The sequence below is a fragment of the Streptomyces decoyicus genome (genome assembly GCF_019880305.1).
Classification (GTDB): Bacteria; Actinomycetota; Actinomycetes; order Streptomycetales; family Streptomycetaceae; genus Streptomyces; species Streptomyces decoyicus.
Genome location: NZ_CP082301.1, coordinates 6006584 through 6237269, shown reverse-complemented (window position 1 = coordinate 6237269; position 230686 = coordinate 6006584). Strand labels below are relative to the sequence as shown.

The 230686-nt window shown below is 70.7% G+C and carries 179 protein-coding genes, 1 tRNA gene, 3 rRNA genes and 1 pseudogene (2 of these 184 cut by a window edge); 52 read left to right on the top strand and 132 right to left on the bottom strand.

Annotated elements, in window-relative coordinates; all coding sequences use genetic code 11:
* Nucleotides 1-1986, bottom strand: the 5' portion of a protein-coding gene (locus K7C20_RS27510) for a DNA gyrase/topoisomerase IV subunit B (protein ID WP_030078365.1). It extends 135 nt beyond the left edge of the window; only the first 1986 of its 2121 coding nucleotides appear in the window; the start codon lies at nucleotides 1984-1986; its stop codon lies off the left edge, out of view.
* A gap of 443 nt (nucleotides 1987-2429) precedes the next feature.
* Between K7C20_RS27510 and K7C20_RS27505 the strand changes: the two genes are divergently transcribed.
* Entirely contained in the window at nucleotides 2430-2660 is a 231-nt protein-coding gene (locus K7C20_RS27505; RefSeq protein ID WP_006602664.1) for a DUF7455 domain-containing protein, read from the top strand.
* A 122-nt stretch (nucleotides 2661-2782) separates the two neighbouring features.
* Here K7C20_RS27505 and K7C20_RS27500 read toward each other — a convergent pair whose 3' ends face one another.
* From K7C20_RS27500 to K7C20_RS27475, 6 genes are all read right to left on the bottom strand, one after another.
* Complete coding sequence (locus K7C20_RS27500; protein ID WP_053210042.1) at nucleotides 2783-3592, bottom strand: serine protease; 810 nt, start codon at nucleotides 3590-3592, stop codon at nucleotides 2783-2785.
* Nucleotides 3593-3730: 138 nt separating this feature from the next.
* Nucleotides 3731-5290, bottom strand: a complete 1560-nt coding sequence (locus K7C20_RS27495) for an RNA polymerase sigma factor (protein ID WP_030078358.1) — start codon at nucleotides 5288-5290, stop codon at nucleotides 3731-3733.
* A 397-nt stretch (nucleotides 5291-5687) separates the two neighbouring features.
* Nucleotides 5688-6689 carry a FadR/GntR family transcriptional regulator gene (locus tag K7C20_RS27490; RefSeq protein ID WP_063781302.1) on the bottom strand — a complete coding sequence of 334 codons (1002 nt, stop codon included), beginning with the start codon at nucleotides 6687-6689 and terminating at the stop codon, nucleotides 5688-5690.
* 842 nt (nucleotides 6690-7531) lie between these two features.
* Nucleotides 7532-8296, bottom strand: a complete 765-nt coding sequence (locus tag K7C20_RS27485; protein ID WP_030078351.1) for an NUDIX hydrolase — start codon at nucleotides 8294-8296, stop codon at nucleotides 7532-7534.
* A 48-nt stretch (nucleotides 8297-8344) separates the two neighbouring features.
* Nucleotides 8345-10348 (bottom strand): glycogen debranching N-terminal domain-containing protein, encoded by a 2004-nt coding sequence (locus K7C20_RS27480; RefSeq protein WP_053210040.1) that lies wholly within the window; start codon nucleotides 10346-10348, stop codon nucleotides 8345-8347.
* A gap of 215 nt (nucleotides 10349-10563) precedes the next feature.
* Nucleotides 10564-12198, bottom strand: a complete 1635-nt coding sequence (locus K7C20_RS27475) for a DUF4192 domain-containing protein (RefSeq protein WP_030078345.1) — start codon at nucleotides 12196-12198, stop codon at nucleotides 10564-10566.
* A 125-nt stretch (nucleotides 12199-12323) separates the two neighbouring features.
* Between K7C20_RS27475 and K7C20_RS27470 the strand changes: the two genes are divergently transcribed.
* The gene (locus K7C20_RS27470) at nucleotides 12324-14489 is read left to right on the top strand and encodes a RecQ family ATP-dependent DNA helicase (protein WP_030078343.1); all 2166 of its coding nucleotides are present in this window, start codon (nucleotides 12324-12326) and stop codon (nucleotides 14487-14489) included.
* 225 nt (nucleotides 14490-14714) lie between these two features.
* Nucleotides 14715-15428, top strand: coding sequence for a hypothetical protein (locus K7C20_RS27465; protein WP_053208486.1), 714 nt, complete (start codon nucleotides 14715-14717; stop codon nucleotides 15426-15428).
* Between the two features lie 336 nt (nucleotides 15429-15764).
* Here the strand turns inward: K7C20_RS27465 and K7C20_RS27460 are convergent, their stop codons facing one another.
* The 5 genes from K7C20_RS27460 to K7C20_RS27440 all read right to left on the bottom strand — a co-directional run bounded on the left by K7C20_RS27460 (nucleotide 15765) and on the right by K7C20_RS27440 (nucleotide 20994).
* Nucleotides 15765-16415 carry a hypothetical protein gene (locus K7C20_RS27460; RefSeq protein WP_030078337.1) on the bottom strand — a complete coding sequence of 217 codons (651 nt, stop codon included), beginning with the start codon at nucleotides 16413-16415 and terminating at the stop codon, nucleotides 15765-15767.
* A 66-nt stretch (nucleotides 16416-16481) separates the two neighbouring features.
* Complete coding sequence (locus K7C20_RS27455) at nucleotides 16482-17183, bottom strand: ribonuclease HII (RefSeq protein ID WP_053208485.1); 702 nt, start codon at nucleotides 17181-17183, stop codon at nucleotides 16482-16484.
* Between the two features lie 315 nt (nucleotides 17184-17498).
* Nucleotides 17499-18407: an ADP-ribosylglycohydrolase family protein gene (locus K7C20_RS27450; RefSeq protein ID WP_030078335.1), complete on the bottom strand. Its 909-nt coding sequence runs from the start codon at nucleotides 18405-18407 to the stop codon at nucleotides 17499-17501.
* A gap of 11 nt (nucleotides 18408-18418) precedes the next feature.
* Nucleotides 18419-19078: a histidine phosphatase family protein gene (locus tag K7C20_RS27445; protein ID WP_030078333.1), complete on the bottom strand. Its 660-nt coding sequence runs from the start codon at nucleotides 19076-19078 to the stop codon at nucleotides 18419-18421.
* A gap of 296 nt (nucleotides 19079-19374) precedes the next feature.
* Entirely contained in the window at nucleotides 19375-20994 is a 1620-nt protein-coding gene (locus K7C20_RS27440) for an ABC-F family ATP-binding cassette domain-containing protein (RefSeq protein ID WP_053208484.1), read from the bottom strand.
* A gap of 84 nt (nucleotides 20995-21078) precedes the next feature.
* Between K7C20_RS27440 and K7C20_RS27435 the strand changes: the two genes are divergently transcribed.
* Entirely contained in the window at nucleotides 21079-21840 is a 762-nt protein-coding gene (locus K7C20_RS27435) for a TetR/AcrR family transcriptional regulator (protein WP_030078331.1), read from the top strand.
* Nucleotides 21841-21852: 12 nt separating this feature from the next.
* Here K7C20_RS27435 and K7C20_RS27430 read toward each other — a convergent pair whose 3' ends face one another.
* Both K7C20_RS27430 and K7C20_RS27425 read right to left on the bottom strand, forming a co-directional pair.
* Nucleotides 21853-22458 carry a YdbC family protein gene (locus tag K7C20_RS27430; RefSeq protein WP_030078329.1) on the bottom strand — a complete coding sequence of 202 codons (606 nt, stop codon included), beginning with the start codon at nucleotides 22456-22458 and terminating at the stop codon, nucleotides 21853-21855.
* Between the two features lie 68 nt (nucleotides 22459-22526).
* Nucleotides 22527-23939, bottom strand: a complete 1413-nt coding sequence (locus tag K7C20_RS27425) for an amidase (RefSeq protein ID WP_030078327.1) — start codon at nucleotides 23937-23939, stop codon at nucleotides 22527-22529.
* A 141-nt stretch (nucleotides 23940-24080) separates the two neighbouring features.
* Between K7C20_RS27425 and K7C20_RS27420 the strand changes: the two genes are divergently transcribed.
* Nucleotides 24081-24668: a TetR/AcrR family transcriptional regulator gene (locus K7C20_RS27420; RefSeq protein WP_030078325.1), complete on the top strand. Its 588-nt coding sequence runs from the start codon at nucleotides 24081-24083 to the stop codon at nucleotides 24666-24668.
* Between the two features lie 205 nt (nucleotides 24669-24873).
* Entirely contained in the window at nucleotides 24874-25395 is a 522-nt protein-coding gene (locus K7C20_RS27415) for a TerD family protein (RefSeq protein WP_030078323.1), read from the top strand.
* A gap of 267 nt (nucleotides 25396-25662) precedes the next feature.
* Here the strand turns inward: K7C20_RS27415 and K7C20_RS27410 are convergent, their stop codons facing one another.
* Nucleotides 25663-28542, bottom strand: a complete 2880-nt coding sequence (locus K7C20_RS27410; protein ID WP_053208483.1) for a vitamin B12-dependent ribonucleotide reductase — start codon at nucleotides 28540-28542, stop codon at nucleotides 25663-25665.
* 124 nt (nucleotides 28543-28666) lie between these two features.
* Entirely contained in the window at nucleotides 28667-29194 is a 528-nt protein-coding gene (gene nrdR, locus K7C20_RS27405) for a transcriptional regulator NrdR (RefSeq protein WP_030088316.1), read from the bottom strand.
* A gap of 545 nt (nucleotides 29195-29739) precedes the next feature.
* Between nrdR and lexA the strand changes: the two genes are divergently transcribed.
* Nucleotides 29740-30540: a transcriptional repressor LexA gene (lexA, locus tag K7C20_RS27400; RefSeq protein ID WP_030088314.1), complete on the top strand. Its 801-nt coding sequence runs from the start codon at nucleotides 29740-29742 to the stop codon at nucleotides 30538-30540.
* Between the two features lie 72 nt (nucleotides 30541-30612).
* Here the strand turns inward: lexA and K7C20_RS27395 are convergent, their stop codons facing one another.
* The 5 genes from K7C20_RS27395 to K7C20_RS27375 all read right to left on the bottom strand — a co-directional run bounded on the left by K7C20_RS27395 (nucleotide 30613) and on the right by K7C20_RS27375 (nucleotide 38761).
* On the bottom strand, nucleotides 30613-32622 hold the full coding sequence (locus K7C20_RS27395; protein WP_048830286.1) for an ATP-dependent DNA helicase: 2010 nt from the start codon (nucleotides 32620-32622) through the stop codon (nucleotides 30613-30615).
* Between the two features lie 41 nt (nucleotides 32623-32663).
* The gene (locus K7C20_RS27390; RefSeq protein ID WP_053208482.1) at nucleotides 32664-34430 is read right to left on the bottom strand and encodes an IucA/IucC family protein; all 1767 of its coding nucleotides are present in this window, start codon (nucleotides 34428-34430) and stop codon (nucleotides 32664-32666) included.
* A gap of 105 nt (nucleotides 34431-34535) precedes the next feature.
* Nucleotides 34536-35237, bottom strand: a complete 702-nt coding sequence (locus K7C20_RS27385) for a GNAT family N-acetyltransferase (protein WP_030088310.1) — start codon at nucleotides 35235-35237, stop codon at nucleotides 34536-34538.
* Nucleotides 35238-35345: 108 nt separating this feature from the next.
* Entirely contained in the window at nucleotides 35346-37370 is a 2025-nt protein-coding gene (locus tag K7C20_RS27380) for an IucA/IucC family protein (protein WP_053208792.1), read from the bottom strand.
* Entirely contained in the window at nucleotides 37367-38761 is a 1395-nt protein-coding gene (locus tag K7C20_RS27375) for a diaminobutyrate--2-oxoglutarate transaminase family protein (RefSeq protein WP_053208791.1), read from the bottom strand. Before K7C20_RS27375 ends, K7C20_RS27380 begins: the two co-directional genes overlap by 4 nt.
* Before the next feature lie 280 nt (nucleotides 38762-39041).
* Between K7C20_RS27375 and K7C20_RS27370 the strand changes: the two genes are divergently transcribed.
* On the top strand, nucleotides 39042-40232 hold the full coding sequence (locus tag K7C20_RS27370) for a trypsin-like serine peptidase (protein ID WP_030088299.1): 1191 nt from the start codon (nucleotides 39042-39044) through the stop codon (nucleotides 40230-40232).
* 120 nt (nucleotides 40233-40352) lie between these two features.
* Here the strand turns inward: K7C20_RS27370 and hflX are convergent, their stop codons facing one another.
* The 6 genes from hflX to miaA form a co-directional block, all read right to left on the bottom strand.
* Complete coding sequence (gene hflX / locus K7C20_RS27365) at nucleotides 40353-41840, bottom strand: GTPase HflX (RefSeq protein ID WP_030088298.1); 1488 nt, start codon at nucleotides 41838-41840, stop codon at nucleotides 40353-40355.
* Nucleotides 41841-42023: 183 nt separating this feature from the next.
* Nucleotides 42024-43721 (bottom strand): M1 family metallopeptidase, encoded by a 1698-nt coding sequence (locus K7C20_RS27360; RefSeq protein WP_053208790.1) that lies wholly within the window; start codon nucleotides 43719-43721, stop codon nucleotides 42024-42026.
* Between the two features lie 143 nt (nucleotides 43722-43864).
* On the bottom strand, nucleotides 43865-46060 hold the full coding sequence (locus K7C20_RS27355) for a RelA/SpoT family protein (protein WP_053208789.1): 2196 nt from the start codon (nucleotides 46058-46060) through the stop codon (nucleotides 43865-43867).
* A 196-nt stretch (nucleotides 46061-46256) separates the two neighbouring features.
* On the bottom strand, nucleotides 46257-47132 hold the full coding sequence (dapF, locus tag K7C20_RS27350) for a diaminopimelate epimerase (RefSeq protein ID WP_030089487.1): 876 nt from the start codon (nucleotides 47130-47132) through the stop codon (nucleotides 46257-46259).
* Between the two features lie 287 nt (nucleotides 47133-47419).
* A complete protein-coding gene (locus K7C20_RS27345) occupies nucleotides 47420-47956 on the bottom strand; it encodes a hypothetical protein (RefSeq protein WP_053209835.1) in 537 nt (178 codons plus the stop codon).
* Nucleotides 47957-48064: 108 nt separating this feature from the next.
* Complete coding sequence (miaA, locus tag K7C20_RS27340) at nucleotides 48065-49003, bottom strand: tRNA (adenosine(37)-N6)-dimethylallyltransferase MiaA (protein ID WP_053209836.1); 939 nt, start codon at nucleotides 49001-49003, stop codon at nucleotides 48065-48067.
* Between the two features lie 188 nt (nucleotides 49004-49191).
* Here miaA and K7C20_RS27335 point away from each other — a divergent pair, with 188 nt between their 5' ends.
* Nucleotides 49192-49587: a hypothetical protein gene (locus K7C20_RS27335; RefSeq protein ID WP_150127314.1), complete on the top strand. Its 396-nt coding sequence runs from the start codon at nucleotides 49192-49194 to the stop codon at nucleotides 49585-49587.
* Between the two features lie 80 nt (nucleotides 49588-49667).
* Here the strand turns inward: K7C20_RS27335 and K7C20_RS27330 are convergent, their stop codons facing one another.
* From K7C20_RS27330 to K7C20_RS27320, 3 genes are all read right to left on the bottom strand, one after another.
* On the bottom strand, nucleotides 49668-50378 hold the full coding sequence (locus K7C20_RS27330; protein ID WP_053209838.1) for a class III extradiol dioxygenase subunit B-like domain-containing protein: 711 nt from the start codon (nucleotides 50376-50378) through the stop codon (nucleotides 49668-49670).
* Between the two features lie 70 nt (nucleotides 50379-50448).
* Entirely contained in the window at nucleotides 50449-51963 is a 1515-nt protein-coding gene (gene miaB / locus K7C20_RS27325; protein ID WP_030081466.1) for a tRNA (N6-isopentenyl adenosine(37)-C2)-methylthiotransferase MiaB, read from the bottom strand.
* 94 nt (nucleotides 51964-52057) lie between these two features.
* Nucleotides 52058-52600, bottom strand: a complete 543-nt coding sequence (locus tag K7C20_RS27320; RefSeq protein ID WP_030081468.1) for a DoxX family protein — start codon at nucleotides 52598-52600, stop codon at nucleotides 52058-52060.
* A gap of 376 nt (nucleotides 52601-52976) precedes the next feature.
* Between K7C20_RS27320 and K7C20_RS27315 the strand changes: the two genes are divergently transcribed.
* Nucleotides 52977-53972, top strand: a complete 996-nt coding sequence (locus K7C20_RS27315; protein WP_030081469.1) for a TAXI family TRAP transporter solute-binding subunit — start codon at nucleotides 52977-52979, stop codon at nucleotides 53970-53972.
* 164 nt (nucleotides 53973-54136) lie between these two features.
* Here the strand turns inward: K7C20_RS27315 and K7C20_RS27310 are convergent, their stop codons facing one another.
* The 3 genes from K7C20_RS27310 to K7C20_RS27300 all read right to left on the bottom strand — a co-directional run bounded on the left by K7C20_RS27310 (nucleotide 54137) and on the right by K7C20_RS27300 (nucleotide 56728).
* Nucleotides 54137-54340 carry a cold-shock protein gene (locus K7C20_RS27310; RefSeq protein WP_006602702.1) on the bottom strand — a complete coding sequence of 68 codons (204 nt, stop codon included), beginning with the start codon at nucleotides 54338-54340 and terminating at the stop codon, nucleotides 54137-54139.
* 215 nt (nucleotides 54341-54555) lie between these two features.
* Nucleotides 54556-55971 carry a sensor histidine kinase gene (locus K7C20_RS27305; protein ID WP_053209839.1) on the bottom strand — a complete coding sequence of 472 codons (1416 nt, stop codon included), beginning with the start codon at nucleotides 55969-55971 and terminating at the stop codon, nucleotides 54556-54558.
* A gap of 16 nt (nucleotides 55972-55987) precedes the next feature.
* The gene (locus tag K7C20_RS27300) at nucleotides 55988-56728 is read right to left on the bottom strand and encodes a response regulator transcription factor (RefSeq protein ID WP_053209840.1); all 741 of its coding nucleotides are present in this window, start codon (nucleotides 56726-56728) and stop codon (nucleotides 55988-55990) included.
* A gap of 275 nt (nucleotides 56729-57003) precedes the next feature.
* Here K7C20_RS27300 and K7C20_RS27295 point away from each other — a divergent pair, with 275 nt between their 5' ends.
* From K7C20_RS27295 to K7C20_RS27265, 8 genes are all read left to right on the top strand, one after another.
* A complete protein-coding gene (locus tag K7C20_RS27295) occupies nucleotides 57004-57789 on the top strand; it encodes an amino acid ABC transporter ATP-binding protein (RefSeq protein WP_030990388.1) in 786 nt (261 codons plus the stop codon).
* Nucleotides 57790-57845: 56 nt separating this feature from the next.
* Nucleotides 57846-58757 carry a glutamate ABC transporter substrate-binding protein gene (locus tag K7C20_RS27290; RefSeq protein WP_030081483.1) on the top strand — a complete coding sequence of 304 codons (912 nt, stop codon included), beginning with the start codon at nucleotides 57846-57848 and terminating at the stop codon, nucleotides 58755-58757.
* Between the two features lie 127 nt (nucleotides 58758-58884).
* Entirely contained in the window at nucleotides 58885-59532 is a 648-nt protein-coding gene (locus K7C20_RS27285) for an amino acid ABC transporter permease (RefSeq protein WP_030081485.1), read from the top strand.
* Between the two features lie 73 nt (nucleotides 59533-59605).
* A complete protein-coding gene (locus tag K7C20_RS27280; RefSeq protein ID WP_030081487.1) occupies nucleotides 59606-60541 on the top strand; it encodes an amino acid ABC transporter permease in 936 nt (311 codons plus the stop codon).
* A 227-nt stretch (nucleotides 60542-60768) separates the two neighbouring features.
* On the top strand, nucleotides 60769-62589 hold the full coding sequence (locus tag K7C20_RS27275) for an FAD-dependent monooxygenase (protein ID WP_053209841.1): 1821 nt from the start codon (nucleotides 60769-60771) through the stop codon (nucleotides 62587-62589).
* On the top strand, nucleotides 62582-62668 hold the full coding sequence (locus tag K7C20_RS39285) for a putative leader peptide (RefSeq protein WP_311624691.1): 87 nt from the start codon (nucleotides 62582-62584) through the stop codon (nucleotides 62666-62668). Before K7C20_RS27275 ends, K7C20_RS39285 begins: the two co-directional genes overlap by 8 nt.
* A 78-nt stretch (nucleotides 62669-62746) precedes the next feature.
* The gene (locus K7C20_RS27270) at nucleotides 62747-63295 is read left to right on the top strand and encodes a cupin domain-containing protein (RefSeq protein WP_053209842.1); all 549 of its coding nucleotides are present in this window, start codon (nucleotides 62747-62749) and stop codon (nucleotides 63293-63295) included.
* Entirely contained in the window at nucleotides 63292-63669 is a 378-nt protein-coding gene (locus tag K7C20_RS27265) for a rhodanese-like domain-containing protein (RefSeq protein ID WP_030081495.1), read from the top strand. Before K7C20_RS27270 ends, K7C20_RS27265 begins: the two co-directional genes overlap by 4 nt.
* A gap of 121 nt (nucleotides 63670-63790) precedes the next feature.
* On the opposite strand, the gene recX is transcribed toward K7C20_RS27265, so the two are convergent.
* From recX to K7C20_RS27220, 9 genes are all read right to left on the bottom strand, one after another.
* On the bottom strand, nucleotides 63791-64447 hold the full coding sequence (recX, locus tag K7C20_RS27260) for a recombination regulator RecX (RefSeq protein WP_053209843.1): 657 nt from the start codon (nucleotides 64445-64447) through the stop codon (nucleotides 63791-63793).
* Between the two features lie 6 nt (nucleotides 64448-64453).
* Nucleotides 64454-65575, bottom strand: coding sequence for a recombinase RecA (gene recA, locus K7C20_RS27255; RefSeq protein ID WP_053209844.1), 1122 nt, complete (start codon nucleotides 65573-65575; stop codon nucleotides 64454-64456).
* 264 nt (nucleotides 65576-65839) lie between these two features.
* The gene (locus K7C20_RS27250) at nucleotides 65840-67009 is read right to left on the bottom strand and encodes an AI-2E family transporter (protein WP_048829450.1); all 1170 of its coding nucleotides are present in this window, start codon (nucleotides 67007-67009) and stop codon (nucleotides 65840-65842) included.
* Between the two features lie 193 nt (nucleotides 67010-67202).
* Nucleotides 67203-67397 carry a DUF3046 domain-containing protein gene (locus K7C20_RS27245; RefSeq protein ID WP_030081503.1) on the bottom strand — a complete coding sequence of 65 codons (195 nt, stop codon included), beginning with the start codon at nucleotides 67395-67397 and terminating at the stop codon, nucleotides 67203-67205.
* Between the two features lie 478 nt (nucleotides 67398-67875).
* Nucleotides 67876-68046 carry a hypothetical protein gene (locus tag K7C20_RS27240; protein ID WP_030081505.1) on the bottom strand — a complete coding sequence of 57 codons (171 nt, stop codon included), beginning with the start codon at nucleotides 68044-68046 and terminating at the stop codon, nucleotides 67876-67878.
* Between the two features lie 323 nt (nucleotides 68047-68369).
* On the bottom strand, nucleotides 68370-68636 hold the full coding sequence (locus K7C20_RS27235) for a hypothetical protein (RefSeq protein WP_030081507.1): 267 nt from the start codon (nucleotides 68634-68636) through the stop codon (nucleotides 68370-68372).
* Nucleotides 68633-68797 (bottom strand): hypothetical protein, encoded by a 165-nt coding sequence (locus K7C20_RS27230; RefSeq protein ID WP_030081509.1) that lies wholly within the window; start codon nucleotides 68795-68797, stop codon nucleotides 68633-68635. Before K7C20_RS27230 ends, K7C20_RS27235 begins: the two co-directional genes overlap by 4 nt.
* Before the next feature lie 213 nt (nucleotides 68798-69010).
* Entirely contained in the window at nucleotides 69011-70177 is a 1167-nt protein-coding gene (locus K7C20_RS27225) for a PP2C family protein-serine/threonine phosphatase (RefSeq protein ID WP_053209845.1), read from the bottom strand.
* Nucleotides 70178-70387: 210 nt separating this feature from the next.
* Nucleotides 70388-70552 (bottom strand): hypothetical protein, encoded by a 165-nt coding sequence (locus K7C20_RS27220; protein ID WP_167352531.1) that lies wholly within the window; start codon nucleotides 70550-70552, stop codon nucleotides 70388-70390.
* Nucleotides 70553-70700: 148 nt separating this feature from the next.
* Between K7C20_RS27220 and K7C20_RS38450 the strand changes: the two genes are divergently transcribed.
* Nucleotides 70701-71111, top strand: coding sequence for an STAS domain-containing protein (locus K7C20_RS38450; protein ID WP_342452589.1), 411 nt, complete (start codon nucleotides 70701-70703; stop codon nucleotides 71109-71111).
* 3 nt (nucleotides 71112-71114) lie between these two features.
* On the opposite strand, the gene K7C20_RS27210 is transcribed toward K7C20_RS38450, so the two are convergent.
* The 8 genes from K7C20_RS27210 to K7C20_RS27175 form a co-directional block, all read right to left on the bottom strand.
* A complete protein-coding gene (locus K7C20_RS27210; RefSeq protein ID WP_053209846.1) occupies nucleotides 71115-71588 on the bottom strand; it encodes a MarR family winged helix-turn-helix transcriptional regulator in 474 nt (157 codons plus the stop codon).
* Nucleotides 71589-71754: 166 nt separating this feature from the next.
* Nucleotides 71755-72165 carry an ATP-binding protein gene (locus tag K7C20_RS27205; protein WP_030081515.1) on the bottom strand — a complete coding sequence of 137 codons (411 nt, stop codon included), beginning with the start codon at nucleotides 72163-72165 and terminating at the stop codon, nucleotides 71755-71757.
* 213 nt (nucleotides 72166-72378) lie between these two features.
* Complete coding sequence (locus K7C20_RS27200; RefSeq protein ID WP_053209847.1) at nucleotides 72379-73683, bottom strand: PP2C family protein-serine/threonine phosphatase; 1305 nt, start codon at nucleotides 73681-73683, stop codon at nucleotides 72379-72381.
* Nucleotides 73680-74705, bottom strand: coding sequence for a SpoIIE family protein phosphatase (locus K7C20_RS27195; protein WP_048829446.1), 1026 nt, complete (start codon nucleotides 74703-74705; stop codon nucleotides 73680-73682). Before K7C20_RS27195 ends, K7C20_RS27200 begins: the two co-directional genes overlap by 4 nt.
* Complete coding sequence (locus K7C20_RS27190) at nucleotides 74690-75163, bottom strand: ATP-binding protein (protein WP_030081519.1); 474 nt, start codon at nucleotides 75161-75163, stop codon at nucleotides 74690-74692. The genes K7C20_RS27195 and K7C20_RS27190 overlap by 16 nt, the downstream gene beginning before the upstream one ends.
* The gene (locus K7C20_RS27185) at nucleotides 75144-75557 is read right to left on the bottom strand and encodes an STAS domain-containing protein (RefSeq protein WP_030081521.1); all 414 of its coding nucleotides are present in this window, start codon (nucleotides 75555-75557) and stop codon (nucleotides 75144-75146) included. Before K7C20_RS27185 ends, K7C20_RS27190 begins: the two co-directional genes overlap by 20 nt.
* Nucleotides 75554-76432, bottom strand: coding sequence for an STAS domain-containing protein (locus tag K7C20_RS27180; protein WP_030081523.1), 879 nt, complete (start codon nucleotides 76430-76432; stop codon nucleotides 75554-75556). The genes K7C20_RS27185 and K7C20_RS27180 overlap by 4 nt, the downstream gene beginning before the upstream one ends.
* A 305-nt stretch (nucleotides 76433-76737) precedes the next feature.
* Nucleotides 76738-77907: a PP2C family protein-serine/threonine phosphatase gene (locus K7C20_RS27175; protein WP_030081524.1), complete on the bottom strand. Its 1170-nt coding sequence runs from the start codon at nucleotides 77905-77907 to the stop codon at nucleotides 76738-76740.
* Nucleotides 77908-77987: 80 nt separating this feature from the next.
* On the opposite strand from K7C20_RS27175, the gene K7C20_RS27170 reads away from it, so the two are divergent.
* On the top strand, nucleotides 77988-78497 hold the full coding sequence (locus K7C20_RS27170) for a MarR family winged helix-turn-helix transcriptional regulator (protein ID WP_053209848.1): 510 nt from the start codon (nucleotides 77988-77990) through the stop codon (nucleotides 78495-78497).
* Between the two features lie 207 nt (nucleotides 78498-78704).
* Nucleotides 78705-79628, top strand: a complete 924-nt coding sequence (locus K7C20_RS27165) for a hypothetical protein (protein WP_053209849.1) — start codon at nucleotides 78705-78707, stop codon at nucleotides 79626-79628.
* 4 nt (nucleotides 79629-79632) lie between these two features.
* Here the strand turns inward: K7C20_RS27165 and K7C20_RS27160 are convergent, their stop codons facing one another.
* From K7C20_RS27160 to K7C20_RS27150, 3 genes are all read right to left on the bottom strand, one after another.
* Nucleotides 79633-79941, bottom strand: coding sequence for an AzlD domain-containing protein (locus tag K7C20_RS27160; protein ID WP_053209850.1), 309 nt, complete (start codon nucleotides 79939-79941; stop codon nucleotides 79633-79635).
* Nucleotides 79938-80780 carry an AzlC family ABC transporter permease gene (locus tag K7C20_RS27155; RefSeq protein ID WP_030081529.1) on the bottom strand — a complete coding sequence of 281 codons (843 nt, stop codon included), beginning with the start codon at nucleotides 80778-80780 and terminating at the stop codon, nucleotides 79938-79940. Before K7C20_RS27155 ends, K7C20_RS27160 begins: the two co-directional genes overlap by 4 nt.
* Nucleotides 80781-80911: 131 nt before the next feature.
* The gene (locus K7C20_RS27150; protein WP_053209851.1) at nucleotides 80912-81793 is read right to left on the bottom strand and encodes an AraC family transcriptional regulator; all 882 of its coding nucleotides are present in this window, start codon (nucleotides 81791-81793) and stop codon (nucleotides 80912-80914) included.
* A 125-nt stretch (nucleotides 81794-81918) separates the two neighbouring features.
* On the opposite strand from K7C20_RS27150, the gene K7C20_RS27145 reads away from it, so the two are divergent.
* The 3 genes from K7C20_RS27145 to K7C20_RS27135 all read left to right on the top strand — a co-directional run bounded on the left by K7C20_RS27145 (nucleotide 81919) and on the right by K7C20_RS27135 (nucleotide 88426).
* Complete coding sequence (locus K7C20_RS27145; protein WP_053209852.1) at nucleotides 81919-86721, top strand: DEAD/DEAH box helicase; 4803 nt, start codon at nucleotides 81919-81921, stop codon at nucleotides 86719-86721.
* Nucleotides 86722-86790: 69 nt separating this feature from the next.
* Nucleotides 86791-87603, top strand: a complete 813-nt coding sequence (locus K7C20_RS27140; RefSeq protein WP_030081539.1) for an Fpg/Nei family DNA glycosylase — start codon at nucleotides 86791-86793, stop codon at nucleotides 87601-87603.
* Nucleotides 87604-87649: 46 nt separating this feature from the next.
* The gene (locus K7C20_RS27135) at nucleotides 87650-88426 is read left to right on the top strand and encodes an SDR family NAD(P)-dependent oxidoreductase (protein WP_030081541.1); all 777 of its coding nucleotides are present in this window, start codon (nucleotides 87650-87652) and stop codon (nucleotides 88424-88426) included.
* 491 nt (nucleotides 88427-88917) lie between these two features.
* Here K7C20_RS27135 and K7C20_RS27130 read toward each other — a convergent pair whose 3' ends face one another.
* The 9 genes from K7C20_RS27130 to K7C20_RS27090 all read right to left on the bottom strand — a co-directional run bounded on the left by K7C20_RS27130 (nucleotide 88918) and on the right by K7C20_RS27090 (nucleotide 103168).
* Complete coding sequence (locus K7C20_RS27130) at nucleotides 88918-89388, bottom strand: Dps family protein (protein ID WP_030081543.1); 471 nt, start codon at nucleotides 89386-89388, stop codon at nucleotides 88918-88920.
* 195 nt (nucleotides 89389-89583) lie between these two features.
* Nucleotides 89584-89967: a helix-turn-helix domain-containing protein gene (locus tag K7C20_RS27125; RefSeq protein WP_018092941.1), complete on the bottom strand. Its 384-nt coding sequence runs from the start codon at nucleotides 89965-89967 to the stop codon at nucleotides 89584-89586.
* Between the two features lie 94 nt (nucleotides 89968-90061).
* Nucleotides 90062-90598 carry a CinA family protein gene (locus K7C20_RS27120; protein WP_030081547.1) on the bottom strand — a complete coding sequence of 179 codons (537 nt, stop codon included), beginning with the start codon at nucleotides 90596-90598 and terminating at the stop codon, nucleotides 90062-90064.
* Complete coding sequence (gene pgsA / locus K7C20_RS27115; protein WP_030081549.1) at nucleotides 90595-91245, bottom strand: CDP-diacylglycerol--glycerol-3-phosphate 3-phosphatidyltransferase; 651 nt, start codon at nucleotides 91243-91245, stop codon at nucleotides 90595-90597. Before pgsA ends, K7C20_RS27120 begins: the two co-directional genes overlap by 4 nt.
* The gene (gene rimO / locus K7C20_RS27110; RefSeq protein ID WP_053209853.1) at nucleotides 91242-92726 is read right to left on the bottom strand and encodes a 30S ribosomal protein S12 methylthiotransferase RimO; all 1485 of its coding nucleotides are present in this window, start codon (nucleotides 92724-92726) and stop codon (nucleotides 91242-91244) included. The genes pgsA and rimO overlap by 4 nt, the downstream gene beginning before the upstream one ends.
* Nucleotides 92727-92829: 103 nt before the next feature.
* The gene (locus K7C20_RS27105) at nucleotides 92830-93636 is read right to left on the bottom strand and encodes a helix-turn-helix domain-containing protein (RefSeq protein WP_030081554.1); all 807 of its coding nucleotides are present in this window, start codon (nucleotides 93634-93636) and stop codon (nucleotides 92830-92832) included.
* Between the two features lie 224 nt (nucleotides 93637-93860).
* The gene (locus tag K7C20_RS27100; protein ID WP_209443988.1) at nucleotides 93861-96647 is read right to left on the bottom strand and encodes a DNA translocase FtsK; all 2787 of its coding nucleotides are present in this window, start codon (nucleotides 96645-96647) and stop codon (nucleotides 93861-93863) included.
* A gap of 92 nt (nucleotides 96648-96739) precedes the next feature.
* Entirely contained in the window at nucleotides 96740-97399 is a 660-nt protein-coding gene (locus K7C20_RS27095) for a response regulator (RefSeq protein ID WP_030081560.1), read from the bottom strand.
* A 255-nt stretch (nucleotides 97400-97654) separates the two neighbouring features.
* Nucleotides 97655-103168 carry a HAMP domain-containing protein gene (locus tag K7C20_RS27090; protein WP_078953433.1) on the bottom strand — a complete coding sequence of 1838 codons (5514 nt, stop codon included), beginning with the start codon at nucleotides 103166-103168 and terminating at the stop codon, nucleotides 97655-97657.
* A gap of 265 nt (nucleotides 103169-103433) precedes the next feature.
* Between K7C20_RS27090 and K7C20_RS27085 the strand changes: the two genes are divergently transcribed.
* Nucleotides 103434-106100 (top strand): SpoIIE family protein phosphatase, encoded by a 2667-nt coding sequence (locus K7C20_RS27085; protein WP_053209855.1) that lies wholly within the window; start codon nucleotides 103434-103436, stop codon nucleotides 106098-106100.
* Nucleotides 106101-106244: 144 nt separating this feature from the next.
* Nucleotides 106245-107285, top strand: a complete 1041-nt coding sequence (locus K7C20_RS27080; RefSeq protein ID WP_030081564.1) for a YncE family protein — start codon at nucleotides 106245-106247, stop codon at nucleotides 107283-107285.
* A 71-nt stretch (nucleotides 107286-107356) separates the two neighbouring features.
* Here K7C20_RS27080 and K7C20_RS27075 read toward each other — a convergent pair.
* From K7C20_RS27075 to thyX, 8 genes are all read right to left on the bottom strand, one after another.
* Nucleotides 107357-107432, bottom strand: a tRNA-Thr gene (locus K7C20_RS27075).
* Between the two features lie 63 nt (nucleotides 107433-107495).
* Nucleotides 107496-108173 carry a DegT/DnrJ/EryC1/StrS family aminotransferase gene (locus K7C20_RS27070; RefSeq protein WP_030081566.1) on the bottom strand — a complete coding sequence of 226 codons (678 nt, stop codon included), beginning with the start codon at nucleotides 108171-108173 and terminating at the stop codon, nucleotides 107496-107498.
* A gap of 116 nt (nucleotides 108174-108289) precedes the next feature.
* Nucleotides 108290-108406: ribosomal RNA gene (gene rrf / locus K7C20_RS27065) — 5S ribosomal RNA — on the bottom strand.
* 74 nt (nucleotides 108407-108480) lie between these two features.
* Nucleotides 108481-111602 (bottom strand): 23S ribosomal RNA (locus K7C20_RS27060).
* 302 nt (nucleotides 111603-111904) lie between these two features.
* Nucleotides 111905-113433, bottom strand: a 16S ribosomal RNA gene (locus K7C20_RS27055).
* The 16S, 23S and 5S rRNA genes sit together here, the layout of an rRNA operon.
* 677 nt (nucleotides 113434-114110) lie before the next feature.
* Nucleotides 114111-115796 carry a ribonuclease J gene (locus tag K7C20_RS27050; protein WP_030080830.1) on the bottom strand — a complete coding sequence of 562 codons (1686 nt, stop codon included), beginning with the start codon at nucleotides 115794-115796 and terminating at the stop codon, nucleotides 114111-114113.
* Nucleotides 115797-115910: 114 nt separating this feature from the next.
* Nucleotides 115911-116810, bottom strand: a complete 900-nt coding sequence (gene dapA / locus K7C20_RS27045) for a 4-hydroxy-tetrahydrodipicolinate synthase (protein ID WP_030991931.1) — start codon at nucleotides 116808-116810, stop codon at nucleotides 115911-115913.
* 196 nt (nucleotides 116811-117006) lie between these two features.
* Nucleotides 117007-117765, bottom strand: coding sequence for an FAD-dependent thymidylate synthase (gene thyX / locus K7C20_RS27040; protein ID WP_030080834.1), 759 nt, complete (start codon nucleotides 117763-117765; stop codon nucleotides 117007-117009).
* Nucleotides 117766-117997: 232 nt separating this feature from the next.
* Here thyX and K7C20_RS27035 point away from each other — a divergent pair, with 232 nt between their 5' ends.
* Together K7C20_RS27035 and K7C20_RS27030 are read left to right on the top strand one after the other, a co-directional pair.
* Nucleotides 117998-118237, top strand: coding sequence for a hypothetical protein (locus tag K7C20_RS27035; protein WP_030080836.1), 240 nt, complete (start codon nucleotides 117998-118000; stop codon nucleotides 118235-118237).
* A gap of 101 nt (nucleotides 118238-118338) precedes the next feature.
* The gene (locus tag K7C20_RS27030; RefSeq protein ID WP_030080838.1) at nucleotides 118339-118896 is read left to right on the top strand and encodes a phage holin family protein; all 558 of its coding nucleotides are present in this window, start codon (nucleotides 118339-118341) and stop codon (nucleotides 118894-118896) included.
* Nucleotides 118897-118989: 93 nt separating this feature from the next.
* Here the strand turns inward: K7C20_RS27030 and K7C20_RS27025 are convergent, their stop codons facing one another.
* From K7C20_RS27025 to eccD, 6 genes are all read right to left on the bottom strand, one after another.
* Nucleotides 118990-119445: a tetratricopeptide repeat protein gene (locus K7C20_RS27025; RefSeq protein ID WP_030080840.1), complete on the bottom strand. Its 456-nt coding sequence runs from the start codon at nucleotides 119443-119445 to the stop codon at nucleotides 118990-118992.
* Between the two features lie 5 nt (nucleotides 119446-119450).
* The gene (dapB, locus tag K7C20_RS27020) at nucleotides 119451-120203 is read right to left on the bottom strand and encodes a 4-hydroxy-tetrahydrodipicolinate reductase (protein ID WP_030080842.1); all 753 of its coding nucleotides are present in this window, start codon (nucleotides 120201-120203) and stop codon (nucleotides 119451-119453) included.
* Between the two features lie 41 nt (nucleotides 120204-120244).
* Nucleotides 120245-121624: a M16 family metallopeptidase gene (locus K7C20_RS27015; RefSeq protein ID WP_030080844.1), complete on the bottom strand. Its 1380-nt coding sequence runs from the start codon at nucleotides 121622-121624 to the stop codon at nucleotides 120245-120247.
* A complete protein-coding gene (locus K7C20_RS27010) occupies nucleotides 121621-123840 on the bottom strand; it encodes a polyribonucleotide nucleotidyltransferase (protein ID WP_030080846.1) in 2220 nt (739 codons plus the stop codon). Before K7C20_RS27010 ends, K7C20_RS27015 begins: the two co-directional genes overlap by 4 nt.
* Before the next feature lie 290 nt (nucleotides 123841-124130).
* Complete coding sequence (gene rpsO / locus K7C20_RS27005) at nucleotides 124131-124418, bottom strand: 30S ribosomal protein S15 (protein WP_006602744.1); 288 nt, start codon at nucleotides 124416-124418, stop codon at nucleotides 124131-124133.
* Between the two features lie 155 nt (nucleotides 124419-124573).
* The gene (gene eccD / locus K7C20_RS27000) at nucleotides 124574-126037 is read right to left on the bottom strand and encodes a type VII secretion integral membrane protein EccD (RefSeq protein ID WP_053210086.1); all 1464 of its coding nucleotides are present in this window, start codon (nucleotides 126035-126037) and stop codon (nucleotides 124574-124576) included.
* A gap of 256 nt (nucleotides 126038-126293) precedes the next feature.
* Between eccD and eccCa the strand changes: the two genes are divergently transcribed.
* On the top strand, nucleotides 126294-130250 hold the full coding sequence (gene eccCa / locus K7C20_RS26995) for a type VII secretion protein EccCa (RefSeq protein ID WP_222892666.1): 3957 nt from the start codon (nucleotides 126294-126296) through the stop codon (nucleotides 130248-130250).
* Nucleotides 130251-130397: 147 nt separating this feature from the next.
* On the opposite strand, the gene K7C20_RS26990 is transcribed toward eccCa, so the two are convergent.
* Together K7C20_RS26990 and K7C20_RS26985 are read right to left on the bottom strand one after the other, a co-directional pair.
* Nucleotides 130398-131177, bottom strand: coding sequence for a WXG100 family type VII secretion target (locus tag K7C20_RS26990; protein WP_053210085.1), 780 nt, complete (start codon nucleotides 131175-131177; stop codon nucleotides 130398-130400).
* A complete protein-coding gene (locus tag K7C20_RS26985) occupies nucleotides 131174-131482 on the bottom strand; it encodes a hypothetical protein (protein ID WP_030080351.1) in 309 nt (102 codons plus the stop codon). The genes K7C20_RS26990 and K7C20_RS26985 overlap by 4 nt, the downstream gene beginning before the upstream one ends.
* A gap of 238 nt (nucleotides 131483-131720) precedes the next feature.
* Between K7C20_RS26985 and K7C20_RS26980 the strand changes: the two genes are divergently transcribed.
* The 3 genes from K7C20_RS26980 (at nucleotide 131721) to K7C20_RS26970 (ending at nucleotide 136087) form a co-directional block, all read left to right on the top strand.
* Nucleotides 131721-132128: a hypothetical protein gene (locus K7C20_RS26980; protein ID WP_030080349.1), complete on the top strand. Its 408-nt coding sequence runs from the start codon at nucleotides 131721-131723 to the stop codon at nucleotides 132126-132128.
* A gap of 396 nt (nucleotides 132129-132524) precedes the next feature.
* A complete protein-coding gene (locus K7C20_RS26975; RefSeq protein ID WP_245171687.1) occupies nucleotides 132525-134759 on the top strand; it encodes an ATP-binding protein in 2235 nt (744 codons plus the stop codon).
* Nucleotides 134756-136087 (top strand): SUKH-4 family immunity protein, encoded by a 1332-nt coding sequence (locus K7C20_RS26970; protein WP_030080345.1) that lies wholly within the window; start codon nucleotides 134756-134758, stop codon nucleotides 136085-136087. The genes K7C20_RS26975 and K7C20_RS26970 overlap by 4 nt, the downstream gene beginning before the upstream one ends.
* A 227-nt stretch (nucleotides 136088-136314) precedes the next feature.
* Here K7C20_RS26970 and K7C20_RS26965 read toward each other — a convergent pair whose 3' ends face one another.
* Nucleotides 136315-136614 (bottom strand): hypothetical protein, encoded by a 300-nt coding sequence (locus K7C20_RS26965; RefSeq protein ID WP_030080343.1) that lies wholly within the window; start codon nucleotides 136612-136614, stop codon nucleotides 136315-136317.
* Nucleotides 136615-137236: 622 nt separating this feature from the next.
* Here K7C20_RS26965 and K7C20_RS26960 point away from each other — a divergent pair.
* Both K7C20_RS26960 and K7C20_RS26955 read left to right on the top strand, forming a co-directional pair.
* The gene (locus K7C20_RS26960; protein ID WP_030080342.1) at nucleotides 137237-137566 is read left to right on the top strand and encodes a WXG100 family type VII secretion target; all 330 of its coding nucleotides are present in this window, start codon (nucleotides 137237-137239) and stop codon (nucleotides 137564-137566) included.
* A gap of 235 nt (nucleotides 137567-137801) precedes the next feature.
* On the top strand, nucleotides 137802-138794 hold the full coding sequence (locus tag K7C20_RS26955) for a WXG100-like domain-containing protein (protein WP_245171684.1): 993 nt from the start codon (nucleotides 137802-137804) through the stop codon (nucleotides 138792-138794).
* A gap of 387 nt (nucleotides 138795-139181) precedes the next feature.
* On the opposite strand, the gene K7C20_RS26950 is transcribed toward K7C20_RS26955, so the two are convergent.
* From K7C20_RS26950 to K7C20_RS26920, 7 genes are all read right to left on the bottom strand, one after another.
* Nucleotides 139182-140543: a S8 family serine peptidase gene (locus K7C20_RS26950; protein ID WP_030080340.1), complete on the bottom strand. Its 1362-nt coding sequence runs from the start codon at nucleotides 140541-140543 to the stop codon at nucleotides 139182-139184.
* A gap of 98 nt (nucleotides 140544-140641) precedes the next feature.
* Entirely contained in the window at nucleotides 140642-142288 is a 1647-nt protein-coding gene (locus K7C20_RS26945; protein WP_048829309.1) for a hypothetical protein, read from the bottom strand.
* A gap of 62 nt (nucleotides 142289-142350) precedes the next feature.
* Entirely contained in the window at nucleotides 142351-142665 is a 315-nt protein-coding gene (locus K7C20_RS26940) for a hypothetical protein (RefSeq protein ID WP_030080337.1), read from the bottom strand.
* 2 nt (nucleotides 142666-142667) lie between these two features.
* Complete coding sequence (mycP, locus tag K7C20_RS26935; protein WP_053210081.1) at nucleotides 142668-143930, bottom strand: type VII secretion-associated serine protease mycosin; 1263 nt, start codon at nucleotides 143928-143930, stop codon at nucleotides 142668-142670.
* Nucleotides 143931-144149: 219 nt separating this feature from the next.
* Nucleotides 144150-144443 carry a WXG100 family type VII secretion target gene (locus K7C20_RS26930; protein WP_006602760.1) on the bottom strand — a complete coding sequence of 98 codons (294 nt, stop codon included), beginning with the start codon at nucleotides 144441-144443 and terminating at the stop codon, nucleotides 144150-144152.
* A gap of 123 nt (nucleotides 144444-144566) precedes the next feature.
* Nucleotides 144567-144890, bottom strand: coding sequence for a WXG100 family type VII secretion target (locus tag K7C20_RS26925; RefSeq protein WP_006602761.1), 324 nt, complete (start codon nucleotides 144888-144890; stop codon nucleotides 144567-144569).
* 362 nt (nucleotides 144891-145252) lie between these two features.
* Nucleotides 145253-146869: a type VII secretion protein EccB gene (locus K7C20_RS26920; RefSeq protein ID WP_030080332.1), complete on the bottom strand. Its 1617-nt coding sequence runs from the start codon at nucleotides 146867-146869 to the stop codon at nucleotides 145253-145255.
* 345 nt (nucleotides 146870-147214) lie between these two features.
* Between K7C20_RS26920 and eccE the strand changes: the two genes are divergently transcribed.
* The 3 genes from eccE (at nucleotide 147215) to K7C20_RS26905 (ending at nucleotide 152353) form a co-directional block, all read left to right on the top strand.
* A complete protein-coding gene (eccE, locus tag K7C20_RS26915; RefSeq protein ID WP_053210080.1) occupies nucleotides 147215-148441 on the top strand; it encodes a type VII secretion protein EccE in 1227 nt (408 codons plus the stop codon).
* Nucleotides 148441-149286, top strand: coding sequence for a hypothetical protein (locus K7C20_RS26910; RefSeq protein WP_053210079.1), 846 nt, complete (start codon nucleotides 148441-148443; stop codon nucleotides 149284-149286). Before eccE ends, K7C20_RS26910 begins: the two co-directional genes overlap by 1 nt.
* 334 nt (nucleotides 149287-149620) lie before the next feature.
* Nucleotides 149621-152353, top strand: coding sequence for an SCO5717 family growth-regulating ATPase (locus K7C20_RS26905; protein ID WP_053210078.1), 2733 nt, complete (start codon nucleotides 149621-149623; stop codon nucleotides 152351-152353).
* A gap of 600 nt (nucleotides 152354-152953) precedes the next feature.
* Here K7C20_RS26905 and K7C20_RS26900 read toward each other — a convergent pair.
* The 9 genes from K7C20_RS26900 to rimP form a co-directional block, all read right to left on the bottom strand.
* The gene (locus K7C20_RS26900; protein ID WP_030080323.1) at nucleotides 152954-153901 is read right to left on the bottom strand and encodes a bifunctional riboflavin kinase/FAD synthetase; all 948 of its coding nucleotides are present in this window, start codon (nucleotides 153899-153901) and stop codon (nucleotides 152954-152956) included.
* A gap of 285 nt (nucleotides 153902-154186) precedes the next feature.
* A complete protein-coding gene (locus K7C20_RS26895; RefSeq protein ID WP_053210077.1) occupies nucleotides 154187-158368 on the bottom strand; it encodes a hypothetical protein in 4182 nt (1393 codons plus the stop codon).
* Between the two features lie 411 nt (nucleotides 158369-158779).
* On the bottom strand, nucleotides 158780-159709 hold the full coding sequence (gene truB, locus K7C20_RS26890) for a tRNA pseudouridine(55) synthase TruB (RefSeq protein ID WP_030080310.1): 930 nt from the start codon (nucleotides 159707-159709) through the stop codon (nucleotides 158780-158782).
* The gene (gene rbfA / locus K7C20_RS26885) at nucleotides 159706-160158 is read right to left on the bottom strand and encodes a 30S ribosome-binding factor RbfA (protein ID WP_030080309.1); all 453 of its coding nucleotides are present in this window, start codon (nucleotides 160156-160158) and stop codon (nucleotides 159706-159708) included. The genes truB and rbfA overlap by 4 nt, the downstream gene beginning before the upstream one ends.
* Before the next feature lie 65 nt (nucleotides 160159-160223).
* A complete protein-coding gene (locus K7C20_RS26880; RefSeq protein WP_030080307.1) occupies nucleotides 160224-160517 on the bottom strand; it encodes a DUF503 domain-containing protein in 294 nt (97 codons plus the stop codon).
* 197 nt (nucleotides 160518-160714) lie between these two features.
* On the bottom strand, nucleotides 160715-163822 hold the full coding sequence (gene infB, locus K7C20_RS26875) for a translation initiation factor IF-2 (RefSeq protein WP_078953492.1): 3108 nt from the start codon (nucleotides 163820-163822) through the stop codon (nucleotides 160715-160717).
* Nucleotides 163823-163986: 164 nt separating this feature from the next.
* A complete protein-coding gene (locus K7C20_RS26870) occupies nucleotides 163987-164283 on the bottom strand; it encodes a YlxR family protein (protein ID WP_078889779.1) in 297 nt (98 codons plus the stop codon).
* Between the two features lie 135 nt (nucleotides 164284-164418).
* Nucleotides 164419-165411 carry a transcription termination factor NusA gene (gene nusA / locus K7C20_RS26865; RefSeq protein ID WP_030080300.1) on the bottom strand — a complete coding sequence of 331 codons (993 nt, stop codon included), beginning with the start codon at nucleotides 165409-165411 and terminating at the stop codon, nucleotides 164419-164421.
* Between the two features lie 2 nt (nucleotides 165412-165413).
* A complete protein-coding gene (gene rimP, locus K7C20_RS26860) occupies nucleotides 165414-165956 on the bottom strand; it encodes a ribosome maturation factor RimP (RefSeq protein WP_030080299.1) in 543 nt (180 codons plus the stop codon).
* A gap of 160 nt (nucleotides 165957-166116) precedes the next feature.
* On the opposite strand from rimP, the gene K7C20_RS26855 reads away from it, so the two are divergent.
* From K7C20_RS26855 to K7C20_RS26845, 3 genes are read left to right on the top strand one after another with little or no spacing between them, the layout of a single operon-like run.
* Nucleotides 166117-166665 carry a hypothetical protein gene (locus K7C20_RS26855; RefSeq protein WP_030080298.1) on the top strand — a complete coding sequence of 183 codons (549 nt, stop codon included), beginning with the start codon at nucleotides 166117-166119 and terminating at the stop codon, nucleotides 166663-166665.
* Between the two features lie 49 nt (nucleotides 166666-166714).
* Entirely contained in the window at nucleotides 166715-167233 is a 519-nt protein-coding gene (locus K7C20_RS26850) for a ferritin-like domain-containing protein (RefSeq protein ID WP_053210076.1), read from the top strand.
* Between the two features lie 49 nt (nucleotides 167234-167282).
* Nucleotides 167283-168194: an aminoglycoside phosphotransferase family protein gene (locus K7C20_RS26845; RefSeq protein ID WP_053210075.1), complete on the top strand. Its 912-nt coding sequence runs from the start codon at nucleotides 167283-167285 to the stop codon at nucleotides 168192-168194.
* Nucleotides 168195-168260: 66 nt separating this feature from the next.
* Here K7C20_RS26845 and K7C20_RS26840 read toward each other — a convergent pair whose 3' ends face one another.
* The 10 genes from K7C20_RS26840 to K7C20_RS26795 all read right to left on the bottom strand — a co-directional run bounded on the left by K7C20_RS26840 (nucleotide 168261) and on the right by K7C20_RS26795 (nucleotide 184475).
* Nucleotides 168261-169970, bottom strand: a complete 1710-nt coding sequence (locus tag K7C20_RS26840) for a proline--tRNA ligase (RefSeq protein WP_053210074.1) — start codon at nucleotides 169968-169970, stop codon at nucleotides 168261-168263.
* 289 nt (nucleotides 169971-170259) lie between these two features.
* Complete coding sequence (locus K7C20_RS26835) at nucleotides 170260-170793, bottom strand: GNAT family N-acetyltransferase (RefSeq protein ID WP_030082505.1); 534 nt, start codon at nucleotides 170791-170793, stop codon at nucleotides 170260-170262.
* A 24-nt stretch (nucleotides 170794-170817) separates the two neighbouring features.
* Complete coding sequence (locus K7C20_RS26830) at nucleotides 170818-171663, bottom strand: GNAT family N-acetyltransferase (protein WP_030082503.1); 846 nt, start codon at nucleotides 171661-171663, stop codon at nucleotides 170818-170820.
* A 178-nt stretch (nucleotides 171664-171841) separates the two neighbouring features.
* Nucleotides 171842-172999 (bottom strand): flavodoxin-dependent (E)-4-hydroxy-3-methylbut-2-enyl-diphosphate synthase, encoded by a 1158-nt coding sequence (gene ispG / locus K7C20_RS26825; protein ID WP_030082501.1) that lies wholly within the window; start codon nucleotides 172997-172999, stop codon nucleotides 171842-171844.
* Between the two features lie 173 nt (nucleotides 173000-173172).
* A complete protein-coding gene (locus K7C20_RS26820; RefSeq protein WP_030082499.1) occupies nucleotides 173173-174474 on the bottom strand; it encodes a M50 family metallopeptidase in 1302 nt (433 codons plus the stop codon).
* Complete coding sequence (gene dxr / locus K7C20_RS26815) at nucleotides 174471-175745, bottom strand: 1-deoxy-D-xylulose-5-phosphate reductoisomerase (RefSeq protein ID WP_053210073.1); 1275 nt, start codon at nucleotides 175743-175745, stop codon at nucleotides 174471-174473. Before dxr ends, K7C20_RS26820 begins: the two co-directional genes overlap by 4 nt.
* Before the next feature lie 145 nt (nucleotides 175746-175890).
* The gene (locus K7C20_RS26810; protein ID WP_030082496.1) at nucleotides 175891-177810 is read right to left on the bottom strand and encodes an acyl-CoA dehydrogenase family protein; all 1920 of its coding nucleotides are present in this window, start codon (nucleotides 177808-177810) and stop codon (nucleotides 175891-175893) included.
* Nucleotides 177811-178320: 510 nt separating this feature from the next.
* The gene (locus tag K7C20_RS26805; protein ID WP_053210072.1) at nucleotides 178321-179781 is read right to left on the bottom strand and encodes an aldehyde dehydrogenase family protein; all 1461 of its coding nucleotides are present in this window, start codon (nucleotides 179779-179781) and stop codon (nucleotides 178321-178323) included.
* A gap of 394 nt (nucleotides 179782-180175) precedes the next feature.
* Nucleotides 180176-181822 carry a PucR family transcriptional regulator gene (locus K7C20_RS26800; RefSeq protein WP_053210232.1) on the bottom strand — a complete coding sequence of 549 codons (1647 nt, stop codon included), beginning with the start codon at nucleotides 181820-181822 and terminating at the stop codon, nucleotides 180176-180178.
* Between the two features lie 436 nt (nucleotides 181823-182258).
* Nucleotides 182259-184475 carry an ATP-binding protein gene (locus K7C20_RS26795; RefSeq protein ID WP_030087441.1) on the bottom strand — a complete coding sequence of 739 codons (2217 nt, stop codon included), beginning with the start codon at nucleotides 184473-184475 and terminating at the stop codon, nucleotides 182259-182261.
* A gap of 279 nt (nucleotides 184476-184754) precedes the next feature.
* Between K7C20_RS26795 and gabT the strand changes: the two genes are divergently transcribed.
* A complete protein-coding gene (gene gabT, locus K7C20_RS26790) occupies nucleotides 184755-186104 on the top strand; it encodes a 4-aminobutyrate--2-oxoglutarate transaminase (RefSeq protein WP_030087443.1) in 1350 nt (449 codons plus the stop codon).
* 832 nt (nucleotides 186105-186936) lie between these two features.
* A complete protein-coding gene (locus K7C20_RS26785) occupies nucleotides 186937-187761 on the top strand; it encodes a phosphatase PAP2 family protein (RefSeq protein WP_053210231.1) in 825 nt (274 codons plus the stop codon).
* Nucleotides 187762-187970: 209 nt separating this feature from the next.
* On the opposite strand, the gene K7C20_RS26780 is transcribed toward K7C20_RS26785, so the two are convergent.
* From K7C20_RS26780 to K7C20_RS26755, 6 genes are all read right to left on the bottom strand, one after another.
* On the bottom strand, nucleotides 187971-189389 hold the full coding sequence (locus K7C20_RS26780) for an NAD(P)/FAD-dependent oxidoreductase (RefSeq protein ID WP_409351325.1): 1419 nt from the start codon (nucleotides 189387-189389) through the stop codon (nucleotides 187971-187973).
* 5 nt (nucleotides 189390-189394) lie between these two features.
* A complete protein-coding gene (locus tag K7C20_RS26775) occupies nucleotides 189395-190243 on the bottom strand; it encodes an ABC transporter permease (protein WP_030087448.1) in 849 nt (282 codons plus the stop codon).
* On the bottom strand, nucleotides 190243-191181 hold the full coding sequence (locus K7C20_RS26770) for an ABC transporter permease (protein ID WP_030087449.1): 939 nt from the start codon (nucleotides 191179-191181) through the stop codon (nucleotides 190243-190245). The genes K7C20_RS26775 and K7C20_RS26770 overlap by 1 nt, the downstream gene beginning before the upstream one ends.
* Nucleotides 191178-192341: an ABC transporter ATP-binding protein gene (locus K7C20_RS26765; RefSeq protein WP_030087450.1), complete on the bottom strand. Its 1164-nt coding sequence runs from the start codon at nucleotides 192339-192341 to the stop codon at nucleotides 191178-191180. Before K7C20_RS26765 ends, K7C20_RS26770 begins: the two co-directional genes overlap by 4 nt.
* A 59-nt stretch (nucleotides 192342-192400) precedes the next feature.
* Nucleotides 192401-193648 (bottom strand): polyamine ABC transporter substrate-binding protein, encoded by a 1248-nt coding sequence (locus tag K7C20_RS26760; RefSeq protein ID WP_053210229.1) that lies wholly within the window; start codon nucleotides 193646-193648, stop codon nucleotides 192401-192403.
* 106 nt (nucleotides 193649-193754) lie between these two features.
* Nucleotides 193755-195272, bottom strand: a complete 1518-nt coding sequence (locus K7C20_RS26755; RefSeq protein WP_030087453.1) for a gamma-aminobutyraldehyde dehydrogenase — start codon at nucleotides 195270-195272, stop codon at nucleotides 193755-193757.
* A gap of 201 nt (nucleotides 195273-195473) precedes the next feature.
* On the opposite strand from K7C20_RS26755, the gene K7C20_RS26750 reads away from it, so the two are divergent.
* Together K7C20_RS26750 and K7C20_RS26745 are read left to right on the top strand one after the other, a co-directional pair.
* The gene (locus K7C20_RS26750) at nucleotides 195474-196082 is read left to right on the top strand and encodes an NADAR family protein (RefSeq protein WP_030087455.1); all 609 of its coding nucleotides are present in this window, start codon (nucleotides 195474-195476) and stop codon (nucleotides 196080-196082) included.
* A 138-nt stretch (nucleotides 196083-196220) separates the two neighbouring features.
* Nucleotides 196221-197243: an adenosine deaminase gene (locus K7C20_RS26745; protein ID WP_030087457.1), complete on the top strand. Its 1023-nt coding sequence runs from the start codon at nucleotides 196221-196223 to the stop codon at nucleotides 197241-197243.
* A 134-nt stretch (nucleotides 197244-197377) separates the two neighbouring features.
* On the opposite strand, the gene K7C20_RS26740 is transcribed toward K7C20_RS26745, so the two are convergent.
* Both K7C20_RS26740 and K7C20_RS26735 read right to left on the bottom strand, forming a co-directional pair.
* On the bottom strand, nucleotides 197378-198559 hold the full coding sequence (locus K7C20_RS26740) for an ABC transporter substrate-binding protein (RefSeq protein WP_053210228.1): 1182 nt from the start codon (nucleotides 198557-198559) through the stop codon (nucleotides 197378-197380).
* Nucleotides 198560-198692: 133 nt separating this feature from the next.
* Nucleotides 198693-200147, bottom strand: a complete 1455-nt coding sequence (locus K7C20_RS26735; protein WP_030087461.1) for a gamma-aminobutyraldehyde dehydrogenase — start codon at nucleotides 200145-200147, stop codon at nucleotides 198693-198695.
* 170 nt (nucleotides 200148-200317) lie between these two features.
* Between K7C20_RS26735 and K7C20_RS26730 the strand changes: the two genes are divergently transcribed.
* From K7C20_RS26730 to K7C20_RS26710, 5 genes are all read left to right on the top strand, one after another.
* A complete protein-coding gene (locus K7C20_RS26730; protein ID WP_030087463.1) occupies nucleotides 200318-200812 on the top strand; it encodes an Lrp/AsnC family transcriptional regulator in 495 nt (164 codons plus the stop codon).
* Nucleotides 200813-200814: 2 nt separating this feature from the next.
* Nucleotides 200815-202176, top strand: a complete 1362-nt coding sequence (locus K7C20_RS26725) for an aspartate aminotransferase family protein (protein WP_030087465.1) — start codon at nucleotides 200815-200817, stop codon at nucleotides 202174-202176.
* 214 nt (nucleotides 202177-202390) lie between these two features.
* Entirely contained in the window at nucleotides 202391-203131 is a 741-nt protein-coding gene (locus K7C20_RS26720; RefSeq protein WP_030087467.1) for an ABC transporter ATP-binding protein, read from the top strand.
* Nucleotides 203113-204282: a hypothetical protein gene (locus K7C20_RS26715; RefSeq protein ID WP_053210227.1), complete on the top strand. Its 1170-nt coding sequence runs from the start codon at nucleotides 203113-203115 to the stop codon at nucleotides 204280-204282. The genes K7C20_RS26720 and K7C20_RS26715 overlap by 19 nt, the downstream gene beginning before the upstream one ends.
* Nucleotides 204283-204446: 164 nt before the next feature.
* Nucleotides 204447-205604: an LOG family protein gene (locus K7C20_RS26710; protein WP_245171749.1), complete on the top strand. Its 1158-nt coding sequence runs from the start codon at nucleotides 204447-204449 to the stop codon at nucleotides 205602-205604.
* A 125-nt stretch (nucleotides 205605-205729) separates the two neighbouring features.
* Here K7C20_RS26710 and K7C20_RS26705 read toward each other — a convergent pair whose 3' ends face one another.
* Nucleotides 205730-208264 carry an SCO7613 C-terminal domain-containing membrane protein gene (locus K7C20_RS26705; protein WP_053210225.1) on the bottom strand — a complete coding sequence of 845 codons (2535 nt, stop codon included), beginning with the start codon at nucleotides 208262-208264 and terminating at the stop codon, nucleotides 205730-205732.
* A 367-nt stretch (nucleotides 208265-208631) separates the two neighbouring features.
* On the opposite strand from K7C20_RS26705, the gene K7C20_RS26700 reads away from it, so the two are divergent.
* Complete coding sequence (locus tag K7C20_RS26700; protein WP_053210224.1) at nucleotides 208632-209561, top strand: DMT family protein; 930 nt, start codon at nucleotides 208632-208634, stop codon at nucleotides 209559-209561.
* A gap of 5 nt (nucleotides 209562-209566) precedes the next feature.
* On the opposite strand, the gene K7C20_RS26695 is transcribed toward K7C20_RS26700, so the two are convergent.
* The 4 genes from K7C20_RS26695 to rlmN form a co-directional block, all read right to left on the bottom strand.
* On the bottom strand, nucleotides 209567-210640 hold the full coding sequence (locus K7C20_RS26695; protein WP_030087475.1) for an ABC transporter ATP-binding protein: 1074 nt from the start codon (nucleotides 210638-210640) through the stop codon (nucleotides 209567-209569).
* Complete coding sequence (locus K7C20_RS26690) at nucleotides 210641-212371, bottom strand: ABC transporter permease (RefSeq protein WP_400843148.1); 1731 nt, start codon at nucleotides 212369-212371, stop codon at nucleotides 210641-210643.
* Complete coding sequence (locus K7C20_RS26685) at nucleotides 212347-213420, bottom strand: thiamine ABC transporter substrate-binding protein (RefSeq protein WP_030087481.1); 1074 nt, start codon at nucleotides 213418-213420, stop codon at nucleotides 212347-212349. The genes K7C20_RS26690 and K7C20_RS26685 overlap by 25 nt, the downstream gene beginning before the upstream one ends.
* 257 nt (nucleotides 213421-213677) lie before the next feature.
* Nucleotides 213678-214784: a 23S rRNA (adenine(2503)-C(2))-methyltransferase RlmN gene (gene rlmN, locus K7C20_RS26680; RefSeq protein ID WP_030087483.1), complete on the bottom strand. Its 1107-nt coding sequence runs from the start codon at nucleotides 214782-214784 to the stop codon at nucleotides 213678-213680.
* 402 nt (nucleotides 214785-215186) lie between these two features.
* On the opposite strand from rlmN, the gene K7C20_RS26675 reads away from it, so the two are divergent.
* The gene (locus tag K7C20_RS26675) at nucleotides 215187-215408 is read left to right on the top strand and encodes a hypothetical protein (protein ID WP_030087485.1); all 222 of its coding nucleotides are present in this window, start codon (nucleotides 215187-215189) and stop codon (nucleotides 215406-215408) included.
* A 768-nt stretch (nucleotides 215409-216176) separates the two neighbouring features.
* Here K7C20_RS26675 and K7C20_RS26670 read toward each other — a convergent pair.
* From K7C20_RS26670 to rpsB, 5 genes are all read right to left on the bottom strand, one after another.
* Entirely contained in the window at nucleotides 216177-217346 is a 1170-nt protein-coding gene (locus K7C20_RS26670; RefSeq protein WP_030087487.1) for a phosphatidate cytidylyltransferase, read from the bottom strand.
* On the bottom strand, nucleotides 217346-217903 hold the full coding sequence (frr, locus tag K7C20_RS26665) for a ribosome recycling factor (RefSeq protein ID WP_030087489.1): 558 nt from the start codon (nucleotides 217901-217903) through the stop codon (nucleotides 217346-217348). The genes K7C20_RS26670 and frr overlap by 1 nt, the downstream gene beginning before the upstream one ends.
* A 175-nt stretch (nucleotides 217904-218078) precedes the next feature.
* Nucleotides 218079-218849, bottom strand: a complete 771-nt coding sequence (gene pyrH, locus K7C20_RS26660) for a UMP kinase (RefSeq protein WP_030087491.1) — start codon at nucleotides 218847-218849, stop codon at nucleotides 218079-218081.
* Nucleotides 218850-219011: 162 nt separating this feature from the next.
* Entirely contained in the window at nucleotides 219012-219848 is an 837-nt protein-coding gene (gene tsf / locus K7C20_RS26655) for a translation elongation factor Ts (RefSeq protein ID WP_030087493.1), read from the bottom strand.
* A 108-nt stretch (nucleotides 219849-219956) separates the two neighbouring features.
* Entirely contained in the window at nucleotides 219957-220856 is a 900-nt protein-coding gene (rpsB, locus tag K7C20_RS26650; RefSeq protein WP_018087132.1) for a 30S ribosomal protein S2, read from the bottom strand.
* Between the two features lie 340 nt (nucleotides 220857-221196).
* Here rpsB and K7C20_RS39505 point away from each other — a divergent pair, with 340 nt between their 5' ends.
* On the top strand, nucleotides 221197-222741 hold the full coding sequence (locus K7C20_RS39505; RefSeq protein WP_409351324.1) for a murein hydrolase activator EnvC family protein: 1545 nt from the start codon (nucleotides 221197-221199) through the stop codon (nucleotides 222739-222741).
* A 340-nt stretch (nucleotides 222742-223081) separates the two neighbouring features.
* Here the strand turns inward: K7C20_RS39505 and K7C20_RS26640 are convergent, their stop codons facing one another.
* The 9 genes and pseudogenes from K7C20_RS26640 to lepB (K7C20_RS26600) form a co-directional block, all read right to left on the bottom strand.
* Nucleotides 223082-223621 carry a TetR/AcrR family transcriptional regulator gene (locus K7C20_RS26640; RefSeq protein WP_048829318.1) on the bottom strand — a complete coding sequence of 180 codons (540 nt, stop codon included), beginning with the start codon at nucleotides 223619-223621 and terminating at the stop codon, nucleotides 223082-223084.
* A gap of 127 nt (nucleotides 223622-223748) precedes the next feature.
* Complete coding sequence (gene whiG / locus K7C20_RS26635) at nucleotides 223749-224582, bottom strand: RNA polymerase sigma factor WhiG (RefSeq protein WP_030080362.1); 834 nt, start codon at nucleotides 224580-224582, stop codon at nucleotides 223749-223751.
* 362 nt (nucleotides 224583-224944) lie between these two features.
* The gene (dprA, locus tag K7C20_RS26630) at nucleotides 224945-226267 is read right to left on the bottom strand and encodes a DNA-processing protein DprA (RefSeq protein ID WP_078953228.1); all 1323 of its coding nucleotides are present in this window, start codon (nucleotides 226265-226267) and stop codon (nucleotides 224945-224947) included.
* Nucleotides 226268-226270: 3 nt separating this feature from the next.
* Nucleotides 226271-227932, bottom strand: a complete 1662-nt coding sequence (locus tag K7C20_RS26625; RefSeq protein ID WP_048829317.1) for a YifB family Mg chelatase-like AAA ATPase — start codon at nucleotides 227930-227932, stop codon at nucleotides 226271-226273.
* Nucleotides 227932-228282: pseudogene (locus K7C20_RS38435) on the bottom strand (YraN family protein); the annotation flags it as partial. The gene K7C20_RS26625 and the pseudogene K7C20_RS38435, both read right to left, overlap by 1 nt.
* A 458-nt stretch (nucleotides 228283-228740) precedes the next feature.
* Nucleotides 228741-229049: a DUF2469 domain-containing protein gene (locus tag K7C20_RS26615; RefSeq protein WP_003980220.1), complete on the bottom strand. Its 309-nt coding sequence runs from the start codon at nucleotides 229047-229049 to the stop codon at nucleotides 228741-228743.
* A 38-nt stretch (nucleotides 229050-229087) separates the two neighbouring features.
* A complete protein-coding gene (locus tag K7C20_RS26610; RefSeq protein WP_409351323.1) occupies nucleotides 229088-229648 on the bottom strand; it encodes an NUDIX hydrolase in 561 nt (186 codons plus the stop codon).
* Nucleotides 229641-230369, bottom strand: coding sequence for a signal peptidase I (gene lepB / locus K7C20_RS26605; RefSeq protein WP_030080370.1), 729 nt, complete (start codon nucleotides 230367-230369; stop codon nucleotides 229641-229643). The genes K7C20_RS26610 and lepB (K7C20_RS26605) overlap by 8 nt, the downstream gene beginning before the upstream one ends.
* Nucleotides 230370-230423: 54 nt before the next feature.
* Nucleotides 230424-230686: the 3' end of a signal peptidase I gene (gene lepB / locus K7C20_RS26600; protein ID WP_078953229.1), read on the bottom strand. It continues 715 nt past the right edge of the window; only the last 263 of its 978 coding nucleotides appear in the window; its start codon lies beyond the right edge, outside the window; its stop codon occupies nucleotides 230424-230426.

Genomic DNA, 230686 nt, shown 5'->3' with positions numbered 1-230686 from the left:
CAGGGTGCGGTGGCGCGGGTCCATGGTCGTCTCGGCGAGCTGGTCGGCGTCCATTTCACCCAGGCCCTTGTAGCGCTGGATGCTGTCCTTGTAGCGGACCTTCTTGCGCTGGAGCTCGAGCAGCGTCTGGCGCAGCTCGTTGTCCGAGTACGTGTAGATGTACTTCTCCTGGCCCTTCTTGGGGTTGATCAGTTCGACGCGGTGCAGCGGCGGGACGGCGGAGAAGACCCGGCCCTGCTCGACCATGGGCCGCATATAGCGCTGGAAGAGGGTCAGCAGCAGGCAACGGATGTGGGCGCCGTCGACATCCGCGTCGGCCAGGAAGATGACCTTGCCGTAGCGGGCGGTGTCGATGTCGAAGGTGCGGCCGGATCCGGCCCCTATGACCTGGATGATGGAGCCGCACTCGGCGTTCTTGAGCATGTCCGAAACCGATGACTTCTGGACATTCAGAATCTTGCCGCGGATCGGCAGCAACGCCTGGAATTCCGAATTCCGGGCCAGTTTCGCGGTACCGAGCGCCGAGTCACCCTCGACGATGAAGAGTTCACTGCGGTCGACGTCGTCGCTGCGGCAGTCCGCGAGCTTGGCCGGCAGCGAGGAGGACTCCAGCGCCGTCTTCCGCCGCTGGGCCTCCTTGTGCTGACGGGCGGCGATACGTGTCCGGGCCGCGGCGACGATCTTCTCCATGACGGCGCGCGCCTGCTGCTTGTCGTCCCGCTTCGTGGACGTCAGGAACGCCTTGAGTTCCTTGCTCACCACCTGGGCGACGATCCGCGAGGCGGCGGAGGTGCCGAGCACCTCCTTGGTCTGGCCCTCGAACTGCGGCTCCGCGAGTCGTACGGTCACGACGGCGGTGAGGCCCTCCATGGCGTCGTCCTTGACGACGTCGTCCTCGGCGACGCGCAGCAGCTTGCTCGATCGCAGCGCCTCATTGACCGTCTTGGCCACCGACCGCTCGAAGCCGGATACGTGGGTGCCGCCCTTGGGCGTCGCGATGATGTTGACGAACGACTTGACCGTCGCGTCGTAGCCGGTGCCCCAGCGCAACGCGATGTCGACGCCCAGTTCCCGGGTGACCTCGGTCGGTGTCATGTGGCCGCGGTCGTCGAGGACCGGCACGGTCTCCTTGAAGGTGCCCTGTCCGGTCAGCCGGAGCACGTCGCAGACGGCCTTGTCCTGCGCGAGGTACTCGCAGAATTCGCTGATGCCGCCGTCGTAGCGGAATGTCTCTTCACTCTTGCCGGCGCCGTCGATGCCCCGCTCGTCACGGACGACCAGGGTCAGGCCCGGCACGAGGAACGCCGTCTGGCGGGCGCGGGCGTACAGGGTCTCCAGGGAAAGCTTGGCGTCCTTGAGGAAGATCTGCCGGTCGGCCCAGTAGCGCACCCGGGTGCCGGTCTTCGTCTTGGCGATCCGCTTGCCCTTGAGCAGGCCGTTGCCCGGGTCGAACGGGGCATCCGGGCCCGATTCGGTGAAGATCCCGGGGACGCCGCGGCGGAAGCTGATCGAGTGCGTCTTGCTGCTGCGGACCACCTCGACGTCGAGCCGCGCGGAGAGGGCGTTGACGACCGAGGCGCCGACGCCGTGCAGACCGCCGGAGGCCGCGTACGAGCCGCCGCCGAACTTTCCGCCGGCGTGCAGCTTGGTCATCACGACCTCGACGCCGCTGAGACCGGTCTTGGGCTCGACGTCCACGGGGATGCCGCGGCCGTTGTCCCTGACCTCCACCGACCCGTCGTCGTGGAGAATCACCTCGATGTGGTCGCAGTAGCCGCCCAGCGCCTCGTCGACGGAGTTGTCGATGATCTCCCACAGGCAGTGCATCAGGCCGCGACTGTCCGTCGAGCCGATGTACATGCCTGGGCGCTTTCGGACGGCCTCGAGCCCCTCGAGGACAAGCAGATGCCGCGCGGTGTAGTTGGAACCGTCCCGGTCTGCCCCGGTCAGCACTGCGGTGGACGGCACGGACATCTCGGCGGTCACGCGGTTCGCTCCTCGCTGAATTTCTGGCAGTCCGCATTCCGCGGACTCTGTTGTGGCGGTGTCGCCCGTCAGAGGGTACCGAGGCCTGGTAGAGCCGATGTGACGCCACCCGTAAGCATGCCCATGGTAGTAGAATTTCGCTCGTACGTTCGATCCCTCGATGGGGTGACGTCCGAGTGACGTGCACATCACGTTCCCTTCGAGGCATGAACCATTTAGGCTCCGGGCACGTCCTCATCAACAACCGGCAAGCCAGCCGGGAGGACAGATGCAACAACCAACGTGAATCAGACCACCAAGCAATACGGCTCATTCGCCGCCACCCGGCAGCACCCGGCCCCCTTGAAGAATTTTTTCGAGGAAAAGGCACGAGCGGGAACGTTTTCGGCCTGGTTGGATGTTGACCCTGGTACGACAGCTCGTCGAGCTAGAGAAGAGGCGACGTGACTACTGTTCTGACACCCGCGAGCCCGCTGACGGCCGCTGACCGCTGCGACCGCTGCGGCGCCCAGGCATACCTGCGCGTCGTCCTGATGTCCGGCGGAGAACTGCTCTTCTGCGCCCACCACGGTCGCAAGTTCGAGCCAGAACTCAAGAAGATCGCCGCGGAAATACAGGACGAGACGGAGCGGCTGACCGCTTCTCCGGCGTCCGCGTCCGAAGAGGAACGCTGACACATCGCATCCACGACGAGCGAGCAGCGGCCCAGCGCCGTACCGCGGGCGGTTCCCCGACACCACAGGGGACACCGCCCGCACTCGTACGCTCACACGCGCCTGTAAGCCCCCCGCGCGGCTCAGTCGGCACCATGTGCGGACACCGCCGGGAGAAGCGCCGAGGCGCGCGTATAGACCCCGGGACTACCGGCCTGACCGCAGCCGGTCCCCCATGACACCAGGCCCACCAGCCGTCCACGCACGACGAGCGGCCCGCCGCTGTCCCCCTGGCAGGCGTCCCGGCCGCCGGTCGGCTCCCCCGCGCACAACATCGTCCGCGCCCGGTACGCACCGTCGGCACTGCCCGGATACGCCTTCGCGCAGACCGCATCGGGCAACACGTTGACGTGCGCCGCCCGCAACCGGGAGGCATAGCTGCCCCCGCCCGTCGTGTCCCCCCAGCCGTAGACCGTGGCCGCGCTGCCGGCACGGTAGGCGCTGTCCTGCCGTCCCGCTATCGGGATGGGACGGTTCGGAACCGGCTTGGCCAGCGTGAGGACGGCCATGTCACCGTCGTTCGTGTAGCTGTCGTAGCGCGGGTTGACCCAGATTCTCGCGGGCTTGAGCTCCTGGCCACCGGCACCGCTGAGCTTGTCGCGTCCGACGATGACCTTCAGGTCCCGCACCTGCTTCCAGGGGATGCCCAGCACCTCCTTACTCAGACAGTGCGCCGCCGTCACCACCGTCGAGTGCCCGACGAGCACACCGCCACAGAATTGCCCGGAGCGCTGGGCCCCGAAGCGCTCGTGGGAGGTCAGCGCCACCGCCCAGGGGCTCTGCGACAGCGGTGCGGGCTTTCCGCCGATCACCGACTCGTCCGCAGCCGCCGATGTCGGCAGGACGAGGGCCAGCGCGAGGGCCCCGAGGGCAGCATGTGCGGTCGGACGCATTCGTACTCCTGACTCTGGGGCAATGCGCGCACACCCAGAGTGACCCAAACGGCGGCCGCACGCACCCCGGAACAGGCGCGAGCCCGGCCCCTCCAGCTAGGAGTGACCGGGCTCGTGGCGCTCTTTTGGGCGGTTGGACTAGTCGAGGTAGTCGCGCAGCACCTGGGAGCGAGACGGGTGACGCAGCTTCGACATCGTCTTCGACTCGATCTGACGAATCCGCTCACGCGTGACGCCGTAGACCTTGCCGATCTCGTCCAGCGTCTTGGGCTGACCGTCGGTGAGTCCGAAGCGCATGGACACGACGCCGGCCTCACGCTCGGAGAGGGTGTCCAGCACCGAGTGCAGCTGCTCCTGCAGAAGCGTGAAGCTGACCGCGTCGGCCGGGACGACCGCCTCGGAGTCCTCGATGAGGTCACCGAACTCGCTGTCGCCGTCCTCGCCCAGCGGGGTGTGCAGCGAGATCGGCTCGCGGCCGTACTTCTGGACCTCGATGACCTTTTCGGGGGTCATGTCGAGTTCCTTGGCCAGCTCCTCCGGGGTGGGCTCGCGGCCCAGGTCCTGGAGCATCTGGCGCTGGACGCGCGCGAGCTTGTTGATGACCTCGACCATGTGGACGGGGATACGGATCGTACGGGCCTGGTCGGCCATGGCACGGGTGATGGCCTGGCGGATCCACCACGTCGCGTAGGTCGAGAACTTGTAGCCCTTGGTGTAGTCGAACTTCTCGACTGCACGGATCAGACCGAGGTTGCCCTCCTGGATCAGGTCCAGGAAGAGCATGCCGCGGCCCGTGTACCGCTTGGCCAGGGAGACGACCAGACGGAGGTTGGCCTCCAGGAGGTGGTTCTTCGCCCGGCGGCCGTCCTCGGCGATGATCTCCAGCTCGCGCTTGAGCTTCGGTGCGAGCTTGTCGGAGTTCGCCAGCTTGTCCTCGGCGAACAGACCCGCCTCGATGCGCTTGGCGAGCTCCACCTCCTGCTCGGCGTTGAGGAGCGGGACCTTACCGATCTGCTTGAGGTAGTCCTTGACCGGGTCGGCGGTGGCACCGGCCGCGGCGACCTGCTGCGCAGGCGCGTCGTCCTCGTCGTCGTCGGACAGGACGAAACCGGCGTTCTCCGTGCCTTCGGCGGCCTCGGGAGCGTCGCCCTTGCCGGGCGCCGGGGTCTCCTCGGTCGCCTCGTCGTCAAGCAGCTCGTCGACGTCCTTCTTGGACGCGGTCTTCTTTGCGGTGGCCTTCTTGGCCGTGGTCTTCTTCGCGACCGTCTTCTTGGCGGTCGCCTTCTTCGCCGCTGCCTTCTTCGCAGGCGCGGACTCGGACTCACCGGCCGGGTCGTCCGCCACAGGGGCGGGGGCCGCGGCCGCGGTGGTCTTCTTGACCGTGGCGGTCTTCGCCGCGACGGTCTTGGTAGCGGTGCGCTTCGCCGGACTCTTCGCTGCGACGCTCTTGCGGGTGCGCTTGGGCGCCTCTGCGGCACTGACCATCAGCGTCACACCCTCCTCGTCGAGGATCTGGTTGAGGCTGCGCAGAACGTTCTTCCACTGGGTTGGCGGAATCTGGTCAGCCTCGAAGGCCCGACGCACGTCATCGCCGGCGATCTGCCCATCTGCCTTTCCCCGCTCGATGAGCGCCATCACAGACTCGGACTCGGCGATCTCCGGCGGGAGCGTACGGGATGTGCTGGCCGACACGAACAACCTCTCGGAACGATGGAAACGGCTTCCGACCCCGTCCAGTGTGGATCGGAGCCGACGACCGCCGGTGGGGATAGACCGACGGCGCAGGGGCAACCGGGGAGTTGAACAGCGTCACGAACGCCGCTCGTATTCCCTCCTCGGCTATCACCTCTTAAGTCATCGCGCTTCCCGGAAGAGCGTTACGCCCAATCTGCGTGGCCCGAGTCACACCCCATAACGACCCATTCCCAGTCATATGACATGCAACCCTTCCAAGACCTGTCGCCGGATCCGGTCGACGACCCGGATCCGGCGATGTGTGTGCGCCTCGCCGCGTACGACCTGCCCTGCCCGAGGGGTACGCAGGGCACGGGGGCCGCGCGGCGCCTACGGTCCGTACGCGGTCGGGTACGGACCTTCAGTGCTCGCGGGGCGCGGGGACGACGTGGTCCACGGGCGTCCCGGAGCCTTGGCCCACGATCTCGCCATGGGCGGCAAGGAGCTGGCGCATCGCGGACTCGGCTGCCGTGGCATCGCCGGAGCCGATGGCGTCGACGACCCGCATGTGCTGGCCCACGGACGTCTCGACCGGTCGCTCACAGCCGCCGGCGGTGCCGCCGGAGACATGCAGGGCGGAGGAGACGATGCCCGAGAGGTGCTCGAGCATGCGGTTGCCGGCGAGCTGTAGCAGCAGCGAGTGGAACTCGGCGTCCGCACGGGAGAAGGTCATGGTGTCGCCCTGGGCGGCGGAGTGGCCCATGATCTCGACCATGTCGGCCAGCCGCTGCTGGATGTCCTCACGGCCGTGGCCGGCGGCGAGCCGGGCGGCGAGGGGCTCGATCGTCCAGCGCAGCTCACAGAGCTCGCGACGCTGGTCGTCGCGCTGGGGCCCGTAGGCCCGCCATTCGATGATGTCGGGGTCGAGGAGGTTCCAGTCGCTTACCGGGCGCACTCGGGTGCCCACATTGGGGCGAGCGCTGACGAGGCCCTTGGCCTCGAGGACGCGCAGCGACTCACGGACGACGGTGCGGGATACCTCGAAGCGCTGGCCGATCTCCTCGGGGACGAGCGGACGGTCGGCGCCGAGATCGCCGGAGACGATCATCTGGCCGAGCTGTTGGACGAGTTGGCCGTGCAGGCCGCGGCCGCGGCTGCCGGCCGCGCGACGGCCGACCCGGCCGATGTCGGCCTCGGAGCTGTCCCAGACCTGCGAAACGCGCTCGGCACGGTCGTGGCCGGCTGCGTTGTTGGCGTTCGCGGCGTTGGCGGCGTTGGCGTAGGGGTAGCGGTCAAGCTCGCCCGGGCCTGCGAGGCCGGTGTCGCCGGGGCGAGCCGCGGTCATCATGGTGTGCGCAAGGGTACTCACGCATCTTTTGTCGGCGACACCCTGAACACCCTTGAGGTCTTTGGTGAAAAGCACACGAAAGGGTGATCGCCCCCCATCCCTGAATTGACGCTTTATCGGAAAGAAATGCGCTCTCCATGGCGAGTTGTGGACAGCGGCCACAACAACAGGGCGCCAAAATATATGCCTTACTCGATCAGCAGAAGAAGCCGGGAAGCGCCGCGGGCACATATCCGCTGGCCAGACGGGTCGGCGACAACACCCCTGCGCCGCCTACGGGTTGGCGTGCGCACCGCATCATGAACAGATGTGTCTTGGTCGATTCCGAACGGGCACTTGACGCGGCCACCGGACGGCAGGTGACGGCCTCGACAGAAGCGCCGCAGCGGAGCTCGCCGACAATCCCGGTGCGGTGGAAAGAAATACACCGACGGCCAATAAACCGGTCCGACCGTGAGGGCCTGCGGTCCCACCCAACTGACTGCGAGCACAGGGCACTCGATAAGCCGGCGGCAGACTCCGTCCCGAAAGCGACGACGGAGCCGAGGGAGGCAGCGCAGAGGCGATCGGTCCGTCGTCCGGACAGGCAGGCAGGCAGGCAGGCAGGCAGGCAGGCAACGGGCCGTACAGGTCGCTAGCGGGCCGGAGCCAGGGGCGAGCGGCGCCGCGCAGCCGGAGGCGTCGACGGCGGTCGTGTGCAGGCTGCGGGCCGCGGAGGAAATCGGACCGCTCGGCGGTGCGAGGCGTCGCCCCTCGGCGGGGCGTGAGGCCGGTCGGACACTACAAGGGATACGAAGGGACTCACCCGGCCACAGTACCGCCATGTGTCCCATTTCTCGCAATTGTTCCATTTTGATGGTTCGTCGGGCCACTGCGCGTGAGCCTCAGCGCCCGCGGTGCCGTGGCCCTGTCCGGACTCAGACCTCGGGGCGCAGCATCGGCGGGTTGAGCAGCGTCGCTCCCCCTGCCCGGAACAGCTGTGCGGGGCGGCCGCCCTGACGCGTCGTCGTGCCTCCCGTGGGCACGAGGAACCCGGGGGTGCCGGTCACCTTGCGGTGGAAGTTACGGGGATCCAAGGCAACGCCCCAGACCGCCTCGTACACGCGGCGCAGCTCGCCCACGGTGAACTCCGGCGGGCAGAAGGCCGTGGCGAGCGAGGAGTATTCGATCTTCGAGCGGGCGCGCTCCACGCCGTCAGCAAGGATCTGGGCGTGGTCGAAGGCCAGCGGGGCCGCCAGCTCGCCCTCGCGCGCGAGGGTGTCATCCTGCTCCAGCAGGGTCTCCACGGATGCCCAGCGCGCGCTGTGGGCATCGCCGCCGGCCTTGGGAGCGGGCAGGTCGGGAGCGAGTACCAGGTGCGCGACGCTGACGACCCGCATCCGGGGGTCCCGCTTGGGGTCGCCGTACGTGGCGAGCTGTTCGAGGTGTGCGCCGTACACGGGGGACGGGCCCGCCGGGGACTGGGCGTGCAGACCGGTCTCCTCGGCGAGCTCCCGGGCTGCCGCCTCCTCGAGGTCCTCATCGGCCCGGACGAATCCGCCCGGCAGGGCCCAGCGGCCCTGGAACGGCGGCTCACCACGACGTACGGCCAGCGCGCACAGGGCGTGGCGGCGCACGGTGAGCACGACCAGGTCGACGGTGACGGCGAAGGGCGGGAAAGCCGACGGGTCGTAGGGAGGCATGGGCGTGATCATAGTCGTCCGCCTGACGATAAACAGGCCTGGAGCACCTCACGAACCCAGCTGCAGGCCGTCCGCCGCCGTCTCCACCATCCCCATGCCGAGTCTGCTGATCCGTACGGCGAACGGCTGCTCCGCGACGCTCAGGCCGGTGAGCTGCATCGCGCCGAGCGGGGCCGTGGCGAGCGGCCGCACGGAGACCGTCCCGGCGGGGACGTCGGGGCGCAGGCCCGCGAGGGCGACGAGTATGTGCACTGCGCCGCCCGCCGCCACGGCAGCGGGCCGGCAGGCCGCCGGGTGCGGTACGGGAGCGCCGCCGGTGGAGCGCTGCTCGCCCGCGTACATCTCGGGGATGCGGTACCCGAAGCTCTCCGCGGCGTCGAGGACGCCTCTCGTCAGGGCACCTGCCACCTGCTCATGGCCGGCTGCGGCCAGACCCGCGGCGGCGATCGCCGTCTCGTGGACGCGAACCGCGCCGCTGCGGTGGCCGAACGGGTTGTAGCCGCTCTCCTTGGCGCTCAGCCCGCGCAGGCCCCATCCGGAGTCCATGGCCGGGCTGCCCAGCAGTCCGGCTAGTTGGTCGGTCTGTGCCGCGTCCAGCAGTCCGGGGGCCGAGGCCCCGCCACCGAGCAGTCCGGTGTCGAGGAGATGGACGCTGGTGGAGCCGAGGTGCGGGACGGGCCGGCCGTCGGCGGTGAGCAGGGCGGCGGGGCGGCCGCCCGCAGGGTCCTCCAGCCAGAAGTCTCTGCGGAACCTGAGACGCAGTCCTGCGGCCCAGTCCCGTAACACCGACGCGTCGGATGATCCGCAGGCGTCGAGGAGATCGGCGCCCAGGAGGGCGGCGCGATGGGCGTGGGCCTGGGTTTCGCAGCGGTACGGTCCGCCGGGCACGGGATCGGGGACATAGCCGCCGCGGCCGCTGCCCGGTGGGTCGGTGACCCTCCTCAGCCATGTCAGGCAGCGCTCCGCGGCGGGCAGCAGCCGTTCTGTCTCCTGTTCGGGCAGGCCCCAGCGGCGGGCCTCCGCGAGAACGGCGGGGAACAGAAGAGTTGCCTCGATGCCGGTGCAGCTCGGCGGCAAATGTGGCCCGGCGTCCCGGAGAGCGCCGGGAATTCGGCCGAAATCCGCCCCTGGCGCGGCTTGTTGGCTACGGGCGAGCGCGCGCAGCGTGCCTGCGGCGAGCTTGGTGCCCAGGGGCAGGAGCATCCGGGCGGCCCATAGCGCTTCGACCGGTGCAAGGCCGCAGCGCCAAGGGAATCCGCCGGCGACGTACATGTCCGCAGCGGCAATCGGGTCCCGCATCACCAGGCCGTGGAGATCGTCGAGGCTGCCCGCCATGAGGGCGTCAGCTCGGTGGTCGTCGCACTCCAGCCGGGCCGCTGTCCAGGGGCGCGGCGGCCGGTCGCTGCGTGTCCGCGGAGTGAACGCCCCTGTGCGCGGGCCGGGGATACGGACGCCCACCGGATGCCGGTGGTGACCCGAGGGGCTGCCCGGGCCGCCGGTCCCGTATTCCAGTGCGGCGCGGAGTTCGATGGTGCGGTGGCCGCCGGGCGGCAGGTCGATTTCCCAACGCAACAGGCCGGGCGAGGCCAGTACGTCCTCGGGCGAGGGCGTCGCGGACACCACCGCGTGCACACCGGTACCGGACCATCGAAGCCCGGAGCCGTGGACAGCGGCCCGTAGTTCGGGTCCCGGGAGTCCGACGGCGACGGATCCGAGCTCCGCGAGGTCCGTGCCCAGCCGGATCTCGACCGGCAGCCGGACGGGCCGCGCGGCACTGCTGTGGAACGTGATCTGTTCGGTGCCGTCGGCGGATCGCAGCCGCTCCATGCGGATCTCCGGGTCCGGCCCGCGCTCTTGGGCCCTGCGGATCGTCCCGATGAACCGGGCCCGGTCCGCGCCGGTCAACCGCCCTTGGACGATGAGCGGTTCATCGCCCGCGACCTGCAGTTCGCAGCGGGACAGGACCCTTCGGCCGTCTCGGTAGAAGCCGTCCGTGCCGTGGCCGGTCAACTGCCCCGACGGCGGGGATACGGCGAGGGCCGGGAGGGCCACACAGACGAGTGAGGAGTGGACGGGCTGGGGTTGCGGGGCCCGGGGCGGCGCCGGGCGCCGCTCTCCGGGCAGCCGGCGGGTCGGCTGAGTAGTGGGGACGATGCCTGGCACGCTCTGCGCTCCCTGGTGAGGTCGGGGCTCCCTGCGGGTTGCTCCACTCAGGTGAACGGTGCGGCCGGCGCACAGGTCACGCCGGCCGCGCAGCGCCGGCACGGTCACCGCCGGCTCCGGTCGCCGTCGCGCCCGGCCCGGCGCCTGCCACGCCCGTCCGTCGTACGGCTACCGGGGCCCGTGCCACCGCGCGGCCCCCGCGGGCGGGCGGCCGGCCCGGGGCGGGTCGGCGCAGGGCGCTTCGTGGGCTGCCGGGTGCCCTTGGCGTCGGGCGCGGGGGCGGCCGGCTGGGGTTCGTCGGCCGCCTCCCGGTTCTGTTCGCGCAGGCACCGGCGCAACGGCTCCGGGTCGAGCCCTTCGTTGACGGCGCGGTGCAGCAGCTGGGCGAAGGTGTAGTCGGGGTCGATGGCCAAGGCGCAGCTGAGGGCGACGCGCGCCGAGGGTCCGTCCTCGGTGGACCAGCAGACCCAGCCCGCGAGGGTGAGCGGTGCCACTGCGTGTTCGGCAAAGCCGCCGGCGCAGCGGCGGGCGAGGGCACGCCAGAGCCGAAGGGCCGGCGCGGCAGCGGGGCCATCCATCCACTCCGCCGCCCGGTCACGGGTGACCCGGTCCTGGAGGCCGAGGATCAGATCGGCGGCCTCGGCATCGGTGATCAGCGCGTCGTCGCAGGCGTCCCTGGCCCGGTTGCTGCCCGAGGGGGTGTCCTGGCGGAACCGGTGGATCATGGCTCCGGCCAGGTCGAGGGTGTCCCGGCGGACGGCTGCCGCGCCGTCCCGCCGGAGCATGCGCGGAACCAGCGCGCCGGCGGCCGCGTCCAGCGCCTTCTCCTGCTCGGCAGCCCGCGGCCCGGTGCGGGGCGTGAGCCTGGCCTCCATCTCCTTGAGCGATCCGCGCACCTGCATTCCCGCGTAGGCGGCGGCCGCGGCCATCACGGACGTGCCCGGCATGACCATGGGTGTGCCCTCCGCCGGGCAGCACCGGAAGTCGGGGCAGCAGTAGGACCAGAAGCGGCCGTTGGAGAGGCACAGGGCTTCCAGGACCGGTACGTCGAGCGTGCCGCAGGCGGTGCGCAGCCGCTGGGCGAGCGGGCGGAGGCGGTCCTTGACGTCCTTGCCGCTCTCGCCCGCCGCCGGCTCCTGGCAGAGGTAGACGATGATCGCCGCGGGTCGGGCGTCACGCTCCTGACCTGCGGAGATCAGACACTCGGCGAGCTGATCGGCGACATCGGGCCACTGCGCGGTGTCGGTCGGGATGCCGAGCCTGACCCGGCCGCCGAAGCGTCCGCGCTCGCCGTTCAGCGCGACCATCACGATGCTGTCGTCCGGATAGAAACCCATGAGATACGGCAGGGCGTCGGCGAGCTCGGCCGGGCCGCGCAGGGTGACCTGGGCTTCGGCGGGCTGGGCCTCGGCCGCGTCGGCACGGGTGGAGGAGTGGGAGGGGCGGGACGGGGTTGCGGAGCCGGTGAGGCGGGACGTGGGCGAGGAGGCGCCGCGGTTGGAGGGGTTGGAGGGGTTGGCGGTTTTCTCGGGGCCGGGCGGGCTGGAGAGGCCATGGGGGTCGATGGGTACTGTGGGGTCGGAGGATCCGGATGAGCGGGGCGGGTCGGCGGGGGCCTGCGGCTTCGGTGCGTGGGGAGAGCGAGGAGAGTTCGGGGGGTTGGCTGCGGGAGGGGTGACGGTCGTGGGGGTGGAGGGGATGTCGCCGGGGCGCTTGCTCGGTTCGCTGTGCGGATTCATGGCTCGAAGATCCCGCGGTCGGCCGCCGCTCCGCGACCCCTGTGGATAACTCTCGGGCGACGAGGTTATCCACAGCTTCGGGCGGGCGTTCGCGCGTTGTCAGTGGCATCGGGTTGCATGGGGGCATGAGCAACGAAGATCTGCGTGCCGCAGCCGATGCCGTCCTGACCCGACTCGTCGGGGATCCCAGCGGCGAGGCCAGGCTGCGCGAGGATCAGTGGCGGGCGATCGAGGCGCTGGTCGCCGACCACCGCCGCGCCCTGGTCGTGCAGCGCACGGGCTGGGGCAAGTCCGCGGTCTATTTCGTCGCGACGGCGCTGCTGCGCGAGCGCGGCAGCGGCCCGACCGTGATCGTCTCCCCGCTGCTCGCGCTGATGCGCAATCAGGTCGAGGCTGCCGCGCGGGCCGGCATCCGCGCCCGCACGATCAACTCCGCCAACACCGAGGAATGGGACACGGTCCAGGCCGAGGTGGCGGCCGGCGACGTGGATGTCCTGCTGGTGAGCCCCGAGCGGCTCAACAACCCCGATTTCCGCGATCAGGTGCTGCCCAAGCTCGCGGCGGCGACCGGTCTGCTGGTGGTCGACGAAGCGCACTGCATCTCCGACTGGGGCCATGACTTCCGTCCGGACTACCGGCGGCTGCGCACGATGCTCGCCGATCTTCCGCCCGGTGTGCCCGTGCTCGCCACCACCGCCACGGCCAACGCGCGGGTGACCGCCGATGTCGCCGAGCAGCTCGGGACGGGCGAGGGCTCCACCGAGGCGCTGGTGCTGCGCGGGCCGCTGGACCGGGAGAGCCTGAGCCTGGGCGTCCTCCCGCTGCCGGACGCCGCGCACCGCCTCGCCTGGCTTGCGGACCATCTGCACGAGCTGCCGGGCTCGGGGATCATCTATACGCTCACCGTGGCCGCCGCCGAGGAGGTCACGGCCTTCCTGCGCCAGCGGGGGCACACGGTCTCCTCGTACACCGGCAAGACGGAGAACGCCGACCGTCAGCAGGCCGAGGACGATCTGCTCGCCAACCGCGTCAAGGCGCTGGTGGCGACCTCGGCGCTGGGCATGGGCTTCGACAAGCCCGACCTGGGTTTCGTGGTGCATCTGGGCTCGCCGTCGTCCCCCATCGCGTACTACCAGCAGGTGGGCCGGGCCGGCCGTGGGGTCAAGCACGCCGAGGTCCTGCTGCTCCCCGGGCGGGAGGACGAGGCGATCTGGAAGTACTTCGCGTCACTGGCGTTCCCGCCCGAGGAGCAGGTGCGGCGGACCCTGGACGTCCTTGCGGCAGCCGGCAGGCCGGTGTCCCTGCCGGCCCTGGAGCCGCAGGTCGAACTGCGCCGCTCGCGCCTTGAGATCATGCTCAAGGTCCTCGACGTGGACGGCGCCGTGCAACGCGTCAAGGGTGGCTGGACGTCCACCGGCCGTCCGTGGTCGTACGACGCCGAGCGCTATGCGTGGGTGTCGCGTCAGCGCGAGGCCGAACAGCAGGCGATGCGGGAGTACGCCACCACAACGGGCTGCCGGATGGAGTTCCTGCGGCGGCAGTTGGACGACGAGGCGGCCGTCGTGTGCGGGCGCTGCGACAACTGCGCCGGGGGGCGGTTCACCACCGAGGTGTCCGCCGCATCGCTGGATGCGGCGCGCGGCGAGCTGGGACGGCCCGGCGTGGAAGTGGAGCCGCGGCGCATGTGGCCCACGGGGTTGCCGGCCGTCGGCGTCGACCTCAAGGGGCGTATCCCGGCAGGTGAGCTGGCCGCGACCGGCCGGGCCCTGGGGCGGCTCTCCGACATCGGGTGGGGCAACCGCCTGCGGCCGATGCTCGCACCGCAGGCTCCGGACGGTCCGGTTCCGGACGATGTGGCGGCCGCCGTGGTCACGGTGCTCGCCGACTGGGCCAAGGGGCCGGGTGGTTGGGCCTCGGGTGCGGCTGATGCACCGGCCCGCCCGGTGGGCGTCGTCGCGCTCTCCTCGCGCAGCCGCCCGCAGCTGATCCGGTCACTGGCCGAGCGGATCGCCGCGGTCGGCCGCATGCCGTTCCTGGGCGCGGTGACCTCGGCGGACGACGGATTCGACGGCAGGATTCCGCGTAGCAACAGCGCCCAGCGGCTGCGGGCTCTGCACGGCTCGCTGAGCGTACCGCCGGAGCTGGCGCAGGCTCTGGCGTCGGCGGGCGGCCCGGTGCTGTTGGTGGACGACTTCGCCGATACCGGCTGGACGCTGGCCATGGCTGCCCGGCTGCTGCGCCGGGCGGGCGCGGAGGGGGTGTTTCCGCTGGTTCTCGCCGTACAGGGCTAGGAGGAGTACGGCACAGCCCGACGCGGCGCCGGGGAGGGACATTTGCCGCTCCCTGGTCGATTCCGGTCGCGGGCGGGAATCGCCCGTTGCCGCATGCCTGTACGACCGCGAGAATTAGAGCTGCTTCCCCATACCGGCCGTCCGTGGTCAGGCAGGGCCATGTCGTGGTGCGCTCCCGCGCCCGGCCGCCGCCCGACGTGCGGACGCGTAGACGATGGGAGGAACGTGACCTTCGGCTTCGCCCCGCCCCAGCAGGTGCCCCCGCCCGCGTCCGCCGACCCCGCCGCCCGACTGGGACGGATGCTGGAGCCCGCCGAATGGGCCTCGGCCGGTATCCCGTTGCTGCGCAATCCCCGTGAGGTCGTCGCCGGCCTGCACGACCGTCATCGGCCGGTGCCGTCGACGGCCGTCGTCGCGGTGCTCGACACGCACGAGCGGGTGACGGCCAGCGCCTCGTTCACCGAGCGCACGGCCGCTCCCGATGGCTGGGAGTTCCGCAATGTACTGCTGGCGCATCTGCGCCGGGTCATCCCGCACGACCTGCGGCTGCGCGCCCCGGTCCGGACCGCGGTGCTGCTCTACTGCCGTGAGGGCGAGCCCCGTTGGACGGAGACGGACGGGGCATGGATGTGGGGGCTGCGCGACGCCTGCACCCTGCACGGGCTCCGCTGCGGGGCGTACATCACCTTGACCCCGGACCGCTGGCAGGTACTGGGAGAGGGCCGGGGCGGGCGCCGCCCGAAAACGTCCTCCGTGGACAAGCCGGTCACCGCATCGCGCCGCACGGGTGCCGGACGCATGGAGACGCATCGCACCACGGCGGCACGTCCGGATTCGCCACGTACGGCCGCGGCTGTTCCCGTGACTCAGCACCGGTCGGCGCCACGGCGCACGGGAGGCGGCGCCCCGGAAGCCCATCGGCGCACGGCAGCCCGCTGAACGACCGGGCGGATGTGCGCCCGGCTTCCGGCACCGGCAGATGATGCGGGGCCACCCCGCTCGGCGCTACGGCACATGCCGACCAGCCGACTCGGCGTTCCAGCTACTCAGCGTTCCGGCCGGCACACGGGCAGGCCGCTCCGACCAGTGCCCAAACCGCCCGCAGAAGCCGTGCCCCCGCCCGAAGCACCCGGTGCCCGAACCTCGTCCGTGCATGAGCGCGGGCAAGGTCCGTGCGGGAGCCCGATCGAGGCCCTTCCAGGAGCGCAAGCCAGCAGGAGCGCAAGCGAGCCCGACGGCCACCAGGGCCGACGGGCTGTTGCGAACCGGCAGCGGTCAGGCGGCCGTACCGAGAACGGTGTTGATCCGCTGCGGGTCACCACAGACGATCAGCAACGCTCCCGCACGGGCCATCGCCGCGGGCAGTGCCTGCGCGGTGACCTCGTCCGTACCGCCGTTGACGGCGACGACGACAACGGGCCGGCCAGTGGCACGCTCGGCGCCCGCGTCCGCGTAGAACACGTCGTCCGCGGCGTCGTGTTGGGCCCAGTAGGACGCCTCGCCGAAGGACAGTTCATGGGCTGCCCACGGGTGCGTTTCACCGGTGGTCAGCACCAGGATGTCGCTCGGCGCACGCCCGGAGTCCAGCAGCAGGTCGACGGCCTCGTCGGCGGCGTCGATGGCGCCGTCGACGGGTGCCGGGATCAGCTGGAGCTGCGCTCCCGCGGCAGTGCCGGTCTTGCCGGCGGACGGCGGCGGGGAGCTGGTGCGCTGCGCCGGCGGAGCGGCGACAGGCCCACGCGGCGGGGCAGCAGGTCCGGGCTTGCCCGGACGGACACTGGACGCGGGAGCGCCACGCGGCGGAGCGGGGCGGGGACCGGGACCAGGAACAGGACGGGGGGTCGGCGCGGTACGGCCGGCGGCCGGAGTTGCGCGGGGACCCGGGACACTCTCGTGAATCTGAGGCTCCTCGGGGAAGAGAGGCATAAAGGGATGTCTATCAAACGTAAGTGCGGAACATGTCATCGGGTACCGAATTGATGTCCGCACCGCTCAGAAATCGAAGCCGAGTTGGCCACCGGCTTCCAGAGCGGCTGCTTCGGGGGTGATGCGCACCTTCTTCAGATGCCGCCACCGGGGCAGGGCGTCCATGTAGGACCACGACACTCGGTGGTGCGGCGTAGGACCGTACTCCTCCAGGGCGATGCGATGGGTCGGCGAGGGATAGCCTGCGTTGGCCGCGAAGTCGAAGTCGGCGTACACCAGGCCCAGTTCGGCCATCATCGCGTCGCGCCGCACCTTGGCGATCACGGACGCGGCGGCGACCGCGATGCAGGACTGGTCACCCTTGATGACCGTGCGGACCCGCCATGGCGCGCCCAGGTAGTTGTGCTTGCCGTCGAGAATGATCGCGTCCGGCCGGACCGGCAGCGCCTCCAGGGCGCGTATGGCCGCGAGCCGCAGAGCCGCGGTCATGCCCAGCTCGTCGATCTCCTCCGACGAGGAGTGCCCCAGGGCATACGACGTGACCCATGCGCCGAGCACCTCGCACAGTTCGGTGCGGCGCTTGGGGGTCAGCAGCTTGGAATCGGTGAGGCCGTCGGGCGGCCTGCGCAGGCCGGTGATGGCCGCGCAGACGCTGACCGGACCGGCCCACGCTCCGCGCCCGACCTCGTCGATACCTGCAACGATCTTGGCGCCCGTCGTGGCGCGCAATGATCGCTCGACGGAATGGGTGGGGGGCTCGTACGGCATGGCGCCAGCAAGGTTACGCCTATTCGGCTCAGCCGTCCGCACCGGATCCCCACCTGGTGGCCAACGGCGTCGGCGACCGTGTGAGCGGGACGCCAACGGGACCGGCCGGTTCCGCTACCGATGGGTATGCGGAGGCAGGCCGAGACCGCGCGAGGCCGGAACCGGGCGCCGCCGTCACCTTGCCCCGCGCGGACCGTACCCGGTCAAGTCGCTGCCCGGTGCCGCCCGTTGAAGGATGCCGGGAAGACGGAAGCGGACGGACGCGGCCGAGACACGGCGGGCGGGGAGGGCAGCGGGTGAGACGGACGACTGCGGTCAGCCGGCGAGGGCTGGAGCCCAGGACGGGAGGGGCTCGGTGCCGTCCAGCCATGCCTCGGGCGGGCTGCCCGCGCGACCGGCGGCGACGATGCCGCCGACGATGGCGCAGGTGGTGTCGACGTCGCCGCCCGCCTGAGCCGTGGTCCAAAACGCCCGCTCATAGTTGCCGAGATGCCGGGCCGCTGCCCAGAGGGTGAAGGGCACGGTGTCGTGGGCACTGGTGCGTCGTCCGCACCCCAGGACGGCGGCGACGGTGGAGGAGTCGGCGTAGTCGAGCATGTCGCGGGCCCGGCGCAGTCCGGCCTGTACGGCGCTGCGCGGGATCAGCTCCAGCACGCCGTCCAGCAGCTGTTCGGGGCCGGTGTCGCGGGTCGGGTCGGCCACCAGGGCGGCCGCGGCGGCCACGGCCATGGCACCGACGACGGCCTCGCGATGCTGGTGGGTGGTGTAGGCGGAGATCTCCGCCTGGTGGGTGGCCTGCTCGGGGTCGTCGGCATACCAGGCACCGAGGGGAGCGATGCGCATGGCGGCGCCGTTGCCCCACGAGCCCTGACCGTTGAAGAGTCCGGAGGCCAGTTCACGCCAGTCGCCGCCCTCGCGGATCAGCCGCAGCATGCGGTTGACGGCCGGTCCGTAGCCACGGTCGAAGTCATGGCGGTGGGCGAAGGAGCGGGCGAGGTCGTCCTGGTCGATCCGGCCATGGGCGGTGAGCACCGCAAGGACCGAGCAGGCCATCTCGGTGTCGTCGGTCCACTGCCAGGGGGCGGGAGGCAGCTCGCGGCGCTTGAGGGAGGGGTAATGGGCGGGGACGAAGAACTGGGATCCGAGGGCATCACCCACGGCGAGGCCGCGCAGGCTCGCCAGAGCCCGCGCACAGCGGTCTGCGTCACGGTGGTCGGGGGTCATCGCTGTGCACTCTAACCGGTGGCGCCATAAGGCTCGGGTTCACACCAGCGCTCGAAGGGCCGGTCGAGGGCGTATCGGCCGTCCGGGCCGAGCAGCAGGGTGCGCCATTCCGCATTGCCGGGATTGGACAGTGACTCGAAATCGGCCACCGTCCAGTGGAACCACCGCATACAGAACAGCCGCATGGTGAGACCGTGCGTGACGATGAGGACGTTCGGCGGGTGGTTAGGGTCCTCGAAGCTGCGCCACAGGCTCTCCAGGAACGCCCCGACCCGGTCGTAGACATCTGCTCCGGACTCGCCCTGGGCGAAGCGGTAGAAGAAGTGGCCGTAGGCGTCACGGTAGGCCTTCTGCCGTCGCACGTCGTCGCGGTCCTGCCAGTTCCCCCAGTCCTGCTCGCGCAGCCGGGGCTCCTCGCGCACCCGGACCCTGGCCGGATCGAGGCCCAGTTCCCGGAAGGTCTGGTGGGTGCGGCGGTAGGGCGAGACATAGGCGGAGATCCGCTCGTCGCCGAACATCTCGCGCACCGGGCCACCGGCTTCCTTCGCCTGCCACAGCCCGGTCTTGGTGAGCGCGAGCGCATGATCGGGCTCCCGCTCGTACACGGTGTCGTCGACATTCCCCACCGACTCTCCATGGCGGATGAGGACGATGCGACGGGGCCGGGCCATGCCGCCAGCCTAAATCTCCTGCTTTGTACATGCCGCACGCGGCTGTCATCACGGCGTTGTCCTCGCACCCCGTTCCCTCCGTTGTGCCGTGCGTTGTTCCTTGCGTCGTCATCGACTGCTTCTGCCGGCCGCCCCTGCCCCGTGTCCGCTCCGCTACCGGCCGACGTGAGGGCCTGACCAGCGCATCAAGACGGTCCACCGCCCCCGGCGAGGCCGGCGCCGTCCTTCCCGTTCGCTTCTCACGGACCGAGGCGGGCCCCCACGGGTACGGCGTGGTGACCGGCCGCCGGGGCCGGTCAGTGTGTGACCAGGGCCGGGCGGCCGTCGCGTATCTCGTAGGGGCGGCCGCCGAAGCGTCGTCGCAACAGGCGGTCGTGGGAGACGACGACCAGGGCGCCGGGCCATGCCGAGAGTGCCGCTTCGAGCTCTTCGACGAGGGCGAGCGCCAGATGGTTGGTCGGCTCGTCGAGCAGGAGAACGTCCGCGGGGCGGGCCAGCAGCCGGGCCAGCGCGAGCCGGCGCCGCTGACCTGCCGAGAGCGCCCCGACAGGCACATGGAGGTCACCTTCGCGGAACAGGCCGAACGAGAGCAGCAGGGCGGTCAGCTCCTCGGTGCTCCCGGCCAGACCGCGGCGGAACGCGGCGAGCAGTGGCTCGGCGGGACGGGAGACCGGTATTTCCTGAGCAAGGAAGCCGATCCGCCCTCGTCGCTGCACCGTCCCGCGGTCCAGCGGGACGACCCCCGCCAGGACACGGAGCAGCGTGCTCTTGCCCGCGCCGTTGGCACCGTGGATCAGCAGGCGGTCACCGGCGGAGACAGTGAGGGAGTCCACCGCGAGCCGGTCCGCGACCCGCACCCCTTCGAGGCGCACGAGGGTGCCCTCGGCCTCGCCGATTCCCGGTGCCGCCCGGAAGCGGAGCGGCTCGGGCGGTCTGGCGACCGGATTCTCCCGGAGCCTTTGCAGTCGCTCCCGGGCATGACGCACGCGGCTGGACACGGATGACTGGACGCGACCCTTGTCCCGGTCGTACGCCATCTTGTTGCCGTCCTTGATGGCCCGGCCCCGGGCGACGCTGTGTGCCCCGCCCGCGGCGAAGTCGGTGAGCTGCGCGATCCGTTCGGACCACCCGGCATGGTCCTGCTCCCAGCGCCGGCGGGCGGCGGCCTTGGTGGCGACGAAAGTGCCGTAACCGCCGCCGTAGCGGACGAGGCTCCGGCGGTCGGCGTCCACCTCGACGATCGCGGTCGCCGTCCGCTGGAGGAAGAGCCGGTCGTGCGAGACGGCGAGGACGGTGCCCCGGTGGGCGAGCAGGGCATCTTCCAGCCAGTCGAGGGCTTCGGCGTCGAGGTGGTTGGTGGGCTCATCGAGGAGCATGACCTCAGGGGCGGCGGCAATCAGGCAGGCCAGGCCCAGCCGGGCCTGCTCGCCGCCGGAGAGGCCGCCGAGGGGCCGGTCGTGGGCCAGCCGTGCCAGCCCCAGGACGTGCAGTGCCTTCTCGATGCGGGCATCGGCTTCGTAGCCGCCGCGCAGCTCGAAGACGGTGAGCAGCTCGCCGTACTCCTCCAGCCTGCCCGGGGTGGCATGGCCGAGCCCGCTCTCCAGCGACCGCAGCCGACGCTCCATCTCCCTGAGGTCGGCCAGGGCGGCGTCCATCACGTCCTGGACGGTGTGGTCCGGCGGGAGGCCGGGGGTCTGGCCGAGGTAGCCGATGCCGCCGTCGGCACGGACCACCGCCTGCCCCTCATCGGGCTGCTCGAATCCGGCGAGGATGCGCAGCAGGGTCGACTTTCCGGCGCCGTTCTCCCCCACGATCCCGATGCGTTCGCCGGGGCGTATCGACAAAGAGACACCGTCGAGCAGCAGCCGGTCCCCGTAGGACTTGGTGAGGTCGCGCAACGAGATCTGAGTGGGCAATCATCCTCCTCCACACAAATGCAACCCATGTCGCATTACGATGATGATGGCACACGAAATTCGCTAACACAACAGGAGTTGCAATTGCCTGAGGAGACAGCACACGAGAAGCGCCGCGAGACCGGTGAGTCCGCACCCACCCCCGGCACCCGGCGCCCCGGCGGCCGCACCGCCCGCACCCGCGCCGCCGTCCGTGACGCCGTGCTGGCCGGACTCACCGAGCACGGCTATCCGGGCTTGACGGTGGAGTACGTCGCCGAGCACTCCGGCGTGCACAAGACGACGCTCTACCGCCGCTGGAAGGACGTCGAAGGCCTGGTGGCGGACGCCCTCGACCTCGCGGGCGAGGACAGCTGGCTCCCGCCCGACACCGGGTCCCTGGAGGGCGATCTGCGCGCTCTGGCCCACGAGGTCGTCGCCTCCTTCACCGACCCCGCGGTAGCCGTGTCGGGCTCCGCGATGATCGCTGCCGCCTTCCAGTCGGAACGGGCGGCCGTGGCACTGCGCCACTACTACGCCGAGCGGTTCGCGCGCTGTGAGGTCCTCGTCGAACGCGCCGTTGGGCGCGGGGAATTGCCGGGTGCCCCGGACACCGACACAGCGGAGGGCACCCCGGCAGCCCTCCCGTCGGATACCGCCTCCGGCGCCGCCCCGGGCAGCACCATCGACGCCGGCGCGCTCGTCCGCTCCGTATCCGCGCCGCTCTTCTTCCGCCTGTTCATCACCCGGGAGCCGGTCGACAACACCCACGCCGACCAGGCCGTGGCCGTGACGCTGGCCGCCGCCCGCGCCGGGGCGTTCACCACCGGCGGTACGGTCGACGGCGCCTCGGGCGCAGCCCCCTGACCGCGCCGCCCGTCACACCGTCCACGACGGTTCGAGCTGCACCACATCGCCCGCGATGGCCCGGACATCCGCGGCTATCTGGGCCCGCAGCGCCAACCGCTCCACTCTCTCGGGCCGGTACTTCCCCCGCTCCGCCGCCGACTGCCACATCGACAGCACCAAGAACTCCTCCCCCGGAGCCCGCCCCAGCATCCCCCGCAGCATGCCCGGCGAACCCGCCATCGCCGGGTTCCAGACCTTCTCCTGCATCAGCATGAAGTGATCCACCCGGTCCTGGTACACCTGGCAGTGCGCGAGCCGCAGGACGTCCACCTCACCGAACGACGGACGGAAGCCCACCTTCACATCAAACTCGTGCTCGAACAGCCGCACTTGGGCGTCCTTGTACGTGCCGACCTGGGAGGCCGCCAGCCGGTCGTGCGAGCGCGCCATGAAGGAGTCATAGAAGGCCCGGCTCTCCCAGAAGGCCACCAGATGGGCGACGCCCGGCCGCCCCCGGCTCCACCCTCCGCCCTGCCCTCGAAACCCCGGCTCACCCAGCAGCCCCGCCCATTTCCGCTGCCCCCGCTCGAACCCTCGACGGTCCACAACGGTGAGGCGAATCCACTTGACCAGCACCGCGCCATCGTACGGCCCAGGGGCGGGGCGGGATCACTGCGCGTCACATCCGACCGGCCCGAACTTCCTTACGGCCGGGGGTCGATCGGTGTGTGCACACCCAGCCGACGCTCCACCTCCTCGGCCGCCTCCAGGCACAGGTCTTCCCGGTAGGAGCGCCCGATCAGCTGCACGCCATAGGGGAGCCCCGCCACCACCCCGGTGGGCACGGCCACCGCGGGCACGCCGACGAAACTGGTCGCGGTGCACAGCCGCATCGCGTGCTGCACCCGCTGATGGCTCTCCTCGTCGCGCACCTCCTCCCCCGGCGCGAACGGCGGCTCGGTGAACACCGGCCCCAGGACCAGCGGGTACACGTCCAAGAACGCCGCCCAGTCCCGCTGGATGCCCATCCGCACCCCGGTCAGCCGCAGATAATCCGGCAGCTCCACGGGACCGGACCTCGCCATCCCCATCTCGACATAGCGATGGCCGCCTTCCCCGAGCAGGGGCCTGACGAGCGGCCAGGTGGTGGCGAACTCCGTGAGCGTCATACGGCCGTAGGCATCGAGGGCGTCGTCCAGTCTCGGTACGTCCGCCACCTCGCTCACCTCGTACCCCGCGTCGCGCAGCGCGTCAGCGGCGCTCTCCACCGCCTTGCGCACCACGGGGTGGACACCGCGCCCTCCGGGATCCGTCACCATCGCCACCTTGAGAGGACGCTCCAACGGATCCCCATAGGGCGGCACCGGCACGGCCCGCGGGTCACGCGGATCGGCCCCTGCCAGCACCTCGTACGCGAGCCGCAGATCGCCGACCGTACGGGCCAAGGGGCCGTCGACCACGAGGATCTGGGCGGCGAGGGAGGGGTCGTCGGGCCCGATGCGGTGATCGGCGGCGAACCGCCCGTAGGTCGGCTTCAGACCCGCGACGCCACAGAAGGACGCGGGAATCCGCACCGACCCACCGGAGTCGTTGCCGAGTCCGAGCGCCGCCATGCCGCTCGCCACGGCCGCGCCGTCACCGCCGCTGGTGCCGCCCGGCGTGACCGCGCTGCTCCAGGGGTTGGCGGTGTCCCCGAACAGCTCGCTGCGTGTGTGGACACCGGCCAGAATGAGCGTCGGCATGTTGCTGTGCCCCACAGGGATGCCGCCGGCTGCGCGCAGCCGCGCCACCGGGGGCGCATCGGAGCGTGCAACAGAATCACGCAAGCGCTTCGCGCCGTAGGTCGTCGGCACGCCCTCGATGGCCGTGGTCTCCTTGACCGTGAACGGCACACCGGCCAGCGGACCCAGCTCCGCGCCGGCCGCCCGCCTGCGGTCGATCTCCGCCGCCTCGCCCCGCGACTGCTCGGCGAGGAGCTGGGTGACGGCGTTGACCGCCGGATTGACCTCGGCGATCCGCGCCAGATGGGCGTCGACCAGCTCCAGCGCCGACACCTCCCCGGTGCGGACCGCCCTTGCCTGGGCACGGGCCGTCATCTTCCACAGCGCGTTGCGCATGTCCTCACCATTTCGTGGCCTCCGCCGGCCCTTCTCCGGACCGCGCAGGCCGTGTAAGAGCCCTTTCCGATGCGCTTGCATCGGAAAGGCATCGTAGCCTTGTCACCGATACGTACGCATCGAATAAACCGGAGTGCGGGCATGCCCAAGCAGGTCGACCACGGGAGCCGGCGTCGGCAGATCGCCGAGGCCGTGTGCCAACTCGCCGACGAGAGCGGACTGGAAGGCGTGACGCTCCGCGACGTGGCGGCCCGCGCAGAGGTGTCCATGGGAGCCGTCCAGCGCTGCTTCGGCACCAAGGAGGAGATGCTGGTCTTCGCGCTCAGTGACATCGGCGAACGGATCGCCGCACGGGTGGCGGCCCGGCTCGTCGAATCGCCCGCCCAGTCGGCCCGTTCGGCGCTGGGGCACGCCGCGGCCGAAGTGTCGCTGCTCCGGGAGGAACATCGCGCCGAGGCCCGGGTCTGGCTGGCCTTCATGGCGCAGGCCGCCGTCAGCCCGGCCCTGGCCGAAATTCTGCGCACCAACTACACCGGACTTCAGACGGTGTTCGCACGGCTGGTCGCCGACGCCTGCGACACCCCCGACCCGGACCGCGCGGCCCGCACCCTCCTCGCCCTCGCCGACGGGCTCACCGCCCACGTCCTGGTCGGTCACCTCTCCCCCAGCACCGCGCTGGACGTACTGGACGGCCACCTCAACCGTCTCTGGGACGAGCGGGCCCGCTGAGCCGGCCCCTGCGACCCCACGGGCGATGGGGGCACTTTCCAGCCACTCGGTGCGGATGCAAACCCCATGTGACCAGGGACAGTTCACCCGCCCTACGGAACGCCGGACGTGACACGATGGTCAGCCAACGGGAAGTCCTGGGGAGTTGTCCGCGTGACCGCGTGGTTCGAGCCGTGTCCCCGGGAGATGACGGGAGGGAAGCCCGGTGAGCACGTTCAACAAAGGGATCGAAAAGGTCGAGGTCACCCTCAAGTGGGACCCCAGCCCCTCCGGGACGCCGGACAATGACCTCGACATCATCGCGGCGACGTATACGGCCGATGCGCCGCACGGCGATCCTGCCTATCTGGTGCACTTCGACAGCCGGTCGCCCGACGGGACCATCACCCTCAACCGGGACAGCAGGACCGGCCAGGGGTTCGGCTTCGACGAGATCATGACCCTGGAGCTGGACCGGCTGTCCGACACCTACGCCCGGGTGGTCGTGGGCGTGGCCATCCAGCAGGGCGAGGGCCGCAAGGTCTTCGGCGACATCGAGAACACCGCTGTACGGATCCGCGAGGGCTACACCGATCTGGCGGAGAACGACTTCGCCGAGGTAGCGGAGGCGACCGCCGCCAGGGTCGCCGAATTCACCCGGGACGAGGCGGGGCAGTGGCGATTCCGCGCCGCACTCCGCGGATTCGACACCGACCCGGACGCGTTTGTCTCGCAGATGGGCGGCTGACGGGAGAGGCGAAAGCCCGGCAACCAGCAGCAAGCAGGGGAAGGCGGCATACGGCCGCCTCCCCCTGCTCCGCCCGACGGACGGCCCGCCAGCCTGCACCGGCGCGACCTGCCGCATGCTCCGGGCGTTCGCTCGGTCGGCACCCCACTCCGGACGCTGAAACACTCCCCCGCACACGACGGAGGGGACCGGCGCCCGGCCGGTCCCCTCCACGCTTCCACGAGCCGTGTCAGCCCGCGGCACGAGCCGCGCGGGCCCGCTTCATGCTCAGCTGCAACCGCTGGTCGACCCGCAGCCCTCGCACAGGTAGCAGCTGCCGGCCCGCTGCATCTTCGTCCCGCAGGAGAAGCACAGCGGCGCGTCGGCGTTGATGCCGAGCTGCATCTCGACGAGTTCGGCGTTGGTGTGCGCCTCCTTGGGCGCAGGGGCCGCGGCCTCCTCGACGATCTTCACCGCCGGGGTGGACTCCGTGACCGACTCCGTCTGCCGCGGCGCCGACTGGGCCAGGCCCTCGACGTCGACCTCGTCCTCGGACGGCTCGTACGAACCGGTCTCCAGGTGGCGCGTGCGCTCCTCGACGGAGTGGATGCCCAGTGCCGAGCGGGTCTCGAACGGCAGGAAGTCCAGCGCCAGGCGACGGAAGATGTAGTCGACGATCGACTGCGCCATCCGCACGTCCGGGTCGTCCGTCATGCCGGCCGGCTCGAAGCGCATGTTGGTGAACTTCGAGACGTAGGTCTCCAGCGGCACGCCGTACTGGAGGCCCACCGACACCGCGATGGAGAAGGCGTCCATCATGCCCGCGAGGGTCGAGCCCTGCTTGGACATCTTCAGGAAGACCTCACCGAGACCGTCGTCCGGGTAGGAGTTGGCGGTCATGTAGCCCTCAGCACCGCCGACCGTGAAGGAGGTGGTGATGCCGGGACGGCCCTTCGGGAGGCGCTTGCGCACCGGGCGGTACTCGACGACCTTCTTCTCCACCGGAGCCTCGGCCTCGACCTTGGCCTCCTCCTTCTTCTTGGCGGAGAGCGGCTGGCCGACCTTGCAGTTGTCGCGGTAGATCGCGAGCGCCTTCAGGCCGAGCTTCCAGCCCTCGAAGTAGACCTCCTCGATCTCCTCGACGGTGGCCGTCTCCGGGACGTTGACCGTCTTGGAGATCGCACCGGAGAGGAAGGGCTGCGCGGCGGCCATCATGCGCACGTGGCCCATGGCGGAGATCGAGCGCACACCCATGGCGCAGTCGAAGACCTCGTAGTGCTCGGTCTTCAGGGCCGGGGCGTCGACGACATTGCCGTGGTCGGCGATGTGGGCGACGATCGCCTCGACCTGCTCGGGCAGGTAGCCGAGCCGCTTGAGCGCCTTGGGGACCGTGTTGTTCACGATCTGCATGGAGCCGCCGCCGACCAGCTTCTTGAACTTGACCAGGGCCAGGTCCGGCTCGACGCCCGTGGTGTCGCAGTCCATCATCAGGCCGATGGTGCCGGTCGGGGCCAGCACGGAGGCCTGGGCGTTGCGGAAGCCGTTCTTCTCGCCGAGGCGCAGCACGTCCTGCCAGGCCTCGGTGGCCGCCGCCCACACCGGGTTGTCGAGGTCGTCCATGCGCACCGCGGCGCCGTTGGCGTCGGAGTGCTGCTTCATGACGCGCTTGTGGGCGTCGGCGTTACGGGCGTAGCCGTCGTACGGGCCGACGACCGCGGCCAGCTCGGCGGAGCGCTTGTAGGAGGTGCCGGTCATCAGGGAGGTGATGGCACCGGCCAGCGCGCGGCCGCCGTCGGAGTCGTAGGCGTGACCGGTGGCCATCAGCAGGGCGCCGAGGTTGGCGTAGCCGATGCCCAGCTGGCGGTAGGCGCGGGTGGTCTCACCGATCTTCTCGGTGGGGAAGTCCGCGAAGCAGATGGAGATGTCCATCGCGGTGATGACCAGCTCGACGACCTTGGCGAAGCGCTCGGCGTCGAAGGACTGGTTGCCCAGGTCGTCGTCGCGCAGGAACTTCAGGAGGTTGAGCGAGGCGAGGTTGCACGAGGAGTTGTCCAGGTGCATGTACTCGCTGCACGGGTTGGACGCGGTGATCCGGCCCGACTCCGGCGAGGTGTGCCAGTGGTTGATGGTGTCGTCGTACTGGATGCCGGGGTCGGCGCACGCCCATGCCGCTTCCGCCATCTTGCGGAAGAGACCCTTGGCGTCGACCTCCTCGATGACCTCACCGGTCATCCGGCCGCGCAGCCCGAACTTCGAGCCGGTCTCGACAGCCTTCATGAACTCGTCGTTCACCCGGACCGAGTTGTTGGCGTTCTGGTACTGGACGGACGTGATGTCGTCGCCGCCCAGGTCCATGTCGAAGCCCGCGTCGCGCAGCGCGCGGACCTTCTCCTCCTCCTTCACCTTGGTCTCGATGAAGGCCTCGACGTCCGGGTGGTCCACGTCCAGGACGACCATCTTGGCCGCGCGGCGGGTGGCGCCGCCCGACTTGATCGTTCCGGCGGACGCATCGGCGCCGCGCATGAAGGAGACCGGGCCGGAGGCGTTGCCGCCGGAGGAGAGCAGCTCCTTGGAGGAGCGGATACGGGAGAGGTTCAGGCCGGCGCCGGAGCCGCCCTTGAAGATCATCCCCTCTTCCTTGTACCAGTCGAGGATCGACTCCATGGAGTCGTCGACGGAGAGGATGAAGCAGGCGCTGACCTGCTGCGGCTGCTGGGTACCGACGTTGAACCACACCGGCGAGTTGAAGCTGAAGACCTGGTGGAGCAGGGCGTACGCCAGCTCGTGCTCAAAGATCTCGGCGTCCGCCGGGGAGGCGAAGTAACCGTTCTCCTCACCGCTCTTGCGGTAGGTCTTGACCACCCGGTCGATGAGCTGCTTGAGGCTCGCCTCACGGGTCGGGGAGCCCACCGCACCACGGAAGTACTTGCTCGTGACGATGTTGACCGCGTTCACCGACCAGAATTCGGGGAACTCGACGCCACGCTGCTCGAAGTTGACCGAGCCGTCGCGCCAGTTGGTCATGACGACGTCGCGAGATGTCCACTCCACCTCGTCGTACGGATGCACGCCGGGCGTGGTGTGAATGCGCTCGATACGCAGACCCTTGCTCGCCTTGCTGCCCTTGGCGCGGGAGCCTCGTGCCGGGCCGCTCGTCGTCTCTGTCATGCCGCCTCCCTGTATACGGGCAAACGCCCATATGTGCGCACTCATTCCGTGGCACGGTGTATGTCTTTCTGCTACCGGGACGCCCTGCTCTCGCCCCGGTACAGGTCCTGGATGCGCGCCGAGCTCAGTCGGCGGCGGTGGCGGGCACGGGGACGGCCCCGCCGGCCTCCCCGCCGGTCCCGCCTTCCTGCCCGGGCGGCCCCTGCTCGCGCTGCTCCCGCAGCTCGGCGATGGCCGCCTCGAAGTCCTCGAGTGAATCAAAGGCCCGGTAAACGGACGCGAAGCGCAGGTACGCGACGAGGTCCAGCTCCTGAAGCGGGCCCAGTATGGCGAGCCCGACGTCATGGGTGGACAGCTCGGCACTGCCGGTGGCACGCACCGCTTCCTCGACCCGCTGGCCGAGCTTGGCGAGGGCGTCCTCGGTGACCGGGCGCCCCTGGCATGCCTTGCGGACACCCGCGATGACCTTGTTGCGGCTGAAGGGCTCGGTGACCCCGCTCCGCTTGATCACCATCAGCGACGCCGTCTCGATGGTCGTGAAACGGCGGGAGCAGTCGGGGCACTGGCGGCGCCGGCGGATCGCCGTCCCGTCATCGGTGGTGCGACTGTCGACGACCCGGCTGTCCGGGTGCCTGCAGAAGGGGCAGTGCATGGCTCCACCCTCCTCACCACTCGATATACGGACGTACGTACGCCATCAAACCCGGCACACGCCGATAACCTCCGACCGGTCCGTACGGGCCCTTCGGAGTAGTCACCAGCATAGGCGATTCCCGGCCCCCTGAGAGACCAGGCACCACAACTTCTGGGTAACCGATCGCATCTAACCACTAGATGTGGTGTCGGGGCGCTTACATCTGCCTACCGCGTGTCGCGGCGGCGACGGGCCGGACGGTCGCCCATGAGAGTACGGGAAGCCACCCGGGCGGCGGCGCGGCGGGGCGGGGGTGACAGAATCAGCCCGGTCGCGGCGGCCGGCCGCCACACCCCTCCGCGCACCGACGGCCCGAGACACCGGGCGGCCGGAAAACCGGGCGGAAGGACACGGCCAGGGCCGGCGATTCCGCTCGGCCATACACCCCGCCACTGATTCGAGCAGCCAATCGGCGAATATTTCACTCGAACGTGTGTTTGGCGCAACCTTTCGAAAGCAACTACCGTTGGCTAACTAGGGAGAACATTTCGAGAGGGGCCGACGTGACCACCACCGCAGACAGCGCGACCATCACCGCACAAAGCCACTCCCAGAGCCGGTTCGAGCATCAGCAACAGGCACAGCGGCCGCCGATGGACGACGCCACGTCGGACTCCGAAGAGCAGAAGCCCGCCCGCTCGCTGCCCGGCCGTCCTCCAGGGATCCGAGCCGACAGTTCCGGACTCACCGACCGCCAGCGCAGGGTGATCGAGGTGATCCGGGATTCGGTGCAGCGGCGCGGCTACCCGCCGTCCATGCGCGAGATCGGCCAGGCCGTCGGGCTGTCCAGCACCTCGTCCGTCGCCCACCAGCTCATGGCTCTGGAGCGCAAGGGCTTCCTGCGGCGCGACCCGCACCGCCCCCGGGCCTACGAGGTCCGCGGCTCGGACCAGACCACCGCTGCGGCGACGGAGACCGCCGGCAAGCCCGCCGCGTCCTATGTCCCGCTGGTCGGCCGGATCGCCGCCGGTGGCCCGATCCTCGCGGAGGAGTCGGTCGAGGATGTCTTCCCGCTCCCCCGCCAGCTCGTCGGCGACGGCGAACTGTTCGTGCTGAAGGTCGTCGGCGACTCCATGATCGAAGCCGCCATCTGCGACGGCGACTGGGTCACGGTCCGCCGCCAGCCGGTCGCCGAGAACGGTGACATCGTGGCCGCCATGCTGGACGGCGAAGCCACCGTCAAGCGCTTCAAGCGCGAGGACGGCCATGTGTGGCTGCTGCCGCACAACTCCGCTTACCAGCCGATCCCCGGCGACGAGGCAACCATCCTCGGCAAGGTGGTGGCGGTACTGCGCCGCGTCTGACCCGCCCCTCACGACCGAGCCCCGGAACCACTGCGCCGGTTCCGGGGCTCTGCCATGCCGCTGAACCGCGGGCTAGTCCTCGGGCTCCCCGGTTTCCGGCTGTGCCGCTTGCGGTGATTCCGCTGCCTTAGCTGCCGCATCGATGGCGGCGAGGGAGCGGCGGACCTGGTTGCGGTCGGTGGTGTACCAGAACTCGGGCATCGACTTGCGGAGGAAGGAGCCGTAGCGGGCCCGCTCCACACGGGGGTCGAGGACGGCGACCACACCGCGGTCGCCGGTGGCCCGGACCAGACGGCCGGCGCCCTGGGCCATCAGCAGCGCCGCATGGGTGGCCGCGACCGCCATGAAGCCATTGCCGCCGGCCTCCTCCACGGCCTTCTGCCGGGCGCTCATCAGCGGGTCGTCCGGACGCGGGAAGGGCACCCGGTCCATCACCACCAGCTGGCAGTTCGCGCCCGGTACATCGACGCCCTGCCACAGGGACAGCGTGCCGAACAGGCACGTACGGGCGTCGGAGGCGAAGGCCCGGATCAGCTCGCCGAGCGTCTCCTCGCCCTGGAGCAGGATCGGCACGTCCAGCCGGCCGCGCAGCTCCTCTGCGGCGGCCTGGGCCGCGCGCATGGAGGAGAAGAGGCCGAGGGTGCGGCCGCCGGCGGCCTCGATCAGCTCGGCGAGTTCATCGAGCATGTCGGTACGGCTGCCCTCGCGGCCGGGCTGGGCCAGATGTTTGGCGACGTAGAGGATGCCCTGCTTCGAGTAGTCGAAGGGGGAGCCGACGTCCAGGCCCTTCCACGGCGGGACGTCCTCGCCCTCCGTGCCCTCGGGCGCCAGGCCCAGGGACGCCGCGACACCGTTGAAGTCGCCGCCCAGCTTGAGAGTGGCGGAGGTGAGGGTCACCGAGCGGTCGTCGAAGAGCTTCTCGCGCAGCAGGCCCGAGACGGACAGCGGGGCCACCCGGAGGGACGCGCCGAAACGGTCGTGGCGCTCGTACCAGACGACGTCGTACTCGGAGCCGTTCGCGATGCGCTCGGCGACGGCATGGACGTTCTCCACCGCGGCGAGGGCCTGCTTGCGGACGGCGTCCTCATCCTGGACCGACTTGTCGCGGGTCGAACCGAGCGCCGAGATGACCGTACGGGCCGCGTCCCGCAGCGCCATCAGGCAGTAGCCGAGATCCTCGGGGATCTCCTCGAGACGGCCGGGCAGGGCCAGCTCCATGAGGCGCTCGAAGGTCTCCGACGCGGTCTGGAGCTGGTCGGCGGCCTTTTCGTTGACGAGCTTGGCGGCCCGGCGGACGGCGCGGTTGACCTGCCCCGGGGTGAGCTCGCCGGTGGCGACGCCGGTGACCCGGGAGACCAGTTCATGGGCCTCGTCGATGATCAGGACCTCATGCTGCGGGAGGACCGGCGCGCCCTCGATCGCGTCGATGGCGAGCAGCGCGTGGTTGGTGACGACGACATCGGCGAGCTTGGCGCGCTCCCGGGCGGCCTCGGCGAAGCACTCCGCCCCGTAGGCGCACTTCGAGGCGCCCAGGCACTCCCGGGAGGAGACCGAGACCTGGCCCCAGGCGCGGTCGGAGACTCCGGGGGTCAGCGCGTCACGGTCGCCGGTCTCGGTCTCGTCCGCCCAGTCGCGCAGCCGCAGCAGGTCCTTGCCGAGTTTGCTGGTCGGCGTCGCCTGCTCGAACACGTCGAAGAGGCCGTCCTCCTCTTCCTGCGGGACGCCCTCGTGGAGGCGGTGCAGACACAGGTAATTGGAGCGGCCCTTGAGCATGGCGAACTCGGGGCGGCGGCGCAGCAGCGGATGCAGCGCCTCGACCGTACGTGGCAGATCGCGCTCGACGAGCTGGCGCTGGAGCGCCAGGGTGGCCGTGGCGACCACCACTCTCTCGCCGTGCGCGAGCGCCGGCACCAGATAGCCGAGGGACTTTCCGGTGCCGGTGCCGGCCTGCACCAGCAGATGGGCCTGTTCGTCCACGGCCCCGGCGACGGCCTCGGCCATCGCCACCTGGCCGGGGCGCTCGGTGCCGCCGACGGCGGTGACGGCGGCGTGGAGCAGATCGGGGAGGGAGGGCTTCGTCATAGCGCTGCAAGCCTACGCGGGACCACTGACAGCCGGGTCCGTCACGGCATGTGCAGCGGATTGGGGACGGTGCCGTGCACGGCCGCATGCGGGCGGTCGCGGCGGTCCCGGTAACCGTCCACATGCAGACGGTTGCGGTTCAGGCACAGCCGCTCGATCCGCGGGGTGAGCAGGTCGAAGGTCTCGTGCCGCTCCTTGAGGGCGGGGAAGCGCTCGTGGTGGCGCAGGATCTCCGCCCGTACGAGTGACCAGAACTCGGCCTCGGGAACGCCCAGTTGGTCCGCGCACAGCGGCGCGAAATAGCGGAAGACACCGACGAACAGCCCGGAGTGGATGAACTGGGTGAGGAAGGCGGGCGGTTCGGTCAGCAGCACGGCCCGTACGTCGTCGGGCATGGAGTCGTGCTCCGGGAGCGGCCGGGAGCTGGTGTTGACGTCGTCGACGAAGTCCTTGACCGCGAGGCGGGTGGGGACGTCGTGCTCGTCGAAGACGACGATGGCGTTCTCGCCGTGCGGGGAGAAGACCGTGCCGTACCGGTAGAGGAAGTGCAGCAGGGGCGGGAGCAGGGCGGCGAACAGCCGTGCCAGCCAGTCGCGCGGGGCCAGCCCCGAGCGGCGCACCAGCTCCGCGGTCAGGGCGCGGCCCTGCGGATCGGTCTGGAGCAGCGCGGCCAGGGTCCGGGCGCGCTCGCCGGGGTCCAGCCGGCCGCTGACCGGCTCGCGCCAGATACAGCCGAGCAGCTCCTTGAACTGGTACGGGACGCCGGGAAGCCGGTCGTAGAGGGGGTGCTCCACGGTGACGGAGGCGGTCTCGCCGAGCAGGATCACCCGGGTCTCGTCGCGCAGATAGGGGTCCGCGTCGCGCAGGCCGTGCACCCAGCGGGTGACGGCGGGCGCGGCGAGGGTGCGCTCGGTGGGCAGCCCGCGCCAGACGAGGGTGTTGAGGATCGACAGCGGCAGTTTGACCGTACGGGCCCGTGGGCGGCTGAGGTTGAGGAAGGTACGGATCGACTGCTGCGGCAGGCGGAGGTCGTTGTCAGTGGGCAGCGCGATGATGGATCTGTCGGCGAGCTGCGGGGCGAAGAGCGGGGCGATGGTCTCGTCCCATTGCCAGGGGTGCACGGGGAGGTAGAGGTAGTCGGCGGGGTCGTGGCCCTCGTCGGCGATGGTGCGGGCGAAGGCGTGACGGGTGGCGGGGGCGAGCTCCTCGCCGTAGAGACGGTCGGGGGTGGCCAGCGTGGGGATACCGCGGTAGTGGGCGATGCTGTGGTGTGCGGCGAGCCAGGGCAGGCGCTGGGGGGTGCGGGCTTCGGGGGCCCAGGTCGCCGCGTCATGGGCGGAGAAGCCGAGCCGGCCCTTGTTCGCGACGAGCCAGGGGTGGCCGGTCTGGTGGCCTTCGAGGGTGGCGTAGTCCAGATCGGCGAGGTCGGCGGCGCTGAGGGCGGTGGCGTCGAGCCGGGTGTCGGCGGCGAGGGTGGCGGTCAGCTCGCGGATGAGGTGGCCGGTGGTGTCGCCGGACAGGCCCAGCACGGTGTCGTGGGCGTGGGTGAGGAAGCGGAAGGGGTCGGTGTCGGGGGTGATCGAGCCGGGGTCGACGCGCCAGTGGCCGTAGGCGCCGCGGCGTGCGCGGAAGCGGTAGACCAGGCCGTCGGTGACCGGGAGCCGGTACTGCGGGGTGCCGTCGGGTGCGGTGCCGTCGGGCTCGGGGGTGAGGACTTCCTCGTACGCGAACTCCGCCAGGATCTTGGCGAACAGTCGGCGCGCTGCATGCTGCCAGGCGCTGTGCGAAGGCTGGGGCTCAGGCGACAAGGCGGGCTCCTCGAAGCGGGACCGCCCCGGCACGTACGGGGGACAACCGGGGCAGCGGGGATGGACGGCGGGCCGGAGCGGGACCGTCGGCGGACGGCGCCGGGGTCAGAGCAGGTCGCGGAGCGCGCGGTCGCGGACCATCAACGCCGCGCGTTTGCCGGGCAGTTCGATCTCGTCGCCGTAGCGGAATCCGGCGCTCAGGAAGGCCGCGACGGAGGCGGTGTTGCGCAGATCGGGCTCGGCGAGGACCCGCGCGCACTGCGGGCGGTGGTCGAGTACGAGATCGGCGGTGGCGCGCAACAGCATGCCGCCCAGCCCGCGTCCCCGGTCTCCGCCCCCGCCGATGAGCAGATGGATACCGGTGTCCTGGGGACGGGCCGGGTAGTAACGGGCGAGGGGGTCCAGATCGGCGCGGTAGATCTCCCAGTAGCTCATCGGGACCCCGTCCAGCACCCCCAGGCAGGGCACACTGCGGCCGTCGCCGTCGAGCTGGCCGCGCAGATGGGCGGTGGTGGTCTCCGGCGGCCCCGCCAGCTCCCAGAAGGCCGCCACGGCCGGATCGTTCATCCAGCCGGTGATCAGGGCGAGATCACGGGCCGGCTGGACGGGAACGAGCTCGAACGGTCCGGCGGGGGTGCCGGCCGCACCCCAGCCCGCCAGGTTGTCGAGCAGCGGGCCGGTTGCCGGGAGGTCCAGCGACGCCCGGCGCGCGTGCCCCTCGGCGAACAGCGCGCTGAATTCGGGCGGGAGTTGCAGGTCGAGGGTGTCATCGGAGCTGGAGCCGAGGCCGGAATCGGTGGGTGGCACGGCGACACTCTCCTCTCGTGGCCGCGTGCCGCGTGGCCTGGTGGGTCGCGGGGCGCCGGGGGCGGGGACGGGGGTCGGGAGGCTGCGGGCGGGGGTTGTGCCGGGCGGCTACGGGGCGAGGGGGTTGGGCAGGGTGACGTAGACGGACTGGGTTTCGACGGGGCCGACGAGTTCGTCGAGACCGTGCAGCCGGGTCGCCAGATTGGCCTTGCAGCGCAGCGTGCGGGCGGCCAGCAGCTGCTCCGGCAGCGGCGAGCGGTGCGCGCGGGGGGCCGCGGCGGCGTCGGCGAGGAAGCGCCGGAAGGCGGCGAGCAGGATCTCCTCGCGGACCAGCCGCTGGGCGCCGAAGGCCCCGATGAGGCCGAGGACGTTGTTGATGCCGAGGTAGTAGGCGAAGCGTTCGTCGGTGACGTCGTCGGCGACGAAGCTGTCGCTCGCCACGCCGATACCGGGCAGCCGCCGCTCCAGCTCGGCGCGGCGGGAGGTGCGGAAGTAGTAGCCCTGGTTGTCGCGGTAGCGGCCGCCGACCGGCCAGCCGTCGGGGTCCAGCAGCACGAGGGTGTTCTGCTGGTGGGCCTCCAGGACGATGCCGGCCGTTCCGTCGAGCCACAGCAGGGGCCGTACGACCGCTTCGAGGTAGCGCAGGAACCATTCGGTGGCCACGGCGTCCAGGGCGCGGCCGGTGCGGGCGCCGAGCGTGATGACGAGAACCTCGAGCCGGGAGCGCACCCCCGAGTGGCCGGGCCAGGGCCGGGGAGAGGTGAGACCGGCGACGCAGACGGCGTCGTCGGTGGTGCTGAAGGGGTTGTGGCGGATGACGACGTCGAGTCCCTGGACGGGTTCGCCGTCGGGGCCGTCGACGGCGAGATAGGCCGGGTCGCGGACGATGTCGAAGCCCGGGTGGACGATCTGCCACTGCTCCGCGAGGCCCGTGCGCAACAGCCGGTGCACCTCCACACCGCGGACCAGTTCCTTACGGAGGTTCTCCCGGCGGGAGTTGGTGATGCGCAGCCCGAGGGAGAGCTTGAGCATGGCGTCCGCGTCGGGCCGGTAGACCGTGCGGACGGAGGAGGTGGGGTGCCAGCGCGGGCCGTGGGCGCCGAGGTCGTGCAGCAGTCCGGCCTCGCGGAGGGCGGTGACGTCGGGGCGGTCGGCGAGTTCCCTGGCCTGCCAGGGGTGCAGCGGCAGGGGCACGGTGTCGTCGGGGAGCCGGAGGCCGTCCCCGGCGAGGCCCCTGGCGAGCTGCTCGGCCGGGACGGACTTGCCGCGTTCGGTCCAGGCGGAGTCGGCGGCCAGGGCGGAGCGGTGCACGGCCATCCAGTGCAGCGGGAAGGCGCCGCGCAGTTCGGGCGAATAGGCCCGGGTCTCGGCGTCGGAGAGGCCTTCGCGGCTCTTGGGTGTGGGGTGCAGCGGGTGGCCGAAGAGGAGGGACTGTTCGGCTTCGAGGAAGAGGGCGCCGTGGTCGTCGGCGGGCCGGGCGCGCCGGTCGGTGAGGAACGTGGCGACATTGCGCACGGAGTTGGCGACCCGGCCGATGAGTTCGGCGCCGTCGCCGTCCGGTGCCTGCTGCCCCTCGCCGTCCGGTGCCGGCCGCTCGTCGGTGTCCGCCACGCGGTGCTCGCCGCCTTCGGAGGCCCGGCGGTCGCCGTAAGCGGCCTCGCGGCGCAGCAGCGCGGCGAGGGTGACGGCGTCCAGCGGGGCGGCGCCGGCCGGGGCGCCTTCGAGAGTGGGGGCGCCCAGCCGGTGCCAGCCCGTGGGCGACCAGTAGCGGACGGGGATGTCCAGGGCGCCCGCGGCGGCCCGCAGGGGGATGCGCAGTCCGGCTTCGGCCGGGCGGTGGGTGCCGTTCTCGCGGAGCCAGCAGCGCAGCAGATGCTCGATGCCCGCGGCGTCGGCGGCGACGGCCGGATCCGGGTGGTCGAGGGGGTCGTGGTCCCCGGACCGGGTGCGGTCGTACGGGCCGGGGGCGCCGTGCGGGGCGGCCGGGTCCGCGGCCTCGTGGGGCTGCTGGTGGCAGCCGTCGTCCGCGGCGCGCCGCTGCTGGCGCGGTACGGACTCGATCGTGCCCGCGCCCTGGTGGGCGGGGATGCGCTCGGCGGGCTGGCCACCGTCGGGGCCGGGGCATTCGTTCATGGGGAGGTGCCTCGCATTGTCGTGGGGGACGAGCCCGTCGGCCCGGGGGTGGTGCGGACCGCCGCCGCGATGGCGTCGGCGAGGCGGTCGAGGATCGCTTCCGCCTGTTCGTCGGTGATGGTCAGGGGTGGCAGCAGCCGGACGACGGCGGAGTGCCGGCCGCCCAGTTCGACGATCAGGCCGCGTTCCAGGCAGGCGTGCTGGACGGCGGCGGCGAGCTGCGGGTCGGCGGGGCGGGCACCCATGGCGTCGGCATCGGCGCTGCGGTCGACGAGCTCGACGCCGAGCATCAGCCCGCGGCCGCGGACATCGCCGATGCAGTCGTGGGCGGCGGCGAGGGCGGTGAGCCGGTCGAGCATCCGGCGGCCCAGCTCCCCGGCACGCCGGTCGAGGCCGTTGGTGCGGACGTAGGCGAGGGTGGCGGCTCCGGCGGCCATGGCGAGCTGGTTGCCGCGGAACGTGCCGGCGTGGGCGTTGGGCTGCCAGGCGTCGAGCTCCTCGCGGTAGACGATCACGGCGAGCGGCAGGCTGCCGCCGATCGCCTTCGACAGCACGATCACATCCGGCACGATGCCGCTGTGGTCGACCGCCCAGAAGGCGCCGGTGCGGCCGACGCCGGTCTGCACCTCATCCACGATCAGCGGGATCTGCCGGGCGGCGGTGATCTCCCGCATCCGCCGCAGCCAGCCGTCCGGCGCGGGGATCACCCCGCCCTCGCCCTGGACCGGCTCCAGGATCATCCCGGCCGGCCTGGGCACCCCGCTCTTGGGGTCGTCGAGCAGGCTCTGTGTCCAGCGTGCGGCGAGCTCGGCGCCGCGCTCGCCGCCGGTCTGGAAGGGGCAGCGGTAGTCGTATGGATAGGGCAGCCGGACCACGCTGGTGTGCTGCGCGCCCCCGGAGGCGGCGAGCGCCTCCGCGGTCATGCCGTGGTAGGCGCCGGAGAAGGCCATCAGGCCGTCCCGGCCGGTCGCGGTGCGGACGAGTTTGAAGGCTGCCTCGACGGCGTCCGTGCCGGCCGGGCCGCAGAACTGGATGCGCGCCGTTTCCGCCAACTTCCCCGGGAGGGTGGCGAAGAGCTCGGTGGTGAAGGCGTCCTTGACGGGAGTGGCGAGGTCGAGGACGTGCAGCGGCGCGCCGGAGTCGAGGACCGTGCGGATCGCTTCGAGCACCACCGGGTGGTTGTGGCCGAGCGCCAGGGTTCCGGCCCCGGAGAGGCAGTCGAGATAGCGCCGGCCGTCGGCGCCCTCGATGGTCAGCCCGCGGGCGCGCACCGGGACGATGGGCAGCGAGCGCGCGTAGGTACGGGCAGCGGACTCACGCAGGGACTGCCGGCGCAGGATCCCCTCATGGGCCGGCGGCGCGGCCGCCGGCACGGTTTCGGTCAACGCCACGGCAGTTGTGTCCTCCTGCTGGTGAGCTGCTGGTGCCGCGCGGGCTGGGGGCAGCCCGGGACGTCCCCCGTACGTACCAACGACGGCGGCGACTCGGGATCACGGTTTTCGGCAAGATCCTTGATGGCGTGGAACCGGGGCCCCGAGTACCGCCGTCCCCATCGTCACCGGCATAGTGGGGTGTTGCGCCGGGATCTTGAGGTTCATGACAAAGAACAGACCGGTGCAACACCGAACAAGCCACACCGGCTCAGTCCGATTCACCAGGGGGAGCTCACCCATGCGATCCATACGTCGGCCAGTCCTGGCCGCCGCCGCCCTCACCGCCGTCGTGGCACTCACGGCCACCGGCTGCGGACCCGAGGGCGGCAACGCGGACTCCAAGGCCAGCCAGTCCGCGGCCCAGGACTCCACGGGCGGGGGTGGCTTCCAGATCCCTCAGGACATCCAGGACAAGCTCAAGGAACACGGCTTCGACCTGGACAAGTGGAAGAACGGTGAGTGGAAGAACTGGGACCGGGACAAGTGGCTCCGGGAGGCCGGGGAGTTCATCAACCCGATCATCAAGGACTTCTGGGACAAGGACAAGATCGACAAGGTCAAGCCGCCCCAGGACCCCAGCAAGCCCGAGGACATCTCGGAGGACCAGGGCAAGACCGACCCTGAGCCCGCCGCCGTCCCGGCTCAGGCCGTGAAGACCCCGTACACCTCGACCGCTCCCGGCGTGGGCCTGCTGCTGTTCAGCACCCCCGAGGGCGGGTCGCGTTGCTCCGCCACCGTCGTCAAGGACCCGGCGCACCCCGGTAAGTCCAACCTCGTGTGGACCGCGGCGCACTGTGTGCACGCCGGCAAGAGCGGCGGCTGGTACCGCAACATGATGTTCGTGCCGAACTTCAACAAGACCGGCGGCACTGCCGGCCAGTTGAAGGGCAAGTCCTACGAGGACCGGGTCCCGTCGGGCAAGTGGTGGGCGGACGACATGGCGACGTCCCAGCAGTGGATCAAGGGTGGCGGCGCCGTTCCGGGTGTGCCGATGGCTCCGTACGACTTCGCGCTGATGCACGTGAAGCCGGAGGAGAACACGGGCGGCAAGTCGCTCGAAGAGGTGGCCGGCGGTGCCTACCAGGTCGACTTCAACGCGCCCGCGATGGCCAAGATCCCGAGCCTGACCGCGCAGGGCTACCCGGCCGAGCCGCCGTTCGACGGTGCGGCGCAGCAGCAGTGCACCGACAAGCCGAGCCGGCTGTCGATGGACGCCAACAAGCCGACCATGTACCGGATCGGCTGCACCATGACCGGTGGCTCCTCCGGTGGCCCCTGGTTCATCAAGGGCACGGACGGCAAGCCGGTGCTGATCTCCAACATGTCGATGGGGCCGCGTCCGGCCCGCTGGTCGGCCGGCCCGCACCTGGGCCCCGAGGCCAAGAGCATGTTCGACACCATGAGCAAGAAGTGGGCAAGCAAGCAGTAGGCAGGTGAGGCGGGTGGCGCCGGGGACGGCGGCCCCCCGCATACCGCCCACGGGCACGAAGCAAAGGCCCGCCCCCGGTCTCCCGGGGGCGGGCCTTTCGTCGTCTGCGCTACGCGGCCGCTACGCCGCCGGGACGAACGGCTGGAACTCGGCGGCCAGCTCCGCATGCACCCGCGCCTTGAGCATCGTGCCGTCCGCGGTGTGCTCCTCGGAGATGACCTCGCCCTCGGCGTGCGCCCGCGAGACCAGGGCGCCCTGGGTGTAGGGCACCAGGACCTCGATCTCGACCTGCGGCCGGGGAAGTTCCTCGTCGAGCAGGGTCAGCAGCTCTTCCATGCCCTGGCCCGTACGGGCCGAGACCACGAGGGCGTGCTTCTCCTGGCGCAGCAGGCGCTGGAGCACCAGCGGATCGGCCGCGTCGGCCTTGTTGACGACCACGATCTCGGGCACGTCCGTCGCGCCCACGTCACGGATCACCTCGCGGACGGCGGCCAGCTGCTCCTCCGGCACCGGATGCGAGCCGTCGACCACGTGCAGGATGAGGTCGGAGTCGCCGACCTCCTCCATCGTGGAGCGGAACGCCTCGACGAGGTGGTGCGGCAGATGCCGGACGAAGCCGACGGTGTCGGCGAGGGTGTAGAGCCGTCCGCTGGGCGTCTCGGCCCGCCGGACGGTGGGGTCCAGGGTGGCGAACAGGGCGTTCTCCACCAGGACGCCGGCGCCGGTGAGGCGGTTGAGCAGGGAGGACTTGCCGGCGTTGGTGTAGCCGGCGATGGCGACGGAGGGGACCTTGTTGCGCCGGCGTTCCTGGCGCTTGATGTCCCGGCCGGTCTTCATCTCCGCGATCTCCCGGCGCATCTTCGCCATCTTCTCGCGGATCCGCCGCCGGTCCGTCTCGATCTTGGTCTCACCGGGACCACGGGTGGCCATACCGCCGCCCGCCGAACCGGAGCCACCGCCACCCATCTGCCGGGACAGCGACTGGCCCCAGCCACGGAGCCTGGGGAGCATGTACTGCATCTGCGCCAGCGAGACCTGCGCCTTGCCCTCCCGGGACTTGGCGTGCTGGGCGAAGATGTCGAGGATCAGGGCGGTCCGGTCGACCACCTTGACCTTGACGACGTCCTCGAGGTGGATCAGCTGGCCCGGGGAGAGCTCACCGTCACAGACCACGGTGTCCGCCCCGGACTCCAGCACGATGTCGCGCAGCTCCAGTGCCTTGCCCGAGCCGATGTACGTGGCCGGGTCGGGCTTGTCGCGGCGCTGAATGACGCCGTCGAGCACCATGGCACCGGCGGTCTCGGCGAGTGCGGACAGCTCGGCGAGGGAGTTCTCCGCCTCCTGGACCGTGCCGGTGGTCCAGACACCCACGAGCACCACACGCTCCAGGCGGAGCTGTCGGTACTCGACCTCGGTGACGTCCTCGAGCTCGGTGGAAAGGCCCGCTACACGGCGGAGCGCGGCACGCGCCGAACGGTCGTACTGGTCGCCGTCACGCTCCCCGTCGATCTCGTGGCTCCAGGCGACGTCCTCTTCCATCAGGGCGTTGGCCCGAAGGCTCTCGGGGAGTCGCTGCCGGTCCTGCGGAAGGGAAGAAGAGGAGGTCATTTGATCCTTTGCGTCGTCGGTAAGCCCTCGCGGGGACCTGGTGTTCCCGCCGGGACTGTCGGTGGTGCGGCGACCGCCGTGGTGCTGCCGCGGCCGTCGCTATTGTCAACGTCCGAGCCGCCCCGGAGATTCCCGGGCCGGCCGGCGCCGACCCGAAGATGGTCCCACGACCCGCGAAGGCCGTCACACGGGTTTTCCGGGCGTTTCGGCGGCTCCCCCGGGCCCGGGGGTCCCGGCCGCCCCCTTGGGCGCGGGGTTCTCCGCCACCCCCTTGGGGCCAGGGGTCGCGGCGGCCCCCTTGGGCCCGGGGCTTGCGACGGCTCCCTTGGGCCCGCCGGGCTTCTCCGCGCCCCCCTTGTGCAGCCACTCCGGATGACCCGGCATCGGCGGTGTCCGGTCGCCGTAGAGCCATTCCTGGAAGAACCCGGTCAGGTTCTGTCCGGCGACCTCGGAGGACAGCTGGATGAAGTCGGCGGTGTCCGCCACGCCGTCGCGGTGCCGGTCCACCCACTCGTGTTCCAGGCGGTCGAAGGCGGCGGTGCCGATCTTCTGCCGCAGGGCGTACAGGACCAGCGCGCTGCCGTCGTAGACGATCGGGCGGAAGATGCCGATCTTCTGCCCCGGCCTGGGCACCTTGGGCGCGGCCGGCGGGCCGCCCTCGGCCCGCCAGCCGTCGGACTCCTCATAGGCATGGCGCATACGGGCGTCCAGAGAGGCACGCTTGTCGCCCCGCTCCTGGGCGTAGAGGGCCTCGTACCAGGTCGCATGGGCCTCGTTGAGCCAGACGTCCGACCAGCGGCGCGGGCTGACGCTGTCGCCGAACCACTGGTGGGCCAGCTCGTGCACCATCACGGACTCGACATACCAGTCGGGCAGCTGCCCGGCGGTGAACATGGCCTTCTCGAAGAGCGAGAGGGTCTGGGTCTCCAGCTCGAAGCCGGTCCTGGCGTTGACGATCAGCACCCCGTACGCCTCGAAGGGGTAGGGACCGACCTTGCGCTCCATCCAGGCCAGCTGATCCGGGGTCTTCGCCAGCCAGGGCGCGAGGGCGGGGCGGTCCGCGGTCGGTACGACATCGCGGACCGGCAGCCCGTGCGGCCCGTGGTGCAGCAGCACGCTGGACTTCCCGATGGAGACCTGCGCCAGCTCGGTGGCCATGGGATGGGTGGTGCGATAGGTCCAGGTCCGGCGCGCCGCGCGGGCACCGGGGCGCTGGGGCAGCCCGTTGGCGACGGCGGTCAGCTCCTGGGGCGCGGTGATGTGGAAGGTGAAGAGCGCCTTGTCGGAGGGGTGGTCGTTGCAGGGGAAGACGCGGTGTGCGGCGTCGGCCTGGTTGGCCATCGCCAGGCCGTCCGAGGTGCGGATCCAGCCGCCGTCGCCCTTGCCGCTGGGCTCGCTGGTGTGCTCGACGGAGATCTTCACCTCCTGCCCCCGGGAGACGTGGAAGGCCGGGGTGAGCACCAGGTCCTCGCCGTGCTGCTGGTGCTCGGCGGGCAGACCGCCGATCTTCACGGAGCGGACGGTGCCGCGGGCGAAGTCGAGGTTGAGGTGGTCGAGCTCGGTGGTGGCCCGGACGGTGATCTCGGTGACGGCGCTCAGCGGCTGGTTGTTGTGGCCGGAGTAGTCCAGGGAGACGTCGTAGGACGTGACGTCGTATCCGGTGTTGCCGAGCGTCGGGTAGAGGGGGTCGCCGAGGCCTTGCGGTCCCATGCCTTGCGGCCCCAGGGGCGACGGCTCGGCCACGCCGAGGGTGGCGAGGGCGGCCAGCCCGAGGGCGGCGGCCCGGTAGCCGGTCCACCGGATCCGTCCGCTCGGGCCACGGGGCAGGGCGCGGACGGGGCGATCGGGGTCGCGGAACGGGCGGCGCAGGGGAAGGGACATGAACTACGGCTACCAACGCGGCACCCTCCCCCGCGGGTGACCGGGCAAACGGCACCCGAACGGGCGGCGGATCGTGCGTCCGCCTTACGCCGCCGGACGGAGCGTTTCCCGACGGACCGTCACCCGGCGTACTCCGGAAGCATTCAGGGGCGCAGTGCCGCGGCCTGTCGGGCGCGGCCGGCGCGCAACACGTCGAACACACCCGGCACTTGGCGCATGGCCCGCATCAGGGACGGCAGCCCGGCGGCGTTCGGCAGATGCAGCGTGTAGGTGTGGCGGACCCGCTGTTCGTGCGGGGGTTCGACGGCGGCCGACACCACGGCGGCGCCCTGGGAGGCGATGGCTTCGGTGAGGTCGGCGAGGAGGTGCGGCCGGCTGAAGGCCTCTGCCAGGAGGGTGACCCGGCAGCCGTGGCCCCCCTGGTCGGCACCCCGCCAGCGCACCCCGACCGGCTGCCGGCCGGTGGCCGCCATCCGCGCCACCACGGGGCACAGGGCGCGGTGGACGGTGACCGTGCCGCCCCGTACGGCGAATCCGGTGACCGCGTCCGGCGGCACCGGGGTGCAGCAGCCCGCCAGCCGGACGGCCGCACCGGGCAGATCCGCCACTGCGAGGAGCGAGGCGGGGGCGACCCGATCCGCTCCGGAGCGGTCGTGGTCCGCGGCGCGGCGGTCGGCGGGGGGCACCGCGGCGAGCCCCTCGCCGGGGCTCGCCGGGCGGACGCCGGGCTCCCCCGGGCCGGCCAGCCACCGGGCGATGGCGAGCCGGGCGGCGGGCGTACGGGCGTGGTCGAGCCATTCGGGCGAGGGGCCGGCCGCGGAGTCCGGGGCCATCAGCAGCTGGAGGCTGTCGCCGTCGCGCAGGACGGTGGAGAGCGTGGCGAGCCGGCCGTTGACACGGGCGCCGATACAACAGTGCGCCGCCTCGCCGTGCCGTTCGTACGCGGCGTCCACACAACTCGCCCCGGCGGGCAGACCGATGGCCCCGCCCGAGACGCCGGACGAGCCGCCCGACGGGGCGTCGGCGCAGAAGACGGTGATCTCCCGGTCCTGGGCGAGGTCGTCGCGCAGCGAGGTCCAGAACGTGTCCGGGTCGGGGGTGGTGCGCTGCCACTCCAGCAGCCGGGAGAGCCATCCGGGGCGGGTCGGGTCGGCCCGCTCGCCCTCGGGGGCGTCCACGCCGTCCGTGGGGGCGTACGGATTGCCCAGTGCGATCACCCCGGCCTCGGCAACCCGGTGCATCTGGTGCGTACGGATCAGCGTCTCGGCGACCTCCCCGGACGGGCCGGTGATCGCCGTGTGCAGCGACTGGTAGAGGTTGAACTTGGGGGCCGCGATGAAATCCTTGAACTCGGAGATGACCGGGGTGAAGCAGGTGTGCAGCTCGCCGAGGACGGCGTAGCAGTCGGCGTCCTCCGCCACCAGCACCAGCAGCCGCCCCAGATCCGCGCCGGTCAGCTCACGGCGGGCGAGGCGTACGCGGTGGACGGAGACGAAGTGCCGTGGCCGGACGAGGACTTCGGCGTCGATACCCGCCTCGTCCAGGACCTCGCGCACCCGCCGCGCGAGGGCGGTGAGCGGATCGGACCGCGTCGCGTACTCCATGACCAGGGCCCGGGTGGTGGCGTACTCCTCGGGGTGCAGGATCGCGAAGACCAGGTCCTCCAGCTCGGCCTTCAGCGCCTGGACGCCGAGGCGTTCGGCGAGCGGGATCAGCACATCGCGGGTGACCTTGGCGATCCGGGCCTGTTTCTCGGGGCGCATCACACCGAGGGTGCGCATGTTGTGCAGCCGGTCGGCGAGTTTGATGGACATCACCCGGACGTCGTTGCCGGTCGCCACCAGCATCTTGCGGAAGGTCTCCGGCTCGGCCGCCGAGCCGTAGTCGACCTTCTCCAGCTTGGTGACGCCGTCGACCAGATAGCAGACCTCCGCACCGAACCGGTCCCGCACCTGATCCAGCGTCACTTCCGTGTCCTCGACGGTGTCGTGGAGCAGGGAGGCGGTCAAGGTCGTGGTCTCCGCGCCCAGTTCGGCGAGGATGAGGGTCACCGCGAGCGGATGGGTGATGTACGGCTCGCCGCTCTTGCGCAGTTGGCCACGGTGCGAGGACTCGGCGAGCAGATAGGCCTTGGCGAGGGTGTCCAGGTCGGCGTCCGGGTGGTGGCCGCGGTGCACCTTGGCGACGTGCTCCAGGGCGTGCGGGAGGCCGTCGCGCGGGGCCGGCCCGAGCAGCGCGGCACGGCCAATACGGCGCAGCCCTCTGAGCTCCAGTCGGCGGCGGCCGCGCTTGCGGCCCGCTGCTCCAGGGTTACCAGGGTTAGTGGCCTCTGCGCTCATGGGCACCTCCGGCAGCGTCGACCGGCGGTGGGACGTGTCAGTTCGGACGTCCGGGCCGGTGCTTGATGCTACCGAGCCCATCACGCAGCGCTGTCCGCCTCTCGCTCAGAGTGATACGGATCACCCGTTCGAGCGAATGTTTTGGCCGGAACCGTTTCTCGCGGGAGACCGGGCCCCGGGATCACCGCAGCTCCCGTCAGGCGAGGGCGGCACCCATCCAGGCGGGGGTGAAGGTGCCCTCGGCGACGATCTCGGCCGGGCCGGTCATCTCGACCGTGCCGTCGGGCAGCTCGGTGATCGAGAGGCTGCCGCCGAGCACATCGACCGTGTACGTGACGGGCGTACCGGTCTCCGTGGGGTCCACGCCGTCCCTGCGGGCCGCGGCGACGGCGACCGCGCAGGCGCCGGTGCCGCAGGAGCGGGTCTCGCCCGAGCCGCGCTCGTGGACCCGCATCGCGACCCGGCCCGGACCACGGTCGACGACGAACTCGATGTTCACGCCGTCGGGATAAACCGACGCTGGGCTGAACGGCGGTACGGCCAGCAGGTCGCCGGCGTGGGCCAGATCGTCGACGAAGGCGACGGCGTGCGGATTGCCCATGTTCACGTTCCGGGCCGGCCAGCTGCGGCCGTCGACCGAGACGACGACGCTCTCCTCACGGAGCTCGGCGCGGCCCATCGAGACCGTGACATCGCCGGTCTTGGCGACGTGGACGCGGCGTACGCCGGCACGGGTGGCGATGGCGAGGTCACCGGCCTCGACCAGGCCGGCGTGCAGCAGATAGCGCGCGAAGACGCGGACGCCGTTGCCGCACATCTCGGCGATCGAGCCGTCGCCGTTGCGGTAGTCCATGAACCACTCGGCCTCGTCGGCCTGGGCACGCGCCTCCGGGTGCACGGCGGACCGTACGACACGCAGCAGACCGTCGCCGCCGAGTCCGGCCCGCCGGTCGCAGATCCTGGCGACGGCGGTCGCGGGCAGGTCGAGGCGGCCGTCCGGGTCGGGGACGATCACAAAGTCGTTCTCGGTGCCGTGGCCCTTGAGGAAGGGGAGGCGCTGCGTGCTGGTCACCCTTGCATCGTACGGGGACGGCGGCGGGATCGGCCTTACGGGGGCGGGGGCGGGGAGAGGGGTGGGAGCGGGGCAGGGGCGGGGGTGGGAGCGGGGGCTGCGCTCGCCTACACCCGCCCACCCCCCGAAGGGGGGTGGGCGGAGGGGAAAACTCCAGGCCCACGGCAAAGCAAGCCCGGAGGACACCCAGGAGCCGCGGAAGCAAGCACCGGGAAACGGGACCTCGGGAACAGCAGCCCCATAGGCCACAGCCACCCCATAGACAGACCCGGGGAGGCCCCGCCCGCTCAGCGCAGCCGGGCCACGCGCCAGATGGCCAGTGACGCCGGGATGGCCACCACGACGGCGTAGAGCAGCACCACGCGCCAGCCGGCCCGGCGGCCGGAGCCGCGTGCCGGGAGGCCGGGCCAGGTGTGGCCGACGCGGCGGGCGGCCATCATGCCCCAGCCCGCGGCGCAGCAGCACAGCAGCAGGCCGAGCATCGCGATCATCGCGCCGCCGTCGCCGCCCAGCTCGAAGGCGAGGGGGAAGGCGAACATCAGCGAGCCGAGGGCGGCGAGCGCCACGATCGGCGCCAGCTGCCACAGCCGCAGCCGCCGGGGCGGGCGCAGCTCCCGGAAGGACTCGCCGCCCTCGCCGGGGCCGTCGGCGCCGGAGTCCGGGGCGTCGGAGTCGTCCAGGGTGTCCGGGTCGGTGAGCGGTCCGCTACCGACACCGTCGGCGCCGGGCAGGCCGTCGTCGGCGTCCGGACCGTCGTCGGTCAGGGGTGCCGCATCAACGCCGTTGTCCGGACGCTGCGCTCCGTTGCGAGGGCCGGCCTCCATTGCCACGCGCCCTCCCCACTCCAGACTGCACGCCTCGATCGAAGGTCGATGATGACACGCCCTCAGGGGCCCGGATGACGGCCGGAGCGTCCCGATGCCATGACGTGATCAGGCTGTGACCGGTCGTTCGAGCAACGCCAGCGCCTGGCCGGGAAGTTCCGCCCGGTGCTCGGCGGCGCCGCTGAGCCAGTGGACCCGCGGGTCCCGGCGGAACCACGAGTCCTGACGGCGCGCAAAGCGCTTGGTGGCGCGCACCGTCTCGTCGCGCGCTTCCTGCTCGGTGCACTCCCCCGCCAGCTGGGCGAGCACCTGCTGGTAGCCGAGCGCCCGGGAGGCCGTACGGCCCTCGCGCAGCCCCTCGCCCTCCAGCCGGCGCACCTCGTCGACCAGGCCCGCCTCCCACATACGGTCGACCCGCCGGGCGATCCGCTCGTCGAGTTCGGGGCGCTCGACGTCGACGCCGATCTGAAGGGTGTCGTAAACCGCTTCGTGGCCGGGGAGGTTGGCGGTGAAGGGGCGGCCGGTGATCTCGATGACCTCCAGGGCGCGCACGATGCGGCGGCCGTTGCCCGCCAGGATCGCGCGGGCCGCCTCGGGGTCGGCGACGGCCAGCCGGGCGTGCAGGGCGCCGCTGCCCAGTTCGGCCAGTTCGGCCTCCAGGCGGGCGCGCACCTCCGGGTCGGTGCCGGGGAAGTCGAGGGCGTCGATGGCGCCGCGGACGTACAGGCCGGAGCCGCCGACGAGGACCGGGGTGCGGCCCTCGGCGAGCAGCCGGTCGATCTCGGCACGGGCCAGCCGCTGGTACTCGGCGACGCTGGCGGCGCGGGTCACGTCCCAGATGTCCAGGAGGCGGTGCGGGACGCCCTGCTGCTCCTCGGGCGTGAGCTTGGCGGTGCCGATGTCCATGCCGCGGTAGAGCTGCATGGAGTCGGCATTGATGACCTCGCCCCCCACATGCTGTGCGAGTGCGACGCCCAGATCGGACTTTCCGGCCGCAGTGGGACCGACGACGGCGATGACCCGCGGAGCGGGAACGGCGGTGTTCACCCCGTCAGTCTCGCAAACATCACGCCCCCATCTCGAACGAGCGACGTGACGGGCCACCGATGGGTTCGTTGCCTGTTGCGAGGTCCCAGGAGCCGGTGCGTCCCACCGGCGCCCGCGGGCGGCGCAATGGGCCGTTCCCCGGCGGCATGGGATTTCGCCACATGAAGAGCGTAGGAGCAGTTATGGGCGTGTTTTCGCGGTTTCGCCGCCGTAAGTCCGAAGCGTCGGCGGAGGAGAGTGCCGCTGCGGCGGTGACGGCCGAGGCGGAGGAACCGGCGGAGCCGACGGAGCCGGCGGAAGCGGCCGTTTCGGCGGCCACCGAGGGCGCCGGGGCCGAGGACGCCGGCGGCACCGAGCAGGCCGCGGACGGCCCCGGAACCCCGGCGGAGACGGCATCCGCGGCGGAGGCGGCGGCTCCGGAGGCGCCCGGTGAGGCGACGGCCGCGACGGCGGGCGCCGATGAGCCGTCGGCGGAGAAGGCCGGCGCCGATGAGCCGTCGGCGGAGAAGGCCGGCGAGAGCGCCGGGATCCCCCGCCAGCAGTCGGCGGAGGCCGCCGCGGACAGCGAGAGCGCACGGCACTAGGGGGTGCCTGCCGTACTCGGCTCGACGGCCGCGAGGTGGAGCGCCTCGCGGCCGTCGGCGTATCCGTCCTCGGGGCCGCGCTACGACCAGGCGGCCACGAAGTAGCCCACGCCGTACGGGGCGTCGTCGCGGAGCAGCCGTCCGCGCAGGTCCGCGCCCTCGGCCGCGCCCGCCAGGACCTGCCAGCCGGCCCGTCCGGATACCTGGAGGGCGGCGGCACGCTCCTCGTCCAGCGCGGTGAGCGCATCGAGGTCGGCGGTGCCCAGGGCGCGGGCCGTCGCGGCGTCGAAGGCCTCGGCCCGCTCGTCGAAGTAGCCGGGCGCCTTCACCGTCCGGCAGGCGCTGCCGTCGCCCATCACCAGCAGCGCCACCCGGGGCGCGGACGCCGCGATCTCCCGGCCCGCCGACAGGGCCTGGTCTCGGGGCAGCGACTCCGCCACGCCCAGCGCGTCCACGGGGGCGTCGGCCCAGTCCGTACGGGACAGCAGCCAGGCGCCGACCGACAGCGACGGCGGGAGTTCCCGCTCCGGCGTGGTCCCGGCGGCGCCCAGCCGCACCTCGAGGTCCACCCCGAAACCGCGGAACGAGCCGAGGGCGCCCTGCGGGTGCGGGCCCCGGCCGGCCTCGTCGGCGGGGCCCAGCACGACCAGCCGGTCGGGGCGGGCCGCGGCGAGCACGCCGGTCACGTCCAGGCAGGCGGCACGCAGCGCCGCCAGTTCGGGCGCCGCCCCGGCGGCCACCGCCGGGACGAGAAGCGGCGGGCAGGGACAGAGAGCGGCGGCTACGAGCATGCCACGCAGCGTAACGCCCCTGGTGCGAGGGCGGTCGTGGTGCCCTGCGGGGCACCCGGCACGCGGCCGGTCAGTCGCAGCCGCAGCCGGCGGCGGGCGCCGGGCTCGGTGCCGGGGCGCCGATGGTGGGCAGGCCCAGCAGCACGCCCTGGGGCTTCTCGGCCGGGGCGGCGTTGCGCTTCTCCCAGGCGTCACCGGCCCGGGTACGGCGGACCGCCTTGGCCGGGCCCTCCGCCAGGAGGTGGTGCGGAGCGGCGTAGGTGACCTCGACGGTCACCGTGTCGCCTGGGCGGACCGGCTCGTCGGGGCGGGTGAAGTGCACCAGGCGGTTGTCGGGGGCCCGGCCGGACAGGCGGTGGGTCGCCTCGTCCTTGCGGCCCTCGCCCTCGGCGACCAGAACCTCGAGGGTGCGGCCGACCTGCTTCTTGTTCTCCTCCCAGGAGATCTCCTCCTGGAGGGCGACCAGGCGCGCATAGCGCTCCTGGACCACGGCCTTGGGGATCTGGCCCTCCATGTCGGCCGCCGGGGTACCGGGGCGCTTGGAGTACTGGAAGGTGAAGGCCTGGGCGAAGCGGGACTCGCGGACCGTGTGCAGTGTCTGCTCGAAGTCCTCCTCGGTCTCGCCCGGGAAGCCGACGATGATGTCCGTGGAGATGGCGGCGTCCGGCATCGCGGCGCGCACCTTCTCGATGATGCCGAGGAAGCGCTCCTGGCGGTACGAGCGGCGCATCGCCTTGAGGACGGTGTCCGAGCCGGACTGGAGCGGCATGTGGAGCTGCGGCATCACGTTGGGCGTCTCGGCCATGGCGGCGATGACGTCGTCGGTGAAGTCGCGGGGGTGCGGGGAGGTGAAGCGGACCCGCTCCAGGCCGTCGATCTTCCCGCAGGCGCGCAGCAGCTTGCTGAAGGCCTCGCGGTCGCCGATGTCGGAGCCGTACGCGTTGACGTTCTGCCCGAGCAGGGTGATCTCGCTGACGCCCTCGGCGACCAGCGCCTCGATCTCGGCGAGGATGTCGCCGGGCCGGCGGTCCTTCTCCTTGCCGCGCAGCGCCGGGACGATACAGAACGTGCAGGTGTTGTTGCAGCCCACCGAGATGGACACCCAGGCCGCATACGCGCTCTCGCGGCGGGTGGGCAGGGTCGAGGGGAACGCCTCCAGGGACTCGGCGATCTCGACCTGCGCCTCTTCCTGGACGCGGGCGCGCTCCAGCAGCACCGGCAGCTTGCCGATGTTGTGCGTCCCGAAGACCACGTCGACCCAGGGGGCCTTCTTGACGATGGTGTCGCGGTCCTTCTGGGCGAGGCAGCCGCCCACGGCGATCTGCATACCGGGCCGCGCGGCCTTCTTCGGGGCGAGCTGACCGAGGTTGCCGTAGAGCCGGTTGTCGGCGTTCTCCCGCACCGCGCAGGTATTGAAGACCACTACATCGGCGCCCTCGCCGTCCTTGGGCGCGGGGACGTATCCGGCGTCTTCCAGCAGGCCGGACAGCCGCTCGGAGTCGTGGACGTTCATCTGGCACCCGTAGGTGCGGATCTCGTAACTCTTGTTCACGCCCACTGCCTGGCTCCGGTCGCTGCTGGTCATGCAACAAGGGTAGGCGGTACCGGAAGTACCTCCCGACCCCGGAGTCTTCGGGCGGGATCCGGCCCCGGGCGGGCGGCGGCGCGGGCGGCCTGTCTCACAGGGCCAGCACGATCGCGGCGCCGGCACCGCCCGCCACCAGCGCGAAGGCCGCGCTGCGCAGGCCGCCGTCCCCCCAGCGGAAGGGGCGGTCGAGGGCGAAGCGGCCGGGGCCGGTGGCCGCGACGGTCAGTGCGACGACGGCGATGGTCAGGGGGTATTCGATGCCGCCGGTCGCCGCCCAGAGTCCCTGGGACGCGGAGAGGGCCATGGCGTTGATCATTACGCCGATGAGTGCGGCCGCCGCCAGGGGCGTGAACAGCCCGGCCGCGAGGCCGAGGCCGCCGAGGACCTCCGAGGCCCCGGCGAGACCGGCGTAGAACCCACCGGGGCGGTAGCCGAGGGCCTCGAAGCCCTTGCCGGTGGCGGTGAGCCCGTGGCCGCCGAAGAAACCAAAGAGCTTCTGGGCGCCGTGTCCTGCCAGGATCAGTCCCACGGTCAGGCGCAGGAGGAGCAGGCCGAGGTCGGCGGCGAGCGGGGGTGAGCGGAGTGCGTCGGGCCGGGCATGGAGGTCAGGACGCAGTTCGGCGAGCGGTTTCATGAGGTGTCGTTTCCCGCACCGGCGCGTCAGGGGGCCGCGGTGTCGAGCACCGGCGCCGGTGCGCTCGGGTGGAGGGATCACTGGGATGCGCGCCGGGCGGCACGCGGTGGGGGACGTGCCAGGTCCCCGCTGCGTCTCATGTCGTGAGGAGCGACCCTCTATGTTCGATCGTGCTACGCGAAGCGCCATATGCATAGGGCGGTCGGGCCTGCGGGGAGGCCCGGCCGGGTCCTGCACGTCCCGTAGGAGTTCCGGCCGGTGGCCCGGCGGACGGGCTGCCGGGATGCCGGCCGCCGCACCGGCGAGCGGTGGTCCCGCGGCCCCGGCCCACCCCCGCCCCTCCCTTTCCGGCCGATGTGCTGGCAGGATCCCGCCCATGGTCACAGCACTCTCCCGCACCGGCCGCCGGGCCTTCCAGGCGACGGTCGCCGCACTGGTCGCCCTCGGGCTGGGGCTGTGGTGGCTGTTGGCGATGGGCGGTGAGCCCTCGCCCCGCGGGCAGGTGACGCTGGCGACGGGCGTGCCGACCGGGGTGTACGCGCGCTACGGGGAGCTGCTGAAGCAGGACCTGGCCCACGACCTGCCGGACGTGGATCTGCGGCTGGCCCGCAGCGAGGGCTCCATCGACAATCTGCGGCAACTGGTCGCCGGCCGCGCGGAGTTCACCATCGCGACGGCGGACGCGGTCGCCGAGTACCAGGTCAGGGGCGAATCGGGCGCGGACCGGCTGCGGGCCTGTGCGCGGCTGTACGACGACTACATGCAGCTGGTGGTGCCGAAGAAGTCCGCGGTGCGCTCGACGAAGGATCTGCGGCGGCTGCGGGTGGGCGTCGGGGCCGACGGCTCCGGCGTACAGCTGATCACCCGGCGGTTGCTGGAGGCCGCCGGGCTGGACTTCAACAAGGACATCGAGCCGGTACGGGTCGGCATCGACGAGATGCCGAAACTGCTGGAGCAGCACAAGCTGGACGCCTTCTTCTGGTCCGGCGGGCTGCCGACGACGGCGGTGCAGCGGCTGGTCCGGCGGTTCCCGGTGCGGCTGGTCCAGCTCGGGGACCTGGGGCCGGCGCTGCACCGGCAGGGCGAGCGCACGCGCTACTACCGCGCGGCGGTGATGCCGGCCGACGCCTACCCCCTGGCCCAGGACGGGCAGGGAGTGAAGACGATCGCCGTCGCGAACCTACTGGTGACGACCGACCGCGAGGACGCGGCGATGACCCAGGGCATCACCCGTACGGTCATCGACAGCCGGGACTCGATCGGGCGCCAGGTGCATGCCGCGCAGAAGGTGGATCTGCGGACGGCGGTGTTCACCGATCCGCTGGAGCTGCATGAGGGCGCCCGGCGCTATTACGTGTCCCAGAAGCCCTGAGCCGGCAGTCCCGGCCCCGAAAACCTGATCGCCAACGGCCTGGCTCCGGCAGCCCGGAGATGCCATGCCGGGCGCTGAGAGCCCGGCCGGGCCCCGCCCGCGAACGGATCGGGGCCCGCACCGGACCAGCCGGTGCGGGCCCCGGTCACGGGACGCCAGGAGCGTCAGGCGGCGACGATGTTCTCCGCCTGCGGGCCCTTCGGGCCCTGGGTCACGTCGAAGGTGACCTTCTGGCCCTCGAGGAGCTCACGGAAGCCCTGGGCGGCGATGTTCGAGTAGTGGGCGAAGACGTCGGGGCCGCCGCCGTCCTGCTCGATGAAGCCGAAGCCCTTTTCCGAGTTGAACCACTTGACGGTGCCGGAAGCCATGTTTTTCTCCTTCATGGGGCAAACCGGAGACCACACTGTGCGGCCTCCTTGTCGCCGAGATGATTGCCCCACACCGGAACAGGTCCGGAAAACAAGGAACGCCCGGGGCTACCAGCCTCCGGGCGCGCACAAAGTTCATCATGGGTACCACAACTGCAACGCCGTCAACGGTAGCACAGGTGACCGGGGTACCCGGCGGCCCGTGCGGACGCCCGTCACGGTGCGGTGCGCGGCACGGTGACGGTGACCTTCAGCCCGTGCGGCGGATGCGGGGCGTAGGCGATGGTGGCGCCGCCCGCGGTGAGCAGGGCGCGGGTGATCGACAGGCCCAGCCCGGATCCGGACACGTTCTGGTGGCGGCTGCTGCGCCAGAAGCGGTCGCCGACCCGGGCGAGCTCGTCGTCGGTCAGGCCGGGGCCCCGGTCGGCGACGGTGACATGGACGCGCTCGCCCTCCGGGGCGACACCGACGGTGACCGGCCGGCCCTCAGGAGTGAACTTCAGGGCGTTGTCGACGACGGCGTCCAGGGCGCTGGACAGGGCGATCGGGTCGGCCCAGCCGGTGACTGCGGGCTGCCCCTCGTAGGTGAGGAGGACGCCCTTGTCGTCGGCCAGCGGACGCCAGGAATCGACGCGTTCGGCGGCCAGCGCCGCGACATCGGTGAGCTGGAGGTCGGCGGCGGTGTGTTCGGCGAGCGCGAGGTCGAGCAGATCGTCCAGGACGCGGGCCAGCCGCTTGCCCTCCGTGCGGACCGAGGCGATCTCCGCGTTGTCGTCGGGGAGTTCGAGGGCCAGCAGCTCGATCCGCAGCAGCAGCGCGGAGAGGGGGTTGCGCAGCTGGTGGGAGGCGTCGGCGACAAAGGCGCGCTGCTGTTCCAGGACGTCTTCGACGTTGTCGGCCATCTCGTTGAACGAGCGGGCCAGGCGGCGCAGTTCGGGCGGGCCCGCGGTGGCGGCCACCCGGGCGTTCATCCGGCCGGTGGCGATGTCGTGGCTGGCCGCGTCCAGGACCCGTACCGGCCGCAGCACCCAGCCGGTGAGGCGGAAGGCCGCGGCGACGGCGACGAGCATGGCCGCGCACTCTCCGGCCGCGATCAGCAGCCAGCCGCGCAGGACATGGGAGCGCATCTGCGCGGTGGGCGAGTCGGTCATGACGACGGCGACCACATCGCCGTCGCGGATCACCGGTGAGGCGACCGGGATACGGCCGGTGTCGTCCCAGGGCCAGATCTGGTGCGGGTCGTGGCTGCGACGGCCGGCCAGCGCCTCGCTGAAGGCCTGTGCGCCCTCGCCCTCGCGGGGCACCGGCATACCGGCGGGGGCGGCGGCCATCGGGGTGTGATCGCGGTAGAAGACACCGGCCCGTATGCCGTAGAGGCCGTAGTAGCGCGCGAGCTCGGTGCGCAGGGTGGCGCGCCGCTCGTCCTCCTCGGGGGTCTTGCTGTCGCCGTCGGCGGCGGGGCGGGCGGTGACGAACTGGGCGAGGGAGGCGAAGCGGGCGGCATCGTCGATCCGGTCGACGACCACCCGCTGCTGCTCCACACCGGCCGTGATCACGCCCAGCGGGATGCCGAGCGCGAGCAGCACACCGGCCATGAGGACGATGAGGAGCGGGAGGAGTCGGGTGCGCACGTGGTCGCGGCGGCCGTCAGGAGGCCGGGGCGGCGGGCGGCCGGGGCCCCGCGCCGGCGGCCGGCACGACCAGGCGGTAGCCGACGCCGCGCACCGTCTCGATCAGGGCGGGCATCCGCAGTTTGGCGCGGAGGGAGGCGATATGCACCTCAAGGGTCCGTCCGGTGCCCTCCCAGCTCGTCCGCCACACCTCGCTGATGATCTGTTCCCGGCGGAAGACCACGCCGGGGCGCTGGGCGAGCAGGGCGAGCAGGTCGAACTCCTTGCGGGTGAGCGGAACCGAGGTGCCGTCCACGGACACCTGGCGGGTGGGGAGTTCGACGGTGACCGCACCCAGGTGCAGCGCGTCGTCGGCGGCGCTCTCGTCGGCCGGCTGGTCGGCGCCGCCGGGCGCGGTACGCCGGCTCACCGCGTGGATGCGGGCCAGCAGCTCACCGGTGTCGTACGGCTTGACGACATAGTCGTCCGCGCCGAGGTTGAGGCCGTGGATGCGGGAGCGCACATCGGAGCGCGCGGTGACCATGATGACGGGGATGGCGCAGAGCTTGCGGATCCGGCCGCACACCTCGAAGCCGTCCTGGTCGGGCAGCCCGAGATCGAGCAGCACCACCGCGAACGGTTCCGCATGGTCGGGCAGCAGGGCCTTGAGCGCTTCCTCGCCGTTGCGTGCGTGCACGACGGACAGGCCGTGCTTGGCGAGCACCGCGGACAGGGCCGCGGCGACATGATCGTCGTCCTCGACGAGCAGCAGTCTCATCGGGCCTCCTTCCCGGGTGCGTGCGTACAGGCCACAGGGCATCTACGGCGATGGGAGGTGCGCGCGTCAAGAGGAGGCCACCTCCCGGCCGCCATCCGTTACCCAGCCGGTACGCCCGCGGCAACCGTCCACCGCCGCCACCTCGGCGCCCCGCTTCACGCAGAGTGTCCGTTTGCGGCCGGATCGTTATCCTCAAGTTCCCCTCAGAACTAATGACGCTGGTCGAAGGGCGTTACTAGGGTCCTCCCAACCGAGGAGGACGGAGCTACACGCCGATGAGCGAAGTATCGGTGACCAAGAACGCCGAGGGTCCCGCGCCGGCAGGGGACCAGCTGGTCGTGCTGGACAACGTGAACAAGCACTTCGGCGCGCTGCACGTGCTCCAGGACATCGACCTGACGATCCACCGCGGCGAGGTCGTCGTCGTGATCGGGCCCTCGGGCTCGGGCAAGTCGACGCTCTGCCGCACGATCAACCGCCTGGAGACCATCGACACCGGCAGCATCACGATCGACGGCAAGCCGTTGCCGCAGGAGGGACGGGAGCTGGCCCGGCTGCGCGCCGACGTGGGCATGGTCTTCCAGTCCTTCAACCTGTTCGCGCACAAGACGGTGCTCGAGAACGTGATGCTGGGGCAGACCAAGGTCCGCAGGACGGACAAGGCAGCCGCCACGAAGAAGGCCCGCGCACTGCTCGACCGGGTCGGCGTCGGCACCCAGGCCGACAAGTACCCCGCACAGCTCTCCGGCGGTCAGCAGCAGCGGGTGGCGATCGCCCGTGCGCTGGCGATGGACCCGAAGGTGATGCTGTTCGACGAGCCGACCTCCGCGCTGGACCCGGAAATGATCAACGAGGTGCTGGACGTGATGCAGCAGCTCGCCCGGGACGGCATGACGATGATCGTGGTCACCCATGAGATGGGGTTCGCGCGCTCCGCAGCGAACCGGGTCGTCTTCATGGCGGACGGCCGCATCGTCGAAGAGGCTGAGCCGAACCAGTTCTTCAACAACCCGCGCAGTGACCGCGCCAAGGACTTCCTGTCGAAGATCCTCCACCACTGAGGCCGCAGTTGGGCCACCATCAATGCCAACACTTGTTGAACCAAAGGATGTTCACCATGAGGATTCGTAAGACGGCTGCGGCCGGTGCGGTGGTGCTCGCGCTGGCGGCCACGGCGACTGCGTGCGGCGGCGAGTCGGGTTCTGCAGGCGACAAGCCGGCCGGCGGCGAGGTCTACAGCGGCGACTACAAGGTCGCCTCGGCGCCGAAGATCGACTCTGCGGTGCTGAAGAAGGCCCAGCAGGCCAAGAAGATCGTCGTCGGCGTCAAGGCGGACCAGCCGTTCCTCGGCTTCAAGGACCCCGCCACCAACAAGTACTCCGGCTTCGACATCGAGATCGCCAAGATGATCGCCGCCGACCTGGGCTTCTCCGAGAAGCAGATCGAGTTCCAGACGGTCGACTCCAACGTCCGCGAGACCAAGATCTCCGGCGGTGCCGTCGACTTCTACGTCGGCACGTACACCATCAACGACGAGCGCAAGAAGCAGGTCGGCTTCGCGGGCCCGTACTACACCGCCGGCGCGGACCTCCTCGTGAGCAAGGACAACAAGTCCATCACCGGGCCGGACAGCCTCCGGGGCAAGAAGGTCTGCTCGATCACCGGCTCGACCCCGCTCCAGGAGATCAAGAAGGCGAAGTACGGCGCCAAGACCACCGAGCTGGGCAAGTACTCGGACTGCGTCAAGAACGTGCTGGACGGCTCGGTCGACGCCGTCACCACCGATGACGCGATCCTCAAGGGCTACGCCGCCCAGCGGCCCACCAAGCTCCGGGTCGTCGGCAATTCCTTCACCAAGGAGCCTTACGGCGTCGGTATGAACAAGGACGACAAGGCGCTCCGCAACGCGATCACCAGCGCCCTGGAGAACCACATCAAGAACGGCGACTACCAGAAGGCGTACGAAGGCACGCTCGGCAAGTCGGGCTCGAAGTACACCGCCCCGCAGACGCCGCTGCCGCGCTACTGAGGCGCCGGCACCCGCTTGACTGCGCCGCCCCGTACGCCCGCCGCGGCCGGGCGTGCGGGGCGCGCTGTCTTCCCCCGCTCCCCGCCCCTCTTCCCACCGTCGACCTGACCGCTACCGCGGAGACCCCATGAACGTACTCCTCGATTATCTGCCCGAGTTCCGGGACGGGTTCCTCAGCACTCTGGCGATCACCGCGTCCAGCGGTCTGCTCGCGCTGGTACTGGGCGTACTCATAGCCGGGTTCCGGGTCTCCCCGATTCCGCCGCTGCGCGCCTTCGGGACGGCCTGGGTCACGTTGCTGCGCAACACCCCGCTGACGCTGCTGTTCCTGGTGGCGTTCTTCGTCGTGCCGCAGATCCTCTTCAACGGCTGGAGCCCCTTCGCCCTGGCCACTCTGGCCCTCGGCTTCTACACCTCCTCCTTCGTGTGCGAGGCGGTGCGCTCCGGCATCAACACCGTGCCGCTGGGGCAGGCGGAAGCCGCCCGCTCGATCGGCATGACCTTCTCCCAGACGCTGCGCATGATCGTGCTGCCGCAGGCGACCCGCACCGTGCTGTCGCCGCTGAGCAGCATCTTCATCGCGCTGACGAAGAACTCCGCGATCGCCGGGGCGTTCAGCTACCCCGAGCTGTTCAGCGTCTCCAAACTGCTCAACGACAAGGGCTATGCGATCGCCTTGATCTTCCTGTGGACCGCACTCGCCTACCTCATCATCACCTTCGCCATCAGCGGCTTCTTCCGGCTGCTGGAGCGCCGGATGGGGGTCGCCCGATGACCGGCCTCGGCAGACAGAGCAGCACGACGTGGGTACCGCGCGCAGGCGGGGCGGAACGAAGCGAGGTAGGGGCATGAGCGGCGCGAGCGTTCTTTATGACGTACCGGGACCGAAGGCGAAGACGCGCAACCGCGTCTACACGGTCCTCGGCACCCTCGCGGTACTCGGGCTGATCGCGTTCGCCGTGCTGCGGCTGAGCGCCAAGGGCCAGCTCGAGCCCGAGGTGTGGAACATCTTCAACAACGCCGGTGTACGGACCAACATCCGTGACGGCGTGCTGACGACGCTTCAGGTCTTCGCCGTCGCGGCGGTGCTGTCGCTGATCCTGGGCGTGCTGCTCGCGGTGGCGCGGCTGTCGGACCACAAGCCGGTCCGCTGGCTGTCGACCGGGTTCATCGAGCTTTTCCGCGCCGTCCCGCTGCTGATCACCATCTACGCGCTGTGGGTCATCTTCCTCACCAACCGCGAGAGCCTCGGCCTCACCGGCAGCCAGCCGCAGTTCTGGGCGCTCGTCGTCGGGCTGACGATCTACAACGGCTCGGTGCAGGCCGAAGTGCTGCGGGCCGGCATCAACTCCGTGCCCAAGGGGCAGCGCGAGGCCGCCTACGCACTGGGCATGAGCAAGACGCAGGTCATGACGACGGTGCTGATCCCGCAGGCCGTCCGGGCGATGCTGCCGACGATCATCAGCCAGCTCGTGGTGACCCTGAAGGACACCTCCCTCGGCTACATCATCACGTTCGAGGAGCTGCTGTTCACGGCCCGGCTGATGAGCACCAACATCATCGTGAACGGCAACGACACCTATGTCCCGGTCATCATCGTGACCGGCGCCATCTATGTCGCGATGTGCCTGGCGCTGTCCGCCCTCGCCAACTGGATCGAGCAGCGCGGCCGCCGGGCCAGGACCGGTATCGAGGTGACCACGGCCGGCGAGCCGGTGGCGGCCGGCGACGCGATGGAGGTTGCCGACGCGGTGCCCGACAAGCCGGCGGGCAAGCAGGACTGAGTGCCCGGCCGAGTGCCTGCCGTGCCGCCCCGAGCGGCACGGCCGGCCCGGCGGCCGTTGCGCGGCTGAGATGAGACCGTCCGGAGGCGGTGGCGCCGTCGCCACCGCCTCCGTCACTTGACGCGAGCGGCCGCAGTGGGTTGCATACGCTGTGTGATCACGCACCGGGCTCCAACTGCCAGTTACCGCCTGTCCCGTACGTACCAGCGGCCCCGGGGAGCTGCGCCGTGGACCCGGTGATCATCGTCGGGGCCGGCCCGGTCGGCCTCTCCCTCTCGCTCGCCCTCACCCGCCTCGGCGTGCCCTGTGTCGTCCTCGACGAGACCACCGGCCAGGAGGACACCCGCCTGGCCCGCACCGCCGTGCTCCGCCAGGACACCGCGGCCTTCGTCGGCCGGCTCGGCTGTGCCGGCACCCTGGAGAGCGCCGGCACCCGCTGGACGGCCTGGCGCACGATGCGCCGCCGGCGCCTGCTGGAACGCGTCGCCTTCGCCCCCCGGACCCCGGACGGCGCGGCCGCCCCCGCCACCGTGTCCCCGGTCCATCTCCCGCAGCATGCGCTCACCCGCGCCCTGCGCGCCGCACTCGCCGACGAGAAGCTCGCCGAGGTCGTCACCGGCAGCCGTCTTGCCGGCCTCGAACAGGACGAGCACGGCGTCAGCGCCCAGACCCGCGGCCCCAACGGGACGTGGTGGCGCGGAAGTTACCTCATCGGCTGCGACGGCCCGCGCTCGACGGTCCGCAAGCTGCTGGACATCCGCTTCCCGGGCCGTACGGCCGTGGAACGGCATGCCGTGGCCGCGCTGCGCTGCGAACTCCCCTGGCCCGGTGAGGCCCTGCTGCACCGGTCGCCGCCCCGGCACGGCGGCCAACCCGGCACCGAGGTCTCCGCCCGCCCGCTGGCCGACGGCCTCTGGCGGCTGGACTGGCTGCTGCCGCCGGGGCGTGAACTGGTCACGCCGGACGCCCTGGTCGCCCGGATCCGCGACTCCCTGGCCGGCTGGGCCACCGAATCCCCGGTGGACGCCGTCGGCGAGAGCGGCATGGACGGCGGCGCGGTGCCCGCACGGGGCCGCGGCCACGGCCGGCTGGTCCCGCCGTACGAGCTCCTCGACACCGGCGTGCACACCGTCCACCACCGGCTGGCCCGGTGCTGGCGGCAGGGCCGCGCCTTCCTCGCCGGGGACGCCGCCCATCTGCTGGGCGCCCTCGGCACCCAGGGCCTCGACGAGGGCCTGCGGGACGCCGAGAACCTCGCCTGGAAACTGGGCCTGGCCTGGCACCACGGCGCCTCCGAGGTGCTGCTCGACAGCTACCAGGCCGAGCGCCGGGGTGCGGTCGCGGCCCGGCTGCGCGCCGCGGACCAGGCGCTGCCGCTGCTTCGGGACGGCCGATCGGCCCGCTGGCGGACCGTGCTTCCGGGTGCGGTGCGCGGCCGCAGCACCCTGCTGACCGACGGCCACCTGGGCCGCGGCCCGCTGGGCTCGCCGCCCGTGTACGCCCGTACCCCCCTCGCGCCGCCCGCCGCGGAGGGCCCCCTCGTCGAGACGCTCCCCGGCGCGGCCGTCACCGATGTGCCGGTGACCGCGTCCGACGGTTCGGTGGTCCGGCTGCACGACCGGCTCGGGAAGGGCCTCCTGGTGGTGCTGGTGGCGCCCGGCACGGGGGTCTGGGACCGGCGGCACTGGCAGTCGGCGGGTCTGATGCCCCGGTTGGCCGACGCGGTCGACGCACTGCCGATGGCCGCCGAGATCCTGGTCACCGAGGCCTATCCGGGTGCGGCCGCCCACACCGTGCTGCTCGTGCGGCCGGACGGCCAGCTGGTCACCGCACTGTCCGGTGTCCGCCCCGCCGAGATGGCCGCCTGCGCGGACGCGGTGCGGGGCGGGGCACACGGGCGGGAGGCCGGGGCCGACCGGGCCCGTCGGTCCGGGGTCAGCGGGGGGACCGGGGATTCCGCGGTCTTCCGGAACAGCGGAACCGGGGAAGGGGAGCCGTCCGCTGTTGACCCTGTACGAACGTCCATGCTTCACTCCGAGGGTGACTGATCACAGCTCGCGATTCTGGCGGAGGGTCCATCTCGACCTGCTCCGCTATGCGGGCTGTATGTGTCGTCCGTCCTGTTGATCCTCATCTCCTTCCCCGCGCGGCCGCCTGCCCCTGTCCGGCAGCCGCGCCTCTTCGCGATCACCCAGGACGGTTTCCGTGCCCGACGTACGTACCCCTGCGCGCCCGCATACCACCGGCCCCGGCCATGACGGCGGGCCCAGCGCGTCCGAACTCCTCGACTTCGCCCGCCGCACCGCTGCGGACGCGGCGCTCATCACCTCGCTCCCGCTCGACCCCGAAGGCCGTACCTGGATCCGGCTGGACGGGCCGGGCGGCAGCGAGGCATGGCTGATCGGCTGGCCGCCCGGCACCGGCACCGGCTGGCACGACCACGGCGGCTCGCACGGCGCCTTCGCGACGGCCGCGGGTGAGCTGACGGAACAGTCGCTCACCGCCCCCCTCCCCACCGAGGGCTGGAAGACCCTGGAACTCGCCGACGGCGTGGACCGGGAGCGCACGCTGAGCGACGGCCGCGGCCGGGCGTTCGGCCCGCACCATGTGCATCAGGTGCTCAACCTCTCCGCCGACACCCATGCGGTGTCGGTGCACGCCTACTACCCGCCGCTGCCGTTGATGCGCCGCTACAGCCGCACCGGACCGGTGCTGCGGCTCGAAGCGGTCGAGCAGCCGGAGGAATGGACATGAGCGCGATCGACGCATTGCTGGCCCGGGCCCGGAGCGAACTGGGGCACCGGGTGAGCCCCCGGGAGGCCGCAGCGGTCCAGGAGGCCGGCGGGCTGCTGGTGGACATCCGCTATGCGGAGCTGAGGGAGCGCGACGGCATCATCCCCGGCGCGCTGATCGTGGAACGCAACGAGCTGGAGTGGCGGCTCGACCCGACGGGCGCACACCGCGCTCCGGAAGCCACACATCACGCCCTGCCGGTCGTGGTCATCTGCAACGAGGGCTACGCATCGAGCCTCGCGGCGCTCTCGTTGCGCGAGCTGGGCCTGCACCGGGCAACCGATCTGGAGGGCGGCTTCCAGGCTTGGCGGGGGGCGGGGTTGGCGGTGAGGTGAGGGGCGGCTGGGGTGAGGGCGGCTTCGACTCTCTTCCCCCGACCCCCTGGCGTCTGCTCTGGCCATGGTTGCCCAGACCTGCCCTCGTGCCCCTCACTCTGCCGCCGTGGGGTCCGCTTCCTCACACATCCGGCAGGTAGTGCTCCTCCAGAAGTTCCGGATCCTCGCCTTCCTCTTCCAGGGCCTGTTTGACGACGCGGAGGGCGAGGCCCTCCGGGTAGCCCTTGCGGGCCAGCATTCCGGCCAGACGGCGGAGGCGCTTTTCACGGTCCAGGCCCCGGGTGGAGCGGAGTTTGCGGTCGACCAACTCGCGGGCGGTGGACTCCTCCTGTTCGGAGTCGAGGCGGCCGACGGCCACATCGATGAGGGCGGAGTCCACACCCTTGGTGCGCAGTTCACGGGCCAGAGCGCGGCGGGCCAGGCCGCGCCCATGGTGGCGGGACTCCACCCAGGCATCCGCGAAGGCCGCGTCGTCGATCAGTCCGACCTCCTCGAAGCGGGAGAGCACCTCCTCCGCGGCCTCGTCGGGGATGCCCCGCTGGCGCAGTGCGTCCCCGAGCTGCTTGCGCGTACGCGGGTTCCCGGTGAGCAGGCGCAGGCAGATGGCCCGTGCCTGCTCCTCGGGCGTACGCGGTGGTCCCGATTCGGCCCTCGACGAGTCGGGACCACCGCTGTTCTCCCGGCCGTGACGGCCTCTGCGGCCCTGACGGGGCTCGGTGTCGCCGGCAGCGCTGTGGGTGTCGTCCCCGCTGCCCGGCCATTCCGTTCGCCGCGTCATGGCGGGCTAGCTCTTGGCCGCGGCGGCCTTGGAGCCCTTGGCGGCCTTGGCCGCCGGTGCCGGAGCTGCGACGGCCGGTTCGCCCGCCGCCACCGCGGCATCCGCGCCGGGCTCCACCGCCGGCTCCTGCGGCTTCACGCCGATACCGAGCTTTTCCTTGACCTTCTTTTCGATCTCGTTGGCGAGATCCGGGTTGTCCTTCAGGAAGTTGCGGGAGTTCTCCTTGCCCTGGCCGAGCTGGTCGCCTTCGTAGGTGTACCAAGCGCCGGACTTGCGGATGAAGCCGTGCTCCACCCCCATGTCGATCAGGCCGCCTTCACGGCTGATGCCCTGGCCGTAGAGGATGTCGAACTCGGCCTGCTTGAAGGGCGGTGCGACCTTGTTCTTGACGACCTTGACGCGGGTGCGGTTGCCGACCGCGTCCGTGCCGTCCTTGAGGGTTTCGATGCGGCGGATGTCGAGGCGCACCGAGGCGTAGAACTTCAGCGCACGGCCACCGGTCGTGGTCTCCGGCGAGCCGAACATCACGCCGATCTTCTCGCGGAGCTGGTTGATGAAGATCGCGGTGGTCTTGGACTGGTTGAGCGCGCTGGTGATCTTGCGCAGTGCCTGGCTCATCAGCCGGGCCTGGAGGCCGACGTGGGAGTCGCCCATCTCGCCCTCGATCTCGGCCCGCGGCACCAGGGCGGCGACGGAGTCGATCACGATGAGGTCGAGCGCGCCGGAGCGGACCAGCATGTCCGTGATCTCCAGGGCCTGCTCGCCGTTGTCCGGCTGGGACAGGATCAGGGCGTCGGTGTCCACGCCGAGCTTCTTGGCGTACTCGGGGTCGAGGGCGTGCTCGGCGTCGATGAACGCGACGGAGCCGCCGGCCTTCTGCGCGTTCGCGACGGCGTGCAGGGTCAGGGTCGTCTTGCCGGAGGACTCCGGGCCGTAGACCTCGACCACGCGGCCGCGGGGGATGCCGCCGACGCCGAGCGCGACGTCAAGCGCGGTGGAGCCGGTGGGGATGACCTCGATGGGTTCGTTCGGCCGCTCCCCCATGCGCATCACGGCGCCCTTGCCGAATTGCCGTTCAATCTGTGCGAGTGCGGCGTCCAGCGCCTTCTCGCGGTCGGTGCCTGCCATGGGTTCCACCCGATTTGCTTGAGTCGATCGCTTCACGTCCATGACGCTAACGCCTGCCACTGACAATGCGCCCGGACCCGGCTCCGACCTGTGGATAACTCCGCGAAAATCCCGAGGACACAGGCCAGATCTCCCATGAGAATGGATGTTCGATTTTGGTGTCAAGCGACCCGCGCCCGCGTCGCCGACGGGTCACCGGGACCGCCCTCCGCCCCTGGGCTGTGCGGCAGCGGCACCCGGCGGGACCTCTGGGGCCCGGCGGGGTCAGCGGACCCCCTGGCCGCCCTCCTGGACGTCGCCGTCCGCCTTCCGGTCCTCGAGCGGGGTCGACGGCTGCTCGTCGTGCAGGGTCCGCCGGACACGGGCCAGGACCCTGGCCCCGCGCCTGCCGCGGACCCGCAGGTCGTCGGGGACCTCGTACCGCTTGACGTACGCACCGAGGAACGCCTGGAGCGTCGCAGTCGCCGGGATCGCGATCAGCGCGCCCACCGCTCCCATCAGGGCCGTACCGGCGACGACCGAACCGAAGGCGACGGCGGGATGGATGTCCACCGTCTTGGCGGTGATCCGCGGCTGCAGGAGGTAGTTCTCGAACTGCTGGTAGATCACGACGAAACCGAAGACCCACAGGGCGTACCAGGGGTCGACGGCGAACGCGATCAAGATGGGCAGCGCGCCCGCGAGATAGGTCCCTATGGTCGGGATGAACTGGGAGACCAGCCCCACCCATATGGCCAGCGCCGGGGCGTACGGCACGCCCAGGATCTCCAGCAGGACATAGTGCGCGAAACCGGATATCAGCGCCATCAGACCGCGGGAGTAGAGATAGCCGCCGGTCTTGGCGACGGCTATCTCCCAGGCGCGCAGCACCTCCGTCTGGCGGTGCGGCGGGAGGACGGAGCACAGGGCGCGGCGCAGCCGGGGGCCGTCGGCGGCGAAGTAGAACGAGAACAGCGCCACCGTCAGAAGGTTGAACAGGCTGCCCAGCACCGTCGCGGAGACGGCCAGGACGTTGTTGGCGCTGTCCTGGACGTACTTCTGGAGCCAGTCGGACTTCAGCAGGTTGTTCTGCACCTCGACCCGCGAGAGGTGGGTGTGCATCGTGCTGTTGATCCAGCTGATGACGGAGTCCAGATACTGCGGGAACTCCTCCACCATGTTGGCGATCTGGCCGGCGAGCATGGAGCCCAGCAGCGTGAAGAAACCGGCCGTGACGACGAGGATGCTCACGAAGACCAGGCCGGTGGCCAGGCCGCGCCGCAGGCCACGGGCCGCCATCCAGTCGACGGCCGGTTCGACGGCCAGCGCGAGGAAGAACGCGATCAGTACATTCAGCAGCAGGCTGATCAGCTGGTGGAATCCCCAGGTGGCGAGCTGGAAGCAGGCCACCAGAGCGAGTGCGAGCACCATGGCGCGCGGCAGCCAGCGCGGCATGCGCGCATCGGACCGGTCCGCGGACCGGTCCCCGGGGCCTGGGACGTCGTTGCTGGTGATCTCATCTGACTCGGGCACGGGGCCAAGTGTCGCGCACGGCTGCGACATCTCGGGCCCTGGCCCGGCGCCGGCCCCCACCATCCAGCCGCCGGGGCACCTTTCTCGCAGGTCAGAGCCCTACGCCAGGCCGTCCTCAGCGCTTGTCGGACGGCACATCCATCACCGAGCAGACCACCCGCCACACCTCTTTGGCGCTCCACCCCGCGTCCAGCGCCTCATGGACGGTCCGGCCGCCGAGGTCCGACATCACATAGTCACGCGCGAAGGAGTCGGCATACGCCGCACCGAAGTGATCGGCCATCCGCTGCCAGAAGATCGTCAACCGCATGCTTTCCGCTCCGTACCCGCTCTGACCTGCATATCTATTGCCCCGCATGCTCCCGCACGTCCCTCAGGGGCTTCCAGGGAGGACCTTTCCCGTGGGACCAAGCATCCATCGTTGCGCGGGCTCGTGCGCCCACTCGGAAGACCGACGTGCGGAGAGGTACGCAGAGTAATGCCCCGGTGGGGCTGCGCGCCCAAGCCGGCCTCAGAGGGGCCCGACTCACCCGGAGCGGAAATTTCGGACACGGCGCGGATATCCCGGGCACGGCAATGGCGGCCGGCTGGGACAAGCGGCGAAGAACGGGCGCCACGGTCAGTGCATTCTTGAGTTTGCTGCCGCCGTGGGGATTCCGCCAGCGAGCTCAGCGCATACCCCCGAATGATCTTTCGTCGTATCCGGTGGAAGTCGGCTCGCACGCGGGTGGTGCCGGAAACTTGAGTTTCCGGCACCACCCGCACTTCGAGAATGACCCTCCATAAATTCACCAGCGATACCACCGGCCGCGCTTGCCGCCGGCGCCCGCGGAGCGCAGGACGAAGCCCAGCAGCCACACGGCGAGCACGATGACCGCCACGACCCACAGGGCCTTCAATGCGAATCCGGCGCCGAAGAGAATCAGCGCGAGAAGCAGGACGAGAAGCAGGGGAACCATAGTTATCAACCTCCGAGGCATCGTGTGCCCCGCGGAATTCCCCCCACACCTCCCGAACTTATGTGTTTCTTAACCGGTTTCCGGGGCATCCGCGTTGACCGGCCGCGTAAAGATCCATTGCTCGGCCGTTCTCCGTCCGGCCTTTCCGCAGCATCTTCCGCCGGCTCCATTCCCCTCGGGATCACGGGTTTCCCGGAGGGCTATGAGCGCGCACGCACGGGCACGAGCCGCCGCACCTGCGCCACCGGCCGACCACCCGCCGCGGAACCGCCGGGCCGCCGGCCGCCAGAGCGGACGGCAGCCGGCGGCCCGGCCGGCGCCTGCTACAGGTGCCAGCTGATCGTCCCGCTGTGGGCGGAGAGCGCCACGAGCAGTCCGATGTCGAGGACACCGAACGCCAGACCCAGGTAGGCACGGAGGCGTCGGATGGTTCCCCGGTAGAGGGCCGCGGCGCCGAAGAGCACCGCGCACGGCCCGAGGACGATGTTGAACACCAGCACGCCCAGCAGACCGCAGACGAAGGCGGCGATGGCCATCCGGTCGGCCTGGGGGTGCGGTCCGGTCCTGACGGGTATCCGGGTGGAGGTCACCGGCCGCCCCCCTTCGCCGCCTTACGGCGTTCTCTGGCGAAGAAGACCACCAGCCAGGCCACGATGGCGACACCGGCGACGACGGTGACGGGTACGGGGACATGCCCCGCCGTCCCCATCAGCACACCGAAGAGGAACAGAGCTACGACCAGGAAGAGCATGATGCACCTTTCCCATACGAGGGACGGCAAGGAGGCGGTGAGCCGACCCGGGCTCCCACTGCGTCATTGCGGTGCCGCCTCGGCCCGCGTACCCAGACGGGCCGCCCTTCTCACGGATTCCGTTACGGAGGATCAGGTGCGGAACCCGGATGGTGACGACTGCGGCGGTGGCGGTGCCCGGCTGCGCCGCCGCGCGTCGTAGGTGCCCTGCGCCTATCCGCCCGTCTTGCCGAACCAGTCGATGCACACCACCAAGGAGTCGTCCAGGGATTCCGCGTCGCGGTATTCGGCCAGGTCGCGGAGCACGGCGCGGGGCACGGTGGCGGCCGGAAGGAGCGTGCTGGCGTGGAGGGCGCGGGCCAGGGCCCGCCGTGCGTACCCTTCGCCCTCGGGCGAGACCGCCGCGTACACCCCGTCGCTGACGATGAGGAGCCGGTCGCCGGGCAGGACCTCGAACTCCTTGGCCACGTAGTGGGTCTCCTCGAACATGCCGAGCGGCATCTGCGGATCGAGATCGATGAGCTCGACCGACTTGCCGCGCATCCGCCACAGTTGAGGCGACCCCGCGTCCACCGCCTGCACCCGGCCGGTCGCGAGGTCGAACCGCAGCAGCAGGGTGGATACGTAGGAGGCGCCGCGGTATTGGGCGTAGAGGGCCTGGTCGGCCAGCGCCGCCTGGTCCTCGAGGCCGATGCCGGCCCGGCGTGCGTTGCGCAGCGCGTTGACGGCGAGGTGGGTGAGCAGTGAGGCGTCGACGCCCGTTCCCATGCCGTCGGTGACGGCGAGCGTCAGCTCATGGGCGTCCGAGGCCCAGTCGTAGTTGTCGCCGTGGATGGCGTAGGCCGGCTCCAACTGGGCGCCGATGGCGTACTCGGCGGCGGAACAGGCCCTGGCCGGCAGCAGCTGCCACTGCATCTCGGCGGCGAGGGTGAGCCGGCTGATGCGTCGTGCGCGCTGGTAGACGTCGGTGTCGCGCTCGGCCACCAGGAGTTCGTGGCCGAGCAGATCGGCGGCGTGGACCAGCTCGTCGACGGTGTGCGGAACGGACCGCTCCACGGGCAGGCGCACGGTGAGAATGCCGGTGCGTTCGCCCCGGACCGATACCGGAAGGTGGTGTTCCACCACCTCGCCCTGCTGGACCTGCCGGCGCGGCTCCTGGCTCCCGAAGGCCCTGCCCTCGGCGCTGTTCGCCACGGGAATCGAGGCGCCGGACGTTCCCAGCGCATCGAAGGGCGTGAGCGCCGTCGCCCCGTAGTCCGCGAGCAGCAACTGTACGGAGAGCGCTCCGTAGCACCGGGTGAGCACCGCACGAAGGGTGTCCACCAGAGCATGCGGGGCCGACGCCCGCAGTGCTCGTTCTACATCACAGCGTTGAGTCACGGTCTCTCAGGCATTCTTCGTCCACGGACGACGCAAAGGCGGGGGGCAGACTGGGACCGCGCCGGATGACACAGTGGTCGGGTGCCCCGTTTCACTGGCTCGCCGCGTCCCCGCGAGCGCGCGAGTGCGGCCGCCCTCACCATCTCCGAGCTGCTGGAGGCGCTGTGGGGGCGTGGTCAGGAGATGTCCCGCCGGGCGGGGGCCTCGCCGTCACCACTGTGGCCGGCGGCTCGTCTGCGGGAGTTCGCCGCCGTTCTCGCGCACGGGGAACCGGCGGCCGTCGCACACCTTGCGGCGGGACTCGAAGCGTTCCACGCGGCGGCATCCTCCCCACTCGCAGATGAGGGTGACGGCCCACTCCTCGTCGGCGGCCACGCTCGGGTTTCTGACAGCGCGTAGCGGGTCTCCGACCGCTTCTCGTTCCCAAGCCGCGCCGGGCACGGCCCTCTTGCCAGGTGTCGAGAACAGATTGTTGCCTTACGGCGAATGTTGTCAAACGGCAACTATCGCTTCTATCCTTGCCGTGTCGAACACCCAGGACCTGTTCACCCACGAAGCGTCAGCCCCTACAGCGAGGTTCATCGTGCTGCCCCAGTCCAGTGGAGGCCGACCGATACGTATCGACACGCGGCAGGATCGGGGGGCCCTGATTCTCGTCGTCGCGGGACAACTCGATCTCGACAACGTCGCCCCGCTCGACGAGACGCTCCAGCAGGCGGCGCGGGGCGGGGACGGCCCTGTCGTCGTCGACTTGTCCGCGGTGGCCTTTGCGGATTCCGCCACGGTCAATGTCCTGCTCCAGGCGCACGACGCACTGGGCGCCGCACTGCGTCTCGCGGCCCCCTCCGCCGTTCTGGAACGGCTCTTCGCGCTCACCGGACTCGACACGGTGCTGCCCCTGTACGAGACGGTCGGCAAGGCCGTGGAAGCCTGAGCCTCAGCCGCGTTCGGAGCTGACGGCAGCGACGGCGACGGCCAGCTCGCCCAGCGCCGCGACCAGCTCGCGCCGTTCCTGTGCGGGCATCCGGCGCAGTACGGCGGCCATCCGGTCCACCCGGGTGGCCCGGAATCGCTCCAGGAGGGCCCGGCCGTCAGGACTCAGCTGAAGCCCTATCTCGCGCCGGTCGTCGACCGCAGTGCGGCGGAGCAGCAGACCTGCGGACTCCAATGCGGCGCACACCCGGCTGGCGCGTGGCAGACCGATGCCCACGGCGGCGGCGACCGCGGTCAGGTTCCGCCCGGGACAGCGCGATACGACGGACATCACTTTCAGGCCGTGCGGGGAAGGCCGTGGTTCCACCGGGGCGGCCGCGTCCCTCATCAGGGCGGCGAGCGCCTCACCGGCGACGGCCAGTTGTTCCGCAGCCTCGTGCAGTGTCTCCGACGGCAGTTCGGCGCTGTGGCGTTGCATGGGCGCATCCCGTTCCCCCTGGGCGACGACAGGTGCGGTGCACACCGCGGGCCGGCCCGGAGCACCGTCCGAGGCTCCTGCGCACGTACACGCTCCCTGTGCCCTGCCCGCTTCTCTCTGGATCACACGGCCTCCCCGTCCTCCGTACGCAGGCGCCGTGCCGGGCTCAGCGGGACAGGGCCGCGTGCACGACCTTGCCGCCGCCGGGACAGGGCCGGACGGTGACGTCGCGGGCGAGCGTGTGCACCATGGGCCAGCCGAAGCCACCGCCGCGGCCGGTCAGATCGGGGCTGCGCCCCTCCGGGCGGGCGGAGCTGGGGTCCTCGACATGGACCTGGATGCTCTCGTGATCCGCGGTGAGACGCAGAGCCGTGACGGCGCCCGCGTGACGGAGCGCGTTGGCCACCAGCTCGGACACCAACAGGAGAAGGTTCTGGATGGTGTGTGCAGTCGGCGCCGGTTGGAGCAGATCGACGAAGCTCCTGGCGCAGTCACGGGCGTCTGCCGCCGTCCCCGGACGGCAGACGCACTGGGCCGGCTGTGACGAGGGGTCGTCAGTCGCAAGTGGTTGGTGCATAAGCTCTTTTCACCCCGGTCGGTCGAACTCCTCGTTCGGCTGGTGTGCATGAAGCGTCATCAGGTGTTCGTGAGGCGTCTACCCAACGGAACCGAGGCGGAACAAGACACTTGGCGCCCCCGGGATCTACGCTCCCCGGACACGCCGGGGTGCCGCAGGCCGCCTGTCCCCGGCGCCCCGTGGAGCGAAGCGGCGGCCGCGCGGACGGGCAGTTCACCCGTCAGCCCCCGCCTTCGCCCCCGGGGCGTCCCGCGGGGGCCGGCGGACGGCAAGGGCAAGGGTGTCGTCGGAATGCAGGATGACGGTGTGCATATCCTCCGCGACGGCGCCGGGGATCTCGGCCACCGGCCGGTGGGCATGGACGCGCGCACTCTTGACGAGACGCGCCTCGCCTTCGATGGGGTCTCTTCGGCTCTCGGTCAGACCATCGGTGTAGAGCACCAGGAGGTCGCCCTCGTGCAGCGTCTCCGCCAGCACGGACTCGCTGCCCGGGAGCGGAAAGCCGATACCCCGGCCGCGGGTCTCGAGGTAGCCGGAGGTCCCGTCGGCGCGCAGCAGCAGGGCGGGCGGATGGCTGCCGTTGGCCAGGCGGAGTTCGCCGGTATCGGGGTGGATACGGGCGAGCAGGACCGTCGCCATGATCTCCGGGTCGAACGGGACCAGGATGTCGTGGGTGCGGGCGATGATCGATTCGAGCGGGTGGCCTTCGAGTGCCAGCGTGCGCACGGCATGCGTGACATTGAGCGCGCTGCGGGTGCTGCGCACCCCATGGCCCAGCGCGTCGACGATGGTGATGTGCACGGTGCCGTCGGGGAGGTGGAGCCAGTCGTAGAAGTCGCCCCCCGTGGGCGCATCGGTGTCCGCCGGCTCGTAGTGGACGGCGAACTCCAGGCCGCTCACGGTGATCGGCGAGGGACGGAGTGCGTCCTCCAGCTCGCGCAGGATCTGGCCGTGGACCCGCCGTAGTTGTTCGTCCCGCTCCTCCAGCTGCACGTAGAGGGCGAGAACGCCGCTGTTGGTCTCGGCGAGTTCGTCCTTGAGGGCGTGCAGTTCCGTGGTGAGGGTGTCCACCCGGGAGAGCGCTGCGCCGAGGTCGCCTTCGAGCGCCGCGATCTCCGTTTCGTACACCTCGGCGGTCGGCGCCTCGCAGGGACGGCCCTGGGACGGCACTCCGGTGCGCGGCGCGGCGGGCGGCGGATCCTGGGGCTCCCCGAGGGGCAGGTGCCAGGCCACGCCGTCGGGTGTCGCCCGGCCCGGCAGCGGGAGGTGGGCCGTGCTCAGCGGTGCAGGTGCCGCTCCGGCCCGCAGGGTGACGGCGAGCAGTGTGGTGCCGCCCGGGGCGGACTCCTCGGCGGCCTCGAGGCGGACGGGGCCGCCGGCGCGCAGGACGGCACCGGCCGCCTGGGCCACGGAGAGCACCAGGCGCCCTCCGGTCCGGGAGGGAAGCCGGTGTGCTGCGCAGATCCGTCGTACGGCACGGCGCAGGGCCGGCAGGTCGTGGAAGGTATGGGGGGTCACGAAGGTCTCTGGCGGGGACGGGCGGCGAGCACGGTGGCGTCGTCGCGGGGGAGGCGGTGGCTGTGGGCAAGGGACGCGACGAGCAGCGGCGGGGGCAGGCGGTGCACGAAGGGTGAGGGCGCCTGGGCCCAACGGTGGTCGATGCCGTCGGAGTGGAGAAGAACGGTACCGCCCGCCGGTACGGGGAAGGCGCGCACCCTCGGTGGCGTCATGTTCAGCCCCGCTATCCCCGGCTGACCGCTCAGGCGGTGGCTCAGGTCGAGCGGGGTCATCGTCACGACGCGTACGTTGCCGATACCGCAGTACTCCGCTCGGCCGGGGTGCAGGCGCAGCAGGCCGACGGCCGCCCCGCGGGTGCGGCGCAGCGCGCGGTGGAAGGCGGTGAGCAGCTCGGGCAGCGGGCTGTCCGGTGCACGGTGGAAGGACCGCAGCGCCACCTGGGCGGCCTCGGCCGCCTGCGGGCCGTGGCCGAGGCCGTCCACGACGACCGCGGTGCGGGCGGGGCCGTGGTCGACGATGGCGCAGGCGTCGCCGCTGGTCTGTTCCTCGTCCGCCGGTACGCAGATGGCGCCCACCTCCGCGTCGGCCGACGCGGTCTCGTCGGGCGCGGTGAGGCGGGCACAGACGAGGGTGCCGGCCCCGGGCTCGGTGCGGATGGTGAGGGTGGTGGCTATCCGTTTCACGGCTCCCAGGCCGGCGCCGAGGGTGTCGCTGGTGGTGTAGCCGTCGGCGAGGCACTGCTGTAGTTCGCCGATGCCGGGCCCGTGATCCGCAGCGAAGATCTCCATGCCGCCGCCGAGGGGCAGCGGCTGGATGAACAGCGCACCGTTGGTCGCATGGTTGGCCAGATTGCTGGCCAGCTCCGAGGCGATGACGGCGGCCCGGTCGGGCAGTGCTCCCGGCAGCCGGCACCGCTCGGCGACCGACCGGGCCGTTTCGGCGGCGAGGTGCACGGCGCTGTAGTGGTCCACAGCGATATGTGCCGTCGGCTGGGGCTCGGGGTGGGTCAACGACTCGCCCATCGCGTGGCGATCACGGTCGTGCCCCGGCCCGGAACCGTCTGCAGCTCGAAGTCGGTCATCAGCCGCCGGGCACCGCCCAGGCCGTGGCCGAGCCCTGCGCCGGTGGTGAAGCCGTCGGTCAGCGCCGCGCCGACATCCGCGATGCCGGGCCCGTCGTCGGTGATCGTCAGACGAAGTCCCGCGGTGCCGCGCGCCATGAGGTAGTCGATGGTGACGGTGCCCCCTCCGCCGTGGATGTAGGCGTTACGTGCCAGCTCACTGGCCGCGGTGACCACCCGCGTCTGGTCGACGATGCTGAAGCCGGCCCGCAGGGTGGCGGCCCGTACGGCGTGACGGACGGTCAGCAGGTCTTCTTCGGTCCGCACCTGGTGCACCGACCTGTTGCTCCCGGCTTCGGCGACGTCCCGAGCGGCCGTGGCAAGGCCCACCGCGTGGTCACTACTCCGTGCGGAACTCACGCAGGACCCCCTCGGACGGCTGCCGGCTCTGATGCCAGCCCAGCGCGACCATGCCTTGCTCGGCATTGAGTGCCGTTTCCACCCCGGTCAGCTGGAGGCCCAGCTCGACCAGTGTGATGGCGACCGGCGGCCGCATCCCGGCAACGATCACCCGGGCACCGAGCAGCCGCGCCATGGTGGCCAGCTCCATCAAAGTACGGGCCACGAAGGAATCGACGATTTCCAGCCGGGAGACGTCGATGAGCACACCACGGGCCCGGTCGCTCGTGATGCGTGCGGTGAGCTCGTCGGTGAAGGCCACGGCCGTCTTGTCGTCGAGTTCGTTGAGGAGCCCGGTGACCAGGACGTCGCCCAGTCGCAGAATCGGCACACCGGCCGAGGCGGGGACACTCACCGCTGCGCCAGAGGGGCGGAGGTCGAGGGAACCGCGTCGGTGAGCTTCACGGCCTCTCCCAGGGCGTCGGCGAGGGTGGCCCGGGTCATGATGGTCGACAGATCGATACCGAGCTGGGCGATGGTCTGGGCGATCGGCGGCCGGATGCCGCTGATGATGCAGTCCGCGCCCATCAGACGCACCGCGTTGACCGTGTGCATCAGATGCTGGGCGACAGCGGTGTCGACGGTGGGTACGCCGGTGATGTCGATGATGGCGACCAGCGCCTCGTGCTCCTGGATGGCCTGGAGCACGTTCTCCATCACCACCTGGGTGCGTGCGGTGTCGAGGGTGCCGATCAGCGGGACGGCCAGAACCTGGCGCCACAGCCGGACCACCGGGGTGGACACCTCCAGCAGCTGCTGGCTCTGGCGGCGGATGATCTCTTCGCGGCCCTCCACGAAGATCTCGAAGGAGAGGGCCCCGGCGCCGTCCAGGAGGCGGTTGATCAGCACCGCGCTGTGGAAGAGGTCCTCCCCGTCGCGGGACCGCCGCTGGACGGCCTTGAGCAGGGCTTCCTTGAGTGACAGCACGGCCAGCGAGGTGGCGGTCGGCGACACCCCCCTGCGGGCACGTCGCAGGGAGAACTCGGAAACGGCACGATGTATCTCCTCGTGGGAGCTGACCACGCGTTCCACCGGCAAACCGCGGTCCAGGCCGGAGAGCAGGGCGCCGACCAGGGCGTCCGCTTCCTCTCCCAGCTCGGCCTCGCTCACTTCCCCGTTCAGGCTCGGCTGCGCCAGCTGCAACTGCACCCAGCGGTCCGAGATGTCATCGGCCTCTTCGCGCAGCACGCTCGTGACGCGCTCGCGTGCGGCAACCTCAGCGGGTTCCAACTCATCGTCCTTTCGGTCCGGCCGGCCCGGGTGACTGCCCCGGGCCGGGTCGCCCTGCGGTTGCGGCCGGGCCGACCCGCACACCGTTAACAGTTGTCGCCAGGCAAATGTTAGCGAGCACGATCAAGGGCCGGTACCCACGGGCCCGCTCTTCACCCACCGGCGCAGCGAGCGGCCCGGCATCCGAATCCGTGCGGTCGCCTCCCCCTGGGGCACCGGTCGCCGCGTACCCAGGCACGACCGCCGGCGCCGGCCCCTCCGCCGTCGGTCCTACCCCCGGCGAAGAGACCGAAAAGGATCTCCGCTCAGCAGTGACCGTCACCGAACCAGTCAAGACATAGCACCAAGGCGTCGTCCAACGACTCCGCATCACGGTATTCGGCCACGTCGCGCAGGAGCGCATGCGGCACCATCGCGGCCGGCAACAGGCTCGTGGCGTGGATGGCCCGCGCGAGCGCCCGCTCGGCATACCTCTCGCCCGGCGGCGAGAGCGTCTCATACACCCCGTCGCTCACGAAGATCAGCCGGTCTCCGGGGGCGACCGTGAACCCCTGTGGTGCGTAATGGGACTCTTCGAACATGCCGAGGGGCATCTGGGCATCGAGATCCAGGCGCTCGATCGTCTTCCCCCGCATCCGCCACATCTGCGGCGACCCCGCATCGATGGCCTCCACGCGCCCCGTCGCGAGGTGGATGCGCAGGAGCAGCGTCGATACATAGGACGCGCCCCGGTAGTGGTCGTAGACGGCCTGGTCGGCCAGTGCCGCCTGGTCCGCGAGGCCGACGCCGGCCCGGTGGGCGTTGCGCAGGGCGTTGACGACGAGGTTGGTGAGGAGCGAGGCCTCGATGCCCTCGCCCATGCCGTTGGTGACGGCGAGCGTCAGATCGTCGGCGTCCGACGTCCAGTCGAAGTTGTCGCCGTGCACGGCATAGGCGGGCTCCAGCTGGCCGCCGAGGGCGAACCGGGCGTCGGTGTACGCGCGGGCGGGCAGCAGCTGCCACTGCATCTCCGCGGCCAGGGTGAGGCGGCTGGTCCGGCGTGCCCGCTGGTAGACGTCCGTGTCGCGCTCGGCGACGAGGATCTCGCGGCCGAGGACGTCCGCCACGTACCTGAGCTCGTCGAGGAGCTGCGGCGTGGAGCGGTCGCCCGGGAGCCGCACCGTCAGAACGCCGATCCGGTCGCCGCGTACGGTCACCGGAAGATGGTGGTCGATGGCGTCCCCGCGCGGCACCTGCTGCTCGCGGGGCTCCTGACTCCCCAGCGCCCGCCCCTCCGGGCTGCCGGAGACGGGCAGCGACTCGCCTCCGTGCCCCGAGGGCTCGCACGCCCTGAGCACCGTCCCGCCGTAGTCCGTCAGGAACAGGCGCACGGCGGTGGCCCGGTAAACGGTGGTGAGGAGGTGTTGCAGGGTGCCGACCAGAGCATGCGGTGCCGCGGCACGCAGCGCTGTTTCCACTTCGAGGCGTTGAGTCATGGTTTCGCGGACACCGTTCGTCCAGGCCCAAGGGCAGGGTCGGTCTGACAAGGGGACGCACAGGGTGACAGAGTGTTCGTGTGTCCCGTTTCACCGGTCGGCCCCATTCCCACGAGCACGCGAGCGCGGCGGCCCTTGCCGCTTCCGAGTTGCTCGAGGTGTTGTGGGGACGCGGACAGGAAGCGGCACGCTCGGCGGAGGTCTCCCTCTCCCAGCTGCGCGCGCTCCTGGTGATCGAGAAGTGCGAGGGCACCAATCTGCGCACCCTCGCCGAAGCGCTCGGCTCGCGGCCGCCGGCGGTCAGCAGGCTCTGCGACCGCCTGGAGGCCATGGGCCTCGCGGAACGGGGCCCCAGCGCGACCAGCCGACGGGAGGTCGAGCTGCGGCTGAGCCTGCGCGGCCGGGTGCTGCTGGAGCAGTACCGGATGGCGCGCAGCCGAGACGTGACGGCCACCCTCGAACGCATGGAACCCGCTGACGTCGCCCGGCTCGCGGCGGGCCTGGAGGCCTTCCACGCGGCCTCTGCCCGGCTCGCGGCGGACCGGGAGGGCGCGGCCTCCCGGGACGGCGATGTCGCGGACAGTGCGTAGCGGTCCTGCGCTCCCGCTTCTCCTCGGACGCCGCGCCGTCGGCGCACTCGGCCCCTGCGCACAGGGCATCCCGCGGCCTGCTGTTGACGGGGGCCCGGCCGTCGCCACCGCAAGATCCGTCAACCGCATGCCTTCAGTATCCCGCCCTGGGAGGGCAGCGGGGCGCGAGCCCGTGCCGCCGGGAGATTTCCGCCCTACGGTCAGGCCATGGCCGACAACGTAAGACCTTCTTCGACCCCTCTGGCGCGTGCCGAGCGCTTCGTCTGGCTGACCGCGCGAGTGCTCGAGCAGCGGCTTTTCGAGTTCCACTTCCTCGGCGGCGGGGCCGATCCGGTCGAGACCGCGCTCACCGCGTACCGCAACGACGACGACGGCTTCGGCCATGCCCTGGAGCCCGACCTTCGCGGCCCGGTCAGCCAGCCGCTGCACACCGCCCACGCCCTGAAGGTCCTCGATCGGATCGGGCGCTGTGACGGCCGCCAGGTGGAGCGGATCTGCCGCTATCTGACGAAGATCTCCACGCCGCAGGGCGCGCTGCCCGCCCTGCACCCCTCACAGCGCGGGTATCCGGCCGCGCCCTGGATCCCCGTGGCCGACGATCCGCCGAGCTCGCTGCTGGCCACCGGTCCCGTGGTGGGGGTGCTGCACCGCAACGAGGTCTGGCACGCCTGGCTGTTCCGGGCCACGGACTACTGCTGGGCGACCGTGGAGTCGCTGGAGGAGACCCATCCGTACGAGGTCGAGGCGGCCGTGGCCTTCCTGGACGGCGCCCCGGACCGGCCGCGGGCCGCCGCGGCGGCGCAGCGGCTCGGCCGGCTCGTCCGGGACCAGCGGCTGGTGCTGCTGGACCCGGAGCGGGCCGCGGACGTCCCCGTGGCGCCGGGGTACGCCCCCGGGGAGCATCACCTGGCCTACGACTTCGCCCCCGCACCCGGCTCGCTGGCCCGCGACTGGTTCACCGAAGAGGAGATGGGCCGGGCGCTGGACCACCTCACCGCGCTCCAGGAGGAGGACGGCGGCTGGCCGGTCAACTGGCGGGTGTGGGCGCCCGGGACGGCGCTGGAGGGCCGCCCGATGGTGACGCTCAAGGCGCTGCTGACCCTCCGGGCGTACGGGCGCCGCCTCACCTGAACGATCACCCTCCCAGGGCCCGTACCCCTGCGGTGACCGCCACGGCGACGCCGACGACCAGCAGGAACGGCGCCCGCAGCACGAGCGCGACGGCCGCGGCGGCCACTCCCGCGGCCTTGGCGTCCAGCATCAGATGCGGGCCGTCGCTGAAGGTCTCCTGGGCGGTGAGCGCGGCCAGCAGGGCGACCGGCAGCAGTGCGGCCAGCCGCTTGACGAGGGGGCGCTCCAGTACGCCTGCGGGTGCCGACAGGCCGAGGTACTTGACCAGGTAGCAGCCGACGGCGGTGAGGGCGATCGCGATCCAGACGGTCATGCCCGGTCCTCCTCGGTGGTGTGGCGGAGCTCCTCGGCCTGGTCCCCGGGCGCGTGCGGCGCGGCGGTGCCTGCCCGTGGTGTCCGTGGTGTCTCCTCCGCCCCCGTTGCCCGCTCCCGGCGCCCCTGCACGAGAAGGACGGCGGGCGCGGCGAGCGCGGCGACCAGCACGGGCACGCCGGTGGGCAGCAGGGGCAGCGTGACCATGACCAGGACCACGGCGAGACCGGCCGCGACCCGTTCGACGGTGTCCTTGACCATCGGCGCGAGCAGCGCCAGGAAGACCGCGGGGCCGGCCGCGTCCAGCCCCCAGGCGTCGGTGTCGCCGAGCGCCCCGGCGCCCAGGGCGCCGACGAGGGTGGTGAGGTTCCACAGGACGTAGAGGGTCAGCCCGGTCACGGTGAAGCCCAGCCGGGCGCTGCGGCGGTCGGGCTGGGCCAGGGTGACGGCGGAGGTCTCGTCGATGACCCAATGGGCGGCGAAGGGCCTGACCCGTGCCCGGTAGCCGAGGACGGCGGACAGCCGCAGCCCGTAGAAGGCGTTGCGGGCGCCCAGGAAGAACGCGCCGGCCGCGGCGGTGAACGGGTTGCCGCCCGCGGCCAGCGCGCCGACCAGGGCGAACTGCGAGGCTCCGGTGAACACCAGCAGGCTCAGCGCACAGGTCTGGAGGAGGCCGAGGCCGGCGCCGGCCGAGGTCACGCCGAAGGCGAAGCCGGAGAGGCCGACGGCGATACCGACGCCGAGCGCGTCCCTGATCACGGCGGAGTCGGGTTTCGCGGGCGGTGCCGGCGGCGGCGCTGGGGCCCGCTCCGTGGTGCGTATTTCTGTCTGTTCTGCCACACCCCGGACCTTAGGAGCCCGCGCCCTCGGCGGTCTTGTACGTTCTTGCGCCCCCAGGGCCCCCAGGGCCCCCAGCGCTCCCCGCACCACCGCGCCTAGGGGGGTCTCCACGGAGGCCGGGGAGACATCCCCTAGGCCGAGCGCTCCTTGCGGTACGCGCCGGGCGGCACACCGACGATGCGGGTGAAGTGCCGGTTCAGGTGCGGCTGGTCGGTGAAGCCGACGGCGACGGCCGCCTCGGCGGGGGCGCTGCCCGCTTCCAGGAGCCTGCGGGCCCGGCGTACCCGGGCGTCGGTGAGCCAGGCGTGCGGGGGCATGCCGTAGGCGGCCCGGAAGGCCCGCAGCAGCGCGAACGGGCTGGTCCCGAGCTCCTGTGCCAGCTTCTCCAGGGAGGGCGGGCCGGCCATCCGCTCCTCCAGGACGGTCCGGGCGCGAGCGGCGGTCCGGGCGCCCGCGCTGCGGGGCGTACGCGCCGGGAGCGGGCCTCCGTAGCGGCGCAGCAGCCGGGCGACGGCCATCCGCAGCAGGCTGTCGGCGGCGAGGGCGTTGCCGGCCTCGGCGGCCCGGTGGATCTCGGTGATCATGTGGCCGATGTGCGGGTCCTCGGCGACCGTCTCGTCGAACCCCGCGGTGCCGCGCAGCGCCGTGGTCTCCCCGGCGATCTCGGCGACGACCTCGGCGGACGGGTAGAGCGTCGCATAGGCCCAGCCCTCGGGTGCGCCCGCCCGCGCGGTGTGCGCGACCTCCGGGTTGATCATGATGATGCCGCCGTGGCCGGCCCGGACCGTGCCCTGCTGGAGCCCGACCTCCTCGATGCCGGAGGTGACCGCACAGACGACATAGCCGTCGTGCGCATGGCGGGGGAAGGAGTGCCGGACGTAGCGGGCGCGCAGCAGGTCGAGGCCGGGCAGCCCGGAGTAGCGCCAGTGGCGCGCCCATTCGCCGCTCGCCCGCGGCGTGGCGCCCGCACCGGGCGCGGCGGCGGACGCGCTCTGCCCGCTGACCGTGACCATGCCTCCATTCTGCGTCCGCCGCGTGGCCGCCGACCTGCGCGTCCGCAGCGTGGACGGACGGCCGGCGGCGGCCGGCCGAGCGCGCGGCGACCGCGTTGTCAGTGGTCCGGTGCACGATGGAGAACATGGCCAAGGCAGCGCTCGACTCGTTCTCCCCCGCGACCCGCGGTTGGTTCGCCGGGGCATTCAGCGCGCCCACCGCCGCGCAGGAAGGGGCCTGGCGGGCCATCGGCGCCGGCTCCGACGTCCTGGTGGTGGCGCCGACGGGCTCCGGCAAGACCCTCGCCGCCTTCCTCGCGGCCCTGGACGCGCTGGCGAGCACGCCCCCGCCCGCCGAGCCGAAGAAGCGCTGCCGGGTGCTGTACGTCTCACCGATGAAGGCGCTGGCCGTCGATGTGGAGCGCAATCTGCGCAGTCCGCTGACGGGCATCCGCCAGGAGTCGGTCCGCCTCGGGCTGCCGGAGCCGGACATCAAGGTCGCCATCCGCTCCGGGGACACCTCACCCGCCGAGCGCCGGTCGATCGCCAACCGCCCGCCGGACATCCTCATCACGACCCCCGAGTCGCTGTTCCTGATGCTGACGTCCTCCGCCCGGGAGGCGCTGGAGGGCGTCGAGACGGTGATCGTGGACGAGGTCCATGCGGTGGCCGGCACGAAGCGCGGCGCGCATCTGGCGCTGTCCCTGGAGCGGCTGGACGAGCTGCTGGACCGTCCGGCCCGCCGGATCGGGCTGTCGGCGACGGTGCGCCCGGTGGAGGAGGTGGCCCGTTATCTGTCGCCGCGGCGCCGGGTGGAGGTCGTCCAGCCGCCGTCCGGGAAGCGCTTCGACCTCTCGGTGGTCGTCCCGGTGGAGGACATGGGCGAGCTGGGCGGATCACCGGTCCAGGAGGGCGACACCGGCGAGAAGCCGTCCATCTGGCCGCAGGTGGAGGAGAAGATCGCCGATCTCGTCCAGGCGCATCGCTCCACGATCGTCTTCGCCAACTCCCGCCGCCTGGCGGAGCGGCTGTGCAACCGCCTCAACGAGATCGCCTACGAGCGCTCCACGGCTGCCGGGCCCGATGCCGACGGCTCCGCCACGGCACTGCCCGAGCACCACTCCCCCGCCGAGCTGATGGGCGGGTCCGGTGCCGCCAAGGGCGCCCCGGCGCTGCTGGCCCGCGCCCACCACGGCTCCGTGTCGAAGGAGCAGCGCGCCCAGGTGGAGGAGGACCTGAAGGCCGGCCGGCTGCCGGCCGTGGTCGCCACGTCCAGTCTGGAGCTGGGCATCGACATGGGCGCGGTCGATCTGGTCATCCAGGTGGAGTCGCCGCCGTCGGTCGCCTCCGGGCTCCAGCGCGTCGGCCGCGCCGGGCATCAGGTCGGCGCGGTCTCGACGGGCGTCGTCTTCCCCAAGTACCGCGGCGATCTGGTGCAGGCGGCGGTGGTCACCGAGCGGATGCGCTCGGGCGCCATCGAGGCGCTGCGGGTGCCGGCCAATCCGCTGGACGTCCTCGCCCAGCAGCTCGTCGCCATGGCAGCGATGGACACCTGGGACGTCGAGGAGCTGCTGGCCGTCGTCCGGCGGGCCGCCCCGTTCGCCGGGCTTCCCGAGTCGGCGTACACGGCCGTGCTGGACATGCTCGCCGGCCGCTACCCCTCCGACGCCTTCGCCGAGTTGCGCCCGCGCCTGGTGTGGGACCGCGTCGCCCGGACCGTCACGGGCCGCCCCGGCGCCCAGCGGCTGGCCGTCACCTCCGGCGGCACGATCCCCGACCGCGGCCTGTTCGGTGTGTTCCTGGCGGGCGGCGACTCCGGCAAGGGCGGGGGGCGACGGGTGGGCGAGCTCGACGAGGAGATGGTCTACGAGTCGCGCGTCGGCGATGTCTTCACGCTCGGTACGACGTCCTGGCGCATCGAGGACATCACCCGCGACCGGGTGCTGGTCACCCCCGCCCCCGGGGTGCCGGGCCGGCTGCCCTTCTGGAAGGGCGACCAGCTGGGCCGCCCCCTCGAACTGGGCCGTGCCCTGGGCGCGTTCCTGCGCGAACTCGGCGCGCTCGGCCCGGAGGACGCCCGGACCCGGCTGTCCGCAGCCGGGCTGGACGACTGGGCGGCGTCCAACGTGCTGAGCTATCTCGCCGAGCAGAAACAGGCCTGCGGCCATGTCCCCGACGACCGCACGATCGTCGTGGAGCGGTTCCGCGACGAGCTCGGCGACTGGCGGGTGGTCATCCACTCCCCCTTCGGCGCGCAGGTCCACGCCCCGTGGGCGCTGGCCCTCGGCGCCCGGCTCGCCGAGCGCTACGGCATGGACGCCCAGGTGATGCATGCCGACGACGGCATCGTGCTGCGGCTGCCCGACGCCGACCTGATGGGCCTCGACCTCCTGGACGGCGACGGCGGCTTCGACCCGGCCGCCGACCCGGGCCTCGGTGCACGCGGCGCGGAGTACGACCCCGAGCAGTCCCCCGTGGGCGCGGCCGACGTCGCCTTCGACCACGGCGAGGTCGACCAGCTCGTCACGGACCAGGTCGGCGGCTCCGCGCTGTTCGCCTCCCGGTTCCGCGAATGCGCCGCCCGTGCCCTGCTGCTGCCGCGGCGCAGCCCCGGAAAGCGCACCCCGCTGTGGCAGCAGCGCCAGCGCGCCGCCCAGCTCCTCCAGGTGGCGAGCGAGTTCGGGTCCTTCCCGATCGTGCTGGAGGCCGTCCGCGAATGCCTCCAGGACGTCTTCGACGTACCGGGCCTGACGGAGCTCATGGGGGACATCGAGGCCCGCCGGGTCCGCCTCGTGGAGGTCACCACCCCCGAGGCGTCGCCGTTCGCCCGGTCGCTCCTCTTCGGCTATGTCGCCCAGTTCCTGTACGAGGGCGACTCCCCGCTCGCCGAGCGCCGCGCCGCCGCCCTGTCCCTGGACTCCCGGCTGCTGGCCGAGCTGCTGGGCCAGGCCGAGCTGCGCGAGCTGCTGGACGCCGAGGTGCTGGCCGAGCTGGAGCGTGAACTCCAGTGGCGTACGGACGACCGGCGCGTCAAGGACGTGGAGGGCGTCGCCGACGTCCTGCGGCTGCTGGGGCCGCTGACCGACGCCGAGCTGGCCGAGCGCGGCGCGGATCCGGCCTGGCCCAGGGAGCTGGCCGCCGCCCGCCGCGCCATCGCGGTGCGGATCGCCGGCGCCGAGCACTGGGCCGCCGTCGAGGACGCCGGCCGGCTCCGCGACGCCCTGGGCACGGCGCTGCCGGTGGGCGTCCCGGAGTCGTTCACCGAACCGGTCAAGGACCCGCTGGGCGATCTGCTGTCCCGTTACGCCCGCACCCACGGCCCGTTCACCTCCGAGCAGGCCGCCGCCCGCTTCGGCCTGGGCACGGCCGTCACCGACGGCGCGCTGCATCTCCTCTCCGCCGCAGGACGGGTCGTGCAGGGAGAGTTCCACCCCGCGGGCATCGGCCAGGAGTGGTGCGACGCCCAGGTGCTGCGCAGGCTGCGCCGCCGCTCGCTCGCCGCACTTCGCGAGGAGCTGGAGCCCGTGCCGCCCGCCGCGCTCGCCGCCTTCCTCCCCCAGTGGCAGCACCTCAGCGCCCCGCGCCCGGCCGCGGCGAGCGGGGTGCCGGCCCCGCTCGGCGGCGCGTCGCACAGCCTGCGCGGTATCGACGGCCTGGTGCGCGCCATCGAGCAGCTCCAGGGCGCGCCCGTGCCCGCCTCCGCCCTGGAAAAGCTGGTGCTGCCCTCCCGCGTCGGCGGCTACACCCCCGCCCTCCTGGATGAACTCACCACCACCGGCGAGGTGTTGTGGGCCGGCGCCGGCGCGCTCCCCGGCAAGGACGGCTGGGTCTCCCTCCATCTCGCCGACACCGCCCCGCTCCTGCTCCCGCAGCCGCTCCCGCTGGAAGTGACCGCGGTTCACGAGTCGTTGTTGAGCGCGCTCGCCCCCGGCTACGGCCTGTTCTTCCGCCAGCTCGCCGACCAGGTCCGCGCCACCACCCACCCCGAGGCCACCGACACCCAACTGGCCGACGCCCTGTGGGACCTGGCCTGGTCGGGCCGGCTGACCAACGACACCCTGGCCCCGCTGCGCGCCCTCCTCGGCTCGGGCCGTACCGCCGGCTCGACCGCCCATCGCGCCCGCCGGGCCGTCCCCCGGGGCAGATACGGCTCGCTGGCCGCGGCCACGGGCCGCAGCGCCCGCCCCACCGCCTCCCGCTCCGGCCCGCCGACCGTCGGCGGCCGCTGGTCGCTGCTGCCCGCCGCCGAGCCGGACCCCACCCACCGCGCCCACGCCCTGGCCCGCGCCCTCCTGGACCGGCACGGCATCGTCACCCGCGGCGCGGTCGCCGCGGAGGGCGTCGAGGGCGGGTTCTCCGCCGCATACCGCGTGCTGGCCGCCTTCGAGGAGTCCGGTCAGGCCCGCCGCGGCTATGTGGTGGAGGGGCTCGGCGCCGCCCAGTTCGCGATGGACGGCGCGGTGGACCGGCTGCGCGCGGTCAACACCCAGCGGGAGCGCACCGCCGACGACGCCCTGCCGGAAACCGGCCGGGCGCAGTCCCGGCGCGGCGGCCCGCAGCGCGCCGTCGTCCTGGCCGCCGCCGACCCGGCGAACGCCTACGGCGCCGCCCTGTCCTGGCCCGAGCCGCCCGAAGGCTCGACGCACAAACCCGGCCGCAAGGCGGGTTCCCTCGTGGTCCTCGTCGACGGCGAACTGACGCTCTACATGGAACGCGGCGGCAAGACCCTGCTCATCTGGCCCTTCGGCCACGACCCGGCTCCGGCCCCTACGGACGCCCGCCTCCAGCTCGCCGTCGAGGCCCTCACGGACGCCGCCCGCGCCGGCGCCCTGGGCACCATCACCACCGAACGCATCAACGGCACCTCGGCTCTCACCTCCCCCTACGCCACCACCCTGGAGTCCGCCGGCTTCCACCCGACCCCGAGAGGCCTGCGGCTGCGGGGGTGACAGCACGCCGCGGGTGGGCCCCGTGCCGCGGGCGTCCACCCGCGCGCACCCACCCGGCATGATGGTGGCATGCCCGAAGGTGACACCGTCTGGCGCTTGGCCCAGCGGCTCCGCGAAGCGCTCACCGGCAGCCCGCTGACCCGCTGCGACCTGCGGGTCCCCCGGCTCGCAACGGTGGATCTGACCGGCCGCGGAGTGCTGGACGTGGTCCCCCGCGGCAAACATCTCCTCACCCGCTTCGAGGGCGGCCTCACCCTGCACTCCCATCTGCGGATGGACGGGGCATGGAAGATCTACGCCCCGGCCGAGCGCTGGCGCGGCGGCCCCGCCCACCAGATCCGGGCGATCCTCGGCACCGCCGAGCACACCGCGGTCGGCTACCGCCTTCCCGTTCTCGATCTGCTGCGCACCGCCGAGGAGGCCCGGGTCGTCGGTCACCTGGGCCCCGATCTCCTCGGCCCCGACTGGGACCCGGCCGAAGCCCTGCGCCGGCTGCTCTCCGCCCCGGAACGCCCCCTCGGCGAAGCCCTGCTCGACCAGCGCAATCTCGCCGGTATCGGCAATGTCTACAAGTGCGAGCTGTGCTTTCTGCTGCGCGCCTCCCCCTGGCTCCCCGTAGGACAGCTGCCCCACCCGGAGCGCATGCCGGCGCTCGCCAGGAAGCTCCTCGAAGCCAACAAGCACCGCCCCGCCCGCACCACCACTCCCAGCTCCCGCCCCGACCGCCGGCTGTGGGTCTACGGCCGGGCCGGCCACCCCTGTCTGCGCTGCGGCACCGGGATCCGCACCGCCGACCAGGACCCCGCCACCGAGGAGCGCGTCACCTACTGGTGCCCCGCCTGCCAGCCCGACGGGCCGTCCGGCCCGCGGACTGACCCGTGACGCAAGCCAATTGACGCTCCGTCAGGTTCCGCCCTACCCTCACCCCATGCCCTTCACGGCGTACGACCTCACGGGCCGCACCGCGATCGTCACCGGCGCCGCCGCAGGCATCGGCCGCGCCACCGCCGTCCTCCTCGCCGAGGCCGGAGCCACCGTCCACTGCGCGGACCTCGACGGCCAGGGCGTCGAGGCGACCGCGACGGCGATCACCGCCTCGGGCGGCTCCGCGCACGCCCACCACCTCGATGTCACCCGGCGCGGCGAGATCGCCGCTGTCGTCGACGCCGCCCGCAGCGCCACCGGCCGCCTCGATGTGATGGCGAACATCGCCGGGATCATGCACTCCTCCGCCGTCCTGGAGACCGAGGACGCGGACCTGGACCGGGTCTGGAACACCAACTTCAAGGGCGTGCTGTACGGCTGCCAGGAGGCCGCCCGCGCCATGATCGCCACCGGCACCCGGGGCTCCGTGGTGAACATGGCTTCCGGCGCGATCGACACCGGCGCACCCGGCCTGCTCTGCTACGGCGCCGCCAAGGCCGCCGTCGTCCAGCTCACCAAGACCCTGGCCACGGAAGTCGGCGGGCACGGCATCCGCGTCAATGCCGTCGCCCCGGGCTGGGTCCGTACGGCGATGACCGAGCGGCACACCGCGGAGGCGCAGCAGCAGGCGGAGCGGCCGATGATCCGGATGTCACCTCTGGGAAGGGTGGGCGAGCCGGAGGACATCGCCCACACCGTGCTGCACCTGGCGTCGGACGCCTCGTCCTTCATGACCGGCCAGATCCTCCGCCCCAACGGCGGCGTCGCCATGCCTTGGTGAGCACCGCCCCGCACGCCCCGCGAACCCCGTGAAACCCCCTGACCGCCCGGACCACGGCACGGCGGCAGCCGCCTCTCCGGCCCGTCCGCGGAACACAGTGCACCGGCAGCAGACTGAGGCCCCAGCCGCCCAGCGCCACGACCCCCTCGACCACCCCCGCCGACTGCGGCCACACCACCAGCCGGACCGCGGCCCACCACCACAGCCCCCCGACGACGACCCCGGATATCCAGCGCCCCGGCACGGCCCGCGGACGCCGGCCGGCCGGTCCGCGGACCGCGAAGTCACGCCACCCCATGGCTGCCTCCTCCGGCCGACGCTAGACGGGTCCCGCCGCCCGGCGGGAGGGCGCACCGGGGCATTTCCGGCGCACCGACTCCCCCGCAAGCCCCGGAGCGAACCTCGCCCCCGCAAGCCCCCCAACGGGGACCGACGCCGCAGGCCCCGGAAGGCATGCCCGGGACCCGGGCCTCAGCGGTCGCCGCGGCCCGTCAGTGGGCCTCGGCCTGGAACATCCAGTGGTGCTTCTCCAGGTCGGCGGTCAGACCGATGAAGATGTCCTGGCTGACCGGGTCCGGGTCCTCGGTGGCGACGATCCGCTCGCGCATCCGGCCGATGACCGCGCTCAGCGCCTCCACCATCGCCTGCACCACATCGACATCCTTGATCCAGCCGTCCGTGATCTCGCTGATGCCACTGGTCTTGGCGACGGTGCCGGCCCGCCCGTCGGGAGACACCCCGATCGCGGACGCCCGCTCGGCCACCGTGTCGGCATGCTGCCGCGCGCTGGCGACCACGTCGTCGAGCTGAAGGTGTACGGAGCGGAACCGCGGGCCGACGACATTCCAGTGCACCTGCTTCGCGACGAGGGAGAGGTCCACCAGATCGACGAGCGCGCCCTGCAGGGCGGTACCCACGACCCCGCGATCCTCGTCGGACAGTGTGCTCTTGACGACAGACATCCAGACACTCCCGTTTTCAGGCGATTTATCCGATTTAGCCATCGTACAAATGAATCGCCCGTTCCGAGCGGCCCGGAGGGTCCGGCCGAGCGCCCATCCGGGCACCGCCCGCCGCACACACCCGCCCGCCCCGGGCAGCACGGAGCCCCGGCGGGCTGCTGCCCGCCGGGGCTCCGGTGCGTACGAACAGGGGTGTCAGGCCGCGACGACATCCACGACGTCGGCCGGGGACTTGATGGTCACGCGGTCCTCCGGCACACCGGCCAGGGACGTGACGGACACCGAATTGAGCTTCGGCCGCACCGGTGCGGGCACCGGATCGCTCGCGGCCGCGGACGCTGCCAGCTCCGCGAGTGCCAGCTCATCGCTGACCTCCCGCATGAGCTCGGACATGCGCACATCCAGCGCGTCACAGATCGACGAGAGCAGTTCGGAGGAGGCCTCCTTCTGCCCCCTCTCGACCTCGGACAAATAGCCGAGCGATACCCGGGCGGAGGAAGAGACCTCGCGCAGGGTTCGGCCCTGGCGCTGACGCTGTCGGCGCAGCACGTCACCCAGCAGGCGACGAAGCAGAATCATCGCTGGCTCCCTCCTCGGACCTCGGATCCGGATCCTTCTCGCCCCACCGTACCGCCTCGGGCTGTAGGCGTGCGGGGTGCAAGTACGTGTTCACTCAGGGCTGCAAACATCCATTCCCCCCGTGTTGTTCCGTATCCTGTGCCCGCGTATTTTCTGTCAGTTCGCTCAACAACATTGCGAGCACGGCGTGAATGGTGTCCTTGCGGATACGGTCGCGGTCTCCCTCCAGCGCCAGCCGCCGCACCGCCCCGGCGCCGTCCGGTCCCTGGACCGCCACGAAAACGGTGCCCACCGGATACCCGTCCTGAGGATCGGGGCCGGCCACACCCGTGGTGGCGAGGCCCCAGTCGGCCCCCAGCACCCGCCGCACACCGCTCGCCATCTGCCGCGCGACCTCGCCGTCCACAGCCCCGCACGCGGCCAGCAGAGCGCCGTCCACGCCCAGCACGTCCCGCTTGAGGTCGGTGGCGTACGCCGTGACGGAGCCGCGGACGACCCGTGAGGCCCCGGGGACGGCGGTCAGCGCGCCCGCCACCAGTCCGCCGGTCAGTGATTCGGCCACCGCCAGGCTCTGCCCACGCCCGGCGAGCAGCTCCAGCGCCCCGGCCGCGGCAGAACCCGGCCCGCTCACCGGGCTGCGTCCCCCTCGGCCCGCTCGGCCCGCTCCCGGGCCAGCCCGGCCCGGCGCAGCACCACGGCCTGCCGGATGTAGTCGAGCCCGGTGACCACGGTCAGCGCCACCGCCACCGCCATCACCCACCAGCGGAAGGTCGCCAGCGGGCCGCTCAGCACCAGGACGTACATGCCGACCGCGGTGCCCTGTGCCAATGTCTTGATTTTGCCGCCACGACTGGCCGGAATGACTCCGTGCTTGATCACCCAGAACCGCATCAGCGTGATGCCGAGCTCCCGGAAGAGGATCACGCCGGTCACCCACCAGGACAGATCACCCAGCACCGACAGGCAGATCAGTGCGGCGCCCATGATCGCCTTGTCCGCGATCGGGTCCGCGATCTTGCCGAAGTCGGTGACCAGGTTGTACGCGCGGGCCAGATGCCCGTCGAAGACGTCGGTGATCATGGCGACGGCGAAGGCGGCCCAGGCGAAGACGCGCCAGACGGGGTCGGTGCCGTCGTCGTGCATCAGCAGCACCACGAAGGCCGGGACCAGCACCAGCCGCAGCATCGTCAGGAGATTGGCGATGTTCCACAGCCCGGCCTGCCGGACGGCCGGCGCCGTGCGCGGGCCACCAGCTGCGGAAGCCGGGACTCCGCTCATCTGGCCGCCTCCTCGGTACACCCTGTGCCCTCCACCGACAGCACCTCCGCCACGAGGTCCACACCCTCGCTCGCCACTACCTTTGCTTCGACCATACGACCGGGCTCCAGCTCCTGGTCGGTCGACAGCAGCGTGACGCCGTCGGTCTCCGGTGCCTGGTGCGCGGCCCGCCCGACGATGCCGTCCTCGTCGTCGGTCCGGTCGACCAGCACCCGCACCGTCTCGCCGACCCGCTCCTCGGCGCGCTGCGCGGTCAGCTCCTCGGCCAGCCGCGAGACCCGCGCCAGCCGCTCGGCGACCACGTCCGGATCGACCTTGTCCCCGTAGGAGGCGGCCTCGGTGCCGTCCTCGTCGGAGTAGCCGAAGACGCCGATGGCATCGAGCCGGGCCTCGGTGATGAAGCGCTCCAGCTCCGCGAGGTCGCTCTCGCTCTCCCCGGGGAAGCCGACGATGAAGTTGGAGCGGGCACCGGCCTGCGGCGCCTTCGTACGGATCGTCTCCAGCAGCTCCAGGAAGCTGTCCGTGCCGCCGAAGCGCCGCATCGCCCGCAGCACACCGGGCGCGGAGTGCTGGAAGGACAGGTCGAAGTAGGGCGCGACCTTGTCGGTGCCGGTCAGCACATCGATCAGGCCGGGGCGCATCTCGGCCGGCTGGAGGTAGCTGACCCGGATCCGCTCGATGCCGTCGACGGCCGCCAGCTCCGGCAGCAGCGTCTCCAGCAGCCGGATGTCACCGAGGTCCTTCCCGTAGGAGGTGTTGTTCTCGGAGACCAGCATGATCTCCTTGACGCCCTCCCCGGCCAGCCAGCGCGTCTCCCCGAGCACATCGGAGGGCCGGCGCGAGATGAAGGAGCCGCGGAAGGAAGGGATGGCGCAGAACGAGCAGCGCCGGTCGCAGCCGGAGGCCAGCTTCACCGAGGCAACGGGATTGCTGCCCAGCCGGCGGCGCAGCGGCGCACGCGGCCCGGAGGCGGGCGCGATGCCCTCCGGAAGATCCTCGGGCGGAGTGTCCTGGGCGTGGCCGGGCAGCGCGACCTCGGCACTGCCCTGGCGCTCGGCCGGGCTGATCGGCAGCAGCTTGCGGCGGTCGCGCGGGGTGTGCGCGGCGTGGATGCCGCCGTTCAGGATGGTCTGCAGGCGATCGGAGATGCTGCTGTAGTCGTCGAAGCCGAGCACACCGTCGGCCTCGGGCAGCGCCTCGGCGAGCTCCTTGCCGTAGCGCTCGGCCATGCAGCCGACGGCCACCACGGCCTGGGTTCTGCCATGATCCTTCAGATCGTTGGCTTCCAGCAGGGCGTCGACGGAGTCCTTCTTTGCGGCCTCGACGAAGCCACAGGTGTTGACGACGGCGACATCGGCATCGGCGGCTTCCTCGACGAGGTCCCAGCCGTCCGCTGCCAGGCGGCCTGCGAGCTCCTCCGAGTCCACCTCGTTACGGGCGCAGCCAAGAGTGACAAGGGCGACGGTACGGCGTTCGGGCATAGGCCTCAGCCTACTTTGTCCCGGCCGCCCCCTTGGCGAGCAGGTCTCCGCCGCCGGTCCCGGGGACCCGGGCCGGGCGGCGGACGCCCCCGGAGAGGGGCTCTCAGCCCGCCTGCGGGTCCCCTCGCGTGTAGCTGAGACGCTCCACGGTGCCCTTGTTACCGACCCGCTTGACCTCCTTGCCGTTGACGTACAGCTGTACGGCTCCGGCGTTACCGAGGACCAGGTCGATCCGTTCCTTGTCGGTGATGGTCTTGGACTCGCCCTTCTTGAGCAGGCCGTCCTCCAGGAGCTTGCCGTTGGCGTCCTTGGCGGAGATCCAGCTCTGGCCGTCGCGGGCGGTCACCTTGATCGTGACCTTGTCCTTCGGCAGCCCGGCAACGGCACTGTCGGAGGGCTCCGGCTTGAGGGGCGGCTTGATGGTCGAGGGGTGGCGGGTGGGCGCCGGCGCCGGCTTCGCATTGGCGTCACCGGCCGCGACCGGGCCGCCGCCGCTCTTGCCGCCGCCCGTGAAAAGCGTGAAGCCCACGAAACCGACCACCGCGACGATCGCCGCGACCATGGCCGCGGTCCAATTGGGGCGGCGCGGCTCGGAGCGGATCCGCTCGGCTTCGAAGAGCGGGGCGGCGGGGGTCGGCGCGGGCCGTCCGCCGTGTTCGGCGTCGAACTGGTCGATCAGCGGTCGGGGATCGAGGGACACGGCGCGGGCGAGCGCCCGGATGTGCCCCCGGGCGTAGACGTCGCCGCCACAGCGGGAGAAGTCGTCCTGCTCGATCGCGTGCACGATGGGGATGCGCACCCGTGTCGTCGTACTGACCTCTTCGACGGTCAGTCCCGCTCCGATACGGGCCTTCTGGAGGGCAGCACCGACGGAAGGCCGGTCTGCTTCGGGGGAGTTGCCGATGGACACGGAGGCGCCTTTCGAGCGTGTAGCCACCTGCTGGAAGTTCAGTCTAGGGGTGGAGCGAAAGGGTGGGGCAAGCGGGAGAGCAGAGTTTGTACGCCATCGGAACGCCGTCGGCGGTGCCCTGGGGCTCGATGGTGAAGCATCGTTCCCTCATCTCCCTCAACTTGACGTATCGGCAGGAGAAACGGTTGCTTTCTTCTCTCGTCTGCGTGACCCGGATATCTGTGCTACTCGGTAGCCTCCCCCCGGATCACCGCCAGCACTCCATCGAGCTCATCAGGCTTCACAAGAACGTCACGTGCCTTGGAACCCTCACTCGGTCCCACGATGTTGCGCGACTCCATCAGGTCCATCAGCCGGCCGGCCTTGGCGAAGCCCACCCGCAGCTTGCGCTGAAGCATCGAAGTCGACCCGAACTGGGTGGAAACGACCAGCTCAGCGGCCTGGCACAGCAGATCGAGGTCATCGCCGATGTCCTCGTCGATCTCCTTCTTCTTGGCCGTGCCCACGGTGACGTCGTCCCGGAATACGGGCGCCATCTGATCCTTGCAGTGCTGGACGACGGCCGCGACCTCTGCCTCGGTCACGAACGCGCCCTGCATACGGACCGGCTTGTTGGCCCCCATCGGCAGGAACAGCCCGTCGCCCTTGCCGATCAGCTTCTCGGCGCCCGGCTGGTCGAGGATGACCCGGCTGTCGGCGAGCGAGGAGGTGGCGAACGCGAGCCGGGAGGGCACATTGGCCTTGATCAGGCCGGTGACCACATCGACCGACGGGCGCTGGGTGGCGAGCACCAGATGGATGCCTGCCGCGCGGGCGAGCTGGGTGATGCGGACGATCGAGTCCTCCACGTCGCGCGGGGCGACCATCATCAGGTCCGCCAGCTCGTCGACGATCACCAGCAGATACGGGTACGGCGCCAGCTCGCGCTCGCTGCCCTCGGGTGAGCTGACCTTCCCGCTGCGCACCGCCTCGTTGAAGTCGTCGATGTGCCGGAAGCCGTAGGCCGCGAGATCGTCGTAGCGCAGGTCCATCTCGCGCACCACCCACTGGAGCGCCTCGGCGGCGCGCTTGGGGTTGGTGATGATCGGCGTGATCAGGTGCGGGATGCCTTCGTACGCGGTCAGCTCGACGCGCTTGGGGTCGACCAGCACCATCCGGACGTCCTCCGGCGTGGCCCGCACCATGACCGAGGTGATCAGACAGTTGATGCAGGACGACTTGCCGGAACCGGTGGCGCCGGCCACCAGGACGTGCGGCATCTTGGTCATGTTGGCCATGACGTAGCCGCCCTCGACGTCCTTGCCGAGCGCCACCAGCATCGGATGCTCGTCGCCCGCGGCGTCGGCCAGCCGCAGCACGTCGCCGAGGTTGACCATCTCGCGGTCGGTGTTGGGGATCTCGATGCCGACCGCGGACTTGCCGGGGATCGGGCTGATGATCCGGACGTCGGGACTGGCCACCGCATAGGCGATGTTCTTGGCCAGCGCGGTGATCTTCTCGACCTTGACCGCCGGGCCGAGCTCGACCTCGTAGCGGGTGACCGTCGGGCCACGGGTGAAGCCGGTGACCGCGGCGTCGACCTTGAACTCCTGGAAGACCGTGGTCAGCGCGGTCACTATGGCGTCGTTCGCGGCGCTGCGGGTCTTGCCGGGGCCGCCGCGCGCGAGCAGGTCCAGCGAGGGCAGCGAGTAGGTGATGTCGCCGGACAGCTGGAGCTGCTCGGCGCGCGCCGGCAGTTCGCCGGTCGGCTCGGGCGGCGCCTTGGTGAAGTCCGGTACGGCCGGGGTGTCCTCGACCGCGGACGGCTTCGGCTTCGCAGCGCGGGCCGGCGGCACCGTGCCGCTCTCCCCCGTGGTCTCCGCGCCGTCGTGGTCCCGGCGCTCCCCGGAGATGCTGCTGCTGAGTCCGGCGACGAGCGGGGACGGCTGGACGCCGTGCAGCACCGCACCGTCCAGCGCCGCGGCGGCCGCGGCCGCGACGTCCACCGCATCCATCGGCCGGTCCGTGGCGGGCTGTACGGAGGCCCGGCGCGGGCGGCGCCGCTTGGCCAGGGCCGCTTCCTCTATCGCGTCCGGGTCGCTCGCGGCCGGCGCGGCAGCGGAGCGGCGCGGCTTGCGGGCGGGCTGCTCGCGCCACTCCTCCGCATAGTCCTCGACCTCGTCGACGTACTCCTCGGGCTCATCGGGCTGCACCACGCCCAGCCGGACGCCGAGCGCCCGCAGCCGCTGCGGGATGGCGTTCACCGGCGTCGCGGTGACCACCAGCAGCCCGAAGAGGGTCAGCAGCGCCAGCAGCGCCACGGCCAGGGTCTGCCCGACGGTGAAGATCAGCGGCTTGGAAGCGACCCATCCGAGATAGCCGCCGGCGTCCTGTATGGCGGCCAGGCCGTCGTTGCGCCCCGGCGATCCGCAGGCCATCGCAACCTGCCCCAGCACACCGATGACCAGCGCCGACAGCCCGATGACGATCCGGCCGTTGGCCTCCGGCTGCTCGGGGTGCCGGATGAGGCGTACGGCGATGCCGCCCAGCAGTATCGGTACGACCAGATCGAGCCGCCCGAACGCCCCGGTCACCAGCAGCTCGACGAGATCGCCGACCGGGCCGCTGAGGTTGGACCACGTACCCGCCGCGATCACCAGTGCCAGGCCGAGCAGCAGCAGCGCCAGCCCGTCCTTGCGGTGCGCCGGGTCGAGGTTCTTGGCGCCGCGGCCCATGCCGCGGAACACCGCCCCGATGGCGTGCGCGAGCCCCAGCCAGCAGGCGCGGACGAGGCGGTAGAGACCGCCGGTGGGTGACGGCGCCGGCTTGGGGGCGGCCTTCTTCGCGGGAGCCCTTTTGGCCGGTGCCTTCTTCGCGGCCGCGGTCTTCTTGAGCGGCGGCTTCGCGGGTGCCTTCTTCGCGGGCACCTTCTTCGCGGCGGTCTTCTTGGCGGCGCCCGCGGTCCGTCCGGCGCGCTGCTTCGAGGGGCCCGCCGCGCTCTGGGTTCCCTTGCCGGACGTACGTGAGGCCATGGCGACGAGATTACAGGCGAACGCAGGCATGACACGAGCGCACGGCGCTTCACCCGAACGTGTCGCGCGCCCGTCTCATGAGAGGGCGTCAGTCACCCCGCGGCGCTTCCCGACCCCGGCTCCAGAGCATCCAGCGCCCGGCGCAGGCCGGTGAGTTTGCGCTCCAGATGGGCCGCCGTGGCGACCGCCGCCGCATCCGCCGTCTCATCCAGCTGTTTGGACAGCGCCTCGGCCTGTTCCTCGACCGCGGCCAGTCGCGCGGACAGCTCGGCGAGCAGCCCCGCGGACTCCCTCACCTCGTCGGCGCTCTGCCGCCCGCCCTCCAGCTGAAGCCTCAGCAGGGAGGCCTGCTCCCGCAGTTGGCAGTTCTTCATGTACAGCTCGACGAAGACCGAGACCTTGGCGCGCAGCACCCAGGGGTCGAACGGCTTGGAGATGTAGTCCACCGCACCTGCCGCGTAACCGCGGAAGGTGTGGTGCGGTCCATGGTTGATGGCCGTGAGGAAGATGATCGGGATGTCGCGGGTACGTTCACGCCGCTTGATGTGCGCGGCCGTTTCGAAGCCGTCCATCCCCGGCATCTGCACATCGAGCAGAATCACCGCGAAATCGTCCGTGAGCAGTGCTTTGAGCGCTTCCTCCCCGGACGATGCCCGCACCAGTGTCTGATCGAGCGCAGAGAGGATCGCCTCCAGCGCCAGCAGATTCTCCGGCCGGTCATCGACCAGGAGGATCTTGGCCTTCTGCACCATGGCCCGTCCTCCTCGCCCCGGCATGGAACCGGACGCCGCCCCAGGGGACGACTCCGTCATGCCGCCCGTCCTTGTGCCGGTCATGGTAGCTGCACCCCGCCTGTCGCCACACCCTGTCACCGCGATGTCACTGTGCACGTAGCAGAAACGCAGACAGAGACCAGAAGGTTCCCCGAATCCTGCGCTTCCACACGTCCACGGCAACACTGAGTCAACACGCGATGATCCTCTTACGCCTCCATACTGGACGCTCCCTCACTCCGCGCGCATCCATTGCTCCATGACCGACAACAGATGATCGGTATCCACCGGCTTGGTCACGTAGTCGGAGGCTCCGGAGTCGATGCTCTTCTCCCGGTCGCCCTTCATCGCCTTCGCGGTCAGCGCGATGATGGGCAGCCCGGCGAACTGCGGCATCCGGCGGATCGCCGCCGTGGTCGCATAGCCGTCCATCTCCGGCATCATGATGTCCATCAGGACCAGCACGATGTCGTCGTGCTGCTCCAGCACCTCGATGCCCTCGCGCCCGTTCTCCGCGTACAGCACCGACAGGCCGTGCTGTTCCAGGACGCTGGTGAGCGCGAAGACATTGCGGATGTCGTCATCGACGATCAGCACCTTCTCGCCGTGGAAACCGCCCTCGAAGGCCGGGTCCACCAGATCCTGGCCGTTGCCGATCCACGGCTCCGGAGCGGGCTGCTGCGGGGCCGGCTGGGGCGGCGCCTGAGGCGTCTGCGGCGGCGCCGCGGACGGGGGCTGGCCGGGCAGGGCGAAGCGGCGCTGGGAGCCCGAAATGGCCCGGCGGCGGCGCCGGTTGAGGCTGCCCCCGGAGTCCTGCTCGTAGCCCTGCTGCTGCTCCTCGGCCTCCTGGCGCCCGACCTCCGTCTCGCGCGCCTCCGCGTCCATCGCGATCCCGCCGGCCACCAGTTGCGGGTAGCCCTGCGGCGGCAGCCCGCCCGGGTTGTGCGGCAGGTAGAGCGTGAACGTGGAGCCGCGGCTGGGCTCGCTCGCGGCGTGGATCTCGCCGCCGAGCAGCCGGGCGATCTCCCGGCTGATGGACAGGCCCAGGCCCGTACCGCCGTACTTGCGGCTGGTCGTGCCGTCCGCCTGCTTGAACGCCTCGAAGATGACCCGCATCTTGCTGGACGCGATGCCGATACCGGTGTCGGTCACCGAGAAGGCGATCATGTCCGCATCCGGGTCGCGCAGCGAACCGTGTTCCAGCAGCTGCTCGCGGATGGCCACCGGGACATCCGCACCGGCCGGCCGGATGACCAGCTCGACGGCGCCGCTGTCGGTGAACTTCACCGCGTTGGACAGCAGATTGCGCAGCACCTGAAGCAGCCGCTGCTCGTCGGTGTGCAGCGTGGCCGGCAGCTCCGGGGAGACCCGTACGGAGAAGTCGAGTCCCTTCTCCGCGGTCAGCGGCCGGAACGTCGCCTCCACATAGTCGACGAGCTGGACCAGCGCGATCCGCGTCGGACTGACGTCCATCTTTCCGGCCTCGACCTTGGACAGGTCCAGGATGTCGTTGATCAGCTGGAGCAGGTCGCTGCCGGCGCCATGGATGGTTTCGGCGAATTCGACCTGCTTCGGGGAGAGATTTCCCTCGGCATTATCGGCCAGCAACTTGGCCAGAATCAGCAGGGAGTTGAGCGGAGTACGCAGCTCGTGCGACATGTTCGCCAGGAACTCCGACTTGTAGCGCATCGAGACCGCGAGCTGCTCGGCACGCTCCTCCAGAACCTGCCGCGCCTCCTCGATCTCGGTGTTCTTCACCTCGATGTCGCGGTTCTGCGCACGCAGCTGTTCGGCCTTCTCCTCCAGCTCGGTGTTGGAGAGCTCCAGCGCCTTCTGCCGGCTCTCCAGCTCGCCCGACCGCTCCTTGAGCTGCTCGGTCAGCTCCTGCGACTGCTTGAGCAGCACCTCGGTCTTGGTGTTGACCGAGATGGTGTTGACGCTGGTCGCGATCATCTCGGCGATCTGGCTGAGGAAGTCCTTCTGGATCTGGGTGAACGGCTGGAAGGACGCCAGCTCGATCACGCCGAGCACCTTGTCCTCGAAGAGCACCGGCAGCACGATCACATTCGCCGGCGGCGCCTCGCCCAGTCCGGAGGCGATCTTGAGATAGCCGGAGGGGACGTTCTCCACCAGGATCGTGCGGCCCTCCTCCGCGGCCGTGCCGATCAGCGTCTCGCCCGGCCGGAAGGTCGTCGGCATCCCGCCCATGGCGTAGCCGTACGAGCCCATCAGCCGCAGCTCGTAGGCGCCCGCCTCACCGCCGTCCGCGCCGATCTCCTGGCTGTCGGGCTGCGCCGCGAGGAAGAACGCGCCGTGCTGGGCGGAGACCGCGGGCGAGAGCTCGCTCATGATGAGCGTGGCGACGTCCTTGAGGTCGCGCCGGCCCTGCATCAGACCGGAGATCCGGGCGAGGTTGCCCTTGAGCCAGTCCTGTTCCTCGTTGGCGAGGGTGGTCTCCCGGAGCGTGGAGATCATGGTGTTGACGTTGTCCTGGAGCTCCAGGATCTCACCGGCCGCGTCCACGTCGATCCGGACGTTGTGATCGCCGAGGGTGACCGCCGCGGCGACCGCGGCGATGGCACGCACCTGACGGGTCAGGTTGCCGGCCATCTCGTTCACCGACTCGGTCAGGTCGCGCCAGGTGCCGGCCACGCCCCGCACCTGCGCCTGACCGCCCAGCTGGCCTTCCGTACCCACTTCGCGGGCCACTCTGGTGACCTGCTCGGCGAAGGACGACAGCTGGTCGACCATGGTGTTGATGGTGGTCTTCAGCGCGAGGATCTCGCCGCGCGCATCGATGTCGATCTTCTTGGTCAGATCGCCCTTGGCGATGGCGGTGGTGACCATGGCGATGTTGCGGACCTGGCCGGTCAGGTTGTTGGCCATCGAGTTCACGGACTCGGTGAGGTCCTTCCACGTCCCGGCGACGCCGGGGACGCGGGCCTGGCCGCCCAGGATGCCGTCGGTGCCCACCTCACGGGCCACTCGCGTGACCTCGTCGGCGAACGACGACAGCGTCGTGACCATCGTGTTGACCGTGTCGGCGAGCTGCGCGACCTCGCCGCGCGCCTCGACCGTGACCTTCTTGGTCAGGTCTCCGTTGGCGACCGCCGCCGAGACCTGCGAGATGTTGCGCACCTGGATGGTCAGGTTGTTGGCCATCAGGTTCACGTTGTCGCTGAGATCCAGCCAGATACCGGTCGCACCCGGCACCCGCGCCTGGCCGCCCAACTGGCCCTCGGTACCGACCTCACGGGCCACCCGGGTCACCTGCTCGGCGAACGAGGACAGCTGGTCGACCATCGTGTTGACGGTCGTGACCAGTTCGAGGATCTCGCCCTTGGCATCGACGGTGATCTTCTTGGACAGGTCACCGCGGGCCACCGCGGTCGTGACCTCGGCGATGTTGCGCACCTGCGAGGTCAGGTTGTTCGCCATGAAGTTGACGGACTGGGTGAGGTCCTTCCACGTACCGCTGACGCCCTGCACCTCGGCCTGGCCGCCCAGGATGCCCTCGGTGCCCACCTCGCGGGCGACCCGGGTGACCTGCTCCGCGAACGAGGAGAGCTGGTCGACCATGGTGTTCAGGGTGTTCTTGAGCTCCAGGATCTCGCCCCGGGCGTCCACATCGATCTTCTGCGACAGGTCACCGCGCGCGACCGCCGTGGCGACCTGCGCGATGTTACGGACCTGGGCCGTCAGGTTGCCGGCCATGCCGTTCACCGAGTCGGTCAGATCGCGCCAGACGCCCGCGACGCCCGGCACCTGCGCCTGACCGCCCAGCCTGCCGTCCGTGCCGACCTCCCGGGCGACCCGGGTGACCTGCTCGGCGAAGGCGGAGAGCTGGTCGACCATCGTGTTGATGGTGTTCTTCAGCTCCAGGATCTCGCCGCGCGCATCCACGTCGATCTTCTGGGACAGGTCACCACGGGCGACCGCCGTCGTCACCTGCGCGATCTGCCGCACCTGGGAAGTCAGGTTCCCCGCCATGAAGTTGACGGAGTCGGTCAGTTCCTTCCAGGTGCCGCTGACGCCGTCCACCCGGGCCTGGCCGCCCAGCCGCCCCTCCGTGCCCACGTCCCTGGCCATCCGCGTGACCTGGTCGGCGAACGAGGACAGCTGGTCCACCATGGTGTTCACGGTGTTCTTGAGCTGGAGCATCTCGCCGGAGACGTCGACGGTGACCTTCTGCGACAGATCGCCGTTGGCCACCGCGGTCGTCACCTGGGCGATGTTGCGCACCTGTCCGGTCAGGTTCCGGAAGGCGGTGTTCACGGAGTCCGTGAGGTCCTTCCACGTCCCCGCCGCCCCGGGCACCGCGGCCTGGCCGCCCAGCTCGCCCTCGACGCCGATCTCCCGCGCAACGCGCGTCACTTCGGCACCGAACGAGGACAGCTGCCCCACCATCGTGTTGACGGTGTTCTTCAACTCCAGCATTTCACCGGCCACATCGACGGTGACCGTCTGCGACAGATCGCCGTTGGCGACCGCCGTCGTGACCTGCGCGATGTCCCGCACCTGCGCCGTCAGGTTGCGGAAGGCGGTGTTCACCGAGTCGGTGAGGTCCTTCCACGTACCGGCCGCGCCCGGCACCTGTGCCTGCCCGCCGAGCTGGCCCTCCGCGCCGACCTCGTTCGCCACGCGCGTCACTTCGTCCGCGAACGTGCGCAGCGTCTCGGTCATGGTGTTGATCGTGTCGGCCAGCTGCGCGACCTCGCCGCGTGCACTGACCGTGACCTTCTGCGACAGGTCGCCGTTCGCGACGGCGGTGGTGACCTGCGCGATCCCGCGCACCTGCGCGGTGAGGTTGCCGGCCATGAGGTTGACCGAATCCGTCAGGTCCTTCCACACGCCGGCCACGCCGGGGACCTGTGCCTGCCCGCCGAGCTCGCCCTCCGTGCCGACCTCGCGGGCGACGCGCGTCACCTCGGACGCGAAAGAGGAGAGCTGGTCGACCATCGTGTTGACGGTGTTCTTCAGCTCGAGCATCTCGCCGGCGACATGAACCGTCACCTTCCGGGATAGATCACCCTTGGCGACCGCCGTGGTCACGAGAGCAATGTCACGCACCTGCGCCGTCAGCCGGGACGCCATGGTGTTGACGGATTCCGTGAGGTCCTTCCACGAACCCGACATTCCGCGCACCCGCGCCTGTCCGCCGAGCTTGCCCTCCGTACCGACCTCGCTGGCCACTCTCGTGACCTCGTCGGTGAACGCGGAGAGCTGGTCCACCAGCCCGTTGACCGTACGGCCGACCTTCAGGAATTCACCCCGCAGAGGGTGCTCCGAAGAGCTGTCCGAACTGCGCGACCGCAGATCCATCCGCTGTTCGAGGTCACCCTCGGAGACCGCCGACAGCACCCGCCCCACTTCGGAGACGGGCCGTACGAGGTCGTCCACCAGGGCATTCGAGGCGTCGATGGCCGCGGCCCAGGAGCCCTCGGCGGCGCCGACCTCCAGTCGTTCCGTGAGCTTTCCCTCACGTCCGACGACCCGGCGCACCCGCGCCAGCTCGCCCGTGAGATGCAGATTGCGATCCGCAACCTCGTTGAAGACCGCCGCGATCTCCGACATGACGCCATCGCCGGAAACCGTGAGCCGCTTGCGGAAGTTCCCGTCCCGCATGGCAACCAGAGCGACCAACAGCCGATTGAGCGCAGCCGTATCCACCTCGGTCGTCCCGTTGTTCCGGGATCGTCCGCCTTTCGCGCGCGTGCTTGCGCCCCGCGCTGCTGCGCCAGACTCCACCGTGTCCCTCCCGCAAGGGTCGACCGTTCTACCCGGGCTTTCTCTTGATACTTGCCCAGTGTTTCACCATGGCCCAACCAGGCCATAACAGTTCGGCAGCATCGCACACCGTCCCAGGGCACGATTGGGGCGGAAACACACGTGACCGGCATCCTCGGGTGCGGCGAAGGTAAGTAACCTGGCATACGGCTGTCCACCCGCCCCAGCCATCGAGCACGGGCGGTGGTGCACGCACAACAGGTTTATTCGGAGGGGCGCCGCGACCATGGGGGAGCAGATCACCGACACACGCATGAGGAGACCAGTGATCACCGCGCGGGCCGCCGCAACCTTCGAGCCGGTCGGGCGCTCGGTCGCCACTGCCCGTGCGTTCGTCCGCGACACCCTCCAGGGCTGGGGCTGTGCCGACATCGTCGACGACGCCGTGGTGCTGACCAGCGAGCTGGTCACCAATGCCGTGGTGCACGCCGGCACGGCCGCCGATGTGCTGTGTCTGCGCAACGACGACGGCGTACGGATCTCCGTCGCCGACCGCTACCCCGAACGAGAGATTCCGCTCCAGAACGCCGGCCAGGTCGTCGTCCACCCGGACCGCGAGGGCGGCCGCGGACTGCTGCTGTGCGGCGCACTGGCCTCCCGCTGGGGCGTCGAGTACACCGCCGCACAAAAACACGTCTGGTTCCAGCTCGACCTCCCCGAGCGCCCGGCCGGCACCCGCTCCGCGGGCCCCGCCCTGCCCGTCGACGCCCTTCCGGTCACCGACGCCCGCGTCCGCGTCGCGGTGATCCAGATCGACCGGGGCGGCTGCATCAGCTTCTGGAACGAAGACGCCCAGGACCTCTTCGCCTACGACCCCGAGCAGGTCATCGGCAAACCGCTCACCGACTTCGCCGCCTGGCCGCACACCCCCGGCACCGGCACGGGCATCGTCGAGGCGCTCCAGCTCTCCCGCTGGGAGGGCTCCTACGGCATCCGGGGCTCCGACGGCCGGGTCGTCCCCGTCTACGCCTCCCACCTGCGCGTCCGCGACGCCGACGGTGAGGCCTCCACGGTCTGCCTGCTGGTGCGCGACCACGAACGCGCGATCCTCCAGAGCCCCCAGCGCACCCCCGCCCCGGACGCCGCCACCCAGGCCGCCCGGTCGGAGGGCCGCTCCGACCCCTTCGAGGTCTTCATCGGCTCACCGGCCCCCGATGATCTCGACGGCCTGCTCCAGCGCACCGTCGAACGCGCCCGCGACATGCTCGACGGCGATGCCGCCTACCTCCTCCTGGCCACCGACGACGAGACCGAGCTGGAGGTGCGCGCCTCCACGGGCCTGCCCTCCGCCCGCCAGCGGTTCGCCCGGGTCCCCGTGGAGGCCGGATCCGGACGCTACGGCTCCGCCCGGATGCCCGCCGTCCATGAGGACCTCACCGCCGTCCCCGGCGCCGTACCGCTCCTCAGCGGCACGGGCATGCGCTCGGTCGTCACCGTCCCGCTCAAGGTCGAGGGCCGGCTGACCGGCTCGCTCGGCGTCGCCGCCGAGGGCGCCGGCCGCTACACGAACGAAGAGGCGCTGCGGCTCCAGTTCGCCGCCGACCGCATCGCCCTCGCCGTCGAACGCGCCCGCCTCACCGAGCTGGAAAAGCTGCGCCGCGGCTCCCTCTCCTTCCTCGTCGAGGCCTCCGACCTGCTGGCCGGCACCCTCGACCGCGACCAGACCCTGGCCCTGATGGCCCAGATGACGGTCCCCACCCTCGCCACGTGGTGCGCCGTCTACACCGTCGCCGACCAGACCTCCGAGCCCGAGCTCTCCTACGTCCTGCACGAGGACGAGGACCGCATCGACGGCCTGAAGACCCTGCTGATGAAGGTCGACGCACCCGAGCCGGTCCCCACCCCCGGCGCACGGGTCTGGACCGCCCCCGGCGACGCCGCGCACGACGCCGCCCTGCGCACCTCCATGCGCAGCCTGGGCCTGGGCAACTCCGCCCGCCCCTCCACCGGCCCCGGTGCCACCCTGGCCACCGCCTCCGCCGTCGGCGGCGAAACCGTCGTGCTGCCCCTGGTCGCCCGTAACCGCGTCATCGGCATGCTCACCCTCGGCAAGCCCACCGAGGAGCACTTCCGCCAGGAGATCCTCGAACTCGCCGAGGACCTCTCCCGCCGGGCCGCCCTCGCCCTGGACAACTCCCGGCTCTACTCCGAGCGCACGGCCATCAGCCAGTCCCTCCAGCGCAGCCTGCTGCCCCCGGAGCTGCCGGTGATCCCCGGCGTGGAGGTCGAGGTCATCTACCGCGCGGCCGGCGAGGGCAACGAGGTCGGCGGCGACTTCTACGACCTCTTCCCGATCCGCGACGGCGCCTACGGCTTCGCGATCGGCGACGTCTGCGGTACGGGCCCGGAAGCCGCCGCCGTCACGGGCCTGGCCCGGCACGCCCTGCGCCTCCTCGCCCGCGAGGGCTTCGGCGGCCCCGCCGTCCTGGAGCGGCTCAACGCAGCCATCCTCGACGAGGGCGCCCGCAGCCGTTTTCTGACGCTCCTTTACGGCGAGCTCTGGCCGCAGGAGGACGGCAGCGCCCTCCTCAAGGTCGTCTGCGCGGGCCACCCCCTCCCGCTCCGGCTGCGCCAGGACGGCACGGTCGAGCCGGCCGCCGAACCCCAGCCGCTCCTCGGCGTGCTGGACGACCTGGAGCTCTACGAACAGACCGTCACCCTCGACCCCGGCGACGTCCTCCTGTGCGTCACCGACGGCGTCACCGAACGCCGCGAGGGCACCCGCATGCTCGGCGACGACGGCCTCACCGACGTCCTGACCACCTGTACGGGACTGACGGCCGGCGCCGTCGCCGCCCGCGTGCTGCGCGCCGTGGAACGCTTCGCCGCCGAACCGGCCTCCGACGACATGGCCATCCTCGCCATGCGCGTCCCCGAGGTCCCGGCAGGCTGACCTCCGGGGAAGCGGCCGAAGTGAAGCGGCTCACAGCCCGCCGGCCGCTTCCCCCGCCACCACCAGCATCCTTGCGTGCGGTGCACGGCACCCCTGCCCGCCGTGCACTGGAGTCATCCCCAACGGCCGCCCACGATACGGACCATGACTCCGACCCCCGCCGGACCGCCCGGCGACCTGCTCGCCGTCGTCAGCCAGACCGGCCCCACCGTCACCTTCTTCGACGCCGCCACCCATGAGCGCCTCGAGGTGCTCCAGGTCCCGCCGCAGCCGCACGAACTGTGCTTCGACCCGGACCACCGGCTGCTGTACTGCACCAGCACCTACCGCTCAGGCTTCTACCACGCCAACGAGGGTCCGGCCCACGAGATCACCGTCATCGACGTCGATACCCGCTCCGTCGTCGCCACCCTCGACACCACCCCCGACCACGCCCCGCACGGCCTGGCTCTCGACCGTGCGCGCGGGCGTCTGTACGTCAGCGTCGAGGCCACCGACACCGAGCCCGGCGGTGTCCTGATCATCGACACCCGCACCCACGCCCGCCTCGGCCGCATCCCCACGATGGCGCCCGGCCCGCACTGGTTCGCCCTCACCCCCGACGGCCGGCAGGGCTTCGCCACCAACAAGGAAGCCCCGTTCGTCTCCGTCGTCGACCTCGAGCGCGGGGCGTGCACGGCCCGTATCCCCGTCCCCGGCAGCGAGGGCCTCGCCCTCGCCCCCGACGGCCGCCATGCCTACGTAGCGGCCCCCAAGGCCGACTTCCACGCCCCGCCCTCGGCGCCGCCGGGCATCCGCGTCATCGACACCGCCACCTACGAGATCCTCCGCACCCTCCCCACCCGGGGCCAGGTCCTGCCCGTCCATGTCACCGCGACCGGCACGCTCCTCGTCGGCGAACTGCGCCCGGACGCCTCACCGGACGGCCCGCTCGGCTCCCACCTCCCAGGGGTCCTGACCGTCTTCGCCCCCGGCACCCTCGCCCCCGTCGGTGAGGTGGAGGTCGGCCACTTCCCCCTCACCATCACTTCCTCCCCCGACGGCCGCCTCGGCTATGTCTCCGGCAACCTCTCCAGCACCGTCACCGTCGTCGACCTGAATACCTTGAGCCCACTCACCACCCTGGAAGTCGACCGCAACGACATTTCCGGCGCCCACGGCCTGGCCTATATCGAATCCGCGTAAAACTGACACACTTCGTCACCGCATCCGCATACGACAAAGGCCCCCGCCTCATGGCGGGGGCCTTTGTCCTCTGGAGCCCCAATACGGAATCGAACCGTAGACCTTCTCCTTACCATGGAGACGCTCTGCCGACTGAGCTATTGGGGCGCGGCAGCGGAATAGATATTACCCCAACTCGGTGGCAGGTTCGAACCGCCCACCGGCACTCGCCTAAAAGGCCGGTTGCAGCAATCCGCCGAGCGCATTGCACGCGCTGACCATCCTGTGCAGCTCCCGCCGCGACATCCCGGCATGAACGGGCAGCGCCAGCGTCTCGTCCACCGCCCGCTCGGTCTGCGGCAGAAACACATCACGTCGCAGCCCCGGCATCCGGTACACCGGAGCCAGTACGGGCACCTTGCAGGCCACGCCCTTGGCCCGCAGCGTCCGCGCGAACGCATCCCGGTCCGGCCGCCCGTTGCCCGGCACCCGCACCACGTACTGCTCGTACGTGTGCCCCGCCGCCGGCGTCGGCGTCCGGACCCCGCTGAGCCTGCCGTCCAGGTACGAGGCATGCGCCTGCCGCAGCTCCGCGCCCACCGGGTCCGCCCCGGGCTCATCCTCCACGAGCACCAACAGACCGTGCCGCTGGCCCACTTCACGGATCCAGCCGGCGTCCGCCTGCCGCCCGAACCGATGGATCGCCACGACCGCGGCCGTCTGGCTGGTCACCACGTCCGACACCGCGGCCGGGTCCAGGCAGTAACTGTCGGCGTCCACGTCGGCGAACACCGGCACCGCGCCCAACTCCAGCACGGCCCGGGCCACCTCGGCGTTGCCGTATGCCGGCACCACGACCTCGTCACCAGCACTGACACCGGCCGACTTGAGTGCTCCCACTGTCCGCATACAACGGATCCTGGTCAGGCGAGATGAACGTCGAGTTACGCCCACCACCCGAAAATCAGAACAAAAAAGCTCCGGCCCCTGAACCACAAGGGTTCAGAGACCGGAGCTGAAAAATTGTTCGGCGGCGTCCTACTCTCCCACAGGGTCCCCCCTGCAGTACCATCGGCGCTGAAAGGCTTAGCTTCCGGGTTCGAAATGTAACCGGGCGTTTCCCTAACGCAATGACCACCGAAACACTATGAAGTTGACCAACCCGGCAATAACACAGGTCGTTACTTCAGAACCTACACAGTGGACGCGAGCAACTGAGGACAAGCCCTCGGCCTATTAGTACCAGTCAACTCCACCCGTTACCAGGCTTCCATATCTGGCCTATCAACCCAGTCGTCTACTGGGAGCCTTAACCCCTCAAAGGGGGTGGGAGTACTCATCTCGAAGCAGGCTTCCCGCTTAGATGCTTTCAGCGGTTATCCTTTCCGAACGTAGCCAACCAGCCATGCCCTTGGCAGGACAACTGGCACACCAGAGGTTCGTCCGTCCCGGTCCTCTCGTACTAGGGACAGCCCTTCTCAATACTCCTACGCGCACAGCGGATAGGGACCGAACTGTCTCACGACGTTCTAAACCCAGCTCGCGTACCGCTTTAATGGGCGAACAGCCCAACCCTTGGGACCGACTCCAGCCCCAGGATGCGACGAGCCGACATCGAGGTGCCAAACCATCCCGTCGATATGGACTCTTGGGGAAGATCAGCCTGTTATCCCCGGGGTACCTTTTATCCGTTGAGCGACGGCGCTTCCACAAGCCACCGCCGGATCACTAGTCCCTACTTTCGTACCTGCTCGACCCGTCAGTCTCACAGTCAAGCTCCCTTGTGCACTTACACTCAACACCTGATTGCCAACCAGGCTGAGGGAACCTTTGGGCGCCTCCGTTACTCTTTAGGAGGCAACCGCCCCAGTTAAACTACCCACCAGACACTGTCCCTGATCCGGATCACGGACCCAGGTTAGACATCCAGCACGACCAGAGTGGTATTTCAACAATGACTCCACAACCACTGGCGTGGCTGCTTCAAAGTCTCCCACCTATCCTACACAAGCCGAACCGAACACCAATATCAAGCTATAGTAAAGGTCCCGGGGTCTTTCCGTCCTGCTGCGCGAAACGAGCATCTTTACTCGTAATGCAATTTCACCGGGCCTATGGTTGAGACAGTCGAGAAGTCGTTACGCCATTCGTGCAGGTCGGAACTTACCCGACAAGGAATTTCGCTACCTTAGGATGGTTATAGTTACCACCGCCGTTTACTGGCGCTTAAGTTCTCAGCTTCGCCACACCGAAATGTGACTAACCGGTCCCCTTAACGTTCCAGCACCGGGCAGGCGTCAGTCCGTATACATCGCCTTACGGCTTCGCACGGACCTGTGTTTTTAGTAAACAGTCGCTTCTCGCTGGTCTCTGCGGCCACCACCAGCTCAGGAAGTAAATTCCATCACCAGCAATGGCCCCCCTTCTCCCGAAGTTACGGGGGCATTTTGCCGAGTTCCTTAACCATAGTTCACCCGAACGCCTCGGTATTCTCTACCTGACCACCTGAGTCGGTTTAGGGTACGGGCCGCCATGAAACTCGCTAGAGGCTTTTCTCGACAGCATAGGATCATCCACTTCACCACAATCGGCTCGGCATCAGGTCTCACCCTCATGTCATCCGGATTTGCCTAGATGACGGGCTACACCCTTACCCCGGGACAACCACCGCCCGGGCTGGACTACCTTCCTGCGTCACCCCATCGCTTACCTACTACCACCTTGGATCGGCGGCTCCACCACGTCCCTTTGTCCGAAGACTCCAGGCCGGCTTCACGGCCTTAGCATTAATGGATTCGATATTGGGCGTTTCAAAGCGGGTACCGGAATATCAACCGGTTGTCCATCGACTACGCCTGTCGGCCTCGCCTTAGGTCCCGACTTACCCTGGGCAGATCAGCTTGACCCAGGAACCCTTAGTCAATCGGCGCACACGTTTCCCACGTGTGTATCGCTACTCATGCCTGCATTCTCACTCGTGAACCGTCCACAACTCGTTTCCACGGCTGCTTCACCCGGCACACGACGCTCCCCTACCCATCACAACGGACGTTGGTCCTCATGCTGCAATGACACGACTTCGGCGGTGTGCTTGAGCCCCGCTACATTGTCGGCGCGGAATCACTTGACCAGTGAGCTATTACGCACTCTTTCAAGGGTGGCTGCTTCTAAGCCAACCTCCTGGTTGTCTCTGCGACTCCACATCCTTTCCCACTTAGCACACGCTTAGGGGCCTTAGTCGATGCTCTGGGCTGTTTCCCTCTCGACCATGGAGCTTATCCCCCACAGTCTCACTGCCGCGCTCTCACTTACCGGCATTCGGAGTTTGGCTAAGGTCAGTAACCCGGTAGGGCCCATCGCCTATCCAGTGCTCTACCTCCGGCAAGAAACACACGACGCTGCACCTAAATGCATTTCGGGGAGAACCAGCTATCACGGAGTTTGATTGGCCTTTCACCCCTAACCACAGGTCATCCCCCAGGTTTTCAACCCTGGTGGGTTCGGTCCTCCACGAAGTCTTACCTCCGCTTCAACCTGCCCATGGCTAGATCACTCCGCTTCGGGTCTTGGGCACGCTACTCAACGCCCTATTCGGACTCGCTTTCGCTACGGCTTCCCCACACGGGTTAACCTCGCAACATACCGCAAACTCGCAGGCTCATTCTTCAAAAGGCACGCAGTCACGACACAAGGAACAAGTTCCTTGTGCGACGCTCCCACGGCTTGTAGGCACACGGTTTCAGGTACTATTTCACTCCGCTCCCGCGGTACTTTTCACCATTCCCTCACGGTACTATCCGCTATCGGTCACCAGGGAATATTTAGGCTTAACGGGTGGTCCCGCCAGATTCACACGGGATTTCTCGGGCCCCGTGCTACTTGGGTGTCTCTTAAACGAGCCGTTGATGTTTCAGCTACGGGGGTCTTACCCTCTACGCCGGACCTTTCGCATGTCCTTCGCCTACACCAACGGTTTCTGACTCGTCCCACAGCCGGCAGACTGCAGTAAAGAGATCCCACAACCCCAACCACGCAACCCCTGCCGGGTATCACACGTGACTGGTTTGGCCTCATCCGGTTTCGCTCGCCACTACTCCCGGAATCACTGTTGTTTTCTCTTCCTGCGGGTACTGAGATGTTTCACTTCCCCGCGTTCCCTCCACACTGCCTATGTGTTCAGCAGCGGGTGACAGCCCATGACGACTGCCGGGTTTCCCCATTCGGACACCCCCGGATCAAAGCTCGGTTGACAGCTCCCCGGGGCCTATCGTGGCCTCCCACGTCCTTCATCGGTTCCTGGTGCCAAGGCATCCACCGTGCGCCCTTAAAAACTTGGCCACAGATGCTCGCGTCCACTGTGCAGTTCTCAAGCAACGACCAGCCACCCACCACCCCAACCGAAGGCTGAGTTCACTGGGGCCGGCATCGCGAAGGTCCAGACTCAACAGTCCGTACCCTCAGATACCCAACAACGTGCCCGGCCCACTCCATCAATCCCCACGTTCCACGCCGAAGCAGTACTAGTGACAACCAATCAAGTGTGCCGAATAGTCAACGTTCCACCCATGAGCAACCAGCATCAGACATTCGCTGATGTACTGGCCTCTGACCAACCGAAGTTGGTAAGAAGTGCTCCTTAGAAAGGAGGTGATCCAGCCGCACCTTCCGGTACGGCTACCTTGTTACGACTTCGTCCCAATCGCCAGTCCCACCTTCGACGATTCCCTCCCACAAGGGGTTGGGCCACCGGCTTCGGGTGTTACCGACTTTCGTGACGTGACGGGCGGTGTGTACAAGGCCCGGGAACGTATTCACCGCAGCAATGCTGATCTGCGATTACTAGCAACTCCGACTTCATGGGGTCGAGTTGCAGACCCCAATCCGAACTGAGACCGGCTTTTTGAGATTCGCTCCACCTCGCGGTATCGCAGCTCATTGTACCGGCCATTGTAGCACGTGTGCAGCCCAAGACATAAGGGGCATGATGACTTGACGTCGTCCCCACCTTCCTCCGAGTTGACCCCGGCAGTCTCCTGTGAGTCCCCATCACCCCGAAGGGCATGCTGGCAACACAGAACAAGGGTTGCGCTCGTTGCGGGACTTAACCCAACATCTCACGACACGAGCTGACGACAGCCATGCACCACCTGTACACCGACCACAAGGGGGCGCCTGTCTCCAGACGTTTCCGGTGTATGTCAAGCCTTGGTAAGGTTCTTCGCGTTGCGTCGAATTAAGCCACATGCTCCGCTGCTTGTGCGGGCCCCCGTCAATTCCTTTGAGTTTTAGCCTTGCGGCCGTACTCCCCAGGCGGGGAACTTAATGCGTTAGCTGCGGCACGGACGACGTGGAATGTCGCCCACACCTAGTTCCCAACGTTTACGGCGTGGACTACCAGGGTATCTAATCCTGTTCGCTCCCCACGCTTTCGCTCCTCAGCGTCAGTATCGGCCCAGAGATCCGCCTTCGCCACCGGTGTTCCTCCTGATATCTGCGCATTTCACCGCTACACCAGGAATTCCGATCTCCCCTACCGAACTCTAGCCTGCCCGTATCGAATGCAGACCCGGGGTTAAGCCCCGGGCTTTCACATCCGACGTGACAAGCCGCCTACGAGCTCTTTACGCCCAATAATTCCGGACAACGCTTGCGCCCTACGTATTACCGCGGCTGCTGGCACGTAGTTAGCCGGCGCTTCTTCTGCAGGTACCGTCACTCTCGCTTCTTCCCTGCTGAAAGAGGTTTACAACCCGAAGGCCGTCATCCCTCACGCGGCGTCGCTGCATCAGGCTTTCGCCCATTGTGCAATATTCCCCACTGCTGCCTCCCGTAGGAGTCTGGGCCGTGTCTCAGTCCCAGTGTGGCCGGTCGCCCTCTCAGGCCGGCTACCCGTCGTCGCCTTGGTAGGCCATCACCCCACCAACAAGCTGATAGGCCGCGGGCTCATCCTTCACCGCCGGAGCTTTCCACACACAGACCATGCGGTCGTGTGTCGTATCCGGTATTAGACCCCGTTTCCAGGGCTTGTCCCAGAGTGAAGGGCAGATTGCCCACGTGTTACTCACCCGTTCGCCACTAATCCCCTCCCGAAGGAGGTTCATCGTTCGACTTGCATGTGTTAAGCACGCCGCCAGCGTTCGTCCTGAGCCAGGATCAAACTCTCCGTGAATGTTTACCCGTAATCGGGTCAACACACACGAGAGCGGAACGACCAGACGGAATAGGTCCGGTCGTTCACAGCGTCCTCGCTGTGTGTGCCACCCCGACCGCATGGGCCGTGGTGGGCTTTCAAAGGAACCTCATCCACCGAGGTGGACGGGGTATCAACATATCTGGCGTTGACTTTTGGCACGCTGTTGAGTTCTCAAGGAACGGACGCTTCCTTTGTTCCTGTTTCACCAGGATCTCCGGGCGCTTCCCTTCGGTCTTGCGTTTCCGACTCTATCAGATCCTTGCGGGCCCGATTCTCGCCGGTGCGTTTCCGCCTTTCGGCTTCTTCGCGTTTCCGACTCTACCAGATCCGTTTCCGTCTCTGGCCCCTGTCGGAGCGGGGTCGGCCGTTCGGCTTTCGCTTTCCGGCCTTTCCGACTCTATCAGGCCCGATTTCGTTCCGTTGCCGGTTCTCATTCGGTCCGATTTTCCGTCGGAGGGGGTTTGCCTTTCGGCTGATCCGACTTTATCAGATTGCTCTGGGCCGGAATTCCGCCTGACTTCACGAGCCGCTCCGTACGCACAAGCGTGCGGCGCTTCCCGTTCAGGAGGAGACGCAAACGTACTGGAGCGGGGCGCCCAGATGCAAATCCGGGCGCCCCGCTCCGACTTGAGTACTTCGTGTGGCTCTGTGCGTCAGACCTCGACGACCACGGGGAGGATCATCGGGCGGCGGCGGTAGTTGTCCGAGACCCACTTGCCGACCGAGCGGCGGATCAGCTGCTGGAGCTGGTGCGCGTCCGCGACGCCGTCCTGAGCCGCCTTGGCCAAGGCCTCATCGATCTTGGGGACCACGCCCAACAGGGTGGAGTCTTCGATGCCGGAGCCGCGCGCATGCAGGTCCGGGCCGCCGACGATCTTGCCGGTGCTGCTGTCCACGACCACGAAGACCGAGATGATGCCTTCGTCGCCCAGGATGCGGCGGTCCTTCAGATGGGTTTCCGTGACATCGCCGACGGAGAGGCCGTCGACATAGACGTAGCCCGCCTGGACCTTGCCGACGATCTTGGCGACGCCGTTGACCATGTCGACCACGACACCGTCCTCGGCGATGACGATCCGGTCCTTCGGTACACCGGTCAGCGCACCCAGTTCGGCGTTGGCGCGCAGATGGCGCCATTCGCCGTGTACCGGCATGAGGTTCTTCGGCTTGCAGATGTTGTAGAAGTACAGCAGCTCGCCGGCCGAGGCGTGGCCCGAGACATGGACCTTGGCATTGCCCTTGTGGACGACGTCCGCGCCCCATCGGGTGAGGCCGTTGATCACGCGGTAGACCGCGTTCTCGTTGCCCGGGATGAGGGAGGACGCCAGGATCACGGTGTCGCCCTGGACGATCCGGATCTGGTGGTCGCGGTTGGCCATCCGGGAGAGGGCTGCCATCGGCTCGCCCTGGGACCCCGTGCAGACCAGCACGACCTCGTCGTCGGGGAGATCGTCGAGGGTCTTGACGTCGACGACCAGGCCGGCGGGGACCTTCAGGTACCCCAGCTCGCGGGCGATGCCCATGTTGCGGACCATCGAACGGCCGACGAAGGCGACCCGGCGGCCGTACTCGTGCGCCGCGTCGAGGATCTGCTGGATGCGGTGCACATGGCTGGCGAAGCTGGCCACGATGATGCGCTTCTGGGCGTTCGCGAACACCGTGCGCAGGACATTGGAGATGTCCCGCTCGGGCGGGACGAAGCCCGGGACCTCGGCGTTCGTGGAGTCGGAGAGGAGAAGGTCGATGCCTTCCTCGCCGAGCCGCGCGAAGGCGGGGAGGTCGGTCAGGCGGCGGTCCAGCGGGAGCTGGTCCATCTTGAAGTCGCCGGTGTGCACGACCATGCCCGCGGGGGTGCGGATGGCGACGGCCAGGGCGTCGGGGATGGAGTGGTTGACCGCGACGAACTCGCAGTCGAAGGAGCCGATCCGCTCCGTGTGCCCTTCCTTCACCTCGAGGGTGTAGGGGCGGATGCGGTGCTCCTGAAGCTTGGCCTCGATGAGGGCGAGGGTCAGCTTCGAACCGATGAGGGGGATGTCCGGCTTCTCGCGCAGGAGATAGGGGACACCACCGATGTGGTCCTCGTGGCCGTGGGTGAGCACGATGCCGTCGATGTCGTCGAGGCGATCCCTGATGGACGTGAAGTCCGGCAGGATCAGGTCGATTCCGGGCTGCTCCTCCTCGGGGAAAAGCACTCCGCAGTCGACGATCAGCAGCCGGCCGCCGTATTCGAAGACCGTCATGTTGCGGCCGATTTCACCCAGGCCGCCGAGGGGGGTGACGCGCAGGCCACCCTTGGGAAGCTTCGGCGGGGCGCCGAGCTCAGGATGCGGATGACTCAAAAGACTCTCCTCACCACACACGCCACGCTGCCGTCGAGGGCACGTGGCGCGCATGACATTCGTGCACTTGCTATGTGGCGGTTGTTGGTCCGTATTCAGTTGTGAAGTCTGTGGTCAGAGGTGTACCCCGCCGGCGGCGAGATCGCGCGTGAGCTGCTCGGTCTCCTCGGGAGAGAGCTCCACGAGCGGCAGCCGCAGCGGGCCTGCGGGCAGACCCTGGAGGCCGAGGGCGGCCTTGGTCGTGATCACGCCCTGGGTGCGGAACATGCCGGTGAAGACGGGCAGCAGCTTCTGGTGGATCTCGGTGGCCTTGGTGACGTCACCGTTGAGGTGGGCGTCCAGGAGGGCGCGCAGCTCGGGGGTGACGATATGCCCGACCACGGACACGAAGCCGACGGCGCCGACCGAGAGCAGCGGGAGGTTGAGCATGTCGTCACCGCTGTACCAGGCGAGGCTGGAGCGGGCGATGGCCCAGCTGGCGCGGCCGAGGTCGCCCTTGGCGTCCTTGTTGGCGACGATCCGGGGGTGCTCGGCGAGCCGGACGATGGTCTCGGTGTTGATCGGGACACCGCTGCGGCCCGGGATGTCGTAGAGCATGACCGGCAGGTCGGTGGCGTCCGCAATGGCCGTGAAGTGCCGCAGCAGGCCCTCCTGCGGGGGCTTGCTGTAATACGGCGTCACCGCGAGCAGGCCATGGGCGCCGGCGTCCTGGGCGGCGCGGGCCAGCTCCAGGCTGTGGCGGGTGTCGTTGGTACCGGCTCCGGCGACGACAAAGGCCCGATCGCCCACCGCATCGACCACCGCGCGCACCAGCTGAGCTTTCTCCGCATCGCTGGTGGTCGGGGACTCTCCGGTGGTGCCGTTGACGACGAGGCCGTCATTGCCGGCATCCACCAGGTGGGCAGCGAGCCGCTGTGCGCCGTCGAGATCGAGAGCGCCATCCGGCGTGAACGGCGTGACCATGGCGGTCAGCACCCGCCCGAAGGGGGTCTGCGGTGTGGAAGTCGGAGCCATGGGTCCCACGCTACTCGTAGCTCACCGCGGGTTGCGCCTCTGGGGAGCAAGGATGTGGACTCCGGCACTGCCTGCTCGGGGGTTCAAGCAGTGCCGGGTCCGTCTGTTCAGCGTAGATGAACTTCTCAAAATGCCGCAATCCGGACACATCGCACGTCTGTCCTGCGACCGCGGCATCGGGCCCGCAACCTGGGCCTTACGGAGCGATCCGGCCGTTCGCATTGAATGCGCCGTACGTGAGCGGCATGAGCTCGGCCCAGTGGGCCTCCATCCGCTCGCCGACCATTTCGATCTCGCGCTGCGGGAAGGAGGGCACCTTCGCCTGCTCGTGCTGGGTGCGCAGACCGAGGAAGTGCATCAGGGAGCGGGCATTGCAGGTCGCGTACATCGAGGAGAAGAGACCGACGGGGAGCACCGCGCGGGCGACCTCACGGGCGACGCCTGCGGCGAGCATCTCCTGATACGCCTCGTAGGCCCGGCGGTAGGAATCCTCCATGACGCGGCCGGTGAGCTCCTGCTGCGCCGGGGTGCCCTCGACGAATTCGTACTTGCCGGGGCGGCCCTGCTGGACGAGCTTGCGGTCCTGGCCGGGGACGTAGAAGACGGGGTCCAGCTGGCGGTAGCGGCCGGACTCCTCGTTGTACGACCAGCCGACGCGGTGCCGCATGAACTCGCGGAAGACGAAGATCGGCGCGCTGATGAAGAACGTCATGGAGTTGTGCTCGAAGGGGCTGCCGTGCCGGTCCCGCATGAGGTAGTTGATCAGGCCCTTGGAGCGCTCCGGGTCCTTCTGGAGCTCCTCCAGGGACTGCTCGCCTGCCGTGGAGACCCGGGCCGCCCACAGCACGTCGCTGTCCGCGGCACTGTGCTTGACGAGCTCGACCGTCACCTCGCTCCGGAAGCTGACGGCTGCACTGTCGGGGCTCTCAGTGCTCTCGGCGGGGGTGTGGGACACCGGCGGTTCCTTCCGTTCGATCCTCGTGCGCGACCAGCCTACGGCCCGCCACTGACAGTCCGGGAAACCCGGTGTGATGCCGCGTTAGCCACAAAACGGGCGTCGTATAGCAGCGCACGGACCGACCGTTGATATTTTTCACAGAAGTCCCTGAAAACGGGCACCAACCGGACGCCACACACGTCTAACCCTGTGACAGTGCCCACTTCGAGGTTCCTAGGAGAGCCCGCTCATGTTCCGCCGGCGAGAGCCCGTCCCGTTCGCCTTCGTTGCCGAGGCAGACCGGTTCCGCAGCAATGTCACTCCCCCGCCGCGGCAGCGCGCCTCTCGCGCGCAGCTCCTCGGCCAGTCTCTCATCACGCTGACAGTCGTGGGCGGCCTGGCCGGCGCCCTGCTGTTCGGCGTTCCCGCACTGCAGCAGGACAGTTCCGGGTCGAGCCGGGTGCATCACTCCGAAGCTGCCCATCGCTGAACGGGCGGGCGGGGCGTGCCGCAAAGTGGTTCCGCCCCGCCGGTCCGGATAGCCTCACCGGTCACAGCTTCAGTCAGCTTGCCCATGAGTGAGGATCAGCCGTGCCCCTGCCTTTCCTGACGGCCGACCGCGACCTCGATCCCGACACCCCAGCCGCGGATTCGGCCGCCCTTCCGCATGACGAGCCCGATCACTGGCGCCGTCCCTACCGCCCCGGACCGTGGCGTGTAGGGGCGGCGGCGGTGTTTTTGCTGCTCGCCTCGTTCGTGCTGATCTCCGCAATGATCATCGCGATGGCCGGCTCGCTGCCAGGTGCCGCGGCCTGTTCGGTGCTCGGCGCCGTGCTGATCGCCCTTGCCGTGCGGCTGCTGCGGGTCGGCGTGTGGGTCAGCGCGAACGGTCTGCGACAGGTGAACCTGCTGCGTACGGCGACCGAGCCGTGGAGTGCCATCGCCGCCGTGCGTACCCGCCAGCAGCCGGTGCGCTGGCTGGGACTGCCGCGGACGGTGCAGGGGCAGTCGCTGATCATCGAGCGGACGCAGGGCGAGCCGCTGCGCCCTCTGATCACGGACCACAACGGCGACTTTCTGTCCCGTCCGGAGGCGTTCGAGCGGGCCGCGGATGTACTGGAGGCCTGGGCGGCGGAGTACCGCGACTGACGCCCGGGGCCTCAGCCCGCTCCTGGCGCCCCCGGGCGCCGCATCGAGCCCGTACGGGCCAGGGCCGGTCCGGCCATGTCAGCCGGACCGGGCTCAGGCGGCCGGTACGGGCTTGTTGTCGTGCAGGGCGATGGCGCGCTGCATCGCCTTACGGGCACGCGGGGTGTCCCGGGCGTCGTGGTAGGCGACGGCGAGCCGGAACCACGTACGCCAGTCGCCGGGCGCGTCCTCCGTCTCGGCCTGCCGCCGGGCGAAGACCGCGTCGGCCGCGTCCCGGTCGATGCGGCCGCCGGGAGTCCGCTCCAGCTCGTCGACCGGGAGTCCGCCCTCGGCTTCCAGGGCGTGCGCCAGCCGGTGGGCGTTGCGGGCGAAGCGGGTGTTGTGCCAGAGGAACCAGCCACCGATGCCCGGCAGCAGGAAGGCCACCGCGCCCATGCCCATGGCAGCCGGCTCGCCGGTCATCAGCAGGAGCACGCCTTCCAGCGCCACCACGCCGAACACGATGACGAGCACGGTGGCGAGGAAGAAGTACGTGATCTTTCCGCCCATACCCGTCAGTCCAGGTCGAGGAAGTTTTCCAGGCCCACGGTCAGGCCCGGAGTGGAGACCACGCGGCGCACACCGAGCAGGATGCCCGGCATGAAGCTGCTGTGGTGCAGGGAGTCATGGCGGATGGTGAGCGTCTCGCCCTCCCCGCCGAGGAGCACCTCCTGGTGCGCCAGCAGACCGCGCAGCCGTACGGAGTGCACGGGGATGCCGTCCACATCCGCACCGCGGGCGCCGTCCAGCGCGGTGGTGGTGGCGTCCGGCTGCGGATCGCAGCCGGCCTCCTCACGGGCCTGGGCGATCAGCTGGGCGGTGCGGGCGGCGGTGCCGGACGGGGCGTCCGCCTTCTTCGGGTGGTGCAGCTCGATGACCTCGGCCGACTCGAAGAAGCGGGCCGCCTGCTGGGCGAACCGCATGGTCAGCACCGCGCCGATGGAGAAGTTCGGGGCGATGAGCACGCCCGCCCCGGGCGAGGCGGCGAGCGAGGTGCGCAGCTGCGCGAGGCGCTCGTCGGTCCACCCGGTCGTCCCGACCACCGCATGGATGCCATGACGCACACAGAAGTCGAGGTTGCCCATCACCGCGCCGGGGTTGGTCAGCTCGACCACGACCTGGGCACCGGTCTCGACCAGTGTCTCCAGCTTGTCGCCCCGGCCGAGGCCGGCGACCAGCTCCATGTCCTCGGCGGCCTCGACGGCCCGTACGGCCTCGGAGCCGATGCGCCCCTGGGCTCCCAGTACGGCCACGCGCAGCTTGCTCATCGTTTCCCGTCTCTCTTTCGGTGGTTCGCCGCGGCGGGGGCCTAGGCGACGACGTCGTCCAGCCGGGCCGCCTGCCGGTCCTTCAGGGGGCCGATGACGGACAGCGAGGGGCGGTTGCCCAGCACATCGCGGGCCACCTCGCGCACCTCGTCCGGAGTGACGGCCGCGATCCGCGTGAGCATCTCGTCGACCGACATCTGCTCGCCCCAGCACAGCTCGCTCTTGCCGAGGCGGTGCATGAGCGCGCCGCTGTCCTCCAGGCCGAGGACGGTGGACCCGCGCAGCTGTCCGATCGCGCGGCGGATCTCGTCGTCGGTGAGGCTGTGGGACGCCACCTGGTCGAGTTCGTCGCGGCAGATCTTGAGGACGTCGTGCACCTGGCTCGGGCGGCAGCCGGCATAGACACCGAACAGCCCGCAGTCGGCGAACCCGGAGGTGTACGAGTACACGCTGTAGGCCAGACCGCGCTTCTCACGGACCTCCTGGAAGAGGCGGGAGCTCATCCCGCCGCCCAGGGCGGTGTTCAGCACACCCATGGCCCAGCGCCGGTCGTCGGAGCGCGACATCCCCGGCATCCCGAGAATGACATGGGCCTGCTCGGTCTTGCGGTTGAGCAGTTCCACGCGGCCGGCGGCACGGATGCCGCGGGTGCCGGAGCGTGGCGCGACCGGAGCGGCGTCCGCCCGGTCCAGGGCCCCGGCCTGCTCGAAGGCGCGGCGCACCAGGCGGACGACCTTGGCGTGGTCGATGTTGCCGGCGGCCGTGACGACGAGGTGCGTGGGGTCGTAGTGCTTCTTGTAGAAGCGGCGGATGCGCTCGGGGGTGAGGGCGTTGACGGTGTCGACCGTGCCCAGGACCGGGCGGCCGAGCGGGGTGTCGCCGAGCATGGTGTGCGCGAACAGGTCGTGCACACAGTCGCCCGGGTCGTCCTCGGTCATCGCGATCTCTTCGAGGATGACCCCGCGCTCGGCGTCCACGTCCTCGGCCTCGACCAGCGAACCGGTGAGCATGTCGCACACCACGTCGATGGCGAGCGGCAGATCGGTGTCCAGCACCCGCGCGTAGTAGCAGGTGTACTCCTTCGCGGTGAAGGCGTTCATCTCGCCGCCGACCGCGTCGATGGCGGCGGAGATGTCCAGTGCGCTGCGCCGCTCGGTGCCCTTGAAGAGCAGGTGCTCGAGGTAGTGCGTGGCGCCGTTGAGCGACGGCGTCTCGTCTCGGGAGCCGACGTGCGCCCAGATCCCGAAGGTGACGGAGCGGACCGTCGGCAGCGTCTCGGTGACGATGCGGAGGCCGCCGGGGAGGGTGGTCCGGCGGACCGTGCCTGCGCCCGCGGTGCCCTTGAGAAGCGTTTGGGTACGGGCGACGGCCCGCCCCTCCGAAGAGGTGCGGGCCGTCGTCGTGTGCGTACGGGACGTCACTTGGCGGCGTCGTCCTTCGTGTCCTCGGCCGCGTCCTCTTCCTCGATCACGGGGATGAGGGAGAGCTTGCCGCGCTGGTCGATCTCGGCGATCTCGACCTGGACCTTGGCGCCCACACCGAGCACGTCCTCGACGTTCTCCACGCGCTTGCCACCGGCGAGCTTGCGGATCTGCGAGATGTGCAGCAGGCCGTCCTTGCCCGGGAGCAGGGAGACGAACGCACCGAAGGTGGTGGTCTTGACGACCGTGCCCAGGTAGCGCTCGCCGACCTCCGGCATGGTCGGGTTGGCGATGCCGTTGATCGTGGCGCGGGCGGCCTCGGCGGCCGGGCCGTCGGCGGCACCGATGTAGATGGTGCCGTCGTCCTCGATCGTGATGTCGGCGCCGGTGTCCTCCTGGATCTGGTTGATCATCTTGCCCTTGGGGCCGATGACCTCACCGATCTTGTCCACCGGGATCTTGACCGTGATGATCCGCGGGGCGTTCGGGGACATCTCGTCCGGAACGTCGATGGCCTCGTTCATGACGTCCAGGATGTGCAGACGCGCGTCACGGGCCTGCTTCAGCGCGGCGGCCAGGACCGAGGCGGGGATGCCGTCGAGCTTGGTGTCGAGCTGGAGCGCGGTCACGAACTGCTTGGTGCCGGCGACCTTGAAGTCCATGTCGCCGAAGGCGTCCTCCGCACCGAGGATGTCGGTGAGGGCGACGTAGTGGGTCTGGCCGTCGATCTCCTGGGAGATCAGGCCCATGGCGATACCGGCGACCGGGGCCTTGAGGGGCACACCGGCGTTCAGCAGCGACATGGTCGAGGCGCAGACCGAGCCCATGGACGTCGAGCCGTTGGAGCCGAGCGCCTCGGACACCTGGCGGATCGCGTAGGGGAACTCCTCGCGGGTCGGCAGCACCGGCACGATGGCACGCTCGGCGAGCGCACCGTGGCCGATCTCGCGGCGCTTGGGCGCACCCACGCGGCCGGTCTCACCGACGGAGTACGGCGGGAAGTTGTAGTTGTGCATGTAGCGCTTGCGGGTCACCGGGGAGAGGGTGTCCAGCTGCTGCTCCATGCGGAGCATGTTGAGGGTGGTGACGCCCAGGATCTGGGTCTCGCCACGCTCGAACAGCGCGGAGCCGTGCACCCGCGGGATGGCCTCGACCTCGGCGGCGAGCGTACGGATGTCCGTGACGCCGCGGCCGTCGATGCGCTTCTTCTCCTTGATCACGCGCTCACGGACCAGGTTCTTGGTCAGCGAACGGTAAGCGGCGGAGATCTCCTTCTCGCGGCCCTCGAACTGCGGGAGCAGCTTCTCGGCGGCCACGCTCTTGACGCGGTCCAGCTCGGCCTCGCGCTCCTGCTTGCCGGCGATGGTCAGCGCCTGGGAGAGCTCGTCCTTGACCGCGGCGGTGAGCGCCTCCAGGACGTCGTCCTGGTAGTCGAGGAAGATCGGGAACTCACCGACGGGCTTGGCGGCCTTGGCGGCGAGGTCCGACTGCGCCTTGCACAGGACCTTGATGAAGGGCTTGGCGGCCTCGAGACCGGCGGCGACGACCTCTTCGGTCGGGGCCTCGGCGCCGTCCTTGACCAGCTGGATGGTCTTCTCGGTGGCCTCGGCCTCGACCATCATGATCGCGACGTCGCCGTCCGGGAGGACGCGGCCGGCCACGACCATGTCGAAGACGGCGTTCTCGAGCTCGCTGTGGGTCGGGAACGCCACCCACTGGCCGTTGATCAGGGCGACACGGGTGCCGCCGACCGGGCCGGAGAAGGGCAGGCCCGCGAGCTGCGTGGAGCAGGAGGCGGCGTTGATCGCGACCACGTCGTAGAGGTGGTCGGGGTTGAGCGCCATGACCGTCTCGACGATCTGGATCTCGTTGCGCAGGCCCTTCTTGAAGGAGGGGCGCAGCGGCCGGTCGATCAGCCGGCAGGTGAGGATCGCGTCCTCGGAGGGACGGCCCTCACGGCGGAAGAAGGAGCCGGGGATCTTCCCGGCTGCGTACATCCGCTCCTCGACGTCGACGGTCAGCGGGAAGAAGTCCAGCTGGTCCTTCGGCGTCTTGGAAGCGGAGGTGGCCGACAGCACCATGGTGTCGTCGTCCAGGTACGCCACGGCGGAGCCGGCGGCCTGCTTGGCCAGGCGGCCCGTCTCGAAGCGGATGGTGCGGGTGCCGAAGGAGCCGTTGTCGATCACGGCTTCGGCGTAGTGGGTCTCGTTCTCCACCAGGAATATCTCCTCGTCTGCGTCTGCTGCCCGTGTGGCAGCAGACCGTCTTCGGTGGAGCGCCGGTACGGGCCGGTCTTCGATCGAAGCACCCGGAGTCATGACGCATGGCGTCAGGGATGTCCGGGGGCCACTACCGAGGACCGGCGGCCAGGAGCGCTCCTACCGCGTTCACTTTTGCGCTATGGCACCAGACTACAAAGCTTCCGTCCACCATGAGAGGGCGTGAGCTTCTGGTGCATATGGCAAAGGGAGCGGCCCCCGGTAGGAACCGCTCCCTTTACGGCGTCTTACTTGGCGCCCGCCGCGCCGCGGCGGATGCCCAGGCGCTCGACCAGCGCGCGGAAGCGCGTGATGTCCTTCTTCGCCAGGTACTGCAGCAGGCGACGGCGCTGGCCGACGAGCAGCAGCAGACCACGGCGGGAGTGGTGGTCGTGCTTGTGGGTCTTGAGGTGCTCGGTCAGGTCCGAGATGCGGCGGGAGAGCATCGCGACCTGGACCTCGGGAGAGCCGGTGTCACCTTCCTTGGTGGCGAACTCGGCCATGATCTGCTTCTTCGTAGCGGCGTCGAGCGACACGCGGTACTCCTCAGGGTTCCGGCCGGTGAGCGTCCCTGGTTTACGTCACAGGGAATCTTGGATGACTCGTCCGGGCCGTCACACAGCGTACCAGCTGGAAACGGCCCCCCGACCGGGTGGTCGGGGGGCCGCGGACAGGCCGGTGAGCGGCTGCCTCAGCTGCCGGTGAGGCCTCGCACCTTGCCGTACACGTCGAGGACCGCCAGGCACAGCGGCACCAGGGACAGCAGGACCAGGCCGTCGAAGATGTCGAAGAGCCGGCCCCAGAAGGGGGTGACGCCCTTCTGGGGGACGACCAGGCCGACACCCACCAGGAGGGCGGCGCCCGCCGCGATGCTGCTGGAGAACCAGACGGTGCGGATGTTCAGCGGACCGGAGTCGTCGAACCGGGCGAGGTCGATGAAGATGTCCGTCGGCGGGTGCAGCGCGATGCCCAGGATGAGCAGGACGATCGTGAGGATGCCGGCGATGGTCAGGCAGGCGACCTGCGCGGTGTAGTCGAAGAGCCGGGCCCGGAGCATGACCGTGATGCCCGCGGCCAGTGCCAGCAGCTGCGCCCAGCCGTTGTCGGAGAAGCCGAGGACGGCACCGGCCGAGCCGACGACCAGGGCGGCGCAGCCGGCGACGAGGCCGAGGAGCAGCTCATGGCCGCGCTTGGCCTGGTTGCCGATCTTGACGAAGTCGACGGACTCGGTCTCGCCGCCGCCGTCGTACGAGCCCTTGGCGATCTGGTCGGGCGACTTGTAGCCGATGGGCAGCCGGGCGAAGCGGGCGGAGAGGCCGGGCAGCCAGGCGACCATGGCGATGGCGACGACGGCGGTGACGGCGGCGACCTCGCTGGGCGCGGCGTCGGTGAGGATCGCGGCGAAGACCGCGAGGGTGCCGATGGCGGACAGGAACGCGGCGGCGACGAAGGGTGCGTCACCGCGCGGCAGCAGGACCACCAGGAGTACGGACGCGATCAGTACGGTCACGCAGCCGACGAGGAGGTGCAGCCGGCCGGGGCCGGATCCCGTCTCGACGGGGAAGATGCCGGAGCCGGCGAGCAGAAGGTGCGGCAGCGAGGCCAGGCCCAGCGCGATGGAGGAACCGTGGTCGTCGTAGACGCGGGCGCGGACGCCGGCCAGCGCGACCAGGACGATGCCGACGACGCCGGCGATGATGCCGGGCAGACGGTGCATGTCGCGGTCGACGGGGTTCGAGAACCACAGGGCGAACGCCATCATGACGAGGAGCAGCACACCGGCGGGGAGGCCGACGACACGCATGAGGTCGTCGCTCCAGCGGCTGCGGTTGCGCTTGACCGCGGAGGCGACGGCGTCGGAGACATCGTCGAAGACCGGGAGCGGCAGCGACTCGGCGAACGGCTTCAGAAGAAGGAGGTCGCCGTCGAGGATCTGCTGCTGGGCGAGCGACTGTCCGGCGTCAAGGACCGTGCCGTCGCGGCGTACTAGGTGATAGCCGGTCGGTGCGCCCTCCGCCTGCGACTGGCCGGAGAGCCGCAGGATCTCCGGATAGATGTCGACGAGTGCGACGTCCTCCGGCAGAGCCACGTCAATCCGTGCATCCGGCGCGGCGACTGTGACCCGGCAAAAGCCGGTGCCAGTACTCGTGCTCACCTGGCGGTTCCCCCTATCCGTTGGGCGTTTTGTCGCGTCGCGCGCCCTATATATAGAGCCGTCACTTCAGGGCTGTGGGCACGCTCGCGAGGCGTCAGCGTACCGCCCAATTCAGCGACCGCCCCACCCACCCCGAGACTTGACGTTTAACAGTAGGATCAACGCCTGGTTCGGGCCAAGCACTTGGTCCGGGGGGACCGTCGAATCCAACGGGGGCGGTCCGAGACTGCGAGATGCATGAAGGACTGATGCCTCGGTGAGCGTTGTCATCGTCAAGCGCCCGCCCCGCGCGCTGCCACCCGAAGTCCCCTCGGAGGAGGTGACACTCGAGGCACCTCCGGAGCTTCCGCGTGAGGGCGAATCAGAGAACATGCTGATGACCCTTATGCCCATGATGGGCATGGCGTCCTCGGCGGGATTCTTGTTCATGGGCAATCAGCCGTTCATGAAAATCATGGGCGGCTTTATGGTGGCGTCCACTCTGGCAATGGCGATCGTGCAGATCGTCAAGGCCCGCCAAGGGCCTTCCGGGCAAATGCTCCAAGAGCGCCAGGATTACCTCAAGTACCTTACGCAGAAGCGAAAAGAGGTACGCCGGACCGCGCGCAAGCAGCGGGACGCGCAGTTGTTCACCCACCCCGACCCGAGCCAGTTGTGGTCGATCGTGGCCGAGGGCAAACGCGTATGGGAACGCCGGACGACCGATCCGGACTTCGGGCAGGTACGGCTGGGGCTCGGGCCGCAGCAGCTGGCCACTCCCCTGCGGGCCCCGGAGACGGCTCCGGTCGACGAGCTGGAGCCGCTCACCGCGCATGCGATGAAGGAGTTCCTCGACAAGCACGGGCAGTTGGACGATCTGCCGCTCGCGGTCTCGCTGCGCGCCTTCTACCACCTGACCGTCTCGGGTGACCCGGACACGGTCTACGGCGCCTCGCGCGCCATCATCGCCCAGCTGTGCACGATGCACTCGCCCGAGGACCTGGTGGTGGCGGTCGTCGCCGCGCCGGGTGCGCAGGCGGAGTGGGAGTGGACCAAGTGGCTCCCGCAGGTGCAGGACAAGACCACGGACGGCGCGGGCACCCGCCGGCTGGTCGTCGGCGACCTCGGTGAGATCGAGGAGCTGCTGGCGGACGAGCTGGAGGGCCGCGGGCGGTTCAACCCGCAGGGCACTCCGGTGACCGACACCCCGCATGTGGTGATCGTGCTGGACGGCGGCGAGGTCCCGATGGACTCGGTGATCGCCGGGGCCGAGGGCCTTCAGGGCGTCACCATCCTGGAGGTCGTACCGGGCGACCTGGACGAGATCCGGGGCGGTCTGGCCGTGCAGGTGTGGCCGGGCAAGCTGGTGCTGGAGTCGGCCAGCGGCGCGGTCTACCACGGTGTCTGCGACACCCTGTCGATCCCCGAGTCGGAGTCGCTGGCACGTCAGCTGGCCCCGCTGCGGGCGGGCTCCGGCGCCGACGGCGAGGAGCCGCTGCTGTCGAACCTGGACTTCACCGATCTGCTGAACCTCGGTGACGCCGGTTCCGTCGATGTGTCGCGTACGTGGCGGCCGCGCACGCTCCACGAGCGGCTGCGGGTGCCGATCGGTGTCGACAAGGACGGCCAGCCCGTCATGCTCGACATCAAGGAGGCCTCGCAGGAGGGCATGGGCCCGCACGGCCTGTGTGTCGGTGCGACCGGTTCCGGTAAGTCCGAGGTGCTGCGCACCCTGGTGCTGGCGCTCGCGGTCACCCACTCCTCGGAGACCCTCAACTTCATCCTTGCGGACTTCAAGGGTGGCGCCACCTTCACCGGTATGTCGGAGATGCCGCACGTCGCGGCCGTCATCACCAACCTCGGTGAGGACGTCACCCTCATCGACCGCATGCGCGACTCCATCACCGGTGAACTCCAGCGCCGTCAGGAGCTGCTGCGCTCGGCGGGCAACTACGCCAACATCACCGACTACGAGAAGGCGCGTGCCGCGGGTGCCCCCCTGGACCCGCTGCCGTCGCTGGTGATGGTGCTCGACGAGTTCTCCGAACTGCTGACCGCCAAGCCCGACTTCATCGACATGTTCATCCAGATCGGCCGTATCGGCCGGTCGATGGGTGTGCACATGCTGCTCGCCTCGCAGCGCCTGGAAGAGGGCAAGCTGCGCGGTCTGGACACCTTCCTGTCCTACCGGCTGGGTCTGCGGACCTTCTCCGCGGCCGAGTCGCGGACCGCCATCGGTGTGCCGGACGCCTACCACCTGCCCAACGTCCCCGGTTCCGGCATCCTCAAGTACGACACCGAGACCATGGTCCAGTTCAAGGCCGCGTACGTCTCGGGCCCGTACCGCGGCCCCGGCGCCGGCGGCGGCCCCGGCGGCAGCCGGACGAACCGGCTGCCGGTGCCGTTCACGGCGGCCCCGGTCGTCGAGCAGATCATCGAGGACCCGACGCCGGTCGTGCAGGCCGAGCCGGAGCAGGACGACGCGCTCGCCGACACCGTGCTCGACGTCATCGTCCAGCGCATGCAGGGCCAGGGCCCGCCGGCGCACCAGGTGTGGCTGCCGCCGCTGGACGAGCCGCCCACGGTCAACCAGCTGCTGCCGACGCTCGCGGTCACGCCCGAACGGGGCGTGCACGCACCGGAGTACACCGCGCTCGGCAAGCTCGTGGTGCCGGTCGCGCTGGTGGACAAGCCGTTCGAGCAGCGGCGTGACGTGATGTACCTGGACTTCTCCGCCGGCGCCGGTCACGGTCTGGTCGTGGGTGGTCCGCAGTCCGGCAAGTCCACGCTCATCCGGTCCGCCATCGCCGCGTTCGCGCTCACCCACACGCCGTCCGAGGTGCAGTTCTACTGCCTCGACTTCGGTGGCGGCGGCATGCTCGCCATGGAGGGCCTGCCGCACGTCGGCGGTGTCGCCTCGCGTCTGGACGCCGAGAAGGTGCGCCGTACGGTCGCCGAGGTCGTCGGCATCCTCAACGAGCGCGAGGAGTTCTTCCGCTCCAACAACATCGACTCGATCGGGACCTACCGCCAGCGGCGGGCCGCGGGCGCCTTCCCCGACCAGAAGTGGGGCGACGTCTTCCTGGTCATCGACGGCTGGGGCACCTTCAAGACCGACTACGAGCAGCTCGACCCGGTGATCCTGGACATCGCCGGCCGGGGTCTCGGTTTCGGTGTCCACCTCATCCTCGCGGGTTCGCGCTACACCGAGGTACGGCCCGCGCTGCGTGACCAGCTCCTCAACCGCGTCGAGCTGCGCCTGGGCGACCCGATGGAGTCGGAGTTCGACCGCAAGCGCGCGGAGAACGTCCCGATGGGCAAGCCGGGCCGCGGTATGTCCCCCGACAAGCTCGACTTCCTGGCGGCACTGCCGCGCCTGGACGGGATGGCCGACCCGGAGACGCTCAGCGAGGGCATGGCGAACCTGGTGGAGACGGTCAGCGAGCACTGGCAGGGCGAGCCGGCCCCCAAGGTGCGGATGCTGCCGACGATGCTGTACGCCAACGAGCTGCCCAAGGGCAACGACTACCCGGAGCACGGGATCGCGATCGGTGTCGACGAGACCACGCTGTCGCCGGCGTTCATCGACTTCGAGACCGACCCGCTGCTGGTCATCTACGGCGAGAGCGAGTCCGGCAAGTCCTCGCTGCTGCGCCTGCTGACCAAGCAGATCGCCGAGCGGTACCCCTCCGACAAGGCGCTGATGGTGGTCTCCGACTACCGTCGCGCGCTGCTCGGCGAGGTCCCCGAGAGCCACCTGTACAAGTACTGCGCCGCAGGGCCGCAGTTGCAGGAGGTCATCACCGGTCTGGCCGGTTCGCTGGGCCGGCGGATGCCGGGCCCGGACGTCACGCCGGAGCAGCTGCGCAACCGCAGCTGGTACGACCTGCCGGACGCGTTCGTGATCGTGGACGACTACGACCTGGTGGCGACCAGCAGCGGCAACCCGCTCCAGCCGCTGCTGGAGTACCTGCCGTTCGCCCGTGACCTGGGTCTGCGCCTGATCATCGCGCGCAGCTCCTCGGGCGCCGGACGCTCGTCGTTCGAGCCGGTGATGCAGCGTACGAAGGAGCTCGGCGCACAGGGCCTGATCCTGTCCGCCGACAAGGCCGAGGGTCCGCTGATGGGCAACGTCAAGGGCCAGACGCTGACGCCCGGACGGGCGACGTTCATCACGCGCAAGCGCGGTGCGCAGCTGGTCCAGACGGGCTGGCTGCCGGCGAGCGGCCGCTGACCGGCCGCACGCGCCAACGGCGGTGGGGCGTCCCTCCTGGGAGGGGCGCCCCACCGCCGTTTCGTCTGTGCGGCCGGTACGTCAGCGCCGGTGCCGCGGGCTGCGGGCTGCGGGCTGCGGGCTGCGGGCTGCGGGCTGCGGGCTGCGTCAGCCGAAGGCGCCGTGCTGGGTGACGTCCGGGCCGGCCCGGCCGGGAGCCTCGCCGTCGGGCGCCGGGGTGCCCTTGGGCGCGGCGTCATGGGGCGCGGCGTCGTTGGCCGTGGCGGCATTGGCCGTGGCGGCAGGGGTGGCGGGCTTCGCGGCCGTCCCCTTCTTCTCCTGCCCGGCCTTCGGGGTCCGCTCCTCGCCGGGGGCCGGTTCCGCGTCGGCCGGCCGGCTCCGTACGCCCTTGGCTATGCCCTCGCCGCCGCGCGTCTTGGCCTCGCCGTCCTGCGCCGGTCCGAACGGGTCGGGCCCCGCCGCGGCCGTGGAGGTGTCCCACTGGTGACGTACGGCCGGCCCCCGCGACTGGCCGCCGCCCCCGCCGCCGCGCTTGCCGAACGCGCCGCCGAGGCCGTTGGCGAGCTGGCCGAGCGCCATGAAGCCATAGGCGATCTCGGGGCCGGACGACGACTGTGCGGGTGCGGAGTGGTTCACCGGCGGCGCGCCGTGGTGGTCCTCGCCGCCCTTGTCCTCGGCGGGCGCGGCTGCCGCGTTCTCCAGGTCGGCGGCGGCCAGTTCGAAGACCGGCAGCGACTCGTCGACGGACCGCTTGAGGCGGTGCCACTCCCCCGCGAACGCCTCGCCGGCCGGGCCGTGCCAGTTGGCCGAGGTGGCCGTGCCGACGTGCCGGTCCAGATCGCGGACGAGACCGTCGAGGTGCTTGCCCATCTCCCGCCAGCCGGCCGCCGCTTCGTGCAGGGCCTCCGGGTTGCCTCGCTCGCTCACTTGACGCTCCGGATCATCTCGGCCAGCTCTTCCTCGGCCGCCTGCGCATTCGCGACGGTCTCCTTGATCCCCCCGCCGACCTCGGCCAGGCGCTGCTGAAGCTGGACGAGCGCGTGCTCGGCCTGCTCGTACAGCTCGCGGTACGGCCGGGCCGCCTCGTCGCTGCCGAACCCGTCCCGCAGGGCCTCGGCGTCCGCCCGCCTTCTGAATGCGGCCAGCTGCCGGCTCAGTTCTTCCGCGCGCGTCTCGAAGGTCGCACCGAGCGTGTGCAACTCCTCGGTACTGAGCCGGACTTCCTCGGACATCATTTCTCCCCGAATTGAATGACGACTACCTGCCGGCATCGCCTCAGGTCTAGCACACCCGCAATAGGCCCGAAGCCGTCCGCGGAGCGGATGGGCGAGGGACCGCGGAATACCTGTGGAGCAATATCCGGCAATACCGACAACCCCCGCCTTGACGCCCCGTTCACACCCGTCATTACACTCAGGACGCCGGTGCCGCACACGCGGTTGCTGTGCCATCACGTTCAAGGGGGCAGACATGAGCAATGAGCGGCAGATCCAGGACGAGGACCTGATGGACGTCGCCCAGGATCCGGAGCAGGCACACCGGCTGCGCAAGGCGCTGAAGGTCCTGGCGGACAACCCCAATGTCGGCGGCAAACTCCAGGAAATGGCCAAGGAGGTGCTCTCCGGGCGTATCGGCATGAAGGACGCCATCGAGACGCCCGGCTACATGGACGCGCTGGGCGACCGGATGAACCAGATCCGGCGGGCCGCGGAGAACCAGACCATGGCCGAGCGCGAGGAGTCCCGCGAGAAGTTCGCCGCGTGGCAGAAGGAGCAGGAAGCCAAGGAGGACGAGGAGCGCGCCGAGCGCGACGGTCCGACGGGCAACATCGTGAGCACCCCGCGCCGCGGCGGCCGGGGCGGCGGGCACCGGGGCTGACCGGGGCACCGCGCGAGCGGTCCGCGGTGACCGGCCGGCCGCCCGGCAGTTGCCCGGCGTCCCGCCACTCTTTCCGCTCGCCGAAATCCGTTCAAAAAGGCGGAGAACCGATACGGAAGAAAGCAGATCGGCCGCCGGAACCATCGGCAGATCTGCTTTCCTTCCGCACAAGGTGATCTCGAATTCTCCACATCGGGCCCCAGGGGCAACTCACTTCACGCTCGCTCCGCCCTTCCTCCCGTGCGACCGCCCGCACACCGGCCCCGGCCTGCCTGTTCCAGTTCCGGCACAGCCTCCCCCGCGCCATGCCCCGCGTGCGGCCCGGATCATAGGATCGAGGCGGTACACGCAGAATCCACAAAGGTGGAGGCGGGATTGATGGGGGACGAGGAAGCCATGAGCGCCTCAGACGAAGGAAATGCCGCGGCGGCCGGATATGCACCGCATCCGTACGTCGGCGGGCGCACCGCCGCGCTCCGCGCACTGGCGGCCTGGCGTATGCGGTGGCCCGGTGCGCCGCGTGTCATCGTGCTCACCGGAAACCCGGGCAGTGGACGTTCACGCCTGCTCACCGGCTTCCTGATGATGTGCGATCCCGGCTACCGCAAGCAGTTGCCGCTGGACGACCTGGACCCGGCGACGGTGCCCCCGGACCTCCCGGCGCCCGCCGTTCCGAGCCCGGCGGGGCGCACCGCGGCGCAGCTGTTGTGGCTCATCTCCGACCATTTCGGGCTGAACGCGGACCGCACCGACGACATTTTCACCGAACTCGCCACTCGTGAAGAGCCGGTGACCATCGTGGTCCCGGATGTCGATCAGGCCGGTCCGGTACGCGCCGCGGACGAGCCGGCCCGCGTCGTACAGGACGTGCTCAAGCCGCTCGCCGCCACCGAAACGGTTCAGCTGCTCGCCGATGTGCCGCGCGAACTGGCCGCGGGGCTGGCCGGGGCGCTGCCGCGCGGCCAGGTGCAGGTCATCGATCTCGACGAGGCCGAGTGGGCCGACCCCAAGGGCCTGGTGCTGCACGCCGAGACCGCGCTCACCCCCGATGCCGGGGCACCGGAACTCCCCTACACCACCGACCCGTCCGCGCGCCGTGCGCTCGCCGAGGCCATCGCCGCGCGCGCCAACGGCAACCGCCTGACCGTCCAGCTCGCCGTGCAGTCGCTGCTGATGCAGCCCGAGGGCTTCGACCCGGCGGACGCCTCTCTGCTGCCCGGCAGCGTCGGCGAGGCGCTCGATCTGCATGCGCGCCGGCTGGGTGCCGAGCCGCAGACCCTGCGGCTGCTGCTGGCACCGCTCGCGTTCGCCGAGGGCGAGGGGCTGCCCGTCCAGCTGTGGGGTGCGCTGGCGAACGCCGTCGCCGGCCGGGACATGAGCCAGGATCTCGCCGACGGCATGCTCCTGGCCGCGCCGTTCATCCAGCCGGTCGAGGCCTCCCCGGACGACGACGAGGACGCCGACGCGGACGGGACAGCGGACGAGGCCGCGGACGACAGCGGCACAGGACCCGCCGCCGGCCGTACCCTGCTGCGTCTGATGCACCCGGGGCTCGCCGAAGAGATCCGTTCCGCTCTGCCGGATACCCGGGACGCCCAGACCAAGATCGCCATGGCGCTGCTGGAAGCGGTGCCCCAGCAGGACTGGTCCAAGGCCGATCCGTACATCCGCGACCACCTGGCGGGGCACACCCTCGACGCCGGCCTGCTCCCCCAACTCCTCACCGACCCCGGCCTGTTCGCCCACGCCGACCCGGTGACGATGCGGGCCGCCATCGAGGCCGTACCGTTCGAGCAGCTGGGCGCGCCGGCCCGTACGTATCTGCGCACCGCCCCGCTGCTCACCCGCTCGCAGGCGCCGGCCGATCTGCGGGCGGCGTTCCTGGAGTCCGCGTTCGTCGAGGACGGACTGGCGCCGTACGCGGAGGCCCTGCACACGCTCGGCTTCACGCTGCCGTGGCGCACGCTGTGGAGCGTGCCGCTGGTGGGCGTCCGCGCCGTGACGACGGGTTCCCTGCCCCCCAAGGGCGGAGACGGCGCGACGGCGGACGCGGCCGGGGGACCGGACGGCACGACGGCGGCCCAGGCCCCGGACGGGACAACGGCCCAGGTCCCGGACGGCGCGACGCCCGGTTCCGTACAGCCCGGCGAGCCGGTACCGGCATCCGGCACCACCGCCCCCCGCCCCGTCGCCGCCTTCATCGTCCCCGAGGGCACCCCTGGTTCCCGTACGGTGCCCCGCCCGGACGGCGACGACTCCGAGGGCGACGGCCGGGCCCTGCTCGTCCACGATCTGCTGCGTCCCGAGTATGTCGACGCCGACCCGGCACAGGTGCAGCTGCCGTCCGAACAGGCGCAGGCGGCGGCTCCCTTCGGGCTCAGCCGCGGCGCCGACTATCTGCGGGTGTGGGCCCGCGCGAGCCAGGAGGTGGTGGCCGCGCTGCTCTCCGACACCCCGTTCACCGGCGCCGACCTCTCCCCCGACGGTGTGCTGGTCGTCGCCACCGCGCGCGGTGTGACCGCCCGGCAGATCCTCGCCACGCCTCCCCCGGCCACTCCCACCGTGCCGGCCCAGCGCATCGGCACCGCTGACTCCGACGCTTCCGACGGCCTCGAAGGAGACCACTCGTGATCACCCAGGCGCAGGCACATGCCACCGCCGCCCGCTGGCTCAACCCCGAGGGCCATCAGGGCCCGCCGCGCGAGGTGGCCATGCAGGAGTTCGACCTCGGCTGGGTGGTGTGGGCCGTACCGCCGCCCCCGGAGGTCGACCCCCGGACCGGGCAGCGGCGCCCGCCCGCCGAGGTCGGGGCCGCCTGTGGTGTGGTCGACCGGGCCTCCGGCGAGCTGACGGTGTGGCCGTCCGTACCGGTCGACGAGGTCGTGCGGATGTACCGGCAGAAGCACGGCGCCGGAGCCGGCGCGGCCCCGGCGGCACCCGCCGAGCGGCCGGTCACCGGCCCCGGCAACACCGCCGTCGCGACCTACAACGACCCGTCGACCGGCGAGGAGACCAGCCTCGCGCGGGTGTCGGGGCCCGGACAGCCGCCCGCCGAGTACCAGCTCCACGACGAGCTTCGGCGGCTGGGCGTGAACCCCGCGGACGTCCGCGCGGTCCACACCGACCTGCGGTCGGCCCTGCTGCCCGGCGGCTACCCCGGCGACTTCATCCTCCGCACCTTCTCGAACGCCACGTTCTCCTGCACCGAGGGCTACGGCATGCGCCCCGAGGAGCGCACCGAGGGCATCGCCGGGCTGGTGCGGCACGTGGAGATGATGCACCAGCTGGCGGGCCGGCCGGCGCCGCCGCGACCGCACCGTCTGCCGGTGCCGCAGCAGGTCGAGCCCGCGCCGCAGATGCGGGACGTGGCGCTCGGGAAGCACCTCGTGGAGGTCCTCGGGCCGCAGGGCGTCAGCCGCCCGGACGCCGACGATCTCGCCGCGACCCAGCTGCCCGAGGCCACGAGGAACACCCTGATCTGGGCGGGGCTGCCGGCCGAGGTGCCGTTCTTCTTCCACGCCGACCGGCCCGACGCGCCACCGGCCGGCGGCCTGTTCACGGACGTGGCGACCTCTCTGCGCGCGACCGGCACCGAAGCCCGCGAAGAGACGCTCACCACCCTCGCCGGCTACGTCCGGCTCGGCACGGACGGTCTCTACACAGTCGCCGTCCAGTGCACCGCTCCGGAGCAGAACCAGAGCCTCGTCGGCACCGTCTGGGCGGTCCAGCCGTCCTCCGGCGGCGGCCGCTTCGTCAACCGCACGCTCTCCGCATACCTGCGCTCGCTCGCACTGCTGGTCACCACCCGCCGGCAGATGCAGGGCATAGACCCGTACGCGGCAGGCGCGGCGGTCGCCGCCTTCCAGGAGCAGATCGCGGCGATCGACTCGTGGGCGCTGGACGACGACGGCAACTGGTGGTCGCTGGTCATCGAGCAGATGTGGCACGGGTTGTTCTGACGGGCCGGGCCGGGGGACTTCTCGAGAGGGGAGGGGCCCGGGAGGGGCTTCTCGGGGCTCCGGGGGCGGGTTCGCGAGTGCGCACGGTCAGCTCCCGGGCCGCCCTTGATCCGGCCCGGGGGACGGGTTCGCAAGTGCGGGCTCAACTCCCAGGGCCGCCCTTGATCCGGGCCCGGGGCCGCTGCCGTACGAGCCCCACGGGGTGGTGCGCCCCGCCCTCACCACCCTCAGGGCAGCAGCAGCCAGTCCGCGGCCAGCGCGGCCGCCAGGCCGATGCCCAACAACCAGGTGCCGAGCCGGGTACGCCCGTTCCGGCTGAGTTCGATCACCACGCCACAGAGCACCAGCGCGGCTCCGTACACCCCGACCACCAGCACCGACGTACGCGACGCCAGGCGCACCACGAGCACCCCCGCCATCGCGGCCATCAGCACCGAGGCCAGGACGATGCGTATTCGCCGGGCCTGACGAGGCGTCAGCCCCACGGGGCTCTCGGCGAGGGACTCTTCATTGCCGGGTACGTCCATGAGCGGGAATGCTACGGGACCAGTGATCGCCACTCCGCCCCGCTCCCCCGGTAGGGCCACCACAACTCCGCCCCGTCCGAGCCCGTTCGGCTACCTCGCACCTCCCCGGGAACCCCACGACGGTACGGCCGACCACACGGGCAGCAGCACCACACACCCGGTCGAACCACTCGCTTCCGCAACCCTCGCCGGCCACGGGTCGCTGCATCCACGACCTCAACCTGCCACGACCGTCAACATGCCACGCCCACCCCTGCGAGCCATTCCCTGACGCACGCGATTGACGCCGCAGACACCCGCCATTGCTCGCACAGCCACCTACCGGCAACCAGCGGAGGACGACCCCGCCCCCATAATTGACCAATGACGTACCAATATTTAACCTGCCCTTTCAGCACGTCGGCCGTGGACCCTCACTCGCCCTCCCACTCCCTCCCCCACCGGATTCACCCATGCCACAGACGGGTCAATTCCACAGAATCCGCACGCAATTGAGTCTCAGAATTCCCACGCTCCCTCCACACATCTCGCCTTGACATGCTTGCGCTCAGATCGCCTAGTGTGTGGGATCGTTAAGAACGCGAGAAGTATCTGCGCGGCACACCGCATAACGGGGGCAAGGGTGGCAGGCAAGGCATTTGACGTCGATCCGGATGTGCTGCGCACACAGGGCAACGCATTCGTCCACATCGGCAGCGACTTCTCCAAGGCGTCGAAGAAGCTTCAGGACGATCTTGAAGGCCTCGGCAGCCCCTGGGAAAACTGCGACTTCGGCGACATCTTCGAAACGATCTACACGCCCATCAGGGACGGCATGTTCGAGTCGATGGACTCCCTGGGCGAGCGCCTCGAAGGCATCGGCGACAAGCTGCAGAACATGGCCGGTTCGTACACCGAATCCGACGAGCAGGGCATCCACACCATCAGCGCGGTCGGCCGCCCGGCAATCTGACGCCGGCCCGCCGCACGGGCACCCGGGCGCACCTGTCATGCGCCCGGGACCGCCGCTCCCGTAAGGCGGCACCCGAGCGCTTTCCGCGAGCTGTCCGCAGCTGAATTCCCGCCGTCACCACCCACGCCACCGCCACCCTTTTCTTCACCACCACCATTCCACTCCGCAATCGGCTACAACTGCACGGGGGACGATCGCTGTGTCATTGACGCTGCCAAGCGAGGTAGCTTGGGTCTTGGACCTCCTCGGCTACAACTGGCCGGATGCCGACGAGGACAAGCTCCACGAATGCGCGCAGGCCTGGCGCAACTTCGCCGAGTCGGTCAATCAAGCGTCCTCCCAGGGCTCTTCGGCGGCCAATGAAGTCGTTTCCGCCAACTCCGGCGAGGCGATCGAAGGCTTTTCGAACGAATGGGGTTCCTTCTCCGGCGGCGGGGACAGCGGGGACAACTACCTCCGCGACGCCGCCGCGGCGGCTGAAGTCATCGCCCTCGCCTTCGACGCGGCCGCCATCGCCGTTCTCGCCGGCAAGATCGCCGTTATCGTCCAGCTCGTCATCCTGGCCGCCGAGATCATCGCGGCCCAGGCCGCCGCGCCCTTCACGCTCGGCCTGTCCGAGATCGGTGCAGCAGGCGCCACCCAGGCGACCCGCGTGATGGTCCGCCAAATCCTCGACAAGATCAAACGCGAGGTCATGGAGGCGGCCACCAAGGCCATGGAACACGCCACCATGGACGCCATCAAGAAGATGGCGAAGAAGGCCGTCTCCAAGGAAGCCCGCAAGATCGCGGCGGACTACGTGAAGAAGACGGTCAAGGAGACCGTCAAGGACAAGGTCATCGACCAGGCGAAGGAAATCGCCAAGGACAAGATCGTCGAAGAGGGCAAGGCAAAGGCCCAAGAAGCCGCCACGGAGATGGCCCAGAACGTCGCCCAGCAGCGCATCGAAAGCCACTTCGGCGCCCGCGACGGAATCGACTGGGGCGAAACCGCCGACATCGGCAAGGAAAAGGCCGGCGAATACGTCGACGGCATCAAGGAAGGCGCCCAGGAGTACAAGGACGGCGTCACCAGCCTGGCCGACCCCACCACCTACATCGACCACGCCAAGGAAGACCTCACCAACCGAGGCCTCGACCACGCACAGCGCCACGCCGACCGCCACACGGGCGGCGCGGCCACCCGCCACCAGGACGTAACGGACGAGGTGCGGTCGGTGTTCGGCTGAGGGTCGTCACGGGGAGCGTCTGAGGCTCACATGCCGACGACACGGCTGAGCGACGAGCGCCCGGAACGCAACCAAGTTCCGGGGGTATGCGAAGGCCCCCGCCAGGGTCCAACACTGGTGTGGGCGGTCATGCGTGTATCGCATGCCTGCGTCATAACTGGGGGCCAAGAACGACCCCTGGGGCACCACGAATTCAGCCGAATTAAACACTTGGGTCCGCAGCCTGATGGCTGCGGACCCAAGGAGACTATGGCGATTGGCGCCGACGAGCTACGCGCCATCCTCAACCATCAGGGATCGGAACGTTCTATCTGAGACAGCCCAGTCGGAAACTGACTGGTTCACGTACTCAATTCCGGCTGAGGCACAATTTTTTACAGCAGGCCGTCACTGGCCCGGGGGCTGGGTGGGCGGCGCGGGCGGGAACGCACCCGGAGCGCTGGGCTGCTGCTGATACGGCCCGGGCTGCTGGTACGGCCCCGGCTGCTGGTAGGGACCCTGCTGCTGCGGCGGGAACCCAGGACCGCCGGGGCCGCCAAAGCTACCAGGACCGCCGGGGGGCGGGCCGTTGCGGCCGTTCTTCTTCTGCCGGACCACGACGATGACGATGACCGCGACAACGGCCAGGACACCGACCCCGATGCCCACGATGGCACCCATGCCGAGTCCGTCGTTCTGCTCGCCGGCCTGGTCGCCACCGGTGCCCGATGCGCCGGGAGCGGACGCTCCACCAGCGGCCGGAGCCGTCTCGGCCTTAGGGGTCTTCAGCGGACCATTCTTGGAGCCGGCCGGGATGTTCTGCGTCAGCGCGCGCAAGGGCCGGATGAAGCCGTACCCGTAGTGCGGGTCCGGAAGCTTCATGTCTTCCTGCCCGGGCGGCAGACCAGCGGTCTTCACGAGCCGATTGGCGACCTGACCGGCGGTGAGGTTGGGGAACTTGGAGCGGAGGAGGGCTGCGGCGCCTGAGACGTAGGCTGCTGAGTCAGAGGTGCCGTTTGCCCTCCGATACGGCTTTGAGGCCGCCGCAGATCGAATGAGCGTGCCCGGTGCCGTGAGCATCGTCTGCGGACCATAATTCGACTCCGCCCATACCTGCCCACCCTGGTCCACTGCACCAACAGCGACTACCCCTGGGAAAGAAGTCAATTGATCAAGCTTGCCAACTCCGTCGTTGCCTGTCGCAACGACAAGGAAGACGTTCTTCTTGACCGCGTTAACAAGGGCCTGCTTATCTTCTGCTGTCAGGGTGTCCTGGCCGAATGACATGTTGATAACAGACGCGCCGTTATCGACAGCATAATTCACTGCCTCCGCCAGGCCACCTGAATTCGGGGCTGAAATCGTATCCCCGGAAGGGATGCCTACTGGCAAAATCTTGGCACTCGGAGCTAGCCCCTTGACGCCTTCTGCATTGCCTGCGCCGTGCCCATGGCCAGCAATGATAGAAGCCATCGCCGTGCCGTGATCATCCTGATCCTCTTGGTTGGCAGGCCCGCCGTTTTCAACGTCCTTCCCTGGCAGTACGTTGCCCCTCAAGTCAGGGTGATCACCGTTAACAGGATCATCGATCACTGCGACCGTGACGCCCTTGCCTGTCGAGACCTTCCACACACTTTCGGCGTCAAACGACTTCAACGGCCATTGATCATCTCTGATCTGGTCCGCAGAAGCAGCCGAAGCGGAGCCGAAGAGCAGTGCTCCCGCCACCACCACGCCGCCAACTGCACGCAGCGTCCGCGTAAAGCTCATGCCGTTACACCTCTCCCTAACAGGGGGCGGGCCCGCAGTCCGGGGACTGCGGGCCCCACTTCGATTCCGCTGTGTGTCGAAACTAGCCCGACAAGGTTCTACTCGATGACCTTGGGCGCCACGTTACGCTCCGGCGTCCAGGTCTCCTCATCTTCTACCAGGTAGTCGGGACGCTGTCCGTTCTCGCTGCCCTTGTCCTTACCCTTTGCCCCGTGAGCACCATGCGCACCGGCCATGCCCGCCGGGCGACGACCGCCTGTTGCCCCGGATTGTGTACCGCCACGGCTGCGGTGCAGACCGGATCCTCCCTGCCCTGCGGCTCCGGTCTTGCCACCCTTGCCGCCGACGAGACCGCCCTTCTGCCGTGCCATCGCGCCGCCCTTGCCGCCGGCGCCCTTGGCGCCAGCGCCCTTGGCTCCGCCACCAGCGGCACCGCCCATCCCGGGCATGCCGGCACGGCCGCCGCGTGCGCCTGCTCCAGCGCCGGCGCCACCCGTACGACCGGTGGCGCCGCCGACCATTCCTGGCATACCGCCGCCAGCAATGCCCGACCCCGAGCCTCCGCCAGAGCCCAGACCGCCGGTGCCCACGCCTCCACCGACACCGCCGCCGGCACCGCCACCACCAATTCCGCCGGTGCCAGAGCCGCCGCCAGCTCCGATGCCGCCTCCTGAGAGGCCGTCAAGTCCCGTCCCGATGTGAGGTGCAGGGCTCTTGGGGATACTGCCGACCCCGCCGTCAATACCGTGCGGACGCGGCGATTCCAGTGGTTGCGGGGTCGTGTATCCACCACCCTTGACCCCCGGAATGTTCGGCGTCGTGCCGCCCTTCGGCCCGGACGGCGCCGGGCCATACGGGGCGATTGGGGGGATAGCGCCGCCCCCACCGTCGTAGTCGGGAACCTCATCGTCTCGTAGGTCCCGCCCACCAGAGAGCGGCGGCTTCCCGATGGCCGTGACCCCCGCCCGATAGGTCGTAGCCAGCTGCTCCATGTAGTGAGCAGCCTGGAGCTCACGTTCCCGGTCGATCGACAGGCTTCCACGGTTCTTGTTGACGGCATCGAAGATGCTCATCTTCGGGTTGGCGAGGTCAGCGTTCAGCTGGGTGTCATCCCGACCGTCGCCCCCGGTCATCCCACCGATAAGGCCGCCGACCACGGCACCCCCGCCACCCGGCAGGATGGCATTCCCGATAGCCGCGCCCTTACCGGCCCCCGAACTCAATCCGTCGGCAGCCCGGTCCTTGATGCGCTCCAGCTCGCTGGGTTCTTCAACGTCCGCGACCGCCTTCTTGACGTCCGCCAGATGCTCGCTGATCTGGTGAAGGACGTAGCCGGTGTTGTGCGGGTAGGCAGCAAGTTTCGCGAAGTTGTTGCTGATCTTCTGCGCCGCAGTCGCGAACTGTTCCGCGGAGTGTCCGTGCCAGGTCTCCAGAACCTTGGTCACGGCATCATCGAATTTCTTCTTGATGCCGTCATTCCAGTCCTGGGCGTTCCAGCCGTGACCGCCGCCCACCAGCTTGATGCGAACAAGCTTCCAGCCCTCGGCGACATTGCCGACTTCGCCCGGGTTGGAGCCCTCGACCATCTGCTTGACCTGGTTCAGCCTCAGCTTGGTGAACTGAGGGCGGCTCTGGCCAATTTCGTAGCTTTGCTCTTGCGCCGCACCCGAACCTGAGGGCGCCGGGTCAGCGTTCTTCGGTACGTGGACCTCGGCGGGCTTGAACTTACCGTCATTCGATGCCATCTACTGTCCCCCACTCCGTCATCGAACTTGCTCTCTCTGTCACTGCAATCCGCCCGCTGACGTCAACTCATGCTGACGGTGTTGTCGGCCTCGGCGTCCTGATATGCGCCCCTGACCTTGGACGACTTCTTCCCGAAGCGATCGACCAGGCCCTCGACCATCTCCATCAGTCGTTCGATATCGCCCTTCATGGCGTCGTGAGCCTGGTACAGCTGACCTTCCTCGGCGAACCCGTGCCCCAGGGTGCCCTTCGCCAGGTAGGTGCTGTTCTTGGCCGTGCTCTTCGAGTCACCCATCATCTGGAGGACGTGGTTGAGCTCCTTGACCACCTGGTCCAACGCGTCCAGATCGACGCCGTACTCGTCTTTACCACCCATGATTAAGCCTCCCCGTGTGTCTTCAAACCAGTCTTTCGCCGCCAGTCGCGGAGCGCGATGGCTGAGCCAACTACCGCGCCGACGGCGAGAAGTCCGCCGCCGACGATGTAGATGGAAATGCGGGCACGTCGTTCCTCGGTGCTTTCGCCGATGGTGAGGACGGCCGGTTGGATGTTGGAGCCGTCAGCCACGTTCGAGGGCTTGTCGGGCTCGGGTTCGGCAGTGGGCTCGGTGTCGTCGTTGAGGGCTGCTACCGGGTCGACGACGCCCCAGCCGATGAAGTCGTCCCGGTTCTTGCGCACGCGCTCGGCGGTCTGCTCGAGGTGCCAGATGAGCTTCTGCGGCGTCCAGCTCTTGTGCTTGGCCTTGAGGAGGGCCGCGGCTCCCGTGACGTAGGGAGCGGCGAAGCTGGTGCCCTGGTCCACGCAGTTGCCGCCGTCGGGGACCGTGGAGACCATGTCGACGCCGGGAGCGGCGATCTGGACGAACTTTCCGGACTGGGAGAAGGGCGCGCGCTCGTTGTTGCGGTCCGAGGCGGCCACTGCCAGGACGTTGGGGTAGTCATCCGAGAAGGCAGCGGGGTACATGTCCTTTTCGCCGCCGTCGGCGCCACCGTTGCCGGCGGAGGCGACCACGAGAATGTTCTTTTGCGCGGCGTGCTGGATCGCTTGCTCGAGGGTGGGCAGAAAGCGACGGTCGGCGCCGGTTCCCTGAGAGATGTTGATGATGTCGACACCCTCAGCCACGGCCTTGTTGATGGCCTTGGCGAGGCTTTCGGCGGTGCCGGGCTTCTCTTCCGAGGTCTGCTGGAACGGGATGACGGTCGCCTCGGGCGCGATCCCGAAGAAGCCGGAGCCCTTGATCGGGCGGGCGGCAATGATGCCGGCGACCTTGGTGCCGTGGCCGACCTTGTCCTCGGTCGGCTTGCCCTTGACGAAACTCTGGCCGCCGCTGCCGATCGCGCCTTGGAGCTGCTTGTTGCCCGCGTCGATACCGGTGTCGATGACGCCGACGCGAATTCCCTGCCCCTTCATCCGGCCGTTCGCCCACAACTGATTGGTCAGGAGGCGCTGGAGCGACCAAGGGGTCTCTTCGATGTTGTCCGTGCCGAACTTGCACTCACCGCTGTTGAGCGGCACGTTCTCGTCCGCGATCGCCGGCGCGGCGGTGACGCTCGACAGTCCGGCAATGCACGCCGCCGTAACCAGAGCGCCCGCTGCTCGGCGGCGGTGCCCGGCTCGATGACCAATGGCGCGAGATCCCACGGGTTGTCTGCTCTCCATGTGTGACGGAATGGGCGGGGACGAGGAGTGAGGAAGCGGCGGAGAAAGAGGCGATGTGGAGAAGGTGGTGGGGGAGTTACGGGCCGGTGCCGGACGGCAGAAGGGCGAGCGCACTGATGCAGCGCGCTCGCCCTCATTGACCACTGTGCGAGCCGTCGGGCTGCTCAGCCGATCGCTATCCGTGCTTGTGCTGACGCGAGGTCAGCCCGCCCAGATACCGGAGTTCTTGTGCTCGGTGGCCTGGTAGTTCTGGGCGGCCTGGTCCAGCGCCTTGGCGATGGCCTCAAGCGTCGAGTGCAGGGAGGCCGCGCGCTGGTCCCACTCGCGCTGGCGGGCCTGGTAGCCCTCCTGCGCCGCACCTTCCCAGCTGGCGGCGATCTTCTTGACGCCCGCCTCGAGGTCGTCGAGCTGCTGGCGGATGTTGTTGGCAGTACCGCGCACGTCGGAACTTGCCTGCGAGATCGTCGCGAAATTTACGAGGATCTGGCCTGACATGGTGTCTCCTCAGGAGTTGATGAAGCCTGGTCGATGCACATGCCACAGCGGGCCGGCGGGGACTGCCCGGCTGGCCCGTGCTGTGGCTGCTGAGCTACGCCGCGAAAGCGCGACGCGGCCCCATCATCCGAACGGGGAAGCCGAGGCGGAGACGTGCGAGATCGACTGGGCCTGCTCCTCTTCGGAGGCGGAGTAGTTCTTCGTGGTCTCGTCGATCGCTTCCTTGATCTCACCCAGAAGCTGGTTGAGACGGTTGGCGTCCTCGTTCACCTGCGACTGCAGCTGGTTGTACGAGGAGGCCGCAGCACCCTTCCACCCGGACGTGATGGTGTCGACGACCGTGTTCAGGCGCGAGATCTCGCCCTGGATCGACTGATTGACCGAGGAGATCTTGCCGCTGAACGCGACCATCTCCTCCTCGGTGGTTGTGTACTGCTGACCAGCCATAGTCAACGTCCCCCATGAGACTCGTACGTCGTACCGCGGCATGCCGCCACAGGCGCTCGCGCGGTAGGCATCTCCTGCTGACGCCTTTGGCTACTTTAACCACTCCATATGCCTGTTCCCAACAGGGGGAGGGTTCTTGTGACGGGATCACAACATTGTCAACTGCCCGTCGCTGAAACGTTGTTCAAAAGAATCGGACAGAAGCGATGCTATCGGTCAGGACCGGGCTTGCCGGAGTGCGACGAAGATCGCACCCGAGAAGGCGACGGACGGCCTCGTGAATTTACGGTGCAGGGAATCCGTACCGCGCCGAAGTCCGCGCCGATAGCACGTGCCGGACCTCGGCGCGGACCTCGCACATATCAGGACGACTGCGGCTTCTTGGCGCTCCGGATGTCCAGCGAGGGGCCCTCGGAGAGCAGGGAGGACCAAGCCTTCAGAATCAGCGGCGGATGCGAGGCCCCGTAGCCGAGGTGGAGCCTCGACTGGTCCTGCTCCTGCTTGTCGTTGCCGGCCTTGTTCCCGCCGTCATTGTTCCTGGGAATGGAGTAGCGCAGTCCCGTGTCGGTCACCAGGAACAGGCTGCCGCTCGTCGCGGAGGGGGTGGGCACCTCCGTGTAGAGCAGCCCGCTGCCGGGGGTGACATACGAGCTGGCGCCGCTGGCGATCTTGGCCGGGTAGTCCGTGCCGACCCAGGCCTGCATCTTCGGCACGCCGTTCGGGTAGCCGAGCTGCTTCTCCTCGCCGCCCGGGTACTTGTCGTTGGTGCCCTTGTAGACGCTGCAGGACACGCCGCTCTTCGTGGGGCTGGTGAAACCACCGGTCTGGGACCCGTGGTCGAAGTCGTTGGCCGCCGAGACGGCGTCGGTCGGCCACGGCGACGGGACACCGAACAGCGTGCCCATGAAGTCCGTCGGCTTCTGTGCGTCGTCCAGCTTCGGGTCGACGCTGCCGGTGGCGATCGGCACGGGCGTCAGCGGCGAACCGTCGCCGTTCAGCGTGTCCGCGTTCGCGCCCTCCTCCAGGAGCTTCGCCACGAAGTTGGACACCTGCTCGACGCCGTCCTTCTCCACGACGTACTTCTGGCCGTTGCTGTCCTTGAGGATCGAGCCGACCTTCCTGGCCTTCTGCGGGACCTTCGGGTCGGTGGTCTCGCTCCCCGCGCCGGCGACCGTGGGCATGCTGATGCCGGCCTTGTCCGGAACCGTCAGGAGGGTGTCCATGAACTGCTGCGACACCTTCTGGGGGGTGGCGTCGGAGCCGAAGATGATGCGACGCAGAGCGGCCTGGCCCGCTTGCGTGGGGGAGTTGAACGCGAAGGCCTTGCCGCTGTTGTCGACCAGCCACTTCTTGCCGTCGGGGTCCTCGACGTACAGCGCCTGGTGCAGGTCGAGCTTGCCCTTGTTGTCCTCGACGAGCTGCTTGTCCTTGCCGGCCAGCACGAAGACGGCCTGCTGCGGCTTGCTGTTTTCGCCGGTGCCGGGGCGGTTGCACACCGCCCAGGTCTTGGGCTTGTCGGCGTCCTCCGTGGCGGGCAGCCGGTCGGGGGCGTACGGAATGCCGATGGCGGGCCCGTGCGGAAGCTTTCCGTCCAGCTCGGATTCCTTGACCTTGACGACGCTGAACTTCGGGTCGAGAAGAAGGCGGGCGGATGCGAGGTTCAGGATGGGGTGCAGAAGTTTCTGGCTTTTGCCGTTGCGGTCCTTGTTTTCCAGCACGATGTAACGCGTGGTGGATTGGTCCCCGACGATGACATTCTTGCCGACTTCGTCCCACCCCTGCGGCGCAACGGGCTTGAGAATGCCGCACGCACCGAATCCCACAAGCACCAAGACACCCACGACGATGCTGGGCACCACCGCCTTGAGCGGCCTGGGGGCGCTCTCGATCGAACCGTTCGGCAGCGGCTTCAGAAATGCCGCATTCGTGCGCTTTCGAGCAAACGAATACGCATTCAGCTCGTCCCGACGTGATGCCATTGTTGCTTTCTCTCCCCGCCTGTTGGATCCACAGCGACCGCCCCCGGCACTCACGCCGTAGCGCCCTCTACTATGCCGTGTATCGATCGACCCGTACGGTACGGGTGCCACCTTCCAACGCACCAGTCTCAGCGGGCGACCGATACGTCTAGAGGCCACACCACCAGTAGAGGAGCAGGCCGGGGGATGTCCAGCGCCACCAGGGCTCGACGCCGCAATGGGCGGCAACAGCAGCAACAGCCTTCCGCTGCCCCGCAATACGCGGGAAATGCTGGCCAAAACGGTACAGCTTCGGGCAACAGAGGAAATGGCGGCCGGGATTCCGCTGCCCGTCCGGCCGGTCCGGTGGCACCGCGGCTGCGCCAACAGGCCGGAACCATCGGCGGGGTGCGCGTCCAGCAGCTGGCCATCATCGAACTCGCCGCGGCGCTGGTGCTGGTGGGCTGGACGATCCACCCGGCCGCACTGACCGCGGCCATTGTGATCGCGGCCCTTCTGGTCGTTTTCGCGCTCGGCCGGCGGCGGAAGATTCCGCTGCCGGAATGGATCACGACCGTGCGCGCCATGAAGCGCCGTGGCAAGGACAGCGCCTCCGCCATCGCGGCCACGCAGGGCGTGGACCCGGCCTTCGCCCCGGTGGTGGAGTGCGAACCGGCGCTCCAGACCTACGAGTTCACCACCGAGGCGGATCAGCGCGCCATCGGGTTCGTCGGTGACGGGACGTTCCTGACGGCCCTCGTGCAGGTGGACGCCCGGGACGAGCCGCTGCGACCGCAGCGCGGCAGCCACATGCTGCCGCTCGAGGTACTGCACACCGCGCTGGACATCGAGGACATCCACCTCGAATCGGTGCAGTTCGTGCAGTACACCCAGCCCGCGCCGGCTCCGCATCTGCCCGAGCAGGCCGTCGCGGCCCGCTCGTACGCGCCCCTCCAGGCCCAGGCGCAGACGCCGGCGCTCCAGCTGACATGGATCGCGCTCAAGCTCGACCCCGAGCTCTGCTCGGAGGCGATCGAGGCCCGCGGCGGCGGCATGGAGGGCGCCAAGCGTTCGCTGCTGCGCGCCGCCGACCAGCTCGTCAGCCGGCTCACCGCACACGGCGTCCGCGCCAAGGTGCTCGCCGAGCGCGAGGTCGTGGCCGCGATCGGTACTGCGGTGTGCGTCAGCCCGCGGGCCGCCAACGGCGCGATGGGACGCGACGGCCGGGCGGCCCGCCGCACCCAGGAGACGACCCGGGCCATGCGCTGCGACGACCGCTGGCACTCCACGTACTGGATCGGCCGGTGGCCCCAACTGGGCCAGGGCGGTGCGCCGTTGGCGGCCGTCACCCAGCTGCTGACCAGCACCAGGGCCATGGCCAGCACCTTCGCGCTGACCGCCACGCACGGCGGCGGCCGCGCCCCGGCCATCTCGGGCTACGTCCGTCTTTCCACCCGCAGTGAGAACGAACTCTCCGCCGCGCAGAGCGAGTTGGAGCGCCGTTCCGGTTCCGTGAAGGTCGGGCTCGTCCGGCTCGACCGGGAACAGCTGCCCGGCCTGCTGGCCACGCTCCCCCTCGGAGGTACCCGCTGATGGCCTCTCCCACCTATCAGCCCCGCGTCAACACCAGCGGCAACGGCTGGCGCAATCCCCCCATCGGGGGCGCCGGCACCGGCGGCGGCCGGCTCTCGCACCAGCCGCGTCCGGACGAGGAGCAGTCGGGCCCGACCGGTCCCAAGCCGCGGCCCGGCTTCGGCCTGCGCGGCCCGCGGCGCAGCCCGCACGTCCTGACGGCCGAGTCGCTCGCCTCGCTCACCCTGCCGGTCGGTGACGACGGCGTGATCATCGGCATCGACCCGCAGAACCAGCCCGCCGTGCTGAGCCTGCTGCGGCCCGCGCCGATGGAGATCGCGCTGGTCGGCAGCATGTGGATGGCCCAGGTGCTGGCGCTGCGTACGGTCGCCACCGGCGCCCGGGTCGCGGTCGAGACCGCGCGGCCGCCGGCCTGGGGGCAGATGGCGCAGGCCGCGGGCGGCGGACAGCAGTGTGTGTCCGTCCACGAGGTGCGTCAGATCGCGCCCCAGGGGCCGTCGGTTTCCAGCCCGGTGCTGGTCGTACGGGACATGGGTGCGCGGCCGCCGCGCAATCAGCTGGCCCCGAGCCCTTGGCAGTCGGTGCTGACCGTGCTGCCGTTCCTCGGGCCGCGGTCGCCGCAGATGCTCAGCCGGGCCGATCTGGTCGGTCTCCAGCGGCTTTCGCCCGAGGAGGCGGAAGTTGTGACGCGAATCATGCGACTGCCGGAGCAGGTCGGCGCGGTGCTGCCGACGCTCAGCGACAACGCCATGCTGTGGTGCTCGCGCGACGGCCACCAGTTCGTCATGACCCAGCCCACGGAAGCGGAGACCAACCTGCTCGGCGGGCCGCGCCGTATGGACTGACCGTTCACTGCGGGACGGTTGCCCGCGGGGAGCTGCGCGCGGCCCGTACGCAACCGGCCGCAGGCACGTCTTACGGGCGCACCCACGGGTGCGCCCGTAAGTGTGCCGAAGGGGCTTGAAGACCACATGACACCGACTGCCGATATGGGCCGACTCTTGATTAGGCTGTGTGGGAGAGCCGCAGGAGCACAGCACGACGGCAGTCGAAACGGGGACGGAGACAGTTAGTGTTGGCGCAACCCCGGGTGGTGTGTTCCGACTTCCGCTACATCCGATCGATCCGCCTGTATCCGGTCCTGCCGTTCAGGTGCGTTGCAGTACACCAGGAGGCACAGTGAACGAGCAGGAGGCTTTCCGTCCGGACGGAAACGATCCTGACGACGACCAGTCCGAGTTCGACCTGACCGGTGAGTTCAAGATCGATTTCGCCGCACCGGCCTGGTACGCGAGCAACGACACCAGTGGTGGGGGCACGAGCGCTGCCTCCCCCGCGGCTCCTCCTGCGTCTTCGCCCACCGCTCCACCCGCCGATCCTCCGCCGCCGCTCGGCCGACCGCTGCCCGGCCCCGCCCAGGGTGCTCCCGGCATTCCGCAGCAGGGTGCGCCGGCGGCCCCGCCGCCCGTAGAGGCCGCACCGCCGGGCTTCCCGACGCTGCGTCCGCAGGACGCCGGCACCGACGCGCCGGCTGCCGCAACTCCCGCGCCGGAGGCGTCCGCGGAGGCCGCGCCGGCCGCGAACGACGGTGCAGGCTCGGGCAATCGTCGCGCGGGCACGGGTGTCGACCCGTCGGCCTCTCTCTGGGACGACGACGATGACTCGGAACCGCAGGCGGTGAGCACACCCGAGCCCGAGGCGTCGCCCGCCGTGGCGCCGGAGGCCGCACCCGCCACCGCGGCGCCGCAGCCGGAGGCCGCACCTCCGCACGCCTCCACCGAGGGCGGAGCTGGGGCCCCCCAGGCCGCCGCTCCCGTCCAGCCGGCCCCCGATGCCGCCGCGCAGGGCGCACAGCCCGCCCAGAGCCAGCAGCAGCCGCAACAAGGCGCGCCCCAGCAGGGCGTGCCGCAGCAGGGAATGCCTCAGCAAGGTGTGCCGCAGCAGGGAATGCCTCAGCAAGGTGTGCCGCAGCAGGGCGTTCCCCCGCAGACGGCTCCGCAGGGCGTCCCCCCGCAGGGCACGCCTCAACAGGGCGCTCCCTGGGGCGCCGCGACGGAGGGGCAGCAGCAGGGTGCTCCCGGGCAGGGCGCACTGCCGCCGCTGCCGGCGGAGTTCCAGCCCGCGGACCCGCGGATGGGGCAGGCCCAGGCCCAGGCAGGTCAGCAGCCGCAGCAGGGCCAGCCGCAGGCACAGCAGCAACAGCAGGCCCCGCAGGCACAGCAGCCGCAGGCCGGATATCCGCAGGGGCAGCCCGCTCAGGGCGGCTACCCGCAACAGCAGGGCGCGCCCGTTCAGCAGCAACAGCCTGCGTACGGCTACCCGCAGCCCGCGTACGGCTACCCCCAGCAGGGCCAGCAGCCACCGCACGCGGGCGCGCAGCAGTCGGCTTACGGCTATCCGCAGACCGGTGCGCAGGGCTATCCGCAGCAGGGACAGCACCCCCACTACGACCAGCAGCAGGCCGCCCAGCAGGCGGCGCAGGCCCAGGCCCAGGCCGCCCAGGCGCAAGCAGCACAGGCACAGGCGGCACAGGCACAGGCGGCACAGGCTCAAGCCCAGCAGGCGCAGCAAGCTCAGCAGGCGCATCAGGCCCAGCAGTCGCAGTACCAGCCGCTCCCCGGCCAGCAGGCCGGCGACCCGAACGCGGCGGCGAACTACGCGTCGTACTCGCAGCCGGGTCAGCAGCAGCCGCAGCGAGCCGCTCCCGGCGCGCCGCTCGGTTACAGCGCCGCCGTGGAACTGACCTCCGACCGGCTGCTGCGCAACCAGCCCAAGAAGCGCAAGCCGGGCGCCAATGCCCAGCCGTCCAAGTTCAAGCTGGGCGCGAAGAAGGAAGAGGCGGAGCGGCAGCGCAAGCTGGAGCTGATCCGTACACCGGTGATGTCCTGTTACCGGATCGCGGTGATCAGCCTCAAGGGCGGTGTCGGCAAGACCACCACGACCACCGCGCTGGGTTCCACGCTCGCGTCCGAGCGGCAGGACAAGATCCTGGCGATCGACGCCAACCCGGACGCCGGCACGCTGGGCCGACGGGTCCGCCGCGAGACCGGTGCGACCATCCGTGACCTGGTACATGCGATCCCGCATCTGCACAGCTACATGGATATCCGCCGGTTCACCTCGCAGGCCCCCTCGGGCCTGGAGATCCTCGCCAACGACGTGGACCCCGCGGTCTCCACGACGTTCAACGACGAGGACTACCGGCGGGCGATCGACATCCTCGGCAAGCAGTACCCGATCATCCTCACCGACTCGGGTACGGGTCTGCTCTACAGCGCGATGCGCGGAGTCCTCGACCTCGCCGACCAGTTGATCATCATCTCCACCCCGTCCGTGGACGGTGCGAGCAGCGCGAGCACCACCCTGGACTGGCTGTCCGCGCACGGCTACGCGGACCTGGTGCAGCGCGGCATCACGGTCATCTCGGGTGTCCGTGAGACCGGCAAGATGATCAAGATCGATGACATCGTGTCGCACTTCGAGACCCGTTGCCGCGGTGTCGTGGTCGTCCCCTTCGACGAACATCTCGCCGCCGGTGCCGAGGTCGACCTCGACATGATGCGGCCCAAGACCCGCGAGGCGTACTTCAACCTCTCCGCCCTGGTGGCGGAGGACTTCGCGCGGGCACAGCAGGCGCAGGGGATGTACCCGCAGCAGCAGATGGGCGGCGATCCGTACGCCCCGCAGCAGTACCCCCAGCAGGGCCAGCCCCCGCAGGCGCAGCCCCAGCAGGCACAGCAGCCCCAGCAGGGCCAGCCGCCTGCCGGTTACCCGCCGCAGCAGGGCGGCTGGACCCAGCAGCCCGCCCAGCCGCCGGCCCACTGGCAGCAGCAACAGCCTGCTCCCGACGCACCGCAGCCGGAACAGCCGGGCCTGGCGCCGGGGTGGCAGCAGCAGCCGCCTCCGCAGTGAGGCGGGCGTAACGCAGTACGGGGCGGGGCCCGGCACCTCATTGGTGCCGGGCCCCGCCCCGTATCACGTCATCCCACGAACGAGTGAACCACTCTCCGCCGAACTACGCCTGGAACCAGCCGAGTTGGCGCTACCACACGACTACACCCGCCCACCCCCCGAAGGGGGTGGGCGGCGGGGAAAAAGAGGGCGGGTGGCAGGGGAAAAAGAAGGAGGCGGGCGCCAGGGAGAACAGGACTCCGACGCCGGGGAAAGCAGGAGGCGAGCACCGGGGTCCTGGGCTCGGGCTCCAACACCCTCCCCCGGAAACAGAAAGCATGGCGCCGAGGAGAACCGGACTCCGGCACCCGCCCGGCGAAACAGAAGGCGGGACACCGAGGAGAACACGACTCCGACGCCAGGAGGAACAAGACTCCAACGCCGGTGAAACCGTAGGCGGACGCCGGAGGAAGCCAACGGGACCCGACGGCGCGCAGGAGGAAACAGGCGGCGGGGGCGGAAGAGCAAGCGGTGGAAGCCACGGCGAGGCCAGCCCTCGAAGGGCCCTCCGCAGGGAAAACCCCCGGTCAGGCCGCTGCAGCGGGCAGCCCTCCGAAGAGGTCAGCCCGCCTCCGCGATCAGCCCCCGCGCCAGCTTCACATCGACCGCCATCCGCTCCAGCAACGCGTCGAGGGTGTCGAACTTCTCCTGGCCACGGATGTAGGCGAGGAAGTCCACCCCGACGTGCAGGCCGTACAGGTCCAGGCCGACCCGGTCGATGGCGTACGCCTCGACGGTGCGTGCCTTGCCGTCGAACTGCGGGTTGGTGCCGACCGAGATGGCGGCCGGCATCGCCTCGCCCTCGACCTGGAGCAGGCCCGCGTAGACGCCGTCGGCCGGGATCGCGGTGTGCGGCAGCGTCTCCACATTGGCCGTCGGGAAGCCCAGTTCGCGGCCGCGCTGGGCACCACGTACGACGACGCCCTCGACGCGGTGCGGCCGCCCGAGGACCTCCATCGCACCGGCCACATCGCCCTCGGCGACCAGGCGTCGGGTGAGCGTGGAGGAGAACGGCTCGCCGCCGCCCGCCGCCCCGCGCTCGTAGAGGTCGATGACCTCCACGGTGTAGTCGTAGGTGGTCCCGAGCTCGGCGAGGGTCTCGACATTGCCGGTCGCCTTGTGCCCGAAGCGGAAGTTCGGGCCCTCGACGACGACCTGGGCGTGCAGCTTGTCGACCAGCACCTTGACCACGAAGTCGGCCGGGGCCAGCTTCGAGAACTCCTTGGTGAACGGGAGGATCAGCACCGCGTCCACCCCCAGCCCGGCCATCAGCTCCGCACGCCGGTGGTGCGGCGCCAGCAGCGGCGGGTGGGTGCCGGGCCGCACGACCTCGCTCGGGTGCGGGTCGAAGGTGACGACCACCGCGGGGATCCCCAGCTCACGGGCGCGCGCGACGGCCTTGCCGATGATCAGTTGGTGGCCGCGGTGCACTCCGTCGTACGAGCCGATGGTGACGACGCTGCGTCCCCAGCCCTCGGGGATGTCCTCCAAGCCACGCCAGCGCTGCACAGTGCCCGCTCCTCGCCCGAACCCTTGTCCGTCCATTGCGCCAATTCGGCATGGCGCAGGTCTAAGACTGCCATGCCGCGGGTGATGCTCCGTGCGAAGGGGTGGCTCCGGGCACCTCTCCGGGCAACTGTCCGTCGGCGGATTGCGCAGAGGGCACGGAAGGCGCAGAGGGCGCAGAGAGTGCGGAGGGTCTGCACAGGGCGGACCGCGCTCGTCCGGTCCCCGACCCTCGGCCCGACCTCCGACCTCCGGCCCCGGCCCGCCGGACCGCCCCACCCGCCCCCGTCAGCTATGGCACCCGGCCAGCGTGGCACGGGCGCTGGGCCCCACCACCGCCGCCCACTCCCCCGGCTCGTCCGCCACCCAGTCCTGCACCCGCCGGGCGAATCCGGGCACCCGCCGCCCCAGTTCCACCAGTCGCCGGTCGAAGCAGGCCGCGCCTTCCGGCGTGCGGACCAGCAGCATCCCGGTACGGTGCACCAGCTCCCGGGTGCGCTCCGCCGCCCGCAGCTCCGCGCCCTCGGCGGCCGCCTGGAGCAGCGCTTCCAGCACCCGCGTGTCCCGCCCGTTCTCGTCGTACGCGCCGTGCGACGCCGCGTACGACGCCTCGTGCGCCAGCAGCACATCGAGCAGCTCGCGGCGCAGCGGGACCGATTCGCCGGAACCGGTCTCGGCCACCACGGCCGCGAGCGCGCACCGGACCGGTACGGGAGATCCGGTCAGCAACTCCACGGCCAACGGGCGCAGTGCGGCGCGGGCGGCCGGGCCGCGGTCGAGGCGGCGGTCGACGAATTCCGCAACCGGTCGTGCGGCGCGGTCCGGGCAGTGCCGGGCACAGTCGCGGACGAGGTCGGCGACGCGGGCCGCGAGGTCCGGCGCGTCGGCGCGGGCGAGCATGCGCAGCAGCGCGGCCGCCACCGGCGGGCCCTCGCCCCCCACCAACCGCGCCCGGAAGGCTTCCAGCACCCGTCCCGGGTGCTCGTCGAGGGCGGCCGTGAACGCCGTGGGCGGCAGCTGCGGATCCCCCGCGACGAAGCGGGCCAGCGCGCGGTCCAGGAAGCGGGAGCGGGTCGCCGGATCGCCCATCAGAAGGGCCAGCGCGGAGCCGTGATGGGCGCTGTCGGCGCTGCGGGCGAGGAGACAGAGGGCGGCGTAGCGCAGCAGGGCGCGGTCGGCTTCGGCGACGGCGTGACGGGCGGCCCGCAGGCCGTACGACACGGCGGCGGCCCGACGCGAGGGGCGCTCGTCATGCGCCCAGCGGTCCACGGCCCGGCACACCGCCGCGGGCTCGTCCTCGGCGAGCGCGTCCATCAGCTCGTCCCCCTTGGGGTGCGCGGCCTCCACCAGCGCCTCCGTGAGCGCGTCGAGCGCCCGATGGCGGTGGGTGTGCAGCAGCGCCTGTGCGGCGGCGGCCACCGTGATCTCGCACAGCAGGATGCCTCCGGGGTGAGCCGGGCCGCCGTCCTCCGCGCCGGGGCGTTGCAGCGGACGGGAGTCGTCGAACCAGGCGCACAGCAGCGGCTGCATCCGCTCCGGATCCGTGCGCAGCAGCTCGGCCGCGGCGTCGAGGAACCGCGGCGAGCGGGCCGCGGCGGGCTCGCTGCCGGATGCGGCGCCGGTCTCTGCCGGCGTTCTGCCGTCGCTGTCCGTACCGACGGGGGTGGGGCGGACCCCGCCGGTCGCGTCCGCCCAGCCGTCGCCGTCCCGGGCGGACGCCGGGTCGTCGGCGGGGTGGACGCGTACGCGTGGCGGCGGCGCGAAGCCGTGTTCGGCGCGCGGCCCGTCACCGGGCACGGCGACCGACGGCGAGTCGCCCGGCCGGGGATCGGACGACAGGGGGCCGGACGACAAGGAATCGGACGGCCAGGAATCGGACGACACCGGTGGACGGGACGCCGACGCCTCGCCGGACCAGGGCGACGCCCCGCCGGACCACGACGACGCACCTGATGACGACAGCCGGCCGGTCCCCGACGACGCACCGGACGACGAAAGCCGACCGGCCCCTGGCGACACACCGGGCGACGACCCCGCACCGCCCCGCGCATCGCCCCACGCACCGCCCCGCGCACCGCCTGGTGCCGCACCACCCCGCACCCCGCCCGCGGTCTCCTCCCCTGCGCACCGCGTCACACCGGCCGGCGCCCGCTTCGCGCCGTCCGGCGCCTGCCCCGCCCCGGCCGGTGGCCCATCGGCCGGCAGCAGGCGGCGCAGCAGATCCATCCGGTCCTCGTCGGACAGTGCCAGCCGCTCCCAGAACCACGGCCCGAAGGCCTCCAGGCCCGTGTGCACGAAGCCGCCCGCCCGCAGGGAGCGTTCCGTGATCCGGTCGGCGAGCAGCCGCAGGACGCCCGTGTACGGCCTCGCGTCGGGGACCCGGAGCAGCACGCCGGACAGCAGATGGGCGGCCCACCAGCGGCCGTCCACGGCCCCCGGGGCGGGTGGGCCGGCCGCGGGGGCGGTTGCCATAGGCACCAACTCCGCCAGCCGGAAGGTCAGTTGCACAGTGCCCTCGCGTCGTCCGAGCAGCAGCAGCGCCTGGACGGCCGGCCCGGCGCGGTGTCCGGGGAGGACGGGGAGCAGATCGAGGTCGACATGGGCGCCCTGCAACCACTCCGCGAACTCCTCGTGCGCGAAGCGGTATCCGGAGCCGGCCGGGACCAGCAGCCCCTCGGCCAGCACCGCGGAGGCCCAGCCGGGCTCCCGCGGGAAGACCTCCTCGAAGGACGTACGGTCCAGCGCGCCCGGCCCGGGGCCGAGAGCGCGGCGGGCCGCCTCGTGCACCTGGCCGGCGACCTGGGCGGCCAGCCGGCGCACGGCGGTGCCACGCAGCGCGGGGCGGTGCGCGGCCGCGAGCCGTACGGCGATGCGCAGGCACACCAGATCCAGATAGGCGTCGAAGATCTGATGGCGGTCGGGCGCGCCCATGCCGCCCGGATCGTCCCCCTGCCCGGCCTCGTCCCCCTTGGGGAGCGCCGCACTGACCTCCGCGAGCAGGCGCAGGGCCAACGGGTGGCGGGCGTCGGCCGCGGCCGGTGCGCCCGGTGGCAGGCCGTAGCGGCAACGGGCGCGCTCCGCCGCCTCCTCGGGGAGGTCACCGAGCTCCACACAGGCGGGCAGCGCGGGCGCCGGACGGCGCGGCCGGTGCAGCAGGCCGGGCGGGAAGAGCGCACCGGCCCGTTCCCAGTACCCGGGGCGGCAGGCGATCACCAGCCGCACATCGGCCGTACGCAGCCAGTCGGCCGTCGCCTCGGTCCACCCGGCCAGCCGCTCCCGCCGCGCCAGGGCCGGCGGCATCTCCTCCGGCCCGTCGAGCAGCACCAGCAGCGGACGCCCGGCCGCGGACGCCGCCCGGGCCACTCCCCGCGAGGTGGTGTCCGCCGGGTCACCGGCCGTACGGCCCGCCCCGGCGACGGTCCGGGCGGCGGACCGCAGCGCCCGTTCCACCGCGGTGTGCACCCCGTCGTCATCGGGCCGCAGCTCCGCGCCGCGCAGCCAGACGGTCGGAGCCGGGTCCGGCCCCTGAGCCCGGCGTGCCGCGAGCCCGGCCAGCTCCGTGCTCCGTCCGGTTCCCGGCTCCCCCACCAGCGCCAGCACACGCGCCCCTGCGCTCTCGTGGCCTTCCCCGAAGCGCGCGAACTCCGCGACGGTCTCCGGCCGTTCGACAGGCTCCCGCCACAGCCGCAGGCGCTCGGCGGAACCCATCGACACCTCGGCGAGATGGCGCGCACCGGCCGGATTCAACTCGCTGCCGTATGCCGGAACGGTCGCCGCGTTGCGCTCCAGCAGCGCGGCCAGCGCGCCCTGGGGTGCGGCCTCGGCGACCGCGCGCAGCGGAATCGCGAAGCCGCCCGCCCGGCGACCGAACGGGCTCTCCCCCGGTCGGGCGCGGCCGGGCGCCTGGGGATGCAGCGCGGTGCCGAGGACGCCGAGCACAGCGCCCGTCCGTGCGTCCAGCACCGGCCCGCCGACCGCGGGGCCGCCCAGCCGCAGCGCCTCCCGGCCCCCGGCGCACAGTCCGAGCTCCAGCGTTTCGTCGAGGAGATGGACGCGCTCGGTGGCCGTGTACATCACCCCGGAGCCCGGCCCGACGACCGTGCCGTCCAGCCAGCCGCCCGCCCAGAGCCGTGCGGTGGTGCCCGCGGCCGGCCGGCCGGCGGCGATCGGCAGCGGCGCGAGCCGGTGCGGCCCGAAGCCCCCGGCCCGTACGAGGGCGAGCCCGGCCTCCGGAAGAGGCGTGAGGGCGTCGGCCGCCACTACGCAGGTCCAGCCGCCGCCCCCGGCCGCGCCGCCGCCGGCGCCGTCCGCCATGGGCTGGAGCACCAGCTGTGTCGCCCCGTCCACCGCTTCGTGGCTGGTGATCACGGTGCCTTCGTGGTCCGCGAGGAACCCCGTACCACGCGTCCGACCTGCCAGATCGCGGATCCGCACCAGTGCCGCGTCCACATCGGCATCCAGCAGTGCCATCGCCGGTCCTCTCGCCCTGTCCCGTCCTCCGAACGGTAAGCAGGCGGTGATCGTCTGGACAGGGACCCGTTCCAACGCGCCCCCCTCCGCGCCTTGCTTCACTTCGAGCGCCTCACCGAATGAGTGAATGGCCGGACCGCGCCGGTGAGGGAGGGAGAGCGGCGGAGGGAGGGGAGGGGTGGCGGGGGTGGGGAGGAGAGGGCCGACGACGCCCGGTGCCTCTCGCGGCGGTCCGGCCGTCCTGCGTTCCCCGCCGTCCCCGGGCGGCCGCCGACGACCCCCTGTACGCCATGCGAAAGGGTCCGGTGCCTGCACGCCCATGCGAAAGGCCGGGCCCGGAGCGCTTCACCACGCCTCCGGACCCGGCCCTACACGCGCCAGGTGACCAACCGCCCGTAGGCCTGTCCGGCCCTAGACCGCGAACACCGCCAGGCTCTTCGCCTTCCCGCCCTGGTTCTCCACCAGCGCGAGGAACCGGCCGTCCGGTCCGAACGCCGCGATCGGGCCGGTCCCCTCGAACAGGGGCATCGGGATCCGTGCGCCGTTGAGCAGCAGCCGGGCCTGCGACTCGGCGACGTCCCAGCGGGTGAACGCCGCGGCGGCCGCCTCACCGAGCGGCATGACCGGAAGGCCCTCCCCCTCGGTGTCGTCCACGGCGGCCTGGAGCTGTTCGAGCGTGCGCGCCCGGTCCAGCTTGTACGGGCCGACGCGGGTGCGGCGCAGCGCCGTCAGATGGCCGCCGGCCCCGAGGCCCTCGCCCAGGTCACGGGCCAGGGCACGGATGTACGTACCGGACGAGCACTCGACGGAGACCAGCAGATCGGTCACCGGGGTGCCGTCCTCGGCCTCGGTCTCGTGCGCGGAGTGCACCACGAACGAGGAGACGGTGACCGGCCGGGCCGGGATCTCCACGTCCTCGCCGTCGCGCACCCGCGAGTACGACCGCTTGCCGTTGATCTTGATGGCGCTGACCTTCGACGGGACCTGCATGATCGCGCCGGACAGCCGGCCGACGCCCGCGTCGATGTCCTCGCGGGCGAGACCGTGCGCCGCCTTGGACGCGGTGAGCTCGCCCTCGGCGTCATCGGTGATCGTCGTCTGGCCGAGCCGGATCGTGCCGACGTACTCCTTCTCCGTCAGCGCCAGGTGGCCGAGCAGCTTGGTGGCCCGCTCGATGCCCAGGACGAGCACGCCCGTCGCCATCGGGTCGAGCGTGCCGGCGTGCCCGACCCGGCGGGTGCGCGCCATACCGCGCATCTTTGCCACCACGTCGTGCGAAGTGAAGCCGGCCGGCTTGTCGACGATGACAAGACCGCCCGGCTTGTTGCTCTCACGCTTCATTCTGCCGCGGTGCCCTCGTCATCGTCCTCGCCCGGCTTGCGGTACGGATCGGCCTCGCCGGCGTACTGGGCGCCCGAGGAGACCTCGCGCACCGCGGCGTCCGAAGCCCGTGCCTTGTCGAGCAGGTCGTCGATCGTCTTGGCGTTCTCGGGCAGGGCGTCCGGCACGAAGGCCAGGGTGGGCGTGAACTTCGTCCCCGCCGCGGCCCCGACCGCGGAGCGCAGGATGCCCTTGGCGCTCTCCAGCCCGGCGGCGGCGCTCGCACGCTCCTCGTCATCGCCGTAGACCGTGTAGAAGACCGTAGCCTCCCGCAGGTCGCCGGTGACCCGGGTGTCCGTGATGGTCACGTGCGAACCGAGCCGCGGGTCCTTGATACCGCGCTGCAGCTTCTGGGCGACCACCTCCCGGATGAGGTCCGCCAGCTTCTTCGCCCGCGCATTGTCGGCCACTGGTCCGTCTCCTTCTTTCTTCCACAATTGTGCTTCCACCGGCGGCGGCCTGCCCGGTCCCCGGGTCAGTCGTCGTCGCCGTGCAGCCGTCGGTGTACCGACAGCAGCTCCACTTCGGGCCGTGCGGCGACCATGCGCTCGCAGCGGTCCATGACATCGGTGAGATGCCCGGCGTCCCCGGAGACCACCGCCAGGCCGATGGTGGCCCTGCGGTGCAGATCCTGGTCCCCGACCTCCGCGACGCTCACCGCGAATTTGCGGTGCAGCTCGGCGACGATCGGGCGGACGACGGAGCGCTTCTCCTTCAGCGACCGTACGTCGCCGAGAAGCAGGTCGAAGGACAGCGTCCCTACGTACATGCAAGACGGGTCAAGCCACCCGTGGGGCCTTGGGGGCACCTCCAGCGTGAGCTGGGGGCGTTCGTTTCCTTGGGAACCGTACACGGAACGGCCGGGGCCGATCGACGGAAATATTCCGCCGACCGGCCCCGGTCCCGCGTGTCGCCCGGCCGCCATCTCTGGCAGGCCGTGCTACGCGCGGGCAGTCACGCGCATGATCAGCCGCGCGGCTTCTCGCGCATCTCGTACGTCGCGATGACGTCGTCGATCTTGATGTCGTTGAAGTTTCCGAGGTTGATACCGCCCTCGAAGCCTTCGCGGATCTCGGTGACGTCGTCCTTGAAGCGGCGCAGGCCCTGGATGTTGAGGTCCTCCGCGACCACCTTGCCGTCGCGGATGAGGCGCGCCTTGGTGTTGCGCTTGACCTCGCCGGAGCGGATGAGCACACCCGCGATGTTGCCGAGCTTGGACGAGCGGAAGATCTCGCGGATCTCCGCGGTACCGAGCTCGACCTCCTCGTACTCCGGCTTGAGCATGCCCTTGAGGGCCGCCTCGATCTCCTCGATCGCCTGGTAGATGACCGAGTAGTACCGGACGTCGACGCCCTCGCGCTCGGCCATCTGCGTAGCGCGGCCTTCGGCGCGCACGTTGAAGCCGATGACGATCGCGTCGGAGCCGGACGCCAGGTTGATGTCGGTCTCGGTGACCGCACCGACGCCGCGGTGTAGCACGCGGATGTCGACCTCTTCGCCGACGTCGAGCTGGAGCAGCGAGGACTCGAGAGCCTCCACCGAACCGGACGCGTCGCCCTTGATGATGAGGTTGAGCTGCTGCACCTCGCCCGCCTTGAGCACCTTGTCCAGGTCCTCGAGGGACACCCGGCGGGTGCGCTTGGCGAAGGCGGCGTTGCGCTCGCGCGCCGCGCGCTTCTCGGCGATCTGACGGGCCGTACGGTCCTCGTCGACCACCAGGAAGTTGTCGCCGGCGCCCGGGACGTTGGTCAGACCCAGGACCAGGACGGGGGTCGACGGACCCGCTTCCTCGACGTTGTTGCCCTTGTCGTCGAACATCGCACGGACTCGGCCGTACGCGTCGCCGACCACCATCGTCTCGCCGACGCGCAGCGTGCCGCGCTGGACCAGGACGGTCGCCACGGCGCCGCGGCCACGGTCGAGGTGGGCCTCGATCGCGATGCCCTGCGCGTCCTGCTCCGCGTTGGCGCGCAGGTCGAGCGAGGCGTCCGCAGTCAGGACCACGGCCTCGAGCAGCTGCTCGATGTTCAGACCCTCACGGGCGGAGATGTCGACGAACATGGTGTCGCCGCCGTACTCCTCGGCCACCAGACCGAACTCGGTGAGCTGGCCGCGCACCTTGGTCGGGTCGGCACCCTCGACGTCGATCTTGTTGACCGCGACCACGATCGGCACCTCGGCCGCCTTGGCGTGGTTCAGCGCCTCGATCGTCTGCGGCATGACACCGTCGTTGGCCGCCACCACGAGGATCGCGATGTCGGTCGACTTGGCACCACGGGCACGCATGGCGGTGAACGCCTCGTGACCGGGGGTGTCGATGAAGGTGATGCGACGCTCTTCGTCGTTGACCTCGGTCGCGACCTGGTAGGCACCGATGTGCTGGGTGATGCCGCCGGCCTCGCCCGCGATGACGTTCGTCTTGCGGATCGCGTCGAGCAGTCGGGTCTTACCGTGGTCGACGTGACCCATGACGGTCACCACCGGCGGACGCGCGACGAGCATGTCCTCGCCGCCCTCGTTCTCACCGAAGTCGATGTCGAAGGACTCGAGCAGCTCGCGGTCCTCCTCCTCCGGGCTGACGATCTCGACGACGTAGTTCATCTCTTCGGCGAGCAGCGTCAGCGTCTCGTCGGAGACCGACTGGGTCGCGGTGACCATCTCGCCCAGGTTCAGCATGACCTGGACCAGCGACGCCGGGTTGGCGTTGATCTTCTCGGCGAAGTCCGTCAGCGAGGCACCACGCGACAGGCGAACCGTCGCGCCGTTGCCGCGCGGCAGCATGATGCCGCCCACCGACGGGGCCTGCATGGCCTCGTACTCCTGACGCCTCTGCCGCTTCGACTTGCGGCCACGACGCGCCGGACCGCCGGGACGGCCGAACGCACCCTGCGTGCCACCACGGCCACCGGGACCGCCGGGACGGCCACCGAAGCCGGGACGACCGCCGAAGCCGCCGCCGCCACCGGGACCGCCGCCACCGGGACGACCGGCGAAACCGCCGCCGCCACCCGGACGACCGCCGCCGCCACCACCGGGACGACCGGCGAAACCGCCGCCGCCACCGGGACGACCGCCGCCGCCACCGGGACGACCGGCACCGCCGGGACCGCGACCGCCGCCACCGCCGGGGCCCGGACGCGGGCCGGCAGCGGGACGCTGCGGCATCATGCCCGGGTTCGGGCGGTTACCGCCGCCACCACCGGGACGCGGGGCGCCACCGGGAGCGGCACCCTGCGGACGGGGCATGCCACCGGGGGTGGGACGCGCACCGCCCTGGCCGCCCTGGGGACGCGGAGCGCCCTGGCCGCCGCCCTGCGGACGCGGGCCGCCGGGACCACCCTGGCCGCCGGGACGCGGGGCGCCACCGGGACGGGGGGCCTGCGGACGGGCCATGCCCGTGGAGCCACCGGACGTGAAGGGGTTGTTGCCCGGACGGGGGCCGGACGGACGGCCACCGGGACGCGGGGCCGGACGCTCGCCACCGGGGCGCGGAGCGTTACCGCGGCCCTGGCCGCCCTGGCCGCCCTGGCCGGACGCCGGACGGGCCGGACGCGGGGCGGGGGCACCGGGACGGGGAGCCGACTGACCGGCGGCGGGAGCGGCCGGCGCGGACGGCGGAGCCTGGAACTCGGGCTGCGCGGGGGCGGCCGGAGCGGGCTTGGGTGCCGGCGCCTTCGGGGCCGGCGTGGGCCGCGGGCCCGGGGTGGGGCCGGCGGCGGGAGTGCTCTTGGGAGCCACCGGGGCCTCGGGGGCCTTCGGTGCCTCGGGGGCTGCCGGAGCCGCGGGGCCCGGCTTGGGGGCGCCCGGCTTCGGGGCAGCAGGACGTGCCGCCTGCGCCGGAGACGGCGCGGACGGCTTCGCGGGGGCCGACTTGCGCGGCGCCGCGGGCTTACCGGCGGCGCGGCCATTGCCGCTGCCTGCCTGGAAAGCGTCGGTCAACTTGCGAACAACCGGCGCCTCGATCGTCGAGGACGCCGAACGGACGAATTCACCAAGTTCTTGGAGCTTGGCCATGACGACCTTGCTCTCAACGCCGAACTCCTTGGCGAGTTCGTATACCCGGACCTTAGCCACTTCGCTCCTTCTAGGTCCGGGTTTGTCCACCGGACCGTCGCTACTTCATGGGCGTACTCATCGCGTACTCATCGAGTGCTCATCGCAATCTCGACCTACTTCCGACTCGCGAGGTACCTGACCGCACGGTTTTCCGTGCGCTGTGCGTTTCTTGCTGCTGTGCGTTATTGCAACGGCGGCTGCTCGACGGGCTTCCGCTCGATGAACCGACGGAGATCCGTCGTGTCGAACGGCCCCCGGGCCCGGTAGGCCCGGTTGAACGCCCGGCGGCGAACCGCCAGGTCGAGGCAGACCAGTGTCGGGTGCACGTAAGCACCCCGGCCGGGCAGCGTACCGCGAGGATCGGGGGCACACTCACCCTCGATCTCCACGATGCGCAGCAAATCGCCCTTGGCCGCTCGCTCCCGGCATCCCAGACAGGTGCGCTCAGGGCATGCGCGGGCATGCGTCCGGCCAGACACTGCTTAAGTCTACCTCCCCGCGCCGACCCGGCCCCGATGGGGTAAAGGCGGAACGGCTGCTCAGAATTCCGGGCGGAGCGCCACGGCACCACCGATTTTTCGGTGCCGCGGCGCCACTGTCCGTTTTGTACGGTCTCAGTCCTGCGGTGCGACCTGCTCGGTGTCCGGGCGGATGTCGATCCGCCAGCCCGTGAGACGGGCGGCGAGCCGGGCATTCTGCCCTTCCTTGCCGATGGCCAGTGACAGCTGGTAGTCGGGGACGGTGACCCGGGCGGAGCGCGCCGCCAGGTCCACGACCTCGACCTTGCTGACCCTGGCCGGCGACAGCGCGTTCGCCACCAGCTCGGCCGGGTCGTCCGACCAGTCCACGATGTCGATCTTCTCGCCGTGCAGCTCGGCCATCACGGCACGCACCCGGCCGCCCATCGGGCCGATGCAGGCGCCCTTGGCGTTCAGGCCCGAGCGGGTGGACCGTACGGCGATCTTGGTGCGGTGGCCGGCCTCGCGGGCGATGGCGGAGATCTCCACCGAGCCGTCCGCGATCTCCGGGACCTCCATGGCGAAGAGCTTCTTCACCAGATTGGGGTGGGTGCGCGACAGCGTCACGGACGGGCCGCGGACACCCTTGGCCACCCGTACGACGTAGGAGCGCAGCCGGGTGCCGTGCGCGTAGTCCTCGCCGGGGACCTGCTCCTGCACCGGCAGCATGGCCTCCATCGGGCCGATGTCCACCAGCACGTTCTTGGGGTCCTTGCCCTGCTGGACGACGCCGGTGATGACATCGCCCTCACGCCCGGCGAACTCGCCGAAGGTGATCTCCTCCTCGGCGTCCCGCAGCCGCTGGAGGATGACCTGCTTGGCGGTGGTCGCCGCGATCCGCCCGAAACCGGAAGGGGTGTCGTCGAAATCGCGGGGCTCGGCGCCCTCCTCCAGGTCCTCCGGGTCCTCCTTCGCCCACACCGTCACATGGCCGGTGTTGCGGTCCAGCTCCACCCGCGCCCGCCGGCGGCTGCCCTCGGTGCGGTGGTAGGCAATGAGGAGGGCCGACTCGATCGCCTCGACCAGCAGGTCGAACGAGATCTCCTTCTCCCGCACCAGTCCCCGCAGGGCACTCATGTCGATATCCACGGCTACGCCTCCTCCTTGTTCTCGTCGATCTTCTCGTCGTGCTGCGCGTCGCGCTTGTCCGCCTTGTCGGCCTTACGGTTGAACTCCAGCTCGACACGCGCCTTGGCGATCTCGTCGAAGGAGAGGCGCCGGGCGGTCGGCTTGCGGCCCTTGACACCCGGTACCTCGAGGTCCAGCCCTGCGTCGTCGACGGCGATGATCCGCGCCACCAGCTCCCCGCCCTCATGGAGTTGGGCCTTGATGAGGCGGCCGACGGCGCGGCGGTAGTGCCGCAGCTCGGTCAGCGGGCGGTCGGCGCCGGGGGAGGTCACCTCAAGGGTGTAAGGGGCGCCGCCCATCACATCGGAGTCGTCCAGGACCTGGGAGGCCTCGCGGCTCAGCTCGGCGCACTCGTCCAGCTGGACACCCTCGTCGGAATCGACCACGATCCTCAGCACCCGCCGCTTGCCTGCCGGTGTCACCTCGATCTCTTCCAGATCCAGGTCTCGCGCGGCGACGAGCGGTTCAAGCAATCCGCGCAGCCTCTCGCTCTGGGTGGTGCTCATCCGGGTGACTCCTCGGCCGCGTGTGCTGTTGTGGGTGGGTCGCGTGTCGGGTCAAAGCCTATCGGTTCCGGCGGGGTACTGACGATTCGGTGGGTGGTCACGGATACTCTCGCCTGCGGTGATCACTACGAAAGACCCCGGGAAGTGCAACGTGCCGAAAGTGGCGCTCACGCGCAGAAGGACCCTGCTGGCCGGCGCCGCCCTCGGGGGCGTGGCGCTGCTCACGGGCTGCTCCGAGGAGCCCGGCCCCGACCGGGCCGAACACTCCTCCGCCGCCGACCGGCTGCGCGAGCGCTCCGCCCACGACAGTACGACCCTGCTGGCGCGCTACGACGCGACGCTCGCCGCGCATCCGGCGCTGGAGTCGCGGCTGCGCCCGCTGCGCTCCGAAGTCGCCCGGCACGCCGAGGCGTTCCGCGGCCAAGGGGCCGCACCCTCGCCCGGCGGCGGCGCCTCCGACGGCCCGGCGCGCGACGCCGGTGTGCCCGCGTCCGGTGCGTCGCCGCGCGGCTCCCGGCGGCCGTCCGACCCCCAGGTTCCCCAGGACGAGAAGGGTGCACGCGCGGCCCTCGCCGAGGCCGAGCGCAAGCTCGCCGACGTCCGCACCAAGGCACTGACCGCCGCGCCCCCGCAGTTGGCCCGGCTGCTCGCCTCGGTCGCGGCGGCCGGAGCGGCGCATGCGTATCTGCTGGCGGAGCCGGCCGGATGACGGGCGCGGCAGCACAGCAGCGGGCAAGGAACGGCGAAGGGGCGTGCGCATGAGGGCCACAGCAGTTCACGGCAGGACCAGGCGCGAGGACGAGGACAGCGGGCACGACGAGCTGACGGCCGTGCAGGCGGCGCTGGCCGCCGAGCACGCGGCGGTCTACGGCTACGGCGTGGTCGGCGGCCGGATCGCCGACGACCGGCGCAAGGAGGCCCAGGCGGCGTACGACGGGCATCGTGCGCGCCGGGACGCGCTACGCCGCGAGGTGCGCGACCTGGGCGGTACACCGCGGGCCGCGGCCGCCGCCTACGAACTGCCCTTCCCGGTCCCGGACGCGGCCGCCGCGGCCCGGCTGGCGGCGGAGCTGGAGGACCGGCTGGCCGCCGTCTACGCGGATCTCGTACGGGCCGGCGGCAGGGCCCGGCGTACGGAGGCGGCGGCCGCGCTGCGCGAGGCGGCGGTCCGGGCGGTGCGCTGGCGCGGCAGCGGCGTAGCCTTCCCTGGGCTCGTGGAGCGGGCCGCGGCCGCCACCCCGACCGGCGCCGCGAGCGCCTCCGCCGGCGCGCTCTGAACGACCGGCCGCGGTGCGGTCACGGCCCCAGGAAGGGGACAGCTCAAGCATGGCAACGGCACCCATCGAACCGCCGCAGCGGTTGGTGAGTTCGCTGAGCGGCGATCCGGAAAGTCCCGTGCGGAAGTGGCTCGATGCGCTGCCGACGCTGGTTCAGCAGCGGCTGGAGGCCTGGGATCTGACGCTGGAGCGGGTGCACGCCCCCGGTGGCCGCAGCAGTCTGCTCGCCCTCGTACGGCAGCAGGACGGGACGCCGGCGGCGCTCAAGTTCCCGGTGCCCGGACGGGTGTCCGCGCACGAGGGGGCGGCGCTGGAGGCATGGGACGGCTGGGGCGCGGTGCGGCTGCTGCGGGCCGACGACACGAGCGGTGCGCTGCTGCTGGAGCGGCTCCAGGGCGCGGTGTCGCTGCGGTCGCTGCCGGAGGCCAAGGCGTTGCTGGAGGCGGCCGGTACGGTGCGGCGGCTGTGGGTGCCGCCGGGCCCAGGGCATGCCTTCGAGACGCTGGCCGGGCGTACCGAGGAGGCCGTGGAGGCACTGCGGACGGCCGGGGCGCTGGCCCCGGCGGCCGGGCCGCTGGTGGACCAGGCGCTGGAGCTGCGGCGCGCCCTGGCGCAGGGGTCCGACGAGCAGTTTCTGCTGCACGGCACGTTCCGGCAGGGCAAGGTGCTGGCCGGTGAGCGGTCGCCCTGGCTGGCGGTCGGCCCGGCGCCGGTGGTCGGCGAGCGGGCGTACGACCTGGCCGCGCTGGTGCTGGACCGGTTCGAGGATCTGATGGCCGGGTCGGGCGCGGCCGCCGCGGCCCGCCGCCGGGTGGCCAAGCTGGCCGACTCCCTGGAAGTGGACCGGGACCGGCTGCGCGACTGGACGCTCTACCGGGCGGTCGACACCGGCGTACGGGAGGTGGCGGTGGGCGAGCGGCAGCGCGGCGAGCTGCTGCTGGAGTTCGCGGCCTGGCTGTAGTGGACGCACGAACGGGCCGGCCGCCGGGGTGTGCGCCCCGGCGGCCGGCCCGTTCGCGTGCGGCAATCAGGCGCTGAGGCGGGCGACGGCCTCCTCGACCGTCAGCTCCTCGCGCTCGCCGGTGCGGCGGTCCTTGACCTCGACGACGCCCTCGGCGGCGCGGCGTCCGGCGACCACGATGGCCGGAACGCCGAGCAGCTCGGCGTCGGTGAACTTCACACCGGGCGAGACACCGGCCCGGTCGTCGACGAGGACCCGCAGGCCCGCCGCGCCGAGCTGTTCGCCGACCTCCAGGGCGAGCTCGGTCTGCTTGGCCTTGCCGGCGGCGACGACATGCACATCGGCCGGGGCGACCTCGCGGGGCCAGCACAGGCCGGACTCGTCGTGGGTCTGCTCGGCGAGGGCGGCCACCGCGCGGGAGACGCCGATGCCGTACGAGCCCATGGTGACCCGGGCGGGCTTGCCGTTCTGGCCGAGCACATCGAGCCCGAAGGCGTCCGCGTACTTGCGGCCGAGCTGGAAGATGTGGCCGATCTCGATGGCACGGTCGATCTTCAGGCCGGTGCCGCAGCTGGGGCAGGGGTCGCCGGGCTCGACGACGACCACGTCGAGGTAGTCGTCGACCTCGAAGTCCCGGCCGGCGACGACGTTGCGGGCGTGCTTGCCCTCCTTGTTGGCACCGGTGATCCAGGAGGTACCGGGGGCGACGCGCGGGTCGGCGATGTAGCGGAACGCCTTGCCGGCCAGGCCCTGCGGGCCGACGTAGCCGCGGACCAGTTCGGGGCGGCCGGTGAAGTCCTCGGCCGTGACCAGCTCGACGGTGGCCGGCGCGAGGTGCTCACCGAGCTTGCCGAGGTCGACCTCGCGGTCACCGGGGACGCCGACCGCGACGATCTCGCCGTCGACCTTGACCAGGAGGTTCTTCAGGGTCGCGGAGGCCGGTACGCCGAGGTACTCGGCAAGGGTCTCGATGGTCGGGGTGTCGGGGGTGTCCAGCTCCTCGACGGGGCCGTGCACGGAGCCGTCGGCCGGCTCGACCTTGACCGTGACGGCCTCGGTGTTGGCGGCGTAGTCGCAGGCCGGGCAGTCGACGAAGGTGTCCTCGCCGGCCGCGGCGGGGGCCAGGAACTCCTCGGAGGCGGAGCCGCCCATCGCGCCGGAGACGGCGGAGACGATGCGGTAGTCGAGGCCCAGGCGCTCGAAAATCTTCTGGTAGGCCTGGCGGTGCAGCGCGTAGGACTGCTCCAGGCCCTCGTCGGTGGTGTCGAAGCTGTACGAGTCCTTCATCTGGAACTCGCGGCCGCGCAGCACACCGGAGCGGGGGCGGGCCTCGTCGCGGTACTTGGTCTGGATCTGGTAGAGGATCACCGGCAGGTCCTTGTAGGACGTGCACTGGTCCTTGACCGTGAGGGTGAAGATCTCTTCGTGGGTGGGGCCGAGGAGGTAGTCGGCGCCCTTGCGGTCCTTGAGGCGGAAGAGCAGGTCGCCGTACTCCTCCCAGCGGCCGCTGGCCTCGTAGGGCTCCTTGGGCAGCAGGGCCGGCAGCAGGACCTCCTGGCCGCCGATGGCGTCCATCTCCTCGCGGACGATGCGGGAGACGTTCTCCAGGACCTTCTTGCCCAGCGGCAGCCACGTCCAGATGCCGGCGGAGGAGCGGCGGACGTACCCGGCGCGGACGAGCAGCTTGTGGCTGGCGGTCTCGGCGTCGGCCGGGTCGTCGCGCAGTGTCTTGATCATCAAGCGGGACATGCGCTGGACCTGTGCGGCGTGGGCCATGGGAGTTTCTCCTGCGTAAGAAAGGTGACTCCCTGGAGGTTAGCTGTAGGGGTGTGGCGCAAGGAAATGCGTATCCGCTGCGCTTGCCTCGGTCCACGTCGTCGGCTTTCCCGCCGTGGGGGTTTCTCGCCGTTGCGCCCCTCCGCTGTGCTTTGCCTCGGCACGCGTTTTCGGCTGTCCCGCCGTTGCGCCTGCGGCGGGCGGGTCCGCTGCGCGGGGCTGTCGGGGTGCGGTGACGGGCCTCCGGGGCGTCCCCTCCCGTGAGGGGTGGGGAAAGAAAAAGAGGGACTCAGCGCTTGAGAGGAAGCGGGGCGCCCATCACCGCGTACGGGGTCGGGGCGCTGGGGAAGAGGACGCGGCGGGCGATGTCCTGGTAGCCCAGGGAGCGGTACAGGCGGCGGGCCGGGCTCTCGGTGTCGATGGCGGAGAGGATGGAGCGGAGTTCGCCGGCCTCGTCGGTGATGCGGGTGATCAGTGCCCGGCCGATGCCGCGGTGCTGGTAGGCGGGGTGGACGTGCAGCTCGGTGATGGTGAAGGAGCCGTCGAGCCAGTGGTCGAGGCCCTCGCCTCGCAGGTAGGGCTCGACGACGGTGGACCACCAGTGGGCGCGGTCGTTGGGCATGCCGTAGACGAAGCCGACCAGCCGGCCTGCGGGGGTGGTGGCGCCGAGGGCGCGGGCGCCGGTGCAGGCGAAATGACGCAGCACGATGTGCCGGCGGACGGCGATCTCCTCGTCGCTCAGGCCGAACGCGAGCGCCTGTACGGCCAGCGCGTCGTCCACGCGGGCAGCGAGATCAAGGGGGCCGACCGCGACGTCATCCATGCTCGGAGCGTACAAGGCGGCGGGTCAGAAAAGTACGCTCATGAAGGCGCCGACTTCCTCGAAGCCCACCCGCCGGTAGGAGGCGCGGGCGGCCGTGTTGAAGTCGTTGACGTAGAGGCTGACGACGGGGGCGACGTCGCTGAGGGCGTAGCGCAGCACGGCGGCCATACCGGTCTCCGACAGGCCCTTGCCGCGGTAGGCGGGGTCGACCCAGACGCCCTGGATCTGGCAGGCCCGCTGGGTGGCGGCGCCGATCTCGGCCTTGAAGATGACCTTGCCGTTCTCGATACGGGCGAAGGAGCGTCCTGAGCCGACGAGTTCGGCGACCCGGGCCTGGTAGAGGAGCCCGCCGTCGCCCGCCATCGGGGAGATGCCGACCTCTTCGGTGAACATGGCCACGCACGCGGGCATGATCAGGTCCATCTCGTTCTTGCGGATCCGCCGGACGTACGGGTCGGGGGCGATCTCGGCGGACGGTGCGGTGGTGACCATCAGGGGCTGATGGGCGCGGACCTCGCGGGCCGGTCCCCAGTAGGGCTCCAGGAGCGACCACAGCTCGGCGGTGGGCTCCTCGGGGCCGACGATGGAGGAGCAGCGGCGGCCCTGGCGGCGGGCGCGTTCGGCGAAGCCACGGACCGCTTCGGGGGTGGCGCAGACGGGGACGAGGTTGGCGCCGGCGTAACAGAGCGCCTCCAGGCGGCCACTGACGTACCAGCCCCACATCTCGCCGCCCAGCCGCCAGGGGTCGAGGCCGGCGACCTGTACGCGGGCGGCGACAAAGGCGTTGGCGACCGGGTCGCGGTCCAGGACCGCGAGCGCATCGTCGAGGTCCCCGGGCTCGAGGACCTTGATGGTGGTGGTCGTCAGCACGTGTCGGAAAGCCTCACCGTTACGGGCCTGGGAGGCCAGGCGGGAGCAGGTCTTGGCACTTTACCTCGCGCCTGCGGGGAGCACCCTGCCGCCGAGGGCCGGATCGTCCCGGCCAGGCGTGAGCCCCGCGGCCCGGGGCGGGCGGCGGGGCTCAGCGGCGGTGCGGTGGGGCCGTGGGTCAGCCGGCGACGGCCACGGTCGGCTCGCCGGAGGCGATGCCGTCCTTCTCCATCTGCTCGGCGATCTTCATGGCCTCTTCGATGAGGGTCTCGACGATCTTCGACTCGGGGACGGTCTTGATGACCTCGCCCTTGACGAAGATCTGGCCCTTGCCGTTGCCGGAGGCGACACCGAGGTCGGCCTCGCGGGCCTCGCCGGGGCCGTTGACGACGCAGCCCATGACGGCGACGCGCAGCGGCACCTCCATGCCGTCCAGACCCGCGGTGACCTCGTCGGCGAGCTTGTAGACGTCGACCTGGGCACGGCCGCAGGACGGGCAGGAGACGATCTCCAGCCGGCGCTGGCGGAGGTTGAGCGACTCCAGGATGGAGATGCCGACCTTGACCTCTTCGGCGGGCGGCGCGGACAGCGAGACGCGGATGGTGTCGCCGATGCCCTCGCTGAGCAGCGCGCCGAAGGCGACGGCGGACTTGATGGTGCCCTGGAAGGCGGGGCCGGCCTCCGTGACACCGAGGTGGAGGGGGTAGTCCGACTGGGCGGCGAGCTGGCGGTAGGCGTTGACCATCACGACCGGGTCGTTGTGCTTGACCGAGATCTTGATGTCACGGAAGCCGTGCTCCTCGAAGAGGGACGCCTCCCACAGCGCGGACTCGACGAGCGCCTCGGGGGTCGCCTTGCCGTACTTCTGGAGCAGGCGGCGGTCCAGGGAGCCGGCGTTGACGCCGATCCGGATCGGGGTGCCGGCGTCGGAGGCCGCCTTGGCGATCTCCTTGACCTTGTCGTCGAACTGCTTGATGTTGCCGGGGTTGACGCGGACCGCGGCGCAGCCGGCGTCGATCGCGGCGAAGACGTACTTCGGCTGGAAATGGATGTCTGCAATGACCGGAATCTGAGACTTCCGGGCGATCACGGGCAGCGCATCGGCGTCGTCCTGCGTCGGGCAGGCGACCCGGACGATCTGGCAGCCGGAGGCCGTCAGCTCGGCGATCTGCTGCAGCGTGGCGCCGATGTCGGACGTCCGGGTGGTCGTCATCGACTGCACCGAGACCGGTGCGTCTCCGCCCACGGCGACCGTGCCGACCTGGATCTTGCGGCTGACCCGGCGGTCGGCAAGCTTGGTCGGTACGTCCGGCATTCCCAGTGAAATGGCAGTCATCTGGCGAGCAACCCCAAGGTGTGGATCTAGGCCCCGCATCGGCGGGCTCCGGTCTTCGAGATTACGTCACGGGGGTCGCGGCAAGCACATCGCTCCCCTGTGGCGCCACGAAAGGAGACGGCCGGACGCCTCCAAACGCCACGGAGGTGTCCGGCCGCCGCCAAACGTGCTTTCTAGGTCAGCTTCACCGGATTCACCACGTCGGCGACGAGCACCAGCAGTGTGAAGCAGATGAAGATCCCGGCGACGACGTACGCGACCGGCATCAGCTTGGCGACGTCGAAGGGGCCGGGGTCGGGACGCCGGACGATCTTGGCGAAGGCCCGTCGGACCGACTCCCACACGGCGCCGGCGATGTGCCCGCCGTCCAGCGGCAGCAGCGGCAGCATGTTGAACAGGAACAGCGAGAGGTTGAAGCCGGCGACCAGGAAGAGCATGGTCGCCACCCGCTGCTCCGGCGGGATGTTCAGGGAGAAGACCTCGCCGCCGACCCGGGCCGCGCCGACCACGCCCATCGGGGAGTCCTGCTTGCGCTCTCCGCCGTTGAAGGCCGCGTCCCACAGGTCCGGGACCTTGGCGGGCAGGTTTATCAGCGAGGAGACCCCCTGCTGGACCATGTTGCCCATGCGGTCGACGGACTGGCCGAAGGACTGCTGGACGACGCCGCTGGCCGGGGTGAAGCCGAGGAATCCGGCGGTGACGAACTGTCCGGGGACATAGCCGCCGTGGCCGTCGGTCTTGGCGACCTTGTTCTCGATGAGGTCGGCGTGCAGCGTCCGGCGTGCGCCGTGCCGCTCCACGACGAGCGTCGCGGGTCCGGTGGTGTCGCGGATCTGCTGCTGGAGGGCGCCCCAGTCCGGCACGGCGTGGCCGTTGAACGAGACGATCTTGTCGCCGGCCCGGAGGCCCGCGGCCTCGGCCGGGGAGTCCTTGGCGCCGTGCGGGCACTTGTCGGTCTTGGCGGCGGCCGAGATGACGCACTCCGACACCGAGCCGACCTGGGTGGTCTGGGTGTTGATGCCGAAGCCCATCAGCACGCTCATGAAGATCACGACCGCCAGGATCAGATTCATGAACGGCCCGGCGAACATCACGATGACGCGCTTCCAGGGCTTGCGGGTGTAGAAGAGCCGCTTCTCGTCGCCGGGCTGGAGCTCCTCGAAGGCCGCCGAGCGGGCGTCCTCGATCATGCCGCGGAACGGCGAGGTGGAGCGGGCCTGGAGCTTTCCGTCGTCGCCGGGCGGGAACATCCCGATCATGCGGATGTAGCCGCCGAGCGGAACGGCCTTGATGCCGTACTCGGTGTCGCCCTTCTTACGGGAGAAGATCGTCGGCCCGAAGCCCACCATGTACTGCGGCACGCGGATACCGAACAGCTTGGCCGTGGAGAGATGGCCGAGCTCGTGCCAGGCAATGGAGAACAGCAGGCCGACGACGAAGACGACTATGCCGAGGATGGTCATCCAGGTCGTCATGCGCGAGCCTCCGAAGGTGTCCGTGCCGCACGGGCGGCCAGTTCGCGGGCGCGGGCGCGCGCCCAGGTCTCCGCCTCGAGGACGTCCGCGACACTCAGGGAAGTTCCCCCGGCGGGCGTTCCGTGTTCGGCGACCACTGCGGCGACGGTATCCACAATCCCGGTGAAGGGCAGCCCGCCCTTGAGGAAGGCGTCCACACATTCCTCGTTCGCCGCGTTGAAGACGGCGGGGGCGGTGCCGCCCAGATCACCGACGTGGCGGGCCAGCGGGACGGACGGGAAGGCCTCCTCGTCCAGCGGGAAGAACTCCCAGGTCTGTGCCTTCGTCCAGTCCACGCCCGGCGCGGCGTCCGGGACCCGCTCGGGCCAGCCGATGCCCAGCGCGATCGGCATCCGCATGTCGGGCGGGCTGGCCTGGGCGAGCGTGGAGCCGTCGGTGAACTCCACCATCGAGTGGATGTAGGACTGCGGGTGGACGACGACCTCGATGCGGTCGAAGGGCACGTCGAAGAGCAGATGCGCCTCGATGACCTCCAGGCCCTTGTTGACGAGGGTCGCCGAGTTGATGGTGACGACCGGGCCCATCGACCAGGTGGGGTGGGCCAGCGCCTGCTCGGGCGTGACCCCGGCCAGCTCCCGCTTCGTACGGCCGCGGAACGGGCCGCCGGAAGCGGTGACGACGAGCTTGCGGACCTCGGCGCGCTCGCCGCCGGCCAGCGCCTGGAAGAGCGCGGAGTGCTCGGAGTCGACGGGGATGATCTGGCCGGGCGCGGCGAGGGCCTTGACCAGCGGGCCGCCGACGATCAGCGACTCCTTGTTGGCGAGGGCCAGCACCCGGCCCGCCTTCAGGGCGGCCAGGGTCGGGGCGAGGCCGATGGAGCCGGTGATGCCGTTGAGGACGGTGTGGCAGGGGGAGGCGGCCAGCTCGGTGGCCGCGTCGGGGCCGGCCAGGATCTCGGGCAGCGGTTCGCCCGCGCCGTAGCGGTCGGCCAGTGCCGTACGCAGTGCGGGCACCGCGTCCTCGCGCGCCACGGCGACGGCGGCCACCCGCAGCTGGTGCGCCTGGTCGGCGAGCAGCTCGACCCGGCCGCCGGCCGCGGAGAGCGCGGTCACCCGGAAGCGGTCGGGGTTGCGCAGCACGATGTCGATCGCCTGGGTGCCGATCGAGCCGGTCGAGCCGAGCACCACGAGGGAACGGGGGCCGCGCGGGCCGTCAGGGCCGCCGGAGGCCGGCTCGAAGCGCGTATGCGGGTGGGCGAGGGAGTCCGTCATGGGGTCCATTGTGGCCGGTCGCCCAGGGGCCGTGGACACCAAGGGCGTGTCTTACGGATCATCGGGCCCCGCCCGCTGTGCACGGCACACCCCGGGGCCGGTCCCACGCGCCCGGACCGGCCCCGGGGTGTGCGGCGCGGGCCGCTCAGCGGATGGGCCGCCGGACGTTGTCCGTCCGGCTCGGGCCCGGGGTGGCGTCGGCGATCCAGGGGCCGTCGCCGCTGGGGTCGATCATGCCTTCCTCCAGCCAGGTGTAGGTGCCGTCGAGGACCCCGTGGACGACCTTGCGGTCGAGCTCGTCGGTGTTGGTCCACAGCCGGCCGAACAGCTCCTCGACCCGGATCCGCGCCTGCCGGCAGAACACCTCGGCCAGCTGCTGTGCCTCGCGGCCGTGCTCCCCGGTCTCGTTCAGGTACTCGGCCCGTACGCAGGCGGCGCTCATCGCGAAGAGTTCGGCGCCGATGTCCACGATCCGGCCGAGGAAGCCCTGCTTGGTCTCCATCCGGCCCTGCCAGCGGGACATCGCGTAGAAAGTGGAGCGGGCGAGCTTGCGGGAGGCCCGTTCGACATACCGCAGATGACCGGCGAGCTGGCCGAACTCCTGGTACGTACGCGGGAGTTGGCCCGGTCCGGCGACGAGCTTGGGCAGCCAGCGGGCGTAGAAGCCGCCGGCCTTGGCCGCGGCCCGGCCCTTGTCGGCGAGGGTCTTGTCCGGGTCGATGAGGTCGCCGGCGACCGAGAGATGGGCGTCCACCGCCTCGCGGGCGATCAGCAGATGCATGATCTCCGTGGAGCCCTCGAAGATCCGGTTGATGCGCATATCGCGCAGCATCTGCTCGGCGGGGACGGCGCGTTCGCCGCGGGCGGCGAGCGAGTCCGCGGTCTCGAAGCCGCGGCCGCCGCGGATCTGGACGAGCTCGTCGGCCATCAGCCAGCCCATCTCGGAGCCGTAGAGCTTGGCGAGGGCGGCCTCGATGCGGATGTCGTTGCGGTTCTCGTCGGCCATCTGGGAGGAGAGGTCGACGACCGCTTCGAGGGCGAAGGTGGTGGCGGCGATGAAGGAGATCTTGGCACCGACGGCCTCGTGCTTGGCGACCGGCCGGCCCCACTGCTCCCGGGCCCCGGCCCACTCACGGGCGATCTTCAGGCACCACTTGCCGGAGCCGACGCACATCGCGGGCAGCGAGAGCCGGCCGGTGTTGAGGGTGGTCAGGGCGATCTTCAGGCCGGCGCCCTCCGGCCCGATGCGGTTGGCGGCGGGGACCCGTACCTGGTGGAAGCGGGTCACCCCGTTCTCCAGGCCGCGCAGGCCCATGAAGGCGTTGCGGTTCTCGACCGTGATGCCGGGAGAGTCGGCCTCGACGACGAAGGCCGTGATGCCGCCCTTGTGCCCCTCGGAGGCGGGCACCCGCGCCATCACCACCAACAGGTCGGCGACCACACCGTTGGTGGTCCACAGCTTGACCCCGTCGAGGACGTAGTCCGTACCGTCCGGGACCGCCAGGGTCGCCAGCCGGGCCGGGTCCGAGCCGACATCGGGTTCGGTCAGCAGGAACGCCGAGATGTCCGTACGGGCACAGCGCGGCAGGAACTTCTCCTTCTGCTCCGTGGTGCCGAACAGCTTCAGGGGCTGCGGCACGCCGATCGACTGGTGCGCGGAGAGCAGCGCGCCGATGGCGGGGCTGGCGGTGCCGACCAGGGCCAGGGCGCGGTTGTAGTAGACCTGGGTGAGGCCGAGGCCGCCGTACTTCGGGTCGATCTTCATGCCGAACGCGCCGAGCTCCTTGAGCCCGTTCACGGTCTCGTCCGGGATCTGCCCCTCGCGCTCGATCCGGGCGCCGTCGATCTCCGTCTCGCAGAATTCGCGCAGGGTGGCGAGGAACTTCTCGCCGCGGTGTACGTCGTCGACCGCGGGGGTCGGGTGCGGATGGATGAGGTCGAGCCGGAAACGCCCCAGGAACAGTTCCTTGGCGAAGCTGGGCTTGCGCCAGTCCTGCTCGCGGGCCGCCTCGGCGACCTGGCGTGCTTCGCGCTCGGAAACGTTGCGGATGGATGGAGCGGTCATCAGGAGCTCACCTCGCCGCGGGATCGGGAGTTCTGCGCCGGCGGGCCGGTCGGCCGCTGGACAGCGCTACTTGTGAGAGTTACCCGATCCGCACGGGTTGCACCACGGGAGGTGGCGGGAGATGGCCGCGCGGAAGGCCACTCCACGCCAAGCGGGACATACCCCCCGGCATCGGTCCGGGGCCGCTCGCCGCCCTCCGCCGTTCGGGGGGTGCGGCATACCGCGCTGGTTGTACGTACGGGCCCCTCTCCTCCCCCGGGGGACCGCCGCGACTCCCCCTCAAACAGGAGGAAGGGACGGGCTTCGGCCGCATACCGTCAAGATCCGGCATGACGGGAGAGGTGATGCCGGAGCAAAAAAGGGGGGACGCGGCGCGCTCCGGAAACAGGGTGCCGGAGCGCGCCGCGTCGAGGGCCGGCGCCGGGGGGTGCGCCGGCCGGGGTCCGGTTGGTGATACGGCCCAAGGGATGGCCGTCGCTGTCCACCGGTCCGGACCGGGTCGGGCGGAGGTTACAGCGCCAGGCCCGTGAGGACCAGCACCCGCTCATAGGTGTAGTCGTCCATCGCGAACCGCACGCCCTCGCGACCCACACCGGACTGCTTGACGCCGCCGTACGGCATCTGGTCGGCGCGGTAGGACGGCACATCGCCGACGATCACGCCGCCGACCTCCAGCGCGCGGTGGGCGCGGAAGGCGGTCTGGACGTCGTGCGTGAACACGCCCGCCTGGAGGCCGAACTTCGAGTCGTTGACGGCCGCGAACGCCTCGGCCTCCCCGTCGACCTTCCTGAGGGTGAGCACCGGGCCGAAGACCTCTTCGCAGGCGAGAGTGGCGTCGGCGGGCACGTCCTCCAGGACGGTCGGCGCGTAGGAGGCGCCGTCGCGCTTGCCGCCCGCGAGCAGCTTCGCGCCGCGCTCCACGGCCTCGTCGACCCAGCTCTCGACGCGCTTGGCGGCGTCCTCGTTCACCAGCGGGCCGACCTCGGTCGCGTCGTCCGACGGGTCACCGGTGACCTGCGCCTCGACGGCCGCCACGATCTTGGGCACCAGACGGTCGTAGACGGAGGCGTCGGCGATCACCCGCTGCACCGAGATGCAGGACTGGCCGCCCTGGTAGTTGGAGAAGGTGGCGATGCGCTGCGCCGCCCAGTCCAGGTCCGCCTCGGAGGAGAAGTCCGGCAGGACGACGGCCGCGCCGTTGCCGCCGAGCTCCAGAGTGCAGTGCTTGCGCGGCACCGAGTCCAGGATCGCGTAGCCGACCTTCTCGGAGCCGGTGAAGGAGACGACCGGCAGCCGCTCGTCCTGCACCAGCGCCGGCATCCGGTCGTTGGGCACCGGAAGGATCGACCAGGTACCCGCCGGCAGCTCGGTCTCGGCCAGCAGCTCACCGAGGATCAGACCGGAGAGCGGGGTGGCCGGGGCCGGCTTGAGGATGATCGGGGCACCGGCCGCGATGGCCGGGGCGATCTTGTGGGCGCAGAGGTTCAGCGGGAAGTTGAACGGGGCGATGCCCAGGACCGTGCCGCGCGGGAAGCGGCGGGTCAGCGCGAGCCGGCCCGCGCCGCCCGCGTCGGTGTCCAGACGCTGCGCCTCGCCGCCGTTGAAGCGGCGGGCCTCCTCGGCGGCGAAACGGAACACGGAGACGGCCCGGCCGACCTCGCCGCGCGCCCACTTCATGGGCTTGCCGTTCTCCGCGGAGATCAGCCGGGCGATCTCCTCCGTACGCTCCACCAGCCGGCGGTGCACATGGTCCAGCGCGGCGGCCCGCACATGCGCGGGGGTGGCGGCGAGTTCGTCCTGGACCGCGACGGAGGCGGCGAGGGCCTCCTCGACCTGCGCCTCGGTGGGGACGCTCACCGTGCCGACGAGGCGTCCGTCCCAGGGAGAGGTGACATCGAAGGTGGCCTCGCCGGTGGCCTGCCGGCCGGCGAGCCAAAAGGCGGTGGGGGCTGCATCAGTGGGGATCGGCACAGTGGAACCCGGCCCTTCAGAAGTGGTGGGTGATGCGCATGGCTCAGGGAGCGGCTCTGCGGTTTTGACTCTGCACCCACGGTAGGGGCGCGGCGGCGCCGTGGCGTTTGTCCGAAGCGTAGTAATCAGGACGGCCGTCTCTCCGTGGTGGAGGGGGCGCGCGAAGCGGATCGGGGACTTGCGGAGGGGATCGGGGGCGTTGGGGGGCGGGGCTTGGGCCGGGCTGGTGGGTGAGCCTGGCCCGGGGGTGCGGTCAAGAGGGCCGGGGCGTGGTCAAGGGGGCCGGGGGCGTGGTCAGGGGGCCCGGGGGTGCGGTCAGGGCGCCCCGTGGGCGTGGTCAGCCCGACCCTGGGCGGCCCGGCCCTGGGGCCGCCCCGTGGGCAGCGGCTCTCCCCTACTCCCCCGGGGCCCCCGACGTCGCCTTGAGTGCCAGCCACAGCTCCATCCGGACATCCGCATCGTCCAGCGAGCGGCCCAGGATCTCCTCCACCCGCCGCATCCGGTAGCGCAGGGTGTGGCGGTGTACGCCCAGGTCGGCGGCGGCCGCGTCCCACTGGCCGTGCCGGGCGAGCCAGGCCCGCAGCGAGGCCACCAGGTCGCCGCGGCCCTTCGCATCGTGCTCGCGCAGCGCCCGCAGCAGCCCGTCCGCGAAGGCGCGGACGGCGTCGTCGGCGAGCAGCGGCAGCACGGACCCGGCCGCCACGTCCTCGTGCTCGACCAGCGCACGGCCGCGCCGACGGGCCACCGACAGCGCCTGTTCGGCCTGGCGGTAGGCGTTCGCGGCGGCGGTCGGCCCGGTAGGCGCCGAGAGTCCGACGGCGACCCCTTCACGGTGGCCCGCCTCCCCCCGCCCCGCCCGGCCGCGCGCACGCGGCTGCGCTCCGGCGCGGGCCTCGGCCTCGGCGGCGTACGCGGCACAGGCGTCCGCGGCCGCCCCGCCGTCCGCGACCAGCACGATCAGCCGGTCACCGTCCGGCACGGCGAGCACCGCCTCACCGGTCCGCGCGGCCGCCGAGTCCATCGCGTCGGCAAGCCCGTCGAGGCCCCCCGCCGCCCCGGCGCCCGCGGACACCATGGATCCCTGCTCCTCACCGGCCACCGGCTCCGCGACCACCACCCGGAACGGCGCGTCCAGCAGCCCGCCGTAGAGCCGGCCCGCCACCGCCCTGGCATGGTCCGGCTCCCCGGCGAGCAGCATCTTCAGCACCGCCGCGCCCAGCCGCTGCTCGGCGTCCTGAAGTGCCCGGGACCGCTCGGTGGTGAGGGTGAGCAGCGCGACCGCGGAGTGCACGGCATAGCGCTCGGCCGTGCCGAGCGGCGCCCCGGTACCGACCGCGAGCACCCCGCGGGCCCGGCGTCCGGTGCCCAGCGACTGAAGCTCGACCCGGTCGTCGCCGTCCGTGTCGCTGACGACCGAGCTGGCGGGCGCGGGCCGCTCGCGCAGCCGCCCGACGTCGTCGGTGAGCCGGGCCGCGCGGCGGGCCGCCCAGTCGGGAGCGGCGGCCACCACCGCGCCGGACGCGTCGTAGAGCGCGGCCCAGCCGTCCAGATGCGCCGCGAGCCGGGCCAGCAGCTCGGCCGGTCCCTCGGCGCTGAGCGCCGCCCGGGTCAGCTCCCGCTGCGCCTCGAACCCGGCGGTCACCGCGCGGTACTGGTCGGCGGCGACGGCGGCCGAGACCGCCTTGCTGATCGCGATGAACGGCGTCCTGCGGGGCACTCCGAGCAGCGGCAGCCCCTGCTCCCTGGCCGCCTCGACCAGCGCGTCCGGAACGCCCTCGTAATTGACCCCGACCGCGAAGCCCAGCCCGACGACCCCGGCCTCCGCGACCCGCCGCACATACCTGCGGGTCGCCTCCGCGTCCTCCGCGTCCAGCTTGAGCGCGGTGATCAGCAGCAGCTCCCCGCCCTCCATGTACGGCACCGGATCGATCAGCTCACTGGCGTGCGCCCAGCGCACCGGCACGTCCAGCCGCTCCTCGCCCGCGAGCACGGTCAGCTTGAGCGCGGTGTGGTTGACCAGGGAAGCGAGGGTGTGCGGCATGGAACCTTCATGACGTCGACGACTGCGAGGGACGGGGGCGACCGATCGGCAACCGATCACTGACCGACCGCCGATCAACCACTGACCGGTCACCGACCGACCGCCGATCAATCGCTGACCGGTCAATGGCAGATCGACGACTGATCGTCGACCGATCGACGATCAGTCGATGCCCGATCGACGACAGGTCGCGATCGATTGTTTGCGCCGCCTCGTATGAACGGCCAGTGTCGATTCTGCCTCAGCGGAGGAATCCCGGGGAGCGCCGGACCGGACAAATCCGCGGCGGCCACGCAGCACACCCCCGCCCCGGAGCACCCGAGAGTGCCCCAGGTGCCGGCGATGCTCCTGGAGCCTCCGACGGTCCTGGCCCCGATCCCCTCGGCCGCCGCCCTGCCGCGCCCTGCCGCTGCCCTGCCGCGCCCTGCCGCCGCCCTCAGGACCGCAGGTCCACCAGCACCGGCGGCGCATGCTCCCCGGCCACCGAGGTCACGGAGAGGACGGCGTGGCCGGGCGGGACGGAGTTGGCGAGATCGGAGGCGGACCAGCGTTCACGCTCCACGGTGCGGACGGTGACGGCCTTCGCGGTGGCCGCCTTGCCGGTGACCAGGTGACGGAAGAGGTGGAACGCCTTCATCGCGGCGCCCTCCGCGATGATTTGACGGTCCGTGACGTCGCGGGTCTCCACCCATTCCTTGCCCCACACCTCGGCAAACCGGGCGCCGTCCCACGTCGTCACGCCCGCGAATGCCATCCGGCAGCCGACGGTGCCGAGCAGCGTGCCGCGGAGCGCGTCGGGGATGTCGTCCAAGGAGCGCAGCGTCAGCACGGCGCCTGCGTTCGCCGAGCGCAGCCGCTGCAGACCGCGCAGCGCCTCGGCCGTGATCGTGTGTGCGGCCTCGTCGAGCACCAGGCAGGCGAACAACGAGCGGTCGCCGCGGGCCACCGCACACTCGGTGAACTGCGCCAGAACCAGCCGGGCGAGGATCCGTGACGCTTCCGCGTGGCCGCGCTCGGGCAATTCGATACGGACCCGCAGCGGATGGTCGAGGGCGCGCAGGGAGACCTGGCGGGTGCTTCCCGTGGGGTCGAAGAAGGCGGCGAAGGCAGGCCGGTCCAGGAGGGCGATGCGGTCGGCGAGGAGTACTCCGAGATCGCCGGAGCGCTCCGACTGACGTACGCGGGCGTCCAGTTCGCGCAGCAGGGTGTGGTCACCGCCGTCCTGGAGGGCGGTGCGCAGCGCGGACATCGCCTGGGGCGCGCCGTCCAGCAGTTCGCGCAGCTCAGGAACGGTGGGGAAGCGGTCGTGGGCGGCTCGGAAGGGGCCGAGCAGTTGGGCCAGTGCGGTCGCGGCACGGCGGCTGTCGCCGCCGGGCAGCTGCTCGGCGAGATCACCGACCAGGGCCTCCGCCAGGATGCCGGCCGCCTCGTCGGGGTCCGTGGTGCCGCCGTACAGGTCGAGGTCGCAGTCCGGATCCGGGCGGCCGACCCTGACCACCACGTCGAACGCCTCATCAGGACCGAGGTCGGATCCGGCCGGGCCGACGACGATCACCGCGGACTGCCCGGCCAGCGCCTGGAGGCACATCGACTCCACCACCGGCTTGACGACCCGGGTGGTCTTGCCGCTCCCGGCCGGCCCGACGGCCAGCAGCGAGGTGCCCAACACCCCCGGATCCAGGGCGCATCCGGCGCCGCGGTGCTGATACGGGTTGCGGAGGTCGTCCGCGGTGGTGCCGATACGGACCTGGTGGGCGAGCAGATCGTGGTGGGCGGTCCGACGGGGCAGGTCGCGCCGCCCCGACGGGTGCGCACAGGCCGCCGCGCCCTGCCGGAGCACGGTGTCGGTGAAGGAGGCCAGGGAGTTCTTGCCGGACCGCACCGAGCGCCAGGCACGCTCGATCCTGGCCACATCCACATCGTTCATCCGGCCGGTCCGGGCCTCGGCGGCGAGCTTGTCGGCGGCGTCCGTCGCACCGTGTGCCCGCAGGTCGGGCCACTGCGCCCGGTCAGCGGCGGGCTGGGGCTTGGGAGCGACGGATGCGCGGTTGCGGAAGCGGCCGAGAGCCGGCCCGAGGAAGCGGCGGGCGAGCTCCGGCCAGCGGCCCATGCGACCGAAGACGACGACCAGAAGTGCCAGCACCAGCCCGTAATAGAGGTAGGTGATCCAGACGTAGATCATTTTGTCACCGCCGGCCGTCCGCCAGGAGTCCGGCGTGAGCAGCAGCAGCGGCCAGAGCCAGTACCCGCCGAGGTAGCGGTTCCACAGCAACGACCACAACAGCCACCCGCACAGGAACGAGATCACCGCGCCGCTGATCAACTGCCGGCCGGGGACCCGGTCGGGCTCCTGCGCGGGCCGGGGCCGGTGGCCGAGGGTCCAGATGCCGGGCGCGGACGCGGGGCGCGGGGTGCGCAGCCAGCTCAGCAGCGGCGGTTCGGGAGCCGCGGGGCCGCTGGGCGCAGCGCCCGGAGGGGTGGCGGGTGGAGTCGGCACGGTCGGCGGGGCGGCGGGCGGTGGCGGGGTGCGCGGCGCGGCGGCCGGTGGGGTGGGCGGTGCCGCGGGGCGCGGCACCGCGGGTTCGGGTCGGTGCGCTCCGTCCGACGGCTCGGGAGCGGTGTGCTGTGCGTCGTGCGTGCCCTCGGTGTCCATCCGGTGCCCCTTGTCCCCCTTGAGCCGTGGCCTGCTGCGTCGTGACGCCGGCGGCCGCGTCGTGCGGCCGCGGTGCCATTGTCATGCCCGCGCTGGTGTCCGCCGCTGCCGGGCACGCCGTCGCTCAATCTACTGGCCGCGGACCGCCGCTATGTCCGGTGCGGACAAGGCAACACGCGCACTTCTCCCGAACGGAACATGCCAGACCTGCCCGGCCGCCCCTAGCCTGCGAGAACAACAGCTTTGTACGTCCCCCCGTTCCACCCCCAGGAGACTGCCATGACCGAACTGTCCGGAGGCCCGTCCCTCCCCCAGGAGCGTCGCGTCGTCACCGCGATTCCCGGCCCGAAGTCGCAGGAGCTGTGGGCGCGCAAGCAGGCCACGGTGGCCAGTGGCGTCGGCGCCGTGCTGCCCGTCTTCGTCAAGCGCGCGGGCGGCGGCGTCCTGGAGGACGTGGACGGGAACTCCCTGATCGACTTCGGCTCCGGCATCGCGGTGACCTCGGTCGGCAACAGCGCGGAGGCGGTCGTCCGCCGGGCCACCGCGCAGCTCCAGGCCTTCACCCACACCTGCGCCATGGTGGCGCCGTACGAGCCGTACATCGAGGTCTGTGAGCAGCTGGCCGAGCTGACGCCGGGCGACCACGCGAAGAAGTCGGCGCTGTTCAACTCCGGCGCCGAGGCGGTCGAGAACGCCGTCAAGATCGCCCGTGTGCACACCAAGCGCCAGGCGGTCGTCGTCTTCGACCACGGCTACCACGGCCGCACGAACCTGACGATGGCGCTCACCTCCAAGAACATGCCGTACAAGCAGGGCTTCGGACCGTTCGCGCCCGAGGTCTACCGCGTCCCGGTGGCCTACCCCTACCGCTGGCTGACCGGCCCGGAGAACTGTGCGCAGGAGGCCGCGGACCAGGCCATCTCGCAGATCACCAAGCAGATCGGCGCGGAGAACGTCGCGGCGATCATCATCGAGCCGGTACTCGGCGAGGGCGGCTTCATCGAGCCGGCCAAGGGTTTCCTCCCGGCGATCGCGAACTTCGCCAAGGAGAACGGGATCGTCTTCGTCGCGGACGAGATCCAGTCCGGCTTCTGCCGCACGGGCCAGTGGTTCGCGTGTGACGACGAGGGCATCGTGCCCGACCTGATCACGACCGCCAAGGGCATCGCCGGCGGTCTGCCGCTGGCCGCCGTCACCGGCCGCGCCGAGATCATGGACGCCGCGCACGCGGGCGGCCTGGGCGGCACCTACGGTGGTAACCCGGTGGCCTGCGCCGCGGCGCTGGGCTCGATCGAGACCATGCGCGAGCAGGACCTGAACGCCAAGGCCCGCCGGATCGGCGAGGTCATGACGGCCCGTCTGAACGCGATCGCGGAGAAGTACGACATCATCGGCGAGGTCCGCGGCCGCGGCGCGATGATCGCGATCGAGCTGGTCAAGTCCGGCTCCAAGGACCCGAACCCGGAGGCCACCGGCGCCCTCGCCAAGGCCTGCCACCAGGAGGGCCTGCTGGTCCTGACGACCGGCACGTACGGCAATGTGCTGCGCTTCCTGCCGCCGCTGGTCATCGGCGAGGACCTGCTCAACGAGGGCCTGGACATCCTGGAAGGCGCCTTCGCCGCGCTCTGAGCGGCGCGGCGCGCACGGCGCTCCGCGGAGAACCCCGGCACGGCCCGGGACTCGGCTCATGCCGTGTCCCGGGCCGTGCCCGTTGGCGGGGCAGGCAGGGAGCCTCGCGGGGCAGGGAGGGAGTCCTGCCCCGGGTGCAGAGGGAGCCCCACCCTTCCGCCCCGGGTGCAGAGCGAGCCCCGCCCCTCCGCCCCGGGTGCAGCAGGGAGGCCGCTGCCCGCCGTCCGGCGAGGCCGCCGTGCCCCGTTGGGCGCCGCCGTTGCTGTGGTGGCGCCCCTTGGCACGCCGGGGACGCGAGGGACGCGGGGGACACCGCCCTGTTCGTGCCCGGGGACGTGCCCCTGTTCGCGTCCTGGGGTGTGCCCTGTTCGCGCCCGTGTGCGCACCCGCCCTGTACCTATTTCTGTGCTCATTTCCGTGCGGACGCGCGTAACTGGAGGCATGGCGTGAAGAAGATGTGCGGGGCCCATGGCGGCCGGGTAATGCGACTGTCGGGTGCGCTCGCTGTGCCGTACGGTTTCCGCAGATGAGAGAAACACCCCGCTCGCAGGGGACTGCGGGCGACGCCCGGTCGGCGCTTCCCCGGCTCCGATCAGGCCGTGCCCTCGCGCACAACACCGGGACCCCTCGCAAAGGGGGCTCCGGGAATCCTCACCGATCGGATGTCCGCCCGCCCCATACCCCCCGGGGCGCGCGGAACACCGGTCAGCGCGGCCGCCTCGGAACCACCCCCCCTGTTCCGAGGCGGCCGACCTTTTTCCCGAGCTCCGCAGGCCCGTCGGGCCGCGGCTCCCTTCGTTTCCCGCCCCTGGCCGCCGCTCTGCTGAGCGCGTTGCTCTTCGCCGCGCTCACCTGGCAGGTGGCCGACCACGGCCCACTGCGCACCCTCGACGAACGGCTGGGGCGCGCCCTCGCCGCTGCCGGGGACATCCCCTCCGGGCTCGCCGAGTTCTTTGCCGACCTCGGCAATACGGTCGTGGCGCTGCCGGTGCTGTTGGTGGTCATGGTGTGGACGGGGTGGCGGGGACGGCAGAGGTGGCAGCGGGGGAAGCGGTGGGAGAGAGAGCGTGAAGGGGAGCAGGGCGGCGCGGACGCCACCGATGGCCCGGCTCCGGTGCGCTGGTGGCTGCCGCTGCTCGCCGCCGGCTTCGCCCTGGCCGCGGTGCCCGCGCTGGTCGTCCCGCTCAAGCTGTGGCTGGCCCGGCCGGGTCCGCCGCAGATGGGCGGCGGTGCGCACGACGGCTTCTATCCGTCGGGCCACGGGGCCACGGCGGCCGTGGCGTACGGCGTGGCCGCGCTCTTGCTGACCCGCGGCCGGAGCCGAAGCCGGATGCAGATGCGGGTGCAGATGCGGCTGTCGATGGTGATGCGGATCGACAGCGACAGCGACAGCGACAGCGACAGCGACGTGAACGCCCGTAGAGGCGCTCCCGCGGCCGCGGTCGCACTCCCTCTCGCGGTCGCCCTGCTCAACGTGGGCGTCGGCATCGGCCTGGCGCGCCGGGGCTATCACTGGCCGCTGGACGTCCTCGGCAGCTGGTGTCTGGCCGGGGTGCTGCTCGCGGTGTGGTGTGCGGTGTGCGACCGCTGGGCCGGGGGCGGGGGCCGGGCGGCGCGCCACGGGGCGTGCGACGGGGCTGGGCCGGGCAGGACCTGACCCTGGCAGTGACGGGCCGCACTGGGGCACGAGGAGGCGGACAACTTCTGCCCGCCCGCACTGGGGGGCATGAGACGGCAGGCAACTTCCGGCCGGCGGACAACATCCATCCGCCCGCACTGCGGCACGAGGAAGCGGACAACTTCCGCCCGCCCGCAGTGGGGCACGAGGGGGCGGGCAACTTCCGTTCACCCGCCCCCTCTTCGGCGTCAGCTGTCGAAGCCCAGGCCCACCTTGTCCATGGCCTTGAGCCACAGATTGCGGCGTCCGCCGTGGGTGTCGGCCCGGGTCATCGACCACTGGGTGATCCCGATGCCGGCCCACCGCAGCGGCTCCGGCGGGAACGGCAGCGGCTTGCTGCGGACCATCTCCAGCTCCGTACGCTCGGTGCGTTCACCGGCGAGCAGATCGAGCATCACTTCGGCGCCGAAGCGGGTGGCGCCCACGCCGAGGCCGGTGTAGCCGGCGGCATAGGCGACCCGGCCCGCGTGGGCGCTGCCGAAGAACGCCGAGAAGCGGGAGCAGGTGTCGATGGCGCCGCCCCAGGTGTGGGTGAAGCGCAGCCCCTCCAGTTGCGGGAAGCAGCGGAAGAAGTGCCGGGCGAGCTTCTCGTACGTGGCCGGGTGGTGGTCGAACTCGGCACGGATGCCGCCGCCGTAGCGGTAGACGATGTCGTAGCCGCCCCACAGGATGCGGTTGTCGGCGGTGATGCGGAAGTAGTGGAAGTGGTTGTTGGAGTCCGAGAGGCCCTGGCGGTTCTTCCAGCCGATGGCGGCGAGCTGTTCTTCGGAGAGCGGCTCCGTCATCAGCGCGTGGTCGTAGACCGGGACGATGTACGGGCGCACCCGCTTGACCAGCGACGGGAAGGCGTTCGTGCCGAGCGCGACATGGCGGCCGAAGACCCGGCCGTAGGGCGTGCGGACGGCCATGCCCAGGCCTTCGGAGGCGAGGTCGGTGGCCCGGGTGCGCTCGTAGATGCGGACGCCGAGGCCGAGGCAGGCCTGCTTCAGGCCCCAGGCGAGGCGGGCCGGGTTGAGCATGGCGACACCGTCGCGGTCCCACAGACCGGCGCGGAAGGTCGGCGAGTCGACCTGGGCGCGCAGTTCGTCCTGGTCGAGGAAGGTGTGCCGGTCGAGGCCGAGCCCGGCGGCGTCCTCGGCGAACTCCTTGAGTTCGGCGATCTGGTGGGGCTCGGTGGCGATGTCGATCTCACCGGTGCGCTCGAAGGCGCAGTCGATGCCGTAGCGGGCGACGGCCTCCTCGATGGCGTCGAGGTTGCGGATGCCCAGCTCTTCGAGGGTGGCCAGTTCGTTCGGCCAGCGGGCCAGGCCGTTTCCGAGGCCGTGGGTGAGGGAGGCGGCGCAGAAGCCGCCGTTGCGGCCGGAGGCAGCCCAGCCGATCTCGGCGCCTTCGATCAGGACGACATCGCACTGGGGGTCGCGTTCCTTGGCGATCAGCGCGGTCCACAGCCCCGAGTAGCCGCCGCCGACCACCAGCAGATCGCAGGTCTCGTCACCGACGAGGGCGGGCCGGGCGGCGGGGCGGTCCGGGTCGGTCAGCCAGAAGGGGGTGGGTTCGGCGTCCGCGAGCGCATGCGCGGCGGACGGGGTCATGGCAGCTCGTGCCATGGTTCTCAGCTCCTCTTGCTCCTCTTACGGCGGGCCCCGGCCAGCTGGCCCACCACTACGCACAGCACGGCGACCAGGAACATGGCCGTGCCGATGACATTGATCTGAACGGGAGTGCCCCGCTGCGCCGATCCCCAGACGAACATGGGGAAGGTCACGGTGGAGCCGGCATTGAAGTTGGTGATGATGAAGTCGTCGAAGGACAGGGCGAAGGACAGCAGGGCGCCGGCCGCGATGCCGGGGGCGGCGATCGGCAGCGTCACCCGCAGGAAGGTCTGGACGGGTGAGGCGTAGAGGTCCTGGGCGGCCTGCTCCAGCCGCGGGTCCATGCTCATCACCCGCGCCTTGACGGCGGTGACCACGAAGCTCAGGCAGAACATGATGTGCGCGATCAGGATCGTCCAGAAGCCGAACTGGATGCCCATGTTGAGGAAGAGGGTCGCCAGCGAGGCGGCCATGACGACCTCGGGCATCGCCATCGGCAGGAAGATCAGGGTGTTGACGCCGGAGCGGGCGCGGAAGCGGTAGCGGGCCAGCGCGAACGCGATCATGGTGCCGAGGACGGTCGCTCCGATGGTGGCCCAGAGCGCGATCTGGAGACTCAGGCCGAGCGAGCCGCACAGGTCGGCGACGCCGCACGGATCGCGCCAGGCGTCCGTGGAGAAGCGCTGCCACTGGTAGTTGAAGCGGCCGTTGGGCTTGTTGAAGGAGAAGACCATCACCACGAGGTTGGGCAGGATCAGGTAGCCCAGCGTGCACAGGCCCGCGATCGTGATGATGTTGCGGCGCAGCCAGCGCAGGCCCCGGTTTTGCGTGCGGGCCGCGGTGGCGTCGGTGGTCTCGTGGACGGCCATCAGACCAGATCCTCCGTCCCGGACTTGCGGATGTAGATCGTGACCATGGCGAGGATGGCCGCCATGAGGATGAAGGAGAGGGCGGCGGCGGTCGGGTAGTCCAGCACCCGCAGGAACTGCGACTGGATGACGTTGCCGATCATCTTCTGGTCGGTGGAGCCCAGCAGTTCGGCATTGATGTAGTCACCGGCGGCCGGGATGAAGGTGAGCAGGGTGCCGGCGACGACACCGGGCATGGACAGCGGGAAGGTCACCCGGCGGAAGGTGGTGGCCGGGCGGGCGTAGAGGTCACCGGCGGCCTCGTGGAGGCGCGGGTCGATGCGCTCCAGCGAGGTGTAGAGCGGCAGGACCATGAACGGCAGGAAGTTGTAGGTCAGTCCGCAGACCACCGCGAGCGGGGTGGCGAGCACCCGCTGCCCTTCGGTGAGGCCCAGCCAGCTGGTGATGTCCAGGACGTGCAGGGAGTTGAGGATGCCGACGACCGGTCCGCCGTCGGCCAGGATCGTCTTCCAGGCCAGCGTACGGATCAGGAAGCTGGTGAAGAACGGGGCGATGACCAGGATCATCACGAGGTTGCGCCAGCGGCCGGCCTTGAAGGCGATGAGGTAGGCCAGCGGGTAGCCCAGGACCAGGCAGAGCGCGGTGGCGACGGCGGCGTAGCCCACCGAGCGGACGAACTGCGGCCAGTATTCGCCCAGCGCGTCCCAGTAGGTGGCGAAGTGCCAGGTGACCTTGAAGCCCTCTTCGAGGGAGCCGGTCTGGATCGAGGTCGACGCCTGGTAAACGAGCGGGGCGGCGAAGAAGACGACCAGCCACAGCAGGCCGGGCAGCAACAGCCAGTAGGGCACGAGGCGCTTGCGGGCGGGGGTCTTGCGCACCTCCAGGGGCGCGGCCGCGGCCTGCTCGTCCGCCGGCGCGGGTGTCGCGGTGCTGGTCACGCGGCCTCCTCGTCGAGGTCCGCGCCGGCCTGGATGTCCTGGGTGGCGTCCAGCCCGAAGGTGTGCGCCGGGCTCCAGTGCAGCACGACCTCGGCGCCGGGGACCAGGCGCCCGTCGCGCTCGATGTTCTGCTCGTAGACGGCGAGTTCGCCCAGGCCCGGGGCCTCGAGGACGTACTGCGTGGAGACCCCGATGAAACCGGCGTGCTTGATCCGCGCGGGCAGCCGGTTGCGGCCTTCGGCGATGGACCCGGCGTCGTCGGCGTGCGCCAGGGTCACCTTCTCGGGCCGGACCCCGGCGAGCACCTTCTCGCCGGTGCGGGCCGTGGCGCTGCACCGGTCGGCGGGCAGCCGCAGCTTGGCGTCGCCGGCCTTGAGGAGCAGTTCCTCGCCGCCGGCCTCGACGACCTCGGCCTCGATGAGGTTGGAGGTGCCCAGGAAGTTGGCGACGAAGGTGGTGGCGGGGTTCTCGTAGAGGTCGGCGGGGGCACCGAGCTGTTCGACCCGGCCGCCGTTCATCACGGCCACGGTGTCGGCCATCGTCATGGCCTCCTCCTGGTCGTGGGTGACATGCACGAAGGTGATGCCGACCTCGGTCTGGATGCGCTTGAGCTCCAGCTGCATCTGGCGGCGCAGCTTGAGGTCGAGGGCACCGAGCGGCTCGTCGAGCAGCAGCACCTGCGGGTGGTTGATCAGCGCGCGGGCGACCGCGACGCGCTGCTGCTGGCCGCCGGAGAGCTGCTGCGGCTTGCGGCGCGCCATCGGCCCGAGCTGGACGAGGTCGAGCATCTCCTCGACCTGCTTCTTGACGGACTTGATGCCGCGGCGGCGCAGCCCGAAGGCGACGTTCTCGTAGATGTCCAGGTGCGGGAAGAGCGCGTAGTTCTGGAAGACGGTGTTGACCTGGCGCTTGTACGGCGGCAGGGCGGTGACGTCCCGGCCCGACAGCTGGACGGTGCCGGTGGTGGGTTCCTCCAGCCCGGCGATCATGCGCAGGGTGGTGGTCTTGCCGCAGCCCGAGGCGCCCAGCAGCGCGAAGAAGGAGCCCGCGGGGACGGTCAGGTCGAGCGGATGGACGGCGGTGAAGGAGCCGTAGGTTTTGCTTATCCCCTGGAGGCGGACGTCGCCGCCACTGCTCTGGGGGGTCGCGGTGTGGGTCATGTCGGTCGTCCCGTGGGTCGGAGGGCGAAGCGGCTCGGGCGGGCCCGGGAGGTGGCGGATCAGGCGCCGGTGAGGTCGGAGAACTTCTGGGCGAACTCCTTGTTCTCCTTGGCGGTCAGGGCACGGAAGGAGTGGGACCGGGCAGCCATCTCCTTGTCCGGCAGGATCAGCGGGTTGTCCGCCGCCTTCTTGTCGATCTTGGCGAGTTCCTCGCGCACACCGTCGACCGGGCAGGCGTAGTTGATGTACGCCGCGAGCCGGGCCGCCGCCTTCGGCTCGTAGAAGTAGTCGATGAGCCGTTCGGCGTTCTGCTTGTGGCGCGCCTTGTTCGGCACCATGAGGTTGTCGGTGGACGTCATGTAGCCGGTCTTGGGGATGGCGTAGGCGATGTCCGGGTTGTCGTTCTGGAGCTGGACGATGTCGCCGGCCCAGGCCACACAGGCGGCCAGGTCGCCCTTGTCCAGATCGTTGGTGTAGTCGTTGCCGGTGAAGCGGCGTATCTGCTTGGAGTCGACGCCCTTCTGGAGCCGGGCGATGGCCGCGTCGTAGTCGTCCGCGGTGACGTCCTCGGGCCGCTTGCCCATGTCCAGCAGGGTCAGGCCGATGCTGTCGCGCATCTCGGAGAGAAAACCGACCCGGCCCTTGAGCTGCGGGTCCTCCAGCAGCTGGCTGATGGAGTCGACCTTCTTCCCGCCGGTCGCCTTCTTGTTGTACGCGATGAGGGCCGGGATGCCCTGCCAGACGTAGGAGTGCGCCCGGCCCGGGTCCCAGGCGGGGTCGCGGTACTGCGCCGAGAGGTTGGCGTAGGCGTGCGGCAGATTGGCCGGGTCCAGCTGCTGGATCCAGCCGAGGGAGATCATCCGTGCGCACATCCAGTCGGTGAGCACGATCAGATCGCGTCCGGTGTCCTGGCCGGCCGCCAGCTGCGCCTGGATCTTGCCGAAGAACTCGTCGTTGTCGTTGATGTCCTCGGTGTATTTGACGGCGATACCGGTGCGCCGGGTGAAGCGGTCCAGCGTCGGCCGGTGCTTGCCGTCCTCGCTGACGTCCATGTACTCGGTCCAGTTGGAGAAGGCGAGCCGCTTCTCCGCCGTGGAGTGGTCGTCGGAACGGCCGGCGTCCGTACGGCCCGCGGGCGGGATGCCGCAGGCCCCCAGGGCGCCGAGGCCACCGGCCGTGGCCGCCATGGCGCCGCCCGCGCGCAGCAGGGAGCGGCGGGTCATGGCGAGCCGGCCATTGGTCGCACTGCGGCGCATGGCGGTGAGTTCGGCCGAGGACAGGGGTTCGGGCTGCTCGTGGTGCTCCATGCGCGGTGCCCTTTCAGGGGATGAGCCCGGCGCTCGGCCGGTGGTGACGATGCCGCGCGGCGCCGGCCGCAGGGCGAGGGGCCGCTCGGGCCCGAGGGGGCGTCCCTTACGGGCGGTCCCCGAAGATCGTGCGGTGCCAGTCCTTGCGCGCCACCGCGGTGTTGTCATACATGACGTGCTTGACCTGGGTGTACTCCTCGAAGGAGTAGGCCGACATGTCCTTGCCGAAGCCGGAGGCCTTGGCGCCGCCGTGCGGCATCTCGCTGATGATCGGGATGTGGTCGTTGACCCAGACACAGCCCGCGTTGATCTCGCGGGTGGCACGGCCGGTGCGGTAGACGTCCCGGCTCCAGGCGGAGGCGGCCAGCCCGTAGGGGGTGTCGTTGGCCAGCGCGATGCCCTCGTCGTCGCTGTCGAAGGGCAGCACCACCAGCACCGGACCGAAGATCTCGGACTGCACGATCTCGCTGTCCTGCGCGGCCCCGGCGATCAGCGTGGGCCGGTAGTAGGCGCCCTTGGCCAACTCGCCCTGCGGTGACTCGCCGCCCGTCACGACCGTGGCGTAGCCGCGCGCCCGCTCGACGAAGCCGGCCACCCGGTCGCGCTGGGCGTGCGAGATCAGCGGGCCCAGGTCGGTGGACGGGTCGAAGGGGTCGCCGAGCCGTACGGTCGCCATCAGATCGGCGACGCCGCTGACGAAGGCGTCGTAGAGCGGGCGCTGCACATAGGCGCGGGTGGCGGCGGTGCAGTCCTGGCCCGTGTTGATCAGCGATCCGGCGACCGCTCCGTGGACGGCGGCCTCCAGGTCCGCGTCGTCGAAGACGACGAAGGGGGCCTTGCCGCCGAGTTCGAGATGCAGCCGCTTGACGGTGCCGGTGGCGATCTCGGCGACGCGCTTGCCGACGCCGGTCGAGCCGGTGAAGGAGGTCATCGCGACGGAGCGGTGGCCCACCAGGTGCTCACCGGCGTCCCGGCCCGCCCCGGAGAGGATGTTGATGACACCGTCCGGCAGCCCCGCGCGCTGTGCGGCCTGCGCGAACAGCAGGGAGGTGAAGGGGGTGATCTCGGCGGGCTTGAGGACGATGGTGTTGCCCGCGGCGATGGCCGGCAGCACCTTCCAGGCGGCCATCTGGAGCGGATAGTTCCACGGTGCGATGGAGCCGACGACGCCAATGGGCTCGCGACGGATGACGGAGGTGTGGTCGGGGCTGTATTCCCCGGCCGCCTTGCCCTCCAGATGACGGGCGGCGCCCGCGAAGAACGCGGCGTTGTCGATCGAACCCGGTACGTCGAACTCCTTGCTGAGCTTGATCGGCTTTCCGCAGTTCAGCGATTCGGCATAGGCGAGCTCGGCGGCGTCCTCGGCGAGCGCGGTGGCGAAGGCGTGCAGGGTGTCGGAGCGCTCGCCCGGTGTGGCACCGCCCCACTCCCGGAACGCCCGCTGCGCGGCCTCCACGGCGGCGTCCACGTCCGCCGTGCCTGCGAGTTCATAGGAGTACACCGTCTCGCCTGTCGCCGGGTCCACGACGGCCTGGGTACGCCCGGAACTGCCGCTCCGGAGACTGCCTGCGATGAATTGCGCGCCCGCGGCGAATCGCTCGGTGACATCGAATCGGTGATCCATGGTGCTCTCCTCCGCCGGGCACCGGGGCCGCTCAGCGGCACTGCCTGGCGTAGCTATTTCCGGAATCGATGGCTGATCTTGACAGAGGAAAGGGGTCGCAACAAGGGATTCCGTTGTTGCCTTTTGGTTACGCGACGAATTCTGTGATTCTTGCCGTACGAGCCCCGACACGTTGTCAGTGCCCGCTGGCAGAATCCCGGCATGGTGCACGACAACACGGGGATCAAGGGTGAGCGCGCTGCGGACGGGCCGCGCTCGGCCGAGGAGCTGCGCCGCGCGACGGCCGCCGGCAAGCACGTCAAGTTCGTCCACTTCTGGGGCCACAGCCCCCGGCGCGACGGCAGCCTCGGCGCGAGCTGCTTCAGCCAGTGGTGGCCCTCCCCCTTCACCGTCGACGGGGTCCGGTACGCCACCGCCGAGCACTGGATGATGGCCGGCAAGGCCCGGCTGTTCGACGACGCGGAGGCGGAGCGGCGCGCGCTCGCGGCGCGGCACCCCCAGCAGGCCAAGGACGCCGGGCGCAGGGTTCGCGGCTTCGACGAGGAGAGCTGGCAGCGGCACCGCTTCGATCTGGTCGTCGAGGGCAGTGTCCATAAATTCGGCCAGGATCCCGCGCTGCGGGAGTTCCTGCTGGGCACGAACTCCCGGGTGCTGGTGGAGGCCAGTCCGCTGGACCGTATATGGGGCATCGGTCTCGCCGCCGAGGACGAGCGGGCCGCGGACCCGGCGCGCTGGCGGGGCCTGAATCTGCTGGGCTTCGCGCTGATGGCGGCGCGGCAGACCCTGCGGGAAGGGGCCCCGGAGGGGTAGCCGGGCCGGCCCCTCCCCGCGGGCTCTGCCGCGGCAACGGCCGGTGTGCGGCCCTCTCCCCCACGGCCCCGCCCGGCCCGCTTAGCATGACCTGGACCCTCCGCGCACCCCGGCGCACCCCTTGACCAGGAGGAACCGTTGCCCGATCTCGATGCCTTCATTGCGGACCTGCCCAAGGCGGAGCTGCACGTCCACCACGTCGGATCGGCCTCACCGCGTATCGTCGCCGAACTGGCGGCGCGGCACCCGGACTCCGCCGTCCCCTCCGACCCCGAAGCGCTGGTCGACTACTTCTCCTTCCGCGACTTCGCGCACTTCATCGAGGTCTACCTCTCCGTCGTGGACCTGATCCGCAACGCCGAGGACGTCCGGCTGCTGACGTACGAGGTCGCCCGGGACATGGCCCGGCAGAACATCCGCTACGCCGAGCTGACCCTCACCCCCTTCAGCTCGACCAGGCGCGGCATCCCCGACGCCGCGTACGTCGAGGCCATCGAGGACGCCCGCAAGGCGGCGGAGTCCGAACTGGGCGTGGTGCTGCGCTGGTGCTTCGACATCCCCGGTGAGGCGGGCCTGGAGGCCGCCGAGGAGACCGCCCGTATCGCGTGCGACCTACAGCCCGAGGGCCTGGTCTCGTTCGGGCTCGGCGGCCCCGAGATCGGTGTCCCCCGCCCGCAGTTCAAGCCGTACTTCGACCGCGCCATCGCCGCCGGTCTGCACTCCGTGCCGCACGCCGGGGAGACCACGGGCCCCGGCACGATCTGGGACGCGCTCACGGAGCTCCGCGCCGAGCGCATCGGCCACGGCACCAGCGCCGTCCAGGACCCGAAGCTGCTGGCCCATCTCGCCGAGCACCGCATCCCGCTGGAGGTCTGCCCCACCTCCAACATCGCCACTCGCGCGGTGCGCACCCTGGAGGAGCACCCCCTCAAGGAGATGGTCGACGCGGGCGTGCTGGTCACCATCAACAGCGACGACCCGCCGATGTTCGGCACCGACCTCAACACCGAATACGGCGTCGCCGCCCGGCTGTTGGGGCTGGACGCCGGCGGTGTGGCCGGCCTCGCCAGGAACGCCGTCGCCGCCTCCTTCATGGACACCGCCGCCAAGACACGGCTCACGGCCGAGATCGACAGCTACACGGCATCGTGGCGCGGATAGCCACACCGGCTGCCGGGCGCTGACCGCGACCGGCTGCCGGGCGTTGACCGCCCGCTGTGGCCGCGCCGGCCCGACAAAGGCCGGGGCGGCGCGGCCGGCGGCCACAACGGACACCCACCCGCCTCCCGCCGCCCCTACAACCCCACGATCGCGTTCCACTCCTTGGCGAATTCGGTCCGCTCCTTGGAGGTGATGTCGCGGGCGATGGCCAGCCGCTTGCGCATCGCGTCGTCGGGGAAGATCAGCGGATCCTCGGCGAGTGCGGCCCGCTCCTTGTCCTTGGAGGCGGCCAGCACCTCGCGCGCGGCCGGTACGGGACAGACGTAGTTGACCCAGGCGGCCAGCTCCGCGGCGACCTCCGGCCGGTAGTAGTAGTCGATCAGCCGCTCGGCACTGCGCTTGTGCTCCGCGAGATCGGGGATCAGCAGGCTCTCCGCCCAGAGTTCGGCGCCCTCCTGCGGCACCACGAACTCGATGTCCGGGTTGTCCGCCTGGAGCTGGATCACATCGCCCGAGTAGGCCTGCGCGGCGAGCACATCCCCGGAATCCAGGTCCTTGATGTAGTCGTTTCCGGTGAACCGCCTGATGTGGCCCCGGCTCACCAGGCGGCGGATCCGGTCGGTCATCCGGTGGAAGTCGTCGGCCGTCCAGCGGGTGATGTCCACCCCGTCCCCCTGCATCAGCAGCGCGAACGATTCATCGAGCCCGGACAGCAGGGTGACCCGCCCGCGCAGATCGTCCTTCCACAGGTCGGAAGTGTGCCGGATCTCCCGGCCGAGCTTCTTGCGGTTGTAGGCGATGCCGGTGATCCCGGACTGCCAGGGCACGGAGTGCAGACGGCCCGGATCGAAGTGCGGGGTGCGCAGCAGCGGGTCGAGGTGCTCGGCGACGTGCGGCTGGGCCGCCCGGTCCATCTTCTGGACCCACCCCAGCCGTACAAACCGGGCGCACATCCAGTCACTGATGACGATCAGGTCCCGGCCGGTGCTCTGGTGGCTCATCAGCGCGGGGCTGATCTTGCCGAAGAACTCGTCGTTGTCGTTGATCTCCTCGGTGTACGTGACGGAGATCCCGGTGCGCCGCTCGAAGGCGTCGAGGGTGGGCCGGCGCTGCTCGTGGTGGTCGTCGACGTCGATGTAGAGCGGCCAGTTCGCGAAGACGATCTTCCCGTCCCGCGCCGAACGGTCCGCGCTTTGGCGGTCCGCCTCCTTGACGTACGCGGGCGGCACCCCGCAGCCGGTCATGGCGGCCAGCGCCCCCGTCACACCCGTTGCGCCCATACCCCGGAGCAGCGCCCGCCGCGAAAGATCAGCCATGGCGAGCACTCTCACGTGCCGCGGGCGGAGGCGGCAAGAGACAGAGCGTCAGTTGCCGGGCCTCCGCCCGCGACGGTGTGTCGAGCGTTCCGTGCCGCTCGACGGCGGGGGTCCCCCGCCTCAGCCGGCCTGTTCAGCCGTCCAGCGAGGTCATCACGTGCTTGATGCGGGTGTAGTCGTCGAAGCCGTAGGCCGAAAGGTCCTTGCCGTAGCCGGACTTCTTGAATCCGCCGTGCGGCATCTCGGCGACCAGCGGGATGTGGGTGTTGATCCACACACAGCCGAAGTCGAGGCTCTTGGACATCCGCATGGCGCGGGCGTGGTCCTTGGTCCACACCGAGGACGCCAGCGCGTACTCGACGCCATTGGCCCACTGGACCGCCTGCTTCTCGTCGGAGAAGGACTGGACGGTGATGACCGGGCCGAAGACCTCCTGCTGGACGATCTCGTCGTCCTGCTTGAGGCCCGAGACGACGGTCGGGGCGAAGAAGTAGCCCTTGTCGCCGACCTGTTCGCCGCCCGCCTCGATCTTGGCGTGCGCGGGCAGCCGCTCGATGAAGCCCTTGACCTGCTTGAGCTGGTTGGCGTTGTTCAGCGGCCCGTAGAGCACGTCCTCGTCGTCGACCGCGCCGGTCTTGGTCTCCGCGGCGGCCTTGGCCAGCGCGGAGACGAACTCGTCGTGGATGGACTCGTGGACCAGGACGCGGGTGGCGGCCGTACAGTCCTGGCCGGCGTTGAAGTAGCCGGCGACCGAGATGTCCTCGACGGCCTTGGCGATGTCGGTGTCCTCGAAGACCACGACCGGCGCCTTGCCGCCCAGCTCCAGGTGGACCCGCTTGAGGTCCTTGGAGGCGGACTCGGCGACCTGCATACCGGCCCGCACGGAGCCGGTGATCGAGGCCATCGCGGGGATCTTGTGCTCGACCATCAGGCGGCCGGTCTCGCGGTCACCGCAGATGACGTTGAACACGCCGCGGGAGTGGCCGAGTTCGTCCAGCACGCTGCCGATGATGTCAGCGATCAGCACCGTGGAGGCCGGGGTGGTGTCGGACGGCTTGATGACGACGGTGTTGCCCGCGGCCAGCGCCGGGGCGAACTTCCACACGGCCATCATCATCGGGTAGTTCCACGGCGCGACCTGGGCGCAGACGCCGACCGGCTCGCGGCGGATGATGGAGGTGAAGCCCTCCATGTACTCGCCGGCCGCGCGGCCCTCCAGCATCCGGGCGGCACCCGCGAAGAAGCGGATCTGGTCCACCATCGGCGGGATTTCCTCGGACCGTACGAGCGCGATCGGCTTGCCGCAGTTCTCGGACTCGGCGGCGATCAGCTCCTCAGCCCGCTCCTCGAAGCGGTCGGCGATCTTGAGCAGGACCTTCTGGCGCTCGGCCGGGATCAGGTCGCGCCACGCGGGGAAGGCGGCCTCGGCGGCGGCCATCGCCGCGTCCACGTCGGCGGCGGCCGAGAGCGGGGCGGTGGCGTATGCCTCACCCGTGGCGGGGTTGACCACCTCCGTGGTCCGCCCGTCGGCGGCGTCCCGGAACTCCCCGTCGATGTAGTTGCGCAGACGACGCAGTGCGGTGGTCACTGTGCGCCCCCTTCAGTCAGAAGTCTGGTGGTTTGAACATCCACCCTAGCCATGGAACCCACGTTTTCAACACACCCGCCACCCGAGAACAACGGAATCGGTGAAATTTCGATCGCGACACGACTAATTTCATCGTCTGGGGGTTGCAAGACAGACGAGGCTCGTGCACAGTGAACGACGTGGCGGCCTCTCGAAACAGTCATGACAGAACCGGAACCCCGACGATCGACTCCGTCTCCCTGGCGATCATCGAGCAGCTCCAGGAGGACGGGCGCCGTCCGTACGCCGCGATCGGCAAGGCCGTCGGCCTGTCCGAAGCGGCGGTACGCCAGCGCGTACAGAAACTGCTCGACCAAGGCGTGATGCAGATCGTCGCGGTCACCGACCCCCTCACGGTCGGTTTCCGTCGGCAGGCAATGGTCGGCATCAACGTCGAAGGTGACCTCGACCCCGTGGCCGACGCCCTGACGACCATGGAAGAGGTCGAGTACGTCGTCATGACGGCAGGCTCCTTCGATCTCCTCATCGAGATCGTCTGCGAGGACGACGACCACCTTCTGGAAATGATCAACAAGCGGATCCGGACGCTTCCCGGCGTCCGGACCACCGAGAGCTTCGTGTACCTCAAGCTCCGGAAGCAGACCTACACCTGGGGAACGAGATAACGATGAGCGGCGACCTCTCCAAGACGGCCTACGACCACCTGTGGATGCACTTCACCCGCATGTCGTCGTACGAGAATGCCCCCGTGCCCACGATCGTGCGCGGTGAGGGCACCAACATCTACGACGACAAGGGCAAGCGCTACATCGACGGTCTCGCCGGCCTGTTCGTGGTCAACGCCGGCCACGGCCGGGTCGAGCTCGCCGAGACCGCCTACAAGCAGGCCCAGGAGCTGGCCTTCTTCCCGGTGTGGTCCTACGCCCACCCCAAGGCCGTGGAGCTCGCCGAGCGCCTGGCCCACCACGCCCCGGGCGACCTCAACAAGGTCTTCTTCACCACCGGTGGCGGCGAGGCCGTCGAGACCGCCTGGAAGCTGGCCAAGCAGTACTTCAAGCTCGTCGGCAAGCCGATGAAGCACAAGGTGATATCCCGCGCGGTGGCCTACCACGGCACCCCGCAGGGCGCCCTGTCCATCACCGGCCTGCCCGGCCTGAAGGCCCCCTTCGAGCCGCTGGTCCCCGGCGCGCACAAGGTGCCGAACACCAACATCTACCGCGCCCCGATCCACGGCGAGGACCCCGAGGCCTTCGGCCGCTGGGCCGCCGACCAGATCGAGCAGCAGATCCTCTTCGAGGGCCCCGAGACCGTCGCCGCGGTCTTCCTGGAGCCGGTGCAGAACGCCGGCGGCTGCTTCCCGCCGCCGCCCGGGTACTTCCAGCGGGTCCGCGAGATCTGCGACCAGTACGACGTGCTGCTCGTCTCCGACGAGGTCATCTGCGCCTTCGGCCGCCTCGGCACGATGTTCGGCTGTGACAAGTTCGGCTACGTCCCGGACATGATCACCTGCGCCAAGGGCATGACCTCGGGCTACTCCCCGATCGGCGCCTGCATCATCTCCGACCGCCTGGCCGAGCCGTTCTACAAGGGCGACAACACCTTCCTGCACGGCTACACCTTCGGCGGCCACCCGGTCTCCGCGGCCGTCGGCGTCGCCAACCTCGACATCTTCGAGCGCGAGGGCCTCAACAAGCACGTCCTCGACAACGAGGGCAACTTCCTGAACACCCTCCAGAAGCTGCACGACCTGCCGATCGTCGGCGACGTCCGCGGCAACGGCTTCTTCTACGGCATCGAGCTCGTCAAGGACAAGACCACCAAGGAGTCCTTCAACGACGAGGAGACCGAGCGCGTCCTGTACGGCTTCCTCTCCAAGGCGCTGTACGACAACGGTCTCTACTGCCGCGCCGACGACCGTGGCGACCCGGTCATCCAGCTCGCCCCGCCGCTGATCGCCGACCAGCCGGTCTTCGACGAGATCGAGCAGATCCTGCGGTCCGTCCTCACCGAGGCCTGGACCAAGCTCTGATCCCCGGGCCGCCACCCGGTACAGCCCTGCACAACTGAACACCCAACGGCCCGGATTCACTCACTTCAAGCCATACGAGTGAATCTGGGCCGTTGTGCTGCCAAGCGTCGAATACCGGGGGTCACCAGTCTTTACCGTGCTAGTGACCGATACCCTCCATGGTCGTTCACCCGGTCGGGGGAACGATTCGACGCCTACAACAAGAGGTGCGCAGATGGTGGCCCCGCCTGACAACGACGTTCTCTGGGCCCGCGGCCTGCACCACACGCACGGCGGCACCTCCGCCCTCGCCGGAGTCTCCGTCGGCGTCCGCGAAGGCGAGATCCTCGCCGTCACCGGCCCGCGCGGCAGTGGCAAGACCACCCTCCTGAAATGTCTCTCCGGTCAACTCGTCCCGTCCGAGGGCGAGATCTGGTTCAACAGCGCCCCCGTGCACACGCTCTCCTCCCCGAGCCGCGAACGGCTGCGTCTGGACCGGTTCGGCTGGATCGACACCGAACCGCACCTCGTCCCCGAGCTCACCGCCTGGGAGAACGCCGCCCTCCCCCTCCTGCTCCGCGGCACCGGCACCCGCTCCGCCAAGCACACCGCCGTGGAATGGCTGGACCGCCTCGACGTCGGGATGTGCGCGGGCCGCCGCCCCCGGCAGCTCGACCAGTCCCAGCGCCAGCGCGTCGCCATCGCCCGTGCGCTCGCCACGACCCCCCAGGTGCTGTTCGCCGACGAGCCGACCGCCCCGCTGCACCGCTCCGACGGCACCCAGGTACTGCGCACCCTCACCACCGCGGCCCGCTCGCACCAGATCACCGTCGTCCTGGCGACCCATGACCCCGATGTCGCCACGCTCGCCGACCGGTCCCTCGCGCTCCTCGACGGCCGCCCCTCGACCGCCGCGTCCGCCACCGACGGGTCCTCCGATGAGGAAAGCAGGGCAGCGTGCTCGCTCTCCGTCTAGCCCGCGGCTCGCACCCCCTCGTCCTGCTGCGCCGCCTCGCCGTCTCCGTCGCGGCGGCCGGCACCGGCTTCCTGCTGCTCTCCACCGTCGGCCACGCCGCGGGGCACCCGTCCGCGGCCGACGAGTCACTGGTACGCCTGCTGTGGTGCACGGCCCCGCTCGCCGCCACCGCCCAGTTCGCGGTGTCCACGGCCCGTACGGATCCCGCCGCCCGCCTCCAGCGCGGTATGACCGCCGCCGGCCTGGGCCCGCTCCGTCTCACCCTGCTCGCCACGGTCTCCACGACGCTGACCTGCTTGCTCGGCGTCTTCCTCGCCCTGCTGGTCTTCCTCCGGCTCCGCGGTGACCTCGGCGGCCCGTCCGCTGCCGGATTCGACGCCGACCTGCTCGGGGCCGGCCATCCGGTGCCGCTCGTCGGCGCCCTGATGCTGCTGGCGATCGTGCCGCTGACCGCCGCGGCCGCGACCGCCTTCGCGCTGCGCCCCCGCCACGAGGCAGGCGCCGCCGAGACCGGAGACGAGGTCCGCCCCAGGACCGCCCCGCCCTCCGGTCTCCCGTGGGGTATCGCGCTGGCCGCGGCCGGCCTGGCGATCGAGGCGTACACCAGCCGCGGCACCGGCGCCCACGGCGGACTGCTGCCGCTCCCCGGCCGGCTGATCGGCAGCCCTCCCGGTGTGCTGGCCGGCTGGGCGCTGTCGGCCTTCGGCCTCGTGCTGGCCGGCCCCGGCCTGGTGCATCTGTGCGGCCGGCTCCTCTGCGCCGGCCGGCCCGGCGCACTGCGCCTGCTGTCCGGGCGGGTGCTCCAGGAGGAGTCACACCGCCTCGGCCGCCCGCTGGGGGTCCTGTGCGCGGTCACCTCCGCCGCGTACGCCGCCATGAAGGTGTACGAGGCCTCGCCCTCCCGTCCTTTCGGTCCGCTCACCGCGGTCGGCGCGGCGGTCGTCCTGGCCTGTGTCACCGCCAGCGCGCTCACCGCCGCACTGGAGTCCCGCTCGGCCCGCGCCCACACCACTGCCGCCCTCCGCCGCCTGGGCGCCTCCGCCTCCGTCCTCCACCGCGCCGCGGCCCTGCGCGCCGTGGCCCTGGTGATCGTCCTGGCTCCGCTGACCTGGACGGTCGCGGAAATGGCCACGCTTCCGCTGGTGCATTGAGCTGAGCGGGCGGGGGCCGGGGCCCCGGCGGGGCTCACGGACTCCCATGCTCCGGGCCCCGTGTGCCCGGGGCCCGGAGCGCACGCGGGAGCCGCCGGTCGCACGGCGCCGGGACGGGCACCTCGGCCCCCGGGCCGGGGGACCGCGGTCCTAACATGACGGACGTGCAGTCGAATTCTCAGCCCTCAGCGTCCCGCCGCCCCCGCGCCCACGACGACAACCGCGACCACGAGATCGAATCCCTGGCGGAGTTCGACCGGGTCATCGCCTCGGGCGGCCTCGCCGGACACCGCGTCCAGTCGGTCGATCTGACGGACCGTACGTTCGCGCTGCTCGGCGCGGACACCACGGGCTCCGTGTTCCTCGGCTGCGCCATGGAACCGGACGCCGCCGCCAAGGTACGAGCCGGGGGCGCCCTCGTCTTCCCGCCCGTACCGGGCCTGCCGTTCGACCCCTACCGGGGCGGCCTCTACAGCCCGGACGAACTCTTCGAGGGGCTGGCCGACGCCGGCTATGACGCCACCCCGGACGCCCGCTCGTACCACTGGTTCGAGCAGACCAAGGCGGACGGCGACATCTTCGCCTCGATGCTGCGGGGCATCCACGACGACGCCGTGTCCGATGCCCTGGACGAGCACCTCGCCGGTGCCCGGGTGGTGGGCGTCATGGGCGGCCATGCCCTGGAGCGCGGCTCCGCGGCGTACGCCGGCGCGGCCCGGCTCGGCCGCCGGCTGGCCCGCAACGGCCTGACCGTCGCGACCGGCGGCGGCCCCGGCGCGATGGAGGCGGCGAACCTCGGGGCGTACGCCGCGACCTTCGAGGACGGCATGCTCGACTCGGCGCTGGAACTCCTCGCCAAGGCGCCGCACTTCACGCCCTCGATCACGGAGTGGGCACGGGCCGCCTTCGACATACGGCGGAGTTGGCCCGGCGGCGGCACCTCGGCCGGCATCCCCACGTGGTTCTACGGACATGAGCCGCCGAACGCCTTTGCGTCCCACATAGCGAAGTACTTCGTCAACGCGGTGCGCGAGGACGGCCTGCTGGCGCGCTCCAATGCCGGCGTCGTCTTCCTCCCGGGCGCGGCCGGGACCGTACAGGAGATCTTCGACAACGCGACCCCGAACTACTACCAGTCGCGGGGCGGGCCGACCCCGATGGTGCTGGTGGACCGCGTGCACTGGACCGAGAAGCTCCCGGCCTGGCCGCTGCTCCAGGCGCTGGCGGCGGAGCGTCCGATGGCGGCCCGGATCGCGCTCGTCGACTCGGTGGACGAAGCCCCCGAGGCGCTGGCCCGCCTCACGGAGAGGGCGCCCTCCTGACCGGCGGCGCGCCCCTCCGGACGTCCAAGGCCCCGCTACCGCCTGGGTTTTGAGGAAAATCCCGCAGGCGCAGCTCAGGGCTTGCCTCCGTGCGCCACCGAAACGCAGGGGTCCGTGCCGGAGGCTCACCCCATGCTGCGCACCGTGTCACGCAGGCGTCGGGCTTCGTCGATCCGCTTCTCGTAGGTGGCCCCGAGCAGCAGCAGGAGCAGGCCGGCAGCGGCCAGCGGCACCCAGCGGGGGACGAGGCCGAGCACCTGGACCACGGTCGGGGCGAGTTCGTGCACCCCGACCAGCACGAGTACGCCGCTGCCGACGACCAGCGGCGCCTGCAGGCGGGTGCGTACCCCGACCACGGTGGCGAGCAGCGCCGCCGTGCCCAGGAGCAGCGGGCGCACCCAGTTCCCGTCGTTGAACGCGGTGCCGAGGCTGGGGAGCATGGTCGCGCTCAGCCCCGCCCCGTAGGCGGGCCAGGAACCCGTCTCCGGGGTGCTCGTACGGCGGCGGTGGCCGATGACCAGTGCGGCTGCCGTGACCGGGAGCGTGTACGCCTCGGGGAAGGTGACGCCCGCCAGGGCGAGGCGCACCCAGGAGGAGGCGATGAGCAGGGCGGTTCCGGCGAGTGCGGCGCGGCGGCGGTCCGGGCGCAGCGCGATGGCCAGGCCCGCGACCCCGGACACGGCGAGGGCGACGCTCAGCGCGTCGGGGTGAGGGGCCGTCAGAGCGAGGGCGGCCGCGGCAAGGCCATACCCGGCGCCCTCGACGGCCGTGGAGACCTGCTCGCGCCCCGGGATCCGGTGCCACGCCGCTGCGGCGCAGGCGGCAAGGGCCGCGACCGCGAGCACCGCGAAGGCGGCGAGGTGTCCGGGCAGGCCGGCGGTGAGTCCGGACGCGACCGCCTCGACGCCCAGGGCGAGGACGGCGAACGCCCCCGCGGCACGCGCCGTCGCGCGCTCGGCGGGCGAGGCGGTCGGTGCCGAGAGGACGTGGGCGAGTACCGCGGCCGACGCGGCGAAGGTCCCGCACACCGCGAGCACGGCGGCCCGGTCGGCCGACGACCACAGCAGGGCGAGCCCGCCGCTCGCGGCCAGCGCCAGCAGCCGCGGTACGAGTGCGGCGCCCGGCCGGCGCACGACGTCCACCGCTACGGCGACGGTCACCACCGCGGCGGCCGCAAGCACCCAGGCGTACGGCAGCCCCACCGCGACCGGCATCAGGAGCAGTGCGGGGACGGCGGCCAGTGCCGCGGCGTTGCGCAGCGCGTTCGCCAGTCGGTCCAGGTGCCCGTCACCGACGGCACGGGCACGGAGTACGGCCATGGTGGCCAGGGCGGAGGCGGCCAGCCAGAGCACGAACAGCGGCGCGGTCGCGAGCTGCCAGCTCCACCGCGGCGGGTGGCCGTCGAGCCAGAGCGTGATGCCGGGGACGACGGGCCGGGTGAGGGCGTGCACGAGTTCCGGCAGCACCACCACACCGGTCAGCAGCAGCATGGCTGAGGCGGCGGCCAGCTCGCCCGCCGCAGCCGCGGCTTCGGGCAGCGGCGCGCACAGGCCGCCCCCGGCAGGCTTCGCCCACCGGCCGCTCCGCGCGCAGGACACCGCCGCCCACACCATGACGAGCGCGGCCGGTGCCGCGTATCCGGCCACGTCCCAGCCCGGGGGCACGACGTGGCGCAGGCCGGCGCCGACCGCCACGATCAACGCCACGGCGGCCACGCCCTCGGCGCCGGAGCGCAGCGCGAACGGCAGCGTGCGGAAGCCGCGGCACAGCGCCATCCCCAGAAGCGCCAGCAGCCCCAACGGCACCCAGGCCCGCACCACTTCGGCCGGCGCCGAGGCGCTCACCGCGTGCGCCGTCGCGAGCGCCCCGCCCAGCAGCGCCCACCCGCCGCCGATCACCCTGGCCCCCGTGACCAGGGTGGTGGCAGCTCGTGCACCGCCCAGCCGGTCGCGGAACCCGGCAGGCCCGGTGGCGGCGTGTGCGGCCGGCGCGTACAGGGCCGCGAAGTCCATCGCGGCGGTGGCGATCATCGCGGTCGCATAGTCCTCCACCGCTCCGCCCGAGGCCGTGGTGCCCAGGAGGCCCGGCAGCTGTGCTGTCAGGAATCCCACGGGCAGCGGGATCCGTAGCCGCTGCCACCAGCCGTAGGCCGCTGCCCCCACCGCCGTCAGCGTGGTGACCACCGCCCAGTAGCCCGCCGGCCCGACGCGGTCCAGACCGCCGAGTCCGGCCTGCCGGGCGGCGTAGGCGTCCAGGAGCACCAGGGCGAGTCCCACCGCGGCCGAAGCCTCGGCGGTGGCCGTGAGCTGCCGCCGTCGCAGCGGACGGGGCAGTGCGAGCGCACACGCGGTCAGCGCGAGCAGGATGGCGGCCCGCCCGCCGATGCCCAGCCGTCCCCAGCTCACCACGGTGAACACCAGCGCGGCCACGACCACCAGCACCCCGCCGACGATCAGCAGCGCGGTCCGGGCGGACGGCGCGGAGATCTCCCGCACCGAAGCACCCGCCTCGCCCACCGGAACGCCCAAGGGAACGCTCACCTGCGTCCCCGCAGGTGCGTCCCGGCGTACCCGCAGCGCGGCCAGCAACTCGTGCTGCCGCTGCGCCAGCCACTGCCTGCGTGCGTCCAGCGCGCGCAGCTCTCCTGTGACCTGCCACAACGCCAGGGCATCCGGCCCGGTCAGGGGCAGCCGGCATCGGGCGCACCAAGCGGGCGGACGTGACCCCAGAGGCATTCCGCAGTCCGGGCAACCCGGCGATTCCGTGTGCATGGCGCGAGTATGCGTAGTCTGGTCGGCCGCGGCATGAGTACCGGTACTCATGCCGCTCTGAGGCCCGGGGCCGATCCCCATCGCCCGGCTCCGGGACGGAGGCGCACTTTCCCGCCACGGTTTCCTCCGGGCCCACCGCCTCGGTGCGCCGGTCACTCGGTGTACTGCCCACCCGAGGCAACTCCCGTCCTGAAATGCGCGTCTGCCAGGCCGGGCAACGAACAGTAAGACAGACAGCGGGCGAACGGAGCTCTTGGTGATCATCGGCCTTCTGACGGCGGTAGCGGCATCGGCCTGCTACGGCACGGGTTCGGTCCTCCAGGCGGTGGGTTCACGCAAGTCCGCCCGCCAGGAGGCGGCCAAGGCATCGAGCGCCGGTGTCACCCAACACGGCGGCCCCAGCCTGTCCTCCACCGCGAAAGCCGCCGTGACGTGGGAGTTCATGGTCGGCACCGTGCTGGACTTCATAGGGTTCGGACTCGGCGCGCTGGCCGCCAGGCTGCTGCCGCTGTTCCTTTCCCAGACCGTGATCAGCGCCAACCTCGTGATCACTGCCGTACTGAGCATCAAGCTCCTCGGCATCCGGCTCAACCGGGCGGAGTGGACCTCCATCGGCGTGGTGTGCGGGGCGTTGGTGCTGCTGGCCACGGCCGCCGGTCCGGAAGGCAGCGGCCACACACCGATCGCCGCACACTGGTGGCTGCTCGCCGCCTCGGTCGTGCTCATCGGCGGCGGCACCCTGCTCGTGCGGCTGCTCGGCGGCCGGGCGGCGATCCTCGCGGGCCTGCTCTCCGGTCTGGGCTTCGGCGCGCTCGGTGTCGGCGTACGGGTACTGAACGGGGTGGCCCCCTTCCACCTGCCGTCCCTGCTCGGCGACCCCGCCCTGTACGCGATTCTGGTGGCCGGTATCGGGGGGATGTATCTGCACACCGTCGCCCTCCAGATCGGCTCGGTGAACGGTGCCACGGCGGCGCTGGTGGTCGGCGAGACGGTGGTCCCCGGCATGCTCGGGGTGCTGTGGCTGGGCGACTCCTCCCGTCCGGGCTTCGCCTGGGTCGCCGCCCTCGGGTTCGTGGTGGCCGTGGCCGGTGCCGTCGCGGTCGCCTGGTTCGGCGAACCGGAGCCGGAGACGGAGCCCGGCTCGCCGGCCGCCGGTGAGCGGCAGACGGAGGTGGCGGCCCGCTGAGGTCGTCAGCCCGCCGTGCCCGGGGCGTCCAGCACCACCACGTCCTGCGCCGCGAAGGCGATGCCCACCCTCGCCCCCACCTCCGGCGCGTCCCGCAGCGCGCAGGCCGCCTCCACCTGCGGTCCCCCGGCCGGCCGGAGCAGCAGCGCGACATGGGTACCGCGGAAGGTACGGGCGGCGACCGTGCAGGGCAGGCCCTCCGGGGCGGCCGTCAGCCGTACCCCGGCCGGCCGGACGAGCAGGCGGCACGGCCCGTCCGCCGTACCGTCCGGGACCGGCACCTTGCCCCAGGGGGTGGCGGCGGCCTCGCCCTGCACCGTCGCCTCGACCACATTGTCGAAGCCGAGGAAACGGGCGACGAATTCCGTGGCGGGCCGCTGCCAGACCTCCAACGGAGTGCCGGTCTGCGCGATCCGGCCGTCCTGCATCACCACGACCCGGTCGGCGAGCGCAAAGGCCTCCCCCTGGTCGTGGGTGACCGCGAGGACCGTGGTGCCCAATTCACGGAAGAGGCGGCGGAGTTCGACGACCAGCCGTTCGCGCAGCCCGCGGTCGAGCTGGCCGAGGGGCTCGTCCAGCATCAGCAGGCGGGGGCGGGGGGCCAGCGCGCGGGCCAGCGCGACCCGCTGCTGTTCGCCGCCGGACAGGGAGGCCACCGCGCGCCGCTGGGCGCCCGGCAGCCCGACGAGGTCCAGCAGTCCGGCGACCGTACGCTCCCGGTCGCCGCGTGCGGAGCGCCGCATCCGCAGCCCGAAGGCGACATTTCCCTCGACATCGCGCTGCGGGAAGAGCTGGTGGTCCTGGAACATCATGCCGACGCCGCGGCGGTGTGTGGGCACCCCGGCCTGCTCGCGCCCCTCCAGCAACACCTGTCCCGCGTCGGCCTGTTGGAGCCCGGCGACCACTCTCAGCAGAGTGGACTTGCCGCTGCCGCTCGGCCCCAGGACGCATACGATTTCGTGTGCCGCGACGTCCAGATCCACCGCGTCCAGCGCGGGACGTCCCGCCGTGCCGAAGCGGACGGTCACCCCGCCCAGCCGTAGCAGCTCCTGCGCCGTGGTCCCGGCCCGTGACGTCATCTAGAACTCCCCGGAATGGTCGGCGGGGCGCAGGCGCTCCAGCACCAGCAAGGCGCCCGCGCACACCACCATCAAGACGGTCGACAAGGCCATCGCCTGCCCGTAGTTGAGCTCTCCCGCACGTCCCAGCAGCCGCGCCACCGCGACCGGCAGCGTCGGCTGGTCCGGCCGTGCGATGAAGACCGTCGCGCCGAACTCACCGAGCGAGACGGCGAAGGCGAAGCCCGCGGCGATCAGCAGGGCCCGCCGCACCATCGGCAGGTCGACCTCGCGCCACACCCGCCACGGCGAGGCACCGAGCACGGCGGCCGCCTCCCGCAGCCGCCCGTCGATCGCCCGCAGGACCGGCAGCATCGTCCGGACCACGAACGGCACCCCCACCAGCGCCTGGGCGAGCGGCACCAGCCACCACGAGGCACGCAGATCGAGCGGAGGCGCGTCGAGACTGATCAGAAACCCGAAGCCGACGGTCACCGCGGAGACTCCGAGGGGCAGCATCAGCAGCGCGTCGAAGCCGCGGACGAACCGGCCGGCGAGGGGTGTCCGCCCGGACGGGCCCCTGCGGAGCCGGGGCAGGGTCAGCGCGGCGGCCGCCAGCCCGCCCACCACCAGCGCGATCGCCGTGGCCGCGGCCGCGTAGGCGAGGGAGTTCCACAGGGCGTCGAGGGGCGCGACGGTGAAGGTGCTGTCGGCGGAGGCGGCGGACCGCAGCGAGGTGTAGAACACCGCTCCGTAGCCGTCCGGGCCGGCGAACGACCGCTCCACGAGCACGACCAGCGGCGCGATCAGCAGGACGGTGATGACGGCGAGGGTCCCCCACAGCAGCGTCCACTGGCCGCGGCCGCGCGGCCGGTGTGCGGTCCGGGACGGCGCCACGAGCCGCAGCGCGGATTCCCGCCGCCGCACCGTCCAGGCGTGCAGCGCCAGCACGCCCAGCACCGCCGCGAACTGGATCAGGGTGAGGACGGCGGCCGTCGGCAGATCCAGGAAATCCGCGGTCTGCCGGTAGATCTCCACCTCCAGCGTCGAGAAGGTGGGCCCGCCCAGAATCTGCACCACCCCGAAGGAGGTGAAGGTGAAGAGGAAGACCATCAGCGCGGCGGCCGCGACGGCGGGCCCCAGGGCCGGCAGCGTCACCCGCCGCCAGGCCTCGAACCGGCCGGCTCCCAGCACCCGCGCCGCCTCTTCCTGGCGCGGGTCGAGCTGCCCCCAGAGCCCGCCGACGGTCCGTACGACCACGGCGTAGTTGAAGAAGACATGCGCCAGCAGAATCGCCCACACCGAGGTGTCCAGGCGCAGGCCCCACAGCTCGTCCAGCAGCCCGCCCCGCCCGACCAGTGCCAGGAAGGCCGAGCCGACGACGACGGTCGGCAGCACGAACGGCACGGCCACCACCGCCCGCAGCAGCTGTTTGCCGGGGAAGTCGAAACGCGCGAAGACATAGGCGCCGGGCAGGGCGATCAGCAGCGTCAGCGCCGTGGACGCGGCCGCCTGCCAGACGGTGAACCACAGCACCTGCACGACATCCGGGTCGCCGAGCACCGCCCCGAACCGGGCGAGCTGCCACTGCCCGCCGTCCTTCAGCCCCCGCCCGACGATCGCCACGACCGGATAGGCGAAGAACAGCGCGAAGAAGGCGAGCGGCAGCGCCATCAGGCCGAGCCGCACCGCCGTTCCCCGCGCGGGCCGGGGGCGCCGGCTGCGGGCTACTTCAGAACGAGCGAGGACCACTGCTTGATCCACTGTTCGCGGTTCTTGGTGATCGTCGCCGGAGGCAGCGTCGTCGGCTTGTCGATCGCGGCGCCGTACTTGGTGAACAGCTCCGGCACCTTGGCGTCCTTGCGCGCCGGGTTGACGAACATCTTCAGCGGTACGTCCTCCTGGAACTCCTTGCTCACCAGGAAGTCCAGCAGCGCCTTACCGCCCTTCTCGTTCTTCGCGCCCTTGAGCAGGCCGCCGAACTCGATCTGGCGGAAGCAGGTGCCCGTGGCGACCCCGGTGGGTGCCTCCTCGGGCGCGGGCTTCTTGCCGAGCACCTCGACCGGCGGGCTGGAGGCGTAGGAGACCACCAGCGGCTTGTCGCCCTTGCCCTTGCCGGCCGCGGAGCCCGAGAACCGCTCGTAGTAGGCCTGCTCCCAGCCGTCGACGACCTCGACGCCGTTGGCCTTGAGCTTCTTCCAGTAGTCCTGCCAGCCGTCCTGCCCGTACTTGGCGATGGTGCCGAGCTGGAAGGCGAGCCCCGGGGAGGAGGTGGCGGAGTTCTCCGTGACCAGCAGCCCCTTGTACCGGGGCTTGAGCAGATCGTCGAAGGTCTTCGGCGGCGCGGTCTTGTGCCGGGCGAAGTAGCCGCGGTCGTAGTTGACGCAGATGTCGCCGTAGTCGAGCGGGGTGACGCGGTGCTCGCCCTTGTCGAGCTGAAGCCCGGCCGGCACGTTCGCCAGGCCCTTGGCCTCGTACGGGCTGAAGACGCCCTCGTTCAGACCGCGCGAGAGCAGGGTGTTGTCGATGCCGAAGAACACATCGCCCTGGGGGTTGCCCTTGGACAGGATCGCCTGGTTGACGGCCTTGCCGGCGTCCCCGCCCTTGAGGATCTTGACCTTGTAGCCGCTCTCCTTCTCGAAGGCGGCCAGGACGGACTTGGAGACGTTGAACGAGTCATGGCTGACGAGCGTGACGGTCTTGGCGTCCGCACCACCGCCCGGCGTACCGCAGGCGGCGAGCGCGGCTATCCCGACCGCGGCGGCGACCGCCGAGACGGTGATCCTGCTGGTGATGCTCACTGATTTCCTCCTGGCTGGCCAGGAAGAGACGCGGCCCCGCCCGGTGTCCGCGGCTCTCGACGTCGGAGGACGTACGGAGGCGGATCCGGGCGGGGCGCAACAGCATGAGTGACGACCGAACTTCCTACCCGGAATGACCCGGGCGAGGTTCAAGGGTCTGCGGGCACCGTAGGACTACGACGCTTCCGCACTCTCAGCGCTGTGGCGCTCCCCTGTCGGAATGTGCATTTGTTCGATCACACGGTACCAGCGGGCGGTCAGCGCTCCGAGGCTGCGAGCTGTCCGCAGGCGCCGTCGATCTCCTGGCCGCGGGTGTCACGAACGGTCACCGGAACCCCGTGCGCCTCGATGGCCTGGACGAACGCCTTCTCATCCTCGGGCCGCGAGGCGGTCCACTTCGAGCCGGGCGTCGGGTTCAGCGGAATCAGATTCACATGGACCCGCTTCCCCTTCAGCAGCCGGCCCAGCAGGTCACCGCGCCACGCCTGGTCGTTGATGTCGCGGATCAGCGCGTACTCGATCGAAATCCGCCGCCCGGACTTCTCCGCGTACTCCCACGCCGCGTCCAGCACCTCACGCACCTTCCAGCGCGTGTTGACGGGCACCAGGGTGTCGCGCAGCTCGTCGTCGGGCGCATGCAGCGACACCGCCAGCCGGCACTTGAACCCTTCGTCGGCGAACCGCAGCATCGCCGGGACCAGCCCGACCGTGGAGACGGTGATCCCCCGCTGGGACAACCCCAGCCCATCGGGCTCCGGGTCGGTCAGCCGGCGGATCGCCCCGACCACCCGCTTGTAGTTGGCGAGCGGCTCGCCCATCCCCATGAAGACGATGTTGGACAGCCGCGCGGGCCCGCCCGGCACCTCGCCGTCGCGCAGTGCCCGCATCCCGTCGACGATCTGGTGCACGATCTCGGCGGTCGACAGGTTCCGGTCCAGTCCCGCCTGCCCCGTCGCGCAGAACGGACAGTTCATTCCGCACCCGGCCTGCGAGGAGATGCACATGGTGACCCGGTCCGGGTAGCGCATCAGCACGGACTCGACGAGCGTGCCGTCGTGCAGCTTCCACAGGGTCTTGCGCGTGGTGTCGTCGTCACACGAGATGTGCCGCATGACCTTCATCAGGTCCGGCAGCAGCTCGCTCGCCAGCTTCTCGCGCGCCGCCGCGGGAATGTCGGTCCACTGCGCCGGGTCGTGCGCATAACGGGCGAAGTAGTGCTGCGACAGCTGCTTGGCGCGAAACGGCTTCTCCCCGATCGCGGCCACCGCTTCGCGACGCTCGACGGGGCTGAGGTCGGCAAGGTGCCGCGGGGGCTTCTTGGCCCCGCGCGGCGCAACGAAAGTGAGTTCTCCGGGTGCAGGCATGGTCCGTCCAGTGTGGCAGATCGTTTACGGGGGCACAGGCCGGAGCTGCGAGGGGGAAGTCACCCGCTGACCCTTATGTCCATGGCGGTCTCCTCGCACGGCCCACAGACGGCCAACGGACGGCCGGGCTATCGGCTCCGCCTCGGCCTTGGCGGTCAACTGCGGTCGCTCCATGAGACCTGACAGGGGCGGACGGAAGCCTGCGATGCCCAAGGGACGGCGGCTACCGGAACGGCGGCGGGTGAAGCGACCCGAACCGCCGGGGTGGTGGTGCGTCCGCAGCCTCGCGGGGCCGGTGGACGGGGAAACCCGGTGAGCAGTGGCCGCCGGCGGAGATCTCGGCTTGGTTGCGTTAGCCGGCGTGTTAGGGGCAGCCCGCTCACCAGGCGCATACTGCTGATAATGACAAAGCCTGCCGTAGCCCGGCGCCATCTGCCGTCCAGCCCCTTCAAGCCCCCGGTCACGCGCCCTCCCAAGGAGTTCGCGCTAGGCGACCGGGTCACACACGATGAGCACGGCCTCGGCCGGGTGATCTCTATCGAGGATGAGATCGCCGTACTTGTCGACTTCGGTTCGCTCCAGGCACGGATCCTGAGCCCGTACAGCAAACTGTCCAAGCTCTGAGACCCTCGCGACGTTCGGGGCAGCCGCATGCTCAGCCACGATGGCGGGCTGCCCGGCGAAGCACGCCCGCTGCGCCAAGCCCCCTCGCGGCAGGAGCCGCTCCACAGCCGCTGCCCCTCGCGTCCTGCCCGACCACGCGATCGATCCTGAAGGATCCGCTGGAGGCCCGAAGTCTGCGTCGCCCTCCTCCTCGGATGCCGCAGCTGCCGCAGCTGCCTCAGCTGACGTGCCCTCGCCATCGGCCAAGGACGAGCCATACGCCGACGCCGTAAACGCCCGCGCTCCGGAACTCAGGCGGCAGAAGCCGACGACCCCGGCGTTCAGCGGCAGCTTTTCTGCACGGAGCGGCACATGGGCGACGGCCCACGAGCAGTGCTCACACCATCCAGGCGGCTGCCTACCCGGGAGGGAAGGCCCTGGCCGTCGTGGCCCAAGCACCTCCCGTCCACTGCCCTTCGCCCGTCCGCTGTGGCCTCAACCTTGAAGTAGCTGCTGGCCGTACCGGCAGCGCTGACGGCCCAGTCACGGCCCACGGCCCACACGAAAGCCCCTACCAGCAGCAAACCCGCTGGTAGGGGCCTCATGTCCCCCTCAGAGACCGACTTCTCCGGGTGCAGGCACAGTCCGTCCAGTGCGGCAGCCGCGCGAAGAGGGGCCTGCCACGTGGTGCGGCAGACCCCTCACGGGCCTCGGGAGGCCCGTCATACGTGCGGCAGCAGTCGGCGGGACAAAACCCGCTCCCCTGCCCTCACCTGCGAAACCCTGGGATCAGCCGGATCCCACAAAGATCACGAACAGCAGCCAGACGACCGGGGCGGTCGGCAGCAGGGAGTCGAGGCGGTCCATGATGCCGCCGTGACCGGGGAGCAGGGTCCCCATGTCCTTGATGCCGAGATCACGCTTGATCATGGACTCGCCGAGGTCGCCGAGAGTGGCGCTGGCGGCGACCGCGAGGCCGACCAGCAGGCCCTGCCACCAGGCGCCGTGCGCGATCAGGAACTGCATGCACAGCGCGCCGGCCACCATCGCGAAGAGCACCGCGCCGACGAGTCCCTCACGGGTCTTGCCGGGGCTGATGCGCGGCGCGAGCTTGTGCTTGCCGAACCGCCAGCCGACCGCGTACGCACCGGTGTCGCTGACGACGGTCAACAGCAGGAAGGTCAGCACCCGCTGCGGCCCGTCGGGCTCGGCAGCGAGCATCAGCGCCACGAACGTCGCGAGGAAGGGCACGTAGAACGCCGCGAAGACACCGGTGGTGACATCGCGCAGATAGTTCTCCGGCGCCTCGGTCATCCGCCAGACCAGGACGGCCAGCGCGGTCAGCGCCATCGCCACCCAGGCGCCCTCGGCACCGCGGACGTAGCCGGCGACCACCATGGCGGTGCCACCGACCGCGAGCGGCACCAGCGGCACCTTGATGTCCTTGCGCTCCGCCAGCCGCGAGGTCAGCTCCCACAGGCCCACGACAACGGCGATCGCTATCACGCCGATGAAGACAGGCTTGTAGACGAAGAGCGACGCAACGATGATCGCGCCGAGGCCGATGCCGACCCCTATCGCGGCGCGCAGGTTGCGGCCCGCGCTCTTCTTCTTCGGCTTCTCTGAGTCCGGCGAGCTGTCGGACCCGGAAAGAGAGGTGGGCATGGGCTCCTGCGGCTTTTCGTCGCGGAACAGGGGGCCGCTCAGTCGAGCAGCCCCCCGGTCGTCCAGGTGGTCCCGGTTATCCCGGATATCCCGATGTTCCCGGCCGTCGTCCTGGTGTCCGCCTGGCCCGGGCACGAAGGGCATGGGCCGAGGCTGCGCCGCGTCGCCCCAGTCGTGCACGGGACCCGCCGGGGCGGGGGGCGCCGCCCCGCGAAGCGAGGAGGCCGGTCCGTGATCGGGCGGTACCCATTGACCGGCGCCGGGCGGGGCGGCCCCCCAGGAAGACTCGTTCATCAGACCTCGAGGAGCTCGGATTCCTTGTGCTTGAGCAGCTCGTCCACCTGCGCGACGTACTTCGCGGTGGTGTCGTCGAGCTCCTTCTCGGCGCGACGCACCTCGTCCTCGCCGGTTTCCTTGTCCTTGACGAGCTTGTCGAGGGTCTCCTTGGCCTTGCGGCGCACGCTGCGGATCGAGATCTTCGCGTCCTCGCCCTTGTTCTTCGCGACCTTGATGAACTCCTTGCGGCGCTCCTCGGTCAGCTCGGGGAACGTCACCCGGATGATATTGCCGTCGTTGCTCGGGTTGACGCCGAGGTCGGAGTCACGGATGGCCTGCTCGATGTTGCGCAGCGCGCTCTTGTCGAACGGGGTCACCACGGCCATCCGCGGTTCGGGAACCGAGAACGACGCCAGCTGGTTGATCGGCGTCATCGCACCGTAGTAGTCCGCCACGATCTTGTTGAACATCGCCGGGTGCGCACGCCCGGTGCGGATCGCGGCGAAGTCCTCCTTGGCGACCACGACGGCCTTCTCCATCTTCTCCTCGGCCTCGAGGAGGATCTCTTCGATCACCACTTGCTCCTGGTCTTTTCGGTAAGAAGCAGAGCCTCGCCCCTGCCGCGCGTCTTCTCCTGCACGGTGTCCGACCGGCAGGCCGTTGTCCATCCCCGTACCGGGGTCTTCCCCGGTAGGGAAGCTGCCGCCCGTACAGGCCGATGCCCGGACGGAATCACGGCAGTTGGGGCCGTCAGGCCCGGGTGCCCTGATCGCTGACGAGCGTGCCGATCTTCTCACCCTTCACCGCGCGCGCGATGTTGCCCTCGGCGAGCAGTTCGAACACGAGGATCGGGAGCTTGTTGTCCCGGCACAGCGTGATGGCGGTGGCGTCGGCGATCTTCAGGTCCCGGGTGATGACCTCGCCGTATTCGAGGGCGTCGAACTTCACCGCGTCCGGGTTCTTCTTGGGGTCGGAGTCGTAGACCCCGTCCACCCCGTTCTTGCCCATCAGCATGGCCTCGGCGTCGATCTCCAGGGCGCGCTGGGCGGCGGTGGTGTCGGTGGAGAAGTAGGGCATGCCCATGCCGGCGCCGAAGATGACGACCCGGCCCTTCTCCAGATGGCGCACCGCACGCAGCGGAATGTACGGCTCCGCGACCTGTCCCATGGTGATCGCCGTCTGGACGCGGGAGTCGATGCCCTCCTTCTCCAGGAAGTCCTGGAGAGCCAGACAGTTCATGACCGTGCCGAGCATGCCCATGTAGTCGGAACGGGCCCGGTCCATGCCGCGCTGCTGGAGTTCGGCGCCGCGGAAGAAGTTTCCGCCGCCGATCACGATGGCGATCTCGTAGCCCTCGCGCACCACGGCGGCGATCTCGCGGGCCATCGCGTGCACGACATCGGGGTCGACGCCCAGTCCGCCGCCGCCGGCGAACGCTTCGCCCGACAGCTTCAGCAGGAAGCGTCGCCTGCCGCCGTGGCCGGGATGGTCTGTGTGCGCGCCGTCGGCACCGTGAATCATTGAGCTCTCCTCGTGCACATACGAAGAAGGCCATTGCCGTGGGTCTGGTTCAGATCCCTGTGCGGCAATGGCCTCCTCGTCACATCTGCGGCCGGCCGTTGAGCGGCCGACTGCGTACGACCCTAGCGGGGTCGCAGGTCATTCGCTGCCTTCGCGACAGGCTCAGATGCCGACCTTGATGCGCGCGAAGCGCTTCAGGGTGACACCGGCCTCCTGGAGGACCTTCTCGACGGACTTCTTGTTGTCGAGCGCGTACGGCTGACCGAGCAGCGTCGCGTCCTTGAAGAAGCCGTTGAGGCGACCCTCGACGATCTTCGGCAGGGCAGCCTCGGGCTTGCCCTCCGCACGCGTGGTCTCCTCGGCGACGCGGCGCTCGGCCTCGACGACCTCGGCCGGGACGTCGTCCTTGGAGAGGTACTTCGGGGCGAAGGCGGCGATGTGCTGCGCGACGCCCTTGGCGACCTCGGCGTTCTCCTTGTCGAGCTCGACAAGGACACCGATCTGCGGCGGCAGGTCGGGCATGGTGCGGTGCATGTAGACCGACACGAAGCCGTCGGAGAACTGCGCGAAGCGGTCCAGGACGATCTTCTCGCCGAGCGTGGCGTTGGCCTCGTCGACGAACGCCTGGACGGTCTTGCCGGCCGCGATCTCGGAGGCGAGCAGGGCCTCGATGTCGGCCGGAGAGGTCTTCGCGATGTGCGCGGCGATCTCGTTGGCGACGGCCTGGAACTTCTCACCCTTGGCGACGAAGTCCGTCTCGCACTTCAGCTCGACGATGACACCGGAGGCGTTGTCGTCGGCGACCAGGGAGACCACGGCGCCGTTCTCGGCGGAGCGGCCCTCGCGCTTGGCGACGCCCTTCTGGCCCTTGATACGCAGCGCCTCGACGGCCTTGTCGACGTTGCCCTCGGCCTCGTCCAGGGCCTTCTTGCAGTCCATCATGCCGGCGCCGGTGAGCTCGCGGAGCTTCTTGACGTCAGCGGCGGTGTAGTTCGCCATGGTCTGTGAATCTCTTCTCGAAATCTCGAAGTCGAAAGATCTACGGGTGGACGGCGGGGGCGGCGCTTGTGGCGCCCTCCCCCGCCGTCATCAGCCGGATGCTGCGGGTCAGGCCTGCTCGGCGTCCGCGGCCGGCTTCTCGGCCTCGGCGGCGGGAGCCTCGGCGGCCGGGGCGGCCTCCTCAGCGGGCTTCTCCTCGGCCTTGGGGGCCTCGTCGTCAGCCTTCTTCTCGCCCTCGAGCAGGTCGCGCTCCCACTCGGCCAGCGGCTCGGCGGCAGCAGCCTTCTCGCCGGGCTTCTGGTCGCCGGTGGCGGCGCCGGAACGGGCGATGAGGCCCTCGGCGACGGCGTCGGCGATCACGCGGGTGAGCAGGGTGACGGAGCGGATCGCGTCGTCGTTGCCCGGGATCTTGTAGTCGACCTCGTCCGGGTCGCAGTTGGTGTCGAGGATCGCGACGACCGGGATGTTGAGCTTGCGCGCCTCACCGACGGCAATGTGCTCCTTCTTGGTGTCCACGATCCAGACGGCGCTGGGCACCTTCTGCATCTCGCGGATACCGCCGAGGGTCTTCTCCAGCTTGGCCTTCTCGCGGGAGAGAACCAGGAGCTCCTTCTTGGTGAGGCCGGAGGCGGCCACATCCTCGAAGTCGATCTGCTCGAGCTCCTTCAGGCGCTGCAGGCGCTTGTAGACGGTCGAGAAGTTGGTCAGCATGCCGCCGAGCCAGCGCTGGTTCACGTAGGGCATGCCCACGCGGGTCGCCTGCTCGGCAATGGCCTCCTGGGCCTGCTTCTTCGTGCCGACGAACATGACCGAGCCGCCGTGGGCGACGGTCTCCTTGACGAACTCGTAGGCGCGGTCGATGTACGACAGCGACTGGAGCAGGTCGATGATGTAGATGCCGTTGCGCTCGGTGAAGATGAAGCGCTTCATCTTCGGGTTCCAGCGGCGGGTCTGGTGCCCGAAGTGGACGCCGCTCTCCAGCAGCTCCCGCATCGTGACGACGGCCATGGCCGTACTCCTTGTTGTACTCGGTTTCACTGCGGCCGGCCGGCCGCGGTGCCTGACGCCCCGACGCGCCTGCCGGGGAAGACACCTTGCGGAGCCGTCCGAGGACCGAGGAGCGCGGCCGTCGTGCTGCCCGAAGGGGACTGGTGCACTGACGGCGGGGCGTGCGAAGTCGACCCGGTGACCCGGATCGCCATCAGAAGTGTACGGGACTGCCGACGCACCGGGCGACACACACCATTTCGAGCCCCCTGCGGGTGACACCGTTGTCCACAACCGCCCCCTGATCCACAGCTTCAGACCAAGATCCCCCGGCCGCGGCGGACTGCGTCACCGTCGGAACATGCGACACCACACCCAGCAGAATGCGGAACGGGACACCCGACGAAGCACCCAACGAAGCACTCGGCGAAGCACTCGGCGAAGCACTCGACAAGCTTCCGGCTCGAGCAGGGCCGCCCGCGCCGTCGGCGGCTTCCACGTGGGCTTACGCAGCGGCTTTACCGGGGGCTCCCCGGGCCCGGCCACCGGCGGCGGGCGGCCGGGAGCGGCCCACCGCCGGCCGCGGCACCGGCCGGACCTCCTCCCGTACCCTCCCCCTCCCTTGGCTCCCTCTCCTTCGGCTCCCCCTCCTTCGACTGCCTCTCCGGTTCCGCCTCCCCGGTCGCGCTTCCGTCCACGTTTCCGGCCACCGGCACCCTCGCCACCGGCACCCCGCGGCGAGCCGGCCGGGTACGGCCCGAGCTGCTTCTTCCCGGCCCGCGTGGCATGTGCGCGGCTGGCCCCGGCCGTGGCCGCGGTGCTCACCCTTCTGTCCCCCGCGCCCGCGACCGCTGCCGACACGCTGCCCCTGGCCGCGGGGGCGGAGCGCCGGGTGGAACGGGTGGCGGATCGGATGGCGGGTGCGGGGCGTGGCAAGGCGGCAGGACGCCCTGAGGAGATGCCCGCACGTGCCGGGGAGGCGACACGTGGCGAGGCGGTCACGCGTCCCAGAGCGGTGAGAGGTGCCAGGGCAGTGACGCGTCCCGAAGCGGAGACGCGACCCAGAACCGTGACACCTCCCGGAGCGATGACACGCCCCAGGGTTGCGGCACGCGCCGACCAGCCGGCCGCCGACCCACCGGGTGCAGACCCACCAGGTGCAGACCCACCGGGTGCCGACCCACCGGGTGCCGACCCACCGGATGGGGACAGAGCCTGGCCCGTGGGGGGAACCGCAGGCCTCGGGCCCACGGTGGTACGCGGCTGGGAGCCACCTCCTTCGCCGTGGGCGGCCGGCCACCGCGGCGTGGACCTGGCCGCACCGGCCGGCGCGGTGGTGCGGGCCGCGGCACCTGGCCGGATTGCGTACGCCGGGACCGTCGCGGGCCGTGGCGTCCTGACGATCGAGGTGTCCCACTCGGGCCGTCCCCCCTTACGCACCACCTACGAACCCGTACGCCCCACAGCCCGGAAGGGTCAGCGCGTCACGGCAGGCCAACCGGTCGCCGTTCTGCAACGCGGCCCGTTCCACTGCCGGGCGCCATGCCTCCACTGGGGCCTGCGCCGCGGCAAGACCTACCTGGACCCGCTGTCTCTGCTGCCCCGCAGCATGCTCCACGGCGGCCCCTCGCGACTCCTGCCGGTCTTCGGGGTTCCCGTACCGGGAGGCGGCCGCACGGTGCCCCCCTGGCATCCGGGACCAGCCGAACCACCGGACTCAGCAGTACCCACAGAACCAGCAGCTCAGGAGCAAATGCCAACGCCGACAGGAGCTGCCCTCATAGCAGCAGCCGGCCTCGCGGCCGCGGCGACCTGGGCACTCGGCCGGCTCCATCGGGCTCGTGCGATGGGGAGCGAGGAGGGCGCCAGGAAGCGGAGGGATGCGAAGTGGGGTGGTGGAGAGTAGCGCGGCCCCCGATGGGGCGGTGGGTAATCACGAGACGACCATGATCGCCGGGAGGTGAGCCAGGGCCGGCGGTCGCGAACCGCACACGGCGCCGGCCGAACGTCAAAGGCAGCCCTGCCCGCAGCAAGGCGCACCACGTCACCACGCCATCGGCCGCCCAAGGCTGCGGGCTGCGGGCTGCGGGCTGCGGGCTGCGGGCTGCGGGCTGCGGGCTGCGGGCTGCGGGCTGCGGGCTGCGGGCTGCGGGCTGCGGGCTGCGGGCTGCGGGCTGCGGGGGCAACGAGTGTTGCGGGTGGTGGAGGTGGGGGCGGGTGGGGGAGGGGGAGGGGGAGGCCCCCCGTCAGCCGCGGACGCCGCGGAGGACCATCGCGACCGCCGCCTCCGTGATCTCGTCCGGGTCTTCCGCGGCGCCGAGTTCGATGCGGCGGACCGCGGCGTCGACGACTCCCTGGAGGAGCATGGCCGCGAGTCGGGGCTGTGCATGGCCGAGGGCGGCGAGCGCCTCGACGATCATGGCGATCAGTCCGCCGTGCGCCGCGCGGATCTTCTCGCGTGCACCGGCGTCCAGCTCACCGGCCGAGATGGCGACGACGGCACGGTGGCGCCGGTCGCCCACCAGAGCGAGTTGCCGGCGCACATACGCCTCGACCTTCCCCTCGGGCGTGTCGATCCTCTCCATCGCCGCTTCCACCTCTGCGGCCCAGACCGGGAAGTCGACGGCACACAGCTCTTCGACAACGGCGGCGCGCGAGCGGAAGTACTCATATACGGAGGAGCGCGCGAGACCCGTGCGCTCGGCGAGGGCGGGGAAGGTCAGTGCTTCCGTTCCGCCTTCGGACAGCAGGGTGCGGGCGGCGTCCAAGAGGGCGCCGCGCTGCATCGTCCGGTGCTCGGCCACGGAGGCCGCTCGAATCCTGGGCACGTCACCACTCTACGGATGGCGCGCCCGTCGTGGCACTCCGCCCGGCAACACGGCGTACGGGAAGCTCCGGCGTCCGCAACGTGACTCAGCGTCCGACGTCGGCGAGCTTCGCTCTGAGCTGGAGTACGGACTTGGTGTGGATCTGACTGACCCTGCTCTCCGTGACACCGAGGACGTTGCCGATCTCGGCAAGCGTGAGGCCTTCGTAGTAGTAGAGGGTGACCACGGTCTTCTCCCGTTCGGGGAGGGTGTTGATGGCGCGCGCGAGCAGCCTCCGCAGCTCACGGTCCTCGGCGATCTCGACGGGGTTCTCGGCGGCCGTGTCCTCGAGGGTGTCCATCAGGCTCAGCCGTTCCCCCTCACCGCCGACGTGCAGCAGCTCTTCCAGAGCCACCACGTTCGCCAGGGACAGCTGGCTGAAGACACCGTGGAGTTCCTCCAGCGCGATGCCCATCTCCTCGGCGACCTCGCCCTCGGACGGGGTGCGGCGCAGCTGGGCTTCGAGGGTGGCGTAGGCCCGTTCGACGGCTCGGGCCTTCTGCCGTACGGAGCGCGGAATCCAGTCCAGCGCACGCAGCTCGTCGATCATTGCGCCGCGGATGCGGGTGATGGCGTACGTCTCGAACTTGATGGAGCGTTCGGGCTCGAACTTCTCGATGGCATCGATCAGTCCGAAGACTCCGGAGGAGACGAAGTCGGCCTGTTCGACGTTGGGGGGCAGGCCGACGCTGACGCGGCCGGCGACGTACTTGACCAGCGGCGAGTAGTGCAGGATCAGCTGTTCCCGCAACCGCCCGTCGCCCGACGCCTTGTAGGAGCGCCACAACTCGTCGAGCGAGGTGGGCGGGGCGGGGCGCACGCTGCCGCGCGCGGCCGGTGGTACAGCCGCACGGTCAGACCCGGAGGTGTGCTGGGGCATTCGTCGCCTTGAGCCGTTCTGCCGAGACGCGGGTGGATGGATGTATGAGGGTGGAATTTGCCTGTGAGCGTAGCGTGACCGAAGCGTCGCGGTGCGCGAGGACGGCAGGTTCGGGCGTGCGCAGATACGTTCCGCTGCCCGCACCTCAGGGTTACCTCGTACGGTGTGGCGACACCCGGACAGGGAGCCGGGTGCGGGCGTCCGGCGGGCCGTGCGGACGGACACGGTGACGCGGCGGGCGGGACCTCGTGCATCCCCTGCGCCCCATCGCCATCTCCCCACGGATCGGACCCGCGCCCCGAAGCACGGCAAACCTGGATTCTGCGGTCATTCCCCTCACCCTTTCACCCGTTCGCCCCAGGTCAAGGACCGCCTCGCCGGGAACCGTCGGTCGTCTCGGCGCGTCGCGCCAACTCCCAGCGCTCACCGCACCTTTGAACGAATCCGAGGGACAGCAGCTCGAAGAGTTTGCTCTGGGTGACGTCGCGGGGCGTGCCGGCCTCCTGCGCCAGATGGGCGGTGTCCGTGCTGCCGCGCGCGGGCAGCGCCTCCAGTACGCGGCTCGTAACGGGGTCCAGGAGGTCGCGGATGCGGGTCTGCCCTGCCCTCTCAGGGGCGAGGTCGCCGATGCTGCCGACGAGTTCGATGACCTCGTCGGCGTCGGTGACCACCGCGGCCTCGCCGCGCAGGAGTTGGTGCACACCGGCGGACAGTCCGCTGGTGACCGGGCCCGGCATGCCCATCGTGAAGCGCCCGAGGGCCAGCGCTCGCCGGGCGGTGACCAGTGAGCCGCTGCGAAGCTCGGCCTCCACGACGACGGTGCCTCTGGTGAGTGCGGCGATGACGCGGTTGCGTTGGATGAAGCGGCTGCGGGTGGGGTGGTCGCCGGGTGGTAACTCGGCGACCACCAAGCCCTGTTCGGCGATCCGGTCGATCAACTCGCTGTGACCGCGAGGGTAGGCGTAGTCGACTCCGGAGGCCATGACGGCGACGGTCGCGCCGTCCGCGGCCAGTGCACCGCGATGTGCTGCGCCGTCGACGCCGTACGCGGCTCCCGAGACGACGGTCCAGCCGCGGTCGGCGAGTCCGGCGCCGAGGGTGGTGGCGAGATGCGCGCCGTATTCGGTGCAGGCCCGGGCGCCGACGACGGCGACGGAGCGCAGCGCCCACAGTCTGAGGTTGCCCGTCCCGCGCACCCACAGGCCGACGGGGCGGGCGTCGCCGAGGTCGTCGAGCTGGCGGGGCCATTCGTCGTCCCCGGGGCAGAGGAACCTGCCGCCGAGTGCCGTGATGGCGTCGAGGTCCGCGGTGGGGCGGGCCCGGCCGGCACGGAGCCGCAGGCCGGCGATCTTGGCCGGGGTGGCGCCGGCGGGTGGGTCCGCGGTGTCGTCGGACAGGGCGTGCCACAGAGCCACCGGGCCCCTCTCGCGTAGCCAGCGTCCGGCGGTTTCATCGCCTGGTTCGAGGATCCGGGTGAGGGCGGCGCGGGCGGTGCGCTGCGGTTCGTCTTCCTCGCGCTCGCGGTGAGCGGACCGTCGGCCGGCTGCCGTCGGCTTTGCGGGGCGTGTCCCGGCCGTCGTGTGCGTGGCATGGTCAGGCTCGGCTGTCTCCGGCCCACGGCCGTGGTCATCCGGGGCCGTGGCCGGTGTCCCTGTGGCGAAGCCCCATGCGTCGATCCTGGTCACCGCTCACACCTGCCCATGCGGCGAGGCGGCGGTCGTCGCGGTCTTGCGCTTGCTTCCGCTGCCGCCCGCCGTCGTCAGAGCGCCGCGGCGGACGCCTGTGCGGAGTTCCAGGGCCCAATTGACGTCTTCGCTGGTGGGGCGGTCGCGGCCGGACAGGTCGGCGGCGGTCCAGGCGACGCGGAGGACTCGGTCGAATCCGCGGGCCGTGAGAAGGCCGCATTCGAGGTCACGTTCGGCCGGGGCCAGTGCGCCGGGGTGGACCTGCCAGCGGGTGCGCAGTTCGTGGCCGGGTACCTCGCTGTTGGTCTGCCACGGTGTGCCGGCGAGGCGGGCCGCGGCGCGTTCGCGGGCGGCGAGTACGCGTTCGGCCACGGCCGCGGTGGATTCGGCGCCGCGGCCGAGGGCGATGAGTTCGGAGCGGACGACGGGTTCCACGGCGATCCGGAGGTCCACCCGGTCCATCAGGGGCCCGGAGAGCCGGGCGCGGTAGCGGCGGATGGAGGACGGCCGGCATTCGCAGTCGCCGCTGGTGGTGCCGTGCCGCCCGCAGGGACAGGGGTTGGCGGCGAGGGCGAGGAGGAAGCGGGCCGGCAGGCGCATCATGCCCGCGGCACGGGCGACGACCACATGACCGGACTCCAGTGGCTGGCGCAGTGCGTCCAGGACGCGGGGGCTGCATTCGGCGGCCTCGTCCACGAACAGCACGCCGTGGTGGGCGAGGGATACGGCTCCGGGGCGGGGCAGTCCGGTGCCACCGCCGACGAGGGAAGCCATCGTCGCGGAATGGTGCGGGGCGCAGTAGGGCGGCCGGTGGACGAGCGGCTGCCCCGGCGGGAGGGTGCCGGCCACCGAGTGGACGGCGGTGACCTCCAGGGATTCCTTGGGGGACAACGGCGGCAGCAGCCCGGGGAGGCGTTCGGCGAGCATGGTCTTGCCTGCGCCGGGCGGGCCTTTGAAGAAGATGTGGTGGCGTCCGGCGGCGGCCACTTCCAGGGCGCGGCGGGCGCTGTGCTGGCCTGCGACGTCCGCGAGGTCGGGGGTGTGGTCCCCGGGCGGCAGGCCCGCACCGGCGCTGGTGCCGGGCACGACCAGCCCGGCGAGCAGCGGGTCAGGGCGTCCTTCTTCGCGGGAATCTTCCTCGTCGGGCACCGGTTCGTCGGCGAGGACGGCGATGAGCTGGCGCAGGCTGCGGACGCCGAGAACGGAGATGCCGGGGACCAGCGAGGCTTCGGTGGCGGTCTGTTCCGGGACGACGACCTGGCGGTACCCGGCGTCGGCGGCGGCCAGTACGGCGGGCAGCACTCCGCGTACGGGGCGGACGCGGCCGTCCAGGCCGAGTTCGCCGATCATCATCAGGTCGGTGAGTTCACGGGGGTCCAGTCGCTCGGCGGCGCCGAGGACCGCGCAGGCCACGGCCAGGTCGAAGCCGCTGCCGCCTTTGGGCACGGAGGCCGGGCTGAGGCCGACGGTGAGCTTTTTCTGCGGCCATTCGGCGCCGGAGTTCACGACCGCGGCCCGCACCCGCTCGCGGGACTCGATGAGGCTCTTGTCGGGCAGCCCGACGAGGGTGAACGCTGCGACGCCGGGTTCCAGGTCGGCCTGGACCTCGACGACGACGCCTTCGACGCCGACCAGGGCGACGGAGCAGGTCCGGGCGAATCCCATCAGGCCACCCCCCGCGCGTGCTGGACGACCGGGGCGCCGCGGGCCGGCAGCAGGACGCCGATCACATCGATCCGTACGCCGCCGGGTGGCGGGCCGCCGTGCCGCTCCAGCCAGCGTTCCGCCAGCAGCCGCAGCCGGGCGGTCTTCTCGGGGCGGACGGCCGCCATGGGGTGTTCGTACCAGCCGGCGCGGCGGGTCTTGACCTCGCAGACCACGAGGGCGTCGCCGTCGGCCGCGACGATGTCGATCTCTCCGTCGCGGCAGCGCCAGTTGCGGTCCAGGATCCGCATCCCGGCCTCGATGAGCCGCCGGGCGGCCAGGTCCTCGCCGTAGCGTCCGAGTGCGCGTCGCCGGGTGTCGGCCGGTTTGGCTGCTGCCGGGTCGGTGCCTGGTGGACTGGCGACCGTCGGGGCAGCGGCGGGTGACCCGGCGGGTGCCTGCTTGACGGCCGGTGGCCCGGCGGGTGGCTGCTTGACAGCTAGTGGCCCGGCGGGTGGCCGCCTGACGGCCGGTGGCCCGGCGGCTTCCGGTTTGACGGCCGCCCGCCCGTCCGTGGGTGGCTTACGCCCCGTGGGCGGCGCTCCTGAGCGCGTCTGCCGCGCCCGGCCCGCGGTCTGTGCATCGTCTCCGGCCCTGCGGCCGGCCTGCATGGCGTTCATGCGGTACCACCTCCGGCACCGACTGTGACGCTCCCGCCCAGATCTATTGGATCTTGGTGGACAGTGAGGCGGTTGTGGATAACCTGCTCACCCGTCCGGGTGGCGGAGAGCAGGCCGAGGGCCGGGCCACTCCGCCGACTCCGGTCGCCTCAGCTCCCCGGAAGATCCAGATCGCTCTTGTTGAGCTCTTCGATATTCACGTCCTTGAACGTGAGGACGCGCACCTGCTTGACGAATCGGGCCGGGCGGTACATGTCCCAGACCCAGGCGTCGGCCATCGACACCTCGAAGAACACCTCTCCCTGAACCGAGTGCACCTGCATCTCGTAATCATTGGTGAGGTAGAAGCGTCGTTCGGTCTCGATCACATATTTGAACAGTCCGACGACGTCGCGGTACTCCCGGTAGAGCTTCAGCTCCATCTCGGTCTCGTACTTCTCGAGGTCCTCGGCGCTCATGGCAGATCCCCTTCAGCCGTGCGTCCCCCCATTGTGCGTCAGACCCGCTCGGTCTCCAGGAGCACTGGCGCCTCGGGGGGCCCTTCGTCGAGCAGCGTGCGCAGCAGCTCGGCGAGTCTGGTTGGATACACCGTCTCATGCGATGCGGACAGTTCCTCCGAAGTCCACCACCTCAGTCCCGAAACGCTGCGTCGCTCCAGGTCAGTCTGCCCACCGGTATCGGTGGCAGTCCGGTCGGTCCTTCCCAGGTAATACCACTCATCCTGCTCCCAGCGCCGCCCGTCGAACGGGAAGGCGCAGCGGCGCTTCCACAGGACGGGGCCGAGGACGACGTCGGAGATGCCGGTCTCCTCGGCGAGCTCGCGGCGGGCCGCCTCTTCACGGGTCTCCGTTTCTTCCAGACCGCCGCCGGGGGTGAACCACCACCGTTCGGTGGGGCGGTCCGGTTCGAAGCCGTGGAGCAGCAGGATCCGGTCGTCGGGGTCGAGCAGCACGATGCGGGACACCTGGCGCACCACGGCCGTCTTCGGTTCGTCGCCGGCCGCTGCCCCATGCGCCGCGGCCGGCCCCTCGCCGCCCCGCCCCGGCCGCTCAGGCACGCTTGCGCGCCTTGCGCCGGGCGAGGGGCCCGTAGGCCGCGCCGGCGAGGATGAGGACCGCACCGGCGACCACTGCGAGGGTGATGGGCCGGACCGGGCCGGGCTGCGAGGTGCCGCCGGGGAGAGCGGAGAAGGCGGCCGGGCGCTGCATCACGCCGACGCTGCCGAGCGGCCAGGCGCGGGCGTCGACCCGGGCCTCGACGGCGCTGCGCGGCACGGAGCCGTGGTCGCCGTCGGTGAGGTGGACGCGGGAGTCGAGGGAGTCGCTGCGGTGGTCGCCGAGCAGGAAGAGCTGGCCGGTGGGGACCTTGGCCTTGAAGCCAACGGGTGAGGCCGGGCCGCTGCCCTGAAGATAGGGTTCCTCGACCGGGTTTCCGTTGATGGTCAGGCGGCCCTGCTTGGTGCAGCAGGAGATCTTGTCGCCACCGACGCCGACGACGCGCTTGACCATCGGCAGGGTGCCCCAGGTGGAGTCCTTGAAGACGACGATGTCGCCGCGGCGTATCTCGGAGCCGTCCACTCTCTCCGCCAGGACCCGCGCCCCGACCGCGATCGTCGGCGACATCGAATCGGTCGGCACCGTATAGGGACGGTAGATCAGCGCCGCCCACACGAAGCCGCCCAGGAACAGCACGCAGCCGACGGCGACGGCCAGACCGGACAGCACACTGCCCGTCGTCCGGCCGCGGCCGTCGGTCCTGCGTTCCGTACTGCTGCTCATCCCAGCGCTCCCACCCCGCGGGCAGCGCCCGCGTCGAAGATCCGGGACGGCACCTTACCTGGGGTTACGTGTTCCGGTCAGCCTCCGGCGACGCCACAGTACGAGCGGCACCGCCCCGGCCAGGCCGAGAGCGGCCGGCGCCGCCGCCATGGCCTTGTTGATTCCCGGCTGGTCGAAGGTGTCCGGCACCGGCAGGGTCGCCCAGCGGTTGATGGGCCAGGCGATGGTGAACGCCCGGCCGACGACCTCGTCCTCCGAGACCGTGCCGTTGCCCTTGAGGTTCTGGTGGTAGCGGGAGTCGAGGGAGTCGTCGCGGT

Coding starts and splice junctions, on each gene's coding strand:
- K7C20_RS27500 (WP_053210042.1), bottom strand. CDS start 3,592: ATGCGTCCGACCGCACATGCTGCCCTCGGGGCCCTCGCGCTGGCCCTC.
- K7C20_RS27485 (WP_030078351.1), bottom strand. CDS start 8,296: ATGCCTCCCTACGACCCGTCGGCTTTCCCGCCCTTCGCCGTCACCGTC.
- K7C20_RS27475 (WP_030078345.1), bottom strand. CDS start 12,198: ATGAATCCGCACAGCGAACCGAGCAAGCGCCCCGGCGACATCCCCTCC.
- K7C20_RS27470 (WP_030078343.1), top strand. CDS start 12,324: ATGAGCAACGAAGATCTGCGTGCCGCAGCCGATGCCGTCCTGACCCGA.
- K7C20_RS27460 (WP_030078337.1), bottom strand. CDS start 16,415: ATGCCTCTCTTCCCCGAGGAGCCTCAGATTCACGAGAGTGTCCCGGGT.
- K7C20_RS27455 (WP_053208485.1), bottom strand. CDS start 17,183: ATGCCGTACGAGCCCCCCACCCATTCCGTCGAGCGATCATTGCGCGCC.
- K7C20_RS27450 (WP_030078335.1), bottom strand. CDS start 18,407: ATGACCCCCGACCACCGTGACGCAGACCGCTGTGCGCGGGCTCTGGCG.
- K7C20_RS27445 (WP_030078333.1), bottom strand. CDS start 19,078: ATGGCCCGGCCCCGTCGCATCGTCCTCATCCGCCATGGAGAGTCGGTG.
- K7C20_RS27425 (WP_030078327.1), bottom strand. CDS start 23,939: ATGCGCAACGCGCTGTGGAAGATGACGGCCCGTGCCCAGGCAAGGGCG.
- K7C20_RS27420 (WP_030078325.1), top strand. CDS start 24,081: ATGCCCAAGCAGGTCGACCACGGGAGCCGGCGTCGGCAGATCGCCGAG.
- K7C20_RS27410 (WP_053208483.1), bottom strand. CDS start 28,542: ATGACAGAGACGACGAGCGGCCCGGCACGAGGCTCCCGCGCCAAGGGC.
- nrdR (WP_030088316.1), bottom strand. CDS start 29,194: ATGCACTGCCCCTTCTGCAGGCACCCGGACAGCCGGGTCGTCGACAGT.
- K7C20_RS27395 (WP_048830286.1), bottom strand. CDS start 32,622: ATGACGAAGCCCTCCCTCCCCGATCTGCTCCACGCCGCCGTCACCGCC.
- K7C20_RS27380 (WP_053208792.1), bottom strand. CDS start 37,370: ATGAACGAATGCCCCGGCCCCGACGGTGGCCAGCCCGCCGAGCGCATC.
- K7C20_RS27370 (WP_030088299.1), top strand. CDS start 39,042: ATGCGATCCATACGTCGGCCAGTCCTGGCCGCCGCCGCCCTCACCGCC.
- hflX (WP_030088298.1), bottom strand. CDS start 41,840: ATGACCTCCTCTTCTTCCCTTCCGCAGGACCGGCAGCGACTCCCCGAG.
- K7C20_RS27360 (WP_053208790.1), bottom strand. CDS start 43,721: ATGTCCCTTCCCCTGCGCCGCCCGTTCCGCGACCCCGATCGCCCCGTC.
- K7C20_RS27355 (WP_053208789.1), bottom strand. CDS start 46,060: ATGAGCGCAGAGGCCACTAACCCTGGTAACCCTGGAGCAGCGGGCCGC.
- K7C20_RS27345 (WP_053209835.1), bottom strand. CDS start 47,956: ATGGAGGCCGGCCCTCGCAACGGAGCGCAGCGTCCGGACAACGGCGTT.
- K7C20_RS27330 (WP_053209838.1), bottom strand. CDS start 50,378: ATGCTCGTAGCCGCCGCTCTCTGTCCCTGCCCGCCGCTTCTCGTCCCG.
- miaB (WP_030081466.1), bottom strand. CDS start 51,963: ATGACCAGCAGCGACCGGAGCCAGGCAGTGGGCGTGAACAAGAGTTAC.
- K7C20_RS27320 (WP_030081468.1), bottom strand. CDS start 52,600: ATGAAACCGCTCGCCGAACTGCGTCCTGACCTCCATGCCCGGCCCGAC.
- K7C20_RS27315 (WP_030081469.1), top strand. CDS start 52,977: ATGGTCACAGCACTCTCCCGCACCGGCCGCCGGGCCTTCCAGGCGACG.
- K7C20_RS27310 (WP_006602702.1), bottom strand. CDS start 54,340: ATGGCTTCCGGCACCGTCAAGTGGTTCAACTCGGAAAAGGGCTTCGGC.
- K7C20_RS27300 (WP_053209840.1), bottom strand. CDS start 56,728: ATGAGACTGCTGCTCGTCGAGGACGACGATCATGTCGCCGCGGCCCTG.
- K7C20_RS27295 (WP_030990388.1), top strand. CDS start 57,004: ATGAGCGAAGTATCGGTGACCAAGAACGCCGAGGGTCCCGCGCCGGCA.
- K7C20_RS27290 (WP_030081483.1), top strand. CDS start 57,846: ATGAGGATTCGTAAGACGGCTGCGGCCGGTGCGGTGGTGCTCGCGCTG.
- K7C20_RS27285 (WP_030081485.1), top strand. CDS start 58,885: ATGAACGTACTCCTCGATTATCTGCCCGAGTTCCGGGACGGGTTCCTC.
- K7C20_RS27280 (WP_030081487.1), top strand. CDS start 59,606: ATGAGCGGCGCGAGCGTTCTTTATGACGTACCGGGACCGAAGGCGAAG.
- K7C20_RS27265 (WP_030081495.1), top strand. CDS start 63,292: ATGAGCGCGATCGACGCATTGCTGGCCCGGGCCCGGAGCGAACTGGGG.
- recX (WP_053209843.1), bottom strand. CDS start 64,447: ATGACGCGGCGAACGGAATGGCCGGGCAGCGGGGACGACACCCACAGC.
- recA (WP_053209844.1), bottom strand. CDS start 65,575: ATGGCAGGCACCGACCGCGAGAAGGCGCTGGACGCCGCACTCGCACAG.
- K7C20_RS27250 (WP_048829450.1), bottom strand. CDS start 67,009: ATGCCGCGCTGGCTGCCGCGCGCCATGGTGCTCGCACTCGCTCTGGTG.
- K7C20_RS27245 (WP_030081503.1), bottom strand. CDS start 67,397: ATGCGGTTGACGATCTTCTGGCAGCGGATGGCCGATCACTTCGGTGCG.
- K7C20_RS27240 (WP_030081505.1), bottom strand. CDS start 68,046: ATGGTTCCCCTGCTTCTCGTCCTGCTTCTCGCGCTGATTCTCTTCGGC.
- K7C20_RS27230 (WP_030081509.1), bottom strand. CDS start 68,797: ATGCTCTTCCTGGTCGTAGCTCTGTTCCTCTTCGGTGTGCTGATGGGG.
- K7C20_RS27210 (WP_053209846.1), bottom strand. CDS start 71,588: ATGCAACGCCACAGCGCCGAACTGCCGTCGGAGACACTGCACGAGGCT.
- K7C20_RS27205 (WP_030081515.1), bottom strand. CDS start 72,165: ATGCACCAACCACTTGCGACTGACGACCCCTCGTCACAGCCGGCCCAG.
- K7C20_RS27195 (WP_048829446.1), bottom strand. CDS start 74,705: ATGGGCGAGTCGTTGACCCACCCCGAGCCCCAGCCGACGGCACATATC.
- K7C20_RS27175 (WP_030081524.1), bottom strand. CDS start 77,907: ATGACTCAACGCCTCGAAGTGGAAACAGCGCTGCGTGCCGCGGCACCG.
- K7C20_RS27165 (WP_053209849.1), top strand. CDS start 78,705: ATGGCCGACAACGTAAGACCTTCTTCGACCCCTCTGGCGCGTGCCGAG.
- K7C20_RS27160 (WP_053209850.1), bottom strand. CDS start 79,941: ATGACCGTCTGGATCGCGATCGCCCTCACCGCCGTCGGCTGCTACCTG.
- K7C20_RS27150 (WP_053209851.1), bottom strand. CDS start 81,793: ATGGTCACGGTCAGCGGGCAGAGCGCGTCCGCCGCCGCGCCCGGTGCG.
- K7C20_RS27145 (WP_053209852.1), top strand. CDS start 81,919: ATGGCCAAGGCAGCGCTCGACTCGTTCTCCCCCGCGACCCGCGGTTGG.
- K7C20_RS27140 (WP_030081539.1), top strand. CDS start 86,791: ATGCCCGAAGGTGACACCGTCTGGCGCTTGGCCCAGCGGCTCCGCGAA.
- K7C20_RS27135 (WP_030081541.1), top strand. CDS start 87,650: ATGCCCTTCACGGCGTACGACCTCACGGGCCGCACCGCGATCGTCACC.
- K7C20_RS27130 (WP_030081543.1), bottom strand. CDS start 89,388: ATGTCTGTCGTCAAGAGCACACTGTCCGACGAGGATCGCGGGGTCGTG.
- K7C20_RS27125 (WP_018092941.1), bottom strand. CDS start 89,967: ATGATTCTGCTTCGTCGCCTGCTGGGTGACGTGCTGCGCCGACAGCGT.
- pgsA (WP_030081549.1), bottom strand. CDS start 91,245: ATGAGCGGAGTCCCGGCTTCCGCAGCTGGTGGCCCGCGCACGGCGCCG.
- rimO (WP_053209853.1), bottom strand. CDS start 92,726: ATGCCCGAACGCCGTACCGTCGCCCTTGTCACTCTTGGCTGCGCCCGT.
- K7C20_RS27100 (WP_209443988.1), bottom strand. CDS start 96,647: ATGGCCTCACGTACGTCCGGCAAGGGAACCCAGAGCGCGGCGGGCCCC.
- K7C20_RS27095 (WP_030081560.1), bottom strand. CDS start 97,399: ATGGTGCAGAAGGCCAAGATCCTCCTGGTCGATGACCGGCCGGAGAAT.
- K7C20_RS27085 (WP_053209855.1), top strand. CDS start 103,434: ATGGGGGAGCAGATCACCGACACACGCATGAGGAGACCAGTGATCACC.
- K7C20_RS27080 (WP_030081564.1), top strand. CDS start 106,245: ATGACTCCGACCCCCGCCGGACCGCCCGGCGACCTGCTCGCCGTCGTC.
- K7C20_RS27070 (WP_030081566.1), bottom strand. CDS start 108,173: ATGCGGACAGTGGGAGCACTCAAGTCGGCCGGTGTCAGTGCTGGTGAC.
- dapA (WP_030991931.1), bottom strand. CDS start 116,810: ATGGCTCCGACTTCCACACCGCAGACCCCCTTCGGGCGGGTGCTGACC.
- K7C20_RS27035 (WP_030080836.1), top strand. CDS start 117,998: ATGTTCCGCCGGCGAGAGCCCGTCCCGTTCGCCTTCGTTGCCGAGGCA.
- K7C20_RS27025 (WP_030080840.1), bottom strand. CDS start 119,445: ATGGGCGGAAAGATCACGTACTTCTTCCTCGCCACCGTGCTCGTCATC.
- dapB (WP_030080842.1), bottom strand. CDS start 120,203: ATGAGCAAGCTGCGCGTGGCCGTACTGGGAGCCCAGGGGCGCATCGGC.
- K7C20_RS26985 (WP_030080351.1), bottom strand. CDS start 131,482: ATGTCCGAGGAAGTCCGGCTCAGTACCGAGGAGTTGCACACGCTCGGT.
- K7C20_RS26980 (WP_030080349.1), top strand. CDS start 131,721: ATGAGCAATGAGCGGCAGATCCAGGACGAGGACCTGATGGACGTCGCC.
- K7C20_RS26975 (WP_245171687.1), top strand. CDS start 132,525: ATGAGCGCCTCAGACGAAGGAAATGCCGCGGCGGCCGGATATGCACCG.
- K7C20_RS26965 (WP_030080343.1), bottom strand. CDS start 136,614: ATGGACGTACCCGGCAATGAAGAGTCCCTCGCCGAGAGCCCCGTGGGG.
- K7C20_RS26950 (WP_030080340.1), bottom strand. CDS start 140,543: ATGAGCTTTACGCGGACGCTGCGTGCAGTTGGCGGCGTGGTGGTGGCG.
- K7C20_RS26945 (WP_048829309.1), bottom strand. CDS start 142,288: ATGGCATCGAATGACGGTAAGTTCAAGCCCGCCGAGGTCCACGTACCG.
- K7C20_RS26940 (WP_030080337.1), bottom strand. CDS start 142,665: ATGGGTGGTAAAGACGAGTACGGCGTCGATCTGGACGCGTTGGACCAG.
- K7C20_RS26930 (WP_006602760.1), bottom strand. CDS start 144,443: ATGTCAGGCCAGATCCTCGTAAATTTCGCGACGATCTCGCAGGCAAGT.
- K7C20_RS26925 (WP_006602761.1), bottom strand. CDS start 144,890: ATGGCTGGTCAGCAGTACACAACCACCGAGGAGGAGATGGTCGCGTTC.
- K7C20_RS26920 (WP_030080332.1), bottom strand. CDS start 146,869: ATGGCATCACGTCGGGACGAGCTGAATGCGTATTCGTTTGCTCGAAAG.
- K7C20_RS26910 (WP_053210079.1), top strand. CDS start 148,441: ATGGCCTCTCCCACCTATCAGCCCCGCGTCAACACCAGCGGCAACGGC.
- K7C20_RS26895 (WP_053210077.1), bottom strand. CDS start 158,368: ATGGCACTGCTGGATGCCGATGTGGACGCGGCACTGGTGCGGATCCGC.
- truB (WP_030080310.1), bottom strand. CDS start 159,709: ATGAAGCGTGAGAGCAACAAGCCGGGCGGTCTTGTCATCGTCGACAAG.
- K7C20_RS26880 (WP_030080307.1), bottom strand. CDS start 160,517: ATGTACGTAGGGACGCTGTCCTTCGACCTGCTTCTCGGCGACGTACGG.
- rimP (WP_030080299.1), bottom strand. CDS start 165,956: ATGAGCACCACCCAGAGCGAGAGGCTGCGCGGATTGCTTGAACCGCTC.
- K7C20_RS26850 (WP_053210076.1), top strand. CDS start 166,715: ATGAGGGCCACAGCAGTTCACGGCAGGACCAGGCGCGAGGACGAGGAC.
- K7C20_RS26845 (WP_053210075.1), top strand. CDS start 167,283: ATGGCAACGGCACCCATCGAACCGCCGCAGCGGTTGGTGAGTTCGCTG.
- K7C20_RS26840 (WP_053210074.1), bottom strand. CDS start 169,970: ATGGCCCACGCCGCACAGGTCCAGCGCATGTCCCGCTTGATGATCAAG.
- K7C20_RS26835 (WP_030082505.1), bottom strand. CDS start 170,793: ATGGATGACGTCGCGGTCGGCCCCCTTGATCTCGCTGCCCGCGTGGAC.
- ispG (WP_030082501.1), bottom strand. CDS start 172,999: ATGACTGCCATTTCACTGGGAATGCCGGACGTACCGACCAAGCTTGCC.
- K7C20_RS26820 (WP_030082499.1), bottom strand. CDS start 174,474: ATGACGACCTGGATGACCATCCTCGGCATAGTCGTCTTCGTCGTCGGC.
- dxr (WP_053210073.1), bottom strand. CDS start 175,745: ATGACGGACTCCCTCGCCCACCCGCATACGCGCTTCGAGCCGGCCTCC.
- K7C20_RS26810 (WP_030082496.1), bottom strand. CDS start 177,810: ATGACCGCTCCATCCATCCGCAACGTTTCCGAGCGCGAAGCACGCCAG.
- K7C20_RS26800 (WP_053210232.1), bottom strand. CDS start 181,822: ATGCCGCACACCCTCGCTTCCCTGGTCAACCACACCGCGCTCAAGCTG.
- K7C20_RS26795 (WP_030087441.1), bottom strand. CDS start 184,475: ATGGACACCGAGGGCACGCACGACGCACAGCACACCGCTCCCGAGCCG.
- gabT (WP_030087443.1), top strand. CDS start 184,755: ATGACCGAACTGTCCGGAGGCCCGTCCCTCCCCCAGGAGCGTCGCGTC.
- K7C20_RS26780 (WP_409351325.1), bottom strand. CDS start 189,389: ATGGCACGAGCTGCCATGACCCCGTCCGCCGCGCATGCGCTCGCGGAC.
- K7C20_RS26775 (WP_030087448.1), bottom strand. CDS start 190,243: ATGGCCGTCCACGAGACCACCGACGCCACCGCGGCCCGCACGCAAAAC.
- K7C20_RS26765 (WP_030087450.1), bottom strand. CDS start 192,341: ATGACCCACACCGCGACCCCCCAGAGCAGTGGCGGCGACGTCCGCCTC.
- K7C20_RS26760 (WP_053210229.1), bottom strand. CDS start 193,648: ATGGAGCACCACGAGCAGCCCGAACCCCTGTCCTCGGCCGAACTCACC.
- K7C20_RS26755 (WP_030087453.1), bottom strand. CDS start 195,272: ATGGATCACCGATTCGATGTCACCGAGCGATTCGCCGCGGGCGCGCAA.
- K7C20_RS26750 (WP_030087455.1), top strand. CDS start 195,474: ATGGTGCACGACAACACGGGGATCAAGGGTGAGCGCGCTGCGGACGGG.
- K7C20_RS26740 (WP_053210228.1), bottom strand. CDS start 198,559: ATGGCTGATCTTTCGCGGCGGGCGCTGCTCCGGGGTATGGGCGCAACG.
- K7C20_RS26725 (WP_030087465.1), top strand. CDS start 200,815: ATGAGCGGCGACCTCTCCAAGACGGCCTACGACCACCTGTGGATGCAC.
- K7C20_RS26720 (WP_030087467.1), top strand. CDS start 202,391: ATGGTGGCCCCGCCTGACAACGACGTTCTCTGGGCCCGCGGCCTGCAC.
- K7C20_RS26695 (WP_030087475.1), bottom strand. CDS start 210,640: ATGACGTCACGGGCCGGGACCACGGCGCAGGAGCTGCTACGGCTGGGC.
- rlmN (WP_030087483.1), bottom strand. CDS start 214,784: ATGCCTGCACCCGGAGAACTCACTTTCGTTGCGCCGCGCGGGGCCAAG.
- K7C20_RS26675 (WP_030087485.1), top strand. CDS start 215,187: ATGACAAAGCCTGCCGTAGCCCGGCGCCATCTGCCGTCCAGCCCCTTC.
- K7C20_RS26670 (WP_030087487.1), bottom strand. CDS start 217,346: ATGAACGAGTCTTCCTGGGGGGCCGCCCCGCCCGGCGCCGGTCAATGG.
- pyrH (WP_030087491.1), bottom strand. CDS start 218,849: ATGATTCACGGTGCCGACGGCGCGCACACAGACCATCCCGGCCACGGC.
- tsf (WP_030087493.1), bottom strand. CDS start 219,848: ATGGCGAACTACACCGCCGCTGACGTCAAGAAGCTCCGCGAGCTCACC.
- rpsB (WP_018087132.1), bottom strand. CDS start 220,856: ATGGCCGTCGTCACGATGCGGGAGCTGCTGGAGAGCGGCGTCCACTTC.
- K7C20_RS39505 (WP_409351324.1), top strand. CDS start 221,197: ATGCGACACCACACCCAGCAGAATGCGGAACGGGACACCCGACGAAGC.
- K7C20_RS26640 (WP_048829318.1), bottom strand. CDS start 223,621: ATGCAGCGCGGCGCCCTCTTGGACGCCGCCCGCACCCTGCTGTCCGAA.
- whiG (WP_030080362.1), bottom strand. CDS start 224,582: ATGCCCCAGCACACCTCCGGGTCTGACCGTGCGGCTGTACCACCGGCC.
- K7C20_RS26625 (WP_048829317.1), bottom strand. CDS start 227,932: ATGGGATTCGCCCGGACCTGCTCCGTCGCCCTGGTCGGCGTCGAAGGC.
- K7C20_RS26615 (WP_003980220.1), bottom strand. CDS start 229,049: ATGAGCGCCGAGGACCTCGAGAAGTACGAGACCGAGATGGAGCTGAAG.
- lepB (WP_030080370.1), bottom strand. CDS start 230,369: ATGAGCAGCAGTACGGAACGCAGGACCGACGGCCGCGGCCGGACGACG.